Source organism: Pseudacidovorax sp. 1753 (genome assembly GCF_040544975.1).
Taxonomy (GTDB): Bacteria; Pseudomonadota; Gammaproteobacteria; order Burkholderiales; family Burkholderiaceae_C; genus Xenophilus.
The window spans coordinates 1-211,827 of the sequence record NZ_JBEPKY010000013.1 but is presented as its reverse complement, the minus strand read 5'-3'; the positions used below and the strand labels follow the sequence as shown (position 1 = coordinate 211,827).

Sequence of the window (211,827 nt, the reverse complement as noted above, 5' to 3'; positions counted from 1 at the left end):
TTCTTGACGTAGTCGGCGTGGCCGGGGCAGTCAACGTGCGCGTAGTGGCGGTTGGCCGTCTCGTACTCGACGTGGGCGGTGTTGATCGTGATGCCACGCGCCTTTTCTTCGGGCGCCGCGTCGATTTCGTCGTACTTCTTGGCTTCGCCGCCGAACTTGGCCGACAGCACCGTGGCGATGGCCGCCGTCAGGGTCGTCTTGCCATGGTCCACGTGACCGATGGTGCCCACGTTCACGTGCGGCTTGGTGCGTTCGAACTTACCTTTTGCCATTTCTCAACTCCAAAAAGAGCAATGCCCGTGTGGTGGTTTTACGTCTGCACCGCATTGCTTGATCCTTCGCCACGGGCAACGAAGGGCATGCGGTCGCAGACAGATGAGGGGCCCTGGCCCGCCCATGGCCTCTTTTGATCGAGGGGCCGTGGAGCAGGCCATACCGGCAGCACTCGCGGAACTGGCTTTGCAAAGCCGCAGAGTGCGCCCCCCGGAAGGGGGTTGCCGGCGCGGACGAAGTCCGCAGAGGCTGGGGCGGACTTACTTCGCGCGGGCAGCGACGATGGCTTCGGACACGTTGCGCGGAGCTTCGGCGTAGTGCTTGAACTCCATCGTGTACGTGGCACGGCCTTGCGACATCGAGCGCAGGGTGGTCGAGTAGCCGAACATTTCGGACAGCGGGACTTCGGCCTTGATGACCTTGCCGCCGCCGACCATGTCGTCCATGCCCTGCACCATGCCGCGACGGGACGACAGGTCGCCCATCACGTTGCCGGCGTAGTCTTCGGGCGTCTCGACTTCCACGGCCATCATCGGCTCGAGGATGACGGGGCTGGCCTTACGGGCCGCTTCCTTGAAGCCGAAGATGGCGGCCATCTTGAACGCCTGCTCGGACGAGTCCACGTCGTGGTACGAACCGAAGGTCAGTGCGACCTTGACGTCCACCACCGGGAAGCCGGCAAGCACACCAGTGTTCAGCGCTTCGATCACACCCTTTTCCACGGCCGGGATGTACTCGCGCGGCACCACGCCGCCCTTGATCTCGTCCATGAACTCGAAGCCCTTGCCGGCTTCGTTGGGCTCCAGGCGGAACACCACGTGACCGTACTGGCCCTTGCCGCCCGACTGGCGAACAAACTTGCCTTCGACGTCGGACACCGACTTGCGCACGGTTTCGCGGTAGGCCACCTGGGGCTTGCCCACGTTGGCTTCCACGCCGAACTCGCGCTTCATGCGGTCCACGATGATTTCGAGGTGCAGTTCGCCCATGCCCGAGATGATCGTCTGGCCGGACTCTTCGTCGGTGCGCACGCGGAACGACGGATCTTCCGACGCCAGGCGTTGCAGCGCCAGGCCCATCTTTTCCTGATCGGCCTTGGTCTTGGGCTCCACGGCCTGCGAGATCACAGGCTCGGGGAAGACCATGCGCTCCAGCGTCACGATGGAATCGGGATCGCACAGGGTCTCACCCGTGGTCACGTCCTTCAGGCCCACGCAGGCGGCGATGTCGCCGGCGCGGATTTCTTCCACTTCCAGGCGCTCGTTGGCGTGCATCTGCACGATACGGCCGATGCGCTCCTTCTTGCCCTTGACGGGGTTGTAGACGGTGTCGCCCTTGGAGAGCACACCCGAGTACACACGCACGAAGGTCAGCTGGCCGACGAAGGGGTCGGTCATCAGCTTGAACGCCAGGGCGGAGAACTTCTCGCTGTCGTCAGCCTTGCGGCTGGTTTCCTGCTCGTCCTCGTCCGTGCCGGCGACCGGGGGAATGTCCACGGGCGACGGCAGGTAGTCGATCACGGCGTCCAGCATGCGCTGCACACCCTTGTTCTTGAACGCGGTGCCGCACAGCATCGGCTGGATTTCGGTGGCGATGGTGCGCTGGCGCAGGGCGAGCTTGATCTCGTCCTCGGAGAGGTCACCCTCTTCCAGGTACTTGTTCATCAGCTCTTCGTTGGCCTCAGCCGCGGCCTCGACCATCTTCTCGCGCCATTCCTTGGCGGAGGCGACGAGGTCGGCCGGGATGTCCTGGTACTCGAACTTCATGCCCTGGGAGGCTTCGTCCCAGAGGATGGCCTTCATCTTCAGCAGGTCGACCACGCCCTTGAAGTTGTCCTCGGCGCCGATCGGGATCACGACGGGCACGGGGTTCGCCTTCAGGCGCAGCTTCATCTGGTCATAGACCTTGAAGAAGTTGGCGCCGGTACGGTCCATCTTGTTGACGAACGCGAGACGGGGCACCTTGTACTTGTTGGCCTGGCGCCAGACGGTTTCCGACTGGGGCTGCACGCCGCCCACGGCGCAATACACCATGCAGGCGCCGTCGAGCACGCGCATGGAACGCTCCACCTCGATGGTGAAGTCCACGTGGCCGGGGGTGTCGATGATGTTGAAGCGGTGCTCCGGATAGGACATGTCCATGCCCTTCCAGAAGCAGGTGGTGGCCGCCGACGTGATCGTGATGCCGCGCTCCTGCTCCTGCTCCATCCAGTCCATGGTCGCCGCGCCATCGTGCACTTCGCCGATCTTGTGGTTCACGCCGGTGTAGAACAGGATGCGCTCGGTCGTGGTGGTCTTGCCGGCGTCGATGTGGGCCGAGATACCGATGTTGCGGTAGCGCTCGATGGGGGTCTTGCGTGCCATGAGAAAACTCCTTTAACGGCATAGAGCCCGCCCGCCGGTTGCGGCGGGTCGGGCTCCAAGCCTCTGAGATATGGGGACGAAAATCAGAAGCGGAAGTGGCTGAAGGCCTTGTTGGCCTCGGCCATGCGGTGCACTTCGTCGCGCTTCTTCATCGCACCGCCACGGCCTTCGGTGGCCTCGAGCAGCTCGTTGGCCAGGCGCATGGCCATCGACTTCTCGCCGCGCTTGCGGGCGGCTTCCTTGAGCCAGCGCATCGACAGGGCCAGACGGCGCACGGGACGCACTTCGACGGGCACCTGGTAGTTCGCGCCACCGACGCGGCGCGACTTCACTTCGACCATCGGCTTCACGTTGTTGATGGCCGTGGTGAAGATTTCGAGCGGATCCTTGCCGCTCTTCTTTTCGATGGTGTCGAGGGCACCGTAGATGATGCGCTCGGCAACCGCCTTCTTGCCGCCTTCCATGATCACGTTCATGAACTTCGACAGCTCGACATTGCCGAACTTGGGATCCGGCAGGATTTCACGTTTGGGGACTTCGCGACGACGTGGCATGTTTCAAACCTCTTTGCTTCAGTTGGCACCGCCTTCCGGCACTGCCGCGAGAGCCAGCAGGACTCTCACTTACTCGACCCGCACAGACCTCTGCGCTTGGGGTCACTACGTCCGGACGGCCCGCCAAGGCTGCCGAACACCGAATGATCCGCAGATCAGGAAGACGATCAGGCCTTCTTGGGACGCTTCGCGCCGTACTTGGAGCGGGACTGCTTGCGGTCCTTGACGCCTTGCAGGTCAAGCGAGCCGCGCACGATGTGGTAGCGCACACCGGGCAGATCCTTCACACGGCCGCCGCGCACGAGCACCACCGAGTGCTCCTGCAGGTTGTGGCCTTCGCCGCCGATGTAGGAAATGACTTCGAAGCCGTTGGTCAGGCGCACCTTGGCGACCTTGCGCAGTGCGGAGTTCGGCTTCTTGGGCGTCGTGGTGTAGACGCGGGTGCAGACACCGCGACGTTGCGGCGAGTTCTGCATGGCCGGGCTCTTCGACTTGGTCTTCTCGACCTCGCGACCCTGGCGCACCAGTTGGTTGATGGTTGGCATGGATAAATGGTCCCAAAAATCCCCTGAAGCCCCGTGACAGGCAGACCGGCTCGAAAAACCGGCGGGAAAACGACAAAAACGTGAACCCCTTCGGAAAATTCCGAAAAGCCCTCGATTCTAGCGCGGCCCGCGAAGGCTGGCAACCTGCGGGAGCAGGGCATCCTGCCCGAGCCGGACGTTCAAACCCACATTAACAGGCACCTTGGCGCGCCGGGGCGCCGAAACTCCGGCCGGCGCTGCGTGCGAGGCGGGTTACTTGATCCAGAGGCGGATCGCATCCCAGGCCCGGCCCAGGACACCCGCCTGCTCGACAGGCTCCAACGCCAGCAGCGGCACCTCGGTCACCGGCTGGTCCACCAGGGAGATCTTCAGCCGGCCGACCACTTGGTTCTTCGTGAAGGGCGCGACTAGCGGATCCGGACGCACCACCTCGGTCTTGACCTTGTTCGCGGAGCCAGACGGCACGGCCACGACGATCGGCTCAGGACGGCCGAGCTTAAGCGTGTTTTCCTTGCCCTTCCAGACCGCCGGCGTGGCGACGGGCTGGCCGCCATCGAACAACTTGACGGCGTCATAGGCCGTGTAGCCCCAGTTCACCAGCTTCTGCGACTCGTTGGCACGGGCGTTCTCGCTGTTCGTGCCCAGCACGATGGACAGCAGCCGCCGGCCGCCCGCTAGGTTGGGGAAGTCGCGCTTGGCCGTGACGATCATGCAATAGCCGGCGGCTTCGGTGTGGCCGGTCTTCAGGCCGTCCACCGACGGATCGCGGAACAGCAGCAGATTTCGGTTGGTGTCGTTGGAGGCCGGCGTGCCCGGGTAACGGTACTTCTTGATCGAGTAGTAGTGCAGGTACTCCGGGAAGTCCTTCATCAGCCGCGTCGCCAGGATGCTCAGGTCGCGCGCGGTGGTGGTGTGGCCGGGCGCGGTCAGGCCTTCGGGGTTGCGATAGCCGGTGTTCTTCATGCCCAGCGCCTTCGCCTGCTCGTTCATGAGCCGCACGAAGTTCTCAGCCGAACCGCCCACGCCCTCGGCAAGCGCCATGGTGGCATCGTTGCCCGACTGGACGATCATGCCCTTGATCAGGTCGTCCACTGGCACCTGCATCTTGGGGTCGATGAACATGCGCGAGCCGGGCATCTTCCAGGCGCGCGTGCTCACCGGCAGGGTCTGGGTCAGGCTGATCTTCTTGGCCTTCAGCGCGTCGAAGACCAGGTAGGCCGTCATCAGCTTGGTGAGCGAGGCCGGCTCGACCGGCGAATCGATGTCCTTCTCGGCCAGGATCTGGTTGGCCGTCACGTCCAGCAGCAGATAGCTTTTGGCAGCGATTTCGGGCGGGATGGGAGCCTGGGCTCCGGCCAGCGTGCTCACCGTGGCGGCCACGACGAGAACCAGCGATCGAAGAAAACGGATCATGCGTTGGAAATGGGAAGCGTCCGAAGACGAAGGAAACGAAGGGCGGGAAGGTGTGGGCGGTCGGTCCGGCGGGCCATGTCGCCGCACCAGGGCGCATCACGGCCGTCGCCGACGACGGCCCTCGGCATGGAAACGGCCCGCCCGTCTTCATGACACGGCACAGGCCGATTGGTTCACATCTCAGTCTGCAGACGACAGATGCCGCACCACCAGCGACTTCAGCAACGGCAATTGTCCGTGAAAGAAATGCCCGCCCCCGGGCACCACCGTTATCGGCAGCGCCTGCGGGCGCGCCCAGTCCATGACCGCAGCGAGCGGCACGGTGTCGTCCTGCTCGCCGTGCACGACCAGCGTGCGCTCGTGCAGCGCCACCGGCAGGGTCGCGACCTGGAAGCGCGAGGCGGCTGTGCCGACAAGGACCAGCCGGCGGATGTCGCGCTCGCCGTCGAGCCGGGCTGCGGCCTGGCTGGCCACGAAAGCCCCGAAGGAGAAGCCGGCGATCGCGAGCCGCCCTTGCGGCGCCAGTTCCCGCACGACCTGCAGGAAGTCATCGGTTTCCCCCCGCCCCTCGTCGTGCACGCCGGCACTGCCACCCACACCACGGAAGTTGAAGCGGATGGCCGTGTAGCCGCAGGCCACGAAGGCCCGGGCCAGGGTCTGGACCACCTTGTTGTCCATCGTCCCGCCGAAGAGCGGATGCGGATGGGCGATCACGGCGACACCGGCATCCGGGACACCCTCGGCACCGCGGTCGCGCAGCACCTCGATGGCACCGGCGACGCCGGCAAGACTCAGTCGTTCGGTCTGTGCATTCATGTGAGCAATCGGGCCCGGCCGGCAGACGCACAGCCCCGGGCGGAAGAGGAACAGGCGGCCGATGCAGGGTCGGTTCAGCGCCCCACGTCAGGGGGAAGCACGAGGCGCTCCACCACCTCGCCGCGCTTGAGGTGGGAGTCGACGATCTCGTCGATGTCGGCCTTGTCCACGAAGCTGTACCAAGTGCCTTCGGGATAGACCACCGCCACCGGGCCGCCGGCGCAGCGGTCGAGGCACCCCGCCTTGTTGACGCGGACCCTGCCCGGCCCGGCCAGGCCCTCCTTCTTGACCCGGGACTTGCAGTGGTCGAAGGCCGACTGCGCGTCGTGCAGGGCGCAGGAGTCTTCGCCAGCCTTGCGCTCGTTCAGACAGAAGAAGATGTGGCGGGCGTAGTACTGCGGCATGGTCGGGCGATTCTAGGAGCGGCCTCGCCGGCTCAGGGCGTGGAGCGAATAGCCCATGGCAGCAAAAGGCCAGAGCCAGCCCAGCCATTGCGCCAGGCCATGAAAGCGGATGAATCGGCCCTGCTCCCAGGTGGCCAGCGTCTGCGCGAAGTAGGCACTTTCGGGCGCCTGGTTGAGCAGGCCCAGATGCAGGCCCAGCGCGAGCAGCATCAGGCCCATGGTCAGGCGCCGGCGCGCGGCGACCAGCCCCCCAGCCAGCAGAAGGGCGAGGCCGATGCCCACCTGGACAGGCAGGCTCAGCCAGGCCCAGGCATGCTCCGGCCCATAGCTCAGCGCAGCGGAGAGCGCGCTGGCACCCACGCCCGCCACCGCGACGATGGCGAGCATCAGCAACCGGGCCGGACGCGAACGCGTGATGGAAAACGCCAACAGGCAGGGCACGAGCAGCCCCAGCATGGCGCACAGCATCTCCGCCGCAGGCACCAGCGGTTCGAGCTCGAATTCGCGCATGGGCAGCCAGTCGAGGAAGGGCGTGTCCACCAGCCAGTCGGCCACGGCCGCCTCCAGCCGCTCGAACACCTGCCCCAGCCCGAAGGGCACGGCGGCCGGAAAGAGCAAGGCGGCGGGCCACAGCGCCAGCAGCACCAGCGCCCCCCGGGCTTCGTCGATGAACCAGGCTTCGCGCAATCGGCTCCACCGCTCCAGCAGGCCGAGCCTGACCAGCGCCGCAGCGATCAGCGCGCCAAGCAGCGCGCCCACGGCGTTCAAGCTCAGGTCCACGTTGGAGGGAATGCGCGAAGGCAGGTAGCTCTGCAGCGTCTCCATGACCAGCGACAGCAGCAGTCCGGCCACGAAGGCGCGGCCGGTGGCCGTCCAGCCGCCGGTGGCCACGCCACCGCGCAGCACAGCCGTGGCCACGAGAAAGCCGAAGGGCACGTAACCCGCGACGTTGATGCCGAGGTCGAAGCCGGTCCAGTACTTGGGCCAGGGCGCGCTCAGGAAGGCCCAGGGCGCGATGCCCTGATCACGCCACTGGTCGAAGGGATAGAGGCTCGCATAGACGATCAGCGCCGCATAGGCCAGCGCCAGCGGAAGTGCCGTCGTCTTGCGCGCTGCGGCCGTCACCGGGCCGGCCGCTCAGAAGGGCTTGACCACGGCCAGCACCACGATGGCCAGCAGCAGCAGCACCGGCAGTTCGTTGAACCAGCGGAACCAGCGGTGACCCAGGCGGTTGGTGTCGGCCTCGAAGCGACGCAGCAGGCGCGCGCACACATGGTGGTAGCCGATGACCACCAGCACCAGCGCCAGCTTGGCATGCAGCCAACCGCCGCCGATGCCGTAGCCGAGCCAAAGCCAGGCTCCGAAACCCAGCGCCGGCACCGCCAGCAAGGTGGTGAAGCGCAGCAGCTTGCGCGCCATCAGCAGCAGGCGCGCGCGTTCGGCCACCGAGGAGGCGGGCACCATCGCCAGGTTGACGAAGATACGCGGCAGGTAGAACAGGCCCGCGAACCAACTGGCCACGAAGACGATGTGAAAGGACTTCACCCAAAGCATCGGCGCAGTGTACGGAGCCCCGGCTTGGCAGGGCCGCGGACAAAAAAAAGCCCGGCGTCTTTACGCCGGGCTGGGAAGCCCTTTTGCTGTCACACATCAAGGCACCCGCTCAGGGAGGAAAAGCGGGGAGCGGCAAGCCGCTCAACAGGGAATCTAACAAGATTGCCGGCCTTCTTCAACATTTGATCAAGTTTTTTTACCATCTGGTTGAGTAGTAAGAAAAAGAGCCTCATCCTGACGCTCCTTGCCCGCCCCACCAGGGCGGCGCAGGCCTGGGGCACAATTTTCGGATGACCTTCCACGCCCCCTACCCCGCCGGACGCCCGCGCCGTCTGCGCCGCGACGGCTTTTCCCGCAACCTGGTGCGTGAGAACGTGCTCACGGCGCACGACTTCATCTACCCCGTGTTCGTGCACGAGCAAACCGGGCGCGCACCCGTGCCCTCGATGCCCGGCGTGGAGCGCGTCTCGATCGACGAGCTGCTGCGCGTCGGCGAGGAGGCCCTCGAACTGGACGTGCCGGTGCTCGACCTGTTCGGCGTGCCCGATCCCACGGCCAAGACCGCCGACGGCGCCATCGCCTGGGACGAGAACGGCATCATCCCGCGCGCCATCCGGGCGCTGAAGTCGCGCTTTCCTGAACTGGGCGTGATGACGGACCAGGCGCTGGACCCCTACACCACGCACGGGCAGGACGGGCTGATCGACGACAGCGGCTACATCCTCAACGACGAGACCATCGAGGCCCTCATCAAGCAGTCGCTCGCGCACGCGGCCGCGGGCGTGGACATCCTCTCGCCCAGCGACATGATGGACGGCCGCATCGGCGCCATCCGCTCGGCGCTGGAGGCCAACGGCTTCATCCACACGCGCATCATGGCCTACAGCGCCAAGTACGCCAGCGCCTTCTACGGCCCCTTCCGCAGTGCCGTCGGCAGCGCTGGCAACCTGGGCAAGGGCAACAAGTACACCTACCAGATGGACCCAGCCAACACCGACGAGGCCCTGCGCGAGGTGGCCATGGACATCGCCGAGGGCGCCGACATGGTGATGGTCAAGCCCGGCATGCCCTACCTGGATGTCGTGCGCCGGGTCAAGGAGACCTTCCGTGTCCCCACCTTCGCCTACCAGGTCAGCGGCGAATACGCCATGCTCAAGGCCGCCGCCCAGAACGGCTGGCTGGACCACGACGCGGTGATGATGGAGAGCCTGCTGGCCTTCAAGCGCGCAGGGGCCGACGGCGTGCTGACCTACTTCGCCCTCGACGCCGCGCGGCTGCTGCGCGCGGCCTGAGGGCGTCGGCGACAGCGCTGCGATGCGGGTCCTCGACATCAACAGCGTGCAGGCGCGCGAGTTGCCGCCCTGTTCCGCGCACACGCTGCCCGAGCCGCCGGCGCCCGGGCACTTCTACTGGCTCTCGGTCACCCGGGCCGAACTGCGCGAGGCCCTGCCCCCGTTGCAGACCTGGCTGCAGGCCCTCACCGGCGTGCGGCTGGTCGACCTGCATGTGAGCGACCTGCTCAACGAGCACCTGCCTTCGCACTACGACGCGACGTCGGCCTACGACGTGCTGGTCCTGCGCCGGCTGGCCAGTGCCCCGCCGGGCGAAGCCACACCCGAGACGGCAGCGCCGGCCCTGCGCAGCGGCCCGCCGGTGCTGCGCCACATCGACACGCGGCCCGTGGGCTTCGTCGTCTTCGAGCGCCTTCTGCTGACCGTGCATCCCGAGGACGGAAGCGTGCGCGATGCCGTGGCCGAACGCCTGATGACGGCCGACGCCCAGCCGCTGGACGTGCGCGCGGTCTCCAGCCGTCTGCCCGCCGGCCCCGCCGACCTGATGCTGCGCGTCGCCAACCAGATCGTGGACGGCTACCTGGCCCTGCGCCGCGAGCTCACGCGCCAGCTGGACCATTGGCAGGCCGAGCTGATCGATCCCAAGACGCGCTTCACCAACTGGGGGGCCTTGATGCAGGCACGCCAGGGCCTGCATCACCTGGACGAGATCTGCGAAGACCAGCAGACGGCCGTGCAGGACTGGATCGACACGCTGGAGGCGCTCCCGGTGCCCGACGAGGCCGGCGCACGCCGCGATCACGAACTGCTGCTGGTGCGCAGCCGCGACGTCCTGGAACACATCGAGCGCGTCGTGCGCCATGTGCGGCGGCTGGAGCAGAACGCCGAACTGGCGGTGCAGCTGCACTTCAACGTCCAGAGCCACCGCACCAACGACATCATGCGGGTGCTCACCGTGCTGACCGCCGTCTTCCTGCCGCTGAACCTGATCGCCGGCATCTTCGGCATGAACTTCGAGTTCATCCCGCTGGTGCATGCGGCCGACGGCTTCTGGGTGGCGCTGGTGGCGATGGTGCTGATTGCCGCAGCGCTGGTGGTCGTGTTCTGGCGCAAGCGCTACCTCGCGCGCACCACGCACTGAGCAAGGCAGCGCACCCCAACGCCGAAGGGCCGGACACGCTCATCGCGCATCCGGCCCTTCGGTGGAAGCAGCCTGCCGCGGGGGCGGCAAGCCTGTCCTGGGAGTCTTAGAACTTGCTGGCGCCGGTGCTGCGGGCAGCGGCATCGACCGGGTTGGCCAGCGTCGAGACGACCTTGCTGTTGAAACGCGAACCGCTGCTCACGTTCTGGTCGGGCGCGTAGGCGGCGCGCACGGCTTCGGCCTGCACGGTGGCACGGGGTTGCGACACGGCCACGGTTTCGGCGCCGCGCGAGCCGCGCACCACGTTCTGGTTGGCGGCCTGGGCGGCAGCAACGGCCTGGGCCTGGACGTCGGTGCGGCTGAGGGCCGACACCGGCGCTTGCACGCCTTCGTAGGTTTCGGCCTGGGCGCCGGCGATGGCGACGAAGGACAGTGCGGCGGCGGCGAGGATCTTCGATGCGTTCATGGTTCAACTCCTGACATTTGACGGAACGCGAACGAAGCTCCTTTTTTGGAAGCACTCACACCCTGTGGCGCCTTGCTTTCGTCCGCCGGACCCGCAAATCGCTGAGCCCGTGGAACGAATTGTGTCGTTACGACTCCGTAGAAACCCGGCCTGTCGAGAACCACGCTGTTCGCGTATTTGAAACAATGATGGCCGCTTCTTCGTACCCACTCCGCACGCGCCATGGACAGCCTCGATCTCCTCCGCACCTTCCGCGAAGTCGCGATGCAGGGCAGCTTCTCCAAGGCGGCCAAGCGGCTGGGCCTGTCCAAGGCCACGGCCAGCAAGTACGTGGCGGAGCTGGAGACGCGCTTCGGCGTCCGCCTGCTCAACCGCTCCACCCGCTCGGTCAGCCTGACGGATGCCGGCTCGTTACTGCTGGAGCGCAGCCAGCCGGTGATGGAGATGGTGGAACTCACCCAGGTCGAGCTGCAGGAACGGGCCAACCAGCCGCGCGGACGGCTGCGCATCGCCGCCCCGGTTGGCATGGCCAGTGGCGACCTGCCGAACCTGCTGGCCGAGTTCCTGGGCTACTACCCCGACGTCAACATCTCGCTGCAGTTGACCAACCAGGTCGACCTGGCCGAGGAGGGCATCGACGTGGGGCTGCGCTTCGGGCCCATCGAGGACGAGAACCTGATCGTGCGCCGCCTGCTGTGCATGCAGATGGTGGTGTGCGCCTCACCTGTGTACTGGCGCAAGCATGGCATGCCGAAGCGACCCGAGGAACTGGCCGAGCACACCGCGCTGACGCTGGTGCGGCAAGGCATCGACCCCACTTGGCGCTTCGAAGAGCGGGGGCGCAAGATCGACGTGCCGGTCAAGAGCCGGATGGAGGCGTCCGAGGCCGGACCGCTGATCCACGTGGCCATGCGAGGACTGGGCGTGATCTACGTGCCGGCCCTGGTGGTGCAGCCGCACCTGGACCACGGCGAACTGGTGCCCGTGCTGGGCGAATTCAGCCGAAAGGACATGTGGCTGTCCGCGGCCTACCTCCAGCGGCGCCACAACAGCGCGGCCCTGCGGGCGCTGCTGGACTTCCTGGAATCGCGCATCGGCCCCAAGAGCAACTACGCCAAGCGGCAGGCGCAGTGCCAGGCCCTGCAGAAAGAGGCCGAAGGCAAGGCCACCGACAAGACCGCGAACCCGGCCGCCCCCGTCGCCTCTGCGGCTGCCTGACGGCGGCCGCCCCCAGCCAGCTGTGGACCATCGGCGGAAGCGGCCTCGGAGGGCCCGCTTCCGCGCGCGTCAGCCGACGTGCTTGGCGAAGAAGGCCAGCGTGCGCTCACGCGCCAGCTTGGCCGATGGCGCGTCGTACGAGCCGCGCTGGTCGCAGTTGAAGCCGTGGTTGGCCTCGTAGATGTGCACTTCCACCTCGGGATGCGCCTTCTTGAAGGCTTCCACGGTCTCCAGCGGGATCCAGTGGTCCTGCTTGCCGAAATGGGCCATCACCGGCACCTTGGGCTGGCGGGCCGACTCCTCGGGCGCGGTCATGCCGCCACCGTAGTACGGCACCGCGGCCGACAGGCCGGCCAGTTCGCTGGCGCCGCGCCAGGTCAGCAGGCCGCCCCAGCAGTAGCCCACCAGACCCACCTTGCCGGCCCGGCCGGCGTATTCGATGGCGGCCTGGATGTCCTGCAGCACGCCGGGCGCGGGCAGTGCTTCGACGGCCGTCTTGAGCTCGAAGCCGGCCTTCATGTCCTCATCCGTGTAGCCCAGCTCCACGCCCTGCTTGACGCGGTGGAAGGTGGCAGGCGCCACGGCCAGATAGCCCTCGGCGGCATAGCCGTCGGCGACGGAGCGGATGTGCGAGTTCACGCCGAAGATTTCCTGCACCACCACGACGGCGCCCTTGGGCGTGCCGGCGGGTTCGGCCACGTAGGCGGGGAAGGTGAAGCCATCCTTGGCGGTCAGGTCGATGAATTGGCCCATGGGGTCTGCTCCTTTGGGTACAAACGGGGGGGGGGTTGGACAGGTCCGGCCGGTCAGGCGTCAGGCCGCCGGCAGGCACCAGCGGCGCGCCGCCACCAGCGGCCGGGCGCGAGTTTCACCCGAATCCTCGAACCCCGTCGTCAGAGAAGGAGTCGACCTTGGAATCCGGAGTGCTCTTGGTCACCGGCGCGAGCCGCGGCATCGGTGCCGCCGTCGCGCTCGAAGCGGGCCGCCGCGGCTGGGCGGTGGCGGTCAACTACGCCAGCCAGTCGCTGGCGGCCGACGAGGTGGTGCGTCGCATCCGCGAGGCAGGCGGTCGCGCCATGGCGGTGCGGGCCGACGTGGGCGACGAAGCCCAGATCGAGGCCATGTTCCGTCAGGTCGACGCCAAGTTCGGCCGGCTGACCGGGCTCGTCAACAACGCCGGCGTGGTGGACGTCCAGGCCCGCGTCGACGAGATGCAGGGTGCGCGGCTGGAACGCATGTTCCGCATCAACGTGACCGGCAGCTTCCTGTGCGCACGCGAGGCCGTGCGGCGCATGAGCACGCGCCACGGCGGCAGCGGCGGCGGCATCGTCAATCTCAGCAGCGCGGCGGCGCGCCTGGGCTCGCCCGGCCTTTACGTGGACTACGCCGCCAGCAAGGCCGCCATCGACACCATGACGCTGGGCCTGGCGCGCGAGGTGGCGGCCGAGGGTGTGCGGGTCAATGCAGTGCGGCCAGGGTTGATCGACACCGAGATCCACGCTTCCGGCGGCCTGCCCGACCGGGCCTTCCAGCTCGCAGGCACCGTGCCGATGCAGCGCGTGGGCACGGCCGACGAGATCGCCGCTGCCGTGTTGTGGCTGCTGTCGCCCGAAGCCAGCTACACCACCGGCGCCCTGCTGGACGTGACGGGCGGGCGCTGAAGGATGACCGGCATGGGCCACTCGATGGACCTGATCAAGCCACTGATCACGCTGCTGGCCATCGTGAATCCGCTGGCGATCGTGCCCTTCTTCATCCACTACACGCAGGGCTACAGCGACCGCATGCGCGAGCGCACCGCGCGCGTGGCGGCCTTCAGCGCCTTCGTGGTGATCGCCGTGAGCGCGCTGATCGGTCTGCAGTTGCTGTCCTTCTTCGGCATCTCGATCGCGAGCTTCCAGGTGGGCGGCGGCATGCTGCTGCTGATGAGCGCGCTGAACATGCTCAACGCGCAGCCGGCCGAGGCCAAGACCAGCAAGGAAGAGATCCGTGCCACGGAAGTGAAGGCCTCGCTGGGCGCCTCCATCGCCGTGGTGCCGCTGACCATTCCGCTGCTGACCGGGCCGGCGACGATGTCGACCATGGTGATCTATGCCGAGAAGGTGCAGCACTGGTGGCAGATGCTGGTGCTGGTGGGCTACGGCGCGGTCATTGCCCTGGCCACGCTGCTGGCGCTGCTGATGGCGGAACCCATCGCGCGCGTGCTGGGCAAGACCGGCATCAACGTGATGACGCGGCTGATGGGCCTGATCCTGGCCGCACTGGCGGTGGAGGTAATGGCCGACGGGCTGGGCAAGCTGTTCCCCGTCCTGGCCCGCGCCGCGCCCTGATCAGCGACGGCTGTTGACCCAGCGGACCATGTCCGCGATCACCTCGTCGCTGGCCGACGCCAGGGCCTTGGCGCCACCGGCCGCATCGGCGGTGGCGGACGGCTTCTGCACGACGAACACACGCTGACCCAGCACCCGCTCGCCCGTGGGCGACAGCGACAACAGCGTGGCGCGCACCCGCACCAGGCCGCTGCTGGCAGCGGGCGACGCAAAGTAATGGCTGAATTCGTCCAGCGAGATGCGCAGCACTTCGCTGCTGCGGCCCTCGCGCGCCAGGTTGCCGGCTTCGAGCGTCCCGAGCACGGTGCGCTGCTCGGCGAGGGCATCGCGCAGCCGCTGGCGGAAGAGCTGCAGCGGCGGCTGCGTCCAGCGCGCGGTGGCGTAGGGCCGCAGCGCCTGCGCGTCCTCGTAACCCAGCCGGTAGTTGAGGGCCGTGCCTTCCAGGCGCGAAGCAGACGTATCCAGGTCGGCCAGCGTGATCGGTGGCAGTGCGGCCGTGGCTGCGGATGCCGTCACGGCAGGAGCCAACGGGCCGGGGCCAAAGTCGTAGCTGATGCTGCGCTGAGGCTTGTCGGGCAGCGCGCTGCAGGCGGTCAAGGCCAACGCCACGGCAGCGAGCAGTGCGTGGCAGGCGGCGCTCGCGCGACGTGTGATCCCGGCGCCAGGGCCTTGTGGCTCGGAAGCGCGGTTGCGACGCGGCACGAGGGCGACATCGGACAGGGAACGACGGTGAATCGGGCTGGACATGGAAGCGCTCCTTCTCTTCAACGGCCCGCAGCCGCAGGCACCGGCGCCACGAAGCCGGGCTCGCCCGGGCCGGGCGCCGGCACGCCCGTGCCATAGATCAGCGATTGCGGGCTGTCGGCAATGGTGTCGGCCACGCGGCCGAGACGGCGTGCCGCCAGCGAGGTGTCGTCGGCCGCGCGGTTCAGGCGAGGCAACGTGGTGGCATTGACCGACTCCAGCGTCTGCTGCAGCGCGGCCGTGCCGCTGCCCAGTCGGGCCAGCGCGCCGTCCTCGGCATTGAGGCGCTGCAGCGTGGCGTTGAGCGACTGCGCCGCCTGGCCGAAGTTCTGCGCAGTGCCGCGCACCGTCTGCGCCAGCGGCGGAATGGCGGCAAGGGCCGGATCGACCCGCGTGCGCAAGGTATGGTCGAGCGTGCGGGTGAGGTCGTTGGCATGGGCCGTGACCTGCGCGATGTTCTCCAGCGCCTGGGCGATGCGCTGCTGGTTCTGGTCGCTCAGCAGGGCGTTGGCGCGGCGCGTGGCCTCTTCCACCTGGTTCAGGATCGCCTCCCCGCGGCCCTGCAGCTGCGAGAACATGGACGGGCGCAGCGGGATCTGCGGCGGGTCGTCGTTGTTGGGCAGCAGCGGCTCCTGCGATTCGCCCTTGTCGTCCAGCGCCACGAACGCCAGGCCCGTCACGCCCTGGTAGCTCAGGCTGGCGAAGGTGGACTTCGTGAGCGGCACCCGCTCGTCGATGGCCAGGCGCACCCGCACGTTGCCGCGCTTGTCGGGGTCGAAGTCGATGCTCGCCACCTTGCCGACCATGATGCCGCGGTAACGCACCGCCGCCTGCGGCTGCAGGCCGCTGACCGCGTCGCGCGTGCTCAGCTCGTAGGTGTTGCGCACCGTGCTGTCGCGGGTGAACCAGAGCACCAGCGCCACCAGCAGGGCCAGCATGCCGAAGACGAAGGCGCCGGCGGCCAGGGCATGGGATTTGTTTTCCATGGTGTTCCTCTTCCCATTCAGGATGGCAGGGCGAGCGCGGCGCGATGGCCGCGTCCGCCCAGGAAATACTCGCGGATGAAGGGATGGTCCACCGCCATCACCTCCCGGGCGCTGCCCAGGGCGATCACGCGCTGGTCGGCCAGCACGGCGATGCGGGTGGACAGGTCGAACAGCGTGTCCAGGTCATGGGTGACCATCACCACCGTCAGGCCCAGCTCGCGGTGCAGGCCGCGCAGCAGCTCGCAGAAACTGTCCGAGGCCGCCGGGTCCAGCCCGGCGGTGGGCTCGTCGAGCAGCAGCAGCGGCGGGTCCATGATGAGCGCCCGCGCCAGGGCCACGCGCTTGATCATGCCGCCCGAGAGGTTGGCCGGCATCTTGTGCGCATGCTCGGGGCCCAGGCCCACCATCTGCAGCTTGACCAGCGCCGCATCGCGGATCAGCTCGTCGGGAAGCAGCTTGAGTTCGCGCAGCGGAAAGGCGATGTTCTCCAGCACGCTGAAGGCCGAGAACAGCGCACCGTGCTGGAACAGCATGCCCACGGCCGCAGCGCCGCGCGCACTCAGTTCCGCGGGCGGCGCACCCAGCACCCGCACCGTGCCACGCGTGGGTGCCTGCAGGCCCAGGATCTGGCGCAGCAGCACCGTCTTGCCCGTGCCCGAGCCGCCCACCAGCGAGAGGATCTCGCCGCGCCGGATGTCCAGATCCAGGTCGCGGTGCACCACCTGCACTTGGCCGCGCCCGCGCGGAAATTCCGTCCACAGGCCGCGGATCTCGACCACGCTGTCGCCGTCTTGCAAGCGGTGGATCATCGGAAGCCCACCCCGCGGAACAGCAGCGCGAACATGGCATCGACCAGGATCACCATGGTGATCGCCGCCACCACCGAGGCGGTCGTGCGACGGCCCAGGCTCTCGGTGTTGGGCTCCACCCGCAGGCCGTGGTGGCAGGCGATGAGGGCAATCATCACGCCGAAGACCGCCGACTTGGCCAGCGCGATGTACAGGTTGACGAAGGGCACCGCACGCGGGAGCTGCTGCATGAAGAACACGGGGGCGATGTCCAGCGCGGACCAGGCGGCGAACATGCCGCCCGCCAGCGCCGACAACGAGGTCCACAGCGCCACCAGCGGCATCACCACGGCCAGGGCCAGCACGCGCGGCATGACCAGGCGGTAGCCGGGCGGGATGCCCATGACGCGCATGGCGTCCAGCTCCTCGGTCACGCGCATGACGCCGATCTGCGCCGTGATGGCCGAGCCGGAGCGGCCCGCCACCAGCACCGCGGCCAGCACCGGGCCCAGTTCGCGCAGGATGGACAGGCCCAGGATGTTCACCACGAAGGATTCCGCGCCGTAGTTGCGCAGCTGGTTCGACATCAGGTAGGCCAGCACCACGCCGATCAGCAGGCCGACCAGCGCCGTGATCGGCAGCGCCGTGGCGCCGATGCGGTAGAGGTGCCCGGAGAAGTCACGCCAGGGTCCGCGCTGCGGTGCGCGTACCAGCCGCAGCAGGTCCAGCGCCAGCTGGCCGACCAACAGCAGGGTCTGACGGCCCAGGCGCAGCAACGCCGGCCCCTGCGCCAGCACACGGGCCGGCCAGGTGGCCCAGCCCTGCGCGGCGGGCGGGGGCAGCGGCACGGTGTACTGCGCCACCTGGTCGAGCACGGCTTTCTGCGAATCGCTGAGCTGGAGTTGCGCGGGCCACTGGCGGCCCCAGTGGTTCCACAGGATCTGCGCGCCCACATGGTCGAGTTGCTCGATGCCGCGCAGATCCCAGCCGCCTCCGGAGCCGGCCGCATCGTCCAGGCAGCGCTCCAGCGCCAGCCACTGCTCGCGCGAGGAGAAGGCCAGCACCGTCCACCGCCCGGTGGGCGCCCACGGACCATGCTCCTCGGCCTGGGCGCGGTCCACGCGTGGCCAAGCATCGTCGCTCGGAGGCTGGATAGAGGAGGAAGGCATTCGGTGGCGGTTTGCCCAGGCCATGGACGGTCGGCGGGCAATCGGCGAATGCTACCCGCTGACCTGCCACTGACGCATGACCGCGCCGGGCCCGATCGACGGTGAGGCGACTCCCACAAGCCCAGCAAGCACGATGCCCAGGCACCCTGGCGACGTACACCCCGTTCCGGCCGTTCAGCCGGCGGGACTCGGCGGCGCGAGCTGCACCGAGAAGCCATCCGCGAAGGCTTCCCGCAGCCAGGCGACGAAGGCCGCGACCGCACGCGGCACATGCGGCGCGTAGGGGCGGATGGCGAACAGCTGCTCCGCGAAGGCACCCACCGGCTGCCAGGCAGGCAGCACCTCAACCAGCCGGCCGCTGCGCAGGCCCTCCTGGGCGCTGAAGTCGGGCAGGAGCGCGATGCCCAGGCCCGCGGCGGCAGCGTCGCGCAGGGCCTCGCTGTTGTTGGCCGCAAAGGGGCCGGCCACCGGCACCGTGATGCGCTCGGTGCCGGCCGCCGCCGGTCGGGGCAGGAAATGCCAGGCGGGCTGATCCTGGCGCGGGTAGTACAGGCAGTCATGCCCGCCCAGGTCCGCCGGTTCGCCCGGCTCCCCGCGCTGGCGCAGGTAGGCGCGACTGGCCACCAGCAGGCTGCGGGTCTGGCACAGGGGCCAGGCCACGTGCGTGTCGGGCGGGGCGGCGCTGTGCCGGATCGCGAGGTCGAAACCTTCCATGGCCAGGGCGCTCAGGCGGTCGGAGAGCTCCAGCTCGATGCGCACCTCGGGATGGGCGCGCAGGAAGTCGGCCAGCCGCGGCACCAGTTGCTGGCGGGCCAGCGCCACCGGCGCCGTCACCCGCAGGCGGCCGCGGGGCAAGCCGGCCAGATCGCGCACGCCGGCGAAGCTCTGGGCGATGGCGTCGAACGCGCTGCGCGTCTCCTCCACCAGCCGCTGGCCGGCCTCGGTCAGCCGCACGCTGCGGGTGGTGCGCTGCACCAGCGGCACGCCAGCCTCTCGCTCCAGCTCGGCGATGCGCTGGCTCATGCCCGCCTTGCTCACGCCCAGGCGACGCGCGGCGGCGGTGTAGCTGCCCTGCTCGGCCAACACGGTGAGCCAGTGCACATGGGCCCACAGGCCTTCGATCTTCGAATGATCCATGGCCTCATTGTTCAGGCATTTGAACAATCAGTTCAACCGCCGCGCCTAGGCGTCGCGCAAACGCAGTCCTAGACTGCCCGCCACTTTCCTCCTTCCACCCACGGGACCCCGATGAAGAACAGCATCGCCGCCATCGACCACTACATCCACGGCCAGGTCGTGGCCAACACCTCCGGCCGCACCCAGGACGTGTTCAACCCTGCCACTGGCGCACTGACCGGCCGCACCGGTCTGGCCGACGTGGACCAGGTCAATGCGGCCGTGGCCGCCGCGCAGGCCGCCTTCCCCAAGTGGGCCGACACGCCGCCGATCCGCCGCGCGCGGGTGATGTTCAAGTTCCTGGAGCTGCTGAACCAGCACCGCGACGAACTGGCCCACCTGATCACCGCCGAGCACGGCAAGGTGTTCACCGACGCGCAGGGCGAGGTCACGCGCGGCATCGACATCGTCGAATTCGCCTGCGGCATCCCGCAGCTGCTCAAGGGCGACTTCACCGAGCAGGTTTCCACCGGCATCGACAACTGGACCCTGCGCCAGCCCCTGGGCGTGGTCGCCGGCATCACGCCCTTCAACTTCCCGGTGATGGTGCCGATGTGGATGTTCCCGGTGGCCATTGCCGCCGGCAACACCTTCGTGCTCAAGCCCAGCCCGACCGACCCGAGCCCCTCGCTGCGCATCGCCGAGCTGCTGAAGGAGGCCGGCCTGCCCGACGGCGTGTTCAACGTGGTGCAGGGCGACAAGGTAGCCGTGGACGCGCTGCTGACGCACCCCGACGTCAAGGCCGTGAGCTTCGTCGGCTCCACGCCCATCGCCAACTACATCTACGAGACCGGCGCCCGCCACGGCAAGCGCGTGCAGGCCCTGGGCGGCGCCAAGAACCACATGGTGGTGATGCCCGACGCCGACATCGACCAGGCGGTGGACGCGCTGATCGGCGCCGGCTACGGCTCGGCCGGCGAGCGCTGCATGGCCATCAGCGTGGCGGTGCTGGTGGGCGACGTGGCCGACAAGCTGATTCCCAAGCTGGTCGAGCGCACCAAGACGCTCAAGGTGCTCGACGGCGAGAACCTCGATGCCGAGATGGGCCCGATCGTGACCAAGGCAGCCCACGAGCGCATCAGCGGCTACATCGCTCTGGGTGAGCAGGAAGGCGCCAAGCTGCTGGTGGACGGCCGCGGCTTCGACGGCAAGAAGGCCGGCGAGGGCTGCGACGGCGGCTTCTGGCTGGGCGGCACGCTGTTCGACCATGTCACGCCCGAGATGCGCATCTACAAGGAAGAGATCTTCGGCCCTGTGCTGGGCTGCGTGCGGGTGAAGGACCTGGCCCAGGCGGTCGATCTGATCAACGCCCATGAATTCGGCAACGGCGTGGCCTGCTTCACCCGCGACGGTAATGTGGCGCGGGAATTCGGCCGCCGCATCCAGGTGGGCATGGTGGGCATCAACGTGCCGATCCCGGTGCCCATGGCGTGGCAGGGCTTCGGCGGCTGGAAGCGCTCGCTCTTCGGCGACATGCATGCTTACGGCGAAGAGGGCGTGCGCTTCTATACCAAGCAGAAGTCGATCATGCAGCGCTGGCCCGAGAGCATCGGCAAGGGCGCCGAATTCGTGATGCCCACCGCGAAGTGAGGCCCACGGGGGGCGGTGCTACCATGGTGTTACCCGATTGAGAACGATTGGAGAATGCGATGGGCACCACCTCTCTGAAGCTGCCTGAGGACCTCAAGCAGACGATCCAGCGGTTCGCCGAGCAAGACCAGGTCTCGGCGCATGCGTTCATGCTGCGGACATTGCAGGACGAAGTGCGGCGGAGGCAGCAACGCGCGGAGTTTCTGGCCGATGCCATGGCTGCGGCTGCGGAGATCGATGCCGGCGGGCCGGTGTATGACGCTGAGGATGTTTTCGACTGGCTGCACGCCCGGATTCGTGCTCGCGGTACGGACGAAGTGGTGCCGGAGCCAGTCCCCATTCGGGGGCGAGGCTCGAAGTCAAAGAAAAAGGCTGCATGAGTCGGCTCACGCTGAGCCCTCGCGCGCGTCGGGATTTGCAGCGGCTGGTGGACTTCCTATTGCCGAACGACCCCGACACGGCGGCCGACACGGTCACCGTGATCCGTCAGGCGTTGAGCGTTCTCACCCACCAGCCGCGCATCGGCCGGCCAGTGCAGGGCCGGTTGCGCGAATTGGTCATACAGCGCGGCAATACGGGCTACATAGCGCTCTACCGAGTCAGCATCGATCTGGCGGAGGTCGAAGTCCTCGCCATCCGCCATCAACGCGAATCCGGATACCACCCGGGCGATCTGTAGCGCCCCACCCATTCCCTTTTCGCCACCCGCACAAGGTCCGACAGAGGCCCAGGAGACAACCCGTGAGCGACACCACCTTCGACTACATCGTCATCGGCGCCGGCACCGCCGGCGCACTGATGGCCAACCGCCTGAGCGCCGACCGCAACCATCGCGTGCTGCTGCTGGAGGCCGGCCGCAAGGACGACTACCACTGGATCCACATTCCGGTGGGCTACCTCTACTGCATCGGCAACCCGCGGACCGACTGGCTCTACCAGACCGAGCCCGACGCCGGCCTCAACGGCCGCGTGCTGCGCTATCCGCGCGGCAAGACGCTGGGCGGCTGCTCCAGCATCAACGGCATGATCTACATGCGAGGCCAGTCGCGCGACTACGACGGCTGGGCGCAGATCACCGGCGACGAGGCGTGGCGCTGGGACAACGTTCTGCCCGCCTTCAAGCAGCATGAAGACCACTACCTGGGCGACGCCGGCCAGCCCGGCGCGGATGATCCCGAATTCGCCCGCTTCCACGGCCATGGCGGCGAATGGCGGGTCGAAAAGCAGCGCCTGCGCTGGGACATCCTCGACGCCTTCGCGCAGGCCGCTCAGGAGGCTGGCATCCCGCATTCCATCGACTTCAACCGCGGCAGCAACGAAGGCGTGGGCTACTTCCAGGTCAACCAGAAGGCCGGCTGGCGCTGGAACACGGCCAAGGCCTTCCTGCGGCCCACCTGCTTCGGCCGGCCCAACTTCGAGCTGTGGACCGGCGCCCAGGTGGCCCGTCTGCTGCTGGAGCCCACGCCCGAGGGCGGCCGGCGCTGCACCGGTGCGCGGGTGTGGAACGGCCGCGAGATGGTGGAGGTGCACGCCACGCGCGAGGTGATCCTGTGCGCCGGCGCCATCGGCTCACCGCAGATCCTGCAGTTGTCGGGCATCGGCCCGGCCGAGCTGCTGCGGGCGCAGGGCGTCGAGGTGCAGGCCGACCTCCCCGGCGTGGGCGCCAACCTGCAGGACCACCTGCAGATCCGCGCCGTGTTCAAGATCAACGGCGCACCCACGCTGAACGTGCTGGCCGCGAGCCTGGTGGGCAAGGCGCGCATCGGCCTGGAATACGTGTTGCGCCGAAGCGGCCCGATGAGCATGGCGCCCTCGCAGCTGGGCGCCTTCACCCGCAGCACGCCCGACAAGCCCTGGCCCAACATCCAGTACCACGTGCAGCCGCTGTCGCTGGACGCCTTCGGCGATCCGCTGCACAGCTTTCCGGCCTTCACGGCCAGCGTGTGCAACCTCAACCCCACCAGCCGCGGCACGGTGCGACTGAAGAGCCCGCGCTTCGAGGATGCCCCCGCCATCGCGCCCAACTACCTCTCCACCGACGAGGACCGGCAGGTGGCGGCCGACTCGCTGCGCGTCACGCGCCGCATCGCCGCCCAGCCCGCCCTGTCGCGCTACCAGCCGCAGGAATGGAAGCCGGGCCCGCAGTACGAGAGCGACGAGGACCTGGCCCGCCTGGCCGGCGACATCGCGACGACCATCTTCCATCCGGTGGGCACGGCGCGCATGGGCGCCGATGGGAACCCGCAGGCGGTGCTGGATTCGCGCCTGCGCGTGCGCGACGGCCGCGGTGGGCGCATCGATGGCTTACGAGTGGTGGATGCGAGCGCCATGCCCACCATCACGAGCGGCAACACCAACAGCCCAACGCTGATGATTGCGGAGAAGGCGGCAGGCTGGGTGCGCGAGGCGGCGCGCGCCTGAGCGGGAGAGCAGCCGCGCTCCGCCCGCTCGTGTCAGGGGCTGCGGGCGAGCGTGCCCCGCCGGGCGCGCCAAAACGGCGATGCGGCCGCCACCGAGGCACCGCCGGCCGTGTCGACCCTCAGGCCGCGCGCGCCGCCGCCTCGCCCGCCAGGTGTCCGCGGGTGAAGGCCTCCTCGAAGATCGAGTAGCCCGACCAGTCCGCATGCGCGAAGAGCAACCGACCGGCCTGCACTGAGCCGCCAGGCGCAACTCGTTCCAAGCGCGCCCGCAGGCCCGGCGCGGGCACCGCCATGGCATGGCCGTAGCGGGTGATGGACAGCCGCGTCGCGCGTTCGGCCAGGTCGGGATGCGGCACGGACAGCTCCGCGATCAGTTCGTCGCGCCAGGCCTCCCATGGGCGCTCGGCCAGCAGGCGGCGACCATCGCTTCCGTCGAATTCACTCGGCCCCAGCGGGCGGTACCAGCTCACCACGGTGGCGGCGGGCGTCGGGTCCAGCCGCTGATGGCCCGCATCCACATAGCCCAGGCCGCGCGTGCCGTAGACCACGTTGTCCCAGCTGGGTGCAGCGCCCGGCCGGTCGCGCAGGGGCGCCGACAGGTGCAGGTTGGCCACCAGCCAGGGGGAGTACGTCAGAACGCCCGCGAGTTCGGACAGGAAGGCCGGCGGCGACACCACCACACGCGCGGCGACGAAGACCGGCAGCGCGACGATGCACTGCCCGGCCCGCCAGCGCACGCGCTGCTGCGCCGCCGCGTCCCAGGCATCGACCGTCACACCGCTGCGCGTCTGTTCGATCTGCAGCACCACCTGACCGGTGTGGAGGCGCTCCGCCAGCGGCGCAGCCAGACGGCGGCTGAGCCAGGCATTGCCCTCGGGCCAGGTGAGCACCGCCTCACGTTCGGCGTCGAGGCCATCGCCAGGGGCGTGGAAGCCGTGGCGGCTGGCGAAATAGTGCAGCCCCGCCCACGCCGAGACCTGGGCCAGGCCGGCGCCGTAGTCATCGCGGCAGCAGTAGCCGAGGTACCAGCGCAGGTGCGGGTCATCCAGGCCCTCGGCGTCCAGCCAGGCGGCGAAGCTTTGGCGGTCCAGGTCGGCCAGCAGCGCCGACGGTGCAGCCCGCAGCGTGGGGATGGCGAAATGGGCGCCGCGGCGCAGCGAATCCACCTTCTGCGCGAAGCGCCGGTATTGCGCCAGCGTGACAGCACCCACGCCATTCGACGGCAGCAGGCCGTCCTGCCATTCGCCCTGGAAGAAGAGGCGCTCCTGCGGGCTGTGGCACAGGTGCCGCTCGTCGTAGATCCAGCGACCTGCCTCGCGGCGGCGCAGGCCCAGTTCTTCCAGCAGGTCCTGCACCTCGCGCGCCTCGTCGCCCGGCACCGGCAGGTAGTGCGCGCCCAGCGGGCAGGCCAGACCGCCCACCTCGCCACCGCGGGCATTGCCGCCGGCCTCGTCCTCCAGTTCGAGCAGGACGAAGTCGTCGATGCCGGCCTGGCGCAAAGCGCGTGCCGCTGCCAGGCCGGCGACACCGCCGCCAGCGATCAGCACGCGGGTGCGACGCTCCTTCGCCACCGGCTGCGACGCCCAGCGGCCATCGCGCAGCGAATGGCCGCGCGCCATGTCGATGCCGGCGAAGCCGCCCTGCAACGCCGGCGCCTCGCGGCCGCAACCCGCGAGCCACGTCGGCAACGCGACCGCCGTCGCACCTGCTGCAGCCGCACCGACGAAGTGCCGGCGCCCGCTGCTCAATGGCCCGCGACCTTGCCCCATTCCTGCTCGTAGGTATGGACCAGCACCTGGTTCGACAGCCGGTTGACCTCGGCCGGCACACGCGCCATGTCCAGCGGAAAGTCGAACAGCAACGGCAGCGTGTCCGGCGACAGGAAGCGCAGGCCCATCGGCAGCGCTGTCGGCATGCGCCAGGGCCGGCGGCTGGCGATCACGTAGCCCCACTCGCCGAAGCTCGGCACATGCGCGTGATACGGCGTGGCCGTGAGGCCCGCGGCCTCGATGGTCTGCACCACCGTCCAGAAGCTGCGCCGGGCCACCAATGGCGAGGTGGTCTGGACCACCGCATAGCCGCTGGCCGCGAGGCGCTGCGACAGCAGGGCATAGAAACTCTGCGTGTACAGCTTGCCGATGGCGAAGTTGGTGGGATCGGGAAAGTCCACCACAATCACGTCGTAGAAACCGTCGTCGCCGGCCGCGGGTGGCTGCTGCAGCCACTGGAAGGCATCGGTGTTGACGATGCGCAGTTTGGGTGAGCGCAGCGAATGGCCGTTGAGCGCCGCCAGCTGTGCATGGTCGCGAAACAGCGCCGTCATGTTCGGATCAAGCTCCACCAACGTGATCTGCTCGACCGAGGGGTACTTGAGGATCTCGCGCACCGCCATGCCGTCGCCGCCGCCCAGCACGGCCACCCGGCGCGGGGCGCCCTGGGCCGCCATGGCCGGATGCACCAGCGCCTCGTGATAGCGGTATTCGTCACGCTCGGCGAACTGCAGGTTGCCGTTGAGGAAGAGCCGGTGGCCCGCATTGCCGCGCGTGACCACGATGCGCTGGTAGGGCGAGCTGGCGGCGAAGACGATGCGTTCCTGGTAGAGCTTGTCTTCCGCCAGGCTGCTGATGCGCTCCGCCCCCACGAAGGCGCCCGCCAGCGCGGCCAGCGTCAGCACGCAAGCCATCGCATGCGCGCCGAAGCGCCGCAGCTCGTGCCGGAACAGCCACAGCGCCCACAGCCCCACGGCGTCGTTCATCAGCCCGAACAGCAGCCCCGTGCGCACCATGCCCAGCTGCGGCACCAGCACCAGCGGAAAGGCCACCGACACGGCCAAGGCGCCGAGGTAGTCGAAGGTGAGCACCTGCGAGACTAGGTCCTTGAGCTGGATGTCGCGCCGCAGGATGCGCATGACCAGCGGAATCTCCAGCCCCACCAGCGTGCCCACCACCAGCACGCCGCCGTACAACAGCAGGCGGAAGGCGCCGGGCACATAGGCATTGGCCAGGAAGAGCACCGCCGGCAGGCACCCGCCCACCAGCGCCACCAGCAGTTCGATGCGCAGGAAATGCGCGGGCAGCTGCCGCTCGAAATAGCGCGACAACCAGGAGCCGACCCCCATTGCGAACAGATAGGCGCCGATCACCGTGGAGAACTGCAGCACCGAGTCGCCCAGCACATAGGAGCTGAGCGCCGCCGCGCTGAGCTCGTACACCAGCCCGCAGGCCGCCACCACGAAGACGCTGGCCAGCAGCGACACCGCCACCGGCGACGGCGCACGCGCCACCGCCGTCATGCGAGCCCCCCTTCAGCGCCCAAAGCGGCAGGGCTCGACGCGGCCGCCGCCGGGCCGCCCCAAGGCGGCCGCACCTCCCCCTCGGGGGGTGGCGTTACACGTCGCGCAGCGGCGTGAAAAGCCGGGGGGCTCCATCCAGCCGCCGCCGGGCCGCCCCAAGGCGGCCGTGCCCCCCCCCCGGGGGGTGGCGCTACACGTCGCGAAGTGACGTGATAAGCCGGGGGGCTCAATGAATCGCTGCCGCCACGATGATCGAGATGCCCAGGCACATTGCCGCGACCACCAGTGCCAGCGCCCGGTTCTGCTTCTCGACGATCTCCGCCCACAGGTCGTAGGGCGTGATCTTGTCGATGATGACGAAGGCCACCCAGAACACGATGATGCCGATCAGCGCATACAACAGGGTGCCCGCGATGGACACGGGATGGAGCCATTCGAATTTCGCCATGTGTCTCTCCGCGAAGGGATGAAGAAGAAGACGGCGCCACCTACTTGTGGCCGCCGCCGCTGGAATAGCCGCCGTAGGAGCCGCCCGTGCTGCGCCAGCCGCTGCCCGGTGAGCCCGACGAGTTCGAGTCCCTGCTGCTGCAGGTCGACAGGATCAAGAGCAGGATGATCACGACCACCACGATCAGGATGATGGTCCCGCAGCCGAGGCCCGAGGCCGCGCTCAGCGGGGCCGCATCGGCCCGCTTGAACTGGTCCTTGCGCGCATCGAGCTTGAAGGCCTGGGCCACGGCCGCGCCGTCCAGCCGGTTGCCGAGCGACCAGGTCAGCTCCTTGTCGGCCCGCTCCAGCGACAGCACCGCGCCCTTGGGGCCCGCGTAGTCGCGGTTGCTGGTGCGCTGGCCGCGCTCCACGCGCCAGTAGAACTCGCCGGCCACGTAGGTGGTCTCGGCGTCGTAGCTGTACTGCTGGCGGTAGGTGGTGCCCAGGTAGCGCGCGCTGGCGCCGCCGCCCGACACCACCGGCGCGCCGGTGGTCGGCCGCACCAGGCTCCAGCCGTCCTCGGCGTCCACCAGGAAGCAGAAGCCCTTCTGCCGGTTGTAGAGCAGGTATTCGCTCCAGCCGAACTGCTCGTCCTCGCCCAGCGAGCGGCCCATGCGGTGCTGGAATCCCACCACCTGCCAGTCGCTGCCCTCCAGCCGGCCCGTGCTGCCCAGCGCGATCAGCGGCTTGACCGGCTCGTCCTGCACCGCGTACTTCAGCTCCGCGCCGATGCCGGCACTCAGGTCAATCAGGCTCTTGCAGCTGCCGCAGGTGACGCTCTTGCTGCCCTCCAACTGCACCGTCACCGGCGCGCCGCAGTTCGGGCAGTTGAAGGCGCGGCCTTGCTCTTCCTTGCCGGATTCGCTGCGCAGGCCGGTGAGCTGCAGGTCGGCCAATGCCACCTGTCGGCCCAGCCAGGCCGTGGGCGGCTGGCTGCCGTACTCCAGACTGAGCACCAGTCCCCGGTCGTTGCGCAACTCGACCACGCGGAAGGGCCGGCCCAGCTCGGGCAGCCGCGGCAGTTCGCCCTGGGCCGAAAGCAGCGCCGCCTCCTCGTTGGAGGCCACCGTGTACGACTGGCCGTTGATGGCCGTCGTCATCCCCACACGCAGGGCGTCGGCGGGCGGCGCCTCCTGCGTCAGCGCGTAGGGCAACGAGAAGACGTAGCTGCCGTTGTCCTCGCTCAGCGTGCCCTGGCGCTCGCCGTCGAGCTGGGCGATCCATTCGGTCCAGCGGCCGCCGGCATAGGCGTACTGCAGCCGGCCGACCAGGGTGAAGGGCTGGTTCTGCAGGTGGCCGGCGGCAAAGAGCTGCAGCGGACTGAAGTCCTCGAACAGCTCGGCCATCTTGCCCACGCGCGCCAGTTGCTCGCCCCGGCGGACGACCGTGCTCTGGCAGTAGGGGCAGACGGCATAGACCGACTGCGCCGATCGGAACTCGACCGGCGCGCCGCAGCCCGGACAGGGTGCGCGATAGTGGCGCTGGGTGCCGCCGGCCTCAGCCATGGCGGGAGCGTGCGGCGCGGATCACGTCAGCTTTTTCAGCAGTTCGGTCTTCTTGGCGTCGAACTCTTCCTGGGTCAGGATGCCCTTGGTCTTGAGCTCGGCCAGCTTCTCGAGGGTGGACATCACCTCGGCGGGGCTGACGGTCGGCGCCGCAGCGGCCGCTGCGGCAGCAGGCGCCTGGGCCGGCTGCTGCAGGCCCTGCGCCAGCGTGTTGGCCATCACCTGCCCCAGCGCGACACCCGCGCCCAGGCCCATGGCATCGCCAGCCACGCCGCCGCCATGGCCGCTGTTCTCGGCGAAGACCGGGATGGCCTGACCCGCCTGGTACTGCATGAACTTGCCCATGTCGTTGCCGACCATGCCCATGCCGATCTTCTGGTCGAGGACCTTCTGCAGCTCCTCGGGCAGCGACAGGTTCTGCAGCGTCATCACGTCCAGGCGCAGGCCGATCTTGGCGAACTCGGGGGCGAGCTGCGCGGCCAGCGCCTGCGCGAACTGGTTCTGGTTGGCCGCCAGATCCAGGAAGGGCACGCCACTCGCAGCGATGGCGTTGCTGATGTTCTGCAGCACCAGCCCACGCAGTTGGCCGTCGAGGTCGGCCACCGTGTAGCGCTCGCGCGTGCCGGAGATCTCGGTGTGGAAGAGCTTGGGGTCGGCCACCCGGTAGCTGTAGTTGCCGAAGGCCCGCAGCCGCACGGCGCCGAAGTCCTTGTCGCGGATGGTGATGGGCTGGGGCGTGCCCCACTTCTGGTCCACCTGCTGGCGGGTGCTGAAGAAGTACACGTCGCTCTTGAAGGGCGACTCGAAGAGCTTGTCCCAATTCTTCAGATAGGTCAGCACCGGCAGCGTCTGTGTCGTCAGCTTGTACATGCCGGGGCCGAAGACATCGGCCACCGTGCCCTCGTTGACGAAGACGGCCATCTGCGACTCGCGCACCGTGAGCGAGGCGCCGTTCTGGATCTCCATGCCCGCCATCGGGAAGCGCCAGGCGAGCGTGCCGTCGCCCTCCTCCGTCCATTGGATGACGTCGATGAACTGTTTCTTGATGAAATCCATCAGTGCCATGCGGTGCTCCGTGCGTGCGAGGTGAGAAGCCCCAAATGGTGCCACATGACGTCCATCCGGATTCCGGCGGACGGACTGGCCAGGCAGCCTATGGCGCGAAAGGCCGGTGTAAGGCCGAGCCTACAATCGGCGCCCTTTTCCCAGTGAGCCAGGCAGCGGCGGCGCCTCGACAGCCCGCCGCCTGCGTCGAGGAGCAGCGTCCCCATGTCCGAGTCCAAACCCCTGAGCGCCGAAGACAAACGCGCGGAACTTCGCCGCGCCGCACTCGAGTACCACGAGCATCCGGTGCCGGGCAAGCTGGCGATCAGCGCCACCAAGCAGATGACGAACCAGCGCGACCTGTCGCTGGCCTACTCGCCTGGCGTGGCTGCGCCCTGCGAGGAGATCGTCAAGGACCCGGCCGCCGCCTTCCGCTACACCTCGCGCGGCAACCTGGTGGCCGTGATCTCCAACGGTACCGCCGTCCTGGGCCTCGGCGACATCGGCCCGCTGGCCTCCAAGCCGGTGATGGAAGGCAAGGCCGTCCTGTTCAAGAAGTTCGCGGGCGTCGACGTCTTCGACATCGAGATCGACGAGAAGGACCCGGCCAAGCTGGTCGAGGTGATCGCCGCGCTGGAGCCTACCTTCGGCGCCATCAACCTCGAGGACATCAAGGCCCCCGACTGCTTCTACGTCGAGCGCGAGCTGCGCAAGCGCATGAAGATCCCGGTCTTCCACGACGACCAGCATGGCACCGCCATCACCGTGGCCGCCGCCATGCTCAACGGCCTGAAGGTGGCCGGCAAGGACATCGGCCAGGTCAAGCTGGTGGCCTCGGGCGCCGGCGCCGCCGCCCTGGCCTGCCTGAACCTGCTGCTCAAGGTGGGCCTCAAGCGCGAGAACGTGTTCGTCACCGACCTGGCCGGCGTGGTCTACGAAGGTCGCACCGAGCTGATGGACGAGGACAAGGCCCAGTTCGCGCAGAAGACCGAGGCCCGCACGCTGGGCGAGGTGATGGAAGGCGCCGACGTCTTCCTGGGCCTGTCGGCCGGCAACGTGCTCAAGCCCGAGATGGTCGCCAAGATGGCGGCCCGGCCGGTGATCTTCGCGCTGGCCAACCCCAACCCGGAAATCCTGCCGGAGCTGGCCCATTCGGTGCGCGGCGACGTCATCATGGCCACGGGCCGGACCGACTACCCGAACCAGGTCAACAACGTCCTGTGCTTCCCGTACATCTTCCGCGGCGCCCTGGACTGCGGCGCGACCACCATCACCGACGAGATGGAGATCGCCGCGGTGCGCGCCATCGCCGACCTGGCGCAGGCCGAGCAGAGCGAGCGCGTGGCCGCCGCCTATGTGGGCGAGAAGCTGAGCTTCGGCCCCGAATACCTGATCCCCAAGCCCTTCGACCCGCGCCTGATGATGAAGATCGCGCCGGCCGTGGCCAAGGCGGCGGAAGAAAGCGGCGTGGCCGCCCGCCCCATCAAGGACCTGGACGCCTACCGCGACAAGCTGCAGAGCTTCGTCTATGCCTCGGGCACGACGATGAAGCCGATCTTCGACGCGGCCAAGCGGGCCGCCAAGAAGCGCGTGGCCTACGCCGAGGGCGAGGAAGAACGCGTGCTGCGCGCCGCCCAGATCGTGGTGGACGAAGGCATCGCACGCCCCACGCTCATCGGCCGCCCGGCCATCATCGCCCAGCGCATCGAGAAGTTTGGGCTGCGACTGAAGGAAGGCCAGGACTACGACGTCGTCAACGTCGAGTGGGACGAGCGCTACCGCGACTTCTGGCAGACCTACCACCGCATGACCGAGCGCAAGGGCGTGACGGTTCAGGTCGCCAAGATCGAGATGCGCCGTCGCCTGGCGCTCATCGGCGCCATGCTGCTTCACAAGGGCCATGTGGACGGCATGATCTGCGGCACCTGGGGCACCACCCACGCCCACCTGCCCTACATCGACAACGTGATCGGCAAGCGCAGCGGCGCCTCGATCTATGCCTGCATGAACGCGCTGCTGCTGCCCGAGCGGCAGGTGTTTCTGGTCGACACGCACGTCAACTACGACCCCAGCGCCGAGGAACTGGCCGAGATCACCATCATGGCCGCCGAGGAAATGATGCGTTTCGGCCTCAAGCCCAAGGCCGCCCTGCTGTCGCACTCCAACTTCGGCACCAGCGCCCATCCCAGCGCGCTCAAGATGCGCCAGACCCTGGCCCTGCTGCGCGAGCAGGCACCCTGGCTCGAAGTCGACGGCGAGATGCACGGAGACGTGGCCCTCGACGGCCGCCAGCGCATGAGCGTGATGCCGCACAGCGCCCTGGCCGGCGACGCCAACCTGCTGGTGTTTCCCAACATCGACGCCGCCAACATCTCCTACAACCTGCTCAAGACGGCCGCTGGCGGCAACATCGCCATCGGCCCGGTGCTGCTGGGCGCGGCCAAGCCGGTGCACATCCTCACCGCCAGCGCCACGGTGCGCCGCATCGTCAACATGACGGCCCTGACGGTGGCCGACGCCAACGCCGATCGCTGATCGCTCGGGCGGCAGGCGCGCAATGCGCCTGTCTGCCCCGCACCATGCTGGTGCCGACTCTGCGGAGCGTCAACTTTTTGGCACTTCGCAGGGCATTCCCATTGCCCAATCCTTGGGCATTCGCTTGCTATTTAGGCAGCACTGGGGCACACTGGCGGGCTTGAATTTACGGGTTAACCCGTAAATCGCAGTCCCGTTCTTTAGCCTTCCGGTGCCTCATGGCGGTTTTCGCCTCGATTTCTTCCCCGGTTTCCAAGTTCACGCGCGTTGGCGTTCTCGCGGCAGCCTTGTGGGGAGGATTGGCGGGGATGCCCGCCGCATCCGCCCGGGAGACGACGGACCGGGGCACTTCGATCGCACTGGCGGAACTGCCTCCCCAGGGCCAGCAAACCTACCGAACCATCCTGCAAGGCGGCCCCTTCCCTCACGAGAAGGACGGCACGGTCTTCGGCAACCGCGAGCGACTCCTGCCTCGTGAACCGCGCGGCTACTACCGCGAGTACACAGTCAGGACGCCGGGCGCGAGCAACCGCGGCGCGCGCCGGATCGTGTGCGGGGGCCAGCAGCCCAGCCGACCCGATGGTTGCTGGTACACGGCCGACCACTACGCCAGTTTCAGAAAGATCGTGCCCTGATGCGCACGTCATGGGTTGACGCACCAACGCGTCCGGAACAAGTCTTGACCATCATGGAAAGAACAGCGGAGATGAATGAGCAGCCTCTCAAGGGCGTGCGGCCGAACATCGTGCAGTCGATTCGCGCCTTTCGCGTGGCCGATCTGCAGCAGGCGGCGCAAGAAGCGGGCCACCACTTCCTCTATGCCAACCTGGCCGTTGCCCAGAGCAAGCAGGACGTGCTCGACCTGATCGCGCAGCAGTTCACCTTCCCGGCGCACTTCGGCAAGAACTTCGACGCCCTCTACGACTGCATGACCGACCCGCTGTACAAGTCGGGCCCGCAGCCGGGCTTCGTCGTGGTGCTGGAGCAGATCCCGGCGCATGCCAAATTCGACAAGGAAGCGCGCGAGCAACTGCTCGACATCTTCCGGGACGCCGCCGACTACTGGGGTGACCGGAAAGTGCCCTTCCGATGCTTCTATTCTTTTCTGTAGCCCGTTCTGCACAAGCCGGCCAAGCAGAACGGGCCAGCGAGGCCCCGGTGACCACCACCGCCCCCGTCGATGGCATCGACCTGAGCGGCGAAGAGAAGATGCCCACCGACAAGCTGGTGGACGTCTCCCCGCAGGCGCTGCGCATGAGCAGCCCTTTCAACAGCAGCTACTGGCTGTCTGCCGCCTGAGCCTCCGGACCGGGCGCTGACGAACGAAGCCCGCCAAACGGCGGGCTTTTTCTTGGGCGCGACGCAAGCCTCGAGTACGACTGCGCCACGGCGCACCGAGGCGCCGGCCTTCTTTCAGGACACCGAAGGAAGTGCCTGCGCGAGCGCCACATACTCGTCCACCGGCACTTCCTCGGCGCGGCGCTGCACGTCGAACTGGCCGGCGAAGTGTTGCTCGTCCAGCCAGCGGCCCAGGGTGTGGCGCAGCAGCTTGCGGCGTTGGCTGAAGGCCAGTTGCACGATGCGCTCGAGCAGAGCAGGGTCCAACGCCGCCGGCGCCTCGCGCGGCACCATCCGCACCACCGCGCTGTCCACGCGGGGCGGCGGGTCGAAGCTTTCCGGTGGCACGAAGAGCACGTTTTCCATGGCGTAGCGCCACTGGAGCATCACCGACAGGCGGCCGTAGTCGGAGGTGGAAGGGTCGGCCACCATGCGGTCGATCACTTCCTTCTGCAGCATGAAATGCTGGTCGGCGATCCGATCGGCAAAGCGCAGCAGATGGAAGAGGATGGGCGTGGAGATGTTGTAGGGCAGGTTGCCTGCCACCCGCAGCCGCTGGCCCGCCGTATCGGCCAAGACACCGAAATCCACCTTCAGCACATCCGCCTCGACGACGGTCAGCTGTGGATGGCTGCGCAGCCGTGCGGCCAGGTCGCGGTCCAGCTCGACCACCGTCAGGCGCCCGAGCCGCTCGACCAGGGGCTGCGTGAGCGCGGCCAGGCCCGGCCCAATCTCGACCATGGCGTCGCCGGGACGCGGCGCGATCTCGCGGACGATGCCGTCGATGATGGCATCGTCGGTCAGGAAATGCTGTCCGAAGCGCTTGCGCGGGGCGTGGGGTTTCATGCGGGCGGGGGTGGCGCGGCGGCGATCACGCTCAGGAGGCCGGCGCCTCGCGCATTTCCACGTAGGCACGCTGGCGCACTTCCTGGGCCCAAGCCTCGTAGGCATCTTCCATCTTGCGGTCCCGCAGCACATTGCGCGCCGCTTCGCGCAGTTCGGCGGGATTGAGCTTGGCCTCGCGCCGGCCCTCGACCTGGATCAGGTGGATGCCGAACCGGGTGACGATGGGGTCGCTGATCTGGCCGGGCTGCAGGCGGCTCATGGCCTCTTCGAACTCCGGCACGAACTGGCCCGGCGTGGACCAGCCCAGCTCGCCGCCCTCGCGGGCGCTGACGGTGTCCTGCGAGTTCTCGCGGGCCAGCGCGGCGAAGTCGGCCGTGCCGGCCTGGATGCGACGCTTGAAGTCGGTCATGAGCGAAACGATCTGCTCCGGCGTACGGCGCGTGTCGGGGCGCATCAGGATATGGCGCACCTGCGTCTGCGTGACCACGGAATCCGGCGAGGCGGCATTCTGCTTGGCCAGCACCTTCAGCACATGGAAGCCCGCGCCCGAGCGCACCGGACCGACGATGCCGCCCACAGGCGTGGACTGCGTCGCTTCGACGAACAGCGGCGGATAGCGGTCGGCCGCACGCAGCCCCAGCACGCCGCCGGTGCCTTTGGCATCGGGTGCGTCGGACAGCTGGGTGGCCAGCTGGGAGAAGTCCTCGCCGGCGCGGGCGCGGCGGGCGATGTCCTCCGCGCGCTTCTGCGCCTCGGCGATCTGCGCGGCCGTCGCCTTTTCGGGCACCGTGACCAGCACCTGGGCGAGATTGATGTCGGGCGCGGCGCTGCTCGCGGCCGCACGCTGCTCGCGCAGGAACTGATCGATCTCGTCGTCGCTGACCTTCACGCGGCCTTCCAGCTCGCGTTCGCGCAGGCGGGTGAGCAGCAGCTGGTCGCGCAGGTTGTTGCGGAACTCGTCGCGCGAGATACCGGCCTCGCTCACCCGGCGACGCAGCTCGGGCAGGCTGACCTGGTTCTGCCGCGCCACGACTTCCTCCGCCTGGTCGATGGCCATGGCATCCACACGCACGCCCAGTTCCTTGGCCAGCTGCAGCTGCGCACGCTCGGCGATGATCTGCTCGAGCACCTGGCGGTTGATCTGGTCGCGCGGGATCCGCTGCGCCTCCGGCCCGGCCTCGCGCAGGATGCGCTCCACCCGCTTCTGGACCTGGGTGTTGGTGATCGGCTCGGAATTGACCAGCGCCACGATGTATTCCGCGGCCCGCTGGCCCTGCGGCTGCGCCGCCGCAGAGACGGGCGGCGGCAGCGTGGAGGTGGCGGGACCTTCACGCATGATGTCGGTGATGCCCCGACGGGGTGTGGCCGCCTGGGCACTGCGGCCTTGCTGGGCCGAGGCACCCTGGCGTGTGGCGGCGCCACCCTGCTGGGCCTGCGCAGCCGGCGTGGCGGCCAGCAGGGCCGCGCACGACAGGGCGAAGACGGAAAGCTGGAATCTCATGGCGTTGGCCTCCTGGATCAAGCGCCACGCCCGGACAGGCGGGCGGGCTGGAGAAAGCCCCCGTCGCCGGCGAGGCGGGCGGGGTCTTGCTCACTCATAGTTGGTGAAACGGCTCGGCGCCAGCGTGGGCTCGCGCAGCGAACGGTAGCGCGGCACATTGGTTTGAAGCGTGCGCATCGGGCTGGTTCCGAGGCTGGTGAAGCCCATGAACTCGATCTGGAACATGATGCGCTTGGTGGTCGTGGCCACACCGGTGCTGACCTTCTCCAGCACGACGCGCCCGATGTAGCAGCAGCCGTCGTACTCGACGCCCATCACTGCATCGGTGACCACCTTGTCGCGCAGGCTGTAGTTGACGCGGCCGACGGCATACCAGCGCCCGCCGCCCAGCCCACCGCCGGCCTTGGGCGAGCCCTTGTCGCCCCACAGGTCGTTCAGCGGCCATTGCCAGCCCAGGTCGATGGATTCGTAGCCCGAGTTGTTGACGGAGATACGGTCGTCCTGGTATCGGTACGAGGCACTGAGCGAGCGGTACGGGCCGGGCGTGTAGCGCGCGGTGATGGCGCGGCGCTCCGACTTGTCGATCTGCGGGTTGTACTGGACCGCGCCTTCGACACTCCACTGTGGATTGATGTTGATCTGCGCGCCCGTCACCACGTCGGATGCCCGGTCGGTGGAGGCGGTGCCGCCCGGCAGCGTCACCAGCTGGTCGGACAATCGCCGCCGCTGCGCGATGCCGAAACGGGCCCGTTCGAAGCCGGTGTCGGGGTCGATCAGCCGGGACGTCACGCCCAGGGTGACCGCCTTGGTGGCCGAGATGCGGTCATTGCCGGTGAATTCGTTCTCGGTGAAGAGCGACGCCAGGCTCAGGTCGCTCTTGGCGGTGTCGTAGACCGGCAGCGTGCTCTGGTCGCGATAGGGCGTGTTGACGAAGAAGGCGCGCGGCTCCAGCGTCTGCGTATAGGCCTTGCCGAACAGGCTGGTCTCGCGCTCGAAGGTCATGCCCGTGTCGAGGCTGAAGGTCGGCACCGTGCGGTTGGCCGAGGTCGCGCCGTTGGACAGCGGGCCGTCGAAGCTGTAGCTGGTACCCGACAGCGTGAGCTTGGGCGTGACGTAGTAGCCCGGCCGTACGAAGGGCCGCGACAGCTGCACCTGCGAGAACAGCCGGTCGGCGTTCGGCTGGCCCTGCTGGGTCGAGTTGGCGCTGAAGCGCGTCAGCTCGTTGTTGAAGCTGAAGTCGAAGCCGTTCCAGTCGTACAGCGCGTAATTGGCCGTGAGCTGGGGCAGGCGGTCGTAGGCCGGCGTGATCGGCGCCTCGGTGTAGGTGAGCGTCTGCCACTTCTGGGCGAACAGGCGGCCGCTCCAGTCGCCCTTGCTCCAGTTGACCGTGCCGTCGGCCGACAGCTGACGCGAGGTCAGCGTGGGCGTGCGGGTGAAGTCGCGCCAGTAGTCGTCGTCGCTGACCCGGTCCACCGACAGATTGGCACTGAGCGTGTCCATGCCGAGGGTGCCGGCGTTGAAGTTCTGCCGGTGGCGCAGCCACAGGCCCCAGCGGTCGCGGTTGCGCAGCTGGTCGTCGGGCATGAGGTCGAAGCGCACCTCGCCGCTGTAATCCTTCTCGAGGTAACGGAACTCGTTGGCGATGTTGATGCCCCGCTTGCTCATCACCGAGGGCGTGAAGGTGGCGTCGCGGTTGGGCGCGATGTTCCAGTAGTAGGGCAGCGTCAACTCCAGGCCGTTAACGCTGTCCATGCCGATGACCGGCGGCAGGATGCCGCTCTTGCGCTGGTCGTCCAGCGGAAAGCTCACGCTGGGCAGGGCCGGCGAACTCATGCCCATGAAGTGCAGTTGCACGTTCTCGGCGACGCCGACGCCCTCGGCGCTGTCGGTGCGGAGGTTCTCGGCGCTGAGGAACCAGGCCGGCTTCCAGCCCGGCTGATCGTCCTCGCGGCGGCAGGTGGTGTAGGTGGCCCGGCGCGCGATCGTTCGGTCGGAATCGACGAAATCGACGCGGTCCGCCGTGCCATGGGCACCGTTGGTCAGCAGCTGGTAGCGAACGCTGTCGAAGAAACCCTCGAAGGTCTCGAGCTTGAGCTGCAGCCGCGGCCCCTCGTAGATGTTGCCGGCCTGGTTGACGCGCACGTCCCCTTCGGCGGTGGCCAGGTCCTGCGGCTGGTCGTAGTTGAGACGGTCGGCGCGGATGACCGTGTCACCGCGGCGCAGGGAGGCGTTGCCCTCCACGGTGGTCTCCAGGTCGGGACGGCCGGAGATGCGGTCGCCCTGGACGATGCTGGGACGCTGGCTGCGCTCCGTCGGGAGGATGTTCTCGGTGAGCTGGGGGCTGCGGCGCAGCACCAGTGGCGGCTCGTCGGGCAAGGCGGGCGCGGACTGCGCCCAGGCGCCCTGGACGGCCGCGAGCGCCAGCGTCAGCAGCGCAAGGGGCAGCGGCGGCAGGCGTCGGTGCCCGGGGGCGCGGCTCTGGTCTGGCATGGATGCGTGTGGCAAGCGTCTCGGCGCTGGAGGCGGCCGGTCCTGCGGCCGGCACGCGCCCATCTGGGAGAGGGCGGATTTGTAGAATGTTGATTATCCATGACCGCTTCAGCGCCCCCTTCCGGCCCGGCTTCCATCGCCTGGGCCGATGCGTCCCGGGGCCGGGTGTTCGAGGCCTGGCTGGCCCGCATCGCGCCGGCCCACGCCCTGCAACCCGCCACCCTGCGCCCTGCTTCCGCCGACGCCAGCTTCCGCCGCTATTTCCGCATCGACGGCAGGGCGCCCGGCCTCTCCCGCATCGTGATGGATGCGCCCCCTGCCCAGGAGGATGCCCGCCCCTTCGTGCAGGTCGCCGCGCTGATGCGCGAGGCCGGCGTGCGGGTGCCGCAGATCCTGGACTGGGACGAGCCCAACGGCTTCCTGCTGCTGGACGACCTGGGCACACACACCCTGCTGGACGTGATCGACCGCGAGCAGCCCGCGGCCAACCTGCCCCGCTACCAGCAGGCGGTGGACGCGCTGGTGCGCTGGCAGCAGGCCTCCCGCCCCGGCGTGCTGCCTGCCTATGACGAAGCACTGCTGCGCCGCGAACTCGCCCTCTTCCCCGACTGGTATCTGGGGCGCCACCGGGGCGTGATGCTCGACGCGGCGCAGACGGTCACGCTGCAGCAGGCCTATGACCTGATCGTGCGCACCAACCTGGCCTCCCCTGCGGTGTATGTTCACCGGGACTTCATGCCTCGCAACCTGATGGTCGGCGCAGACCCTGACGTGCTGGGCGTGCTCGACTTCCAGGACGCGGTGCATGGCCCCATCACCTACGACATCGCCAGCCTGATGCGCGACGCCTTCCTGAGCTGGGACGAGGAATTCGTGATCGACGTGACGGTGCGCTACTGGCAGGCCGCGCGAAAGGCCGGGTTGCCGGTGGGCGACGATTTCGGCGAGTTCTACCGTGCCGTCGAATGGATGGGCCTGCAGCGCCACCTGAAGGTCGCAGGCATCTTCGCCCGCCTCACCCTGCGCGATGGCAAGCCCAAGTACCTGGCCGATGCGCCCCGCTTCATCGGCTACATCCGCACCACCGCCAGCCGCTATCGCGAGCTGACGCCGCTGCTGCGGCTCATCGACCGGATCGAGGGAACGGAAGCGCCGACGGGCTTCATGTACGGCCGGCCCTGAGACCGGCACGGCTTGCGGCAGGATGTGCGGCCGCGCCCCGGACAACCAGGGTCCTCAGGCCGGCCCCGGCATGTGCACCGAGCGGTCGGTGTGGATCAGGTCCAGCGGATGCCGCTGGCCTGCCAAATAGTCCTCCACACATTGCAGCAGCAGCGGGCTGCGGTGGCGCTCGACACTGGCACGGATCTCCTCCGGCGTCATCCACAGCGTGCGCACGATGCCCTCGTCCAGCGCCCGCCCGGGATCGAGCGCGCCGACCTGCCCGGCAAAGGCGAAGCGCAGATAGGTGATGTCGGTGTCGCCCTCGTCGCCGGGCGAGCGGCGCTCGAAGCGGGCCATGTAGATACCCACGATGGACGTGGGCGTGAAGGCATGGGCCGTTTCCTCCAGGGCCTCGCGGGCGCAGCCTTCGGCGGGCGTCTCGCCGGCTTCGAGGTGACCGGCTGGGGTGTTCAGGCGCAGTCCCCGGTCCGTGTGCTCTTCCACCAGCAGGAAGCGGCCTTCCTTCTCGATGACCGCCGCCACGGTCACATTGGGTCTCCAGCGCATGAAAGGATCTCCGGACAGGTTGCATGCCCGACGGGCGAGGTGGTGCGTTCCTCGCCCGCCGGGCAGTGCCGCGGACGCCCGCATGAAGGGCAGCACGGCGGGGGAAAGCCGCGCACTTTAGCGCGCCCGCCATCGCATGCACGTCTGCCGCGGCAGGAGGTTCGCGCCGGGCAACAGGCAGCCGACCTCGCAAGGCAGGGAAGCGAGCCCGTCAGCCGAACGCGCGCAGCGACGACCGGGGCATCTCCGACGGGTCCACGGATTCGAGTCGGTAACCCATGCCGTAGGTGGCGGTCAGCATGAATCCATGTTCGGGGCGCAGCGCGAGCTTGCTGCGGACCCGGGAGATGTGGGTGTCCAGCGAGCGGGAGCCGTCCTCGCGGGCACTGCCCCAGATGGTGGCACGCAGGTAGTCCCGGCTCAGCAGCCGTCCCAGGTTCTGGAACAACAGCAGGGCCAGTTCGTACTCGCGGTTCTTGAGCTCGACGGGCTGGCCGTCCATCAGCAGTTGGCGGGCGGCGGGCAGGAAGCGGTAGCGTCCATAGTCCTGAGGCTGGTCGCCGCCGACCGAGAAGCGTGCCCGCCGCATCAGCGCTTCGGCACGGGCCTGGAGTTCGGCGACGCGCAGGGGCTTGCTGATGAAGCCGTCGGCGCCGGCACCCAGCGCCTCGACCAGGTCCGCCTCGTCGCACCGGTGCGTGAGCAGGATCACCGGCACCGAGGTGCCGAAGCTTTCCCGCACGAGCCGCAGGAGGGCGCCGATGTCGAGGTTGGGCAGATCCCAGTCGAGGACGAGCAGATCGAACTCCTTGGCACGCAGGCCGGGCTGCAGATCGGCACTGCGGTCGAAGCAGTGGCACTCGTGGCCTGCTTCGGTCAGCGCCGCGCTGATCAGCGCCTGTTGATCCAGTTCGTCGTCCAGCACCGCAATGCGCATTCCCTCTCTCCCATTCGCCTCGGGTCTGTCGAGCATCATGTCTTCGCCCAGGCGGCGCGGCATGCTACCCACCCAGGGCCCTCCGCGTGAAGGAAGTTCCGCACGGAAATCGTCTCCTGCCGTCAGCGTGGCGGTCGGTGGCACGGCGACGGCTTGTCGCCCAGGCGCGCCGGGGCGCGTCAAGTTACTGTAAGCTTTGGCGAAGTTGGGGCGGCCGAGCCGCTGTGGTGACGAGGAGATTCCAAGATGCTGATCGGAGTGCCCGCCGAGTGCGTGGCCGGTGAATCGCGCGTGGCCGTCACGCCCGAGACCGCCAAGAAGCTGGTGGCCCAAGGCCACCAGGTGCTCATCCAGTCCGGGGCCGGCCTTGCCGCCAGCGCCCCCGACGCCGCCTATGAGGCCGCCGGGGCGCAGACCACGGATGCCGCGGGGGCACTGGGGGCCGAACTGGTGCTCAAGGTTCGCGCGCCCACCGACATCGAATGCGCCGCCATGAAGCCCGGCACGGTCGTGGTCGGCATGCTCAATCCCCACGACGCGCCCGGCCTGCAGCGACTGGCTTCGGCCGGGCTGACCGCCTTCGCGCTGGAAGCCGCACCGCGCACCACGCGCGCGCAGAGCATGGACGTGCTCTCCAGCCAGGCCAACATCGCCGGCTACAAGGCGGTGATGATGGCCGCCAACGCCTACCAGCGCTTCTTCCCGATGCTGATGACGGCCGCAGGCACCGTGAAGGCAGCCCGCGTGGTCGTGCTGGGCGTGGGCGTCGCAGGGCTGCAGGCCATCGCCACCGCCAAACGCCTGGGCGCCGTCATCGAGGCCAGCGACGTGCGCCCCAGCGTCAAGGAACAGGTCGAGTCGCTGGGCGCCAAGTTCATCGACGTGCCGTACGAAACGCAGGAGGAGCGCGAAGCCGCCGAAGGCGTGGGCGGCTATGCCAGGCCGATGCCCGCGAGCTGGCTCACCCGCCAGCAGGCCGAGGTGGCCAAGCGCGTGGCCCAGGCCGACGTGGTGATCTCCACCGCGCTGATCCCCGGCCGGCCCGCGCCCACGCTGATCACCGAGGCCATGGTGCGGGCCATGAAGCCCGGCGCGGTGATCGTCGACATCGCCGCCGGCCGCGGTCCGGACGTGCACGGCGGCATGACCGGCGGCAACTGCCCGTTGACCGAGGCTGACCGCACGGTGGTGCGCCACGGCGTGACGCTCATCGGCGAGACCAACCTGCCCGCCCTGGTGGCCGCAGATGCCTCGGCGCTCTACGCCCGCAACGTGCTGGACTTCCTCAAGCTGATCCTGCCCAAGGAGGGCGGCCTCAAGATCGACCTCGAGGACGACATCGTCGCCGCCTGCCGCGTCGCGCAGGACGGCCAGGTCACCCGCAAGGCTTGAGAAGAAGGAACGCGCACCATGGACATCGTCAACCCGACCCTCATCAACCTCACCATCTTCGTGCTGGCCATCTATGTCGGCTACCACGTGGTGTGGACCGTCACGCCCGCGCTGCACACGCCGCTGATGGCCGTGACCAACGCCATCTCGGCCATCGTCATCGTCGGTGCCATGCTGGCGGCGGCGCTCACCACCACGCCGCTGGGCAAGGTGATGGGCGTGGCAGCCGTGGCGCTGGCCGCGGTCAACGTCTTCGGCGGCTTCCTGGTCACGCGCCGGATGCTGGAGATGTTCAAGAAGAAGGAGCGCAAGGCGCCCGCTTCCTCCACCGGCGCCGAGGGGAAATGACACCATGTCGATGAACCTCGTCACGCTGCTCTACCTGGTGGCCAGCGTCTGCTTCATCCAGGCGCTCAAGGGCCTGTCGCACCCGACCACCTCGATCCGCGGCAACGTCTTCGGCATGGTGGGCATGACCATCGCCGTGCTGACCACGGCGGCACTGATCGTGCGCCTGGCCGGCTCGCCGCTGGGACTGGGCTGGGTCCTGGTGGGCCTGGTGATCGGCGGCGGCGCCGGCGCCTTCATGGCACAGCGGGTGGAGATGACCAAGATGCCCGAGCTGGTCGCCTTCATGCACAGCATGATCGGCCTGGCTGCGGTCTTCATCGCCGTGGCGGCGGTGGTGGAGCCCTGGGCCTTCGGCATCGTGCCTCCGCCGGCCACGGGCATGGTCACCTACACCACCCAGGCCGGCATCGTGATCACCCAGGGCGTGGCGCGGATGCCGATTCCCTACGGCAACCGGCTGGAGCTCTTCCTCGGTGCCGCCATCGGCGCCATCACCTTCAGCGGCTCGGTCATCGCCTTCGGCAAGCTGTCGGGCAAGTACAAGTTCCGCCTCTTCCAGGGCGCGCCGGTGCAGTTCAAGGGCCAGCATGCGGTGAACCTGGTGCTCGGCCTGGCGACCATCGGCCTGGGCCTGGTGTACATGGCCACCGAAAGCTGGAGCGCCTTCCTGCTCATGCTGGCCCTGGCCTTCGTGATGGGCGTGCTGATCATCATCCCCATCGGCGGCGCCGACATGCCGGTGGTGGTGTCGATGCTCAACAGCTATTCGGGCTGGGCGGCGGCGGGCATCGGCTTCTCGCTCAACAACAGCATGCTGATCATTGCCGGCTCGCTGGTGGGCAGTTCGGGCGCGATCCTGAGCTACATCATGTGCAAGGCGATGAACCGCTCCTTCTTCAGCGTGATCCTGGGCGGCTTCGGCGGCGAGGCCACCGCGGCCACGGCCGGCAGCGCGGTGCAGCGCCCGGTCAAGAGCGGCAGCGCCGACGATGCCGCCTTCGTGCTGGGCAATGCCGAGACGGTGATCATCGTGCCCGGCTACGGCCTGGCCGTGGCGCGCGCCCAGCATGCCGTCAAGGAACTGGCGCAGAAGCTCACCGACAAGGGCGTCACCGTCAAGTACGCCATCCATCCGGTGGCCGGCCGCATGCCCGGCCACATGAACGTGCTGCTGGCCGAGGCCGAGGTGCCGTACGACCAGGTCTTCGAGATGGAGGACATCAACAGCGAGTTCGGCCAGGCCGACGTGGCCATCATCCTGGGCGCCAACGACGTGGTGAACCCGGCCGCGCACACCAAGGGCAGCCCGATCTACGGCATGCCGATCCTGGAAGCCTACAAGGCCAAGACGGTGATTGTGAACAAACGCTCGATGGCAGCCGGCTATGCGGGCCTGGACAACGAGCTCTTCTACATGGACAAGACCATGATGGTCTTCGGCGACGCCAAGAAGGTGGTCGAGGACATGATGAAGGCGGTCGAGTAAGCCCCTGCCACGTCCCGGGCGGCGGCGCGGCCGCCACCGCCGCTTTGCTACGATTTCAAGAGCCCCGGCCGCCGCCGCAGCAGCGGCCGCTTTTCATTCAGGACACTGGAGACTTCGCACATGACCGACCGCCCCTGGCTCAGCAGCTATCCGCCGGGCGTGCCTGCCGACATCGACCCCGCGCAGTACGCCTCGCTGGTGGCGCTGATGGACGAGAGCTTCAGCCGCTATGCGGACCGCCCCGCGTACAGCTTCATGGGCAAGCTGGTGAGCTATGGCGAGGTGGACCGCGCCAGCCAGTCCTTCGCCGGCTACCTGCAGGGACTGGGCCTGGCCAAGGGCGACCGCGTGGCGGTGATGATGCCCAACTGCCCGCAGTACCCCATCGCCGTGGCGGCCATCCTGCGCGCAGGCCTGATCCTGGTGAACGTGAATCCGCTGTACACGGCGCGCGAACTGGAGCACCAGCTCAAGGACAGCGGCGCCAAGGCCATCGTGATCATGGAGAACTTCGCGAATACGCTGCAGAAGTGCATCGCGAATTCGATGGTCAAGCATGTGGTGCTGGCCTCCATGGGCGACCGGCTCGGCTTGCTCAAGGGCGCCATCGTCAACTACGTGGTGCGCAACGTGAAGAAGCTGGTGCCGGCCTTCAGCCTGCCGGGCTCGGTGCGCTTCAATGACGCACTGTCGCAGGGCCGCCGCCGCGGCCTGCAGGCGCCGGCCATCGGCGGCGACGACGTGGCGGTGCTGCAGTACACCGGCGGCACCACCGGCGTGAGCAAGGGCGCGGTGCTCCTGCACCGCAACGTGATCGCCAACGTGCTGCAGTCGGAGGCCTGGAACAGCCCCGTGATGCAGCGCGTGCCGCAGGGCGAGCAGCCCACCACCGTGTGCGCGCTGCCGCTGTATCACATCTTCGCCTTCACGGTCGGCATGATGCTGTCAATGCGCACGGGCGGCCTGCTGATCCTCATCCCCAATCCGCGCGACCTGGCGGCCACGCTCAAGGATCTGTCCAAACACCGCATCCACAGCTTCCCGGCGGTCAACACGCTGTTCAACGGCCTGGCCAACCATCCGGACTTCAACACCGTCGACTGGAGCCACCTCAAGATCTCGGTGGGCGGCGGCATGGCGGTGCAAAGCGCGGTGGCCAAGCTGTGGCTGGACAAGACCGGCTGCCCGATCTGCGAGGGCTACGGCCTGTCCGAGACCTCGCCCTCGGCCACCTGCAACCCGACCACCAGCCAGGAATACAGCGGCACCATCGGCGTGCCGCTGCCCAGCACCGAGATCACGTTGCTGGACGATGCCGGCCAGCCGGTGCCGCTGGGTCAGGTGGGCGAGATCGCATTGCGCGGCCCGCAGGTGATGGCCGGCTACTGGCAGCGCCCGGACGAGACGGCCAAGGTCATGACCGCGGACGGCTGGTTCAAGACCGGCGACCTGGGCGTGATGGACGAGCGCGGCTACACCAGGATCGTGGACCGCAAGAAGGACATGGTGCTGGTCAGCGGCTTCAACGTGTACCCCAACGAGGTCGAAGACGTCGTCGCCACCCTGCCCGGCGTGCTCGAGTGCGCGGTGGTCGGCGTGCCCGACGACAAGACCGGCGAGGCCGTCAAGCTGGTGATCGTCAGGAAGGATCCGGCGCTTACCGAGGAGCAGGTGCGCAGCTTCTGCCACGACAACCTGACCGGCTACAAGCGGCCCAAGATCATCGAGTTCCGCACCGACCTTCCCAAGACGCCCGTGGGCAAGATCCTGCGGCGCGAACTGCGCGACGCGCGCAAATAGCCCGACCTACAGGACAGGGCGGCGCGGCGCTTGCATGGCGCCAGCGCCGTCCGGCCGCCCGATGGCCATGGCCCGCACCGCAAGCGTGCCAACGATGAACTGGGTAAAACGGGCGGCGGTACGTGCAACACCTTTTCCCTCCACGGAGACACCCATGCTGGACAAAGTGCATTCCGCCGCTTCGACCCCCGCCCCTTCCGCCGGCCGCTTCGGCAGCGGCCAGGCCGTGCGCCGGCTGGAAGATGAAGCCCTGCTCGCCGGCCGCGGCCGCTACACCGACGACATCCTGACGCCGGACTGCGCCGCGCTGGCCTTCCAGCGCTCACCCCATCCGCATGCGCGCATCCGCAGCATCGACGCCGACGCCGCGCGGGCAATGCCGAGCGTGCTGGCCGTCTACACCGGCGCCGACCTGGTGGCCCAGGGCGTTCAGCCCATCCCCGGCGTGGCCGGCTTCGTGCGCGCCGACGGCTCGCCCGGCGTGACCGCGGCACGGCTGCCGCTGGCGCACGACGTGGTGCGATTCGTCGGCGAGCCGGTGGTGGCCGTGGTCGCCACTTCGCTGCAAGCCGCCAAGGATGCCGCCGAGGCCGTGTGGGTCGACTACGAAGACCTGCCTGCCATCCCCACCCTCGATGCCGCGCTGGCCGAAGGCGCGCCGGCCCTGTGCGACGCGGCCCCCGACAACATCAGCGCCGAGATGCGCCACGGCGATGCGGAGGCCACGGCCCGCGCCTTCGCCCAGGCTGCGCACGTCGTCGAACTCACCGTCGACAACCAGCGCGTCGCCGCCGTCACGCTGGAGCCGCGCGCCGTGCTGGCCGAGGTCGACGCCCAGGACGGCCGCCTCAGCCTGCAGATGAGCACCCAGATGCCCACCGGCGTGCGCGGCACGCTGGCGACGGTGCTCGGGCTGCCGGCCGAGCAGATCCGCGTGCGAGTGAGCGACGTGGGGGGCGGCTTCGGCATGAAGACCGGCCTGTACCCTGAGGACGCGGTGGTGGCCTTCGCTGCCAAGGCACTCGGCCGCGGCGTCAAGTGGACCGGCGAGCGCTCCGAGGAATTCCTCACCACCACCCACGGCCGCGACGTGCGCGCCCGCGCCGCCATGGCCCTGGACGCCAACGGCCGCGTGCTTGCCCTGCGCGTGCACAGCGACGCCAACGTGGGCGCCTACCCGACGGGCACGGGCGTGGCCATCCAGCTGCTGATCGGCCCCTGGGTGCAGACGAGCGTCTACGACATCCCGGTCATCGACTTCCACTTCCGCGCGGTGATGACCAACCAGTCGCCCACCGGCGCCTACCGCGGCGCCGGCCGGCCCGAGGCCATCTTCCTCATCGAGCGGCTGATGGACGAGGCGGCGCGGCAGACGGGCATCGACCGCGTGGTGCTGCGCCGGCGCAACTTCATCCGCCCGGAGCAGATGCCCTACACCAACCCGATGCGCCAGACCTACGACACCGGCGCCTTCGAGCACATGATGGACCGCGGCCTGGCCTTCGCCGACTGGGACGGCTTCGACGCCCGCGCCGCGGAGTCGGCCGCGCGCGGGCTGTGGCGCGGCCTGGGGATCGCCACCTTCCTCGAATGGACGGGCGGCAACGTGTTCGAGGAACGCGTGACGGTGGACGTGCAGGCCGACGGCGTGATCGAGGTCTATTCGGCCGTCAACGCCATGGGCCAGGGCATCGCCACCACGCTGGCGCAGCTGGTGGTGGACGCCTTCGGTGTGCCTATCGAGCAGGTGCGCGTGGTGCTGGGCGACACCGACCGCGGCAATGGCTTCGGCAGCGCGGGTTCGCGCTCGCTGTTCACCGGCGGCTCGGCCATGCGCACCGGCGCCGACCGCACCTTGGCCCGCGGTCGCGAGCTGGCGGCCGAGGCGCTGGAGGCGGCGGCCGCCGACATCGACTACGGCCAGGGCCGCTTCACCGTGCGCGGCACCGACCTGGGCATCGGCCTGTTCGAACTGGCCGGCCGGCAGGCCGAGGGCCGGATCTTCGTCGACTCGACCAGCAAGGTGGACGGCCCCACCTGGCCGAACGGCTGCCATGTCTGCGAGGTCGAGGTCGATCCGCAGACCGGCGACGTGGCGGTGGTGGCCTATGCCTCGATGAACGACGTCGGCCGCGTGGTCAATCCGATGATCGTGCGCGGCCAGCTCGACGGCGGCGCCGTGCAGGGCATCGGCCAGGCGCTGCTGGAGCAGGTGGTCTACGACGACGCCACCGGCCAGTTGGTCACGGGCAGCCTGATGGACTACGCCCTGCCGGTGGCCGGCACGGCGCCCGACTTCCGCACCGAGATGGACGAGTCGGTGCCCTGCAAGAACAACCCGCTGGGCGTGAAGGGCGTGGGCGAGCTGGGCACCATCGGCGCCACGCCGGCGGTGGTGAACGCGGTGGCGGATGCGCTCGCGCGCAACAGGCGCGGCGCGCTCGCACCCCGTCTGCAGATGCCGCTGACGCCGGTGCGGGTCTGGTCGCTGCTGCAGCAGGCGGATTGAGAGGCTGGGCGTTCGGGCCGGGCTCCGACAGGCTCAGCCCGAACGGTGCGAGGGCGGTTGGCCTCCACAAGCTTCGGCCGAAGCAGCCGCGATCCCCTCGCCTCGCCCCGGGCACGGGCCCGGTGAGAAAATCGCGTCCATGAACGCCATCTCCACCCTCGAACTGATGAACACGCTGGGCGCCCAGGCGCGCGCGGCGTCGGCGCAGATGGCCAAGGCCAGCGCCGCGGCCAAGGCCCGTGCGCTGCGCAGCCTGGCCGAACGGCTGCGGGCGAGCGTGGAGCCACTGGCCGAGCACAACGCCCGCGACCTGGAGCGCGCCCGCGCCGCCGGTCTGGCCGAGCCGATGGTGGACCGCCTCAAGCTCACGCCCAAGGTCATCGCCACCTGCGCCGAAGGCTGCGAGCAGCTGGCCGCCATGCCCGACGTGATCGGCGAGATCATCGGCATGAAGCAGCAGCCGAGCGGCATCCGCGTGGGCCAGATGCGGGTGCCCATCGGCGTGTTCGGCATGATCTACGAGAGCCGGCCCAACGTGACCATCGAGGCGGCCAGCCTGGCGATCAAGAGCGGTAACGCTGCCATCCTGCGCGGCGGCTCGGAGGCCATCGACTCCAACAAGGCCCTGGCGGCCCTGGTGCGCGCCGCGCTGCTGGACGCCGGCCTTCCCGAGGACGCCGTCCAGCTGGTGCCCACCACCGACCGCGACGCCGTCGGCCGCCTGGTGGCCATGCCCGAGTACGTGGACGTGATCATCCCGCGCGGCGGCAAGGGCCTGATCGAGCGCATCAGCCGCGAGGCCAAGGTGCCGGTCATCAAGCACCTCGACGGCAACTGCCACACTTTCGTCGATGCCAGCGCCGATCTGGACATGGCCGTCACCCTGGTCGACAACGCCAAGACGCAGAAGTACAGCCCCTGCAACGCGACCGAGGGCCTGTTGGTGGCGCGGGCCATCGCGCCGGCCTTCCTGCCGCGCATCGGCGCCGTCTTCGCCGCCAAGGGCGTGGAGATGCGCTGCGACGCCGAGGCTGCAGCCCTGCTGGCCGGCCAGCCCCGCGTGGTGCCGGCCACCGAGCAGGACTGGTTCGAGGAATACCTGGCGCCGATCATCAGCATCAAGTTGGTGGACGGTGTGGACGAGGCCATCGACCATATCAACCGCTATTCCAGCCACCACACCGACGCCATCGTCACCAACGACCACAGCCATGCCCAGCGCTTCCTGCGCGAGGTCGACTCGGCCAGCGTGATGGTGAATGCGAGCACGCGCTTCGCGGATGGCTTCGAATACGGGCTGGGCGCCGAAATCGGCATCAGCACGGACAAGTTCCACGCCCGCGGCCCGGTGGGCATCGAGGGGCTGACCTCGCTGAAGTACATCGTTCTGGGGCAGGGCGAGATCCGCCGCTGACCCGGCTGCGTACCAGCAAGAGGCCGCTGCGCTGTCATGGGAGCGGTCAGGCCGGCTGCCTACAATCGCCGGTCCGCCTCTGGCCGCAAACCCGCATAACAAGGCAGCCGCATGGTTCCGCATCTCGTCACCGCCCTGACCGGCCCGATCAACGAACTTGAGCAGCGCATCCTCGACAGCATGCCTGCCATCGAGCGCTGGTTCCGGCTCGAGTGGATGGAGCACACCCCACCCTTCTACACAGCGGTGGACGTGCGCAACGCCGGCTTCAAGCTGGCGCCGGTGGACGCCAACTTCTTCCCTGGCGGCTGGAACTACCTGACCACCGAGATGCTGCCGCTGGCGGTGCAGGCTGCCCAGGCCGCGATCGAGAAGATCTGCCCCGAGGCCCGCAACCTGCTGGTCATCCCCGAGAACCGCGGCCGCAACACCTCGTACATGGCCAACGTGGCCCAGCTGGTGCGCATCTTCCAGATGGCCGGGTTGAACGTGCGCGTCGGCTCCATCGACCCGGCCATCAAGTCGCCCAAGAAGGTGGAGCTGCCCGACGGCAGCACCGTCTGCCTGGAGCCGGTGGTGCGCAGCAAGCGCCGCCTGGGCCTGAAGAACTTCGACCCCTGCACCATCCTGCTCAACACCGACCTGGCCGCCGGCACGCCCGGCATTCTGGAGGACCTGCATGAGCAGTACCTGCTGCCGCCGCTGCATGCCGGCTGGTCGGTGCGGCGCAAGAGCAACCACTTCCACAGCTACGAGGAAGTCTCCAAGCGCTTCGGCAAGCTGCTGGGCATCGATCCCTGGCTGATCCAGTCGATCTATGGCCGCGCCGAGGGCGTGGACCTGGCCCGCGGCAAGGGCGTCGAGGGCCTGACGGCGGCGGTCGACCAGGTGCTGACCAAGGTGCGCCGCAAGTACAAGGAATACGGCATCAACGAGAAGCCCTTCGTCATCGTCAAGAGCGAGAACGGCGCCAGCACGCTGCCGATCTCGACCATCCGCGATGTCAAGGAACTCGAGGCCCTGACCAAGAAGCCGCGCCAGAAGGCCATGGCCGGCGCCACCACCGACGACGCCGGCCCGACCGACGTGGTCGTGCAGGAAGGCGTGCTCACGCGCGAGCGCGTGCACGACGGCATGGCGGAGCCGGTGGTCTACATGATGGACCGCTACGTCGTGGGCGGCTTCTACCGCGTCCACCCCGACCGCGGCCCGGACGAGAGCCTGGCCCTGCCGGGCGCGAGCTTCGTGCCGCTGGCCTTCTCGCAGAGCGGCCACCTGCCCCAGCCGGGCGCCAAGCCGGGCGCCAGCGCGCCCAACCGCTTCTACATGTACGGCGTGATCGGTCGGCTGGCCATGGTCGCCGCCTCCTACGAACTCGAGGCCACCAACCCCGAGGCCGAGGTCTACGAGTGATCCGGCGCCGCCCGGCCGACGCCCGCGCGGGCTTGCGGCGACATGGGCGGCGCGCACAATCCACACTTCCACAGCAACGGAAAAACGAGGGCGGAGCTTGGCTCCCCGGCGCCGCCAGGCCGCCGGCGGGGTGAGGCGCGGCCCAGCCCTTTCCTCGCCACTTCGTGTCTGCCTCCAAGTCTTCCATGCCGGCGCTCGTGCTCGGCGCCATCGGCATCGTCTATGGCGACATCGGCACGAGCGTGCTGTACGCCATCAAGGAAATCTTCGGCCACGGCCACGTGCCGTTCACCATCGAGAACGTGTACGGCATGCTCTCGATGATCTTCTGGACGATGACCATCATCGTTTCGCTGAAGTACGTGGTGCTGGTGCTGCGGGCCGACAACGAGGGCGAAGGCGGCCTGGTGGCCATGCTGGCACTGGCCTCGCGGGCGGTGGCCGACAAGCCGCGCCTGCGCAACGGCATGCTGGCACTGGGCATCTTCGGCACCGCCCTCTTCTATGGCGACGGCGTGATCACGCCGGCCATCTCGGTGCTCTCCGCGGTCGAAGGCCTGGAAGTGGTGTCACCGCACTTTACCGGCTACGTCATCCCGATCACGCTGGTGGTGCTGTTCTGCCTGTTCGCGGTGCAGAAGCGCGGCACGGCCGGCATCGGCCGTTTCTTCGGACCGATCACGCTCACCTGGTTCGGCGTGCTGGCACTGCTGGGCGTGGCGCAGATCCTGACGCACCCCGAGATCCTCAAGGCCGTCAGCCCGCACTACATGCTGCGCTTCATCTGGGACAACCCGGGCACCAGCTTCATCATCCTGGGCGCGACGGTGCTGTGCGTGACCGGGGCCGAGGCGCTGTATGCGGACATGGGCCACTTCGGCAAGGGCCCGATCCGCATCGCCTGGTTCTCGGTGGTGATGCCGGCCCTGGTGCTCAACTACTTCGGCCAGGGCGCCTTGCTGCTGGGCAATCCGGCGGCGGTGAAGAACCCCTTCTTCCTGATGGCGCCCGAGTGGGCGGTAGTGCCCGTCGTGCTGCTGGCCACGGCCGCCACAGTGATCGCCTCGCAGGCCATGCTGACGGGCGCCTTCAGCGTCACGCGGCAGGTGATCCAGCTGGGCTACCTGCCGCGGCTGCGCATCGAGCACACCAGCGCGCGCTCGGCCGGGCAGATCTACATCCCCTTCATCAACTGGTCGCTGTTCGTGGCCATCGTGCTGGCAGTGGTGATGTTCCGCAGCTCCAGCAACCTTGCCGCGGCCTACGGCATCGCCGTGACCACCGACATGCTGATCACGACGATGCTCACCTTCTTCGTGATCCGCTATGCGTGGAAGCTGCCGCTGCTGCTGTGCCTGGGCGCGACGGCCATCTTCTTCGTCATCGACTTCGCCTTCTTCGCCTCCAACCTGCTCAAGCTGCCGCAGGGCGGCTGGTTCACGGTCATGATCGGCATCGGCGTGTTCACGCTGATGATCACCTGGAAGCGCGGACGCAGCCTGATGGCCGACGTCCAGCGCGCCGACGCCATCGACCTGCGCAGCTTCCTGGAGGCGGTGTTCGTCAGCCCGCCGGCGCGCGTCGAGGGCACGGCCGTCTTCCTCACCGCCGAGGCCGGCGTGGTGCCTACCGCGCTGCTGCACAACCTCAAGCACAACAAGGTGCTGCACGAGCAGAACCTGTTCGTCACGGTGCGCAACCATGAGGTGCCCTGGATCCCGATGGAGCGCCGGGTCGAGATGGAGCCGCTGGGCCACCACTGCTGGCAGATCACCATCCACTACGGCTTCAAGAACGACATCGACCTGCCCCGCGCGCTGGAGCAGGCCAAGCTGCGCGGCTGCCAGCTGGAGCCGATGACCACCAGCTACTTCATCTCGCGCGACACCGTGATCCCGACGCTGGGCAGCGGCATGGCACCCTGGCGCGAGAAGCTGTTCGCGCAGATGCACCACAACGCCAGCGGCGTGGCCGACTTCATGAGCCTGCCGAACAACGCGGTGGTGGAGCTGGGCTCCAAGATCGAGATCTAGCCGCGCATCCGCCCATGCGCGCCGACGGGATGCGGGCGCCTGGGCGGCGTGCCCGATGCCCGCACGCTGCCCGAATCCGGGCCACGGGTTAGTCCCAATGCACTACCGCGGTGCAGGACCTAAAGTCCTGCCACTCGCAGCAGGCGCCGCCCTGCTGATGCGCGAGGGTCTGAGGAGACAAATCCAGAAAAATCAAAATTCATGAGATTCCCAAAGGCCTCCGTCCGACGAGAAGCCAGACAACTTTCAAAGCGCCGCTCAGTCGGCGCTTTTTTTTGCCCATCACCCGAGCGGACCTGCCCACATCCTGCCGAGAGCGCTACATAACGGCCGCTCTGCCGCTCCCAAAACAGGAGCGTTTCCGCTGCGACAATCCTGCCCCTATGGAATGGGCATGGATGGCATTGGCCTCGCTGACGGCGGGATTCATGGACGCGATCGTCGGCGGCGGCGGGCTGGTGCTGGTGCCAGCGCTGTTCGCCGCCTTTCCCGACACCGCCGGTGCCACGCTGCTGGGCACCAACAAGAGCGCCTCGGTCTGGGGCACGGCCGCCTCGGCCGCGCAGTACCTGCGGCGCGTGCGCCTGCCCTGGCGCTCGCTGTCGGTGGCGGCGGTGCTGGCCTTCGGCGGTTCGCTCACGGGTGCCTGGGTGGTCACCTGGGTGCCGACCGATGCGCTGCGCAAGGCGCTGCCGGTGGTGCTGGGGGCGCTGTTGCTCTACACCCTGGCGCGCAAAGACCTGGGCCTCACGCACCAGCCGCGCTTCGCGGGCAAGGCCGAACTGGCCGCCACCGGTGCAGTCGGCCTGCTGCTGGGCTTCTACGACGGCATCTTCGGGCCGGGCACAGGCAGCTTCCTGATCTTCCTGTTCGTGCGTTGGCTGGGCCACGACTTCCTGCATGCGTCGGCCAGCGCCAAGGTCATCAACATCATGACCAACTTCGGTGCGCTGCTGCTCTTCGGGCTCAAGGGGCATGTGATCTGGACGCTCGGGCTGGCGATGGCCGTGGCCAACATCAGCGGCAGCCTGATCGGCACGCGGCTCGCGCTTCGGCATGGGGCCGGCTTCGTGCGCGGCGCCTTCATCGTCGTGGTGAGCGCGCTCATCTGCAAGACGGCCTACGACGCGTTCCTGCGGTAAGCGTTGGTTGACAGGGGTGGGCGGTCGCGCCCGCGCGTCGATGCCCACCACGGCTGAAGACGCCGACATGGCACCGAGGGCGCGCGCCAGGAACGCCCTGCTGCGTCGAAGGCGCCGCGCTCAGGGCGCCGTGGCGGCCGACGCGGCCGAGGGCGGCAGCGCCACCTCTGTCGCCGGCAGCGGCTGCCCGATGGGTGCGGCCGCCTTGCCCGCGCGCACCGCGGCCATGTCCTGCTCGTTGGGGTACTGGCCCAGCAGCCAGTAGTCGAACACCCGCCGCACGATGGGCGCCGCCGCGGCGGCACCGAAGCCGGCGTTCTCCACGATCACGGCGAGCGCGATGCGCGGGTTCTCGGCCGGCGCGAAGGCGGCGAACAGCGAGTGGTCGCGCTGGTGCTCCTCCAGCGCCTTGGCGTTGTACTTGACGTTCTGGCCCAGGCTCACCGCCTGGGCGGTGCCGGTCTTGCCGGCCGAGGTGTAGGGCGCGCCGGCAAAGATGCGCGTGCCCGTGCCGGCCTTGTTCACCGCCACCAGGCCCGCCCGCACGATGTCGATGTTCTTCGCCTTGAAGCCGAGGTTCTCGCCCGGCGGCTGGATCTCTTCCTGCACCTGCCCGGTCACGGTGTTCTTGATGGCCTTGACCACATGCGGCCGGAACTTGGTTCCGCCGTTGGCGAGCGTCGCCTCGGCCGAGGCCAGCTGCAGCATGGTGAAGTTGTTGTAGCCCTGGCCGATGCCCAGCGACACCGTCTCGCCCGAGTACCAGCGCCGGGCCTCCGGCCGCTTGTTGACGCTGCGCTTCCACTCGGTGCTGGGCAGCACGCCGCGCACCTCGCCGGGCAGGTCGATACCGGTGATCTGGCCGAAGCCCAGCGGCTTCATGAAGTCGTGGATGGTGTCCACGCCCATGTCCACCGCCAGCGAATAGAAGTAGGTGTTGCTGGAGAACTGGAGGGCCCGCACCATGTCCACGCCGCCCAGGCCGCCCTCGTGGCTGCGGAAGGTGTGGCCGCCATAGGTGTAGTAGCCGGGGTCGTTGATCACCAGCGTGGGCGAGCGCTTGCCCAGCTCGAGCGCGCCCAGTGCCATGAAGGGCTTGTAGGTGGAGCCGGGCGGGTAGGTGCCGCGCAGGGCGCGGTTGAGCAGCGGCTTGTCGATGGACTCGTTGAGCGCGGCCCAGCTTTCGCTGTCGATGCCCTCGACGAAGAGATTCGGGTTGAAGGTCGGCTTGCTGACGAAGGCCAGCACCTCGCCGTTGCGCGGATCGAGCGCCACCAGCGCGCCGCGGCGGTCGCCGAACATGTCCTCCACCAGCTTCTGCAGCTTGATGTCCAGCGACAGCATGACGGTATTGCCAGGCGTGGCCGGATGGCTGGCCAGCCGTCGCACCGCGCGGCCGCCGGCCGAGGTCTCCATCTGCTCGACGCCCGTCTGCCCGTGCAGCACCTTCTCGTAGCTCTGCTCGATGCCCAGCTTGCCGATGTAGTCGGTGCCTTTGTAGTTGGCCTGGTCCTCTTCGGGCCAGTCCTCCATGGCTGCCTTCTCGCGCTGGTTGATGCGGCCGATGTAGCCCAGCACATGGCTGGCCAGCTCGCCCATCGGGTAGCTGCGGAAGAGCCGCGCCTTGATCTCCACGCCAGGGAAGCGGTAGCGCTGGGCCGCGAAGCGGGCGACCTCCTCGTCGGTGAGGCGAGTGCGGATGGGAATGGAGTCGAAGCTGCGCGAGTCCTCGCGCAGGCGCTTGAAACGACGGCGGTCGCGCGGCTGGATCTCGACGATCTGGGCCAGTTCGTCGATGGTCTGCTCCAGGTCGCCCGCCTTGGAGGGCGTGATCTCCAGCGTGTAGGCCGAGTAGTTGGAGGCCAGGATCACACCGTTGCGGTCCAGGATCAGCCCGCGGTTGGGCACCACCGGCACCACGGCCGTGCGGTTGCTCTCGGCGCGCTCGGCCAGTTCCTCGTGGCGCGTGACCTGCAGATGGAACAGGCGCAGGCCCAGCAATACAAAGGCCGTCAGCACCACCAGCGCGATCACCAGCACGCGGCGCTTGAAGCGCGCGAGGTCGGCGGCGACGTTGCGGATCTCGGTCATGGCAGGCGCAGGGCGGACGGGCGCGCGAAGCTTAGGGCGCCAGCGAGGGCATGCATAGCAAGACCCGCACTCACAGAGGGCGGTTCTCGTCCTGCTCGGGCGGCCGGCGCTGCGGGATCAGCAGCAGCCAGGTGACCACCGGCCACAGCATCGCCTCGAGGGCGGCGCCCAGCAGGGTGATCCAGCCCGGGAAGATGCCGCCGCCGACCAGCCGGATGCCCAGCTCGATCAACCGCGACAGCGCGAAGAGCGGCACCAGCTGCAGCGCCTGGGCCGAGAGCCGGTACCAGAGCAGGCGCCGGTGGATGGTGATGGCGAAGAAGCTCAACGTGGCATAGGACAGCGCGTGCTGGCCCAGCAGCGAGGACTCGTGCACGTCCATGGCCAGGCCAAAGAAGAAGGCCGCGCCCAGCCCGATGCGGGCGGGCTGGTGCACACCCCAGAACACCAGCACCACGGCCAGCAGGTCCGGCATCCAGGGCAGGCGGCCCAGGGGCAGCATGTTCAACAGCAGCGCGACGAACAGGCTGCCCCAGATGAAGAGCGGCCGCACGGGCAGCAGCAGCTGCTCCTGGCCGGGGCGCATGATCATGGCGCGGCGCCTCCTGCCGCCGGTGGGCGGCTCGTCGAAGCGCGCGGCGCCTGGGCGGGCGCCGGTGCCGGCGCGGCGGCCCGGGGTGCCGCAGAGGTCGCCGGCGCCGTTGGCGCGGGGGACGCTGCCGGCGTACCGGGCCGACTGGCCGGAGCGGGCATGGTGGAGGCGGGCGTGTCGTTCCTGCGGCCCGGCCGGTCGGACTTGCGCGCGTCGCCCGTCGCGGCCGCAGGGCTGGGCCGGACCACGGGCGGCGCCTCGCCCACGGGCGTGAGCACCATCACGTAGCGCGCCGCGCCGACGCGGGCCAGCGGTACGCAGTGGATGCGCGCGAAGGCGGTGTCGGCCCGGCGGTCGATGCGGTCCACGCGCGCCACCGGCAGGCCCGCGGGGTAGACACCGTCCACGCCGCTGGTGGAGAGCAGGTCGCCCTCGCGCACGTCGGCGTTGGCGGCGGTGAAGCGCAGCTCCATGCCCGCGCTGTGCGGACCGGCATCGCCGAAGGCCACGCTGCGCGCACCCGTGCGCGTGTTCTGCACGGGGATGGACAGGTCGCGGTCGATCACCAGGGTCACCTCACTCGAAAAGGCCATCACCCGCGTCACCTGGCCCAGCACGCCCTGCTCGTCGATCACCGGCGAGCCCGCGGCGATGCCATGCACCTGGCCCTGGTCGATGACGACCTTGCGGGTGTACGGGTCGGCGGCGTCGTACAGCACCTCGGCGGCGCGGCCGGGGGTGGGTGCGTTCTGCCGCAACTCCAGCAGCGTGCGCAGGCGCGCGTTCTCGCGCGCCAGTGCGTCGGCCTGGCTGGCGCGCTCGGACTGCAGCACCAGCCGGCGCCGGGCCTCCGCCTCGTTGCGCTGGGCGGTGGCCAGGTCCTCGAACTGCCGGTTGGTAGCCGACACCCACTGCACCGGCTTGAGCACCGCCCACTGCAGCGGGAACAGCAGCGTGCCGAGTGCCGTGCGCACCGGCGCCACCACGTCGAAGCGGGCATCGGCCACCATCAGGAAGACGGCCAGCGCGCTGCAGAAGACGAAGCGCGACAGCGCGGACGGCCCCTGGTTGAACAGGGGCGGCGCGGAGCGGTCGAGCGTGCCGAGCGGCATGGGGTCGGACCTTGCGGAATGGCTGGGCGTCTATATGGCAAAAAGGCCGGCCCGTGCAACCGGGCCGGCCTGCGAACACAGTCCTGGCTTACTCGCTGGTGAAGATGCTACCCAGGCGGTCCATGCGCTCCAGGGCGATGCCGCAGCCGCGCACCACGCAGGTCAGCGGGTCTTCGGCCACCAGCACGGGCAGGCCGGTTTCCTCGGCCAGCAGACGGTCGAGGTCGCGCAGCAGCGCGCCACCGCCGGTCAGCATCATGCCGCGCTCGGCGATGTCGGCGCCCAGCTCGGGCGGCGTCTGCTCCAGCGCGTTCTTGACGGCCGAAACGATGTTGTTGAGCGGATCGGTCAGGGCCTCCAGCACCTCGTTGGAGCTGATGGTGAAGCTGCGCGGCACGCCTTCGGAGAGGTTGCGGCCCTTGACCTCCATCTCCTTGACCTCGGAGCCGGGGAAGGCCGAGCCGATGTTCTTCTTGATGGTCTCGGCCGTGGGCTCGCCGATCAGCATTCCGTAGTTGCGGCGGATGTAGTTGATGATGGCGTCGTCGAAGCGGTCGCCGCCCACGCGCACGGAGCCCTTGTAGACCATGCCGCCCAGCGAGATCACGCCCACCTCGGTGGTGCCGCCGCCGATGTCGACCACCATGGAGCCCGAGGCCTCGGACACCGGCAGGCCGGCGCCGATGGCGGCGGCCATGGGCTCCTCGATCAGGTAGACCGAGGTGGCGCCGGCGGCCTCGGCCGCGTCCTTGATGGCGCGGCGCTCGACCTGGGTCGAGCCGCAGGGCACGCAGATGATGATGCGCGGGCTGGGCGTGAGCAGCGTGCGCGGATGCACCATCTTGATGAACTGCTTGATCATCTGCTCGGTGATCACGAAGTCGGCGATCACGCCGTCCTTCATCGGGCGGATGGCCTCGATGTTGCCGGGCACCTTGCCCAGCATGGCCTTGGCCTCGGCGCCCACGGCCTGGATGACCTTCTTGCCGTGCGGACCGCCCTCGTGGCGGATGGCGACGACCGAGGGCTCGTCCAGCACGATGCCCTTGTTGCGGGCGAAGATCAGGGTGTTGGCGGTGCCGAGGTCGATCGCGAGGTCGGTCGAGAAATACCGACGGAATGCTCCAAACATGGGCGATGTCCTTGCGGAGGGGCACGGCGGGCGCTTCGGACCGGCGTCGCCCCTGAGGTGAAGAGAGAAAAAGGGAGGAGTTGGGTGGCTTTGCCGCTCGCCGTGGCGGCCGTGCCGGCACATTGGCGGCAGTTGCGGCAAAGGCGGGATAATACCCGATTCCCCCTGGCGCTTTCCCTACTTGCAGGCCCTTCTGCATGCAAACGGGGCGCCTGCTCTCTGGGTTTTTCCGATGTCTCTCTCCACCACCGATACCGCGCGCATCGCGTCGCTGGCGCGGCTGGCGCTGGCGCCCGAAGAAAGCGAACGCCTGCGCGGCCAGATCAATGGTTTCTTCGACCTCGTCGAGCGCATGCGCGCCGTGGACACCACCGGGGTCGAGCCGCTGTCGCACCCCGTCTCCGCCATCGAGGACATCGTCCTTCGCCTGCGCGACGACGCGGCCACCGAGCCCAACCAGCGCGAGGCCAACCAGAAGAGCGCCCCCGCCGTCGAGAACGGCCTGTTCCTCGTGCCGAAGGTGATCGAATGAGCGCGCCCGACCTGCACCAACGTGGTGTGGCCGACCTGGCCCGCGCCCTGGCCGCCCGCGAAGTCTCTGCCGTGGAGACCGCCCAGCACTTCCTGGGCCGCATGGCCGCCCGGCAGGACCTGGGCGCCTTCGTGGCCGTCGATGAAGACGCGACGCTCGCCCAGGCCCGCGCCGCCGACGCAGCCATCGCGGCCGGCAGCGCCGGCCCGCTGGCCGGCGTGCCCGTCGCCCACAAGGACATCTTCGTGACCACCGGCTGGCCCAGCACCGCGGGTTCGCGCATGCTGGCCGGCTACCAGTCGCCCTTCGACGCCACCGTGGTGCGCAAGCTGGGCGAGGCCGGCATGGTCACGCTGGGCAAGCTCAGCTGCGACGAATTCGCCATGGGCTCGTCCAACCAGAACGTGGCGGTGCCAGCGGTCGGCGCCGACCAGCCCGTGCCCGTGCGCAACCCCTGGGACACGGCGCGCGTGCCCGGCGGCTCCTCCGGCGGCAGCGCCGTGGCCGTGGCCGCCGGCCTGGCGCCCGCCGCCACCGGCACCGACACCGGTGGGTCGATCCGCCAGCCGGCCAGCTTCTGCGGCATCACCGGCATCAAGCCCACCTACGGCCGCGCCAGCCGCTACGGCATGATCGCCTTCGCCTCCAGCCTGGACCAGGCCGGCCCCATGGCCCGCTCGGCCGAGGACTGCGCCCTGCTGCTGTCGGCCATGTGCGGGCCCGACCCCGACCGCGACTCCACCTCGCTGGACCGCCCGGCCGAGGACTTCTCGCAGGGGCTGACCGGCTCGCTCGACGGCCTGCGCATCGGCGTGCCCAAGGAATTCCTGGGCGAGGGCGTGGCGCCTGGCGTGCGCGCCGCCATCGAGGCCGCCCTGGCCGAGTACGAGAAGCTGGGCGCCCGCCGCGTCGAAGTGAGCCTGCCGCGCACCGAGCTGGCCATTCCCGTCTACTACATCATTGCCGCGGCCGAGGCCAGCTCCAACCTCAGCCGCTTCGACGGCGTGAAGTTCGGCCACCGCGCCAGCCAGTACAAGGACCTGGCCGAGATGTACATGAAGACCCGCGCCGAAGGCTTCGGCGACGAGGTCAAGCGCCGCATCATGATCGGCACCTACGTGCTCTCGCACGGCTATTACGACGCCTACTACCTGCAGGCGCAGAAGGTGCGCCGGATGATCGCGGACGACTTCCAGGCGGCCTTCCGCGACTGCGACGTCATCGCCGGCCCCGCCGCGCCCACCGTGGCCTGGGCCATCGGCGCGCACAGCGACGACCCCGTGGCCGACTACCTGGCCGACATCTTCACCCTGCCCGGCTCGCTGGCCGGCCTGCCGGGCCTCTCGCTGCCCTGCGGCTTCGACGGCGGCATGCCCGTGGGCCTGCAGCTGATCGGCAACTACTTCGCCGAAGGCCGGCTGCTGAACGCCGCCCACCGCTTCCAGCAGGCCACCGACTGGCACCAACGCACGCCCACCGGCTTCTGAGATGAGCACCGAGACCAACACCTTCGCCGCCGCCCAGGAGGGCCGCCCCACCGGCCCGCTGGTGCAGGGCTATGAAGTCGTCATCGGCTTCGAGACGCATGCGCAGCTCTCCACCCAGAGCAAGATCTTCAGCCGCGCGCCCACCGCCTTCGGCGCCGAGCCCAACACGCAGGCCTGCGCCGTGGACCTGGCCCTGCCCGGCACGCTGCCGGTGATGAACCGCGGCGCCGTCGAGCGCGCCATCCGCCTGGGCCTGGCGCTGGGCAGCACCATCGCGCCGCGCAGCATCTTCGCGCGCAAGAACTACTTCTACCCCGACCTGCCCAAGGGCTACCAGATCAGCCAGTACGAGATTCCGGTCGTGCAGGGCGGCTCGGTCAGCTTCTGGCTGGGCGAGGAACTCAAGACCGTGCGCCTGGTGCGCGCCCACCTCGAAGAAGACGCCGGCAAGTCGCTGCACGAGGACTTCGTCGGCCAGTCGGGCATCGACCTCAACCGCGCCGGCACGCCGCTGCTGGAAATCGTGACCGAGCCCGACATCCGCTCCTCCGCCGAGGCCGTGGCCTATGCGCGCGAGTTGCACAAGATCGTGACCTGGATCGGCATCTGCGACGGCAACATGCAGGAAGGGTCCTTCCGCTGCGACGCCAACGTGTCGGTGCGCCGACCGGGCCAGCCGCTGGGCACGCGCCGCGAGATCAAGAACCTCAACAGCTTCCGCTTCATGCAGCAGGCGATCGACTTCGAGATCCGCTGGCAGATCGAGCAGATCGAGGACGGTCACGCCATCCAGCAGGCCACAGTGCTGTTCGACCCCGACACGGGCGAGACGCGCGCCATGCGCACCAAGGAAGACGCGGCCGACTACCGCTACTTCCCCGACCCGGACCTGCCGCCGCTGGTGATCGGCCGCGACTGGGTCGATGCGGTGAAGGCGCGGATGCCGGAGCTGCCGCGCGCCATGGCCGAGCGCTACGTGCGCGACTTCGGCCTGACCGACTACGACGCCACCCAGCTCACGCAGAGCCCCGCGCATGCCGCCTACTTCGACGCCGCCGTGGCCGCGGGCGCCACGCCCAAGCTGGCCAGCAACTGGCTGTCGGGCGAGATCGCCAAGCGCCTGAACACGCAGGAGATCGGCATCGAGGCCGCGCCGGTCAAGCCCGCCCAGCTGGCGCAGCTGATCGGCCGCATCGGCGACGGCACCATCTCCAACAACGCTGCCCGCCAGGTGTTCGATGCGCTCTGGAGCGGCGAGGGCGAGTCGGTCGATGCCCTCATCGAGGCCAAGGGCCTCAAACAGATGAACGACACCGGCGCGCTGGAGAAGATCGTGGACGACGTGCTCGCGAAGAACGAGAAGAACATCGCCGAATACCGCGCCGGCAAGGAAAAGGCCTTCAACGCCCTGGTCGGCCAGGTGATGAAGGAGAGCAAGGGCAAGGCCAACCCGGCCCAGGTCAACGCGTTGCTGAAGGCGCGGCTGGGGGGCTGAGGCCCCAGAGCCGGTCCAGGCGCTGGCGCTCCTCGTCGAAGCGGGCGTCGATGCGCTGCTTCTCGCCCTGCTGCTCGTGGAGCAGCCGCTCCTGCAGCGTGACGGCCGCTGCGTTGTCGGCAAGGCGTGCCTTCAGCGCCGCAGGGACCTGGGACGGGTCCTTGCTGTAGAACTCCAGCTCCTCGTCCAGCTTGCGGCGCGCCTGCGCCAGCTCGGCCAGCCGCTTGCGCGCGGCGCCGATTTCCGCTTCGGCCTGGGCCAGCGCCTCGGCGCGCCGGCGGTCGTGCGCCGCCGCATCGGGGTAGCGCGCCAGCAGCGCCAGGTCGCGCCGGCGTTCGTCCCTGCGCTGGGCCGCGGCCCGTTCCTCGTCCTTGCGGCGCTGGTCGCGCTCCGCCTGCTGCTGCGGCGACAGCGCGGGTTCGATGCGCCGCCGCACGCTGCCACTGGGCGACAGCTCCAGCTGCAGCCGGTCGGCGCATTCGGGGATGAATCGATCGGAGGTCAGGCGCCGTCCGCCCGCATCGGTGCAGCTGTAGATGCTGCCCGGCGCGCCGCCTGCGGTGGCCTGGGCCTGGACCTGGGCCGGAGGAAGCCCGCCGACGGCAAGCGTTGCAAGGCCCGCCAGCGTGCGCAGCGCCCGCGCGACGGCGGGGCTGCGCGGATCAGGCACCGTAGCGCTCGCGGTAGGCCTGCACACTGGCACGGTGGGCGCGCAGGTCGGCGCCGGCGCGCTGGTCCAGGTAGGCCAGCAGGTCGTCGAGCGTGGCGATGGCCACCACGGCCATGCCCAGCTGATCGCGCACGTACTGCACCGCGCTGTGGGGCACATCCTGGCCGTTCTCGGTCGCCTGTTCCTGGCGGTCCAGCGCGATGGCCACGGCATGCGGCGTGGCACCGGCGGCGCGGATGGTGGCAATGGATTCGCGCACCGCAGTGCCGGCGGACATGACGTCGTCCACGATCAGCACCCGGCCGACCAAAGGCGCACCGACCAGCGAGCCGCCCTCGCCATGGTCCTTGGCTTCCTTGCGGTTGTAGGCGAAGGGCACGTTGCGGCCGCGGCGCGCCAGCTCGGCCGCAACGGTCGCGCCCAGGGGAATACCCTTGTAGGCGGGGCCGAAGATCATGTCGAACTCCAGGCCGGAGTCCATCAGGCGCGCTGCATAGAATTCCGCGAGCCGCGCGATGCGGGCGCCGTCGTTGAACAGGCCCGCGTTGAAGAAGTAGGGGCTGAGGCGCCCGGCCTTGGTCTTGAACTCGCCGAAGCGCAGCACGCCAGCCTCGATCGCGAACGCCACGAAGTCCTGCGCCAGGCGCTCGTTCTGATGCTGCTGCTGCCTCTCGTCCACTGCCATCCGGATTCCTCGAAACGTGTTCAAACTCACCAGCCTCAACCTCAACGGCCTGCGTTCCGCCTCGACAAAAGGGGTCGCCGACTGGGTGGCCGAAGCGGCGCCGGATTGTATTTGTATGCAGGAGATCCGCGTCCAGGCCAGCGACGTGCAGGGCCGCTTCGAAAAAATGGCCGGCCTGAACGGCCACTTCCACTTCGCCGAGAAGAAGGGCTACGCCGGCACCGCCATCTACACGAAGCACGAGCCCACCGACATCGTGATCGGCTGGGGCAACACCGAGTTCGACGCCGAGGGCCGCTATCTGGAGCTGCGCTTCGACACGCCGGCGCGCAAGCTGTCGATCATCAGCTGCTACTTCCCGAGCGGCAGCTCGGGCGAGGAGCGGCAGGCCGCCAAGTTCCGCTTCCTCGAAGGCTTCATGCCCTACCTGGTGGAACTGAAGCGCACCCGCGAATTCATCCTGTGTGGCGACATCAACATCGCCCACAAGGAAGCCGACCTGAAGAACTGGAAGGGCAACCTCAAGAACAGCGGCTTCCTGCCCGAGGAGCGCGCCTGGATGACGCGCCTGCTCGACGCCGGCGCCGAGGGCGCGGGCCTGGTGGACGTGTATCGCCACCTGCAGCCCGACACCACCGACGCCTGCTACACATGGTGGAGCAACCGCGGCCAGGCCTATGCCAAGAACGTGGGCTGGCGGCTGGACTACCACCTGGCCACGCCGGCCATGGCGCAGCTCGCGCGCAGCGAGCACATCTTCAAGACGATCAAGTTCAGCGACCACGCGCCGATCACGATCGACTACGACTTCACGCTCTGAGGGTCACCGATCCGGCCGCGGGGCAACTGGCTTGCGGGGCGGCTCAGCCCAGGCTGAACACCACGTCCTGCGCGCCTTCCCACAGCACGCGCCGGCCCAGCTCGGGCAGGTGCTCGCGGCCTTCGACGATGGTGAGGAAGTGGTTGCCGGCCAGCGTGCCCATGCGGCTGGCGAAGCTGCAGGCGCCGTAGGCCAGGATGATCTCGGTCTCGCTGTAGCCGCCCGGGTAGAACAGCACATCGCCGCGTGACGGATGGCTGGTGTGGTTCTCGAAGCCCACGGGCGCGCCCTCGTTGGTCAGGCGGAACTCGCCCAGCGGCACCCAGCAGCCTTCGCCGCTCCAGCGCACGTGGATGAGCTTCTGCCGGTAGGGCAGCAGCTGCAGGAAGGCGGCCACGGTCTGCGGCGCGTCGGGATGGGTCTCGGCGACGAAGTCGAAGCCGGCGGCCTGGATGCGGATGCGGGTCATGAAGAGGGATTCTGGAAAAAGGAGAAGGGTCAGCAGCAGCCGCCCAGGAAGCGGCCGTCGCGGCAGAAGGGGGCCAAGTCCTCGGCGAAGGCCTGGACAGTGCGGCGCCAGCCGGCATGGGCAGTATCCGCCGCCAGGGCCGCACGCATGCGCGCCCGCAGCTCGACCTGCAGGGCGACCTCGTCCACGCCGAGCACGCGGCCGGCCTCGACCACGGTGCGGCCACCGGCGATGACGGTGTGCACATGCCGGCCGCTGCCCCGGGCGAGCAGCAGGTGCAGCGGATCGACGTCGTCGAACAGGGCGTCGTCGTCCAGCGCGTCCCAGTCGAGCAGCACGAGGTCCACCCGCTCGCCCGGTGCGATGCGCCCGCGCGAGGCGAAGCGCCAGAGCTGGGCCGGCGTCATGGTGGTGTCGTAGCCCCAGCCGCGGTGCAGCGCATAGGCCAGGCGTGCTTCGCGCAGGGCGTCGTCGTCCTCGTCGAAGGCCATGCCGTCCAGCCCCATGGCCACGCGGCAGCCGCTCGCCAGCATCTGCGCCAGCGGGGCGATGCCTGATTGGAGGCCCAGGTTGGAGCTGGTGTTGACCGCGATGGTCGCGCCGCGTTCGGCGATCAGGGCCAGTTCCTCCGGCCGCGCCCAGGTGCAATGCGCCAGCGTGAGCCGCGGGCCGAGCAGGCCGATGTCGTCCAGGAAGCGCACGATGCCGCCCGGATGTGCGGCATCGGCCCAGGCGCGCTGGTACTGCGTCTCCAGCAGGTGCATGTGCACGCGGCGGCCGGTGTCGGCCGAGGCCTGGGCGATGGCTTCGAGCAGCGGCGTGCTGCACCACTGCACGCCGGTGGGGCCGTACTGCAGGTCCGCATGGGCGCCGAGCCCTTCGTCGGCGAAGCGCTGCGCCACCTCCTCCACCAGCGCGAGCTGCAGCGCAGGCGGCACGGAGGGCGCCGACAGCCGGCGGGCGATGTCGTCGCGGATCGCCGGGCGCAGCGCGGCCAGCACCGCCGCGTCGTCGGCATAGCCCAGCCCGTGGCGGTCGCGCAGGGCCACCGCGAAGCCGATGCGCACGCCCACGTCGCGTGCGGCCCGGCCCACGGCCGCCGCCTCGTCGACATAGGGCAGGCCGCCCTGCACGCGGGTGTAGTGCACCATCAAGTCCACCACGCCGTTGCGCAGCGAGCGGGCGAAGGAGGTCGCGGCGCACAGGTACGGGTCCATGCCCGGCACCACACCCAGGAAGGGCAGCCAGCTTTCGAGCGGTTGCCCGAAGGCACCCAGCGTGGCGCTGCGCACGGTGCGCGCGTGGTCGTGCGCATTGGCCAGCGCCGGCAGCGCCAGACGACGGCGGCCGGGCACCGGGTCGGGCAGCGCTTCGATGGCGGCCACGCGCCCGCCTTCGAGGTGGATGCGCCGGTCGCGCTGCGCGGGCGCGGCACCGGGCTCGCCCAGCAGCCAGGCGCAGTCGATGGCGGTGGGGGCGGCGGCGCTCATCGCTTGGCAACCGTGCGCTCGGCCAGGGGCGGCAGAAAGCGGCGGTCGAACACCTCGGCGGCCGTGGGCACGCGCGGCAGGTCGAAGGCCTCCTTGAGCTGCAGGAAGGCGCGGGCGAAGCGGGCATCGCTGATATCGCCCAAGCCCTGCGTCGCCACCTCGGGCGTGAGCATGACGGTCTTGAGCGTGTAAAGCAGACGGCGCTTCTCCAGATCCTTGTTGAGCAGCGGCTCGCGCTTGACCAGGGCCGCGATGGCGGCGTCGGGATCGGCGATGGTGTCGCGCACCGCGTGATTGATCGCCCGCACCAGGCCGGCCACGGCCTCGGGCCGCTCGCGCAGCAGCTGCGGCGACACCATCACGCCGTTGCCGTAGAGCTCGACACCGTAGTCGCCGTAATGGAACCAGCGGATGTCCTTGTCGGGATCGATGCCCTGCGCCACGAGATTCATGTAGCTGGTGACGGAGAACACGGCCGCGGCATCCACATGGCCCTTGAGCAGCAGCTGCTCCTGCAGGTTGGGCGCCACATTGGTCCAGGCGACCTTGGCGGCATCGATGCCGGTGCGCGCCGCGATCACCGGGAACATGCGGGCCGCCGCACCCCCGGCCGGCGTGCCGACGGTGCGGCCCTGCAGGTCCTGCGGCGTGCGGACAGGCCCGTCGGCCTTGGCGATCAGCGCGAAGGGCGCGCGGTTGTAGAGCATGTAGACCATCACCGGCGCCTGGCCGGGCTTGGCGGTGGCGTTCTGCACGATGGCGTTCACATCGCCGAAGCCGGCCTGGTAGGCACCGGCCATGATCTTCGTGACGGTGGCCGCCGAGCCGTCGCCCTGGTCGATGGTCACGGCCAGCTTCTCGCGGGCGAAGTAACCGCGATCCTGCGCGAGGTAGTACCAGGCATGCACGCCCTGGAGCTTCCAGTCGAGCACGAACTTGATCGGGGTGTCGGTCTGTGCAGCGGCCGGTGCCGGCGCCAGCGCGGCGCCCAGGGCTACGAGCACTGACGCAGCCGACAGCGCCAGGCCGGCGCTGCGGCGCGAGAAAAGGCGGGGCATGGAAGCTCCTTGAAAGGCGAAAGAAGAGAGGGCTGGACACTCGCGTGCCCAGGCTTCGACAGGCTCAGGCCGGACTCAGGCGCCGGTCGCCGCCAGGTCGGTCTTGCGCTGGGACCAGCCGGTCACGCGCCGCTCCACCAGCGCCGACAGCGCATAGAGCAGCACACCCATGGCCGCCAGCAGGAAGAGTCCGGCGAACACCATCGGCACGTCGAAGTTGCCGCTCGCGATCATCATCACGGTGCCGATGCCGCGGTTGGAGGCCACGGTCTCCGAGAGCACCGTGCCCACGAAGGACAGCGTGATGGCGATCTTGAGCGACGCGAACAGGTAGGGCATGGCCCGCGGCAGGCCCACGTTCCAGAGGATGTCGCGCTTGCGTGCGCCCAGCACGCGCAGCACGTCCTCCAGCTCCGGCTCGGTGCTGGCCAGCCCGGTGGCCACGTTGACCACCACCGGGAAGATGCTGATGACCATCGAGGTGAGCACCGCCGGCACGGTACCGGCGCCGAACCACACGACGAACAGCGGCACCACCGCCACCTTCGGAATGCTGGAGAAGCCCACCAGCAGCGGATAGGTGACGTCATAGGCCAGCCGCGACGAGCCGATGCCCACGCCGATGACGATGCCCGCCGCCACGCCCAGCGCGAAGCCGAGCAGCGTGGTGTAGAGCGTCTGCACCGTGTGCGGCCACAAGAGCGGCATGCGCTCGATGAGCACGCGGGCGATCTGGCTGGGCCGGGGCAGCACCAGGTCCGAGATGCCGCTGGCCAGGCAGACCAGCTCCCAGGCCAGGAAGAAGCCGATCAGGGCCAGGCCGGACAGCAGGCGCTGGCGCGCCAGCGGGGACAGGCGCGGCGCGGCGGGGCTGGCGGCTTCGGCTGCGGGCTCGACCGCGTCCGCGGTGTTCACGCGCGCGTTCATGCTGCCACCCCCTGCAGCGCAGTGGGCATGGCAGCTGCGGCAGCGGCCGTGTCGCTCTCGCAGCGCGCCTCGGCGATGCGCATGCGCAGCTGCTGCACCAGCGCGCCGAAGGCCGGGTCGTAGCTGGACTGCAGCGTGCGCGGTCGGGCGAAGTCCACGTCGCGCGTCTCCAGGATGCGGCCGGGCCGCGCGCTCATCACGCAGATGCGGTTGGCCAGGTAGGCCGACTCGCGCAGGTCGTGGGTCACCAGCAGCACCGTGGGCCGCTGGGTCATCCACAGCGTCTGCATGATGTCCCACAGCTCCTCGCGGGTGAACTGGTCGAGGGCGCCGAAGGGCTCGTCCAGCAGCAGCAGCTCGGGCTGGTGCACCAGCGCGCGGCACAGCGAGGCGCGCTGCAGCATGCCGCCCGACAGCTGCCAGGGCCGCTTGTCGCCGAAGCCGCGCAGGCCCACCTGCGCCAGCAGCGCGTCGGCGCGCTCGGCGTACTCGCCGCGCTTCTTGCGGGCGTAGTCCTGGCGGAAGGGCTCGACGATCTTCAGCGGGATCATCACGTTTTCGCGGATCGTCAGCCACGGCAGCATGGTCGGGTTCTGGAAGGCGAGGCCGATGCGCAGTGCCGGCCGGCCGGCCGCCATGGGGCGTGCACCCGCCGGCCCGACCTCGCGGCCGCCGGCGATCACCGCACCCGAGGTGGGCCGCAGCAGTCCGGCCAGCAGCTTGAGGATGGTCGACTTGCCGCAGCCGCTGGGGCCGACCAGGGCCACGAAGTCGCCCCGGTCGATGCCCAGCGTGGTGTGGTCCAGGGCGATGGTGCCGCCGCCGTAGCGCAGCATCACGTTGGAGAGTTGGATGAAGCTCTGGCTCATGGGATGTTCCAGCAAGGAATGGAAGCTCAGGCCACGCGCACCAGCGCGGCCACCGGGCCGCCGCCGGGCGGGCCCTGATGCTCGGCACCGCCCGACACGTACAGCGCCGTGCGGCCGACCACCGAGGCCAGCACGGCCCCGACGGCGGCACGCGCATGGCGCGTCGAGTGGATGTCCGAGTCGTTCAGCATGGTGTGGCGCGCCTCGCGCACCCGGCCGTCGGGGCTGGCCTCGGCCTTGGCCAGCAGGTTGACCAGCCGCTGCGCGATGAGGGCCGCGTCGGCTTCCGGATCCAGGCCGAAATGCTCGCGCAGCAGCGTGCGCAGGCCGGCGGTGTCCACCGCGTCGCGCATCAGCGCATGGCCGATGCGCAGCGGCGAGGCGCTGCCCGCCGCCTCGCCCAGCACGATGACCACGTTGCCTTCCAGCTCGATGCCGGCCGACACGGAGGCGCGGGCCGAATGAAGGCTGAGGTCGTGCAGCACGGCGGCGTCGGTGGCGCGCGCCGGGTCGATCTCGCCCAGGGCCACGCCCACGCCCAGGGCCGAGGCGGCGCGCGAGTAGCCCATCGACTCGTAGGTGTCGCGCGTGACCGTGTCCTGCCCGCGGCCGAGCGCGTCGTCCACCTTGGCCGAAGTGAGCAGCGGGCACTTGACCTGCACGAAGTGGACGTCGGCGGCGCTGTCGATGCCGGCGTCGCGCATGGCGGCCTGCACCGCCTCGGCCGTGGCGGCGATCTGCGCCTGGCGGCCCATCTCCTCCGGCGCGAAGTCGCGCGTGTGGGCGATGCCGACCACCAGCCGCTTCTCGCCTTCGACCACCTCGTGCGGCAGGGCCGCGCGGCGGGTGAACACGGTGAAGTGCGGCGACAGCACGCCCTCGGTGCCGCCGGACATCACCAGCGCCACCTGCGCATGCACCGCCTGCGGCGTGCAGCCGCGGTGCGGCGCCAGGTAGTGGCACCAGGCCATGGCGGCGAAGTCGCGGGTGTGGTCGTTGACACAGCCGTTGCCCTCGGTCTTGCCCATGACGGCGACGATGTGGCGCGGGTCGAGCATGCCGGCCTCGACCAGCGCCTGCACGCCGCTCAGGTCGCCGGGGCCGCGGCAGGGCACCACATGGGCATCCACATGCTGGGGGACGGTGCCGCTCATCTCGCGCTCCAGTCCACCTCGCCTACCGGCACCGCGGTCGGCGGCACGCCGGGCGGCGTCTCAAGGATGGCGCGGCTGTAGTGCTCGGTGTTGCGCGGCCGCGGCGTGGGCATCTTCTGCACCGCCTTGACCGAGCGGCCCCAGCCCACGGCGTCCTCCACCAGCCGGCCGTCGCGCATGACGAAGCGCCCACGCAGCAGCGTGTGCAGCGGATAGCCCTGCACCGGCCGCCCGTGCCAGGGCGAGATGCGGCTGATGCTCTGCAGCTTGTTCTGCGACAGCACGCCCTGGCGCGCCATGTCGACGATGGCGATGTCGGCATGGGCGCCGGGCGCAATCACGCCCTTGGTGCCATACAGGCCCCAGGCCTTGGCCGGCGCGACGGCGCTCCATCGCACGTAGTCCATCAGCGAGGCGCGGCCACGGTTGACCTCGGTGAGCATCAGCGGCATCTGCGTCTCCACGCCGGGGAAGCCACAGTCGCAGTCCCAGATGCTCTCGCGCGTCTTCTCCTCCGGCGCATGCGGCGCGTGGTCGGTGGCGATCATGTCCAGCGTGCCGTCCATCAGCGCGTCCCACAGCGGCTGGTTGTGGCGTGCCTCGCGGATGGGCGGGTTCAGGCGCATCACGCCGCCGAGCTTCGACATGTGCCCGGTGTTGAGCAGCAGGTACTGCGGGCAGGTCTCGGCCGTCACGTCCACGCCGCGGCGCTTGGCCTCGCGCAGCAGGAAGAGCGAATCGGCCGCGCTGTGGTGGGCGATGTGCACCCGCGCGCCGGTCCACTCGGCCAGCGTGAGCACGCGGCCGATGGCCTCGATCTCGGCCACGGCGGGCCGCGCCGCCAGGTGCGCCAGGGCGTCGATGCGGCCGGCCTCCTGCATCTTCTTCTGGCGGCGGAACAGGATCGACGAGTTCTCCGCATGCACCACGGTGCGCACGCCCAGCGGCGCCAGCGTCTCGAAGCCCTCCAGCAACGCACCGTCGGTGGGCGCGGGCAGGTTGCCGAAGGTGTTGCCGACGAAGGCCTTGAAGCTGGTGACGCCGGCCTCCAGCAGTTCCTCCAGCCGCTCGATGGTGTCGTCGCCCAGCAGGCCGTGGATGCCGAAGTCGCAGTACGAGGCCTCGGCCGCCTTCTGCTTGAGCCGCAGCGCCTCCACGGTGCCCGTGGCTGGCGAGGTGTTGGGCATGTCGAAGACGGTGGTCACGCCGCCCAGGGCCGCGGCGGCCGAGCCGGTGCGCCAGGTCTCCTTGTGCGGATAGCCCGGATCGCGGAAGTGCACATGGCTGTCGATGGCGCCGGGCAGCAGGAACAGGCCGTCGGCCCGCAGTTCTTCGCGCGCCGGCGGCATGGTGTCGTCGTGGCCCACGGCCACGATCTGCTCGCCGGCGATGGCCACGCTGGCGGGCACGATGGCGACGGGCGAGACCACGCTCGCGCCGCGGATGACGAGGTCGACTTCGGGTCGCATGGTGTTCGCTCCCGTTCTCAGAGAGCGGCCCAGCCGCCGTCCACCGGCAGGTCGGCGCCGGTGATCTGCCGCGACACCTCGCTGGCCATGAACAGGCAGGCGTTGGCGATGTCGGTGTCGGTGGAGACGCGGCGCAGCGCGTAGTCGGCCGCGTGGCGCTGCATGGCTTCCTCCAGCGTGATGCCCAGGCGCTGGGCCATGTTGGCGCACACCTTCTCGCGGAAGCGCGGGCCGTCCACCATGCCGGGCGCGACGTTGTTGACGTTGATGTTGTGCGGCCCGGCCTCCAGCGCAAAGCTCTTGGTGATGCCGCGCAGGCCCCACTTGGAGGCCGAATAGGCCATGCGCCCGGCGCGCCCGCGCAGGCCGAAGGTGCCGCCCACGTTGACGATCTTGCCGCTGCGCTGCTCCACCATCGCCGGCATGACGGCGCGGATGGTGTTGAAGCAGCCGGTCATGTTCAGGCGCACGATCTCGTCGAACTCTTCCGTGGTCGTCTCCCAGCCGGTCTTGCCGATGGGGCCGGAGCCGCCGGCCACGTTGACCAGGATGTCGATGCGGCCGAAGGCGGCGAGTGCGGCCGTGGCCAGGGCCTCGGTCTGGCTGGAGACGGTGAGGTCGCAGGCCACCACCTGGGCCGGCACGCCCAGCGCGCGGGCCTCGGCGGCCACGGGTTCGATGGCGGCGGTGTCGCGGCCGGCCAGCACCAGCTTCGCGCCTTCGCGGGCGAAGGCCAGGGTGATGGCGGCGCCCATGCCCTTGGCCGGGCCGGTGATGATGGCGACCTTGTCGCGCAGTTGCAGATCCATGGCGGTCTCTTCTTTCTTCAGAGGGTCTTGTCGGTGGTGTTCAGGGCGCGACGGTGCTGGAGGGGCGCTCGGCGCGCGCCGGCAGGAAGCGGCGGTCGAAGACCTCGCCCACCTCGGGCTGGCGCGGCAGCTGGTTGGCCTCGGCCACGATGCCGATGGCCTTCTTCAGCCGCTCGTCGTCCACGTCGCCCAGGCCGATGCGGGCGATCTCGGGGTGGCTCATGTCGTTCTTCAGCGTGGCCAGCAGCTTGTCCTTCTCGACCTCGCGCTTGAGCAGCGGCTCGCGCTTCATCACCGCGTCGATGCCGGCCTCGGGATTGGCGAGCACCTCCTTGATGGCACGGTTGAGGGCCTTGACGAAGCCGGCCACGGCCTGGGGCTTCTCCTGCACGAAGCTGCGTGAGAAGAACACCGTGTTGGCATAGAGGTCCATGCCGTGGTCGCCGTAGCGGATGAAGCGCAGGTCCCTGGCCGGGTCCAGGCCCATGCCGCGGGCGCTGAAGCTCACGGTGGTCACGTAGCCGAAGGCCGCGTCGATCTGGCCGCGCACCAGCATCTGCTCGCGCAGGTTGGGCGCCATGTTGGAGATGGTGACCTTGGCGGCGTCGACCTTGGCCAGCTTGGCGAAGGCCGGGAAGAGCTTGAGCGCGCCGTCGTTGGCCGGGCCGCCGATGGTCTTGCCTTCGAGGTCCTTGGGCGTCTTGATGGGGCTGTCGCTGCGCACCACGACCGCGAAGGGCGGCGTGTTGTAGAGCATGTACACACCCACCGGCGCATCGGCCGGCCGCTTGGACGCCAGGTCGATCAGCGCGTTCATGTCGCCGAAGCCGGCCTGGTAGGTGCCGGCGGCGACCTTCGGGATCGAGGCGGCCGAGCCCTCGCCCTGGTCGATGCTGACGTCCAGCCCTTCCTGCTTGAAGTAGCCGCGGTCCTGCGCCAGGAAGAACCAGGCCTGCGGGCCTTCGTACTTCCAGTTGAGCACCAGCTTGACGGGAGTCTGCGCGGCGGCGGGTAGGGCCGCCAGGACCAGGGCGGCGGCGCCGATGAGCGGGCGCGTCCAGCGTGCGAGAAGGGAGAGGGTCGAGGTCATGGCGAAGGTTCCTCAGACAGGGTTGGAAGGAAGGTCGGGAAGGTCGGTCAGGGCCGCACCCAGGTCGGCCGCGGTCGCGGTGAAGCCGTGCAGCAGGCGCACGAGGTAGAGCACGCCTTCGGTCACGTAGTCGGGCGAGGAGGTACTGCACGCGTCCTCCAGCAGCACGCAGTCGTAGCCCAGGAAGGCCGCGTCCTGCAGCGTGGAGAACACGCAGCGGTCGGTGTTGATGCCGGCGAACAGCAGGGTGGTGATGCCGGCGTTGCGCAGCACGCTGTCGAGCTCGCTGTCCCAGAAACCCGAGAGCCGGTGCTTGTGCACCAGGATGTCGCCAGGCTCGGCCGCGAGTTCGTCGACCAGCGCCGCGCCCCAGCTGCCCTGCACCAGGGATGGGCCGTGGTCGATGGGTGAGCGCTCGCCATAGCCCACGCCCTCGGCCGTGCGCTTGCCCTTGAACTGCACCGTGGGGCCGAGGTTGCGTCGGTCGGCACGGATGCCCCAGTTGCACCAGACGAGCGGGCTGCCCGCGCGGCGCCAGGCGGGCAGCAGCGCCTGCAGCACCGGGATGGGCCGGCGCGCGGCCTGCACGTCCAGGCCCTTCTGGCCGAACCAGCCCTCGGGGTGGCAGAAGTCGTTCTGCATGTCGACCACCACCAGCGCGGTGCGGGCGAGGTCGATCACGAGCGCTTCGGGCTGTGCCGGCAGGGCCAGGGGCCGCGGCGCCGGCGGCGTGCGGACCAGGCTCAGCGTGCCGTCCTGCAGCTGCCAGCGGTTGGCGGCCGCGGGGCCGAAGCCGGGGGCGTCACCGGTGGCCGTGTCCAACTTGGTGCCGGGAGTGCGTTCATCGCTGTGCATGCGCCAGAAGCACGCATCGCCCGTGCCACCAGCGCTCACTTTCCGGCGCTTTATCGCGGTAGCGCCGTTGCCGTTCTGGCAACGGCGCCACCACGCCTCAGAGATTGGCCGGCAGCGGCTGCTTGAGCCAGCGCGTGGCCATGCCGCCGAGCCGGCCGTTGCCCTTGATCTCGGCAATGGCGGCGTTGATCCGCTCGAGCAGCCGCTGCTCGCCCTTGGTGACCGCCGCGCACACGGGCGAGTTCATCAGCAGGAACTTCTGCTCCGGCTTGCGCGGCGGGTTCTTCTCCATGATGGCCGCAGCCACGATGTTGCCGACCGACATGAGGTCGCTCTGCCCGCTCAGGAAGGAACTGATCGTGTTGCTGTGGTCCTCGTAACGCTGGATCGCGGCCTCGGGCGGTGCCATCTTCGTGAGCAGCTGGTCTTCGAGCGTGCCGCGCGTCACGGCGATCTTCTTGCCCGCCAGGTCGGCCACGCCGGTGGCGGTCTGGTCGACCGGGCCGAACACGCCGATGTAGTACGGTGCGTAGGGCTGGGTGAAGTCCACCACCTTGGCGCGCTCCTCGTTGCGGCCGATGTTGAGCAGCAGGTCGGCCTTGTGCGTGGCCATGGTCGGGATCTTGGACTGCGCCGTCACCCGCACCAGCTCGGCCCGGACGCCCAGCGCGGCCGCCATCAGGTTGGCGAACTCCACGTCGTAGCCCTGCGGGTTCATGCTGGCATCGACCGAACCGAAGGGCGGATAGTCCAGCGTGATGGCCACGCGCAGTACGCCGGCCTTCTGCACGTCGTCGAGCGTGTCGGCCACCGCAGCCGGCAACGCGAGGAGAGAAGCCCCGGCCACCACGGCCAGGGCGAGGAGGGAGCGTCGGATCATGATGCAAGTCCTCAGTGGGTTTCGGTCAGGAAGGCATGCAGGGCGGCGTCGAAGGCCTCGGGCGTCTCGACCATCGGCGTGTGCCCGCTGTCGGGCATGTGCGCGAGGCGGCTGTTCGGGATGCCGGCCAGCAGCGTGTTCGCGTGGTCGCTCGTGCGGCCCGCGTCGTGTGCGCCGAACACCACCAGCGTGGGTGCGGTGATCTTCGGCAGCAGCGGCCGGCAGTCGGTGTCGAGCAGGCTCTGCTGCACGTCGATCATGGCCGCCAGCGGTGCCGTCTGGGCACGCGCCACGTAGTCCTCGAAGAAGTCCCCGGGCAGCTCGCGGAACCAGTGCGCGCTGATCTCTCGCAGGTTGGCATGGCCGTTGTCGCGCAGATCCTGCAGCAGCACCCGGCCCAGCGTGTGGTTGGTCATGACCGCGCCGGTGCACACCAGCACCACACCGCCGTAGCGCTGGGGGTCGTTCGACGCGGCGATCTGGCTCACCACGCCGCCCATCGAATGGCCCCCGATCACGGGCTTCTCGAGATCGAGCGCGTCGACGAAACCGCGCACGCGCCGGGCCAGCGACTGCACGCTGTAGCCGTCGGGCGGCGCGGCCGAGCGCAGGAAGTTGTCGATGGCGTAGCCGCGCCAGCCGGGCGGCAGCGACTGCAGCGTGCGCTCCCACAGTTCGCTGGAGCTGCCGAAGCCGCCGTGCAGCAAGACGACGGCGCGCTCGCCGCTGCCGGCTTCGATGTAGTGGACGGGTACCCCGTCGACAGAAATGGTGGGCATGTTCGTTGCGTGATGTTGCGATGGCCGGGCCAGCGTAGGCCGGCCCGCCCGGCGTCACAACGTGCAATTTCGCGAACTGATTCATTAACGAGACGGCAGCCGCCATGACCACCCCCCACCACTACGCCCACATCGGGGAGCGCCTGCGAAGCCGGCGCCAGGACGCGCGCCTGAGCACCGAGCAGGTGGCACGCGCGGCGGGCATCTCGCGCGCGCTCCTCTACCGCTACGAGTCGGGCGAGGTGGTCAAGCTCGAGGTGCTGGAGAAGCTGGCCCGGCTGTACGAAACCTCGACCGGTGCCTTGCTCGGCCTGGGCAACGAGTACATCACCCACGGCATGCTGTTCTTCGACCGCCAGCAGCGGCTGGAGGCCGAGGCCACGCAGATGACGGTGGTGTTCGGTCCGCAGGCCTACATGCTGAGTTCCGACGCCTACGACACCGCGCTGGCCGAACGGCTGGTCGACCGGCGCGACGACCAGACCGCCCTGAGCCCGGCCGAGGCCGATCGCCTGATGCACCTGCTGGCCAAGCGCAAGACGACCTTCGCGCGCAACAGGCCGGCGCTCGTCAACATCGTGCCGGTGGGCGACATCGAGCGCTACCTGACGCACGGTCTGGGCGGCCACCCGCTGCTGCCGGCGGCCGAGCGCGCTGCCCGGCGGCTCGCAGCACGGCGCGAGATGGAGCGACTGGCCGGCCTCATCGCCTCGCCGCCGATGGGCGTACAGGTCGTGCTGACCACCCAGCCGCTGCCGACCTCGGGCTTCCAGCTGCTTCAGTTGCCGCATGGGCGCCGCGTGCTGGTGACGAGCCCCTTCCGCATCGTGGAGCCGACGAACCTGCACTACGGCGTGGCGATGATCAGCGAGGACCAGGAAGCCCTGCGCCTGCACGAGACGCTCGCCGCGCGCCTGTGGGACACCGCCCTGAAGGGGGCGGACGCCACGGCGGAACTGGCGCGACTGCTGCACGCGCACGCCGACACCACAATGGCCGCATGAACCACCTTCGCCTGCTGCGCTACGTCGACGAGGTGGCGCGCATCGGCTCCATCCGTCAGGCCGCGGAGCGGCTGCATGTGGCGCCCTCGGCCGTCAACCGCCGCATCCAGGACATCGAGGAGGAGCTGGGCACGCCTCTTTTCGAGCGGCTGCCGCGCGGCATGCGGCTGACGGCCGCGGGCGAGCTGTTCGTGCGCTACATCCGCGACCGCGGCGCCGAGCTGGAGCGCGTGCGCTCCGAGATCGAGGAACTGCAGGGCCTGCGCCGCGGCCGCGTGCGGCTGGTGGCCAGCCAGGCCCTGGCGCCGCGCTTCCTGCCCGCGGCCATCGCGGCCTTCCGCGAGACGCATCCGCTGGTGGCCTTCGACGCGCGCATCGGCGACCACGTGCACGCCGCCGAGGCCCTGCGCAGCCTGGACACCGACCTGGCCCTGGTCTTCAACCTGCCGGCTGAGGCCGACATCCAGCGGCTGGACGTGGCCGGCCAGCGGCTGATGGCCATGATGCATGCCGAGCATCCGCTGGCCGGCCGCAGCGCCCTGCGGCTGCGCGACTGCGCCGACTATCCGGTGGTGCTGCCCAACCGCGACATCGGCGGGCGCCAGCTGCTGGAGCGCTTCCTCGCGCGCAGCTCCACCCGCTTCCAGCCCATGGTGGAGAGCAACAGCTTCGAGTTCCTGCGCGGCTGCCTGGCCGACCGCCGGTCCATCACCTTCCAGATGGCCGTGGGCACCGAGCTCGGCGACCCCGAGCTGGTGGCCCGCGCCATCGAGGACCGGGCCTTTCCGCAGGGCGAGCTGGTGCTGGGCTGCCTGCGCGGGCGCCAGCTGCCGGTGATCGCCTATGCCTTCGCCGAATTCCTGCGCGGGCGGCTCGCGGAGCTGGACAAGGCCGGCCCGGGCTGAGCCGGGTCTTGCCGCGCATCGGCCGCGGCCCGGACCGAACGCGCGGGTTCGCCGTCGCCCAGTCCGCTGCGGCGGTTGGCTACACGGTGGGGACGGTGCCGCCGTCGATCCGGTACTCGGCCCCGGCGATGGAGGCGGATCGCGGGGAGGCAAGGAACGCGATCAGATCGGCGACCTCGCGCGGCCTGGCGGGCCGGCCCACGGGAATTCCGCCCAGCCAATCCATGACGATCTTCCTGCCGCCGGCGTAGTCCGTTCCGGCCTGGTCAGCCATGCGCTGGGCAAAGGCCACGGAAGCCTCGGTCTCGATCCAGCCCGGCGCCACGCTCAGCACGCGAACACCCTTGGGCGTCACCTCCCTCGCCAGGGACTTGCTGTAGGTGGCGAGGGCCCCCTTGGCCGCGGCGTAGGCGGTCGTGGATTCGTGCAGGGGCAGCACGCGCTGGATGGAACCGACATGGATGATGACGCCCGACCCTTTCGCCAGCATCGACGGCAGCAGTGCGCGATCCAGACGCACGGCCGGCATCAGGTTCAGGTTCAACTCGGCGAACCAATGCTCGTCGGTGATCGCGGCGAAGCCGCCGATGGGTGTCTTCGAGCCGCCCAGCACATTGACCAGGATGTCGACGCCACCCCATTGCTGCAAGACCGCCTGTGCAAGCTGGCCGGCACCTTGCGCCGTCGACAGGTCGGCCAACACATAGCTGACGCCCTCCACGCGCTGCGCGGGCACGGTGCGCGCGGATGTCACCACCCGGGCGCCAGCCTCCACGAGGGCTTCAACCACGGCAGCGCCGAGGCCCAGCGTGCCCCCGGTCACCACGGCCCGCAGGCCATCGAGCTGAAGATCGAAGCTCATGCCGTGATCTCCAGCGATGCGATCAGGCCGCGTTCGAGGCGAAAGCGGTACGACAGAACGATCGGGCTGCCGGGGAAGTTGCCGCTGACGTTGGCGCGAACGCGCTGAAAGCCCTCCTCCCGCTCGATGGCGAAGGGCACGCTGGTCGCGCCGTACTTGGCCGATGCCTCGGCCATGAAGGCCGTGATGGCGTCGATGCCCGTGTAGGTATGACCGTCGTCCTTCATGACGGCCTGCGGCGTGAAGCAACGCGCCAGGGCTTCGGGGTTGTGCTCGGCCGCGAAGTACGCAGCGATGGGTTCGGGAAGGGTCAAGGTGTTCATGCGCTCGGCTCCATGGGTCGGTGAAGGCCTGAGGATGCGCGCCGGAGACAATGAAGTGAATGCGCTTGAATCTGGATGGGCTGTGTAGAAAGGAATACACAATGCGGGGATCCGACTTTGCCGAGCTGAAGGCCTTCGTGGCCGTTGTCGAGCGCCAGAGCTTCGCCCGCGCGGCAGAGCATCTGGGTCTGTCGCCCTCGGCACTCAGCCAGACCATCCGCCAGCTCGAGGCCCGCATCGGGGCACGGCTGCTGAATCGCACGACGCGAAGCGTCGCGCCAACGGCGAGTGGCGAACTGTTCTACAAGCGCATCGCGCCCCTGTTCCGGGAGATGGCTGCGGCGGTCGCCGAGGCCAGCGAGGCGACAGGGCAGATGAAGGGCACGCTTCGCATCAACACGCTGGGGATCGCTGCGAGGACCGTCATTGCGCCGCGCCTCTCACGCTTCCATCGGGTACACCCCGACGTGGTTCTGGACATCGTGGTCGACGACGCCCTGGCGGATATCGTCGCCGGCCGCTTCGACGCGGGAATCCGCGTGGGCGGACGGCTGGAGAAGGACATGGTGGCCGTGCGCCTCACGCCCGACCTGGACATGGTCGCCGTGGCTTCACCGGACTACCTCGCGCGCCGGGGAACACCCCGGTCCCCGGCCGAACTGCATGACCACGCCTGCATCAACTGGCGCCTCCAGATGGATGGCAGGCACTATCGCTGGGAGTTCAGGAAGCGAGGGCAGCGGCTGGAAGTGGCGGTGGACGGCCCCGTCGTCACCAACCACGCCGACATCGGCGTCGCCGCTGCGCTGAACGGGCTCGGCATTGCCTATCACTTCGACAAGGATGGCGTGGGCGAGCTCGTGGCGCAGGGGCGGCTGGTTCAGGTGCTGGCGGACTGGTCGATCTCGCGTCCGGGGCTGTTCCTCTACTACCCGAACAGGCAGCATCGACCCGCCCTGCTGGGTTCATTCATCGACTGCCTGCTGGATCGAAAGCCCTTCGACCAGCTCTAGGCTCTGGCGGGAAGCACGGGCGCTCAACGCAGGCGCCTGCCGCTGCGTCGACGGCCTGCCAGCAGGCCCAGCACCACCACGGTGCCAGCCGTCCATGCCAGCTTGCGAATCAGACGCGGCCGGTCATGCTTCCAGGCGGCGCCCAGGCCCATCTCGGCCACCAGGTTGGGCACGTGGCCACGGCGAAGGTCGTCGATCACGCCCTCGACCATGTCGGTGCGATCGGCCAGCAGCAGGATCAGCCAGTGCCGCAGGTCGTTCTCGCTGAAACGGAAGGCGACGCGGCGCAGGCTGCCGCTGGCGCCCTGCGGCGGCAGGGTGGTGCCGAAGATGGGCGTGAGCGTGCTGTCGCGCTCGGTGGAGCACAGCACCTCGACGGTCTGCGGCTGCTGGGCCGGCTGCGTCCAGTGCACGCCCTCCAGGCGGGGCGGCATGCGCTCCATGGGCACGGCGGGGCGGCTATTGCGGTCGCGGTCCACGCCCCAGCCGGGGATGTGGGCATGGCGCGCCGATGCGGTGGACGCGTCATTCGTGGGGGTGTCGGTGTCTGCCATGGGAGCCTCCGTGTGTGCGTTCAGGCGCGCGCCGAAGGCGGCAGCAGTACGACCTTGATGCACTGGTCCAGCTTGCTGCTGAACAGGTGGTAGCCCTCGGCCACCTCCTCCAGCGGCAGGCGGTGGGTGATGATGTCGCTGGGGCGTATGCGGCCGGCCTGCACATGCTCGATGAGCTTGGGCAGGTGGCGCTTGACCGAGGCCTGGTTCATGCGCAGCGTCAGGCCCTTGTTGACCGCATTGCCGATGGGCAAGGCGTTGAAGGTGGGCCCGTACACGCCCACGATCGACACATGCCCGCCCTTGCGTACCGAGTTGATGGCCCAGTGCAGCACCGTCGCCGCACCGCCCTGCAGCTTGAGCTTCACCCCGGTCAGCGTCTGGGCGAAGCTGCCGGCGGCCTCGGCGCCCACGCAGTCGATGCACACGTCGGCACCCAGGCCGTCGGTCATCTTCTTGATGTGGATGGCCATGTCGCCCACCGACTTGAAGTCCACCGTCTCGCAGTGCGCGAACTCGCGCGCGAAGGCCAGGCGGTATTCCACATGGTCCACCACGATCACCCGGCCGGCGCCCATGAACCAGGCCGAGCGTGCGGCGAACAGGCCCACAGGGCCGGCGCCGAAGACGACCACCGTGTCGCCCTCGCGGATGCTGCCCATCTCGGCCGCCTGGTAGCCGGTGGGAAAGACGTCGGTCAGCAGCACGGCGTCGTCCTCGTCCAGGCCCTCCGGCAGTACCGTGGGGCCGATGTCGGCCATGGGCACGCGCACGTATTCCGCCTGGCCACCGGCATAGCCGCCGGTGGTGTGCGAGTAGCCGTAGATGCCGCCCACCGCCGTCGCCTCGGGGTTGACGTTGTGGCAGTTGCTGAACAGCTCGCGGCTGCAGAAGAAGCAGGTGCCGCAGAAGATGTTGAAGGGCACGAGCACCCGATCGCCGGGTTTGAGGCGCTGCACGTCGGGCCCCACACGTTCGACCACGCCAGTGAACTCGTGGCCGAAGGTCGTCCCCACGCGCGTGTCGGGCACCAGCCCGTGGTAGAGGTGCAGGTCCGAGCCGCAGATGCAGCTGCGGGTGACGCGCACGATGGCGTCGCCCGGGTGCTCGATCTCGGGCTCGGCGCGTTCGTCGATGCGCACCCGGTAGGGGCCGCGGTAGTTCATGGCAAGCATGGGGTCGGGGTCCTTCGCGTGGGGGAAAGGTCGACACCCATGGTTGCGGGGCCCGGGGCGGGCCTTGTAGGAAGCCGGCGAGGCGCCGGTAGGCGGCCGCACTCGCCGCACGCCGGGCGCGAAGCCGGGCCCGCGTGGCTGCTCAGTCGGTGCCGCGCGCCGCGCGCCGCACCACCTGCGGTGGCACGCCGAAGCCGCGCAGGAACACCTCGCGCAGATGGCGCGCGTCGCGAAAGCCCGTCTCGCGCGCCACCACCTCCAGCGGATGGCGGCTGCGTTCCACCATCAGCCGCGCCGACTCCAGCCGCAACTGCTCCACCGCCTTGGCGGGCGACTGTCCCGTCTCCGCCGCGAAAACGCGGCTGAACTGCCGCGGGCTGAGGTGCGCCACTTCGGCCAGCTGCTCGACGCCCAGGGGCGCGGCCAGGTGCGCACGGGCGTATTCCAGCGCCTGCTGGATGCGGTCGGACTTGGGGGCCAGGCGCAGCAGCTCCGAGTGCTGCGACTGCCCGCCAGAGCGCCGCTGCGGCATCACCAGCCCGCGGGCCACGCTGGCGGCGGCATCGCTGCCCAGGTCCTTCTCGACCAGGCCCAGCGCCAGGTCCAGCTCGGCCGTCATGCCGGCCGAGGTCCAGAAGGCCCCGTCGGTGATGAAGATGCGGTCGGGCTCCACCTGGATCGAGGGATGGCGCTGCTGCAGTGCATCGGTCCAGGCCCAGTGGGTGGTGGCGCGGCGCTGGTCCAGCAGGCCGGCGTCGGCCAGCAGGAAGGCGCCGGTGCACAGGCCGGCCGTGCGGCGCGCGCGGCCGGCGGCGCGCCCGAGCGCCCGCACCAGTGCGGGCGCCGCACCCGCATCCACCGGATCGCGCGTGCCGGCCACCAGCCAGGTGTCGACGGCGGTGCGGGCGGACAGCGGCCGGCTCAGCACCCGCGTGCCGGCGGACGTCAGCACCTCGCCGCCGGCCAGCGAATAGTTCTCGACGCTGTAGACCCGCTCGCGGGCGGCCAGGTTGGCGAACTCGAACACGGCCTGGGTGGCCAGGGCCATGACCTGGAAGCCTTCGGGCAGCAGGTAGCCGATGCGCAGCATGGTGTCTTTTCGTCGATGTCTTGAATCATGACTATATACGTCATTTGAGACATTGACTGCCGGCCGCATCATTCGTCCATGCCGCCACGTCCGGCGGCCTGCAAGGACTCCCACCATGACCTCCATCGCTTCCGGCACCGCCCTCGTCACGGGCGCCTCCTCCGGCATCGGCGCGCTGTACGCCGACCGCCTGGCCCGCCGCGGCCACGACCTGATCCTCGTCGCCCGCGACCGCGAGCGGCTCAACGCCCTGGCGCGCGACATCACCAGCCGCACCGGCCGCAATGTCGAGGTGCTGGCCGCCGACCTGACCGACGCGGCCTCGCTGGCCACCGTGGAAGCCAAGCTGCGCCAGGACGCCAGCATCCGCCTGCTGGTCAACAACGCCGGCATCGGCACCCACACGCCGCTGCTGGCCAGCGACGTGGAGGCCATGACGCGCATGGTGGCGCTCAACGTCACCGCGCCGATGCGCCTGGCCTACGCGGCGGTGCCCGGCTTCGTGGCCCGCGGCGGTGGCACCGTGGTCAACATCGCCTCCATCGCGGCGGTGGCGCCCGAGATCCTCAACGGCGTGTACGGCGGCACCAAGGCCTTCGTGCTGGCCTTCAGCCAGTCGCTGCAGCATGAGCTGGCGGCCAAGGGCGTGCGGGTGCAGGCCGTGCTGCCCGGGGCCACGGCCACCGAGTTCTGGGCCACCGGCGGCCTGCCGGTCGAGAACCTGGACGCCCGCATCGTCATGCGCGCCGAGGACATGGTCGACGCGGCCCTGGTCGGCCTGGACCGCGGCGAGACGGTCACCCTGCCCTCGCTGCATGCCGCAGAGGCCTGGGAGGCCTACGAGGCCGCCCGCCGCGACATGGGCCCGCAGCTCTCGCGCAACACGCCGGCGCCGCGCTACCTCGCGCCGCACTGAAGGCCACGACCCGACACCGGAGACCCACCATGCAGATGCAGCAACTCCCCTTCGGCCGCACCGGACTGCGGCTCTCCCGGCTGGCCCTGGGCACGGCCAACTTCGGCCAGCGCTGGGGCCACGGCGCGGACGCGGACCAGAGCGCCGCCCTCCTCGACGCCTATGCCGAGGCCGGCGGCAACGTCATCGACACGGCCGACGTCTACCAGTTCGGCCAGTCCGAGGAGATCCTGGGCGAGCTGCTGGCCGGTCGCCGCGACGAGTTCTTCCTGGCGACCAAGTTCAGCAACGGCGCGTCGCCGAAGGCCGGTCCGCTGGTCACCGGCAACAGCCGGCGCGCCATGGTGGCCTCGGTGGAAGCCAGCCTGCGCCGGCTGAAGACCGACCGCATCGACCTGTACTGGGTGCACCACCCCGACGGCATCACGCCTTCGGAGGAGATCGTGCGCGGCCTGGACGACCTGGCGCGCGCCGGCAAGATCGTCTATGCCGGCCTGTCCAACTTTCCCGCCTGGCGCGTGGGCCGCGCGGTGACGCTGGCCGAGCTGACCGGCGCCGTGCCCATCGCCGCGCTGCAGTTCGAGTACAGCCTGGTGCACCGCGCGCCCGAGTCCGACCTGCTGCCCGCCGCGCAGGCGCTGGGCCTGGCCGCCGTCACCTGGTCGCCGCTGGGCGGCGGCATGCTCACCGGCAAGTACCGCCAGGGCGAACGGGGACGGGCCGAGGCGCTGGGCGGCAAGGTGTTCCAGGCCGAGAACTCCGCCGAGCGCACTGCCCTGCTCGACGCCGTGCTGGCCGTGGCCGCCGAGTTGGGGGCCACGCCCGACCAGGTCGCCATCGCGTGGCTGCTGACCCGGGACGTGCAGCCGCTGCTGGGGCCGCGCACGCTGGGCCAGCTGCAGTCCAACCTGGGCGCGCTGCAGATCGCGCTCTCGGCCGAGCAGCGCAGCCGGCTCGACGCCGCCAGCGCGCCGCGCACCGCCGCATCCGCCCCCGCGGCGGCAGCGGCCTTCACGCCTTCCGCCACGCCGGTGGCCTGAACGCCGGCGCGCCCCCAAAACCGACAAGCAAGGAGATCTCATGAAAGCCGTCATCGCCGCCTATGCGCGCTCGCCCTTCCACTTCGCCCGCAAGGGCCGGCTGGCCGAGGTGCGGCCGGACACGCTGGCCGCCGCCGTGGTGCAGGGCCTGCTGCAGCGCACCGGGCTGGACCCGGCACTGCTGGAGGACGTGATCCTCGGCTGTGCCTATCCCGAGGCCGCGCAGGGCAACAACCTCGCGCGCATCGTCGGCCTGCTGGCCGGGCTGCCGCACGAGGTCGGCGGCATGACGGTCAACCGCTTCTGCGGCTCGTCGATGCAGGCGGTGCACATCGCCGCCGCGCAGATCGAGGCCGGCATCGGCGACGCCTACCTGTGCGTGGGGGTGGAGTCGATGACGATGGTGCCGCAGGGCGGCTTCAACTTCTCGGCCCATCCCGGCCTGCTGGCGGACACCGACGCCTACATCTCCATGGGCGAGACGGCCGAGAACGTGGCCGAGCGCTGGGCCGTGAGCCGCGCCGACCAGGAGGCGCTGGCCGTGCAGTCGCACCGCAAGGCCGCCGCCGCGCGCGAGGCCGGCCGGCTGACGCAGGAGATCGTGCCCATCGCACTGCCCGACGGCAGCACGGTCGACAGCGACGGCTGCATCCGCCCCGCCACCTCGGCCGAGGCGCTGGCAGCGCTCAAGCCCGCCTTCCGGGCCGATGGCGTGGTGACGGCGGGCACCTCCTCGCCGCTCACCGACGGCGCCGCGGCGGTGCTGGTCGCGCGCGACGACTTCGCCGAGCGCCACGGCCTGGCCGCGCTGGCACGCATCCGCAGCTTCGCCACCGTGGGCGTGGATCCGGCCGTGATGGGCATCGGCCCGATCCCCGCCACGCGCAAGGCGCTGGCCCGCGCGGGCCTGTCGGTGGCCGACCTGGACGTGGTGGAGATCAACGAGGCCTTCTCCTCGCAGGCCCTGGCCTGCATCCGCGATCTGGGGCTGGACATGGGGACGGTCAACATCGACGGCGGCGGCTTGGCCATCGGCCATCCGCTGGGCGCAACGGGGGCGCGCATCACCGGCAAGGCGGCATCGCTGCTGGCGCGCGAGCGTGGCCGCTATGCGCTGGCGACGCAGTGCATCGGCGGCGGGCAGGGCATCGCGACCGTGCTGGAACGCGTCTGAAAAAGGGCTTCGCGCTTTCCAGGGGCGCCCGGCGACGCCTGGCGCCCGATGGCGTAGCGGCGACGACAGCAGCGCTCAGCCGCCCTGCTGCCGCGCCAGGTAGACCTGGTGCAGCGTGATCTTGCGCACCTCGGCCTGGCTGGTCTCGATGTGGGCGCGCAGCATCATCGCGGCCTGGTCGCCGCGGTTGGCGCGCACCGCCTTGAGGATCTTGGCGTGCTCGTCGTAGGTGGCGTCGATGCGTGGCTGCTGCGTGAAGTCGAGCCGGCGGATGATGCGGATGCGGTCGGTCACCTCGCGGTGCACGCGGGCCATCTCGGCATTGCCGGCGGCGGCCACCAGCTGGCAATGGAAGTCCTCGTCCCAACGGGCGACCTGCGCCGCATCGCGGCTGCGCTGGTCGACCGGCACCAACCAGATGGCGGCCAGCGCATCGAGCTGGGCCCGGTCCACGGCGCGGCCCGACTCACACAGGCGGTGCACGGCGGTGGTCTCCAGCACCATGCGCAGGTCGTAGAGCTGCTCGAACTGCTGGAAGTCGAAGGGCAGCACGCGCCAGCCGGCGCGGAACAGCACCTCGACATAGCCTTCCTGCTGCAGCCGGATCAGCGCCTGGCGCACCGGCGTGCGCGAGACGCCCAGCCGGTCGCAGATCTCGTTCTCGGTGAAGCGGTCGCCCGGCACCAAGCGGAAGTCGGCGATGTCGCGCTTGAGCTGGTCGTAGACCTCGTCGGCGCGCGAGCGGAAGGGAAGCTCCGCCTCGGCGGGAGCGGTTTTCTTGGAACGGGCGGGAGCGGCGACAGGCACCATCGGATCGTAGCGGGCCGCTCAGCCCTCTGCCGCTGTCAGGGCCGCCATCAGCTGCGGCCCGGTCGCGGTCCAGCCGACGATGGCGCCCTGCGCGCGGATCATCTCCACTGCGGCGGCCTTGAACTGCGGGAAGTAGCTTTCGGTGCAGTCCTCCAGCAGCAGGCAGTCATAGCCGCGGTCGTTGGCCTCGCGCATGCTCGTCTGAACACAGACCTCGGTGGTCACGCCGCCGAAGACGAGGTGCGTGATGCCGCGGGCCTGCAGCAGCTCATGCAGGCCGGTGGCGTAGAAGGCGCCCTTGCCGGGCTTGTCGACGACCCACTCGCCCTCGATGGGCGCGAGCGCGTCGATGATCTGGTTGCCCGGCTCGCCGGCCACCAGGATGCGGCCCATGGGGCCCTCGTCCCCGATGCGCAGCGACGGGGCGCCCCGCAGGCGCTTGGCGGGCGGGCAGTCCGACAGGTCGGGCCGGTGCGCCTCGCGCGTGTGCACCACGAGGCCGCCGGACTGTCGCCAGGCGGCCAGCACGGCCTGCGTGGCCGGCACGATGGCCGCCAGCAGCGACACGTCGTTGCCCAGCGTCTCGCCGAAACCGCCGGGCTCGATGAAGTCGCGCTGCATGTCGATCAGCACCAGGGCCGTGCGGTCCAGGTCGAACTCGTAGGCGAAGGGGCGGGCGTCGTTCAGGCGCATGGGGTTCTCTCCTTGCTCAATGCCCACCGCCCATGTGGGCACCCAGGACATGGCGGTCGGCGGATGCGGCGGGGGTTTCGTACACGATGCGGCCTTCGCTCATCACCACGATGCGGTCCGACAGGGCCAGCAGTTCGTCCAGGTCCTCGCTCACCAGCAGCACGGCGCCGCCGCGCTCGCGCACCTGCACGATGCGGGCATGGATCTCGGCCACAGCCGCGAAGTCCAGGCCGAAGACGGGATTGGCGGCGATCAGCACCTGGATGTCGCCGGCCAGCTCGCGCGCCAGCACGGCCCGCTGCACATTGCCGCCCGACAGGCTGCCGATGGGCGCGCGCTCGCCGCGGGTCTTGATGCCGTACTCGGCGATCCACTGCCGCGCCCGCGCGCGCCAGCGGCCGAAGCGCAGCACGCCGCCCGCCACCAGGGGGGGCTGGTCGAAGTCGCGCAGGGCCATGTTCTCGGCCACGCTCAGGCCCGCGACGCAGGCATTGCGCAGCGGCTCCTCGGGCAGGCTGCGCACCCGCATGCGGCGGTTGTCGACGCGGCTGGCGCGGTAGGGCTGGCCACCCACGCGCACGCGGCCGGCGCTGCGCGGCCGCTGGCCCACCAGGGCCTCGACCAGCTCACGCTGGCCGTTGCCCGAGACACCGGCCACGCCCAGAATCTCGCCCGGCCGCACCTGCAGGCTGAGCGACTGCACGGCCGGCGTGCCCCGGTCGCCCGGTGCGGACAAGGCCTCGACCTCCAGCGCCGGCGCGGCGCCGGCCACGACGGGCGTGCGCGCAACCGCACCGCTGGCGCCATCCTCGGCCTCTGCCGGCGTGGCTCCGGCGCCCATCATGGCCTGGGCCAACCGGGTCGGATCGGTGTCGCGCACGGCCGCATGGTGCACGGCCCGGCCACGGCGCAACACGGTCACGGCGTCGGCATAGGCCATCACCTCGCGGAACTTGTGGGTGATGATCAGTACGGTGCAGTGGCCGCCCTGCGCGAAGGCGCGCACATGGCCCAGCACCTCGTCGGCCTCCTGCGGCGTGAGCACCGAGGTGGGCTCGTCCAGGATCAAGAGGCGCGGCTTGAGGTACAGCTGTTTGAGCAGCTCCAGCTTCTGCTTCTCGCCCGCGGCCAGCTGCGAGGGCCGTGCGTCCAGGTCGAGCCTGAATGGCGTGGTCGCCAGGAAGGCCTGCAGCTCGGCGCGCTTGGCCTTCCAGTCGATCAGCGCGGGCACCTGGCCGCCGGCCAGCAGCAGGTTCTCGGCCACCGTCATGCCCGGCGCCAGCGTGAAGTGCTGGTAGACCATGCCGATGCCCAGTTGCCGCGCCACCACCGGGTTGGCCACCGCCTGCTCGCGGCCATCGATGAGGATGCTGCCTTCCTCCGGCCGCTGGAAGCCGGCCACGCACTTGACCAGCGTGCTCTTGCCGGCGCCGTTCTCGCCCAGCAGCGCATGCACGCTGCCGGGGGCGACCTGCATGCTCACGCGGTCCATGGCGGTGAAGTCGCCGAAGCGCTTCGTGAGCTCCAGCGTGTCCAGCGCGAGCGCACCCTGGGCGCGCGGATGGGGGGTGACGGGCGCGATCATGGTGCCAGTGCCTCGATCAGCGCGGTCGACGGCGCATGCGCACCGAACACGCCGCCCTGCATGGTGATCATCTTGAGTGCCGCCGCATGGTTGCCCGGATCGGTGGCGGCGGTGCAGTCGGACAGCAGCAGGCATTCGAAGCCGCGGTCGTTGGCGTCGCGCATGGTGGTGTGCACGCACACGTCGGTGGTGATGCCTGCCAGCACCAGGTTGCGGATGCCGCGGGTGCGCAGGATCATCTCCAGGTCGGTGGCATAGAAGGAGCCCTTGCCGGGCTTGTCGATCACCACCTCGCCCTCGATCGGCGCCAGCTCGGGAATGATCTCCCAGCCCGGCTCGCCGCGGATCAGGATGCGGCCGCAGGGCCCGTCGTCGCCGATGCCCACGCCGCCCTCGCCGATCTGGCGCGAGCGCCAGCGCTTGTTGGCCGGCAGGTCCGACAGGTCGGGCCGGTGGCCTTCGCGGGTGTGGATGATGGTGTAGCCCAGCGGACGCATCACGGCCAGCAGGCGGCGGATGGGTTCGATCGGCGCCTGCGTGAGCGAGATGTCGTAGCCCATCACGTCCACATAGCCGCCCTTGCCGCAGAAGTCGGTCTGCATGTCGATGACGATGAGCGCCGTGTTGTCGGGGCGCAGGTCGCCGTCGTAGGGCCAGCGGTAGGGTTCGGCGGCCGCAAAGCGCGGCGCGGCGGCAGCGGGGGAGGTCGTGGCGTCCATGGTGTCAGTCCAGGGTCTTGAGACGTTCCTTGTCGGGCACCGGCGGCGTGGGCGCCGGCACCAGCGGATGGCTGCCTGCGCCGCCGTAGAAGCGCACCGGCGGCGCGAAGCCGAAGCCTGTGCCGTCGGTCACCTGCACCTTGTCGCTCCAGGGCAGGCGGTAGCGGCCGGCGGCCATGTCGTGCATGTAGGTGTAGGGACAGTCCTGCGCGCCACCCTTCACCGCCACGTAGCCGCGGTGATAGAGCTGGTAGATGTTGTTCTCCACGCCCCAGCCGGTGCGTGCCTCACGCACCAGGTCGGGCCGCAGCTCGGCGGTGATGATCTCGTCGGGGCGGCCGCCGCCCTCCACCATCACGGTGCCGTCGAAGCTGCAGAACATGCCCTCGCCCATCGAGTCGAAGGTGCCGTCGCTGCCGCACATGCAGACGCTGGCGGTGTAGGCCAGGTTGCAGAAGGCGTTGGCCTGGTTGGTGATCTTCCAGGCATGGCGGATGGGCGCGGTGTAGCCGGCCGTGCGCAGGATGATCTCGGCGCCCCTGTAAGCGGCCTCGCGCGCCATCTCCGGGAACATGCCGTCGTGGCAGATGATGAGCGCCAGCTTGCTGCCATTGGGGCCGTCGCACACCGGCACGCCCAGGTTGCCGGGCTCCCAGGGCTCCACCGGCACCCAGGGATGCAGCTTGCGGTAGTACAGGCGGATGGCGCCCTGGTCGTCGATGACGAGACCGCTGTTGTACGGATTGCCGTCCGGGTTGGCCTCCATGATGGAGAAGCAGCCCCAGATGCGGTGCTCCACGCAGGCGGCGCGGAAGGCCGCCACCTCGGGGCCGTCCAGGCTGCACATGATCTCGGGATTGGTGTCCATCGACAGGCCGTGCAGCGCGTATTCCGGAAACACCACCAGGTCCATGGTCTGCTGGTTGCGGCGGGCCTTGCCCACCAGCTCGCAGATGCGCTGCGTCTGCGCCGCCAGTTGCTCGCGCGTGGCGACCACCGGCAGCTGCAGCTGCACCAAGCCCACCACCACGCCGTGGGCCGATTTGTTCAGACCGCCGAGTCCGCTCATGGATGACTCCTTGTTCCGCTGTTCATTTGGAAGAGAGCTCGCCGGGACTGCCCGCCGCCACCTGCCCGGGCCGGCACGAGGCCACCAGGATGAGGAGCGTGAGCACATAGGGCACGGTGTTGAAGAGGTGGTAGCCCCAACCGATGCCGATGGACTGCAGCGCCGGCCCCACGGCCCCGGCACCGCCGAAGAGCAGGGCCGCGCCCACGCAGCGCAGCGGGCTCCAGCGCGCGAAGATCACCAGCGCCACGGCGATCAGGCCCTGGCCGCTGGAGATGCCCTCGTTCCAGCTGCCCGGGTAGAACAGCGTGAGCGAGGCGCCGCCCAGCCCCGCGATGGCACCGCCCGCGGTGGTGGCCGCGATGCGCAGCGCCGACACCGAATAGCCCAGCGCCCGCGCCGCATCGGCCGAATCGCCGGCCAGCCGCACCAGCAGGCCGGCGCGGGTCCGCGCGAAGCCCCACCACAGCAGGCCGGCCAGCAGCAGGCCCAGCGGCACCAGTGCATTGACCTGCAAGGCCGCACGTACCGCCGCATTGCTGCTCCAGTCGCCCAGCGGCAGCGCCGGGATCTGCGGCGCCTGCGGCTGGATCAGCGGCTTGCCCAGGTAGAAGGCCAGGCCCGTGCCCAGCAGCATCAGCGCGATGCCGGTGGCCACGTCGTTGACGCCGCGCAGCGAGCACAGCAGGCCGTGCAGCAGCGCCAGCAGCGCACCAGCCAGGGCGCCCACGAGCACGCCCACCCAGGCCGAGCCGGTGAGGTACGCGCCGCCGAAAGCCGCCATGGCCGACAGCACCAGCACGCCTTCGAGCCCCAGGTTGATGCGACCCGACTTCTCGGTCAGGCACTCGCCCAGGCTCACGAAGAGGAAAGGTGTGCCCACGCGTAGCGCTCCGCCCACGATGGCGGCGACGAAGGCGGTCAGCATGTCGGCGGTCATGGTTGCGCCTCCTTGAGGGCCGGTGCCGCCTTGTCGCTGCGCAGCCGGCGCAAGGGTGTGAGCCAGTCGCGCCCGCGCAGCGCCTCGCTGGCCAGGATGAGCACGAAGGCGATGCCCTGCAGCACCAGCACCGAGGCATCGGGCAGGCCCAGCCGGCGCTGCAGCAGGCTGCCCGCCGCGCCGAAGCCGCCGAATAGGATGGCCACCGGAATCACCGCCAGCGGGTTCTGCCGCGCGATGAAGGCCACCAGGATGCCCGCGTAGCCATAGCCCGCGATCAGCGAGGCATTGGCGCTGGTGTGCACAGCCGCCACCTCCACCGCGCCGGCCAGGCCCGCGCAGGCGCCGCCCAGCGCGCAGGCCAGCAGCACCAGCCGCGTGGCCGGCAGGCCCACCAGTTGCGCGGCGCGCGGATTGCCGCCGACCACCCGCACCGAGAAGCCGGTGGGCGTCCAGCGCAGCCACAGCGCCAGCACCACGCAGGCCGCCACGCCCAGGGCCAGGCCCCAGTGCACGTCGCTGCCCGCGATGCCGCCGATGCGCAGGCCCTCGGCCAGGGCATTGGTCGAGGGCTTGTTCAGGCTGGCCGGATCGCGCAGCGGCCCTTCGACCAGGTGCTTGAACAGGCCGATGGCCACATAGGCCAGCAGCAGGCTGCTGATCGTCTCGTTGATGCCGCGGTACTGGCGCAGCGCACCCGCCAGCATGATCCACAGCGCGCCGGCCACCATGCCGGCCAGGCACACGGCCACGGTGCCGAAGAGGTTCTCCGGCAGCGCCACGGCATAGGGCAGCGCCGCCGCGCCCAGACCGCCCAGCACCAGCGCGCCCTCGCCGCCGATGATGACCAGCCCGGCGCGCGCCGGCAGCGCCACGCACAGGGCGGTGAGCATCAGCGGCGCCGCGCGCTGCAGCGTGTTCTGCCACGAGAACCAGCTGCCGAAGGCGCCCTGGTAGAGCACCGCCCACACCTCGGGCGGCGAGCTGCCCGCCGCCACGGCCGCAAAGACGCCGAACAGCGCCACTGCGGCCGCGATGCTGAGCACCGGCAGCGCCAAGTCCTGGCCCATGGATCGCATGGCAGGTTTTCCTTGTGCAGCGCCGGACTCAGACCGAGCCGACCACGCCTTCGACCAGGTAGTTCATCTGCTCGAGCTTGAGATCGGTCTGCTTCTGCACCTGGCCGGCGGCGATGACTTCCTTGCCCTTGTTGTCCTTGAGCGGGCCCTTGAAGATGTCGAAGCTGCCCGCGACCATCTTGGCCTTGGTGTCGTCGGCCTGCTTCTTGGCGGCGTCGGTCACCATGGGGCCGTAGGCGGAAGTCTTGACGTAGCCTTCCTTCAGGCCGCCGCGCAGGAAGTTGGGATGCGGCTTGCCGGCCTGGGCGGCTTCGAGGATGGTCTTGTAGGCGGTGAGCCAGTTCCACTCCGCGCCCGTGAGGTAGGCATTGGGCGCCAGCTTGGCCTGGCTGGCGTGGTAGCCGCAGACCATCTTGCCGCGCTTGGCGGCGGTCTCCACCACCACCTTGGGGCCGTCCACATGCATGGTGAACACATCGCAGCCCTGGTCGGCCAGGCTATTGGTGGCCTCGGCCTCCTTCACGGCCATGGACCAGTCGCCGGTGAAGATCACATGGCAGGTGATGCCCGGCTTGACCGAACGCGCGCCCAGCGTGAAGGCGTTGATGTTGCGCAGCACCTGCGGAATGGGCTTGGCGGCCACGAAGGCGATCTTGCCGCTCTTGCTCATGTGGCCCGCGATCACGCCGTTGAGGAACTGGCACTCGTCGATGTAGCCAAAGAAGCTGCCCACGTTCTTGGGGTTCTTCTCGGTCCACAGGCCGCCGCAGTGCGAGAAGCGCACGTCGGGGTACTTGGGCGCCAGCGCCAGGATGTGCGGGTCGAAGTAGCCGAAGGAGGTGGGGAAGAGCAGCGAGGCGCCGTCCTGCTGGATCATGCCGGTCATGGTCTTCTGGACGGCGGCGGTCTCGGGCACGTTCTCTTCCTCGACCACCTTCACGCCGGGCAGCTTCTTGAGCTCGGCCGCGGCCTGGGCGTGGGCCTGGTTGTAGCCGTAGTCGTCGCGCGGGCCGACGTAGATCACGCCCACGGTCAGCGGTTTCTGGGCCCAGGCCAGGGGGCCCAGGCTGCCGGCGGCGCCGAGGGCGGCCAAGGTCTTGAGGGATTCGCGGCGATTGAAGGCGGTCATGCGAAAAGCTCCAGCGGAAGGTTGGGTGAGGGAAAGGGTGGACAACGAAATCAGGGCAGCAGGGCGACGGGCGCCTGCGTGACGCCCGCGGCCTCCAGGGCGGCGGCGGCGCGCAGGGCAAGGTCTTCGCGCCAGGGGGCGGCAATCAGCTGCACGCCCACCGGCAGCGTCGCATGGGCACCCCACACGGGCACGGCGCACACCGGCAGGCCGATGCAGGAGATGGGCTGCGTGAGCGCACCGAAGCTGGGCCGCAGCGGCTGGCGGCGGCCGTCGAGCTCCAGCCATTCGGTGCCGATGGGCGTGGCCGAACAGGGCGTGGCCGGCGCGAGCAGCAGGTCGAAGTCCTGCATCAGCGTGGCCACGGCCTCGGCATAGCGGCGTCGCACGCGCTGGGCCCGCGTGACCCAGGCGGCGGGCAGCAGCGCGCCGGCCAGGAAGCGGTCGCGCGACAGCGGCTCGAAGTCCTGCGCGCGGCGGCGCAGGTCGGGCAGGTGCAGGGCTGCGCCTTCGGCGTTGGTGAGGAGGAAGGCGGCGGCGCGGCCAGCCTCGACCAGCGGCAGTTCGACGGTGCGCGTGGCGCCCAGGGCCTCGGCCACGCGGGCGACCGCGGCCTGCGCCTCGGGCAAGGCATTGCGCGCGAACCAGCCGCCCAGCACGCCGATGCGCAGGCCGGCGATGCCCTGCGGCAGCGTGCCGATCACCGGCTCGACGGGGCGCTGGGCACAGCCCGGGTCGCCGGGGGCGCCCTCCTCCCGTCCCTGCATCGCGTCGTAGGCCAGGGCCAGGTCGCGCACCGAGCGGGCGAAGGGGCCCAGGTGATCCAGGCTGCTGACGAAGGGATAGCTGCCGGTGCGCGGCAGCCGGCCGAAGGTGGGCTTGAGGCCGTACACGCCGCACAGCGAGGCCGGCACGCGGATGGAGCCGTTGGTGTCCGAGCCCAGCGTGATCGGCACCTGCCCGGCCGCCACCGCGGCGCCGCTGCCGCCGGAGGAGCCACCGGCGATGCGCGACAGGTCGTGCGGATTGCGCGTGGGGCCCTCGTGCGAGTTCTCGGTGGTGAAGCCGTAGGCGTACTCGTCCATGTTGAGTGCGCCCACCAGCACGGCGCCCGCAGCTTCGAGGCGGCGCAGCAGCAGGGCGTCGACGCTGGCGGGCGGCGCCTCGCGCTCGATCTTCGAGCCGGCCAGCGTGGGCAGGCCCGCGACGTCGAACAGGTTCTTCACGGCCACCGGCACGCCGGCCAGCGGCAGCGCGGCCCGGGCCTCGGCCGGCAGCGCGTCGATCGCGCCGGCGCGCTGCAGGGCGCGCTCGCGCGTCACGGCGGTGAAGGCGTTGACGCGGCCCTCGGTGGCGGCGATCCGGTCCAGGGCGGACTGCACCACGGCAGTGGCGCTGGCCGTGCCCGCATGCACCGCGGCGGCGATGGTGGCGGCGTCCGCCTCGAACCAGGGCTTCGTAGCGCTCATGCCTGTGTCCCCGGCGCCACCGGATCGAAGCGCAGCGCCGATTCGTCGTGCGGCGCGAGGTCGACGGCCTCGGTCAGCGCCGCCATGTCGGCAGCGAGCGCGAAGTAGCGCAGCACGCCCGGCCGATGTTCGGGCGCGAGCGGCAGGTCCAGCGCCGCGGCGGCGGCGTCCACATAGGTCTCGATCTGTTGAGGCGTCATGGGCGGCTCGTTGGCGGTGGATCAGCGTCGGACTTCACGCTGGAAGATCTCGAGGCTCTGCTTCTTCGTGGCCACGAAGCTGGGCTGGCTCAGCGTCTCCACAGTGCGCGGGCGCGGATCGTCGTAACGCAAGATCTCGGCCACCCGCGTGGGCCGCTTGGTCAGCAGCAGCACCTCGTCGGCCAGGTACACCGCCTCTTCCAGGTCGTGCGAGACCAGCAGCATGGTGGTGCCCGTCTGCATGAACACCTCCTGCAGCTTCTCGCGGATGAACAGCGTCATCTCGAAGTCCAGCGCCGAGAAGGGCTCGTCCAGGAACAGCACCTCGGGCCCGGGCGCCAGGGCCCGCATGATCGAAGCCGTCTGTTGCTGGCCGCCGGAGAGCTCGTAGGGAAAGCGGTTCAGGTCGAACTTGACGTCGAAGCTGGCCACCAGCTCTTCCATGCGGCGGTCCACCTCGGCTTTGCTTCGGCCTTCCAGCTTGAGCGGATAGGCGATGTTGTCGATGGTGCGCATCCACGGGAACATCGCTTCGCGGTAGTTCTGGAACACGTAGCCGATCTTGGTGTCCTTGAGCGACTTGCCGTCGAACAGGATCTCGCCGCGGTCGATGGGGATCAGCCCCGCGATCATGTTGATCAGCGTGCTCTTGCCGCAGCCGTTGGGTCCGAAGACCGAGACGATCTTGTGCTTGGGAATGTCGAGGTCGAAGTCCTCGTACAGCGGCCAGCCGGCGAAGTACTTGGTCAGCCCGCGGATGGTGATGTGCGTGCCGGCGGGACCGGGGCGGAACTTGGGCATCGGCACATCGGCGACGACGGGGGCGTTGAGGACGGCGTTCATCTTCCGCTCCAATGGACGATACGGCGCTCGATGACCAGGAACAGCACGTTGAGCGCGTAGCCCAGCGCACCGGCCGCCAGGATGCTGGCGTACATGCTCTTCACGTTCAGCACCTGCTGCGAATTGATGATCCGGTTGCCCAGGCCGCTGTCGGCGCCGATGAACATCTCGGCCACGATGACGATCACCAGCGCCATCGACACGGCCGAGCGCAGGCCGACGAAGCTGGGCTGCAGGCTTTCCCACACCAGCACGTCCTTGAAGATCTGCCAGCGCGTGGCGCCCATCACCTTGGCCGCCATCACCCGCTGCTTGCGGGCGTTGATGACGCCGTAGGCGCTGTTGAACACGACGATCAGCATGGCACCGAAGGCGGCGATGGCGACCTTGTTGATGTCCGAGGTGCCGAAGATCATCAGGAACAGCGGGATCAGCGCCGAAGACGGCGTGGAACGGAAGAAGTCGATCAAAAACTCCACGCTGCGGTACGCCTTCTCGTTGCTGCCCAGCAGCACGCCCAGCGGCATGCCGACGGCCGCGGCGATCAGGAAGGCCTCCAGCGTGCGCCACACCGTGACCAGGAAGTCGTTGAGCAATGGCCCGCCCGCCAGACCCGTGATCAGCGTCTGGAAGGTGGCCAGCGGCGGCGGCAGCAGGATGGGCTTGATGAAGCCCAGCCGCACCACCAGGTCCCACAGCACGAACAGGGCAAGGGGCCCGATGGCCGGCAGCAGCTTGTTCCACACCGGCGGCCGGGGCAGCGCGGGCGCGACGTCGGTGGCGGGCGGTTTCCAGGCGCCCGCCGCGGCGGAGGATGGCGCGTTCATGGCACTCAGCCCCGGTACAGCAGCCCGTCCACCGCCACCTTCTTCTCGAAGATGCCCTTCTCGGTAAACAGGTCGAAGAACTTCTGGAAGTACGCGATATCGGCCGGCTTGAACTCGTCGTGCAGCATGTACGAGGCCAGCGGCACCTCGTTGGTGAGGGCGCCTTCGATGGCGGTGTAGCCCTTCATGTACTGCCGCGCCTCGGCCGGGTTGTTGCGCACCAGCTCGATGCCGCGCTTGTAGGCGGCGATGTACTTCCTGGCGACGTCGGGGTTCTTCTTGATGAATTCGGTGGTCAGGCTGGCCGAGCCGCCGTGCCACGGGGCCATCGGGTCGCCCAGGATGTAGTGGGCCACCACGCCGGCTTCGAGCACGCGCGTGGTGCCGTTGAGCCGGCCCACGGTGCCGGTGGGCTCCAGGGTGTAGACGGCGTCGATCTGGCCCGCCGCGAGCGCCGCCACATGCTGGCCGATGGGCAGCTCGGTCACGTTGATGGCGCCGGCGCCGGCACGCTCCAGCATGGTCTTGGCCAGCGTCACGTTCTGGATGCCGGGGCCCGAGGCCACGCGCTTGCCCTTGAGCTCGGCCACGCTCTTGACCGGACTGTCCTTGGGCACCAGGAACTCCTCCAGCACGTACTTGGCGTTGCTGGGGTTGGTGCAGAAGATCTTGAACAGGCCGGGCTGCGCGATCTCGCCGATGCCCAGATTGGCGCTGCCGGTGCCGTTGGCGCTGCCGTCTGAGCGGCCGGAGAGCATGGCCTCCATCACCTGCTGGGCGCCGGCGAACTTGAGCGGCTCCACGTCCAGGCCGGCTTCCTTGAAGTAGCCCTTCTCCACCGCCGCGAAGAAGGGCAGGCCTGCGGCCACCGGCCAGTAGCCGATGCGCAGCTTGGGCCCGCCCTGCGCACGCACGATGGCGGGCGCGGCCAGTGCGCCGAGGGCGGCACCGCCGGCCTGCAGCACATGGCGGCGGGAGGGACGGAAGGACGACGTGTGGCTCATGCGAAGACTCCTGCGGACGAACGAACGAAAGGAAGGGCGGAACGACGAAGGGAGGGAAGGCGGTGTGCGTGGGTCGCGGCTGGCTCAGGCGCCGCGCGAGGCGATGTAGGCACGCCAGCCGCCATGCGCACTGACGTCCTCGGCGCCCTGCAGCGCATGGGCCTCGCAGATGAAGCTGTGCACCCAGCGCCCATCGACCAGCTCGACGCTGCCCAGGCCCAGCGGCGGCGGGATCTGCGCCAGGAAGGCGCCGACCTCGGCGCGCGGCACGTTCCACACCTCGAGGGCGATGGGCACACCGTTGCCGGGCTCGCGCTGCAGGCCGGGCTTGGGCGGCGTGGTGCCCGGCAGGGCATACAGGCGGTAGTGCGGCGCGGTGGTGGTGGCCTCGACCAGCACGGCCCCGCGTGCGATGAGCTGGTGGTTGAGCGGCATGTCCGTGAGGTGGGCGCCGACCACGGCGATGGGCATGCCCTCGCCCTGGGCCAGCGGCGGCCAGACCGGCGGCTCGGGCGCGGGCAGCGGCCCGCCGGTGGCACCCATCGGCAGGCCGGTGGCGTGGTGGAAGCGCTGGCCCAGCTCGGCCAGGCGGAAGTCGCTGCCGCAGGGCCCGATGAAGGTCACGCCGAAGGGCAGGCCATCGGGCCGCAGGCTGGCCGGCACCGACAGGGCCGCGTAGTCCAGCAGGTTGACGAAGTTGGTGTAGTGGCCCAGCTCGCTGTTGCGCCGCACCGGCTCGGCGCGCATGGCGTCCAGCGTGCAGTGCGTGGGCGCGGTGGGCACCAGCAGCACGTCGATGCCGGCCCACAGGGCGGCGGCCTGCTGGCCGAGCGCATGCAGCTGCGTCTGCGCATCGACGAGGTCGGCCGCATCGAAGCTGCGTCCGCGCGCCAGGATGCCGCGCACGGGCTCGATCACCGCGTCCTCGTGTTCGTCGAAGAAGGGCCGCACGGCGGCATAGCGCTCGGCCACCAGCGCGCTGTCGTAGAGAAGGCCCGCGGCGCGGGCCAGCGGGCCATAGTCGACCGGCACCGGCTCGCCGCCCAGCTCACGCAGCTGCGCGATGGCGCGCTCGAAGGCGGCAGCGGCCAGCGCGTCGCCGTGGAATTCCAGCGGCCGCGGCACGCCGAAGCGAAAGCGCGCGGGCAGCGGCGTGCGCGCGAGCTCGAGTCGGCGCGAGTACGGATCGCCCGCGTCCGGCCCCATGGCGCAGGCCAGCACCCGCGCGGCCAGCGCCACGGTGGACGCGAAGATGGAGACGCAGTCCACGCTCTGCGCCGCCGGCACCACGCCCTTCGCGCTGATGAGGCCCTTGCTGGGCTTGAGGCCCACGATGTTGTTGAGCCCCGCCGGCACGCGGCCGGAGCCGGCGGTGTCGGTGCCCAGCGAGAAGTCCACCTGCCCCGTGGCCACCGCATAGGCCGAGCCCGAGCTGGAGCCGCCCGACACGTAGCGCGCATCGAAGCTGTTGGGCACCGCGCCGTAGGGCGAGCGGCTGCCGTTGAGCCCGCAGGCGAACTGGTCGAGGTTGGTCTTGCCCGCCACCGACGCACCGGCCGCGAGCAGGCGCTGCACCACGGTGGCGTGCGCGTCGGGCGCATAGGCGAAGGCCGGGCAGGCGGCGGTGGTGGGCAGGCCGGCGACGTCGATGTTGTCCTTGACCGCGAAGCGCAGGCCGGCGAGCGGGCCGGTGGCCGCACCGGCGATGGGCGTGGCCGGGCGGCTGATCCAGGCCGCTTCGGGCCGGCCATCCGGGGCAGGCTGCGGCGCGGGCACCTTGGCGGAACCCGCGGCCGCGAAGGGGCGGGTCAGGGCGTCGGGGGTAGAGGCTTCGTGCACCATGTTCAGGCATCCATTCTTGGATACATGATGTGATGCAAGCACCGTGCCATCTGACGCAGCCCCCTTCGGCGGCATCAGCTCCCTCAGTGCCGAGGCCGTCCCGGCTTCGTTGCGCTGCGCTGCGGCGCTGCATGCCGGAGGATGCGTGGCCGCGCGCCGATCCTCAGGCCCGGCCCGACGGGCCCGGCCCTGCCCGCCCTCAGTCCAGCTTCACGCCCGCGGCGCGCACCACCTTGCCCCACATGGCACGGTCGGCCTGGATGAAGGCGGTGAATTCGGCGGGCGTGTTGCAGCGCAGCTCACCGCCGTAGTCGCGCCACTTCTTGGCCAGCTCAGGCGACTGGCAGACCTTGGCCATGGCGGCGCTCAGCTTCTCCAGGATGGCGGGCGCCGTGCCGGCCGGCGCGAGCAGCCCCTGCCAGGCGATGGGCGCGTAGTCGGGCAGGCCCTGCTCGGCGAAGGTCGGCACGTTGGGAAAGCTCGGATGCCGCTCGCGTCCGGTGATGGCCAGCAGCTTGAGCTTGCCGGCCTGCACGTTGGTGGCCGCCGCAGGCAGGCCGTCGAACATCAGCTGGATCTGCCCTGCCAGCAGGTCGGCGTAGGGGCTGTTGCTGTTGTAGGGCACCAGGTTCGACTTCACGCCCGCCACGCTGTTGAACCACACGGCCGACAGGTGCGAATAGCTGCCGATGCCCTGCGTGGCCACGGTGACCGAATCGGGCTTGGCCTTGAGCTGGGCGACCAGCTCGCGCGCGTCCTTGGCCGGCACCGACGGCGTGGCGATCAGCCCCGTGTTGAGCACGCCCAGCAGGCTGATGGGCGCGAAGTCGCGCTCGGCATTGAAGGGCAGCTTGCCGTAGAGGTGCGGCACGACCGACAGCGAGCTGGTGGTGCCGATGTAGAGCGAGTAGCCGTCGTTGGCGGCCTTGGCCGCCACCTCGGTGCCAATGATGTTGGAGGCACCCGGACGGTTCTCCACATAGAAGGACTGGCCCAGGATCTTGGTCAGCTCCGCGGCCAGCTCGCGGGCGTTGGCGTCGGGGCCGCTGCCCGCGGGGAAGGGGGCAATGATGCGCACCGGCTTGGATGGGTAGTCGGGTTGGGCGCCCGCACCGGTGGGCGCCAGGGCCAGGGCAGCGACGAGCGGCAGGGCGGCCGCGCCGGCGGCGAGCCTCTTGAGGATGGTCATGAATGTCTCCGTTTGCGAACGCGTGCCGATTGCACGGGCCCGAATCATACGAACACATTGTTTATTGTCAAAATACGATAATGACAATAACATTCAATCCATCGAAGGACCGACAAGGTCTTTCGTTCTCGCCTGGAGACAAAGTTGACCCCTCCCCAACCGTTGCAATTGCAGTTCAGCCACATCGGCCTGTACGTCACCGACCTGGCCCGCATGGCCGGCTTCTACAAGCGCGCCCTGCGCTTCACCCAGACCGACGCGGGCAACCTGGGCCCGGTGCAGTTGGTCTTCCTGAGCCGCGACCCCAGCGAGCACCATCAGCTGGTGCTGGCCACCGGCCGGCCGGCGGACATGGCCTTCAACGTGGTCAACCAGCTGTCCTTCCGGGTGCCCGACGTGGCGACGCTGCGCGCCTTCCATGACCGGCTGCTGGCCGAGGGCGCGAGCGAGATGCTGCCGGTGACGCACGGCAATGCGGTCTCGGTCTACTGCCGCGACCCGGAGGGCAACCGGCTGGAGCTGTTCATGGACACGCCCTGGTACTGCGAACAGCCGCTGCGCGAGCCCATCGACCTCGCCCAGAGCGGCGAGGCCATCCTGGCGCAGGCCGAGGCCATCGCGAAGCGCTTTCCCAAATTCATGAGCCGGGCGCAATGGCAGGCCGACGTCGCCCGCCGCATGCAGGAAGACCAGCATGGCTGAGCCGGCGCCCGTGTACGACGTGGCCATCGTGGGGCTGGGCCCCACGGGCGCCACGCTGGCCAACCTGCTGGGGGCCGCCGGGCGCTCGGTGCTGGTGGTCGAGAAGGAACGCGACATCTTTCCCCTGCCGCGGGCCATCCATTACGACGGCGAGGTGCTGCGCATCTTCCAGGCGGCGGGCCTGCGCGAGCCGGTGCTGGCCATCTCGCGGCCCGGCACGCAGGGCATGCACTTCGTCAATGCGGCGGGCCAGACGCTGCTGATCCGCGGCGGCACCGCGGCGCTGGGGCCGCACGGCGGCGCCAACAACTACTACTTCCACCAGCCCGAGCTGGAGGCCGTGCTGCGCGATGGCCTGGCACGCTTTCCGAACGTGCACGTGCGGCTGGGCGCCGCCCTGAGCGCCATCGACGTGGACAGCGAAGGCGCCACGCTGCACGGCTGTCAGGGCGGCGACGGCGGCAGCTTCGAGGCCCGCGCCCGCTGGGTGGTCGGCTGCGACGGCGCCCGCTCGCCGGTGCGCCAGCACATGGGCAGCCCGATGGTGGACCTGGGCCTGCGCCAGCCCTGGCTGGTGTTCGACGTGGTGCTCACCGAGCCGGTGGACCTGCCGCCGCACACCGTGCAGCACTGCGACCCGCGCCGGCCCATGACCTACTGCAACGTGGTGGGCAACCGCCGCCGCTGGGAGATCATGGTGCTGCCCGGCGACGATCGCGAGGCCCTGGTGCAGCCCGAGAACCTGTGGAAGCTGGTCGCACCCTGGGTGCGGCCCGATCAGGCGCGGCTGGAGCGCGCCGCCATCTACACCTTCCATTCGGTGATCGCCGACGGCTGGCGCCAGGGCCGGCTGCTGCTAGCCGGCGATGCCTGCCACCAGACGCCGCCCTTTCTGGGCCAGGGCATGTGCGCGGGCATCCGCGATGCCGCCAACCTGGCCTGGAAGCTGGACGCGGTGCTCGCCGGTCGCGCGCCCGACGCCCTGCTGGACACCTACGAATCTGAGCGCAAACCGCATGTGCGCGGCCTCATCGAGCTGGCCGTGCGTCTGGGCGACATCATCCAGACCACCGACCCGGCCGCCGCGGCCGAGCGCGACGCGCGCTTCGCCAGCGGCGGGCCGGAGGTCTTCGAGCTGCCACCGCAGCTGCTCGGCGCCGGCGCCTTCGACGCCCTCCAGCAGGACCTGGCGGGCCGGCCCTTTCCCCAGCCGCGGCTGGCCGACGGCCGGCTGCTGGACGAGCTGCTGGGCCGCCGCAGCGCCGTGATCGGCCAGCGCGAACTGCTCGCCGCCGCGGCGCCCGGCACCGCCGAGCGCTGGGCCCGCAGCCAGGCCCTGGTCATCGACGAGCCCGACCCGCCGCTGGCGGACTGGCTGCGCAGCCACCAGGCGGGCGCCGTGATACTACGGCCCGACCGCTACATCGTCGGCGTGGCGCGCACGGGCTCCGAGCTGGACCGCATCTCCCAGTACCTCCCGGTGGCGCCATGACGACCCACACCCCGGGGCCCCACCTTGTCCGACCCTTCGTCCTCGTCCAGCCTGGAACGCATGCTGGGCGTGCTCGACCTCTTCGACGACCACCACGTCACCCGCACCGCCGAGGACATCGCCAAGGCGCTGGACGTCTCGCTGCCCACCAGCTACCGCTATGTGCGCCAGCTGCTGCAGGTGGGCCTGCTGCAGCGCGTGGAGGATTCGCACTACGCGCTGGGCCCGCGCATCATCCTGCTGGACCACTACATCCGCCGCGCCGACCCGGTGCTCAAGGTGGGCCTGCCCGTGTTGCGCGAGCTGGTCGATGCCACCGGCTTCGACTGCGTGGTGACCGAGGCCTTCGGCCAGCAGGTGCTGGACACGCACCGCGAGATGGGCGGCACCCCCGCCACGCTGGCCTACACGCGCGGCCGGCCGCGGCCGCTGTTCCAGGGGGCCGCGCCCAAGGTGCTGCTCGCCACGCTGGGCACGGCACCGCTCAGGAAGCTGTTCGACGCCCGGCGCGACGAGGCCATGCGCTGCGGCCTGCCCGGCGACTGGGCCGAGTTCCGGCGCCACTTCGCGGCCATCCGCAAGGCGGGCCACTATGTCTCCAAGGGCGAGCTGGAGCCCCAGCTGGCGGCCGTGGCCGCGCCCATTCTCAAGTCGGATGGCGGCGCCTGGGCCGCCATCTCCCTCGTGTTCGATACCTCGCGCCTGGCGATCGTCGACCTTGAAAAGATGGTCCGTCTGATCACCGAGGCCGCGACGCGGATCGGAGGTCGGCTGGCCTAGCACCCACCCCTCTCCTTCCCTAGGAATCCCCATGAGACTCATCAGCTACCAGTACAACGGCCAGGACGGCTATGGCGCCGTCGTCGGCGACCGCGTCGTCGACCTGCATGCGGTGTTCGGCGCGCAGGCGCCGGACCTCAAGGCCTTCATCGCTGCAGGCCTGGCATCGCAGGCCGCCGCCCATGTCGAGGCCGCCCGCGCCACGCTGCCGCTGTCGGAGGTGCAACTGCTGCCGGTGATCCCCAACCCCGGCAAGATCTTCTGCATCGGCCTGAACTACGGCGAGCACATCCGCGAGACCGGCAAGACCGAGACCGAGAAGCCGGTGATCTTCCTGCGCGTGGCCGACTCGCAGCTGGCCCATGGCGAGGACATCGTGCGGCCCCGAGCCTCCGAGCGCCTCGACTACGAAGGTGAGATCGCCATCGTCATCGGCAAAGGCGGGCGGCACATCAGCGAGGCGGACTCGTGGTCGCACATCGCTGGCTACAGCTGCTACAACGACGGCAGCGTGCGCGACTGGCAACTGCACACCTCGCAGTGGGCGCCTGGCAAGAACTTCTGGAAGACCGGCGCCTTCGGCCCCTGGCTGGTGACGTCCGACGAGATCGCGCCCGATCAGAAGATGACGCTGGTCACGCGCCTCAATGGCCAGGAGATGCAGCGCGCCACCACCGACATGATGGTGCACAGCATCCCGCGCCAGATCGCCTACATCTCCACTTTCATCCCGCTGGAGCCGGGCGACGTGATCGTCACCGGCACGCCCGGCGGCGTGGGCAACAAGCGCACGCCGCCCGTGTTCATGAAGCCGGGCGACGTGTGCGAGATCGAGGTCGACGCCATCGGCGTGCTGCGCAACGGCATCCGCGACGAGTGAGGGCGGCGCGCCCATGAACGACGTGCTGCATCGCGGCGCGCGGGCCGCCCTCGGCCTGCTGCTGGCCGCCCTTTCGCTCGGCGCCCCGGCGCAGGAGTTTCCCCAGCGGCCCCTGCAGATGGTGGTGCCCTTCGCGGCCGGGGGCGGGCTGGACCTCAACGCCCGCAACCTCGCCGAGGCACTGGCCGAGCCCCTGGGCCAGTCGGTGGTCGTGAGCAACCGCGAAGGCGCGGCCGGCACCATCGGCCTGAACGCGGTGGCAGCGGCCCGGCCCGATGGCTACACGCTGGCCTTCACGCCAGCGGTACCGCTGTCGAGCGAACCGCACCGGCTCCGGCTGAACTACGGGCTCGACAGCTTCCGGCCCGTGTGCCAAGTGTTCGACAACATCTTCGCCATCGCGGTGCCGGCGGCCTCGCCCTGGCGCACGGTGGCCGATCTGCTGGCCGCGGCGCGCCGTGAGCCGGGCGCCATCAGCTACGGCACTTCGGGCACGGGCTCCATCCCGCACCTGGGCACGGCGGACATCGAGGCGGTGGCGCACGTCAGCCTGACGCATGTGCCCTACAAGGGCGACGCGCCGATGCTGCAGGACTTGATGGCCGGGCGCCTGGGCTTCGGCGCGGTGCTGGTGAGTTCCATCACCGGGCAGCTGGGCAGCGGCGCGCTGCGCCTGCTGGCCGTCTATGCCGACCGGCGCCATCCCGCCTTCGCCGAGGTGCCGACGCTCCAGGAAGCGGGCGTGGACGTGGTGCAGGCCAGCTTCGGCGGCGTGCTGGTGCCGGCCCGCACGCCCGACGCGGTGGTGCAGCGGCTGGAGGGCGCGTGCCGGCAGGCCGTGGCCTCGCCGCGCTACCAGGACTGGGCCCGCCGCGCGAACCAGGTGGTGGACTTCCGCCCCGCCGCCGACTTCGAACGGCACCTGCGCGAGGACAGCCGCCTCAAGGCCGCGACACTGCGCCGGCTGGGGCTCGCCACCCCCTGATGGAGAAACACATGCTGCCCGGACGCCCCGAACCGCCCATCGCCACCCTGCTCGGTGGCCGCCTGCTCGCCCTGGACACCACGGCCGGCACGCTGGCCGCCGAGTACGAGGCCACGGCAGCCTTCCTCAACCCCGCGGGCACGGTGCAGGGCGGCATGCTCGCCGCCATGCTGGACGACCTGTGCGCCGCCGTCGTGGACGCCCGCGCGGGCGAAGGCGGCGGCGGCGTGGTCACGCTGACGCTGAACCTGAGCTTCCTCGCGCCCGCCCGCCCGGGGCCCCTGCAGGGCCGCTCGGTCATCGTGGGCGGCGGACGCAGCATCTGCTACGTGGAGGCGGTGCTTGCGCAGGCGGGCACCGAGGTGGCGCGGGCCACGGCCTGCTGCCGGGTCATCGGCTCGCGCGCGGGCTGAGACGCAGGCGGGCGGTGCGCCGCCGCCGTCGGGGCATGGCGGTCGCGACAATCGCCGGCTCCGACCCACGACCGCCTTCGCCATGCTGCGCTACCAGATCCTCCCCGTCACGCCCTTCCAGCAGAACTGCTCGCTCGTCTGGTGCGACGCGACGAACAAGGCCGCGCTGATCGACCCGGGCGGCGAGATCGACCGGCTGGTCACCGCCGCCGAGTCGCGCGGCCTGGCGCTGGAGCAGCTGTGGCTCACGCATGCGCACATCGACCACGCCGGTGGCACCGGCGAGCTGGCCGAGCGCCTGGGCCTGCCCATCGTGGGACCGCACCCGGGTGACCAGTTCTGGATCGACGGCCTGCCGCAGCAGAGCGCGATGTTCGGCTTTCCGCCCGCGCGCGCCTTCACGCCCACGCGCTGGCTGGCCGACGGCGACACGGTGACGCTGGGCGAGGAGACGCTGACGGTGCGCCACTGCCCGGGCCACACGCCGGGCCATGTGGTCTTCCATTCGGCCAGCGCGCAGCGGGCCTTCGTGGGCGACGTGCTCTTCGCCGGCAGCATCGGCCGCACCGACTTTCCGGGCGGCAGCCATCCGCAGTTGATCGACAGCATCGTACAGCGGCTGTGGCCCATGGGCGACGAGACGGTGTTCATTCCCGGCCACGGGCCGGAAAGCAGCTTCGGCCGCGAGCGCCAAAGCAATCCCTACGTGCAGGGCACCTGAGGCGCGGCCCGCGGCCTTTTCCGCGGAGCTTGTGCGGGTCAGGGCCTTGATCGCGAAGGAGGCGACGGGCGCGTCACACACCCGCAGACACGGGGCTGCGCGGCCTGTCCGTCACGCCCTGAGGGGGAGATGCCCACCGGCGTCGAGAGCCCCCGCCTACGTCGGACGGTCCTGGCCGCGCACGCGGCTTCCGGCCTGACGCGGTGAAGGTATGCAGCAGTCCCGCAGCCATCGCGCCGCGGCCCTGCCGCTTACACCACAAGGAACCCCGCCCATGAGCCATGGCGAGCCCAACCCCATCCTCAATGCCGCGTCCAACGCCATCGCCGCCCTGCGCGCCGATGACGACCAGCTCGAACTGGCCAAGGCACACGAGTCGCTCCACCCCAAGGCCATCGAGAAGCTGGAGGTGGCCGAAGCCCGCCGGCAGCCGACCGCCAAGGATGCCGTGATCGCCCTGCTGCAAAAGCGCGGCGAATCCACCGACCCCGAAGTGCTGGTGCCCGGCGTGACGATGAAGACCATCACGGTCGATGGCGCCGTCGGTGCGCTGCCGGCGAACGTCTATACGCCCCAGGGCGTCGGTCCCTTCCCGGTCATCCTGTACTTCCACGGCGGCGGCTGGGTCATCGCCGACAAGGACGTCTACGACGCGGGCGCCCGTGGCTTGGCCAAGGCGGCCAATGCCATCGTGGTGTCGGTGGACTACCGCCAGGCGCCCGAGCACCGCTTCCCCGCCGCCTGGGACGATGCCCTGGCGGCGTACCGCTGGCTGAGCCAGAACGCGGCCTCGCTGGGTGGCGACCCGGTGCGCATGGCCCTGGCCGGCGAGAGCGCGGGCGGCAACCTGGCCGTGGCCACGGCCATCGCCGTGCGCGATGCCGGCCTGCCGGCCCCGCGCCATGTGCTGTCGGTCTACCCCGTCGCGCAGACCAGCCTCAACACCGAGTCCTACATCGAGAACGCCATCGCCAAGCCGCTGAACCGCGCCATGGTGAAGTGGTTCGTGGACCACCTCGTCAACTCGGAAGAGGACCTGAAGGACACGCGCCTGTCGTTGATCGATGCCGACCTGGCCGGCCTGCCGCCGGTGACGATCATCAATGCGCGGCTGGATCCGCTGCGCGGCGACGGTGCCAAGCTGGAGGACGCCCTGCGCGATGCGGGCGTGCCGGTCGAGCGCCGCGACTACGAGGGCGTGGCCCACGAGTTCTTCGGCGCCGCCGCCGTGCTGCAGAAAGCCCGCGACGCGATGGCCTATGCGGGCGACCGGCTGCGCACCGCGCTGGGCTGATCCGCTCCTCCCCGCCACGGTGCGGCAAAGAAAAAGCGCCTCGGCATCGAAGCGCTTTTTTCGTGGGTCTGCGTGAGGTGCGATCAGCTCAGGACCACGCTCGACAGCCGGCGGCGATACGTCGCCACGACCGGATCGTCCGGCGGGATCTGGCCTTCGGCCACCTTGGGCTTGGGCGGCTCGATCACGTCGAGGATGGCGATGTAGGTCTTGCGGGCCAGCTCCTCGTTCCAGCCCTTGTCGCGCATGAGGATCTCGAGCAGTTCGTCCATGGCCTCGGTCCACTGCTGCTGCGCGATCAGCGCCTGGGCGCGGGCGTAACGGGCGTCGAAGTCGCGGCGGTTGGCGGCGATGCGCGCGTCCAGCGCGGCGATGTCGGCGCCCTCGGCGGCGTCGAGCGCGTCCATCCAGCGTTGCAGCGAGTCGAAGCGGCGCACCAGCGAGCGGCGGTCGATCACCGGTGCGAAGGCCACCTTGGCGTCGTCGGTGCGGCCCATCTGCAGCAGCAGCTTGACGTAGTCGAAGCGGGCATCGTCGTTGGACGGGTCGGTGGCCACGGCATGCTGCAGCTTTTCGAGCGCGCCGTCGGTGTCGCCTTCGGCCAGGGCCTCCTGCGCAGCCTCTTCCTCCTGCTGCGCGGCCAGCTCGTCGGCACCGGGCACGTGCTTGTCCAAGAATTCGCGGATCTTGTCGGCGGGCAGCGCGCCGACGAAGCCGTCCACCGGCTGGCCGCCCGAGAACATCACGCAGAAGGGAATGCTGCGCACGCCGAACATCTGCGACAGCTGGCTGGAGATCTGCGGCACCTTGTCGGCGTCGAGCTTGGCCAGGATGAAGCGGCCGCCGTATTCGACCTCCAGCTTCTCCAGCACGGGGCCCAGCTGCTTGCAGGGGCCGCACCATTCGGCCCAGATGTCCAGCAGCACCGGCGTGGCGAGCGAGGCTTCGACCAGTTCGGTCTGGAAGTTGTCGAGGGTGATGTCGATCATGGGTGAGGCTGCGTCGTTGGGGGATGGCCGGGCGCCCGGCCGATTCAGATTCCCGTTCCAGCTGGGGCCGAAACGTAAAATTGAAAGATGAGTGAAACCATCCAGGTCGGCGTGGTCATGGGCTCGAACTCCGACTGGGAGACGATGCGCCATGCGGCCGAGATTCTCCAGCAATTCGGCATCGCCCATGAAACACGCGTCGTCTCGGCGCACCGCATGCCGGACGCGCTGTTCGCCTATGCCGAAAGTGCCGCCCCGCGCGGGCTGACGGCCATCATCGCGGGGGCCGGCGGCGCGGCCCACCTGCCGGGCATGCTGGCCGCCAAGACCACGGTGCCCGTGCTGGGCGTGCCGGTGGCCAGCCGGCACCTGCAGGGCGTCGATTCGCTCTACAGCATCGTGCAGATGCCCAAGGGGATCCCGGTCGGCACCTTCGCCATCGGCACCGCGGGCGCGGCCAATGCGGCCCTGTTCGCGGTGGCCATGCTGGCGGTGAACGACCCGGCCCTGCGCCAGAAGCTGGACGACTTCCGCGCCGCCCAGACCCGCGTGGCCGAGGCCATGACGCTGCCGCCGCCCGCCGAGGGCGCACCGGCCGCGGCGGCGCCCGTGTTCTCGCCCCAGGGCGGAGGCGCGCTGTGAGCCCCAAGGTCACGGCCCCGGGCCGCAAGACCCTGCCGCTTCTGCCCGGCAGCACGCTGGGCGTGATGGGCGGCGGCCAGCTGGGCCGCATGTTCGTGCACGCGGCGCAGGCCACGGGCTACTTCACCGCGGTGCTCGACCCCGATCCGGACAGCCCCGCCGGCCGCATCAGCCACCACCACCTGCATGCGGACTACCTGGACAGCGACGCCCTCGGTCGCCTTTCGCGCCTGGCCGATGCCGTCACCACCGAGTTCGAGAACGTGCCGGCCCAGGCCCTGGCGACGCTGGCCGGCGACGTGCCGGTGGCGCCCGCGGCCGATGCCGTGGGCATTGCGCAAGACCGCATCCGCGAGAAGGCGCATTTCGTGCGCTGCAGCGCCGCCAGCGGCATCGGCTGTGCGCCCTATGCGGTGATCGAGAACGCCGACCACCTGGCGGCCGTCTCGGCCGACCTGCTGCCCGGCATCCTCAAGACCGCGCGCATGGGCTACGACGGCAAGGGCCAGCAGGGCGTGCAGACCCTGGCCGAACTCGGCGCGGCGTGGGACGCCACCGGCCGCGTGCCCTGCGTGCTCGAAAAGCGCCTGCCGCTGGCGCTGGAATGCTCGGTGATCGTGGCCCGCGGCCACGACGGGCAGGCGGTGCACTTTCCGCCCCAGCGCAACCTGCACCGCGGCGGCATCCTGGCCGTGACCGAGGTGCATGAGCAGGCCCTGCCGCCCGCCGTCGCCGCCCGCGCCGTCGAGGCCGCGCGCGCCATCGCCGATGGCATCGGCTATGTGGGCGTGCTGTGCGTCGAGTTCTTCATGCTGGAGGACGGCAGCCTGGTCGCCAACGAGATGGCGCCGCGCCCCCACAACAGCGGCCACTACACCATGGACGCCTGCGACGTTTCGCAGTTCGACCTGCAGGTGCGCACCCTGGCCGGCCTGCCGCTGGTGGCGCCGCGCCAGCACAGCCCGGCCATCATGCTCAACCTGCTGGGCGACCTGTGGTTCGCCGAAGGCAGCAACCAGCAGCGCGACCCGGCCTGGGCCCAGGTGCTGGCCCTGCCCGGCACCCACCTGCACCTCTACGGCAAGACCGAGGCGCGGCGCGGGCGCAAGATGGGGCACCTGAACATCACCGGCGCCGACATCGCCGGCGTGCGCGCCGCCGCTGCACAGGCCGCGGCGCTGCTCGGTCTGCCCGACAGCTCCGCCTGCTGAGCCCGCCATGATCCTCGACGGCCAGGACAGCCACGCCATCGAACGCGCCGCGCTCGCGCTGCGGGCAGGCGAGCTGGTGGCCTTTCCCACCGAGACGGTCTACGGCCTGGGCGCCGACGCCGCCAACGACGACGCCACGCGCGGCATCTTCCGCGCCAAGGGCCGGCCCTCAGACCATCCGCTGATCGTGCACCTGCCCGACAAGCTGCGGCAGGCCGAGTCGCTGTCGCGCTTCGCGCAGCCGCTGCCGGCCTTCGGGCGCGCGCTGGCCGATGCCTTCTGGCCCGGCCCGCTGACCCTGATCGCCACCCGCCAGCCCGGCGTGGGCGCGGCCGCCGCGGGCGGGCAGGACACCATCGGCCTGCGCTGCCCCGACCATCCGGTGGCGCAGGCGCTGCTGCATGCCTGCGCCCGCCACGGCGTGCCCGGCCTGGCCGGCCCCAGTGCCAATCGCTTCGGCCGCGTGAGCCCGACCACCGCCGCCCATGTGGCCGGCGAGTTCGGCGACGACCTGCTGATCGTGGACGGCGGCCCCTGCACCGTGGGCATCGAGTCGACCATCGTCGACTGCAGCCGCGGCGCGCCGGTGCTGCTGCGCCCGGGCGTCATCACCCGCGCGCAGATCGAGCGCGTGGCCGGCGAGCGCCTGCGCAGCCAGGCCGAACTGGCCCAGCCCGACCCGCGCGCCTCGGGCACGCTGGAATCGCACTACGCGCCGACGGCCAAGGTGCGGCTGATGGATGGCCGCATGCTGCAGTCCGCGCTGGACGTGCTGGGCGCCCAGGCCGCCCACATCGCCGTGTGGTCGCGCACCCCGCTCAAGAGCCGCTCGCAGCGCCTGATCCTGCGCCGCATGCCCGACGACGCGGCCGAAGCGGCGCGGCAGCTGTTCGCGCTGCTGCGGCAGTTCGACGACGAGGGCGCCAAGCTGATCTGGATCGAGACGCCGCCGGAGACGGCGGAGTGGGAAGGCGTGCGGGATCGGTTGATGCGGGCGGCTGTGTAAAAAGCAAACCTTATTAGTCGACCGCAAATCCGAATGAGCTGCAAGCCACTCGAAGTCGGGCAATAGATCTACATTTTCGAGTGCGCCGCAGACCTCTCCAATTATTTGGATCACGCATCGACGCGCCCATTAGAAAGGTAACCGATAGCTTTTCCATAATTGAAAAGCTTCGTCAACACATAATTGGCGATTTCCGCTCGCCCGGTTTTTCTACGCCACATTATCTCAAGACGAATTGTTCCTGCCTCAACTGCAGCCACAATATCTGTGCGGCGAGACATTCCAGATCCAAAATCTTTTTCGTAAGCGCAGCTATCGACTATTCCCATATCCACCAAACAAGCACCTATTGCTTTATTTAGTTCAATATCATTAGATGATGCAATATTGGTTAGTTTCTCAAAGGCCGTAACGGAATTTGGACCAACCTTGCCACCAACTTTCCGTGCTCCGATCGGCGCATTTTTAAACGAGGCAACAAAATTCGTATCAGCAAGCCGCTCCTTTGCATCCTTCTCGGGGGCAGCAAGCATCCCGGCACTTTTCATTATATTTCTGAGATTGTCACTGGCATAAGTGCGGACTACTGCTAGGGCTGCAAGTACGGGGACATGAAGGACTCTCGCATCTAAATAGGTACCTAGCATTCCCAGCTTTTCTGGAAATTCCTTCAAGTCTCTAACAATATTCGCGTTCGTTACGGAAAGCATACGGTCAATATCAGCTGAATACATAGTTCCCCGGGTTAAAGCGTCGATGTCAGCTTCTGGCTCGTTGCCCGCCAAAACGACGACCCAAACCCTGCAGAGCTCTCTCTTTGTAAGCGTCGCAAGCTGCCGCTGATTCGCAAGAAGGTCTCGGCGCACCTTCGCCAAAAACGTTCCTATCGTTGAAGACTCTGCGACGAGCTGATTTGCACGTTGATCGGAAATTCCCAAATCATGCAACGTCTCACCTTGATTTAGAAGCGCCAAAGTTTTATTTGCGATTGCAATATACTCTGAGGTACTAGGCCCACTGAATTTAAAAACCGGGTTGCCTAAGCCTGTTAATGCTTCCGCCCCAATTTCGGGGGCCAGTGCCGCTAGATTCTCTGCCAAATCATCCCGATTCGCAGGCCATGCCACGATTGTTAGTTCACCCGCTACCGTACGAACAAAAGAATTTATGGCGTGAATTGACTTTTCAAGCAGTTCCTTTGAAACGTCTGTGAGGGCCTCGCGCCCTTCAAAGACAACAATTCTTAGCTTCTTTTTTGTTGAGCCAAGACTCTGAAGGACCTCAGAGATATCCTCTTCCTTAGGAAAAGAAATGGTTTCAACGTCGTCGCGGAACAATCCTATTGTATGAATGAAAGTCGATTTTCCAGTACCGGAATCGCCTCTGACGATCAAAAAAACGCCGCGAGATGACGCCCGCATGTCCGCGTGCAAAGCGTCAATATGATCGAGGGCGCTCTCCACTGGAGAAATGATCTGAGAGAGCTGACCAACCGCTTTTCTAGCGAGCATGTCATAGCGGTCAGGCAGACTGATATCAATATTGGGCGTCATATTTTATAAATCAATCTTTTTATTTTTAAAGGAGATCCAACAAAGAATTATCAAATTTTCATATGCCTAAATGATTTCTTATTTGTATGGATTTTCACTCGCCCATTGCACCAACGCATCGAACGCCGGCCGCGCCGCGCCAGCCACCGGATCGTTGGCAATCGCGACGACAACCCATCTGCGCCCCCCGGCGCCGTCCACATAGCCGGCAATCGCCGCTACGTCACGCAGGCTCCCGGTCTTGAGGTGGGCCGACGTATTCGCAGGCCGATTGCGCAGGGTGCCGTCCACGCCCATCACGGGCAGTGAGGCGATCAGCTCCGGCATGACCGGCGAGCGCCAGGCCACCTGCAGCATGCGCGCCAGTCCGGCCGCGGTGAGCCGGTCCTCGCGCGACAGGCCGGCGCCGTTGACCATCACCGGCGCCGGCTCGTTGCCGCCCACGCGCGACGTCCACCATTGCCGCACGGCGGCGCGCGCGGCGTCGAAGCTGCCGCGCTGCCGCTGCGTGAGGCCCAGCGTCAGGAAGAGCTGCTGGGTCATCACGTTGTTGCTGTACTTGTTGATGTCGCGCACCACCTGCCCGAGGGGCGGCGAGGCGGCCTCGAACAGCAGGCGCGCACTCGCCGGCACGGCGCCCAGGCGCAGCTGGCCGTCAATCTGGCCGCCCATCTGCTGCCACAGGCCGCCGATGGCGCGCAGGCCGAAGCGCTGCGGATCGGGCCAGGCCACGGGCCAGCTGCGCGCGCCGCAGGCGGCCGGCAGGGCGCCGGCAAAGCGCGGTTGCGCCGGGTCCGCGAAGTCGGCCTGCAGCGCGGTGCGCCAGTCGCCGCATTCGCCGGCACCCAGCGGCACGCGCGCAGGAAAGCTGACGCCCGCCAGCGGCGGCTCGGCGCTCATCAGCGCGAAGCGGCCGCCGGCCTCGGGCGTGAAGTCCAGCGTCACGGTGCGGAAGTTGACAAGGAAGGCGTCGGGCGAGGCGTTGTAGGGCCGCAGCGGCTCGCCGTCGAAGGCGGCCGGGTCGCTCTCGACGCCGGCGTCGAAGGCGCTGCGGTCGACCACCACGTCGCCGGCGATGCGGCGGATGCCCAGGGCCTGCACGCGGCGCAGCAGCAGCCAGAGCCGCTCGACCACCAGCGTGGGGTCGCCCTGGCCGCGCAGGTACAGGTTGCCCTGCAGCGTGCCGTCGACCACGGCGCCATCGGCGTACACCGGCGTGCTCCAGGTGTAAGCAGGGCCCAGCAGGTCGAGCCCGGCATAGGTGGTGACCAGCTTCATCACCGAGGCCGGGTTGACCAGCTCCTGCGCCCGCCAGGCCAGGCGCGGGGGCTGGCGGCCCTCGGCGTCGGCCACGAAGAAGGTGACGGCATCGCGCGGTACCTTGGCGCGGGCCAGGGCGGCTTCGACGGAGGGCGGCAGCGCCGTGGACGGCATGGCAGCGCCGGCAGGGACCGCTGGCGAGGGCTGGGCCAGTGCCGGCGAGCCCGCGCCCGCGACGGTGGCGGCCAGCGCAGCAGCGCGCAGGAAAGTGAGAAGCGGGAGGCGGGGAAGGCAGGAAGAGAAGCAGCGCACAGGCATGCGCCGGGATTATCCGGAGCGCTGGGTGCGTCAGCAGGCCGCGGCACGCCGGTGGGCGGCCGCGCCCCGCTCAGCCCCCGCGCGGGCCGAACAGGTGCAATTGCGCGTGGTACAGAAGGAGGATGGTCTTCGCATCGGCGATGCGGCCGTCCGCCGCCATGGCCAGCGCCTCGTCGAAAGGCAGCTCCAGCACCTCAATGTCCTCGCCCTCCTCGGCCAGGCCGCCGCCGTCGCCGATGCGCATGGCGGCGTCGTAGGGTGCGACGAAGAAATGCAGCTTCTCGGTGACCGAGCCGGGGCTCATGAAGGCCTCGAACAACTTGCGCACCTCGCCCAGGCGGTAGCCCAGTTCTTCCTCGGCCTCGGCGCGGATGCGGGCCTCGGGCGCGGCATCGTCCAGCAGGCCCGCCGCGGCCTCGATGAGCAGGCCGTCGTGGCCGTTGACGAAGGCCGGATAACGGAACTGCCGCACCAGCAGCACGGTGCGCCGCGCCAGGTCGTAGGCCAGCAGGACGGCGCCATTGCCGCGGTCGTAGGTCTCGCGCTGCTGGGTCTGCCAACGCCCGTCCCGGCGCTGCCAGTCGAAACGCGTGGTCTTGAGCGTGTACCAGTTGTCGGAGAGCAGGGTGACGTCGCGCACCCGGACGCGTTCGCTGGTGGAGGTCATGGCGGCGGATGCTAGGCGCACACTCGTGCAATATCAAGAAATTTCGTGCATCTTCATGCATCCCTGGCTACCATCGACCCATGCTCACCCGCCAGCGCCACCAGCTCATCCTTGACGCCCTCCGCCGCGATGGCCAGGTGGTGGCCAAGGCTTTCGGCGAATCGCTGGGCCTGTCGGAAGACACGATCCGCCGCGACCTGCGGGAGCTGGCGGCGCAGGGCAAGCTGCAGCGGGTGCACGGCGGCGCGCTGCCGATGGCGGCGGCCGAGGCCGACTTCGCCGGCCGCGAGCGCCTGGCCCCGCAGGAGAAGGTGGCCATCGGCCGCGCCGCAGCAGCCATGGTGCGGCCCGGGCAGGTGGTGTTCGTCGATGGCGGCACCACCGCCGTGCAATTGGCGCGCCACTTGCCGGCCACGCTGCAGGCCACGGTGGTCACGCACAGCCCGTCGGTGGCGGTGGCGCTGGTGGCGCATCCCGGCGTGGAGGTGGTGCTGATCGGCGGACGGCTGTTCAAGCATTCGGTCGTGGCGGTGGGCGCCGCGGCCACCGAGGCCATCGCCCGCATCCATGCCGACACCTGCTTCCTGGGCGTGACCGGGGTGCATGCGCAGGCGGGCCTGACCACCGCCGACATGGAGGAAGCCGCCATCAAGCGGGCGCTGATGGCGGCCTCGGCCGAGACGGTGGTCATGGCCTCTTCCGAAAAGCTCGGTGCAGCCTCGCCCTATGTGATCGCGCCGCTGGCCGAGGCCGGCACGGTGCTGGTGGCGCCACAGGCACCCGAAGCGGCGGTGGCCGCCCTGCGCGCGGCTGGCGCGGCGGTCACCGTGGCCGGTCGGCCCCCGCAAGCCCCCGGTGCCGACGACCGCGGCGAGGCCCCTCGATAATCGCCCGATGCCTGCTGCCGACCGATCGCTCCTGCGCCTGTCTCCCCGGGCGGTGGGTGTCGGCTCGGCTGTCATCACCGTTCTGGTGTGGACGGGCTTCATCGTCATCTCCCGCGCCACCGCCGGCCGCTCGCTGGCGCCACTGGACATCGGTCTGGCCCGCATCCTGGGCGCCAGCGTGGTGCTCGCGCCCTGGGGCGCCTGGCTGGTGGCGCAGGCCCGGCGGGCGGGCGATACCCAGGCCGGCTCGCTGTTCGGCCTGTCGCCCCTCTCGCTGCGGCTGAGCGCACTGGCCGGCATCTTCGGCGCGGTGCTCTATGCGGGCCTGGCGTATTCGGGTTTCTTCTTCGCGCCGGCCGGCCATGCCGCGGTGCTGATGCCCGGCAGCCTGCCGCTGTGGACGGCGCTGCTGGCGGCGGTGGTGCTGCGTGACCGCATCACGCCGCTGCGGGCCGCGGGGCTGGGCCTGATCGTCGCGGGCGACCTGATGGTGGGCGGGCGCAGCCTGCTGCAGGCCTTCGGCGGCGCGGACGCGGGCGGCACGGCCGATGTGTGGAAGGGCGACCTGCTGTTCATGTCCGCCGCCTTCTGCTGGGCCTGCTACGGCGTCATCGTGCGCCGGCATGCGCTGGACGCGGTGCGCGCCACCATCGCCATCACCATGTTCGCGCTGCTGACCTATGTGCCGCTGTATGCCCTGCTGGTCTGGGCGGGCGTCGTGCACAGCAAGCTGCCCAGCGCCCCCTGGGGCGCCATCGCCTTCCAGATGGCCTTCCAGGGCATCGGCTCGGTGGTGATCTCGGGCATCACCTTCACGAAGATGATCGGCTACTTCGGCCCCGTGCGGACCACCATGATCACGGCGCTGGTGCCGGGCCTGTCGGCGCTGTCGGCGGTGTTCTTCCTGGACGAGCCGCTGCATCCGGGCCTGCTGGCCGGGCTGGCGCTGGTGACCCTCGGCATCCTGCTGGGTGTGCAGCGCAAGGCGCCGGCCGCGTCCGCCGCGGTGCCGGCCTGTGCCACGACCAAGGGTTGCAATGCCTGAACTCCTCGCCTTCGATTGCAGCACCGACACGCTGTCGGTGGCGGTGCAGCACGGCGACCGCGTGGTCGCCCGCACCCAGGCCGGCGGCGCCCAGGCTTCGGCCGCGCTGATCCCGCTGATCCACGAACTGCTGGCCGAAGCCGGGCTGACGCTCGGCGCACTGCAGGCCATCGTCTTCGGCCGCGGCCCCGGCGCCTTCACCGGCCTGCGCACCGCCTGCGCGGTGGCGCAGGGCCTGGGCTATGGGGCGGACATTCCCGTGCTGCCCATCGACACGCTGCACGCCGTGGCCGAGGAGGCCCGCCATGCCACCGGCGCGGCGCAGGTGATGGCGGTGCTCGACGCGCGCATGGACGAGGTCTATGCCGCTGCCTGCGACACCGCGGCCGGTCACTGCGAAGCCCCGCGCCTGATGGCGCCCGAGCAGGTGCAGGTGCCGCCCGGCTTCCTGCTGGCCGGCAACGCGTTCGCGGCCTATGGCGAGCGCCTGCCCGCCGATGCACCGCGCCATGCCTGCCTGCCCACCGCCACCGCCCTGCTGCGCCTGGCCCCGGCCATGCTCGCCGCCGGCCGCGCCGTGCCGGCGGCCGAGGCCCAGCCGCTGTACGTGCGCGACAAGGTCGCCCAGACCACGGCCGAGCGCGAGGCGATCAAGAACGCCGCCGCCACCGGAGCGACGTCCGCATGAGCGCCCTGCCCCAGTTGCCCGAGGCGCGCCTGGAGCCCATGCGCGTCACCCACCTCGACGCGCTGCTGCCCATCGAGCAGCAGGCCTACACCCATCCGTGGACGCGCGGCAACTTCATCGACTCGATGCATGCCGGCTACCACTGCATGTGCCTGGTCGGCCCCACGCCGCCCGAGGCGCCCGGCTTCGGCGCCGACGTTGCCGGGCGGCGCGCACCGCCCGACACGCTGATCGGCTACTTCGTCGCCATGAAGGGCGTGGACGAGGTGCATCTGCTCAACATCACCGTGGCGCCGGCCTTCCAGCGCCAGGGCTGGGCGGCGCTGATGCTCACGGCGCTGGGCGTATGGTCGCGCGCGCAGGGCGCGGGCTGGCTGTGGCTGGAGGTGCGGGTGAGCAACACGCGCGCCCAGCAGGTCTACGAACGCCACGGCTTCCGCCGCGTGGGCCAGCGCAAGGGCTACTACCCGGCCGCGCCCGGCCGTCGCGAGGACGCGATCGTGATGAGCCTGCGGCTGGAGGGCACGGCCCCGTGACCCCGTCCTCCGCCCCCATTCAACAGGGCGCGCCGCACGCACGCGCGTTCGCACGCCCAGGAAACCCGAGATGAGCCTGATGCTCGATGCACGCCAGCGCGCCATGCTGGAGGAGATGGGCGTCAAGGTCTGGTGGCCGGCGCAGACGGCGGAGGTGGCGGCACCGATCGCCGCAGCTGAGACGACCCAGGCCGCAGAGCCCGCTGCGCTCGTCGGCGAGCACACCGCCGAGCCCGCGGCCGCCCGCGCAGCCCGCCCGCCGATGGATCGTCCGGGCACCGACACGCCCCACGCGCCGCCTTCGGACGACGGCCCGCCCGCATGGATCGACGACGTACCGCCGGAGGACATGCCGCCTTCCGCCGCAGCGCCGCCAGCCCTGCGCCAGGCGGCACGGGCTTCCTCCGCGCCCGGTCGCCGCCCCACGGCCGAGTCGCCCGCCTCCGCCACGGCGTCCCCGGCCCCACGAACCGGCGCACCCTCCGCACGGGCCGGGAGTGCCCCCGCCGTGCGCATCGAGCCGGCCCAACGCCTGTACCTGCCGGCCGGCGCCAGCGGCGACGCGCCCACCCCAGGCGGCTGGCTGGTATTGGTCGACATGCCGCCCGGCCCCGATGGCCGTCATGGCGCCGCCTTCGTCGGCGACGCCGGCCGCCTGCTCGATCAGATGCTGCGCGCCCTGCGCCTGCACGCCGGCCCCGCGCCGGTGCACCTGCAGCGCGTGCACCGCCCCGCGCCCGGCGTGCCGCAAGGCGAGGACGACGAGCCCTTCGAGGCTGGCTTCGACCATGCCTGCCGCGAACTCGCGCCGCGCATGGTGCTGGCGCTGGGTCCGCTGGCGGCGCAGCAGCTGCTCGGCGCGCAGCCGCTGGGCCGGCTGCGTGCCCAGGTCGGCCGCTGCGCCGACGGCCGCACTGCCGTGGTCGCCAGCTACGCGCCCGCCTACCTGCTGCGCACCCCGGCCGACAAGGCACGCGCCTGGGCCGACCTGTGCCTGGCGGCGGCCGAGTTCGAGCGCCTGGCCGCGGCAGCCGGTTGAGCGCCCGACACGCGGGGCCGCCACCCGCAGGCCGTTCCCGGGCAGGCGGCCGGTGCCGGCACGGCCGCCCCGAGGGGGCCTCCTAGAATCGCGCCCCATGTCTTTCCTCGATCAGCTGCAGGCCGCGCAGCGCCAGAACCGCTCCATGCTGTGCGTGGGGCTGGACCCGGAGCCCACCCGCTTTCCCGAGGGCATGAAGGGCGACCCGCGCCGCATCTACGACTTCTGCGCCGCCATCGTCGAGGCCACGGCCGATCTGGTGATCGCCTTCAAGCCGCAGATCGCCTACTTCGCCGCCCACCGCGCCGAGGACCAGCTGGAGCGGCTGATGGCCCACATGCGGGCCGTGGCGCCGCAGGTGCCGGTCATCCTCGACGCCAAGCGCGGCGACATCGGCTCCACCGCCGAGCAGTACGCGGCCGAGGCCTTCGAGCGCTACGGCGCCGACGCGGTGACGCTGTCGCCCTTCATGGGCTTCGATTCCGTCTCGCCTTACCTGCGCTACCCGCACAAGGGCGCCTTCCTGCTGTGCCGCACCAGCAACCCGGGCGGCGACGATCTGCAGAGCCAGCGCCTGGCCGACGTGCCGGACCAGCCGCTGCTGTACGAGCATGTGGCCTCGCTGGCGCAGGGGCCGTGGAACCTCAATGGCCAGCTCGGCCTGGTGGTGGGCGCGACTTATCCGCAGGAGATCCGCCGCGTGCGCGAGCTGGCACCGACGGTGCCGCTGCTGATCCCCGGCGTGGGCGCCCAGGGCGGCGATGCGGTGGCCACCGTGCGCGCCGGCTGGCGCGAGGACGCGCCGATCATCGTGAACTCGTCCCGCGCCATCTGCTACGCCAGCAGCGGCGTCGACTTCGCCGCCGCCGCCCGCCGCGAGGCCGAGCGCACGCGAGACGTGCTGGAGGCGGCGAAGCAGGGTTGAGGTTGGGGGGTGGCCCCCTCTCCCCAACCCCTCTCCCGCGAGGGGAGAGGGGCCTTGAAGTCATCGCCGCCGTTCCGCGGAGCGGGGGTGGCAGCGGCAGGAGGTGTCAGCTGAACAGCAGCGACGCCTCCACCGGCTTGCTGAACAGCCAGCCCTGCGCCAGCGCGTCGGGCGCCAGGGTGTGGAAGTAGGCGGCCTGCTGCTCTTCCTCGATGCCTTCGACCACCATGGTCAGGCCCAGCACCTCGGCCATCACCACGATCTGCGGGGCGATGGTGTCCTGGTCGCTCTGGTCGTGGAGTGCCTGCATGAAGGTGCGGTTGATCTTGATCGCATCCACCCGCAGCCGCGACAGGTACGACAGGCTCGAATAGTCGGTGCCGAAGTCGTCGATGTAGACCTTGTGCCCCGCCTCGCGCACGCGGGCGATGGCGCGGCTGAGTTCGCGGCTGTTGGCGGTGGTGCGCTCCGTCAGCTCCAGCCCGATGCTGCAGGCCTGCAGCCGCGCCGCCTGCAGCCGCGCCGACAGGAAGGGCAGGAAGCCGCTGTCCATCAGGTCGTCGGCTGAGACGTTGACCGTGACCTGGAAGTCCGGCCGCCGGCGCAGGCCGTCGCCCAGGTCCTCCAGCACGCGGCTGATCACGAAGCGGGTGACCTGCCCGATCATGCCGTTGCGCTCGGCCTCGCTGATGAAGGCATCGGGGCTCACCGGCTTGCCGGTGGCATCGGTCCAGCGCAGCAGGGCTTCGGCGCCCACGCGTCGGCGGTCGGACAGGCGCACGATGGGCTGGTAGACCACGCGCAGCTCGCCACTGCGCATGGCCAGCAGCAGCTGGCGGCTGAGCGAGCGCGAGCGTCCCAGGAAGGCGCTGAACGCAAAGCCGCCGCTCAGTCCCAGCAGGAGGCCGAAGGCCCCCATCTCGATCATCACCGGCGAGCCCCACACGCCCTGCGGCACCCGCAGCGTGGCCACGATGCAGCCGGTGTAGGCCTGCAGGCAGCGCACCTGGTAGCGCTGGCCGTTGAAGGTGAGCGTGGGTTCGGTGCCGGAGACGCGCTCCAGCCCCTGCAGCGCGGGCGTGTTGGTGAACAGCAGCCGCCCCACGTCGCCGTCCTTGGCCACCAGGGCGAAGTCCAGCCGCGGGTCGGCCAGGTCGATGAAGGTGCGCGCATGGATGGAGACCATCGCATTGCCTTCGCGGATGACCATCGAGCGGCTGCCGGGCGCACCCAGCTCGGGCACGTTGAAGGAGATGCGCCGGCCGCCGTCGCCGGCCAGGTCCACCCGCGGGGGCTGCGCCGGCGGATCCACTCGGCCGATGATCGAGCTGCAGACCACCTGCCCGTTCTCCAGCCGGGCAGCGGCCTTGAGAAAGCGGCTGTTGAGCACCAGGGCCCGCAGGCGCGCGACTTCCTGGGGGCCGCACTCGGCCGGCTCGGCATGGATGGCGTCGATGGTCTCGACCGCCTCGCCGGTGATCCGACGCGCCAGGTTGACGTAGCTGTCGGCCAGTTCGCCCGCCTGCTCGGCCCGGTCGCGCTGCACGGACCAGGCACCGAAGGCCAGGCACAGCACCACGGCCAGCACCGCCCCTCCGGACATGCAGAGAACATGGCGCGTCAGGGGCTTTCTGAACATGGGCGCGGGCAAGGGGGGACGGCCGCAGGACCGTCGTCTGGAGAAAAGCGCGAGTATCGCCGCGGCCAGCGCCTCTCTGCGCGGCGGGCACCCGCCTTATGGGGGGCGCCGTTGCAGCGATGCCGCAGCTGGACGTCAGCCGGGCCGGCGGGCGCCCAGGCGGGCCGAGATGTCGGCCGCCGCCTCGCGCAGCACCGCCGCCAGGCGGCCGTCCCAGCGCGTGTCGAAGACGGCGGAGGCGCCGATGGCCGTGAGTGCGATGACGATGCGCCCGCCCGCGTCGAAGACCGGCGCGGCCATGGCGCTGATGCCGGGCAGCACCTCGCCCTCGGAGCGCGACAGGCCGCGCCCGCGCACCTCGCGCAGTTGGCCCTCGAAGGCGTTCCAGTCGGGCAGCGGCGCGGGCGCGGGCATGCCGGCCTCGCCCGGCTGTGCGCGGGCCCGCTCGGCCTCCAGCGCGGCGCGCACGACCGCTTCGTCCAGGTAGGCGCCGAAGAGCCGGCCCGAGGCCGTGCCGGCGAGCGAGAACACGGTGCCATGGCGCATCGCCACATGCACCGCCGCCGGCGACTCGGCCGTGCGCACGATGGTGGCGCCGCGCTCGCCCCACACCGCCAGCGCCAGCGTGTGGCCGGTGCGCCGGGCCAGCGCCTCGATCACCGGCGTGGCCAGTTGCACGGGGTTGGTCTGCGCCATGGCGATCAGCCCCAGCTGCAGCGCCAGCGGGCCGAGCTGGTAATGGCCCGTGGCGCCGTCCTGCTCGATCAGGCCCAGCCGGCCGAAGCTCACCACGTAGGGATGCGCCTTGGCCGGCGTCATGCCGGCCTCCTGTGCCAGCGCCTTCAGCGGCATGGGCCGGCCGGTGTGCACCAGGGCCTGCAGCAGGGTGCCGCCCACCTCGATGCTCTGGATGCCACGCTGTGCGCCGCGTTCGCCGTCTTCCGCCATCACCCGCCTGGATTCGTTGATTTGTAAATCGTTAGACATTACCAGATGCGCGGCCTACACTCGCCGCCAGTTCGGCATAGTCGAACTCATTTCATTAAAACTAATTGGAGCCAACCCCGGACCGGCGCGCACGCTGTGCTGCGGCGCCGGCCCGTCCAACCTGCGAGGATTCCCATGACCGCCTCCGACCCCTCTTCCTCCCTGCGCTACCAGAGCGGCTTCGGCAACGAATACGCCACCGAGGCCGTGCCCGGTGCACTGCCCCAGGGCCGCAACAGCCCGCAGCGCGCGCCGCTGCAGCTCTACCCCGAGCTGATGTCCGGCACCGCCTTCACCGCCCCCCGCCACCAGAACCGCCGCAGCTGGATGTACCGCCGGCAGCCCAGCGTGGTGGCCGGCCGCTACCAGGCCTGGGCCCAGCCGCTGTGGACCACCGGCGGCGACCGCGCCGCCGCCCTGGCGCCCGAGCCGCTGCGCTGGCACCCGATCCCCTTCGAGGCCGGCGTGGAGGCCGACTTCGTGGAAGGCATGCGCACCCTGGCCGCCAATGGCGATGCCGATGCGCAGACCGGCGTGGCCGCCCACGTGTACCTGGCCACGAAGTCGATGGACCGCCGTGCCTTCGTCAATGCCGACGGCGAGCTGCTGGTGGTGCCGCAGCAGGGGCGCCTGCGCATCACCACCGAGCTCGGCGTGCTCGACGTGAAGCCGGGCGAGATCGCCCTGCTGCCGCGCGGCCTGGCCTTCAAGGTGGCACTGCCCGACACCGAGGCCGGCGCCGGCCCGTCGCGCGGCTACGTGTGCGAGAACTACGGCGCGCAGTTCCGCCTGCCGGAGCTGGGCCCCATCGGCTCCAACGGCCTGGCCAATCCGCGCGACTTCCAGGCGCCCGTGGCCGCGTACGAAGACGTCGCCGGCCCTTATGAACTGATCAAGAAATTCGGCGGCCGCTTCTGGCGCGCGCCGGCCAGCAACACGCCCTTCAACGTGGTGGCCTGGCACGGCAACCTGGCGCCGGTGAAGTACGACACGGTCAACTTCATGACCATCGGCTCGATCAGCTTCGACCATCCCGATCCGTCCATCTTCACGGTGCTCACCTCGCCCAGCGATACGCCGGGCACGGCCAACTGCGACTTCGTGATCTTCCCGCCGCGCTGGCTGGTGATGGAAGACACCTTCCGTCCGCCCTGGTACCACCGCAACCTGATGAGCGAGTTCATGGGCCTGGTGTACGGCGAGTACGACGCCAAGCCTGGCGGCTTCAAGCCCGGCGGCGCCAGCCTGCACAACGCCATGGTGCCGCACGGCCCGGACGAAGAGGCCTTCGAGAAGGCCTCCAGCGCCAACCTGCAGCCGCAGAAGCTGGACAACACGCTGGCCTTCATGTTCGAGAGCCGCTACCGTTTCGTGCCCACCGCCTTCGCGATGGAGACCGCCCCGCTGGACCACGACTACGCCGATTGCTGGGCGGGCCTGAAGGACCAATTCCAAAAATGAACGAGTTCCCCCCCGTTTCTTGCTCACTTCGTGTAGCCGAATCCCCCCTCAAGGGGGCGCCGCCAGCGGCCCGGCGAAGCCGGTTCCGCGGCGTCTCCCGCATTGGAGCCGCATGCGTACTGGGCATCGGCGTGGTGCTTGGCGGTCAGGCTCAGGCGGCCGACTTCCCATCCAAGCCGATCCGCTTCATCGTGCCCTACACCGCCGGCGGCACCACCGACCTGGTGGCGCGCACCGTCGGCCAGCGCGTGGCCGAGAAGCTGGGCCAGCCGGTGGTCATCGACAACCGCGGCGGCGCGGGCGGCAACATCGGCATGGACGTGGTGGCCAAGGCCCCGGCCGACGGCTACACCATCGGCTTCGGCGCCATCTCGACCAACGCGCTGAATCCGCACATCTACAAGTCGGTGCCCTTCGATCCGCGCAAGGACTTCACCGCCATCGGCCTGCTGGGCACCTCGACCATCGTGCTCGAAGTGCCGGCCAGCTCGCCCATCAAGTCGGTGCCCGAGCTGATCGCCGCCGCGAAGAAGACGCCCGGCCTGCCCTATGCCACGGCCGGGGCCGGCACCTCGATGAACCTGGCCGGCGTGCTGTTCGCGCAGATGACGGGCACCCAGCTCACGCACGTGGCCTACAAGGGCAGCGGCCCGGCCATCACCGACCTGCTGGGCGGCACGGTGGGCGTGATGTTCGACAACCTGCCTGCTTCGCTGCCACACATCCAGGCCGGCAAGCTGCGCGCGCTGGCGGTGGCCGGGCCGGCGCGCTCGCCCTCGCTGCCCGACGTGCCGACCATCGCCGAGACGGGCCTGAAAGGCTATGCACTGGAGCCCTGGTTCGGCGTCTATGGCCCGGCCCACCTGCCGCCGGCCATCGTCAGGACGCTCAACCAGGCCTTCGCCGAAGCCCTGGCCGAACCCGCGGTGCGCGACAAGCTGCTGCAGGCCGGCTTCACGCCGCGCGCCAGCACGGCCGAGGAACTGGCCGCGCTCACGCAGTCCGAATACCAACGCCTCGGCGAGGTGGCCCGCAAGGCGGGCATGACCGCCGACTGACTCCCACTGCACTGCTCTTCCATGACCCTTCTCGACAAGACCCACAACCCCCACCTGCGCAGCTGGGTGGAATCCGCCAACGTGGCGGGCTGCGACTTTCCGATCCAGAACCTGCCCTTCGGCCGCTTCCGCCGCGCCGGCAGCAGCGACGCGGCGCTGCGCATCGGCGTCGCCATCGGCGACCAGGTGCTGGACCTGCGCGCCGCCGGCCTGGTGGACCATGACGACATGAACGCGCTGATGGCCGCCGCGCCCGCCGAGCGCGTGGCGCTGCGCCAGCGCCTGTCCGACGGCCTGGCCCAGGGCAGCACGCAGCAGGCCGCCTGGGCCGCGGCGCTCGTGCCGCAGTCGGCCTGCGAGCTCGCGGTGCCCTGCAAGGTGGGCGACTACACCGACTTCTACACCGGCATCCACCATGCCACCACCATCGGCAGCCTGTTCCGGCCTGACCAGCCGCTGATGCCCAACTACAAGTGGGTGCCCATCGGCTACCACGGCCGGGCCAGCTCCATCGTGCCCAGCGGCACGACCTTCAAGCGGCCGAGCGGCCAGACCAAGGCACCGGATGCCAGCGAACCGAGCTTCGGCCCCTGCAAGCGCCTGGACTACGAACTGGAACTGGGCTTCTACGTCGGCCCGGGCAACGCGCTCGGCCAGCCCGTCGGCATCGACGACGCCGAGGCACACCTCTTCGGCGTCGGCCTGTTCAACGACTGGTCGGCGCGGGACCTGCAGGCCTGGGAATACCAGCCGCTGGGCCCGTTCCTGGCCAAGAACTTCGCCTCCACCGTGTCGCCCTGGATCGTGACCATGGAGGCGCTGGCGCCCTTCCGTGCGCCCTTCACCCGGCCCGAAGGCGACCCGCAGCCGCTGCCCTACCTGGATGGCGCGGCCAACCGCGCGCACGGCCAGCTGGACATCGTGCTGGAGGTGCTGATCCAGACGCCGAAGATGCGCGCCGACGGCCAGCCGCCCGCGCGCCTGACCCTGGGCCGCGCCAAAGAGGCCGCGTACTGGACGGCCGCGCAGTTGGTGGCGCACCACACCGTCAATGGCTGCAACCTGCAGCCCGGCGACCTGCTGGGTTCGGGCACGCTCTCCGGCCCCACGCCCGACGCGGCCGGCTCGCTGATGGAGCTGACGCTCGGCGGCAAGAAGCCGATCCAGCTCCCCAACGGCGAGCAGCGCACCTTCCTGCAGGACGGCGACACGCTGGTGCTGCGCGGCTGGTGCGAGCGCGACGGCGCGGTACGCATCGGCCTGGGCGAGGCGAGCGGCACGGTCATGGCCTGACGCACCGGCATTGGCCGGCCGGCGGCGCGCGCCGCTGGCCTTGCGCGTCTCCAGCCCCGCGGCTTCGGCCCCGGGGCTTTTTCTCGTTCGCATGCGTGAGGATGCCGTGTCCGGCGCGTCCCACAGGCAGGCAGGCGCTGCGCTGTCGCCCGGCTGGTCCTTGCACCGAGCATGTGGCCCCTGGGACGGCCTTCAAAGTGGGGACTGCCGCTGCATTACCTGCCACGCCCTTTTCATCCAGGCGGCCCATTCCCCACGAACCCCACGGAGCAGCCCATGGCCCCCAGCCCGAAATCCCCGCCGCTGCGCGACCGCGCGCCGGAATCGCCCGCCGGCGGCAGCACCGCCACCGGCGCCCTGCACGGCACGGTGCACCTGACGGTCAACGGCGAGGCGCGCAGCCTCACCGTCGACAACCGCACTACCCTGCTCGACGCCCTGCGCGAGCACCTGCATCTGTGCGGCACCAAGAAAGGCTGCGACCATGGCCAGTGCGGCGCGTGCACCGCACTCGTGGATGGTCGCCGCATCAACACCTGCCTGAGCCTGGCCGTGATGCACCAAGGCAGCGAGGTCACCACCATCGAGGGCCTGGGCACGCCCGAGGCCATGCATCCCATGCAGGAGGCCTTTGTCCGCCACGACGGCTTCCAGTGCGGCTACTGCACGCCGGGGCAGATCTGCTCGGCCGTCGGCGCCCTGCGCGAACTGCGCGACGGCGTGCCCAGCCATGTGAGCAGCGACCTGCAGGCCCAACCCCTGCTGTCGCCTGACGAGATGCGCGAGCGCATGAGCGGCAACATCTGCCGCTGCGGCGCCTACAGCAACATCCAGCAGGCCATCGCCGAAGCCGCGGAGGCCACCCGATGAAAGCCTTCAGCTACGAACGCGCGGCCACGCCCGAAGCGGCGGTCGCGGCCCTCGCCCGCACGCCGGACGCCCGCTTCATCGCCGGCGGCACCAACCTGCTGGACCTGATGAAGCTGCAGGTGGAGACGCCGACGCACCTCATCGACATCAACGGCCTGGGGCTGGATCGCATCGAGCCCATCGAGGGCGGCGGCCTGCGCATCGGCGCGCTGGTGCGCAACACCGACCTGGCCGCCAATGCCCGCGTGCGGCGCGACTATGGCGTGCTTTCGCGCGCGCTGCTCGCCGGTGCCTCGGGCCAGCTGCGCAACAAGGCCACGACCGCCGGCAACCTGCTGCAGCGCACGCGCTGCCCCTACTTCTACGACACCGCCCTGCCCTGCAACAAGCGCGAACCGGGCAGCGGCTGCGGCGCGCTGCAGGGCTACAGCCGACAGCTGGCGGTGGTGGGCGGCAGCGCGCAGTGCATCGCCACCCATCCCGGCGACATGTCGGTCGCCCTGCGCGTGCTCGATGCCCAGGTCGAGACAGTGCAGGCCGGCGGCCAGCGCCGCACCATTCCCATTGCCGACTTCCACCGGCTGCCGGGCAACACGCCCGAGCGCGACACCGTGCTCGCGCCGGCGGAGCTGATCACCGCCGTCACGCTGCCCGCGCCCGTCGGTGGCACGCATGTCTATCGCAAGGTGCGCGACCGCGCCTCCTACGCCTTTGCGCTGGTGTCGGTGGCGGCCATCGTGCAGCCCGACGGCAAGGGGCGCGTGGCCTTCGGCGGTGTGGCGCCCATGCCGTGGCGCATGGAAGCCGCCGAGGCCGAACTGCCGAACGGTCCACACGCCGTTACCGAGCGTCTGTTCGCCGACGCCCATCCGCGCCCCGACAACGCCTTCAAGCTGCCGCTCGCGCAGCGCACCCTGGCGGCCGTGCTGGCCGACGCGAAGGAGATGCAGCCGTGAAATTCGATCCCTCCACCACCGCCGTGCCGGGCGAGGATTTGCGCCATGTCGGCCAGGCCACGCACCGCGTCGACGGCCCGCGCAAGACCACTGGCACTGCGCCCTATGCGGGCGAATGGCATCCCGAATTCGACGCCCATGTGCGCGAGGCCGCGTACGGCTGGGTGCTCGGCGCCGGCGTCGGCAAGGGCCGCATCGCCAGCATGGACGTGGAAGCCGCTCGCGCCGCGCCGGGCGTGCTGGCCGTCGTCACGGCCAAGGACGCGGGCTCGCTCGACAAGTCCAAGCGCAACACGGCCCGACTGCTCGGCGGTCCGGCCATCGACCACTACCACCAGGCCATCGCCGTGGTGGTCGCCGAGACGCTGGAGCAGGCCCGCGCCGCCACCGCGTTGATCCGGGTGCGCTACGACAGCGCGCCCGGCCGCTTCGACCTGGCCGCCGAACGCGAGCACGCCAAGATCGCGGGCGACGATGCCAAGACCGAGGTCGGCGATTTCGACGCCGCCTTCGTTGCCGCGCCGGTACAGCTCGACGCCACCTACACCACGCCCGACGAATCGCACGCCATGATGGAGCCGCATGCCACGCTGGCGTCCTGGGAGGGCGATCGCCTCACCGTGTGGACCTCGACCCAGATGGTCGACTGGTGCCGCACCGACCTCGCGGCCACGCTGAAGATGCCCAAGGAGAAGGTGCGCGTGCGCTCGCCCTTCATTGGGGGCGGCTTCGGCGGCAAGCTGTTCCTGCGTGCGGATGCGCTGCTGGCCGCCCTGGCTTCGCGGGCGGTGGGCCGCCCCGTGCGCGTCGGACTGCATCGTCCGCTGATCGCCAACAACACCACGCACCGCCCTGCCACGATCCAGCGCATCCGCCTGGGCGCGGAGAAGGACGGACGGCTCACCGCCATCGCACACGAGAGCTGGTCCGGCGACCAGCCCGAGGGCCAACCGGAGACGGCCGTCAACCAGACCCGGCTTCTCTACGCCGGCGCCCACCGCCGAACCGCCATGTACCTGGCCGAGATGGACCTGCCGGAAGGTAACTCCATGCGCGCCCCGGGTGAGGCGCCCGGCATGGCGGCGCTGGAAGTCGCCATGGATGAGCTGGCCGAGCGCCTCGGCATCGACCCGGTCGAACTGCGCCTGCGCAACGACACCGACGTGGACCCCGAGCATCCCGAGCGCCGCTTCACCCAGCGTCGTCTGGCGAACTGCCTGCGCGAAGGCGCCAAGCGCTTCGGCTGGGACCAGCGTCCCGCGAAGCCCGGCGTCAGGCGCGAGGGCCGCTGGGCCATCGGCGTGGGCATGGCGGCGGCCTTCCGCAACCACATGCTGATGAAGTCCGCCGCGCGCGTGCGTCTGGCACCCGATGGCCGCGTCACCGTCGAAACCGACATGACTGACATCGGCACCGGCAGCTACACCATCCTGGCGCAGACGGCGGCCGACCTGCTGGGCGTGCCGCTGGAGCGCGTCGAGGTGAAGCTGGGCGATTCGGACTGGCCGGTGTCGGCCGGCTCGGGCGGCCAGTTCGGCGCGGCCAATGCCACGGGCGGCGTCTATGCCGCATGTGTGAAGCTGCGCGACGCCATCGCCCGCAAGCTGGGGTTGGAGGCCGAGGGCGCCGAGTTCATCGACGGCGAGGTCCGAAGCGGTGGCCGCAGACTGGCTCTGGCCGATGCGGTGAAGGACGGCGAGCCCCTGACGGCCGAGGACGGCATTGAGTACGACGAGTCGCTGTCCAAGCAATGGCAGCACTCGACCTTCGGCGCCCACTTCGTGGAAGTGGCGGTGCATGTGGACACGGCCGAGATCCGCGTGCGCCGCATGCTGGCCGTCTGCGCGGCGGGCCGCATCCTGAACCCGGTGACCGCCCGCAGCCAGGTGATCGGCGCCATGACCATGGGCGTGGGTGCCGCGCTGATGGAGGAACTGGCGGTGGACACGAAGCTGGGCCTCTTCATCAACCACGATCTGGCGGGCTACGAGGTGCCGGTGCATGCCGACATTCCCGAGCAGGAGGTGGTGTTCCTGGACGAGCCCGACACCATGGCCTCGCCGCTGGCCGCCAAGGGCATCGCCGAGCTGGGACTGTGCGGCGCGGCGGCGGCCGTGGCCAATGCCGTCTACAACGCCACGGGCGTGCGGGTGCGGGACTATCCGGTCACGCTGGACAAGCTGATTGCGCAGTGGCCGGCAGCGGCATAGCGCTGTAGGTCAAGCACTGCGTGGCGCGGGGGCTGCCAAGCCGGATTGCGCTGCGGACCAGTGGGAGCACACCGCGCTCCCATCAGTCCATCACGGCCGTAGCAGCCTCTGGATAAAGGTTGGGGAACAGGATGTTCAGCGCGTGCAGCGGCAGGCCCAGCCTGAGCACATCCCGGGGTCCCTCGCTGCGCAGCAGGCCGTCCTTGAGCAGGCGCGAGATCACCTTGCGGGCCGTCCTTTCTTCCAGCCCAGTCATGCGACCGAAATCCCCACGCGTCAACGTTCCAGCGGCAGCCAGCATCTGCAGAGGCAGCACCGCCTCTTCTCGGTATTCGATACCGGCACCGCTTGCGCGCTGGGTCAGTACGAAAGCGTGCAGGCGTTGCCGCAGGCTGTCCAGGTCGAGCATGCGTGCCATGAAATCCACTTGGTCGGTGCAGACATCCAGGAAGTAGCTGCACCAATCCCACAGCGCCTTCTCGCTCAGGTTGCCGCGCCCGTCCAGATCTCCCTGGCGCATGGCATCGGCCCCGTCCAGCATCAGGTAATAGCGATCCCGGTCGCGCGCCAAGCCCCGGTTGACGGACCACAAACCGCCGCTCATGGGGAAGAGGGCGCCGTGCGTCTGCAGGCGCACGGCACGGCCGTTGCCGTCTTCGAAGGGGTGGGTCCACATCATCCGGTGATGGGCCGCCGCGACGGTATAGAGCAGGGCGTCGACGCCCTTGAGACGGCCATAGACCGCGTCCATGCGGTCCAGGAAGAGCGGCACCGACGCCCACGCGGGCGGCTGGTGGCGGCCGACGCTCACGTCGTGGCACCGGAGGCCGCCTGGCACGATGTCGCGTCCGTCGTCGGTCCTGCGGTCCTCTGCGGGCAGGCGCTCATACAGCCGGCGATGCGCCTCCCGCACGAAGGCGCTGGACAGGGCCTGCGCTTCCGAGTCGACCCGCGGCTCCAGTTCGCGTTCCGCCTCGATATGCGCCAGGGCCAGGCGCTGCCGCTGGGCCACGTCGGGCGTAGCGGAAAAGTCCTGCCGCAAGGCGCGCTCGATGTGGGCAGGATGGGTGCTCTGCCCCTCGATGCGGTTGGAGTAGTACGAGTTCATGGATCGCACGATCTCGCGCAGACCAGCCCGCACCGGCTCGCTGGCGGCAGCCTTGAGGGTGGCCGACTTTTCGAACACCTCCCGTGTCCGCTCCCGAAGCAGGTCCAGCCTTTGGGCGGGAACCAGAGGCTCGAACTGATGCGGCTGATCAAAGACTGTGATGCGGGTGGATGACACGGTCAATTTCCGGTTCCATTTCCGCTTATTCTATGAATTTCTCATTCAACGACAGATGTTTGCGCATTCCTATCCGCGCATCTGTTTCCGGTTCATTTTCCGGTTCGATTGCCGCTGGACCGACGCTTGGCCGCACACTCATTCCTCCCGCCGATACCCCGCCGCATCGATCCCCAGCCGCTTGAGCTTGTCGTACAGCGTGGCCTTGGCGATGCCCAGTTCCTTGGCGGCCTGGGGCACGTCGCCCTGCAGGCGGCGCAGGGCCTCGCTGAGCAGGGTGCGCTCGATCTGCTCCATATGCTCGGGCAGCGAGACGCCGCGCTGGCCACCGCCCAGGGCGTCGGAAAAACTGTCGCCCAGCAGGCCGAGCACGTAGCGGTCGGCCACGTTGCGCAGCTCGCGCACGTTGCCGGGCCACGCGTGGCCGAGCAGCGCCGACAGCGCCTGGGTGTCGGGCACCGGCGCCGGCTGGCCGTAGCGCTTGGCCGCCTGCAGCGTGAAGTGCTCGAAGAGCAGCGGGATGTCCTCGCGCCGCTCGCGCAAGGGCGGCAACTCGATGAAGGCCACACCCAGGCGGTAGTACAGGTCGGCGCGAAAGCGTCCCTGCTCGCTGGCCTCGCGCAGGTCCACCTTGCTGGCGGCGATCACCCGGCAGTCCACGCTCACCTGCTGGTTGGAGCCCACGCGCTCGATGGTGCGCTCCTGCAGCGCGCGCAGCAGCTTGACCTGCACCGCCATCGGCATGCTCTCGATCTCGTCGAGGAACAGCGTGCCGCCGTGCGCATGCTCGAACTTGCCGATGCGGCGCTTGACGGCGCCGGTGAAGGCGCCGGCCTCGTGGCCGAAGAGTTCGCTGTCGACCAGATTTTCGGGAAGGCCGCCGCAGTTGACCGGCACGAAGTGGCCGCCGCGCCGGCTGCTGCGCTCATGCAGGCAGCGGGCGACCAGGTCCTTGCCGGTGCCCGTTTCGCCATAGATGACCACGTCGGCCGGCGTGGCCGCCAGCGTGCGCACGGCCTGCCGCACCCGCTCCATGGCGGCGGAGCGGCCGATGAGCGTGGCCTTGATGCCGCTCCAGTCGTCCAGCGCGCGGCGCAGCGATTCGACCTCCAGCGCCAGCCGGCGCTGCTCGGCGGCGCGGCGCACCACGGCCACCAGCCGGTCGGAGGCATAGGGCTTCTCGATGAAGTCGTAGGCACCGTCGCGCATGGCCTGCACGGCCATGGCGATGTCGCCATGGCCGGTGACCAGGATCACGGGCAGCTGCGGGTCGGTCTTGTGCAGCTCGGCCTGCCAGCCCAGGCCGCTCTGGCCGGGCAGTTGCACATCGCACACCACCACGGCCGGCACGCCCTCGGTGATGGCGGCGCGCGCGGGCTCGACGGCGCCGAAGGCCTGGACCTCGAAGCCGGCCAGGTCGAGGGCCTGGGCGGCGCCCAGGCGCACGTCCTCGTCGTCCTCGACCAGCAGCACGCGGATGGGATGGGTGGGGGCGTTCATGGTTGTTGGCGGGGGGCGGTTGCGTCGGCGCCCACGTCGGCGGGCAGCTCGATGACGAAGGCGGCGCCAGCCCCGTCGGCCATCTCGTCGGGCCGCGCCACGCGCAGGCTGCCGCCGAATGCCTGGATGATATGGGCCGACATCATCAACCCCAGGCCCAGGCCGCGGCCGGCGGGCTTGGTGGTGAAGAAAGGCTCGAACAGCCGCGCCTGCACCTCGGGCGGGATGGGCGGGCCGCTGTTGGCGACGACGATGCGGCAGAGGGGCGCAACGCTGTGCCGGTCGGACTCGTGCTGCGGCTCGGCGCTGGCCACGGACGGGCGCGGCCCTTCAGCCGGGGCCTCCATGCGCAGGGGATCGCCGCACTGCGCCGTCACCGCGATCCATCGCGTACCCGCCGGCACCTCGGCCAGCGCATCGGCAGCGTTGCCGACGAGGTTGGCCAGCACCTGCACCAGGCGCGTCTCCTCGGCCATCACCGCCAGGGTGGCGGGCAGGCTGTCGGTGCGCAGGTCCACGCCCAGCTCGCGCAGGCGGGGCGCATGCAGCAGCGCGGCCTCGCGCAGCGCCCGCTCCAGCAGCACCGGGACGGGCGGCTCGGTGCGCTTGTGCGCAAAGACCTTGAGCTGCGCCGTGAGCCGGCCCAGCCGGTGCACCAGCTGCGCGATGCGTGAGAGATTGGCGCGTGCATCCTCGCTGCGGCCCCGCTCCAGCAGCAGCACCGCGTTGTCCGACAGCGTGTGCAGCGCCGCCAGCGGCTGGTTGAGCTCGTGCACCATGCCGGCCGACATCTGGCCGAGCACGGCCAGCTGGCCGGCATGCACCAGCTCGGCCTGGGCGGCGCGAAGCTCGGCGGTGCGCTCCTGCACGCGGCGTTCCAGCGAATCGTTGGCCGCCTGCAGCGCGGCGCGGCTGGCCAATTGCTGGCGCACCAGCCGGCGGCGCTGGCGCAGCACGAGCAGGCCCAGCAGCAGCGCGGCGGCCGCCAGCGCGGCACCGGCGGCCGCGGCGGCGGCCACGGCCCGCACGGGACCCTCGTCGCTCAGCAGCACCAGGCGCCAGCGGCCGGCATCCAGGCGGTGCACGGTGGCGGCGTAGCTGCGGCCGTCCAGGCGCACCTCGCGCACCGGGCCGGGCTCCAGCGGGCCGTCGCCGGCCATGCGCCACGCCAGAGGCGTGAGCGGGGCGTCGCCGTAGCGGCGCGAGGCGGCTGCCTCGGCCCGCTCGGCCTCGGGCAGCGGCGCGATGGGGCGGTATTTCCAGTCCTCGCGCGAGGCCAGGATGGCGACCTGGTGCTCGTCGAGCAGCAGCATCTCGCCGGGCAGCTGACGCCAGGCCAGCGCCGCGGGGCGCAGGTCGATCTTGACGGTGGCCACGCCGCGCACGGGGCCACCGCGCGGCAGCGCATAGGCCAGGTAGTAGCCCGGCACCCGGCTGGTGACGCCGATGCCGTAGAAGCGCCCACGCCCGCCGGCCAGGGCCTCGCGCAGGTAGGGCCGGTACGACAGGTTCTGGCCGGCGGGCGTGCCGAGTTGGCCATCGTCGCTGGCGGCCGCGGCCACGCCGCCGGGCTCCAGCACGTACAGCGTCTCGGCCCCGGCGATGGCGTTGAGCGCATGCAGGTAGTGGCTGGCCTGCGCACGCAGCGCCGGGTCGAAGGGGCTGGCCAGCAGCTGCTGCACCTGGGGCGAAGTTTCCAGCAGGGCGGGCAGGTAGTCGAAGCGGGCCAGCTCGGCCTCGATGCGACCGACCTCCATGTCCAGCCGGTGGTCCGCCGCCTCGCCCAGGCGGTCCAGCCCGACGCGCAGCGCCAGGGCGTAGGCGCCCCAGGCGGCCAGCGCCACCAGGGCGAGCACGGCCAGCGCGGGGCCCAGGCGGGTGCGCCCGGCGCCGGTCGGCAGGAATGAAAAAGGGGCGCGTCGCGCCCCTGGGGAGTTGGATGCCACGGCGCGAGTATGGCCGTGGCGGGCGGCGGCCGGCGCCGCCGTGGCTTCTCAGGCTGCCTTCGTGGGGAAGCGCGCTGTCGTGGCGTCCAGCACCTGCTCCGGCGCGTCGGCTTCGAGCGTGCTCTCGTTGTTCAGCACCTCGTGCATGCGGCTCTCGTCCAGGTCGCCGGTCCACTTGCCGACCACCACCGAGGCGACGGTGTTGCCCACCAGGTTGGTCAGGGCCCGGGCCTCGCTCATGAAGCGGTCGATGCCCAGGATCAGCGCCAGGCCGGCCACCGGCACATGGCCCACCGCCGACAGCGTGGCGGCCAGCACGATGAAGCCGCTGCCCGTGACGCCGGCGGCGCCCTTGGAGGTGAGCAGCAGCACCAGCAGCAGCGTGATCTGGTGCGTGATGTCCAGCTGGGTGTTGGTGGCCTGGGCGATGAACACCGCGGCCATGGTCAGGTAGATGGAGGTGCCGTCCAGGTTGAAGGAATAGCCCGTGGGCACCACCAGGCCGACCGTGGACTTGCGCACGCCGAGGTTCTCCAGCTTGGCCATGATCCGCGGCAGCGCGGCTTCGGAGCTGCTGGTGCCCAGCACGATCAGCAGTTCTTCCTTGATGTACTTGACCAGCTTCCAGATGCTGAAGCCGTGCAGGCGCGCCACGATGCCCAGCACCAGGAACACGAAGACGAAGCAGGTGGCATAGAAGGTGCCCATCAGGAAGGCCAGCTGCTTGAGCGAGCCCACGCCGTACTTGCCGATGGTGAAGGCCATGGCGCCGAAGGCGCCGATGGGCGCCACCTTCATGATGTAGCCCACGATCACGAAGAGCACGTGCGAGGACTTCTCGATCATGTCGAACACCAGCGTGCCGCGGCCGCCGAAGCGGTGCAGCGCGAAGCCGAAGAGCACGGCCACCAGCAGCACCTGCAGCATCTCGCCCTTGGCGAAGGCGTCCACCACCGTGTTGGGGATGATGGCCAGCAGGAACTCGGTCGTGCTCTGCATCTTGCCCGGGCCGGTGTAGGCGGCGATGGCCTTGGTGTCGAGCGAGGCCGGGTCCACGTTCATGCCCACGCCGGGCTTGACCACGTTGACGATGATCAGGCCGATGATCAGCGCCACGGTGCTCATGATCTCGAAGTACAGCAGGGCATAGCCGCCGGTCTTGCCGACCTTCTTCATGTCCTCCATGCCCGCGATGCCGACCACCACGGTGCAGAAGATGATCGGCGCGATGATCATCTTGATGAGCTTGATGAAGCCGTCGCCCAGCGGCTTCATGTCGGTGCCGAGGGCGGGATAGAAGTGGCCCAGGAGCACGCCGATGACGATGGCGACGATGACCTGGAAATAGAGGGACCGGTATAGCGGCTGGCGGCGGGCGGGTGTGGGGTCTTGCATGCGGGCTCCTGGGGTGTCTCCGTTGCGGAAAGGGCGCCATCGATGGCGGCCGCTGATCAGCGCAAGGAGGGTGCCAGCCCGGGAGGGCTGCGGAGGCGTCGCAAGTAGTTGTTTTTAAATGGATTTTTGAAGCCTTCCGGTGCGCCGCCAGGGCGCTGCCGGACTGCATGCGGCGAGCGCGTCCGGCGCGCCGGACGCGGGGTTTCGGGAAAACCCTAGGACCTGGAAGCCAAGCCCGGCTTCGACGAGCTCAGCCCGAGCGGGCAGGGGTGAGTCGACGCGCCGCGACCCTGGCGGTCGCTCAATCCGCCGCGCCGCTCAGGCTGGGCGGCGGCGCATCGGCCACCTTGCGGGCGGCGTCCAGGTGGGCGCGGGCGCGCTCGGCCAGGGCGATCTCGCCGGGGGTCTGGGGTTTGTAGGCGTCCACGGGCAGCGGCCGGCCGTGCGAATCGACCGCCACGAAGACGATCAGGCATTCGGTGGTTCGGACCATCTTGCCGCCCTTCAAGTCGCCGCTGCGCACCTCGACCGAGATGTTCATGCTGGTGGTGCCGGTGTAGGCCATGCGGGCCTCCACCTCGACCAGGTCGCCGATCATGATCGGACGGTGGAAGCGGATGCTGCCGATGAACACGGTGACGCAGTAGTTGTGCGACCAGCCGGTGGCGCAGGCATAGCCGGCCTCGTCGATCCACTTCATGACGGTGCCGCCGTGGACCTTGCCGCCGAAGTTGACGGTGCTGGGTTCGGCCAGGAAGCGCAGGACGATGGAGGACATGGCGGCGAGTCTCGCAAGTGACAGTGGGGTGGGAGCGGCGGATTATCCGGGCGCCGCGCCGCCGCCGAACAGCTGCGCCATCGTCCGCCGCAGCCAGGCGTTGCCATCGTCGGCATGGAAGCGCGCATGCCAGTGCTGCTTGACCGCATAGGCCGGCAGCGCGAAGGGCGGCTCGATGATGCGCACCGGCTCCTGCGTGGCCAGGATCTGGCCCAGCACGCGCGGCACGATCACCACCAGTTCGGTCTGCGCCACGATGCGCGCCACGCCCAGGAAGCTGGACAGCCGCACCGCCACCTTGCGCTCGATGCCGGCGCGGGCGATGGTCTTGTCGACGATGGCATGGCCGGTGCCCGAGGAGGCGATCAGGGCGTGCGACTCGGCGGCGAAGCCCTTGCGCGTGAGCCGCGCGCCAATGCGCGGGTGGTCTTTCGCGACCAGGCAGACGAAGTTCTGGCGGAACAGCGTCTGGCCGTAGAAGCCGGCCTCCAGCTGCGGCATGAAGCCCACGGCCAGGTCGACCTCGCCATCCTCCAGCCGGCGCGCGCTGGCGGCCGAGACGATCTCGGTCTCCACCTGCACGCCCGGGGCCTCGCGGCCCAGGTGGTCCAGCAGGCGCGGCAGCAGCACCACCTCGCTGATGTCCGTGAGGCAGATGCGGAAGCGCCGCTGCGCCGTGGCCGGGTCGAAGGCCTCGCGGCTGGCGCGGGCCCGCTCGATCTGCGCCAGCGCCTCGCGCAGGGCGGGCTGGATCTTCTGCGCATGCGGCGTGGGCTGCATGCCCAGCGCCGTGCGCTCGAACAGGCGGTCGTCGAAATGCGCGCGCAGCTTGTTGAGCGCCGTGCTGGCCGCCGCCTGCGCCATGCCCAGGCGCTCGGCCGCCTTGGAGACGCTGGCGGTCTGCCAGACCTCGTCGAACACCCTGAGCCATTCCAGGTCCAGCTTGGACATGCGCGCACCCCACTATCGAAAAACGCGATGCCGAGTATCAGCCACAGTGCTTGAGGCAATAGTGGGGCCTGCGAACAATCCACGCCATTGACAGGCATCAATGCAGAACAGCCGGAGACAGGCATGGCATCACTCGCAGCATCCCCACGCGCATCCACTTCTTCCTCCCCCCTGCCGGTGCTGGTGGCCGGTGGCGGCATCGGCGGCATCGCCGCCGCGCTGGCCCTCGTGCGCCGTGGCTTCGACGTGATGGTGCTGGAGCAGGCCGCGCAGCTGGGCGAGATCGGTGCCGGCATCCAGCTGGGGCCCAATGCCTTCGCGGCCTTCGACGCGCTGGGCATTGGCGAGATCGCCCGCGCCCGCGCCGTCTACACCGACGAGATGGTGATGCACGACGCGCTGGACGAGACGCTGGTGGGCCGCATCCCCACCGGCGAGGCCTTCCGGCAGCGCTTCGGCAACCCCTATGCCGTGATCCACCGCGCCGACGTGCACGGCTCGCTGCTCGAAGGCGCCCATGCCACCGGCCGGGTGGAGATCGCCACCGCCACGCAGGTGCAGCGCATTGCGCAGGACGATGAGGGCGTGACCGTGGTCAGCAGCGATGGCCGCAGCTTCCGTGGCTGCGCGCTGATCGGCGCGGACGGCGTGAAGTCGGCGGTGCGGCGGCAATATGTGGGCGACGACGCGCGCGTGTCGGGCCACGTGGTCTACCGCGCCGTGGTGGACCGCGCCGACTTTCCGCCCGACCTGCAATGGAATGCCGCCAGCATCTGGGTGGGGCCCAACTGCCACCTGGTGCACTACCCGCTGCGCGGCGGCGAGCAGTACAACGTGGTCGTCACCTTCCACAGCCGCGAGCAGGAGGAGTGGAGCGTGCGCGAGGGCAGCCGCGAAGAGGTGCAGAGCTACTTCGAGGGCATCTGCGCCCGCGCCCGCCAGCTGATCGACCTGCCCAAGGACTGGAAGCGCTGGGCCACCGCGGACCGCGAGCCCATCGGGCAGTGGGTCTTCGGTCGGGCAGCGCTGCTGGGCGACGCCGCCCATCCCACGCTGCAGTACCTGGCCCAGGGCGCCTGCATGGCCATGGAAGACGCCGTGACGCTGGGCGAGGCCCTGCGCGTGCACGACAACCAGTGGGACAAGGCCTTGGCGCTCTACCAGCGCTCTCGCGTGGCGCGCACGGCCCGCGTGGTGCTGTCGGCGCGCGAGATGGGGCGCATCTTCCACGCCAAGGGTGTGGAGCGCCTGGTGCGCAACGACCTGTGGAAGGGCCGCACGCCGGAGCGCTTCTATGACGCGATGGAGTGGCTGTACGGATGGACCGAAGGCAACTGCTTGGCCACCGGCTGACACCCTGCCGCCCGCCTCGTTCGCATCACATTCATCGAAACATCACCCTGCCCGTTGGCGCTCAATCACCCCCAACCGTTCGCGCTGAGCCTGTCGAAGCGCCGACCCCGACCCATCCTGTCATCCCCTCACGCCATGACCGACTACCTCTGGACCCCACCCCCCGTCGCCTCCCTGCCCGTGCGTGGCGACAGCCGACGCCTGCCGGTGAACCGCCTCTTCTTCGTCGGCCGCAACTACCACGCCCATGCGGTGGAGATGGGCCGCCCCGTCGACAAGTCGGTGGAGCAGCCCTTCTACTTCACCAAGGCGCCTTCCACGCTGGTCGAATCCGGCGCCACCGTGGCCTACCCGCCCGGCACGCAGAACTTCCACTTCGAGATGGAGCTGGTGGTGGTCATCGGCGCCGCGGGCTTCCGCGTGGCACGCGAAGACGCCGGCCGCCTTGTCTACGGCTATGCCTGCGGCCTGGACATGACCCGCCGCGACCTGCAGCTGGTGGCCCGCGACAAGGGCCGGCCCTGGGACCTGGGCAAGGATGTGGAGCAGTCCTCCGTCTGCTCCGAGGTCGTGCCCATGGCCGGTACCGTGCTGTCGCAGGGCGAGATCGCGCTGCAGGTCAACGGCGAGACCAAGCAGAAGTCCGACCTCGACAAGCTGATCTGGAACATCCCCGAGCTGATCGAAGACCTGTCGAAGTACTACCACCTGCAGCCCGGCGACCTGATCTACACCGGCACGCCCGAAGGTGTGGGTCCGGTCCAGAGCGGCGACCGCATCACGGGCCACGTGCAGGGCGTGGGCGAGATCGCCCTGGCCATCGGCCCCGCGGCATGATGGCGGCCGGCGCGACTGCAGCATGCGCATGGCCCCCGCTCCTCTCCCCTTTGGGGAGAGGCTGGGTGAGGGGCCGCGGACCTCTCACGCGCTGCAGCTGCACCATCGCCGCGGGCCCTCACCCCCGCCCTCTCCCAGCGGGAGAGGGTGCCCCCACCAGGAGACGCTTCATATGGCTGCCGTGATCGACACCCTTCCCTCCCCCGTGCGGCTGCAGGCCGTGGCCGCGCCCGGCCAGCCCGAGCCCACGCCCGCCCTGAGCCAGCTCTACCACGGCTTCGAGGAAGAGCTGCTGGTGCCGCTGTGGACGCAGATCGGCAGCCTGATGCCGCCGCATCCGCGCAGCAAGGCGGCGCCGCACCTGTGGCGCTGGGAGCGGCTCAAGCAGCTCGCGGCCGAGGCCGGCCAGCTGGTGCCGGTGGGCCGCGGCGGCGAGCGCCGGGCCATCGCCCTGGCCAACCCGGCGCTGGGCGGCCAGCCCTATGCCACGCCCACGCTGTGGGCCGCCATCCAGTACCTGATGCCCGGCGAGCATGCGCCCGAGCACCGCCACACGCAGAACGCCTTCCGCTTCGTGGTCGAGGGCGAAGGCGTGTGGACCGTGGTCAACGGCGACGCGGTGCGCATGGCGCGCGGCGACTTCCTGCCGCAGGCCGGCTGGAACTGGCATGCCCACCACAACGCCGCCACCGAGCCCATGGCCTGGATCGACGGGCTGGACATTCCCTTTGCGTACTACACCGAGTCGCAGTTCTTCGAGCATGGCCGTGACCAGTTGAGCGAGGCCGAATGCGCCACGCCCGAGCGCTCGCGCTCCGAGCGGCTGTGGGCCCATCCGGGCCTGCGGCCCCTTTCGCAGCAAGCCGACACGCCGGCCACGCCGCTGCTGGCCTACCGATGGGCCGACACCGACCGCGCCCTGGCCGATCAGCTGGCGCTGGAGGACGAGGGCCACCCCGGCGTGCTGAGCCCCGGCCATGCGGCCGTGCGCTTCACCCACCCGGGCACGGGCCGCGACGTGCTGCCCACCATGCGCTGCGAGATGCACCGCGTGCGCGCCGGTGGCCACACCCGCACCTGGCGCGAGGTGGGCGGCTCGGTATACCAGGTGTTCGACGGCACCGGCAGCGTGACCGTGGGCGACAAGACCTGGCGCGTGCAGCGCGGCGACCTGTTCGTCGTGCCCTCGTGGCAACCCTTCTCGGCCGCCTGCGACGCACAGGCCGCCTCGCTGGACCTGTTCCGCTTCGGCGATGCGCCGATCTTCGAGGCGCTGAACCAGTACCGCATGCAGGTCGACGATCTTGTCGCCTGAGCGCCATAACCATCAGGCAGGACGTCGGCCCGCGCTTGCCCTGGCTGCGACAGGCTCAGCCCGAGCGGTCGTAGGTCAACTGACCGCATTGCTTGCGCGCCTGCCCGAAGCCGCTTTCCCATTCCTGCCAACAACACCGGAGACATCCTTGAAATTCCTGCTTCCCGCCCTGGCCGCCAGCATGGCCGCCACCTTCGCGGCCTCGGCCGCCTTCGCCCAGACCACCGACTACCCCACCAAGCCCGTGACCATCGTCACGCCCTTCGCGGCCGGCAGCGGCCCCGACGCGGTGCTGCGCCTGGTCAGCGACAAGCTGGGCAAGCTCTGGAACCAGCGCGTGACCATCGACAACAAGCCCGGCGGCGGTGGTTTCATCGCCATCGACGCGGCCCGGCGCGCGGCGCCCGACGGCTACACGCTGATCCAGTTCGACAGCGAGCACCTGGCCGCGCTGCCGCACCTGTACAAGTCGCGCAACTTCGTGACCCTGCAGCACTTCGACCCCGTGGCCGCGCTCTTTCGCACGCCCTTCTTCGTGGCGGTGAGCAGCGAGTCGAAGTGGAAGTCGATGCGCGACCTGATCGCCGAGGCCAAGGCCAAGCCGGGCCAGATCACCTACGGCTCCTGGGGCGTGGGCAGCCCGGGCCACCTGGGCGGCCAGCAGCTGGACGCGCTCACCGGCACGCAGATGAACCATGCGCCCTATCGCGAGGTGTCGCAGCTCTACGCCAACGTGGGCACGGGCGAGGTGCCCTGGGCCTTCGCCAGCATCCCCTCCAGCCAGGGCATCTACAAGGCCGGCAAGCTCAAGTACCTGGCCGTGGCGGCCAAGAAGCGCGTGCCGCAGATGCCCGACGTGCCCACCATGGCCGAGTCGGGTGGGCCGGCCGAGCTGGAGGTCAACTCCTTCGTGTCGCTGCTGGCGCCCAAGGGCGTGCCGGACGCCATCAAGAAGAAGATCAACGCCGACGTGGCCAAGGTGATCGCCGACCCCGAGATCCGCGCCCGTTTCGACACCTTCGCCTTCGAGCCGCTGGGCTGGTCGCCCGAGGAGATCGCGCGCCAGGCCGAGATCAAGTCCAAGGTCTACGGCGAGCTGGTGCGGCGCGGCAACATCAGCCTGGATTGATCGGCCAGAAGGCGCTCAGGCGTCCTGCAGGTAGGCCGCCGTGAGGTGGCTCCAGAAGGCGGCGGCGGGCGCAATGATGTCGTCGTTGAAGTCGTAGCCCGGGTTGTGCACATGGCAGCCGCCCGGCGTGCCGGGTGCGCCGTTGCCCACGAAGAGGTAGCAGCCCGGCACCTTCTGCAGCATGAAGGCGAAGTCCTCGCTGGCGGTGAACATCGGCCCCTGGGCATCCACGCGCGCCGGGCCGAAGAGCCCGGTCGCCACATCCACCGCCAGCGCGGTCTCCTGCAGGGTGTTGACCAGCACCGCATAGCCGTCGCGCCAGTCCACGGCCGCCTCCACGCCATAGCTGCGTGCCTGCAGGTCCACCAGCGCGAGGATGCGGGCCTTGACCAGTTGGCGCACCTCCTCGTCCAGCGCGCGGATGCTCAGTTCCAGCCGGGCCTCTTCGGGGATGACGTTGTTGGCCTGGCCCGCGTGCAGCGCGCCCACCGTCACCACGGCGGTCTTGAGCGGATCGACATTGCGCGCCACCACGGTCTGCAGTGCCATGACGATGGACGACGCCGCCACCACCGTGTCGCAGGCCTGGTGCGGAAAGGCGCCGTGGCCGCCGCGCCCCTTCAGCGTGATCGTGACGTTGTCGCTGGAGGCCATGGCCGGCCCCGTGCGAAAGCAGAAGCGGCCGGTCTCGATGCCCGGCATGTTGTGCAGCGCATAGACCGCATCGCAGGGAAAGCGCTCGAACAGGCCGTCGGCCATCATCGCCAGCGCGCCGCCCGCGCCTTCCTCGGCGGGCTGGAAGATCAGGTGCAGCACGCCGCTGAAGTCCACGTCTTCCGCGATCAGCCGGGCGGCGGCCAGCAGCGTGGCGGTGTGGCCGTCATGACCGCAGGCATGCATCAGGCCGGGCCGCTGGCTGGCCCAGGCGTGGCCGCTGGCCTCGGGCACCGGCAGGGCGTCCATGTCGGCGCGGATGCCCAGGGCGCGGCGTCCGTCGCCGCGCCGCAGCGTGCCCACCACACCCGTGCGGCCCACGCCCGTGGTCACCGCGTAGCCCCAGCCGCGCAGCTTGTGCGCGACCAGCGCCGCCGTCTCGTGTTCCTCGAAGGCGAGTTCGGGCCGGGCATGGATGGCGCGGCGGAGCTGGATGAACTCGCCCACGCGCTGCGCCAGGGCCTGGCCCAGGTACGGCGCGTCCTGCATCGTCGTCGCGGCCTGCGTCATTGCGGCTGCAGGTGCATGGACCGGGCGATGGCCTGGTAGCGGGCGGTGTTGTCCGCATACAGCTTGCCCAGCGCAGGCAGCGGCTGCGGCGCCGGCACGACCATGGCCTGGGCCTCCAGCGCCGCGCGCACCGTCGGGTCGGCGGCCACCTCGCTCAGGGCCTTGTGCAGGGCCTGCACGATCGGCTCGGGCGTGTCCTTGCGCACGAAGAAGCCGGCCCAGGTCTCGAACACGAAGCCCTTGAGGGCCTTGCTCTCGTCGAGCGTCGGCACCTTGGGAAACAGCGCCTGCCGGTCGGCGGAGAGCACCGCCGTGGCCTTGAGCTTGCCCTGCTCCACCATGTCGACCTGGCCGCGGCCGTAGGGCGTCATGAAGATGTCGACCTGCCCGGCCATCACGTCCTGCAGCGCGGGCGCGCCGCCCTTGTAGGGCACGTGCGTCATGGGGATGCCGGTGGCCTTGGACAGGTGCTCGCCCAGCAGGTGGTACAGCGAGCCGGGGCCCACGCTGGCGAAGGTGAGCGGCTTGCCCTCGGCGGCCGACTTGCGCGCGTAGGCGACCAGTTCGTCGCCGTTGGCGGCGGGCAGGTCCCTGCGGGCCAGCATCACCAGCGGGTTGATGGTGATCATCTGCACCAGCCGGAAGTCCTCCGGCTTGTACTTGATGGCCGCGTTCGACAGCGGCGCGAGGACGAGCTCGTTGGGCGAGCCCTGGAAGATCATGTGGCCGTCCGCCGGGCTGTTGAGCACCTTCTGCGCCGCGATGCCACCGCTGGCACCGCCCAGGTTCTCGACGATCACCGGCTGCCCCAATTGGCGCGCCAGCACGTTGTTGAGGCTGCGCGCGATGACGTCCGACACCCCGCCCGCCGGGTAGGGCACCATGAGCGTCACGGGCCGGGTCGGAAAGCTCTGGGCCCAGGCGCTCGCGCCGAGCAGCAGGCTGAGGAATGCGCCGGTCAGCGCTTTGAACGAGGGCTTCATGCGAGTGGCTCCTGGCCGTGGGGGTGAAGGACGGAGCGGGATCGTAGGAGTGGCCATTCATGTCGTCCAATGCATTGCTGATTGGATATAAATGATCCAAAACGCATGGATGGAACATGACCCTGGTTCAACTGCGGCACTTCATCGAACTGGCCCGCGCCGGCTCCTTCGTGCGGGCGTCGGACGTGCTGTGCATGACGCAGCCGGCCCTCAGCCGCAGCATCAAGGCGCTGGAGGAAGAGCTGGACCGCCTGCTGTTCGACCGCATCGGCAAGCGCATCGAGCTGACCGCCTTCGGCCAGGAGGTGCTGGCGCGCAGCCAGGCGCTGGTCGAAGAGGCCGAACAGCTGCGCCACTGCGGACGCGCCCTGAGCCCGGAAGACAGCGGGCGCATCCGCGTGGGGCTGAGCTCCGGCCCCGGCGCGCTGCTGAGTGCGGTCATCCTGTCGCACTTCACGCAGCACTATCCCAAGTTTCATGTCGACATCGTCCGCAGCAACACGGCCAGCCTGGCACAGATGCTGCGCGACCGGCTGCTGGACGCGCTGGTGGTCGACATCCGCTCGCTGCGGCCCGCGCCCGACCTGCGCGTGACGGACATCGCCGAGCTGGACGGCGTGTTCATGTGCCGGCCGGGGCATCCGCTGGCCCGCCTTGCGCGCATGGGCTTCGCGCAGCTCAATGCCTACCCCGTGTGCTCCACGCCGCTGAGCGAGGAGACGGCCCGCATCCTGGTCGAGCGCTACGGCGAGCAGGCGCATCCGGCGGTGCTGGTCAAGCTCACCAGCGACGAGATCTCGCACCTCGTGCAGGTCACGCAGGACACGGACGCCGTGCTGCTGGCCATCCGCGCCAGCGCGCCGCACCTGGTGGAGTTGCCCATGTCGCCGCCCTTGAAGACGCAGGCGCGCTTCGGCCTGGTCACCATCGCCAGCAAGTCCGAGCCGCCCTTCCTGCCGGTCATCCGCGGCCTGATGCGAGAGGCCCTGCGCGAAGGCGGCGCCGACTCGCCGCCGCCCTAGCCGGGCCATGCCGCAGGCGACATGCCAATGCAGGTGTGGCCCTCTAGACTCGGCGCCTCTTCAGCTTTCCGGCACCTGACCGATCCCCATGTCGATTGCACGCAGAACCCTTCTCGCCACCGCCTGTGCCCTGCTGGCCGCTGGCGGTGCGCAGGCCCAGACCGCTGCCACGTGGCCCAGCAAGCCGATCCGCCTGGTGGTGGGCTTTCCGGGCGGCTCCACGCCCGACATCGCGGCGCGCGTGCTGGCCGAGCCGCTGGCCAAGGCCCTCGGCCAGCCGGTGGTGGTGGACAACAAGCCGGGCGCCTCCGGCAACATCGCGGCCGACACCGTGGCCAAGGCCACGGACGACCACACGCTGGGCATCGTCATCAACGGCAACCTCACGTCGTCGAAGATGCTGTACTCCAAGCTGCCTTACGACCCGGCCAAGGACTTCAGCTACCTCTCGCTGATCGCCACTGCGCCGCTGGTGCTGGTGGCCAGCAACGACATTCCCACGGGCAAGGACTTCCTGGCCGCGGCGCGCGCCTCGGGCACGAAGTGGAACTACGGCTCGGTGGGCGTGGGCTCGGTGGGCCACCTGGGCATGGAGCTGCTCAAGAACCGCATCCCCGGCATGGACGCCACGCACGTGCCCTACGCCGGCAACCCGCAGGTGGTGACCGCCATGATCGGTGGCCAGCTGCAACTGGCCCTGGTGCCGCCCGCCATCGCGATTCCGCAGGTCAAGGCCGGCAAGCTCAAGGCCATCGGCCTGACCAGCGGCCGCAGCACCCTGGCGCCGGAGTACGCCCCCCTGGCCGACATCGGCGTGCGCGACTTCAACCTGGAGGTATGGACCGCCCTGCTCGGCCCCGCCAGCCTGTCGCCCCAGGCCAAGGCCCGCATCACCAAGGAGATCGCGGTCATCATGAAGAACCCCGAGGTGCGCCAGCAGCTCTTCGACAAGGGCTGGCAGCCGGTCGGCACCTCGCCCGAGGGCATGCGCCTGCGCGTGCAGGACGAGGCGGCGATCATGAGCAAGATCATCCAGGCGCGCGGGATCAAGCTGCAGTGAGAGGCTGACGGCCGCGCTGGATGCCGACACGTCGCGCGGGGCACTGACCGAACGTCGCGCGGCCCGATCCAAGGGGTTGCAAAGGCCCGAGCCTTCGTCGATATTCGTCATTCGCGAATTGCGAACAAGGCGAGGCATGGAACTCAAACCACAGGATCTGCTGGTGCTGCTGAAGGTGGCGGCCAACCCCCCCCAACGCTGGACCTATGCGGCGCTGGGAGCGGCGCTGGCCATGAGCGCTTCGGAGGTCCACGCCAGTGTGCGACGCGCCACCGCCAGCGGTCTGGCCGTGGCGCCCGCACGAGGCGAATGGTCGCCAGTCCGGCCGAGCCTGCTGGAGTTCGTCGTGCATGGCGCACGCTATGTCTGGCCGGCCGCCCTGGGGCCGGCTAAGCGTGGCGTGCCGACTTCCTTCGGGACCGAGCCACTGGCCGGCACGTTGAGCGCCGCTGCAGGCGAGGCGCCGGTCTGGGCCCATCCCTCGGGCAGCAGCAAGGGCCCGACGCTGTCGCCCCTGTATCGGACGGCTCCCGAGGCAGCGCTGGCGGACCCTGCCTTGCACCGCCTGCTGGCACTTCTCGATGCACTGCGAGCAGGACGCGCGCGCGAGCGTGCGCTTGCCGCCCAGTTCATCGCGCGCGAATTGACCGGCCAAGAAAAGAGTGCCGATGCGCGCCACTGACCCGAACCTGCCGCACCTGCGCCGTATCGCCGAAGCACTGGGCGATCTGCGCGAACGCGTGGTCTTCGTCGGCGGTGCGGTGGCCGGGTTGCTGGTGACCGACCCGTTGGCCGAGGCGGTGCGCGCCACCCGTGACGTGGACGCGGTGATCCAGGCGGACTGGATCGGCTTCCACCACGTCGAGACGCAGGTGCAGCAGCTCGGCTTCGTGCGCGATGCTGGCAGCGAGGTGATCTGCCGGTGGATACACAAGGCGTCGGGGCTGTTGTTCGATCTGATGCCGGTCGAGCCCGATGTCCTTGGTTTTTCCAACCGCTGGTATCCCTATGCCGTGGCATCGGCAGAGCGGATTGACCTGGGCGCCGGCCTCACGATCCGGATGGTCAGCGCCGTGGCCTTCGTCGCCACCAAGCTCGAAGCCTTCGCCGATCGGGGTGGCGGCGACTTTCTGATGAGCCATGACCTGGAAGATGTCATGAACATCGTGGACGGCCGCGAGGAACTGATCCCCGAAATGGCAGTAGCGCCCGAGGCACTGCGGTCAGCCGTCGCCACCGCAGTGGCAAGGCTGCTGGCGCACCCGGACTTCGCCAATGTCCTTCCTGGACTGATCGCCGAGCCGGAGCGTGCGGAACTGGTCCTGGACCGGCTTCGGCGCCTTTCCCCATGAGCGAACTGCACGGACCGGCGGCGTCGCGGGCGCACTGCAGAGCCCAGGCCGATTCCGTGAATCCCTGTGACCGCTCTACCGCGGCAGAACCGAAACCCCGAACATCGACATGAGCTCCAAGACCATCCAAGAACCCGCCCGCACCCTCCCCCTCTTCGGCGAATGGGACGTCGTGGTCGTCGGCGGCGGGCCGGCCGGCATCGCGGCGGCGGTGAGCGCCGCGCGGGAGGGCGCCCGCACGCTGCTGGTGGAGCGCTACGGCTTCCTCGGCGGCATGGGCACGGCCGGCGGGGTGACCAACTTCGCGGGCCTCTATGGCCGGCGCGGCGGCGAGATGCAGCTGCTGGTGCGCGGCGTGGCCGACGAGCTGCTGGCGCGCATCGACGCGCTGGGCGGCCTCAACCGGCCGCAGGACGGCATGCAGGGCCGTATCCGCGTGCGCTCCTACGACACCTCGGCCTACAAGTGCGCCGCCGACCAGTTGCTGGCCGATGCAGGCGTGGACCTGCTCTTCCACGCCTGGGCCGCGGCCGTGGTGATGGAGGGGCCGCGCATCGACGCGCTGGTGGTCGAGACCAAGTCGGGCCGGCAGGCAATCCGCGCCGCGGCCTTCGTCGACGCCAGCGGCGATGCCGACGTGGCAGCCTTTGCCGGCGTGCCCTTCGAGGTAGGCGACGGCCACGGCAGCGGGCTCTTTCCCACCACCATGTTCCGCGTGGGCCAGGTCGAGGCCGGACCGGCGCTGGAGGCGGTCGGCGAGTTCAAGGCCATCAACGACTGGATCGAGCGCGTCAAGGCCGCCAAGCCGGGCGAGTACCGCTTCGCGCGCGAGGGCGCGATCCTGCGGCCCAACATCGATCCGCGGGAATGGCGCGTCAACGTCACGCAGATCCGCAATGCCGAAGGCCGCGCGATGAACGGCGTGGATGCGCGCCAGCTGAGCGAAGGCGAGCTGGAGGGCCGGCGACAGATTGCCGAGTTCCATCGCTTCCTCAAGGCCGAGATCCCGGGCTTTGCGCAGTCGGCCATCGTGGAGATCGCACCCCAGGTGGGCATCCGCGAGACCCGGCGCATCCGCGGCCTCTACGCGCTGGCGGGCGAGGACATCCTGGGCTCGGCCCGATTCGACGACGTGATCGGGCTCAGCGCCTGGCCCATGGAGCTGCATGCCGACGGCCGCATCGAGTGGGGCTTTCCCCGCGACGCCGACAACGCCTACCACCACCTGCCCTGGCGCATGCTGGTGCCCCACGGCGTGGACAACCTGCTGGTGGCCGGCCGCTGCGCCAGCATGACCCACGAGGGCCAGTCCGCCGCCCGCGCCAGCGGCGGCTGCTTCGCGATGGGCCAGGCGGCCGGAACGGCCGCAGCGCACCTCGGCACGGGCCGCTTTGCCGACGTCGATGTGCCGGCGCTGCAGCAGCGCCTTCAGGCCGCTGGCGCGGACCTGGACGCGCCACGCGGCTGAGCGCGCAATCGCGTCGGCTTCAGCGATACCCCGGCTCGCTGGGGTTGTGAATGATCCAGATCAGGTAGCCGCTCGTGAAGTCGCCCATGCCGCCGCCCGCGAAGATCAGCCGGCCCTGGCCCTTGTAGGTCATCTCGAAGCGGTGGCGGTCGCCGCCGAAGTAGAAGGGGATCCAGGCCTTGCCGGTCATGTAGGCGCCCTGGTCAGTGGGCGGGCCGATCAGGTCGGTGACCTGCCGCACGGGCATGCCGATCTGCAGCCGCGTGAACTTGCTGTTGGCGGCCGGGTTGCCGGTGATCTCGCCTTCGTAGTCGTTGATGCCCTTGACGGTGATGCCGCTGCCGGATTCGACCTTGGACGAATCGACCACGTTGCCGTTGGCGTCCATGCCCGGCTTGCCAGCCCCACGGGTGCCCGAGCCCTTGGCGGATGACGCCGCCACGGGCGCCGGCGCGGCGGGGGCCGCAGCAGCCGGTGCCGGGGCCGGTGCAGCCGCACGCGCGGGGATGGGGGCCGGCGCAGCGGCCGCCACCTCGGCGCAACGGTCCAGCTCCAGCACCCGGTGCTTCGGCTTGGCCGTGACATGCACCGAACGCACCTTGGCGGTCACCGTGCCGCCCTTGAAGCCCCGCTCGGACGTCGCGCAGCGGAAGAAGATGCCGTCGTCGGCATCGACGGCATAGGCGCCTGCGGGAACGCCGCGTCCACTGGCGCGGGCGAGTTCCACCGAGACGGTCTCACCGACCAGGGCCTTGCGGATCTTGACGGCGCTGGTTTCGTCCGCGGCATCGCGGATGGCGGCGTAGTCCAGGCCGGGCAGCCTGGGTGGCGCCACGGGAGCGGGTGCCACGGCGGGCGCAGCGGCCGGTGCGGGTGTTGCAGCGCCCGGGGTGGCGGCACTGGCGGCATTGCCGCTGCTGGCGCTGTTGCCACTGGAGGCACAGCCCGCGAGCAAGGCGGAGGCGGCAGCGGCGGCGAGCAGGGACAGGCGAAGTGTCGATGTCATCAGGAGTTCCCGTCTTTGGTGATGATGGGCCGGCGTCCTGCCTGCACGGAGGGCGCCAGTCTGCGGGTCATTGTGCCAACCCCCCATGGCTGGACGATGCCGGCCCGCGCCGCCTATGCTGGCGCATGATCTCGCACGTCTTCCTGGGCACCAGCGACTTCGCGCGCGCGCTGGCCTTCTACCAACCGCTGCTGGCCGCGCTGGGCCTGCAGCAGCGCTTCATCGAACGCGACCATCCCTGGGCCGGCTGGCAACAGCCGGGCGTGGCGCGGCCCCTGCTGCTGCTGGGCCGTCCCTACGACGGACAGCCGGCCAGCGCAGGCAACGGCGCGATGCTGGCCCTGCTGGCCGAAAGCCGCCGCCAGGTGGACGAGGTGCATGCGCTGGCCCTGCAACTGGGCGGCCGCTGCGAAGGCCCGCCGGGCCTGCGGCCGCACTACCACGCGCACTACTACGGCGCCTACTTCCGCGACCTCGACGGCAACAAGCTGGGCCTGGCCTGTCACGCGCCCGAGGGCGACCCCATCCAGAGCCCGAGCACCCATTCGTCCACGTAGTGGTCCTGCGCGGCGCGCTTGTAGAAGCCGCGCAGCGTGCCCTCGTGCACGAAGCCCAGCGACTGGTAGAAGCGCAGTGCGCGCGGGTTGTCGCTTTCGGCGAAGAGCTCCACGCGCAGCGCGCCTTCGTCGCGCAGACGGGTGAGGGCATCGTCGATCATGGCGCGGCCCACGCCCTGGCCATGGTGGCGCGGGTCCACCGCCAGCGTGCCGAGCAGTGCGACATGACGCGCCCGTCCGGGGTAGCGCACGGCGCGGTAGAAGCCGGCCACCTGGCCCGCCACCTCCCACACGAAGAAGCAGCCCGAGGCGAGCAGTTCGTCGAACACCGGCTGGAAGGCCTCCAGCGGCATCGGCTCGTGCGTGAGGAAGGGCACCACGTCCGGGTGCATGTAGATCGCATGAACGGCGGCAAGGTCGGCGGGCGTGGCAGGTCGGCGCATGGCGGGATTGTGGCGGGCGGCCCGCATCCATTCGTGCGGTACGGCGGATGATGCGGACCCGTCGAACACCGTTCGGGCCGAGCCTGTCGAAGCCAGGGCACCGATGCGATCGGCGTCGCCCGAGTGGCTGTCTCCCGGCCCGAGCTTTGCTAACGTGGCGGTCTGCTCTGCTTTCGCGCCATGCCATGACCAACGCCCCCACCACCGCCTGCCTCGTCGAGGACCTCGTCGCGCTCATGCGCATGGAGCCGCTGGGCGACGACCGCTTCCGCGCGCAGAGCGAGGACATCGGCACGCCGGCCGTCTTCGGCGGCCAGGTGCTGGGCCAGTCGCTCATGGCGGCCTGCCTGACGGTCGAGCCTGACCGGCCGGTGCACTCCATGCATGCCTACTTCCTGCTGCCGGGCGAGCATGCGCCCATCGACTACAGCGTGGACCGCGTGCGCGATGGCCGCAGCTTCACCACCCGCCATGTGCTGGCGCGGCAGTCGGGCCGCATCATCTTCGAGATGGCGGCCTCTTTCCAGACGCGCGACCGCGGCGTGGAGCACCAGCTGGCCATGCCCGAGGTAGCGCCGCCCGAGGCACTGGCCAGCGACCGCGAACGTCGCCGCGCACTGGGTGACCAATTGCCCGAGCCCTTCCGCGTGAAGGGCACGCAGCCGCACGGCATCGAGTTCCGCACCGTCGAGCAGGACGACCTGCTCGCTCCCCTGCCGCGCGAAGGCGGCAGCGCCGTCTGGATGCGGGCCGTGGCGCCGCTGCCCGACGACCCCAACGTGCACCGCGCCCTGCTGGCCTATGCCTCGGACCACGGCCTGCTGCGCGCCGCCATGGTTCCGCACGGTCTGAGCTTTCTTACGGGCCAGGTGCGGGCCGCCAGCCTGGACCATGCCATGTGGTTCCACCGCGACTTCCGTTTCGACGACTGGCTGCTGTACGTGATCGACTCGCCCAGCGCCGGTGGTGCGCGCGGGCTGTGCCGCGGCAGCGTGTTCGCGCGCGATGGGCGGCTGGTGGCCTCCACCGCGCAGGAGGGCATGCTGCGGGTGCGCGAGCGGCGCGGCTGAAGCCCGCCGCCCCCTCGCCTCCGTCGCAGCGCCTTCCCGCCTACACGCCCAGGTAGCGCGACCAGATGCTGCGTTCGGCATCCAGTGCCGCCGAGTCGCCCTGCCACACCACCCGACCGCGCTCCAGCACCACGTGGCGGTCGGCCAGGCCCAGCAGCCGGTCGATGTACTTGTCCACCACCAGCGTGGTCTGCCCGGCCTGCTTGAGCTGGCGCAGGCAGCGCCAGATCTCCTCGCGGATCACCGGCGCCAGGCCCTCGGTGGCCTCGTCCAGGATCAGCAGGCGCGGGTTGGTCGACAGCGCGCGGGCGATGGCCAGCATCTGCTGCTCGCCGCCCGACAACTGATGCCCCAGGTTGTCCGCGCGCTCGGCCAGGCGCGGGAAGAGCGCATAGAGCTTGTCGAGCGTCCAGCCGTCGCGCAGGCCGTTGCGCTGGTCGGCGAAGGCCACCAGGTGCTCGCGCACCGTGAGGTTGGGAAAGCACTGGCGGCCCTCGGGCACGATGGCCACGCCCAGCCGCGCGATGGCGTCGGGCCGGCGGCCGTGCACCGCCTCGCCGCCGAAGCGGATGCTGCCGCGGCGCAATGCCAGTGCGCCGATCAGCGTCTTGAGCGTGGTGCTCTTGCCCATGCCGTTGCGGCCCAGCAGCGTGAGCACCTGGCCGTGGCGGATCTCGAGGTCGATGCCGAACAGCACCTGGCTGGCGCCGTAGCCGGCCTCCAGCCCGCGGGCTTCGAGCAGCAGGGTCGAGGCTTCGCTCATGCGTCCACCTCTTCCGTGCCCAGGTACACCGCCTGCACCTGCGGATTGCCGCGGATGTCATCGACGCTGCCGGCCACCAGCACGCGGCCATAGACCAGCACCGAGATGCGGTCGGCCAGCTCGAAGACGGCCTTCATGTCGTGCTCGATCAGCAGGATCGCCATGTCGCGCCTGAGTTCGTGGATGAGGGCGGTCATCTGCTGCGAGTCCTCGGGGCCCATGCCGGCCATGGGCTCGTCCAGCAGTAGCAGCCTGGGCCGCGCGGCCAGGGCCAGCGCCACGTCGAGCTGGCGCTGCGCGCCATGCGGCAGCGTGCCGGCGATGCGGTCCAGCGCCTGCGACAGGCCGACGCGGGCCGCCAGCTCATCGGCCGTGGCGCGCAATGCCGCTTCGCGGTTGCGCTCACCCAGGAAGCGCAGGCTGCTGCCGGCATGCGCCTGCGCGGCCAGCAGCAGGTTCTCCATCACGGTGGACTGGCGGAAGATGCTGGTGATCTGGAAGCAGCGCGACAGGCCCGCACGCACGCGGGCATGCATGGGCAGCGGCGTGAGGTCCACCCCGTCCAGCCGCACGCGGCCTGCATCGGGCGCGATCAGTCCCGAGATCAGGTTGACCAGCGTGGACTTGCCCGCGCCGTTGGGGCCGATCAGCGCATGGATCTGGCCGGCATCGACGGTGAGCGACACGTCGTCGGTGGCGCGCAGGGCGCCGAAGTTCTTGCGCAGGCCTTCGACCTCGAACAGGCTCATGTCGCGCTCCCTTCGACCACCGCGCCAGTGGCGGCAGACGTCGCGGTGCGCCGCCGCACCGGCAGGCGCAGGCCCGCCAGTCCGCGCGGCGCCAGGAAGACGATGGCGATCAACAGCAGCCCCAGCGGCAGGTGCCAGTATTCGGTGAAGCGGCGCACCAGCTCCTCCAGCCCGATCCACACCGCGGCGCCCACCGGGCCGCCCCAGCGATGGCCCACGCCGCCGATCACCACCATCACGATCAGCGTGGCCGACTGCGTCCAGTGCATGACCGAAGGGCTGACGAAGTTGTTGTGCGTGACCAGCAGCGCACCCGCCAGCCCGGCCACGGCACCGGCCAGCGCGAAGGCCACGAGCTTGAGCCGGAACACCGGATAGCCCATGGCCTGCATGCGAACCTCGTTGTCGCGGATGCCCACGAGCGCCTGGCCGAAGCGCGCCCGCGTGGCGCGGTTCATCAGCGTCATCACGGCCGCGAACAGGGCCAGCACCACCCAGTAGAAGCTCGGCTCGCTGGCAAGGTCGAGGCCCAGGCCCAGTTCCGGCCGCTGCATCAGGTTGTAGCCGTCGTCGCCGCCATAGGCGCGCAGCGACACGGCCGCGAAATAGAGCATCTGTGCAAAGGCCAGCGTGATCATGATGAAGTAGACCCCGCGGGTGCGCAGCGCCACCAGGCCCACCAGCGCGGCGACCCCGCCGGCCACCACCGCCGCGGCGGGCCACAGCAGCCAGGCCGACACCTGGCCCGCATCGGCCAGCGCCACCAGCGTGTAGGCGCCCACGCCCACGAAGCCCATGTGGCCCAGCGCCACCAGGCCGCCGAAGCCGAGGATGAAGTTCAGGCTGGCCGCGGCCAGCGCGAAGATCAGCACCCGGCGCACGAAGCTGACGTAGTAGTCCAGCCCCACCAGGGGCGCCAGCAGCGGAAAGGCCGCCAGCAGCGCCAGGGCGATCCAGGGGAATGCGCGTGCCATGCCGCTCACCCCCGCGCCGGGAACAGCCCGGTCGGCTTGACGGCCAGCACCACCGCCATCAGCGCATAGGTGGCCAGGCCCGCGATCAGCGGCCCCAGGTCCGACACCAGCGTGGGCGGCAGCACGCCGCGCAGCGCCATCGGCACGAAGGCGCGGCCGATGGTGTCCACCAGCCCCACCAGCATCGCCGCCACGAAGGCACCGCGCACCGAGCCGATGCCGCCGATGACCAGCACCACCAGCGAGGGGATGAGGATCTCCTCGCCCATACCCACCTGCACCGCGGTGAGCGGTCCCATCAGCGCGCCGGCCAGCGCTGCGAGCGCGGCGCCCAGCAGGAAGACCAGCGAGAACACCCGGTCCACCCGCACGCCCATGAACTCGGCCATGGCGCGGTTGGAGGCGCCGGCCCGCACCAGCATGCCCATGCGCGTGTGGTTGACCAGCGCATACAGGCCCAGCGCCACCAGCACGCCGGCCGCGAGGATGACGAGGCGATAGGCCGGGTAGGGCAGCCCGGGCATCAGCTCGACGGCACCCGACAGCGCCTGCGGCGCCGAGGCCATGACCGGCGCCGGGCCCCAGATCATCTTGGCCACGTCGTCGGCCACCAGGATCACGCCGAAGGTGGCCAGCACCTGCGACAGGTGGTCGCGCCCGTACAGGTGGCGCACCAGCAGCCATTCGAGCAGCACTGCCAGCACCACCACCAGCAGCACGGCGGAGGCCACGGCCATCACGAAGGAGCCGCTGGCCGTGTGCACCGTGGCGGCCACATAGGCGCCGCCCATGAAGAGCGAGCCGTGGGCCAGGTTCATCACGTCCATGATGCCGAACACCAGCGTGAGCCCCGCCGCCAGCAGGAATAGCATCAGCCCGTAGCCCAGGCCGTTGAGCATCTGCTCGATGAAGAGGATGGGGGTCATCGCGGGCGCGCTGTCACTTCAATTTGCAGAGCTGGTGGTAGGCATCGCGGTAGCCCTTGAGCGGCGTCGAGAGGGTCTTGTTGGTGATCCTGCCTTCGGCGTCCTTGCCGATCACGCGCAGGTAGTAGTCCTGGATCGGGAAGTTGTTGTTGCCGTACTTGAAGGGCCCGCGGATCGACTGGAAGTTGGCGGCCTTCAGCGCCTTGAGCACCGCCTCCTTGTTCTTCACGTCGCCCTTGACGTCGCGGGCCGCGGCGTCCATGGCCAGGATGGCGTCGTAGGCCTGCGCGGCATAGAAGGTGGGGTAGCGCTTGTAGGCCTTGCGGAACTCGCTCACGAACTTCTGGTTGGCCGCGTTGGGCAGGTCGTGCGACCACTGCGAGGTGGAGAACAGGCCCAGCATGGGCTCGCCCACGGCGGCGATGGTGTCCTCGTCGGCCGAGGCGGGGTTGGTCACCAGCCGCACGTCCTTCGACAGGCCCGAGGCCACGAACTGCTTGATGAAGTTGATGCCCATGGCGCCGGGCAGGAAGAAGAACACCGCCTCGGGCTTGGCAGCGCGGATCTGCGCCAGCTCGGCCGCATAGTCCAGCTGGCCCACCTTGCCGTAGACCTCGGCCACCACCTGGCCCTTGTACAGGCGCTTGAAGCCTGTCAGGTGGTCACGACCGGCGGGGTAGTTGGGCGCGAGGATGAAGGCACTCTTCAGGCCCTGGTCGCTGGCCCACTGGCCGGCGGCCTCGTCCCAGGTGTCGTTCTGGTAGCTCTGGCCGAAGAAGTAGGGGTTGCACTGCGCACCCGCGTACTGGCTGGGGCCGGGGTTGCTGGTGATGAAGGGCACCTTGGCCGCGAACAGCGCCGGGCCCACGGCCAGCGCCACGTTCGAGGGCGTGGGGCCGGTGAAGAAGTCGACCTTGTTCTGCTGGATGAAGCGGTCGACGATCTGCTTGGCCTGGTCGGGGCTGCCCGCCGTGTCGGCCTGGATGAATTCGGCCGGGTAGCCGCCCAGCTTGTTGTCGAGCAGCTTGATCGCCAGGTTGATGGCGTCGCGCGTCTCGGCACCGCCGGCCGCGAAGGGGCCGGAGATGTCGAGCGCCAGGCCGACCTTGATGGGGTCGGCGGCCAGGGCGGGCGTGGCGAAGGCCAGGGCCAGGGCGGCAGCGAGCAGCGGCCGGGTGCGAAGGGGGGTCATGGGCTTCCTCTCCGGGGAATGCGTGAATGAATGGACGGCTGTCAGCAATCGGCATGCCATCGGGTCCGGCCCGATGGCGTCGCGCGCCTGCGGATCGATCAGATGGGCGTGGCCAGCAGCGTGAGGACGCGCGAGGTGTCGTACACCACGCGCCGCTGCGCAAAGCGCCAGCCCGCGGGCGTGCGCACGAGGCGATCGAGGTAGCGGCCGGCCTGGAAGATGAAGGACTCGCCGTTCGTGCGCGTCTGCACCACCACGTACGAGGACTCGGCCGTCACGGTCTGCGCGTCGACCGCGGTGATCGTGAGCCCGCTGGTCATGTGGCGGTAGCTGTGCGACTCGTAGATGTTGGCGTGGCGCAGCGCCACCACGCGGTCGCGCAGCATGCCCGCGCTGGTGCAGTGCACGAGGCCGATGGGCAGGCCCATGTCGGCGTTCTCCTTGGGCACGATCTCGTAGAGGCAGTCCTCGGTGAACAGGGCCGTCCAGTCCTCCAGCCGGTCGTTGTCCAGCAGGGCGCAGTAGCGCTCATTGAGCTGGTGGATCTGGAACCACAGGGCGATGTCGACATCGGGCGCTGCGGCAGCAGCAGCGGTCTGGGGGGCTTCCATCACGGTGCTCATCTCAATACCCCATGAGTCGTTGGTAGCCGGTCCAGAACTTCCGGATCAGGTTCTCGGTGATCATGGTGTCCTCCCGGTTCGGGTCGGTGCGGCCCAGGTCCAGCACCGAGGTGGCGTCGGCATCGCGCGCGGTGCCGCGCTGCACCAGCTCGGTGGCCTCGGTGTCCTCCATCGAGATGAAGCCTGCCGGTCCCACCAGGTTGGCCTGCTTGATGCGCAGCGCGCGCAGCTCGGGCGTGTCGTCCTCGTAGCCGAAGAAGTGGAAGACCAGCTCGAACTCGCCCGGCGCCTTGGGCAGCACCTGCCGCGCCACCAGCGTGTTGTGGATCTGCTGCAGCACCAGCTGCGGAAAGATGGTCTGGATGTGGTTGGTGCAGTCTTCCTCGTACTCCGAGATGAAGCCGAGCACCGAGGCGTCCTCCAGGTGGAAACCGTCGTCCATCGAACGGATCGCCTGCTGCTTGTAGGCGGTGGCGGTGTCGGCCTCTTCCTCGATGTTGGTGGCGGTGATGATGCTGTGCAGGCCGTGCGTCCTGTCGGCCATCGAGCGCGCCTTCATGCCCACGCGGAAGATGTTGAAGGTGGTGTGGAACAGGTGCAGCAGGCTCGCGTGGTACGGGTCCTTCACGTTCTCGTAGTAGAGCTTCCAGTTGCTGCGGGCGTACTGGCGGGTGCAGCCGAGGTACACCACCTTCTTGTGCATCACGCGGTCCACCCAGGGCCGCATCTGCTCGCCGATGTAGTCGGCCAACGTGGGCGCCTCGTCGCTGAAGCTGGCGAAGACCAGGCCCTTGTAGCTGTCCACGCGCAGCTTGCGCAGGCCGTGCGCCTTGTTGTCGAAGTCCGGCGGCATGCCCGGCGCGCCGTCGCGCCCGCGCTTGAAGGGAATGCCCTGCAGGTCGCCCTTGGCGCTGAAGCCCCACTGGTGGTAGACGCAGGTGTGCACCTTGGCGTTGCCGCGCGCATTGCGGCAGACCATCGCGCCGCGGTGGGCGCAGCGGTTGACCCAGCAGGCCAGCTCGCCGTCGGGCGCGCGGGTCACCACCACGGGCGTGTCGCCGACGAAGGTGCTCTTGTAGTCGCCGGGGTTCGGGATCTCCGCCTCCAGCGCGACGAAGCTCCAGGTGGGGCCGCGGTAGATGCGCTCCTGCTCGCGCTCGAAGACCTCCTGCGAGCTGAACACGGCATAGGGCACGCGCGAGCCGTCGGCCTGCGGAAAGTGCACCACGCGCTGCTGCTGCTCGGCGGCTGCGGCCTGCAGTGCACCAGGATCGACCGGTTGATTCATGGCAAGAACTCCTTCCTTGTGCGGGCCCGGCAAGGGCCGGGCGTCATGGGCCGCATGGTCGAAGGCCGCTGCGGCGGCGGCTATCCGAATCGCGCGGGATCGGTGCCACGGATGTCCAGATCGCGCAGGACTTGCGGCGGACGCGGGCACCGGCGGCTGCCACAAACGGCTGGCGCGCTTCTTGCGCTGCATCAGGTCCTGATCGGAAGCCCCGCCAGACCATGCGTCCAGCCGCCGCCTCCCCCTTCGCCGACCCGTCCATCGCCCCTGGCGCCTTCGCGCCGGGGCTGCTGCGTGCGCACCGCCTGTTCGAGTCCTCGGACCTGGACGATGCGCGCGAGCGCATCTCGCGCGTGATGCAGCCGCACCGGCTGCAGGCGCTGGAGCGGCCACGCGGCGGACGCTCGCACATGGACTTCGTGCGCGTGGGCGGCATCGGCCTGGGCACCATCCGCTTCGGCGAGACCACGCGGGTGGACGTGTCCCCTGTGGAGGACTACCACCTGCTCATGTTCTGCCTGCAGGGCCATGCCGAGGTGCTGGCCGACGACCGGCCGCTGCAGGCCGATGGCCACCATGGCATGGTGTGCGCACCCGGCAGCCGCTTCCTGGCCGACCTGTCGCCCGACTGCGAGCAGTTCGTGCTGCGGCTGGACCGCCGCATGCTGGAATCGCACACCGGCCGGCCGTTGCGCTTCGACAGTGCGCTGGACCTGCAGCGCCCGGCCCTGCAGGCCTGGCGCGCCCAGCTGCACCTGCTGCTGAGTTCCGAGGCCCTGATGCAGGCGGTGCAGGCCAGCCCCATCGTCGCGGCCGAGATGGAGCGCCTGCTGGTGCACCTGCTGCTCGCCGGCCAGCCCTGGACCGACGACGTGCCGCTGCGCATCGCGGCCCGGCCCGCGGGTGCCGGTGCGGGCCCCAGCCAGGCGGCCTGCGTGCGGCGCGCGGTGGCCCACATGGAATCGCATGCCGACGAGCCTCTGCGCCTGGCCGACATCGCGGCGGCCGCCGGTGTATCGGTGCGCACGCTGCTCGACGCCTTCCGCCGCGTGCGCGACGAGAGCCCCATGCAGACCCTGCGCGACCTGCGGCTGGAGCGCGCCCGCCAGCGCCTGCGCGCGGGCGAGGACGGCATCACCGTCGCCGCCGTGGCGCTGGACTGCGGCTTCGCGCACCTGAGCCGCTTTGCGCAGGCCTACCGCCTGCGCTTCGGCGAGTCGCCCTCGGACACGCTGCGCGCCGCCGGCTGAGGCAGGCGGCGCGGGGCTGTTGCTGCGCCCCTCTCAGGCCCTGGCGCGCGCCGGCAGCAGCACGGCGGCGATGGCCACCATCAGCAAGGTCATGGCCAGCCAGTCCTGCCAGTAGATGGCCTCGCCCAGCCAGAGCGCGCTGCTGAGAACGCCCAGCACCGGGATCATCATCACGCTGAGGGTCGAGGCGACCGGCGGCAGGCCCCGGGCCAGCACGAACCAGGCGACGTGGGCGAAGCCGAAGATCACCACGGCGTTGTAGACGATGGCGCCCCACGCCCCGGGGCTGGGCATATGCCAGCCGGAACGCTCGGCCAGCGCCGACAGCCCGCCCATCACGATGGCCGTGAGCGTGGTCATCCAGAAGGACAGCGTCAGCGTGGGCACCGGCATTTGCGTGCGCCGCAGCAGCTGCGTGCCCAGCGCCCAGGTGGCGGCAGCCCCCAGCGCCAGGGCCACGAAGCCCGGGCTGCCGGCCAGGCCGGTGAACTCGTGCCACAGCAGGAAGGTCACGCCCAATGCCGCGGCAGCAACGCCCATCCAGGCACGCGCCGACAGCCGGGTACTGAAGAGCATGGCGCCCAGGATGGCCGAGAACACCGGCATGGTGTAGCCCAGGATGGCCGCGCGTCCGCCCGACAGGTGGCGCAGCGCGATGATGATGCACACGTGCCAGACGAACATGTTGGTGGCCGACAGCCACAGCAGCTCGGGCCAGTGGCGACGCGGCACACGGAAGGGCAGACGCATCGCCAGCAGCACCACCGCCAGCACCGGCACCCCCAGCCACAGCGACGTGGCGCGGAAGGTCAGGGGCGGCAGATCGGTCACCCCCACCTTCATGATCGGCCAGTTGATGCCCCAGGCGATGGTCAGCGGAATGAGCAGCGCCCATTGGCGGCGGGTGAGTGTCTCCATGGCGGGCGATTGTGTCGTCGCCGAGAACCCCTTGCCCCTGGCGGGAGAGGGAGAGGGATAGGGCCACATCTCGGAATCAAGTGGCCGCGGAGCAGGCCATGCCAGGGCACCCGTGGAACTGGCTCCGCCAGGCCACTGGGTGCGCCCCCTCCAAGCCGAAGGCGCCAGAGAGGGGGGAGACGCGAAGCGGCTTGGGGGGTGCCTTTACTTCCTCCAGCGCCCACCGAACATCACCACGCCCAGGGCCGCCACCACGCAGGCGCTGCCCGCCCATTGCCAGGCCGTGACGTGCTCGCCCAGGGTCAGCATGCCGGCGGCGAGCCCGATCACGGGCACGCCCAGGCTGAAGGGCGCCACACGGTTGGCGGGATGGCGCTTGAGCAGGCCGGTCCACATGGCATAGGCCACGATGGTGGCGAACCAGCCCAGGTAGGCCACGCCCAGCCAGCCGCCCAGGCTGGCGTGCCGCCACTGGTCGTGCGTGGCCGCGGGCTCGAAGAACCAGGCCATCAGGCCGAAGGGCAGGATGGGCACAAGCGACATCCACACCACGAACTGCAGCGGGTCGTAGCCCGGCTGCGCGGCCTGGGCCTTGCGCGCCACGATGTTGGAGGCGGCCCACATGAAGGCGCCGCCCAGGTTCAGCACCAGGCCCAGCACGGTGATGCCGGCCGTGGCACTGCCGCCCGCGAAGTTGAGGCCGAAGCACAGCAGGCCCACGGCCGCCAGCACCAGCCCGGCGCGCAGCGGCCCGGACAGCCGCTCGCCCAGCAGGGCCACGCCCAGCAGCGTGGTGAAGAAGACCTGCGTCTGCATCAGCACCGAGGCCAGGGCCGCCGTCATGCCCACCTGGAGCGCCACGAACAGCAGGCCGAACTGGCCCAGCTGCGCGAGGCCTGCCGGCACCAGCCAGCGCCAGGACAGGCGTGGCCGCGGCACGATGAAGACGAGCGGCAACACCGCGAACACATAGCGGAAGAAGCCCAGCTGGAAGGGCGTGAAGTCGCGCAGCGAATACTTCATCGCCACGAAGTTGAGGCCCCAGATGACGACCACGCCCAGGGCGGCGAGCAGGTCCAGGCCGGCGAAGCTTTGCGCGGGGCGCGTCATGCGGCCTCCTTCACGGCGGCGGCGGCCTGCAGGCGTTGCGCCAGCTCGTGCGCCGGCAGGTGGCCGCGCAGGCCGATGGCGACCATCGTGTCGGCGATCTCCGGCGCGGTGCCGGGCGCGGCGCGCAGCGCGCCATGGCGGCCGGCAAACTGCAGCTCCACCAGGCCCGCATGCGCGTCGGTGCGCACCAGGCCCTTGAGGCGGAGCACGCCAGCCGGCATGGCCTTGAGCAGCGCACGCAGGGCCGGCGCATGGAAGACCGGCGCATCGCGCAGGGCCCAGGTCTCGAAGAGCTGGGCATGGTCCACGTCGCCGTGGTCGTGGTGAGCGTGCAGCGCGTCGGCGTCCCGCGCGTCGTGCGCGGGCCGGTGGTGGTCCGCATGCACGTGGCCGTGCTCGCCACCGCAGGCCGCGCAGTGCGCGGCACCTTCGTCCGCCCGCGGCAGGCGCGGTGCCTGCAGCAGCGCGGACGGCACGCGGGCCTGCACGGTCTCGATGCGCGGCGTGGCTGGCCATTCGGCATCCAGCCATGCACGCAGGCCAGACAGCGCGGCTTCGTCGACCAGGTCGGTCTTGTTCAGCACCAGCAGGTCCGCCGCATCCAGCTGCCGCCGGATGCTGTCGGTCAGCAACGGGTCCGCCGCCTGTTCGCGCAGCACGGTGGCATCGGCCAGCACCAGCACGGCGTCCAGCGCCAGCGCCGGATCGGCCAGGCCTACCTGCGCGATGCGCCAGGGGTCGGAGACGCCGCTGGCCTCGATCACGATGGCATCGGGCGGCTCGTGCCTTTCGATCAGGCCGATGAGCGCGGTGGTCAGGTCGTCGCCGATGGCGCAGCAGACGCAGCCGTTGGTCAGCTCGATGGCGCCGGCCTCTTCGCTGGCGATGAGCGCGCGGTCGATGTTGATGGCGCCGAAGTCGTTGACCAGCACGGCGATGCGCCGGTCGCCCGACTGCGCGAGCAGGTGGTTGAGCAGCGTGGTCTTGCCGGCGCCCAGGAAGCCGCCGATGACGGTGAGCGGGATGCGCGGCCTCATGCCTGCATCCCGCGCCGCCGCACGCACCCAGCAAGCCCCTTCACGCGGCCGCCTCGGTCGGCACGCCGCCGATCACCGTGCCGGCCACGCGCAGGTCCTTGAGCGCCTCGGGCGCCACGACCAGCGGGCTCTCGTCCAGCACGCAGAAGTCGGCCCATTTGCCGACCTCGATGGAGCCGATGCGGTCGTCCAGGCCCAGGGTGTAGGCCGCGCCCTGGGTGATGGCCCACAGCGCCTCGGGCACGCCGATGCGCTCGGCCTCGCCAAGCACGCGGCCACTGGACGTGAGCCGGTTGACGGCGCACCAGGCGGTGAACAGCGGCGCAAGCGGCGTGATGGGCGCGTCGGAATGGATGGCCAGCGGCACCCCGTGCGCCAGCGCGGTGGCGCAGGCGTCCATGCGGAAGGCGCGGTCGGGGCCCATGGTCTGGGCCAGATGCGCCTCGCCCCAGTAGTAGATGTGGTTGGCGAACAGGTTGGCGCACACGCCCAGCGTGGCCATGCGGCGGAACTGCGCCGCGTCGGCCATCTGGCAGTGCTGCAGCGTGTGGCGGTGGTCGGCGCGCGGGTGCGCGGCCAGGGCCTCCTCGATGCCGTCCAGCGCCAACTCGGTGGCCTCGTCACCGTTGGTGTGGATGTGCAGCTGGAAGCCCTGCGCATGGAAGTCGCGGATGGCGGCCTTGAGCTCCGCTGGCGGCAGGATCCAGATGCCGTTGGGCGCGCCGTTGTGATAGCCCGGCCAGCGCACACGGGCGGTGAAGCCCTGGATGGAGCCGTCGGCCACGATCTTGACCAGGCCGTAGTGCAGCTTGGCATTGCCTTCGGCCTCGGCCTGCCGCTGGCGGATGCGCGCGGCGCCCTGCGTGCGGTTGAGGCTGCCGTCCAAGCACAGGTAGGCCGGCACCAGCCGCACCGGAAAGCCGGGCTCGCCGGTGACCTGCATCATGGCCGCATGGTTGGGCTCGGCCAGGTCGTTGACCAGGTCGGTGGCGGTGGTCACGCCGGCCAGCCGCGCCATCTGCCCGAACAGGCGCAGGCTCTCCGGCGACGAACCGGTGATGCGGAAGATGTTGCCCACCAGCCGCGTGATGGGGAACATGGCCGCGAACTCCTGCAGCTCGCCGCTGGGCTCGCCGTCGGCGAAGCGGGCGATGCCCTCGATGTCGGTGTCGCGGTCGATGCCGGCCGCGGCCAGTGCGGCGCGGTTGACGTTCATCAGGTGCTGGCTGGCATGCAGGATGACCACGGGCCGCGTGGTGGAGACCTGGTCCAGGTGCTCCACCGTCATGCGCTCGGTGCCGAAGAAGAGCGGGTCGAAGCCCCAGGCCAGCAGCGGGGCCTTGGGGTCGGTGAGCGCAGCGTCAGCGGCGCGCAGGCGGGCGATCACCTCGTCGAAGTTGCGGCAGCCCTCCCACACGCGGCCGTCGGGCGAGGTGCGCGCATGGAAGCCGACGAAGCTGAACTTCCACAGCCCGCCGGCCATGAGGTGCGAATGGCCTTCGACCAGGCCGGGCATCAGCACCTGGTCGGCATAGCGCGTGTCGAGCGTGAAGTCGCCGAAGGCCTGCATGCGCGCCAGGTCGCCCACCCCCAGGATGCGCCCCTCGCGCACGGCCACATGCGTGGCCTGCGGCTGGCGCGGGTTCATGGTGAGGATCTGGCGGGCCTGGAAGACGGTGATGGGGGACATGGGGTCGTGGTGTCGGATGAAGGGCCAGGGCCGCTGTGCAGTGGCCACGGCGTGGAAATGTTCAGGTCGGCCTCGGGCTGCCTCAGGCGGCATCCGGCAGCGCCAGCGGCGGCACCGGCCGGCCCGCCTGCAGCGAGACCTTGTGGCAGGCCACCCAGTGGCCGGGCTGCACCTCGCGCAGCTGCTGCGGCTGGCCGCAGGCCGGCTCGGCCACCGGACAGCGGCCGGCGAAGCGGCAGCCCGCGGGCGGATCGAGCGGGCTGGGCGGATCGCCCACCAGCCGGATGCGCTGCGCCGCCCGCGCGCGGCCGCCGCGCACCGTGGGCACGGCCGACATCAGCGCCACGCTGTAGGGATGCAGCGGCTGGGCGAAGAAGGTGCGGCGCGGCGCGCGCTCCACGATCTGGCCGAGGTACATGACGGCGATCTCGTCACAGATGTGCTCGACCACCGCCATGTCGTGCGAGATGAACAGGTACGTCAGCCCCAGCTCGCGCTGCAGCCGCGCGAGCAGGTTGAGGATCTGCGCGCGGATCGCGATGTCCAGCGCCGAGACCGGCTCGTCGCAGACCACCAGCTCCGGGTTGGTGGCCAGGGCGCGCGCGATGTTGATGCGCTGGCGCTGCCCGCCCGAGAACTGGTGCGGGAACAGGTGCTGCTGCTCGGGCCGCAGGCCGACGGCGTGGAAGAGCTCGTCCACGCGGGCGGCGCGCTCGGCGGGCGTGCCGATCTTCATCAGGTCCAGCGGCGCGCGCACCGCATCGCCCACGCGCTGGCGCGGGTTGAGCGAGGAATACGGGTCCTGGAAGACCATCTGCAGCCGGCTGCGCGCGCGGCGCAGGTTCTCGCCATTGACCAGACTGAGCTCGGTGGTGCCCAGGCGGATGCCGCCCTCGGTGATGGGCGCGAGCCGCATCACGGCCAGGGCGGTGGTGGTCTTGCCCGAGCCGGACTCACCCACCACGGCCAGCGTGGTGCCGCGGCGCAGCTCGAAGCTCACGCCGTCCACCGCACGCACCACGCGGCCACCGGCGCTGGGGAAATGCACCTTGAGGTCGGTGACGGACAGCAGCACCGGCGGCGGTGGCGTGACGGGAGCGGGCATGTTGGGGAAGGGAATGAGTTGGCTCATGGCAGCACCTGCGCGGGTCTTCAGGCGTGCGCCGCAGCGGCCTGCACCGGCGGGGCCGCGTCCGCCTCGGCCAGCAGCCAGCAGGCGGCGCCGTGGCCGGGCGCACCCTCGGCCTCGAACATGGGCGGCACCTCGGCCGCGCAGCGGGCATGGGCATGCGGGCAGCGCTCGCGGAAGGCGCAGCCCTGGCCCAGCTCCCACAGCGAGGGCACCACGCCGGGGATCTCGGCCAACTCGGTGCGCCCCTCGGCCTGGCTGCTGCCCAGCTCGGGCAGGCAGGCGATCAGGCCCTGCGTGTACGGGTGCTGCGGCGCGCCCAGCACCTCGTCCGCCCGGCCCTGCTCGATCACGCGACCGGCGTACATCACCATCACGCGGTCGGCCATCTCGGCCACGGCGCCCATGTCGTGGGTGATGAGCACGATGGCCGTGCCGCGCTCGCGCTGCAGCTCGCGCAGCAGGTCGAAGATCTGGGCCTGCACCGTCACATCCAGCGCCGTGGTGGGCTCGTCGGCGATCAGGATGTCGGGCCGGCAGGCCAGCGCCATGGCAATCATCACGCGCTGGCGCATGCCACCGGAGAGCTGGTGCGGGTATTCGTCGACGCGCCGCTCGGGCGCGGGAATGCCCACCTGGCGCAGCATCTCGATGGCACGCGCATGGGCGGCGCGGCGGTCCAGTTGCGCATGCAGGCGGAGCGACTCGGCGATCTGCTCGCCCACGGTGTAGACCGGGTTGAGCGAGGTCATGGGCTCCTGGAAGATCATGGAGATGCGGTTGCCCCGCACCGCGCGCATCCGCTCGGGCGTGGCGTGCACCAGGTCCTGGCCCTGGAAACGCACCGCGCCGCCGGCCACGCGGCCCGGCGGCTGCGGCACCAGGCCCAGGATGGCCAGCGCCGTCATGCTCTTGCCGCAGCCGGACTCGCCGACCACGCACAGCGTCTCGCCTGCGTGCACCTCGAAACTCACGCCGTTGAGCACCATCGCCTTGCCGCGGCGGGTGGCGAACTCGACACGCAGGTCGTTGACCTGGAGAAGGGGGGAAGTCATCTCAACGCTCCCGCAATTTGGGGTTCAACGCATCGTTGAGCCCATCGCCGATCAGGCTCACGGCCAGCACGGTCAGGAAGATCGCCACGCCGGGGATCGCCACCGCCCACCAGGCCGAGAGCACGTACTGCCGGCTGCTGCCGATCATCATTCCCCAGCTCATCAGGTTCGGATCGCCCAGGCCCAGGAAGGACAGCCCGGCCTCGAACAGGATGGCCGCGCCCACCGCCAGCGTGGCCGAGACGACCAGCGGCGCGATGGTGTTGGGCAGGATCACCTTCCAGATCAGCCGCGCGTTGCCGGCGCCGATGGCGCGCTCGGCCCGCACGAACTCCAGGTCGCGCACCTTCATGAACTCGGCCCGCGTCAGCCGCGCGGTGCCCGGCCAGCTCACCAGGCCGATGGACAGCACCACCGTCAGCAGGCTGGGCGAGAACAGCGTGACCACCACCATGGCGAAGAGCAGCGCCGGCAGCACCTGGAAGAACTCCGTCACGCGCATCAGCAGCGCATCGACCCGGCCGCCGTAGAAGCCGGCCAATGCGCCCAGCGTGACGCCGATGGTGACCGACAGCAGCGCCGCCACCGCGCCCACCAGCAGCGTGGCGCGCCCACCATAGAGCAGGGCGATGCCGACATCGCGGCCCAGCTGGTCGGTGCCCAGCCACACGTCCTCGGTGCCCGGCGGGCTGAGCGGCGCGCCGCGGATCTCGAAGGGATCGGCCTGCACCAGCCACGGCCCGACGACGGAGACCAGCACGATGAGCGACAGCAGCACCAGCCCGGCCACCGCGGCCGGATTGCGCATGAACATGGCCAGCGCCTCGCGCGCGGGCGAGGGCGCGGCCGGCAGCGGCATGGCGGCCGGTGTGGGCTCGCCAGGGGAGATGGGAAGGGCGGACATCGCTTACTTGCTCTTGATGCGAGGGTCGATCAGGCGGTAGCAGAGATCGGTCAGCAGGTTCATCACCAGCACCACCACCGCCGACAGCAGCAGCACGCCCAGGATGGTCGGGTAGTCCCGCCGCAGCACCGACTCGTAGGCCAGGCGACCGAGGCCGGGCCAGTTGAAGACCGTCTCGACCAGGATGGCGCCCGCCAGCACATTGCCGAACTGCAGGCCCAGCACCGTGACCACCGGCAGCACCGCATTGCGCAGCGCATGCTTGTAGAGCACCACGCCCTCGGCCAGGCCCTTGGCCCGGGCGGTGCGGATGAAGTCGGCGCCCAGCACCTCCAGCATGCTGGCGCGGGCCAGCCGGCTGTACTGCGCCAGGTACACCATCGACAGCGTGAACATGGGCAGCACCAGGTGCCACAGCACGTCGATCACGCCGGCCAGGCCGCGGCCATCGCTGTCCACCGAGCGCATGTCCGACACCGGCAGGATCGGCCACACCGAGGCGAACAGGATCATCAGCATCATCCCGCTCCAGAACACCGGCGCCGCGAAGCCCACCAGCGAGAACACCGTGATCGCCTGCGACAGCCAGCCGTTGGGCTTGCGCGCGGCCAGCACGCCCAGCGCAGTGCCGATGAGGAAGGCGCAGACCACCGAGCTCAGCACCAGCAGCAGCGTGGCCGGGATGCGCTCGGCGATCAGCTCGACCACCGGCAGGTTGAAGATGTAGGACTGGCCCAGGTCCAGCCGGGCCACCCGCGCGAGGTAGATGCCCAGCTGCACCGGCAGCGGCCGGTCCAGGCCGTAGGACTGGCGCAGCTCGGCCTTCAGCTCCTCGGACATGCCGCCGCTCATGCCGGCGATGGTCTCCACCGGATCGCCGGGCGCGGCATGCACCAGCGCGAAGTTGAGCACCACCACGGCCAGCACCAGGCCCAGGGCCTGGAGCAGCCGCGAGGCCAGGGGCTTGAGCAGCTTCATGGCCGGCTCACTTCAGGAAGACTTCATCCATGGGCGATGCGGGACCCCAGATGCTGGTCGGCAGGTTGCCCACGCGCTTGCTGGCCACCGTGTGGTAGGGCGCCAGGTTGATGTAGACGATGGGCACCTCGTCCGTCACGATCTTCTGGAAGGTGGCGTAGTAGGCCTTGCGCTTGACCGGGTCCATGATGCCGCCGGCCGCATTCAACAGCTCGTCCACCTTGGGGTTGGCATAGTCCTGCGTGTTGGTCCAGACGATGGGCTTGATGTTGGTCGACAGGTAGGTGCGGTGCACGCCGATGACCGGATCGCCCCAGTTGAAGACCGTGTCCATGGTCATGTCGAAGTCGCGGCTGGCGACGCGTTTGGCCCAGGCCGGAAAGTCGGCCGAGGCGCGCACCTCCACGCCGATGCCCACCTTCTTGAGCTGCGAGCGCAGGTACTCGGCCACGTTCTTCTGCTGCTCGTCGTTGCCGGGGATGTAGTCGATGGTGAGCTTGAAGCGCTCGCCGCCCGCGCCCGGCTTGAGGCCCGCGGCGTCCAGCAGCTCGGCCGACTTCTTCAGGTCCAGCGGGTACTTCACCAGGTCGGGCACGGCGAAGGGGCTGCCCGGCACGATGGGGCCGTCGTCCACGGTGGCGAAGCCGCCCATCAGCGCCTTGGTGATGAAGTTCTTGTCGATGGCATAGGCGATGGCCTTGCGCACGTTGACGTCGTTCAGCGGCTTCTTGGCGGTGTTGAAGGCCAGCCAGTTGATGGGGCCGATGCCCTCGAAGCCCTTGTCGGTCATCACCAGGTTGGGATTGGCCTTCAGGCGCTTGAGGTCCACCGCGCCGGCGGCGTAGGGCAGCATCTGCAGGTCGCCGCGCTCCAGGCCCAGCACCAGGCTCTGCGTGTCGGGCACGATGTTCAGGATGATCTTGTCGAGGTAGGGCTTGCCGGGCAGGAAGAACTTGTCGAACTTCTCCATCACCACGCGCTGCCCGGCCTTGAACTCCACCAGCTTGAAGGGCCCCGAGCCCACCAGGTTCTGGCTGTTGCGCGGGTTGTTCTTGAGGTCGGTGCCGTCGCCGTAGATGTGCTTGGGCATGATCGGGCACAACGCCGGCGACATCGCCAGCACGATGGCCGGATGCGGCGTGCTCATGCGGATGATGGCGGTGGTGGGGTTGGGCGTCTCCACCTTCTCCACCGGCGCGAGCATGGTCGAGAAGGGGTGGTTGGCCTTGATGGCCATGATGGAGAAGGCCACGTCCTCCGAGGTGATGGGTTTGCCGTCGTGGAAGACGGCGTCCTTGCGCAGGTTGAGCGTGAGCGACTTGCCGTCCTCCGCCAGCTTCCAGCTTTCGGCCAAGTAGGGCTGCGGGTTCCACTTGTCGTCGAAGCGCAGCGGGCTGGCGAAGAGCTGGGTCGAAGGTACGGCCGTGGCGATGCCCGACTGCACGGCACCATTGAGGTGCCGCGGCGCCTGCGTGGTGCCGATCACCAGCGTGCCGCCCTTCTTGATCTCCTGGGCCTGGGCAGCGGTGCCGAGCAGGCTGCTGCCAGCCAGCAGCGCGGCCGCGGCCAGCGACAGGGCACGGCGGGTGAGGAACGGGGTGGTCATGGAATGCACTCCTGGATCGAATGGAAAGAGAGGAGACGTCGCGGCTCAGATCACTTCGTCGCGCAGCCAGTACCAGCGGTAGAGCAAGCTCTGGCCCAGGCGGCGGAAAGGCGCCGCCCATTCGCCTTGCGCCGGAAAGGGCAGCGCGCCCTGGTAGATGGGCAGGCCGAAGGCGGCATCGGCCTGGCCGGCGATGCGCTGCGCCATGCGGCGGCCCGCATGGGCCGAGAACGAAACGCCGTTGCCGCCGTAGCCCAGCGCGTAGAAGACCTGCTGCGCGGCATCGGGTTGCACGATGCGGGGCATCATGTCGTGGCTCACGTCCACCCAGCCCCACCAGGAGTGGGCGATCTCGATGTCCTTGAGCGCCGGAAACTTGCGCGCCAGGCCCTCGGTGAGCAGACGGTAGTGCGCCTCGCGGTGCGCGTCGGCGCCGGTGATGGCGCTGCGGCTGCCGATCTGCACGCGGTTGTCGGGCAGCAGGCGGTAATAGAAGCGCAGCGTGCGCGTGTCGGTGATGGCGATGCGCGTCTTGAAGCCGGTGGCCTCCAGCTCGGCCGGCGTGAGCGGGCGCGTGACGATGGAGTTGGACAGCACCGGGAAGTAGCGGTTCTTCAGCCCCGGGTACAGGCCCGGCGCCGTGTACGCGCCGGTGGCGATGCCCACGGCGCGCGCCCGCACCGTGCCGCCGGGCGTGCGCAGGTGGTGCACGCCGTTCTTCGTCTCCCAGCCGATGACCGGGCTGGCCGGGTGCACGCGGGCGCCCAGCTCGCGGGCCATCTTCAGGTAGCCGTGGGCCAGCTTGAGCGGATGCACCGAGATGCCTTCGGACTCGTACTGCGCGCCCTTGGCGTCCTGGTCGCCGCACCAGTCGCGGCGCACTTCCTCGGCGCTGAGCATGCGGGCGTCGTAGCCGAAGTGCTGGCGCATCACCTCGGTCTCCCGGCGCAGGAAGTCCATCTTCTTCTCGCGGTGCGCCACGAACAGGTGGCCGCCCGGCTGCGCGTCGCAGTCGATCTGCGCCACCAGGTCGGCGAAGGTCTGGAAGCCGAAGCGGATCTCGGCGTCGAGCTTCTTCGCCACGTCCAGGCCCCAGCGCTCGATCCACTGCGAGCGATAGAGCCGGCCGCTGGCGTTCTGGCCCTGGCCGCCGTTGCGGCTGGTGCAGCCCCAGGCCACGCGGTTGGCTTCGAGCACCGTGGCCTTGATGCCGTGCTCTTTCGCCAGGAACAGGGCCGCGGCCAGGCCGGTGAAGCCCGAGCCGATGATGACCACGTCCGCATCCACGTCGGCAGTGATGGGGCCGTCGTCGTCCGGCGGCGTGCCGGCGGTGGCGGCCCAGTAGGTGGGCGCGTAGTCGCGGTTGTGGCCGGGGCCGGCCGAGACCAGCGGGTCGTAGGCCGGGTCGTAGGGCGCGAAGACTTCGCGTGGCGTGGTGATGGCCATGGGGCGGTGCTCCGACTTGGCTCAGGCCTTGGGCAGCGCGGGGCGCATCTTGCGGAAGGCGTTCTTCACCAGGATCTTTCCGTCCTTGAAGGTGAACACGTCCACGCCATCGGCTTCGACGCGCGAGCCGTCGGCGGCGGTGCCGGTGAAGGTCCATTCCGAGACACCGCGCTCGCCGGCCACGAAATGCCGGCCGTTGCGCCACTGCGCGTCGGGGAAGTTCTTCCAGGCCGCCTCGAAGGCCACGGCCACGGCTTCGGGGCCGATGTGGCGGGCGCCGCAGGCCTCGGGACCGGCGGCGGTCTCGAACACGCAGTCGGCATGCATGAAGCCCATCAGCGCGGGCAGGTCGTGGCGGTTCCAGGCGTCGGAGAAGGCGGCGAGCATCTCCACGGTGACGGGGGAAAAAGAGGCAGAAGTCATGGCAGGAGCAGCGGGCAGGGCGTGGCGCGAAAGATGCAATCCAGTCTAGGAAGCGGCCGCGTGGCGCCATAGAGCCAGAGGCGGCCCATCGCCCACGCCACGGCAGGCCAGCCGCGCACCAACAGCGTGAGCACGCCCCGCTTGTGTGCATGCGCACGCAACCCTCAACCCATCACCGATGCCCAGTACCGACGACCCGTCCCGCCCGCTGTGGGCCCGCCTCTTCCGCCTGCCGGAGCAGCCCGGCCTGCCGATCCAGGTGCGGCTGCGGGCGGTGATCGTGCAGGCCATCCTCGACGGACGCCTGGGCCCGGGCACGCCCCTGCCCTCCTCGCGCGACCTGGCGCAGGCTCTGTCCCTCAGCCGCAACACGGTCACGGCGGCCTATGAGCAGCTGGTGGAAGAAGGCTTTCTGGAGGCGCGCCCGCGGCGCGGCGTGTTCGTGGCTGCCGATGCCTCGCCGCTGCAGGCCGCGCCGGCAGAAGCCAATCCCTTTGCGCCCGAGGCGGCGGCCGGCAGCACGCCGCGCCCACCCGACTGGCGCGCCCGCGTGCTGCGCTCGCAGCGCGACCGGCCCACGCTGGCCAAGCCCGAGCGCTGGCACGACTATCCCTACCAGTTCGTCTACGGCACCTACGACCCGGAGCTCTTTCCCACCGACGACTTCCGCGAATGCTGCCTGCGCAGCCTGGCGCGGGTGCAACTGCCGCACTGGACGCCCGACTTCGAGCAGGTGGACGTGGACGACCTGGTCACGCAGATCCGCCAGCGCCTGCTGCCCAAGCGTGGCGTCTATGCGCTGGCCGACGAGATCCTGATCACCGTGGGCTCGCAGCATGCCTTCTACCTGCTGGCCGAGGCCCTGTTCGATGCCCGCACCCGCGTGGGCTGCGAGGAGCCGGGCCATCCGCATGCGCGCAACTCCTTTCGCGTGCGCGACCCGCGCTTCGTCAACATCGCAGTGGACGACGACGGCCTGGTGGTGGACGCCATGCCGCAGGTGGACTACGTCTTCGTCACGCCCAGCCACCAGAGCCCCACGACGCGCACGCTGAGCCTGGAGCGCCGCCAGTGGCTGCTGCGCAAGGCCGAGCTGCAGGACTTCGTCATCGTCGAGGACGACTACGAGGCCGAGAACCTGTACGCCGGCATGCCCATGCCCGCGCTCAAGAGCCTGGACACGGGCGGGCGGGTGATCTACATCGGCTCGCTCTCCAAGAGCCTGTCTCCGGCCCTGCGGCTGGGCTACATCGTGGCCTCGCGCGAACTGATCGCCGAGCTGCGGGTGCTGCGCCATGCGATGGTGCGTCACCCCAGCGCCTTCCTGCAGCATGCCTATGCGCTCTTCCTCTCGCTGGGGCACCACGAGTCGCATGCGCGGCGGGTCAACCAGATCATGCAGGAGCGCCTGGCGCGGGTGGCGCAGGCGCTGCGGCAGTACCTGCCGGACTTCCGCTTCACGCCGCCGCAGGGCGGCGCCTCGGTGTGGGTGGAAGGGCCGGACTGGCTCGATTCGGCCGAGCTGGCCGACGTGGCGCGCGGCCACGGCGTGCTGATCGAGGCGGGGCGCGTGTTCTACGACCAGCCGCCTTATCCGTGCCCGCAGTTCCGGCTGCGGCTGTCGTCCATCTCGGGGGCGCAGATCGAGGCCGGCGTGCGGGCGTTGGCGCTGGCGGTGCACGAGCTGGCTGCGGCGCGGGGGGTGCGGCGGGCGGCGCCGGTGCATTGATGCCCGCCCCTGCGGGGCCTGGGCGCACCGAGCCGCTACGGCGTGCGGACCGCTCCCCTCAGACGTAGTCCAGCGGCAGGGCCGTGGTGTACTTGATCTGCTCCATCGCGAAGCTGGAGGACACGCTGCTGAACTCCAGGTTGGCCACCAGCCGCTTGTAGACGCGGTCATAGCCTTTCACGTCCGGCACCACCAGGCGCAGCAGGTAGTCCGTGTCGCCGCTCATCCGGTAGAACTCGACCACCTCGGGAATGGTGTCGACCACGTCGCAGAGCTTGCGCATCCACGCATCGTTGTGCTCGCCGCGCAGGGCCACGAAGACGGTGACGCCGACGTTGAGCCGGGACGGCTCCAGCAGAGCGACGCGCCCGCGGATGTAGCCCATCTGCTCCAGCTTCTGCACCCGGCGCCAGCAGGGCGTCGAGCTCAGATTGACCCGCTCGCCCAGCTCCTGCAGGGACAGGGATGCGTCCCTCTGGAGCTCCGCAAGCAACTGCTTGTCGAGGCGGTCGAGCAAGGAAATTCTCCTGGGTCGCTGAAGATGAGGATGGATTTACAAGATGAGGCAAGAAGGGTGCCAGATTTGGAATCCATTCGCGGGGCTTCTTGAGGAGGATCCACTCCCATGACAGGCGACGCCCGCATCCTCTCGCATCCATCCCATCCGCCCATGCCCGACACGCTGCTGACGCACGGAGGGCGGCAACCCGCTGCGCACCACGGGCTGGTCAACATGCCCATCTACCGGGGCTCGACCATCCTTGCCGACTCGCTGGAGCAGTGGGAGTCCAGGAAGACGCCGGACAACCCCTACGCCTCCTACGGCCGCTTCGGCACGCCCATCACCCATGCCTTCGAGGACATGCTGGCCTCGCTGGAGGGTGGCTATCGCGCCCGGGTGTATCCCTCCGGCCTGGCGGCCTGCACCCATGCCGTGCTCGCCTTCGCCGGTGCGGGCGACCATGTCCTGCTGCCCGACTGCGTCTATGGGCCCATGCGGGCCTTCGCCAAGGGCACGCTCGCGCGGCTGGGCATCACGGCGGATTTCTACGACCCCGCCATCGGTGCCGGCATCCGCGACCTGCTGCAGCCCGCGACCCGCGTGGTGTACCTGGAGGCCCCGGGGTCCGGCACTTTCGAGATGCAGGACATTCCCGCCATCGCGCGGGAGGCCCGCCGCTGCGGCGCCTTCGTGGTCATGGACAACACCTGGGCCACGCCGATCTACCTGCGCCCCTTCGATCTGGGCGTGGACGTCTCCATCCATGCGGCTACCAAGTACATCGTCGGCCACTCGGACGCGATCCTCGGCGTGGCGACCGCCAGCCGGCAGGCCTGGCCCCGGCTGCGCGATGCCGCGGCAGCGTGGGGGCAGACAGTGGGGCCGGACGAACTCTTCCTGGCCCTGCGCGGCCTGCGCACGCTGCATGTGCGCCTGAAGCGGCACTGGGAGAGCGGCCTGGCGTTGGCCGAGATGCTCAGCCGCCACCCCATGGTGCGACGCGTCATGCATCCGGCCTTGCCCGGCGACCCGGGGCATGCCTTGTGGCGCCGTGACTTCACAGGGGCATCCGGACTGTTCGCCGTCGAGTTGCAGCCCGTCGCGCAACAATCGCTGTCCGTCTTCTTTTCGGCGCTGCAGCTCTTCGGCATCGGCTTGTCGTGGGGCGGCTTCGAGAGCCTGGTGTTGCCCATGGACCCTCCGCAGCGCGACGCCAAGCCCTTCGCATGCACCGGCCCGCTGGTTCGCATCCACGCGGGACTGGAATCGTGCGATGACCTGCGGGCCGACCTGTGCCAGGCCCTGGATGCCATGCAGCGGCATGCCCGCGCAGGGATTGCCTGAACCCCGGCCGCCACGGCCACACACGAGATCCATAGGAGTACTGCTTTGCCTCATTGGGCCATTGGCATCGACATCGGCGGCACCTTCACCGACCTGGTCGCACTGAACCACGCGAGCGGGGAACAGCGCAGCCTGAAGGTCCTGACGACCTACGCGGACCCCACGCTGGCGGTGGCCGAGGGCATCGGCCAACTGCTGCAGCGCAACGGCATTGCCGCCGCGGACGTGCGGCAGGTCGTGCACGCCACCACGCTGTTCACCAACGCGCTGATCGAGCGGCGCGGGGCCTGCACGGGCATGCTCGCGACCCGCGGCTTCGGCGACATCATCGAGATGGGCAACGAGCGCAAGTACGACCTGTACGACCTGCAGATCGACCGCGCGCCGCCGCTGGCCCCCCGCCATCTGCGGGCCGAGGTGGCGGGGCGGATGGATGCGCAGGGGCAGGAGATCGAGACCCTGGCCATCGAGCCGGCGCTGGCCGAGGTGGGTCGCCTGGTGGACGCGGGTGTGGAGTCGCTGGCCATCTGCCTGCTGCATGCCTATCGCTCGGATCGGCACGAGCGCCAGCTCGCGCAGGCCATCGCGCAGGCCTTTCCCCAGCTCACGCTGACGCTGTCCAGCGCGACGGCGCCGGTGATCCGCGAATACGAGCGCATGAGCACGACGCTGGCCTGCGCCTACATCAAGCCCATGGCCCGGCGCTACCTCGACGTCCTCGCGCAGCAGCTGGGCCGCATCGGCCTGCCCGAAGACGTGCTGATGATGCTGTCCAACGGCGGGCTGGCACGCATCGACTATGCGCGCGAGCATCCCATCGCCCTGCTCGAGTCGGGGCCTGCGGCGGGGGCCATCTCGGCCACGTACCACAGCCTGCGCGAGCAGATGGCCAACCTGCTGGCCTTCGACATGGGCGGAACCACCGCCAAGCTCTGCCTGGTCAACGAGGGCACACCCTCGGTCGCCTTCGGCTTCGAGGCGGCCCGGCGCAAACGCTTCGCCGAGGGCAGCGGCATGCCGATCAACATCACCACGGTGGACCTGATCGAGATCGGGGCCGGCGGCGGCAGCATTGCGCAGCGGGACCCGCTGGGCCTGCTCAAGGTGGGGCCCCGGAGCGCCGGCTCCGAGCCAGGGCCGGTGTGCTACGGCCGCGGCGGCCAGGAACCCACGGTGACGGACGCCAACCTGCTGCTGGGCTATCTGAATGCCGACTTCTTCGCCGGCGGATCGATCGCCATCGATGCCGCGCCGGCCCGCGCGGCCTTCTCGGCGCTGGGCCAGGCACTGGGCCACGAGGCCACGGCGGCAGCCTGGGGCGTGCACAACATCGTGGCCGAGAACATGGCGGCGGCCGCGCGCGTCCATGTGGCGGAGAAGGGCCAGGACCCACGCCGGTACATCCTGGTGGCCACCGGCGGCGGCGGGCCGCTGCACGCCTACTACGTGGCCCGCAAGATCGGCATCTCCACCATCGTCTGCCCGCCGGAAGCCGGCGTCGCCTCGGCATTCGGCCTGCTGGTGTCGGCAGCCAGGGCCGACCGGTCCCGCACGGTGAGCTTCAAGCCCGTCAGCGACGACCTGCAGCAGCTGGAACAGGCCTTCGCCGAACTGGAGACCGAGGTCGCGCAGCCCCTGGCTGCGCTGGAGGTGGGTTTCGGCCCGCAGCATCTGCAGCGCCGGGCCGATGGGCGCTTCGTCGGCCAGGGCTTCAATCTGACCGTTGCGCTGCCCGATGGCCCCTACGCCTTCGACGACGCGCAGGGCGAGCAGCGCTGGCGCGACGGCCTGGATCAGGCGTTCCGGGCCGAATACCGGCAGAAGTTCGGGCGCGTGCCGCCGGATGTGCCGGTGGAACTGGTCAACCTGCGCGTGGCCGGCAGCGCGCCGCCGCGGCAGCGCTTCGAGCCCAGGCCGCTGCCGCCCGGCGAGCCCGCGCAGCCCAGGGCCACCCGACCCGTCTATTTCCAGGAGCGCCAGGGCTTCGTGGACACGCCGGTGTACGCCCGGGAAGACCTGCGCCCGGGCCAGCGCATCGCCGGGCCGGTGCTGGTGGAAGAGGCCGGCACCACCACGGTGGTCGGGCCCCTGGGCACCCTCAGCGTGAGCCCCAACGCCAATCTCGTGATCGACATTCAGGAGCGCCAGGCATGACGACGCAGACTCCCTCTTCGGCCGCGCAGGACGTGGACCCCATCTTCCTGGAGATCTTCTGGACCCGGCTGCGCTCGGCGGTCAGCGAGGCGGCCAAGCTCATCGTGCGCACCTCGTTCTCGACCCTCTCGTCGGAGGCCAACGACTTCGCCGTCGTCATGACCGACTCGCAGGGCCGCACGATCGCGGAGAACGCGGGTGCCATTCCCTCCTTCATCGGCACGCTGGGCAACACGGTCCGGGCGATGCTCGAAGCGATCGGCGCCGTCAACATGCGTCCGGACGACATCTACATCACCAACAACCCCTGGATCGGCACGGGCCACCTCAACGACGTGTGCCTGGTCAAGCCGCTGTTCCATGCGCAGCACCTGATCGGCTTCGCGGCCACGGCGGGACATGTGCCCGACATCGGCGGGAAGATCCGCTCGGTGGACGCGCGCGAGCTGTTCGAGGAAGGCTTCCACATTCCGCCGATGCACTTCCTGCGCCAGGGCGAGCCCGACGCCACGCTGCTGGGCCTGCTGCGCAGCAATGTGCGCACGCCGGAGCAGACCGTGGGCGACATCTGGTGCCATGCCGGGGCGACGGAGCTGATTGCCCAGCGTGTGGGCGATCTGCTGGCCGAGTATGGGCTGACCGAAGTGGACAGCCTGGCCGCCGCGCTCTTCGAGCGCAGCGAGCAGGCGATGCGCCAGGCCATCCGCCAGCTGCCGGCCGGCGAATACGCCTACCGCATGGAGACGGATGGCTTCGACCAGCGCTTCGAGTTCCAGGTCAAGGTCGTGGTGGGCGATGGCGAGATCGTCTGCGACTACGCCGGCACCTCCGGCGAGCAGCCCCGGGCGGTCAACTGCGTGCTGCCCTACACCCATGCGATGACGGCCTATGCCATCAAGTGCATGCTCGTGCCGGACCTGCCGAACAACCACGGACTGCTGCTCCCCATCACCACGCTGGCACCGCAGCGGTCGTTGCTCAACCCGGTGTCGCCGGCGCCCGTCGGCGGCCGCTCGTGCACCGGCCACTATGTGCCCATGCTGGTCTTCGGCGCGCTGGCGGACATCCTGCCCGGGCGGGTCATGGCGGGCGTGGGCTCGCCGGTGTGGATCACCAACCTGAGCGGGCGCCGCGCCAATGGCAAGCCGTTCGCCACCGTGCTCTTCTTCAACGGCGGCATGGGCGGCACGCAGGGCAAGGACGGCGCATCCGTCATGTCCTGGCCCAGCAACATCTCGCCCACGCCGATCGAGGTGGCCGAGCGGGACTCGCCGCTGCACTTCAGGCGCAAGACCTTCGTGGCCGGCTCGGGCGGCGCCGGGCAGCACCGGGGCGGCCTGGGCGAGGAGATCAGCTTCGTCAACCAGAACCCGACGCCGCTGACCGCGGTGTTCCTCACCGAGCGCATCCACGTGCCCGCGCCGGGCCTGCATGGCGGCGCAAGCGGACAGCTGGGGGCGGTGCTGATCAACGGGCGGCCCGTCGATTCGCGCGTCCCCCAGGTGCTCCAGCCTGGCGACGAGGTCACCTTGCGCACGCCCGGCGGCGGCGGTTACGGGCCTGCGGCCGAAAGAGTGCCGGAGGCCGTCGAGAGCGACCGGCGCCTGGGCTATCTGTAGGCAGGCAGCGGCCCGGGCGGCCGCGCCGGGCACCCCGCTTGCATCCACAAGTTCACGCATTCCGCCATCCCATAGGACTCAACGTCATGCCTTCCAGAAGACATTTCCAAGCTGCATTGCTCGCCGCCGCGCTCGCGGGGGCAGGCATCGGCAGCAGCCGGGCCGACACCGCCTATCCCAGCCGGCCCATCACGCTGGTCGTCGGCTTCTCCGCCGGCAGCAGCATCGACATGGTGGCCCGCGCCGTCGCCCAGCGGCTGGGCGAGAAGCTCGGGCAGGCCGTGGTGGTCGAGAACCGCGCGGGCGCGGGCGGCAACGTGGCCGCCCAGCAGGTGGCCCAGGCCGCGCCGGACGGCTACCGCCTGCTGGTGGTGGCCAACAGCATCGCCATCGGCCCGGCGATCTACGACGACCTCAAGTTCGACGTCAAGAAGGACCTGCGGGGCATCGCCTACATCGGCGCCGGGCCGGTGATCCTGAAGGTCAGTGCCGGCAAGGGCATCGATTCGCTGCCGGCCCTCGTGCGCGAGGCCAAGGCGCATCCGGGCAAGCTCAACTTCGGATCTTCCGGCGTCGGTGGCACGCCGCACATGGCCGCCGAACTGTTCGATCAGGTCGCCGGCATCCGGATGACCCACATCCCCTACAAGGGCGGCTCCGACGCGCTGACGGCGCTCATGGCGGGCGAGATCGACGTGCTCATCAATCCGCTGCTGGGCGACGTCAGCTCGGACAAGGTCAAGTCGCTGGCCGTCAGCGGCAGCGCCCGCTCGCCGCAGGCACCCGATGTGCCCACCTTCGCCGAGCTGGGCTACCCGAGCTACGACATGAACGTGTACTACGGCCTGATGGGACCGTCCGGCCTGCCCGACGACATCGTCGCCAAGCTGAACAAGGCGGTGAACGAAGTCCTGGCCATGCCCGCGCTGGTGGATGCGCTGACCACGCGCAGCGGCATCGCGCTGCGGCCTGGCAGCGCCGCCGAGTTCCAGGCCTTCATCGCTCGGGACGTGGAACGCTGGCAGACGGTGGTGCGCAACGACAAGCGCATCCTGGCGCGCTGACAGGCACCTGCGGGGGGTCGACTTGCGCGCCGGGCGCATGAGCTTGCGCGCTTTTCTTCGTTGCCGGAAGTTCGAAGCCATTCCCAGAATCGCCGGCTCTGCGCCGAAGCAGTGCGGTGCCCGCCACGGCAGGCACCAGCCGGGTGCCCGCATGGCGGCTCTGGCTCTTTCGGTCGCCAGCCTCTGGCACTTGGGCGGCACGGCGCGGGGTCGCACAGTTCATTCCAAGCCAACCCTTCAGGAGGATTTCCATGACCACCCCGATCCGCTTCACCCGCCGCCACCTGGCGCTCCTGGCCCTGTCGACGCTCGCCGCCGGCGCACAGGCCCAGGCCGCCAAGGAAGTCACCATCGCCCACCAGGACATGGTGGTGCCCTGGCGCTATGCGCAGGTCACCGGCGAGATCGAGAAGGCCACCGGCTACAAGATCAACTTCCGCAAGTTCGCGGGCGGCGGCGACGTGATCCGCGCCATGGCCTCGGGCCAGGTGCAGATCGGCGAGGCCGGCTCGGCGCCCGTGGCCTCGGCCCTGTCCCAGGGCCTGCCGGTGGAGCTGGTGTGGATCCTCGACGACATCGCCGATGCCGAGGCCCTGGTGGCGCGCAACGGCTCGGGCGTGAACAGCGTGGCCGACCTCAAGGGCAAGAAGATCGGCGTGCCCTTCACCTCCACCACGCACTTCCACACGCTGGTGGCGCTGGAGGCGGCCAAGGTCGACCCGTCGCAGGTCAAGATCCTCAACATGCGCCCGCCCGAGATCGCCGCCGCCTGGGAGCGCGGCGACATCGACGCCACCTTCGTGTGGGACCCGGTGCTCTCCAAGGTCAAGGCCAGCGGCAAGCAGATCACCAGCAGCGGCCAGATCTCCAAGCAGACGGGCAAGGCCACCTTCGACGGCATCATCGCCAACAAGCCCTGGGCCGCGGCCAATGCGGACTTCATGGTCAAGTTCCTGTCGGCCATCGCCAAGGCCGATGCCGCCTATGCCGCCAACAAGGCGCAATGGGTGGCCGGCTCGCCCCAGGTGAAGGCCGTGGCGCAGGTGACCGGCGCCGCCGAGGCCGACGTGCCTGCAGCCATCGCTCTGTACCGCTTCGTGCCGCCGGCCGAGCAGGCCTCGGCCACTTGGCTGGGCGGCGGTGCCAAGGGCGGCGCGGCCCAGTCGCTGGCCGCCACGGCGGCCTTCCTGAAGGCGCAGGGCACCATCGCCAACGTGCTGCCCGACTACAGCGTGGGCGTGAACGCCAGCTACGCCGCCAAGGCACAGCCCTGAGCGCCGCGCCGCATCGGAGACCCGCACCATGGACGGATTGCGCATCGAGAACGTGGGCGTGACCTACGCCGGCCGCGGCGGTGCCGAGGTCACGGCCCTGTCGCAGGTGGACCTGGGCTTCGCCCGCGGCGAGTTCGTCGTCGCCGTCGGCGCCTCGGGCTGCGGCAAGACCACGCTGCTGTCGTGCATCGCGGGCTTCATGGCGCCCAGCGAGGGCCACATCTTCGTCAACGGCCGCCACGTGGAAGGGCCGGGCGCCGACCGCGGCGTGGTCTTTCAGAAGCATGCGCTGATGCCCTGGCTCAACGTGATCGACAACGTGGCGCTGGGCCTTCGCCTGCGCGGCATGGGCCGCGGGGAGCGGCACGAGGCCGCCATGAAGCAGATCCGCGCCGTGGGGCTGGAGCGCTACGCGACGCACCCCGTCTACCAGCTCTCCGGCGGGCAGCAGCAGCGCGTGGGCATCGCCCGGGCGCTGGCCGCCAATCCGGCCATGCTGCTGATGGACGAGCCCTTCGGCGCGCTCGATTCGCTCACGCGCGAGCAGGTGCAGGAGTTGGTGCTGCAGATCTGGGCGCGCGAGGGCAAGCTGTGCTTCTTCATCACGCATGATGTGGAGGAGGCGCTGTTCCTGGCCACCGAGCTGATCGTGATGACGCCCTCGCCGGGCCGCGTGTCGCGCCGCTACCAGCTGGACTTCGGCCGCCAGTACATCGCCGGCGGCAGCGCACGCGCCATCAAGTCGCAGCCGGAATTCATCCGCCTGCGCGAAGAGGTGATCGACGCGATCCATGCGGGCGCGGCGGTGCATTGAGTGCAGGCCGGCTTCTTCAGGAACACACCATGACGCTCGTTGCCTCGTCGACCACCACGGCCGACACCCCGGCCTCGCTGCCCTCTGCCCCGGCCTCTGCGCCCGCGCGGGCGGCGCCGTCCACCCTGCGCAGCAAACCCACCCAGGGCCACCGCCGCCCCGGCGAAGGCCGCACCACCGCCATCAGCATCGCCACGGTGGCCGTGCTCTTCCTGCTCTGGTGGGCCGCCGCCGCGCTGGCCTGGCTGCCACCTCTGGTGCTGCCCTCCCCCGCCTCGGTGTGGGACGCCTTCGTCGCCGCCGTCCAGGGCAAGGGCCAGGGCGGCAAGCCGCTGCTGGAGCACTTTCTGTGGAGCCTGGGCCGCGTGTTCGGTGCCTTCGCGCTGGCCTGCGTCACGGCCGTGCCGGTGGGCATCCTGATGGGCGTCTCGCGCACGCTGCGCGGCGTGTTCGACCCCATCATCGAGTTCTACCGCCCGCTGCCGCCGCTGGCCTACCTGCCGCTGGTGATCATCTGGTTCGGCATCGAGGAGACCTCGAAGGTGGTGCTCATCTACCTGGCCTGCTTCGCGCCGCTGGCCGTCGCCGCGCGTGCCGGCGTGCGCTCGGTGGGCAGCGAGCAGATCGACGCCATCCTGTCGCTGGGTGCCAACCGCTGGCAGGTGATCCGCCACGTCGTCCTGCCTGCAGCCCTGCCCGACATCCTGACCGGCATGCGCATCGCCATCGGCTTCGGCTGGACCACCCTGGTCGCCGCCGAGATGGTGGCCGCCACCGCCGGGCTGGGCCAGCTGGTGCTCAACGCGTCCAACTTCCTGCGCACCGACGTGGTGGTCATGGGCATCCTGGTGATCGGCGTCGTGGCGCTGCTGTTCGACCTGCTGATGCGGCGGATCGAGGGGTGGGCGGTGCCGTGGAAGGGGCGGATGTGATCTGCCGCCGACCAGCCCCCGGCGCAGGGCGAGGGGCTGGTCGGTCACGCCGGCTGTGCGGCAGCGATGGCTTGGTCAGTGCACCGCAGGCTGATGCGCGACGCCCAGACGCGTTGCCAACTCGTTCAGCCGGCGGTCCAGTGTCCACATCACCGCACCCGGGGTCAGCAAGGTCGAGGCGAGCAGGCTGAGATCCACAAGACCACAGCCCTGGCCGTAGAGCGATTCGCGCTCGATGAAGGCCATGACCTCTCGCCAGTCGGCTGCAGCCGCATGAGGCAACAAACCCAGGTCCTTCAGGGTTCGTTGCCGAGGCGCGGGCGGTGTGCCACAGGCCAGCTCCAGCAGCACCATGGGGTGTGTGAGCACGCCGTCGAGCGCCAGCACGCGCATCAGTTCTTCATTGCTTCGGCGGAAGTGGTCGATCCACACGGAGGTGTCGACCAGGATGCGCCTCATGTCCCCTGCGGCAGCGTCCGCTGCCGAGGCACGTCGTGCATGTCCGGCTGCGCGCCGCCCAGGGCAGCCAGACGCTTTGCCGCCTGAACGCGGACGAACGTCTTGACCGCCTCGCGGAACAGGTCCGACTTCTCCATGCCGGGATCGGCCATCTCTAAAGCCTGTTCGTAGAGTTCGTCGTCGATGGTGACGGTGGTGCGCATGGGACCTCCTGATTCCTTGGATCATCAATTTTGATGCATATGTGCATCGTTTGGAGCATCAAATAGCGCTGATGCGTTCTGCACCGGCAGTACTGTCTGCAAGGCAGCAACCGCTTTGGTGCCTCCCTGGGTGACTCGCGTCGCGCGCCCCCACGGGCTTGGGCGTGGTGTGTGGGCTTGCTCGCGCTCATTTTTTGTACCGCCTCTTCGGCAGCAAACTCGCCGCAGCTCCGTCGATGTGAACGGGGCTTTCTGAGCTGCTTATTCGGCAGTGAACCGCATGATCCGGGGCGCGCGGCGCTTGATCCATTTCTGAAATTCCTATTCGGCAGCGAACATGTTGTTGCCGGTTTCGCCCTTCCACTTGCATTTCTGAGCTGCCTATTCGGCAGCGAACGGCCAGCAGTCGAAGCGGTACTCGCGCACCTGTTTCTGAGCTGCCTATTCGGCAGCGAACGTGGCGCAGCCGGCCAGCATGAGGGCGGCGCATTTCTGAGCTGCCTATTCGGCAGCGAACCTTGGCCAGGTGCTCGACATCCCGAAGCGATATTTCTTAGCTGCCTATTCGGCAGCGAACATGGCGGAGACAGCGCCGGCAGAGACTGCATCTTTCTGAGCTGCCTATTCGGCAGCGAACACGCCGACCGTAGCCTTTCTGGTCGACAACGATTTCTGAGCTGCCTATTCGGCAGCGAACAGCGGGTCCCACACCAGCAGGCGCGCCGGCTTTTTCTGAGCTGCCTATTCGGCAGCGAACCACCACGCCGCGCGTGAAGGCGACTTGGTTCATTTCTGAGCTGCCTATTCGGCAGCGAACCGGTGGGCTACAACGGTGACGCTTCCTCGATTTTTCTGAGCTGCCTATTCGGCAGCGAACAGGCCATCGTGCCGCCGGCCGTGGCGCTGATCTTTCTGAGCTGCCTATTCGGCAGCGAACATGGTGTCGCCCACAGCGCACACATCGGCCAATTTCTGAGCTGCCTATTCGGCAGCGAACGCTCAGGCCGAGGTGGTGGCCGCAGAGGGGCTTTTCTGAGCTGCCTATTCGGCAGCGAACGACGAGGGCGTGCTGGCGCTGAAGGCGCCCGATTTCTGAGCTGCCTATTCGGCAGCGAACCGCTACGCCAACGCCGACGACGTGTCGGCCAATTTCTGAGCTGCCTATTCGGCAGCGAACTTGACCAACAAGACAAGCCTCATGGTGGTGAATTTCTGAGCTGCCTATTCGGCAGCGAACGTGTTCCGGCCCCCGAAAGAGTGTCCTGAGCGTTTCTGAGCTGCCTATTCGGCAGCGAACGTGCTGACCGGCGCCGCGCAGGCCGGCGCACATTTCTGAGCTGCCTATTCGGCAGCGAACGTGCTGACCGGCGCCGCGCAGGCCGGCGCACATTTCTGAGCTGCCTATTCGGCAGCGAACTCCGATGAGCTGGTTCGGGCGCTCATCACGAATTTCTGAGCTGCCTATTCGGCAGCGAACGGCGGCCCCAGCGCGGCGATCAGCGCGACGTATTTCTGAGCTGCCTATTCGGCGGCGAACTCGCTCGGTCGCTGGATGAAGACCGCCCAGCTTTTCTGAGCTGCCTATTCGGCAGCGAACCTGCTCTTCCCAGAGCGCTTCCCGCGCGAGGTTTTCTGAGCTGCCTATTCGGCAGCGAACGCCATGCGGTGCTGCGTGCGTGTGCCCGCGAATTTCTGAGCTGCCTATTCGGCAGCGAACGATATGCGAGCGTCGTCGGCGTCCAGGGGTCATTTCTGAGCTGCCTATTCGGCAGCGAACGGCAAGCTCTACGACTACGTCCTCGGCCTTCTTTTCTGAGCTGCCTATTCGGCAGCGAATGGGCTGACGCCGATGGCCTTGTAGCCCAGGTCTTTCTGAGCTGCCTATTCGGCAGCGAACGAGGTGGATCCGCGGCAGATCGCCCTGTTCGATTTCTGAGCTGCCTATTCGGCAGCGAACCTCGCGCTCACGCGGTGCGGCGGCGGCCGGCTTTTCTGAGCTGCCTATTCGGCAGCGAACGGGGTCGTGGATCTTGCCGTCGCGGACGTCGCTTTCTGAGCTGCCTATTCGGCAGCGAACGAGTTCGGGCGGTTCGTGCCCGCGCCGGATGCTTTCTGAGCTGCCTATTCGGCAGCGAACTTGCACAGGTCGGCGTGCCGCTGCGCCTTCTCTTTCTGAGCTGCCTATTCGGCAGCGAACGAAGATCCAAAGCACCTGCCGCTGCTTGGTCGTTTCTGAGCTGCCTATTCGGCAGCGAACGGGCTTGCGCTCCACGACGGCCGATGCTGCGCTTTCTGAGCTGCCTATTCGGCAGCGAACAGCGAGAGCGGTACGAACGTCAACACCATCATTTTCTGAGCTGCCTATTCGGCAGCGAACCCACACTTCGCCCTTGGCGTGCTCCTCCATCATTTCTGAGCTGCCTATTCGGCAGCGAACGTCGCACAGCGGCGGTGGCGCGCCTTCGTGCCGTTTCTGAGCTGCCTATTCGGCAGCGAACAGCCCAGTGTCCAGCGCGCTCGCCAGCTTCGTTTTCTGAGCTGCCTATTCGGCAGCGAACAGCAGTTGCTCTACAGGGGCGCTCCTGTTGTTTTTCTGAGCTGCCTATTCGGCAGCGAACAACGCCCAGCAAGGCCACCAGGCATTCACCAATTTCTGAGCTGCCTATTCGGCAGCGAACGGGCGGCCGTGAAGACATGCTTCCATTCCTCTTTTCTGAGCTGCCTATTCGGCAGCGAACTGCGCACGTCATGCCGTCCTGCCCCTTGAGCATTTCTGAGCTGCCTATTCGGCAGCGAACGTTTCTTGCCTCCTTCTCTTCGCATCCGAGGTTTTCTGAGCTGCCTATTCGGCAGCGAACCCGCAGCAGGCGGATATCGAAGACGAGCCCAATTTCTGAGCTGCCTATTCGGCAGCGAACAGAAGAGTGGCGTTGGTGTACATGGCAAAGAATTTCTGAGCTGCCTATTCGGCAGCGAACTGATGTGCAGCGCATCCCCGCCCGCCCGTGCGTTTCTGAGCTGCCTATTCGGCAGCGAACAGCCGTCTTCATCAGGCTCGCACACTGCATGCTTTCTGAGCTGCCTATTCGGCAGCGAACCGGCGACGGGCGCCGCCCGATGGACCGGCACTTTTCTGAGCTGCCTATTCGGCAGCGAACCTTGGCCGACGTCTTCGCACCCTTGGCCGCCGTTTCTGAGCTGCCTATTCGGCAGCGAACAGCTTGCCGCCCATCAGCGACGGCAGCGCATATTTCTGAGCTGCCTATTCGGCAGCGAACACTCGTCGCCGGCCGCCCAGCAGCAACTGGACTTTCTGAGCTGCCTATTCGGCAGCGAACGCGTCCCAGCTCGTGGCGGGCTGCTCGACCTTTTTCTGAGCTGCCTATTCGGCAGCGAACTGCAGCGACGCCACTCCAGAGGGGCAAAGCTGTTTCTGAGCTGCCTATTCGGCAGCGAACACTGGGACATCAACATCGGCGCCTTCTTGGAGTTTCTGAGCTGCCTATTCGGCAGCGAACGCTCAGGTCGCCGACCTCGTAGACGTTCGCATTTTCTGAGCTGCCTATTCGGCAGCGAACATCTTCATGGCCAGGTCCATCAGCAGCGGCATTTTCTGAGCTGCCTATTCGGCAGCGAACGAGCGCCCGCAGCGAAACCGCGCAGCGCTTCAATTTCTGAGCTGCCTATTCGGCAGCGAACAGGCTGGATTTCCCCTGGGAACCATGGGGTAATTTCTGAGCTGCCTATTCGGCAGCGAACGGGTTGAAGAGTTGCACAAGCGAATACTCTCCTTTCTGAGCTGCCTATTCGGCAGCGAACAACGACCTCATTCCGATCTATGTGAGCGGCCATTTCTGAGCTGCCTATTCGGCAGCGAACGGCTGCAGATTCAAGATCGACAGACCGAGCTTTTTCTGAGCTGCCTATTCGGCAGCGAACATAACTGCCACGATGACCTGTGCGCGCTGAACTTTCTGAGCTGCCTATTCGGCAGCGAACCCACGGCCGCCGGCCCCACCCTCCCTCGACCATTTCTGAGCTGCCTATTCGGCAGCGAACCTTAATTCACGCCAGTTCTGGGCGCCGCTGCTTTTCTGAGCTGCCTATTCGGCAGCGAACCCGGTCCGGCTCTTCGAGTACGACCTCTTTGATTTCTGAGCTGCCTATTCGGCAGCGAACGTGGCTCAGGTGGGCGTATCGGGCCAGAAGACTTTCTGAGCTGCCTATTCGGCAGCGAACATTCACGCGCGAGGACTACGAGCACGCGGCAATTTCTGAGCTGCCTATTCGGCAGCGAACCCGACGAACCAGCACGAGCGCGACGCCGCCATTTTCTGAGCTGCCTATTCGGCAGCGAACGGACGGCCACACGGCAGAGCCCAGGCCGCCGATTTCTGAGCTGCCTATTCGGCAGCGAACTAGACCCAAAGGTCCGCAAGCACTTGATTGTTAACGAACTTTTGCCCTCCAAGCACGAACACCCCTCGCGCGGGGGTGCTCCCTAAGTGCTTGATCCGTCAGGCGCCGGATGGCGGCCCGGAAAAAAGGGTCAGAACCACGGCACCGTGGCGCCGTGACTCAAGCCGTAGGCATTGAAAGCGCCGGGTAGAGGCTGCTCCTGCGGCGGGCCGTGCTCGATGCACAGGCAGAACGGCTGGCCGGTGGTGCTGCTGCGCAGTTGCACAAAGGGCAGGTCGGGCCGGCGTTCCACACTGTCGGGGATGGCCGCTGCGGCCTGCTCCGCCGTCTCGCCATGGCGCTGCATGCGGCGGCGGCGCAGCCGGTCGACGTTGGTCTTGAACTGGCGCCGCCGCACCGTTCGATGCGGGGCATCGGCGGGAGCCGGCCGCAATTCGGTGCAGAGAATGTGATCGCGCATGCCGGTGAGCCAGTCTTGCGCCATCAGGCGCTCCAATGCTTCGGGCGTAGCGTGCAGGCGCAGCACGTCACCCAACGTGCGGCGGCCTGCAGGCTGGCTCACGTGCTGCGGGTAGCTCACGCCGATGTCGCTGGCCTTCACTCGCACCAATGCCCGATGGAGCTTCGCCACAAGAGCACCCATAAGGTGCGCCTGGCTGAACTCCGGATCGGGCCGCAGGGCGATGTCGATGTAGTGCGTGGTCATGGCGCCTCGCGCGTCAGCTCGCATCGCCGAACACGCCGCCACGGACGAGCACGGCCATGACGAAGTGCTGCTGCTCCACCGGCGGCACCTGGTCCTTCAGCAGCCAGTTGTCCAGCAGCGTGTAGAAGTCCAGCCTCTGCTTGGGCTGGCGATAGGCCTTGCCCTGGGTGGTGACGGAGCCGTAGGGCTCCACCGCGATGGGACCCAGTTCGTCGGCGCCTTCGTACCAGGTGTCGATGGTGCGGATGGCGTTGCCGATCTTTTGCGAGTGGATGGCGGCGACCTTGTTCACGTCGTAAAGCGTCTTGCTCTTGCCGGCGCTGCCCTTGTCCAGGATCAGCTCCTGCGACGGGAACACCTCCTGCCCCTCGCCCTGGCGCACATAGGCGGTCACCCGCAGCAGGACATGGGCCGAGCCCGCCAGGCCGGACGCGATGACCTGCGCCAGTTCGTCGAGCGCACTCGTGCCGTCGCCAGCGTCGAGGGCTCGCGTGCTGAGCGCCAGCGCGTTGAAGGACCATGTGCGCGCGGCTTGGCCGTCCTGCATCTGCTCCACGATCACGTCCACCTGCTCGGCTCCCACGCGGTTGCGCCACAGGAAGCGGCCATTGGCCAGGTTGGCCGCATAGCGCCGGGCCAACTCGCCAAAGCCGTGCTGCTGCACATAGCCCTGCACCGTGGCACGCAGCTTGGCCTGATATGCCGCGCTGTTGCAGGCCGACGGAGTGCCCGCGCCACCGAGCACACGCAGGGTGAACTGGACCTTCAAGGTGTCCGCCTCGGGCGGCAGCGCGGCCACATCCACGGTCTGCAGGTTGGGGTTCTCGATGGCGGCATCGAGCTTGGCCGGGTCCTGGTCCTTGGCCTTGAGGCGGTTGCTGATGGTGCCGCGCACGGACTTGGGCTGGATGGTGACGGCCGGCCAGGCATGCGACCCGGCGCGGTCTTCCCAGCGGCCGGCGTGGAACACGGCGTCGGAGGGGTCCAGCTTGCGCTCGAAGGCCAGGACGGAAGCGGTGGTGAGTTTGTCGGTCATGGTGTCGATCCTTCAGAAGTTCATCGGGTGTTGAACGCGAATGCGGGGCTGCCCGCTCAGGTGTAGTCGTAGGCTTCGGCGTCGTCCCACACGGGTGGGGTGCCGTCCGGCGGGCCGTCGCTGCCGTCGGTCTGCACCGATGGGTCTTGCGACGACGTAGGCTGGTAGCCGCTTCGGCAGCGGTACAGCCTCAGGGCCTCGTCGGCCTCGGCATGCCACAGCAGTTGGTTCAGCCGGGTCAGCCGGTGCGGGCCGATCCATTCGCCCAGCGCGTAGACCGACTCCACGAAGCGCAGAGGCACGGCCACGTCCCGCGCATTGCGCACGGTGCCAGCAGCGTGGGCCTGCGACGTGAGTGCGGCGTAGCCGACGGGGATCGGAACCACCCAGCCGCTGCCTTTCTTGCGCTGCGGATCGCCCCATCGCACCTTGCCGTCGGGCACTGGCGTGCCGTCTGCGGCCGGCAAGGGCTCATGGTTGAACCGGGCGGCGTGAAGCCAGGCGTCGAGCAAGGTGGCGTCGGGCTGCGTGGCACGCAGATGCTCCAGGCGCTCGGCCAGCAGATCGTCGCGCCCCACCAGGGCAAAGCCGGGCAACCATTGCCGGCGCCACTCGCGGAAGGCCTTTTCGGCTTGTTCTGGATCTTCGGGAACGAGGGCCATCCACGGCCGCACGCGCTTGCCGGGCACGGGCCGCGAGGGCAGCACACTGCCGCCCGCCACCCGCATGCCGGCCAGTGTGTCGCCGGCCACGCGCGCCCACTCGGCCAGTTGCGCGTCGTTGCCCTGGACAAGGGCGTGGGGCACGCCGGGCGCAGCCTTCTGCGAGACAGACAGCACCAGCGTGAGCTGCAGGTGCATGCGGCCTTCTTCCACGATGGCGGCCGTGCTGCCGTCCTTGTCCACCGGGTTGCGCGTGAGGTTGAAGCTGCGCACATAACCCTGCGTGACCTGCTCCTGATGGGCATGGCAGACCACGCCCACGCCGTGCAGGCGCAGCGGAACACCGGCTTGCGCCAGCTTGCGCTCCAGCGCCCACATCAGGCCGGTAAAGGCGGTGATGGAGGGAAAGCCGTGCGTCAGCGGACTGGCGATGGCGTTGGCGTTCTGGACGCGCAGGTGGGGCAGGACGAGGATGGCTTGGGGTTGGGGGAGGCTCATGGGTTTTGCTCCGACAGTCCAGCCGCGCCCCAGCCGCCCTTGGCGACGGGGATGTCGCGCGGCGCATCCAGCTTGTCCCGCAACTCGCGCAGTTGCTGCTTGAAGCCGTCTCCGTCGGTGAGCAGTTCCTTCTTCCACTCGCGCGCTTCGGCGTCGCCCACGGGCAGCTTGCCGCGGAGTTGATCGTTGAGCCAGGTCGCGAAGGATTTGCCGATGGCGGACGGCCAGTCCATCCAGAGCCAGTCCCGGGCGAACTGCGCTTCTTCGGGCCGCTCGGCCCGCAAGGGGTCCAGCCAGAGCTTTTGCTCGTAGTCCAGCTTTGCGAAGCGCTCGTCGTCGCAGGTCCATCCCGGCGGGAGCAGTTGCTGAAGTTCGGCGGCCAGTGCGACCAGTTCGTCCAACAGCGTGTCCAGCAGGGCTTCGCGGCGTTGGCGGGTGGCCAGGTTGGCTTCGGGCTCGGATTCCAGGAACTGCCGCAGCGCCCGCAGGGTGCGGCGCACGTCCGGCCGGGCGATGAAGAGCCGGTCGAACACCGATTCCGCGTGGACGGGCATGCGCACAGCGCTGGCCTCCCACCGCGGGGGCAGGGACGAGAGCAGGTAGTTCATGCCCCGCCGTTCGCTGTTGAGCTGGCTGATGTTCTGCGGCTTGGTGCCGCCCATGTTCTGCACGGCCAGTCCCGGGTAATCGTGAAAGACGCCGTCGTGCGCCTTGCGCTCCCGCCACGCCTGGCGGGCCGCCTTGTTGGCGTCGCCGAAGCGGTCTTCCTGCACCTGGGCATGCACCGCATGGGCCAACGAGGTGGCGTACAGCGGAGCCAGCAGCACGTAGTCGGCATCGGTGCAGGCGTCGCTGCCGGTCAGCCAGTACAGCTGCTTGGCCAGCGTGTGGCTGCTGGGACCTTCGGCGCGCGGCTGGGTGAGCGACACGAAGGCATCGCGCAGGGCCTGGGCTTGGGCCGGGTCCGTGTGCAATGCCGCCTGGGCGTCGGCATCCTGTGCCAGGAGTGCGGCGAGCAAGGTGCGCCCGTTCACCTCTAGCTTGAGCAGCTTGTAGACGTCCAGCGCCGCCGCGTTGCCGACCACGTCGCCGACGAACTGTTGGCCCAGCGCGTGGCTGCCCAGTTCCGCCAGACTGGGCAAGGCCGGAGGCTCCACGTAGAGATTGGTGCCGCGCGCGTCGGGGTGGATGGGTTTGAGAGAGTGGGTGACGGCCTGGATTTGCTCTACACGCTTGGCTGCGTTGGCCAGCCACACCTCACTGACAAAAGAGGCAATGACTTCTTCGCGTTGCGGATCGTCAGGCTTGAGCTTGTCGAGCTTTGCTTGCAGTCGCTCTTGCAAGAAAGCGCCGATGGCCGCCCGATAGCCCGCCTCACCGCCTGTTTCAGGGGCTTTGGACATGGGGAAGTGCCTTTCCAAGGAGACTGGAAACTAAAATTCCCCGGTCAGCACAGAACCGACCGGGGATGTGAAGAACGGCTAGTTAGCCGTCAAGCTCTCCTAAGGGCGCGGGAGCTAACCACTGTGACCTCCTTCCTTGTTGGTGCCTCGAGAGCACGTTGCTGAACCAACCGTGGTGCAACTGGTACTTGCACCACGGTTTTCTTTGCCTCCGTCTTTTATCCAGTCAACCAACTTGCGAAGCAATAAAAATTCATCTTGTGGCGGATCATAGTTGGCGACTCGCCGACAATCAATGCCCTGCCGTAAGGCAGCTCAGAAAAGTCACCCAACCTGTGTGGCCCCACCCCTCTGCCGAACAGGCAGCTCAGGCACTCTGCGCAACGCCTGCGTCATCCCCACTGCCAGTCGCTCTGTATATGTGAGCGGCTGGCGGTGGCATGGCGTAGTGCGCATTTGCGCGACAACTATCCATTCCCTGTTTCATTGATCCATCGGCAGGACCCCGCGCACCTCGCGCAGAAAGGAAAGCAGGATGTTCAAGAACGGCATGCGCCCCGTGCATCCCGGCGAGATCCTGCGCGAGGACTACCTCAAGCCCATGGAGATGAGCGTCAACGCCTTGGCCAAGCAGTTGCTCGTGCCGGCTTCGCGCATCAACGACATCGTGCTGGAGCGGCGTGGCATCACGGCCGACACAGCGCTGCGGCTGAGCCGCTTCTTCGGTGGGGACGCCCAGTCGTGGCTGAACCTGCAGACGGCCTATGACCTGCGCGTGGCCGAACTGGACGAAGCCGTCCAGACGGCGGTGATGGCCGTCACGCCTCTGCAGTCGAACCCGGCCTGAGTTCCTCATCGCTTAACCGCGAAGCCCAGCGCCTCATGAAACAACCAGCCGTCGCGGGAGCGCGGCAGGCTGGCCGTCGCGTAGCGTTTCGCGCACTGCTGGAGTGACAGTCCTTGCGCCTGCGCCAGGGCAGCCAGCTCTTCCATCAAGTCCACCCGCGGCCATGGCGACACGCTGGCCGATGCCAGCCGCCCCGAAGGCACCGGGTGGCACAGGCTCTCGTGCACCGGCACATAGAGCGTGTCGCCGCGGCGGTCCCCATCCTGGACGCGGTGCAGCCGCAGTGCGTCCTCTTCCTCGTCCGGCAGCAGCACCACGTCGTCCCGGCGCTGGGGGTCGTACCGGAATCGCTGGAACTGCGGCAGCACCCCGGTAAGCCACAACTGGCCAGGATGCGCCCACTGCAGACTGGCTGCCCGCACAGGCGCAGTGGTGTATTTGCTGGCAGCAGAGCGTGGCAGCATGGCGTCGCGCATTCGCTCGTGTTCCAAGTCTGCCCAATGGAAACGCGGGTGATAGTGCGTGGCAGACATCGCAATGCGTGGCTGCGCATCCACCGGCCATGGCACGTCGCCTTGGGCGATGCGCGACATCAACTGGCGAAGGCTGTGACTTTGAAGGTAGAAATTCTGTGCAGCATCGCTTGAGCCAGCTGGCTGAAAGTCCATCTCGAAACCTGGCTTGCAAAACACCGCCCTGCCTTCGCCTGCTTCGTAGCGCCGCAGGTTGCTGTCCAACACCAAGATGTTGACGCCATCCGCCGCGCCTGGCCGATGCCGTCGCACGCGCCCGGCCAGTTGGATCAGCGAGCGCATGGACGAGGGCTCGACTACGGCCCAGTCGTAGTCATGGTCGCGCCCGACTTCTGTCACCGGGCTGCCCAGCACGACGAAGAGGTGATCGGGCTCGGGGTGCGCGTCGATGAGGGCGCGCAACGCCGGACGCTGCAGCGCCGGATCGGCACCACCCTGCCCGCCCCGGCGGTCGAGCAGGGTGTCGAGTTGCTGCTCGATGGCCGAGCGCAGCAGCAAAGGAAACTGCGAGTGGTACACGCACAGGTGGATGCGCACCCCAGGGGCGGGCGCGCCCAGCGCATACATGGCCAACGCCACGTCGTACAGCGGGGCGATGTTGGCCATGCGGATCAGGCCCAGGCTGATGCGCTTGCCACTGGCCGCGTCGAGGCTGTGGTTGCCGGGTTGCTGGTGCAGCTGCCAGGCCTGCGCGAGCACCAGACGGGCGAAGTCCTCGCGGCGCTCGGGTTCGGTCAGGCCGGGCCAGGTATCGGGCAAGGCAGCGATGCGCGCCAGGCGCCGCACCTGTGCCTCCTTCAGCTTGGTCACGCGTCTGGCCGTGTACTGGTTGTGGGCCTGGCGAAAGGCCGCGCCATCGGCGCAGTCCTGCGCAGCCTGATTGAACTCGTCGATCCACAGACAGCACGGGTTGACGGGCTCGGCAGGACGCTCGCTGCGATGGCGCTGGTACACCGCACGCCCGGCGCGGTAGGCCATGAACAGGCCCTCCACCAGCGCCGGTGGCAAGGTGGCGGACGACAGCAACACGCGGCTGCCCAGCAGGCCCGCCCAGTGCACCAGCCGGGTGAGCGCGGGCAGGTCGGCCATGTCGAAGTCGTCGGGCTCGTCCAGCACCAGGTCGCCCGTGAGCAGGCGCAGCATGGGCGCAATCTGCCGCCCGCCGCGCAGGCTTTCGGTGGCCGGGGTGAGGTGGTCGACGGTGCACACCAGCACCGGCGCGGCGATCAGCGCGCGAGCCTTGGCGTCGTCGGTCAGGCGCTGCAGCAGGGGATGCTGATCGTTGCCCTCGTAGAGCACGATGCCGGTTTCGTCCAGCAGCTCCTGGCGCGATGCGGAGCCGGTGGCCTCGGCCTGCTGCTCCCAGTATTCGAAGAGCGCCCGGCTGGCCGCCCCACCGACCTGGATGGCCAGCTGTTCTTCGCTCAGGCCCAGATCCTTCTGGAAGCTGCGCCCCGTTTGCAACGTGAGGGTGCGCAGGCCGATGGCGAAGGCGCAGCGCATGCCGGTGCCCGGGTCGGCCAGCGCGTTCATCACGCGGGCGTTGCCCAGCGTCTTGCCGCTGCCGGTGGACGCCATGTTCACGACAAAGGCGCCTTGCTGCGCCGCCCTGGAGCGCACGCCGAGCGCCAGCTCCGTGGCCTTGTCCTGCCAGGCGAAGCGCGGATCGGCATTGCGCTTTCGCAGCAGCTTGTGGTTCTTGAGCGCCGGCAGGTTGTCGGCCAGGCTGGGCAGGGCGCGGGCGATCAGCGTGGCATGGGCCTGCACGCCCAGCAGGTGTTCGTCCAGCGTTTGATTGAAAACGGGGCCCTTGCGAGCTTCGGGCGCTCCGGTCCGGCCATCGGCTGGCCGCGGTGCACCCAGCGTGTTGGCGTACAGCGGATAGCCCACATTGCGATACGGCCGCCTCCGGGCGTCGTCGCTGATGCTGGAGTAATGGTGGTCGGCCAGCATCAGGCACAGGCGCGAGACGTGCATGGCAAAGGGGTCGTGCAGCACGGGTGCCTTCGACGCCCCAGTCGACAGCGCGGCCAGCTTGCGCGCGTAGCGGGCGGCCTGGGCGCGCCATGCCGTCGTGATCACCGGCAGACCGTGCGGGAAGTGCCAATGGCTCTGGACGGTCGAGGCATCGGCCTGCTCGCGGGGCTCGTTCCAGTCGGCGCTGATGCGCGCCAGCACATCCTCCAAGTCGCCCGCGTTGAGGAAAGCGGGACGCGCGCCAAAGTGTCGCCAGTGGGCGCTGGGCGCTTCGACGTCGTCCTCATCGCCACCTGCGTCGGAAGACTTCACCGGCACGCAAGGTAGCCGGTGGTGCGTGAACACCAGCCAGGCGACGGCCTGGGCCAAGGGCGCGTGGGCAAGGGCAGAGAAGGGCAGGTTCTGCGCGGCGGCGGGCTCGTCCAGACCATCGCGCAAGAGGTGGCCGCCCGGGTGGTCCAGCCACTGCGCTTCGAAAGCACCAGCGTCCGCGCCAGCCTCGGCACAGGCCTCCAGCCGCTGCAGCCAGCCCGCGTCATCGTCGCGCCCCACGAAGGCCTGGAACAACCGCACCGACACCCACTCATGGCGGTAGTGGTTGCGCTCGCGAAGGCCCGGATTGCGCAGCCGCGCCTGAAAGGCCTGCGTGGCCTTGCCCAGATCGTGCATCAGCGCGGCCAGGGCCGACAGGGCAGTCATCAGGGGCAGGTGGTGCCAGGCGTTCTCGTCGCGCAGGCGCAGCACGTTGCGCGCGGTGGTGTTGGTCGGCACCGCGCCCTCCGCGTTGAAGCGGCCACGGTCACCGACGATCCAGAGCAGTTCGCTGTGGTCCAGGCCACGGATCCAGTGGCAGGCCACCGCCGTGTTCTTGCGGGCCGTCTTGCGCAGCAGGCGGCGCAGGGTGTCCAGACCGTCCTGCGTGATGGGCGTCTGCCAGGTGCGGTCCCCGCGGCGCTCGGCAAACTGGTCGAGGATGCGGCGGGTTTCGGTCAGCGCACGCTTGTCGCACTGGGCGATCAGCAGCACGTTCATGCCGCCTCGCCTTCATCGGCAGGGCGGGCCTGCGCGAGTCGGCCCGTCTGCTCGGCCACGGCCTTGACGGTGTCGATCATGAAGTCCAGCGCCTCGCTGCGCGTGAGGCTCTCGATGCAGGCACGGCGAAAGTCCTGCTCCCCATCGCCACGCACCGCTGCAATGAAGGCGAGGGGCAGGATGGTGGCGTCCTTGACCAGGTCGGCCACGTCGAACACCAGCCCGCCGCGGCGCGTCTTGCCATGAAGAACGGCCAGCCCATGCGGCAGACCCAGCACCCAGGTGGCAGTCGCGCCGAGGCCATAGGCGAGGTAGTTGCCGTGGTCGAGAAAGCGGTTGGCCGCATCGGTGCTTTCGCCGCGCTTGGCGCGGATGAACTCACCGTAGCGCGTGGCCTGCGCGGCCAGCTTGAACAGGTGCTTGCTGAGGCGCGCCTCTTCGGTCAGCAGATGCACGTTGTCCGGCGCGGCGTCGATGCCGCGCAGCGCGGCGTTCAGCGCAGCCTCCAGCACGGGGGCCTCGATGGCAAACCCGGCGTCCTTCAACAGCCTGCTCTTGAGCCACTGCGCATGGATTCGTTGGAGCCGTGCGCGCTGGAAAGCCTTGGCGGCGGCAAGCCGCAGCGCGTCGTCGAACCAGAAGCGCACCCAATGCTGCAGGTACTCGGTGGGCCGGTACTCGCTCTGCGGCGTGAGCCACGCGACCTCCACGTCGACCTCGTTGGCGCTGAACAGGGGTGTGCCGCCGCCGCCGCAAAAGCCCACCAGCACCCCGGCCTTCGCCAGCTCGCGCATGGCGGCCTGCGTGACCGACGTGCCCGTGCCGAGCAGCAGCGTCGTGGTGTTGGCGATCGGGATGTTCCAGTAGAGCTGGCGCTTGCCCTCTTCGGTCACGTACTCGACGCGGCCCCCGTTCACCAGGACCCGGCAATGCTCCAGGTAATACAGGTTGGCCCGCTTGGAGTGCAGGATCGCCTTGAGGTCGGAGGGGCTGAAGTCATCCATGAGGGGCAGCGCAGGTGGGGGTGGCGGCCATTCTGGGCCGGCCGATGCGGCTGAGCTACCTCCATTTGTCAATTGAATGCTCTGTTGAGAAGGGCGCGCACCTGAGACGTGGCCACAATAAGCGGCCAGGTCAGGAGTCCCCCCACCCGCCATGAAACCCTCGACGCTGTTTCAACAAAAGCGATCAGCCATCCGCGCCGTGACGGGCAGGCACCGCGTCGCAAATCCTCGCGTGTTCGGCTCCGTGCTGCATGGCGACGATCAAGAGGGCAGCGATCTCGACCTGCTTGTCGATCCGCTTCCGGACACCACCATGTTCGACATCGGCGGGCTGAGAGGCGATCTGGAAGAACTGCTCGGGATCAAGGTCGACGTGCTCACGCCGGATGCCCTCCCGGACAAATTCCGCGCCGCCGTGCTGGCTGAGGCGGAGCCGGTATGACGCAAGCCCCACGGGTCAGAGACGTCCGGTCGCGCACGGCTGAGAGGTCCTGAGCACGTAGACCCGTTTGCAGGGGATCGCCAGCCTGCGAGCACTTGCTCGAGGCCGACTACCCCGCCCTACAACAACCGCTTCAAATACCGCCCCGTGTGGCTCGCCTCGCAGGCCGCCACATCTTCCGGCGTGCCGGCCACCACCACCTGCCCGCCGCCGGCCCCGCCTTCGGGGCCCATGTCGATGACCCAGTCGGCGGTCTTGATGACGTCGAGGTTGTGCTCGATGACGACGATGGTGTTGCCCGCGTCGCGCAGCTGGTGCAGCACCTTCAGCAGCAGCTCGATGTCGGCGAAGTGCAGGCCGGTGGTGGGCTCGTCCAGGATGTAGAGCGTGCGGCCGGTGTCGCGCTTGGACAGCTCCAGCGCCAGCTTGACGCGCTGGGCCTCGCCGCCCGAGAGCGTGGTCGCGCTCTGACCCAGCTTGATGTAGCTCAGGCCCACGTCCAGCAGCGTGCGCAGCTTGCGCTCGATGGTGGGCACGGCCTGGAGGAACGCGTGCGCGTCCTCCACCGTCATCTCGAGGATCTGCGCGATGTTGCGGCCCTTGTACTGCACCTCCAGCGTCTCGCGGTTGTAGCGCTGGCCGTGGCAGACCTCGCAGGGCACGTACACGTCGGGCAGGAAGTGCATTTCCACCTTCACGACGCCGTCGCCCTGGCAGGCCTCGCAGCGGCCACCCGCCACGTTGAAGCTGAAGCGCCCCGGGCCGTAGCCGCGCTCCTTGGCGGTGTTGGTCTCGGCCATCAGCTCGCGGATGGGCGTGAACAGGCCCGTGTAGGTGGCCGGGTTGCTGCGCGGCGTGCGGCCGATGGGCGACTGGTCGACGTTGATGACCTTGTCGAAGTACTCGATGCCCTCGATGGCCTCGTGCGGCGCCGGCTCGTCGTGCGAGCGGTACAGCGTGCGCGCCACGGCCGCATAGAGCGTGTCATTGACCAGCGTGGACTTGCCCGAGCCCGACACGCCCGTCACGCAGGTGAGCAGGCCCACGGGGAAGGCGGCGCTCACGGTCTTGAGGCTGTTGCCGGTGGCGCCCAGCACGCGGATCTCCTGCAACGCGCCCTGCGTGAGCAGGTGCTGGGCTTCGCGCTCGGCACGGCGCTCGGCGGCGGGACTGAGCGGAAAGCGCGAGGGCTTCTTCTTCGTCTCGGCCGGCGTGGGCGCGGCGGCCACCACCGGCAGGCGCGGCGTTCGGCGGGCCGGCACCTCGATGCGACGCGTGCCGCTCAGGTACTGGCCGGTGAGCGACTGGGGGTTGTCCGCCACCTGCAGGTGCGTGCCCTGGGCCATGACCTCGCCGCCATGGATGCCGGCGCCGGGGCCCATGTCGATCACGTGGTCGGCGGCGCGGATCATGTCCTCGTCGTGCTCGACCACGATCACGCTGTTGCCGATGTCGCGCAGGTGCTGCAGCGTGCCGATCAGCCGGTCGTTGTCGCGCTGGTGCAGGCCGATGCTGGGCTCGTCCAGCACGTACATCACGCCCGTGAGGCCCGAGCCGATCTGGCTGGCCAGGCGGATGCGCTGGGCCTCGCCGCCCGACAGCGTCTCGGCGCTGCGGTCCAGGCTCAGGTAGTTGAGGCCCACGTCGTTGAGGAACTTGAGCCGCAGGCCGATTTCGCGCACCACCTTGTCGGCGATGTCGGCCTTGCTGCCCTGCAGTTTGAGCTGCTCGAAGTAGGCGAGGCTGTCGCGCAGCGTGAGGTGGCTCAGCGCATGAATGGAGCGCTCGGTGGGCGGCTCGGCCGACTGGTCCACCAGGAAGACGTTGCGCGCCTCCACCCGCAGGCGCGAGCCGCCGCAGTCGGGGCAGGGCTGCAGGCTGCGAAAGCGCGCCAGGTCGTCGCGCACCATGGCCGAGTCGGTCTCGCGGTAGCGCCGGGCCATGTTCGGGATGATCCCCTCGAAGGGATGCTTCTTCGTGACCTTCTTGCCCGCGAAGTTGCCCGACTCCATGGTGTAGCTGAACTTGATCTCCTCGCCGGCCGAGCCGTGGAGCAGCACCTGCTGGACCGAGGCCGGCAGCGACTCGAAGGCCGTGTCCAGGTCGAACTTGTAGTGCTTGGCCACGCTCTCCAGCATGCTGAAGTAGTAGCCGTTGCGGCGGTCCCAGCCCTTGATGGCGCCGCTGGCCAGGCTCAGCGACGGGAAGGCCACCACCCGCGCCGGATCGAAGAACTCGCGGTGGCCCAGGCCATCGCAGCTCGGGCAGGCGCCCACCGGCGAGTTGAAGGAGAAGAGGCGCGGCTCCAGCTCGGTGATCGAGTAGTGGCACAGCGGGCAGGCGAACTTGGCGTTGAAGAGGTGTTCCTTCTCTTCCTTGCCCTCGCCGCCCAGCTCGAGCGCGATGGCGCGGCCCTCGGCCAGGCGCAGCGCGGCCTCGAAGCTTTCGGCCAGGCGCTGCTGCATGTCGGGCCGCGCGCGCAGGCGGTCGATCACCACGTCGATGTCGTGCTTCTCGGTCTTCTTGAGGGCGGGCAGCTCGCTGTATTCGTAGACCTGGCCATCGACGCGGAAGCGCACATAGCCCTGGGCCTGCATCTCGGCGAAGAGTTCGAGGAACTCGCCCTTCTTCTCGCGCGCGACCGGCGCCAGGATCATCAATCGCGGTTCGTCAGGAATGGCCAGCACCGCATCCACCATCTGCGACACGGTCTGCGCCTGCAGCGGCAGGTGATGGTCGGGGCAGTAGGGCGTGCCGGCGCGGGCGAACAAGAGGCGCAGGTAGTCGTGGATCTCCGTCACCGTGCCCACGGTGGAGCGCGGGTTGTGGCTGGTGGCCTTCTGCTCGATGCTGATGGCGGGCGACAGGCCCTCGATCAGGTCGACGTCGGGCTTGTCCATCAGCTGCAAAAACTGCCGGGCATAGGCCGAGAGGCTCTCGACGTAGCGGCGCTGGCCCTCGGCATACAGCGTGTCGAAGGCCAGGCTGGACTTGCCCGAGCCCGACAGCCCGGTGATCACCACCAGCTGGTTGCGCGGGATATCGAGGTCGACGTTCTTGAGGTTGTGGGTGCGCGCACCGCGGATGCTGATGCGCTGCTGGGCCAGCAGGCGGCCCAGGTAGGCGCTGTCGGCCGCGGCCGGGGCGGAGTCGTCGAAGGCGTCGTCGTGGGGGGCGGTCACAGGCGGGCGGTTCGTGCAGGGCAACCGGGCATGATAGACCGCGCGGGGTTGTCAGCGCTCCGGCGCGGATTGCGGCCCGGCTGGCGGCGGGGGCTCCGGCGTGGGCTCCGACGCAGACGCAGACGCCGGTGCGGCGCCAGCGGCCGGCGGCTCGGCGTCGGCTTCGGTTGGGGGCTCGGTGGCGACCGGCTCCACCGGGGGCGGCACCGGCTGGGGTCGCACCACCGCCGCCACCATGTGCTCGGCCAGGGCCTCGTACAGCGGCCGGCTGATCATGCGCGAGACCAGGCTGGCCAGCATGGCGCTGGCCATCAGGCTCAGCACCATGGCGTGGCCGTCCACCATCTCCATCACGATGATGAAGGCCGTCAGCGGCGCCTGCGTCACCGCGGCCAGGAAACCGGCCATGCCCATGGCGATGAGGGCCGGCCCCAGGCCATGGCTCGTGACCGAGGCCACCGCGTCGCCGATGCCGGCGCCGATGGACAGCGAGGGCGCGAAGATGCCGCCGGGCACGCCGCTCCAGGCCGTGATCCAGGTGGCGATGAACTTGAGCAGGGTGTAGACCGGCGTCAGCTGGTCGTGGCCTTCCAGCATCAGCTTGACCGCCTCGGAGCCGGCGCCAAAGGTGGCACCGCCCGAGGCGAGGCCCATCGCCGCCACCAGCAGACCGCAAGACGCCGCGAAACGCACCGGCGCCCGCGCGCGCAGCCGGGTGAGGCGCTGCGGCGCATTGGTGAGCGAGGCGATCATCAGCCGCGAGAACACGCCGCCCGCCACGCCGCAGGCCAGGGCCACGCCCAGCCCGGGACCGGCGATGTCCCAGCCCAGCCGCGGCACCTGGATCCGGCCGAAGTAGCTGAGGTTGCCAAAGGCCGACACGGCCACCAGGCCGGCCAGCACGATGGCGGCGATCACCACGCCGCTCGCACGCGCCTCCAGCCGGCCGGCCAGTTCCTCGATGGCGAAGACCACGCCCGCCAGTGGCGCATTGAACGCCGCGGCGATGCCGGCCGCTCCGCCCGCCACCAGCAGCGCCCGCGCGTCGATGGTGGTGCGCGGCGACAACCAGCGCCGTGCGTGCTGCATGACGCCGGCCGCCACCTGCACCGATGGCCCCTCTCGCCCCACCGACAGCCCGGCCGCAAAGCTGGCCGTCCCCAGGACGATCTTGCCCAGCGTGAGCCGCAGCGAGACGAAGCGGCTGCGCTCGGACGGCGGCAGCTCGTCGTCGAGCGCGGCCTTGACCTGCGGAATGCCCGACCCAGAAGCCGACGGGAACCAGCGCCGGGTGGCGGCCACGATGCCGGCCGTGGCCAGCGGCGTCCAGATCAGCACCGCCCAGGGCTGCGCGTGGTAGAGGCGCTCGAACAGGCCGAAGGCCCATTCGGCCGCCAGCGTGAAACCCACCACGAAGAGGCCGGCCAGCACCGCGTAGCCCAGCACGATGGCGCGGTCGAACCACATGCGGAAGCTGGAGAACTCGGTGCGCAGGTTCTGGAGGAAGTCGGGTTCGCCATTCATGGAGCGGCCCATTCTCTCTGCTCGGTCGCGGCCGGCCGCCTGAGCGCAGAAGTTCACGGCCGCCGGGGCCTGCGCCGGCGTCCGGGCGAGGCACATCGGGCACAATGGCCGGCTCGTTTTTTTCCGCAACCTTCCTCTTTTTCCACTCATCAGGGGCAGCGAACACACCATGGCAAGCGTCAACAAAGTCATCCTCGTCGGCAACCTCGGCCGCGATCCCGAAACCCGCACCTTCCCCAGTGGCGACCAGGTCTGCAACGTGACGCTGGCCACCACCGACCGCTGGAAGGACAAGCAGTCCGGCGAGATGCGCGAAGCCACCGAGTGGCACCGCCTGGTGTTCAACGGCCGCCTGGCCGAGATCGCCGCGCAGTACCTGCGCAAGGGCTCGCAGATCTACGTCGAAGGTGCCATCCGCACCCGCAAGTACACCGACAAGGACGGCGTCGAGAAGTACGCCACCGACATCCGCGTCGACCAGATGCAGATGCTGGGCAGCCGCCAGGGCATGGGCGGCCCCGGTGGCGGCCCCGGTGGCGGCGGCGGTGGCGACGACGAGTACGGCATGGGCGGTGGTGGCGGCGGCGGTGGTGGTGGCTACGGCGGCGGCAATGGGGGTGGCGGCGGTGGCGGCTATGCCCCGCGCGCGGCCGCAGCACCCCGCGCACCCGCCCCGCGTCCGGCCCCGGCGCCCGCGCCCTCGCGCGCGCCCACGGGCTTCGACGACATGGACGACGACATCCCCTTCTGATCGCGCGGGGACGGCGCCGGCCGGCACAGGCTGGCGCATCGAAGCCCACGCATGACAAGGCCCGCGGCTCCTTCATCGGAGGCGCGGGCCTTGTCGCATTTCGGGGCACCCGGAGAGCCGGATGCCGAGCCGCCATCGCGGCGTCGGGGCGTGCTGCTCAGGCTCTCAGGCCCAGAAGCCGTCGATGCCGCCCTCAGGCTCGAAGCGCCCCGGCCCCTTGACGAACAGCCGCAGCGGCCCGGGCATGGCGCGCTCGGGCACGTCGTGCGCCGGGTCCCCGGGATAGGCCATGGCCTTCCCGCCGCCGGGCATGTCCATCACATGCGGCCGCACGCAGTAGGGGCCGCGCTCGCGGGTGGCTTCCATGAGGTACGCCAGGTCGCCCTGAGCACTCGCATGCGCCAGGTGCACCAGACTCATGATCTGCGGCGGCGCCAGCGCCATGCGGCCGTCCCAGTACTGCTGCAGGGCCTCGCGCGGCGACAGCCAGGCGCTGGCGACGGCCTCGTGGTCGTCGTGCTCGGCGATCTGGCCCAGCGGCAGCGCGGCGATGAAGAAGCGGGTGTCGAAGCGCCGGCCCTGGAAGGACACCGAGCGCTCCGGCGTGATCCAGCGCGAGAAGGGATGCAGCGACAAGAGCTGCGGCTGCAGGCCGGCCTCGGCCATCGCGGCGTCCAGCCGCAGGCCGTCGTCGCACAGCGCATGCACCCGCGCCACCCAGGCCGCCGGCGTGGCGCCGCTGGCGCCATGCGCGAAGAGCACGCCGCATTCCTCGAACACCTCGCGCAGGGCCGCCATGTGCAGCGCCAGCGCGACCGAGGCAGGCAGTTCCGGCTCGGCCAGGCGGAAGGGCAGGGCCTGCGGGTCGGCGTCGGGGGCGACCTCGGGATGGGCATCGGCCAGGTCGACCTTGCCGCCCGGAAACACCCAGGCGCCGCCGAGCACCGAGGAGCGGTCGTGCCGCCGCACCATGAACACTTCCAACCCGCCCGGCCCATCACGCAGCAGCAGCACGCTGGCGGCGGCTTCGATGGGCAGGACAGGCGGCGTGGAGGGCGGCGGCATCGGAGGGTTCCTGAACCCGCCCCGTCGGCGGAGCGGCAGCAGCCATTGTGCCGGCCGGGGCTGCCTGTGGCGTCCTACAGGCGACATGCTGCACCGCAGCTAGGCTGACGGCCTCGCCTCGAAGCGCACCGGCTGGCGGTCGCCAGTCCTCCCCTGTGGGGGCACAACGCTCGGGCCATGTCGCATGCTTGAAGGAGCCCCCACCATGTCTCTCGAAGTCCGGGAAGGCCTGCCACATCCCCTGGGCGCCACGTTCACCGGCGACGGCGTCAACTTCGCTGTCTTTTCCGCCCACGCCACGCGCGTGGAGGTCTGCATCTACGACGAGGCCGGCCAGAACGAGACCGGCCGCGTCACCCTCCCCGAATACACCGACGAAGTCTGGCATGGCTTCGTGCCCGGCCTGCTGCCCGGCGCCCGCTACGGCCTGCGCGTGCACGGCCCCTACGAGCCCGAGAACGGGCACCGCTTCAACCCCAACAAGCTGCTGCTCGACCCCTATGCCAAGGCGCACATGGGCGAGCTCAAGTGGGCGCCCGAGATCTTCGGCTACACCGTGGGCCACGAGGACGGCGACCTGAGCTTCGACGAGCGCGACAGCGCGCCCTTCGTGCCCAAGTGCGTGGTGGTGGATTCGCGCTTCGAATGGAAGCAGCCGCGTGCGCCGCGCGTGCCATGGGAGCGCACCATCGTCTACGAGACCCATGTGCGCGGCCACACCATGCGCCACCCCGCGGTGCCGGAGCACCTGCGCGGCACCTTCGCCGGCCTGGCCAACGACGAGGTGATGCGCCACATGCGCGAGCTGGGCGTGACCAGCGTGGAGCTGCTGCCGGTGCAGCGCTTCATCACCCAGTCCTTTCTGGAAGAGAAGGACCTGCGCAACTACTGGGGCTACGACACCATCGGCTTCTTCGCGCTGGAGCCGCGCTACCTGAGCGAGCCCTCCATCGACGAGTTCAAGGGCATGGTCGACCTGCTGCACGGCCAGGGCCTGGAAGTGATCATGGACGTGGTCTACAACCACACGCCCGAGGGCAACGAGCTGGGCCCGACGCTGAGCTTCAAGGGCATCGACAACGCCAGCTACTACCGCCTGATGCCGGGTGGCGACGGTGGCCCGGGCGCTCGCTACTACATCAACGACACCGGCACTGGCAACACGCTCAACCTGAGCCATCCGCGCGTGCTGCAGATGGTGACGGACAGCCTGCGCTACTGGGTGACGGAGATGCATGTCGACGGCTTCCGCTTCGACCTGGCGACGATCCTGGCGCGCGAGCCCTACGGCTTCGACGAGGGCCATGGCTTTCTCGACAGTTGCCGGCAGGACCCGGTGCTCAGCAGCGTGAAGCTGATCGCCGAGCCCTGGGACTGCGGTCCGGGCGGCTACCAGGTGGGTGGCTTCCCGCCGGGCTGGGCCGAGTGGAACGACCGCTTCCGCGATACGGTGCGTGCCTTCTGGAAGGGCGACGAGGGCATGGTGGCCGACCTGGCCGGCTGCATTACGGCCAGCGCCGACCGCTTCAACCGGCGTGGGCGCCGGCCGTGGGCGAGCGTCAACTTCCTGACGGCGCACGACGGCTTCACGCTGGCCGACCTGGTCAGCTACAACGACAAGCACAACGACGCCAACGGCGAGGGCAACCGCGACGGCCATTCGGACAACCGCAGCTGGAACTGCGGTGCCGAGGGCCCCACCGACGACGAGGCCGTGCTGACGCTTCGGGCCCGGCAGCAGCGCAACATGCTGGCCACGCTGCTGCTGTCGCAGGGCACGCCGATGGTGCTGGCCGGCGACGAGTTCGGCCGCACGCAGCAGGGCAACAACAACGCCTACTGCCAGGACAACGAAATCTCCTGGTTCGACTGGGAGGGCATCGACGACCGGGGCCGCTCGCTGATCGCCTTCTTCAAGCGGCTCACGCACCTGCGCCAGACGCTGCCGGTGCTGCGGCGCAACCGCTTCCTGACCGGTGCCTTCGACGAGGAGCTGCAGGTCAAGGACGTGACCTGGCTGTCGTGCGACGGCTCCGAGATGGACTCCAGCCACTGGGACGATTCGCGCACACGCTGCTTCGGCATGCTGCTGGAAGGCCACGCCCGCGCCACCGCCATCGCGCGCCGCAGCCTGGACCGCAGTGTGCTGCTGGTCTTCAACGCCTGGGAAGATGCGCTGGACTTCAAGCTGCCCGAACATGGCGAAGGCACGCAGTGGACGCTGGCCATCGACACGGCGCATGACGTCGATGCGCAGGCGCCCGTGGACCAGGTCGGGGCCGCGTTCGAGGCAGGGCAGACGTATACGGTGACGGCGCGGTCGATGATCGTGATGGTGGCGGGCTGAGGCGTTCGGGCGTCTGGGTTCCTGGGCTTCGGTGCCTGTGTACCTGGGTCCTGGGGTGGTCGCGCTTTCGGGACACTGAGGCGCATTGCCCGTCGGGGCGCGCGCCGGCGCCGGGCCCAGGGCGCGCGGGCTCATACGGGGTCGGTCGGCCCTGTGGGCCGACTCCGCTGCGGTGCTCGGACGAACGGGCCGCGGCAGAACTCGCTACGCGCTTCGCGCTGCGCTCAAACAACTGCCGCGAGTCAGTTCACGAAGCAGGCCTGTCCTTCGGCAGGCCTGCAGCCCGTCCATCCTGCGCTCCTCGCCGACCCCGAAATCGCCCTCGCGCCCTGGGCCCGGCGCCGGCGCGTGGAGGCGGGCGTTGGGCATCCAAGAGGCCGGAGTTGCGCGGAAATCAACCACGGTGGCGCACCGGCCCCCATCCCTGCCTTCCCCAGCGGGGGACGGAGTCCGGCCAGGGCGGCAAGATAAGCAGTGAGCAGTGAGCAGTGAGCAGTGAGCAGTAAGCGGTGAGCGGTGAGGGGCGCAGGACGTGATGCCAGCCGATCAACCGCAACGCAGGCCCTGGTGCCGGTGAGGGCGTGGCGGCGCGCCTGTGGGGTGCCGAGGAGCGCAGGGCGGACGGGCTGCGGGCCTGCCGAAGGACAGGCCCGC

190 protein-coding genes and 1 CRISPR repeat array are annotated in these 211,827 nt (G+C 69.6%); of the genes, 80 read left to right on the top strand and 110 right to left on the bottom strand.

Translation table 11 applies throughout. The annotated features are described in order from the left end of the window. From ABIC63_RS17970 to ABIC63_RS17930, 9 genes are all read right to left on the bottom strand, one after another. Positions 1-272 (bottom strand): GTP-binding protein (locus ABIC63_RS17970; RefSeq protein WP_354320781.1); only part of this gene is annotated, 272 nt, incomplete at its 3' end. Positions 273-533: 261 nt separating this feature from the next. After that, a complete protein-coding gene (gene fusA, locus ABIC63_RS17965) occupies positions 534-2,636 on the bottom strand; it encodes an elongation factor G (protein ID WP_354320780.1) in 2,103 nt (700 codons plus the stop codon). Positions 2,637-2,719: 83 nt separating this feature from the next. Further along, positions 2,720-3,190 carry a 30S ribosomal protein S7 gene (rpsG, locus tag ABIC63_RS17960; protein ID WP_017759705.1) on the bottom strand — a complete coding sequence of 157 codons (471 nt, stop codon included), beginning with the start codon at positions 3,188-3,190 and terminating at the stop codon, positions 2,720-2,722. A gap of 167 nt (positions 3,191-3,357) precedes the next feature. Further along, positions 3,358-3,735 (bottom strand): 30S ribosomal protein S12, encoded by a 378-nt coding sequence (gene rpsL / locus ABIC63_RS17955; RefSeq protein ID WP_017759704.1) that lies wholly within the window; start codon positions 3,733-3,735, stop codon positions 3,358-3,360. Positions 3,736-3,987: 252 nt separating this feature from the next. Continuing rightward, complete coding sequence (locus tag ABIC63_RS17950) at positions 3,988-5,148, bottom strand: D-alanyl-D-alanine carboxypeptidase family protein (protein WP_294366741.1); 1,161 nt, start codon at positions 5,146-5,148, stop codon at positions 3,988-3,990. Between the two features lie 180 nt (positions 5,149-5,328). Beyond that, the gene (locus tag ABIC63_RS17945; RefSeq protein ID WP_294366740.1) at positions 5,329-5,964 is read right to left on the bottom strand and encodes an alpha/beta hydrolase; all 636 of its coding nucleotides are present in this window, start codon (positions 5,962-5,964) and stop codon (positions 5,329-5,331) included. Positions 5,965-6,038: 74 nt separating this feature from the next. Next, the gene (locus ABIC63_RS17940; RefSeq protein ID WP_354320779.1) at positions 6,039-6,368 is read right to left on the bottom strand and encodes a (2Fe-2S) ferredoxin domain-containing protein; all 330 of its coding nucleotides are present in this window, start codon (positions 6,366-6,368) and stop codon (positions 6,039-6,041) included. A 12-nt stretch (positions 6,369-6,380) separates the two neighbouring features. Next, the gene (locus tag ABIC63_RS17935; RefSeq protein ID WP_354320778.1) at positions 6,381-7,493 is read right to left on the bottom strand and encodes a VanZ family protein; all 1,113 of its coding nucleotides are present in this window, start codon (positions 7,491-7,493) and stop codon (positions 6,381-6,383) included. 12 nt (positions 7,494-7,505) lie between these two features. Beyond that, the gene (locus tag ABIC63_RS17930; protein ID WP_017759699.1) at positions 7,506-7,922 is read right to left on the bottom strand and encodes a CopD family protein; all 417 of its coding nucleotides are present in this window, start codon (positions 7,920-7,922) and stop codon (positions 7,506-7,508) included. 290 nt (positions 7,923-8,212) lie between these two features. Between ABIC63_RS17930 and hemB the strand changes: the two genes are divergently transcribed. Next, positions 8,213-9,214, top strand: a complete 1,002-nt coding sequence (gene hemB / locus ABIC63_RS17925; RefSeq protein WP_354320777.1) for a porphobilinogen synthase — start codon at positions 8,213-8,215, stop codon at positions 9,212-9,214. A 22-nt stretch (positions 9,215-9,236) separates the two neighbouring features. Continuing rightward, positions 9,237-10,355: a magnesium transporter CorA family protein gene (locus ABIC63_RS17920; RefSeq protein ID WP_294366731.1), complete on the top strand. Its 1,119-nt coding sequence runs from the start codon at positions 9,237-9,239 to the stop codon at positions 10,353-10,355. Between the two features lie 106 nt (positions 10,356-10,461). On the opposite strand, the gene ABIC63_RS17915 is transcribed toward ABIC63_RS17920, so the two are convergent. Beyond that, positions 10,462-10,821 carry a DUF4148 domain-containing protein gene (locus tag ABIC63_RS17915; protein ID WP_294366729.1) on the bottom strand — a complete coding sequence of 120 codons (360 nt, stop codon included), beginning with the start codon at positions 10,819-10,821 and terminating at the stop codon, positions 10,462-10,464. A gap of 222 nt (positions 10,822-11,043) precedes the next feature. Between ABIC63_RS17915 and ABIC63_RS17910 the strand changes: the two genes are divergently transcribed. After that, positions 11,044-12,039, top strand: coding sequence for a LysR family transcriptional regulator (locus ABIC63_RS17910; protein WP_294366727.1), 996 nt, complete (start codon positions 11,044-11,046; stop codon positions 12,037-12,039). 69 nt (positions 12,040-12,108) lie between these two features. On the opposite strand, the gene ABIC63_RS17905 is transcribed toward ABIC63_RS17910, so the two are convergent. After that, positions 12,109-12,792 carry a dienelactone hydrolase family protein gene (locus ABIC63_RS17905; RefSeq protein ID WP_354320776.1) on the bottom strand — a complete coding sequence of 228 codons (684 nt, stop codon included), beginning with the start codon at positions 12,790-12,792 and terminating at the stop codon, positions 12,109-12,111. 158 nt (positions 12,793-12,950) lie between these two features. Here ABIC63_RS17905 and ABIC63_RS17900 point away from each other — a divergent pair, with 158 nt between their 5' ends. Then, entirely contained in the window at positions 12,951-13,700 is a 750-nt protein-coding gene (locus tag ABIC63_RS17900) for an SDR family oxidoreductase (protein ID WP_354320775.1), read from the top strand. A gap of 12 nt (positions 13,701-13,712) precedes the next feature. Beyond that, positions 13,713-14,369, top strand: coding sequence for a MarC family protein (locus tag ABIC63_RS17895; protein ID WP_476348729.1), 657 nt, complete (start codon positions 13,713-13,715; stop codon positions 14,367-14,369). Here ABIC63_RS17895 and ABIC63_RS17890 read toward each other — a convergent pair whose 3' ends face one another. From ABIC63_RS17890 to ABIC63_RS17870, 5 genes are all read right to left on the bottom strand, one after another. Next, positions 14,370-14,966: an ABC-type transport auxiliary lipoprotein family protein gene (locus tag ABIC63_RS17890; RefSeq protein WP_354320774.1), complete on the bottom strand. Its 597-nt coding sequence runs from the start codon at positions 14,964-14,966 to the stop codon at positions 14,370-14,372. It abuts the gene before it with no gap. Between the two features lie 167 nt (positions 14,967-15,133). Next, a complete protein-coding gene (locus ABIC63_RS17885) occupies positions 15,134-16,099 on the bottom strand; it encodes an MlaD family protein (RefSeq protein ID WP_354320773.1) in 966 nt (321 codons plus the stop codon). Between the two features lie 17 nt (positions 16,100-16,116). Continuing rightward, positions 16,117-16,908, bottom strand: a complete 792-nt coding sequence (locus tag ABIC63_RS17880; protein ID WP_354320772.1) for an ABC transporter ATP-binding protein — start codon at positions 16,906-16,908, stop codon at positions 16,117-16,119. Further along, positions 16,905-18,056 carry an MlaE family ABC transporter permease gene (locus ABIC63_RS17875; protein ID WP_354320771.1) on the bottom strand — a complete coding sequence of 384 codons (1,152 nt, stop codon included), beginning with the start codon at positions 18,054-18,056 and terminating at the stop codon, positions 16,905-16,907. Before ABIC63_RS17875 ends, ABIC63_RS17880 begins: the two co-directional genes overlap by 4 nt. 174 nt (positions 18,057-18,230) lie before the next feature. Then, positions 18,231-19,193 (bottom strand): LysR family transcriptional regulator, encoded by a 963-nt coding sequence (locus ABIC63_RS17870; RefSeq protein WP_354320770.1) that lies wholly within the window; start codon positions 19,191-19,193, stop codon positions 18,231-18,233. A 111-nt stretch (positions 19,194-19,304) separates the two neighbouring features. On the opposite strand from ABIC63_RS17870, the gene ABIC63_RS17865 reads away from it, so the two are divergent. The 4 genes from ABIC63_RS17865 (at position 19,305) to ABIC63_RS17850 (ending at position 23,243) form a co-directional block, all read left to right on the top strand. Next, entirely contained in the window at positions 19,305-20,822 is a 1,518-nt protein-coding gene (locus ABIC63_RS17865) for a CoA-acylating methylmalonate-semialdehyde dehydrogenase (RefSeq protein WP_354320769.1), read from the top strand. A 59-nt stretch (positions 20,823-20,881) separates the two neighbouring features. Further along, entirely contained in the window at positions 20,882-21,202 is a 321-nt protein-coding gene (locus ABIC63_RS17860; RefSeq protein ID WP_354320768.1) for a hypothetical protein, read from the top strand. Next, positions 21,199-21,501, top strand: a complete 303-nt coding sequence (locus ABIC63_RS17855; RefSeq protein ID WP_354320767.1) for a type II toxin-antitoxin system RelE/ParE family toxin — start codon at positions 21,199-21,201, stop codon at positions 21,499-21,501. The genes ABIC63_RS17860 and ABIC63_RS17855 overlap by 4 nt, the downstream gene beginning before the upstream one ends. A gap of 62 nt (positions 21,502-21,563) precedes the next feature. Beyond that, positions 21,564-23,243, top strand: coding sequence for a GMC family oxidoreductase (locus tag ABIC63_RS17850; RefSeq protein WP_354320766.1), 1,680 nt, complete (start codon positions 21,564-21,566; stop codon positions 23,241-23,243). Between the two features lie 118 nt (positions 23,244-23,361). On the opposite strand, the gene ABIC63_RS17845 is transcribed toward ABIC63_RS17850, so the two are convergent. The 5 genes from ABIC63_RS17845 to ABIC63_RS17825 all read right to left on the bottom strand — a co-directional run bounded on the left by ABIC63_RS17845 (position 23,362) and on the right by ABIC63_RS17825 (position 29,593). Next, positions 23,362-25,011, bottom strand: coding sequence for an FAD-dependent oxidoreductase (locus ABIC63_RS17845; protein WP_354320765.1), 1,650 nt, complete (start codon positions 25,009-25,011; stop codon positions 23,362-23,364). Beyond that, the gene (locus ABIC63_RS17840; RefSeq protein ID WP_354320764.1) at positions 24,987-26,534 is read right to left on the bottom strand and encodes a polyamine aminopropyltransferase; all 1,548 of its coding nucleotides are present in this window, start codon (positions 26,532-26,534) and stop codon (positions 24,987-24,989) included. The genes ABIC63_RS17845 and ABIC63_RS17840 overlap by 25 nt, the downstream gene beginning before the upstream one ends. A 226-nt stretch (positions 26,535-26,760) precedes the next feature. After that, a complete protein-coding gene (locus tag ABIC63_RS17835; protein ID WP_354320763.1) occupies positions 26,761-26,982 on the bottom strand; it encodes a DUF350 domain-containing protein in 222 nt (73 codons plus the stop codon). Positions 26,983-27,022: 40 nt separating this feature from the next. Beyond that, entirely contained in the window at positions 27,023-28,528 is a 1,506-nt protein-coding gene (locus tag ABIC63_RS17830) for a DUF4178 domain-containing protein (RefSeq protein ID WP_354320762.1), read from the bottom strand. A gap of 21 nt (positions 28,529-28,549) precedes the next feature. Beyond that, positions 28,550-29,593: an SPFH domain-containing protein gene (locus tag ABIC63_RS17825; RefSeq protein ID WP_294366696.1), complete on the bottom strand. Its 1,044-nt coding sequence runs from the start codon at positions 29,591-29,593 to the stop codon at positions 28,550-28,552. A gap of 204 nt (positions 29,594-29,797) precedes the next feature. Between ABIC63_RS17825 and ABIC63_RS17820 the strand changes: the two genes are divergently transcribed. From ABIC63_RS17820 to ABIC63_RS17805, 4 genes are all read left to right on the top strand, one after another. Beyond that, positions 29,798-32,107: an NADP-dependent malic enzyme gene (locus tag ABIC63_RS17820; RefSeq protein WP_294366693.1), complete on the top strand. Its 2,310-nt coding sequence runs from the start codon at positions 29,798-29,800 to the stop codon at positions 32,105-32,107. A 308-nt stretch (positions 32,108-32,415) separates the two neighbouring features. Then, positions 32,416-32,742: a guanyl-specific ribonuclease gene (locus ABIC63_RS17815; RefSeq protein WP_017759371.1), complete on the top strand. Its 327-nt coding sequence runs from the start codon at positions 32,416-32,418 to the stop codon at positions 32,740-32,742. Between the two features lie 53 nt (positions 32,743-32,795). Continuing rightward, the gene (locus tag ABIC63_RS17810; protein WP_043112550.1) at positions 32,796-33,218 is read left to right on the top strand and encodes a barstar family protein; all 423 of its coding nucleotides are present in this window, start codon (positions 32,796-32,798) and stop codon (positions 33,216-33,218) included. A 47-nt stretch (positions 33,219-33,265) separates the two neighbouring features. Beyond that, entirely contained in the window at positions 33,266-33,406 is a 141-nt protein-coding gene (locus tag ABIC63_RS17805; RefSeq protein ID WP_017759369.1) for a hypothetical protein, read from the top strand. Between the two features lie 114 nt (positions 33,407-33,520). On the opposite strand, the gene rsmA is transcribed toward ABIC63_RS17805, so the two are convergent. The 3 genes from rsmA to ABIC63_RS17790 form a co-directional block, all read right to left on the bottom strand. Further along, a complete protein-coding gene (gene rsmA, locus ABIC63_RS17800) occupies positions 33,521-34,291 on the bottom strand; it encodes a 16S rRNA (adenine(1518)-N(6)/adenine(1519)-N(6))-dimethyltransferase RsmA (RefSeq protein ID WP_354320761.1) in 771 nt (256 codons plus the stop codon). Between the two features lie 31 nt (positions 34,292-34,322). Further along, a complete protein-coding gene (locus ABIC63_RS17795) occupies positions 34,323-35,792 on the bottom strand; it encodes a peptidylprolyl isomerase (RefSeq protein ID WP_234197231.1) in 1,470 nt (489 codons plus the stop codon). Positions 35,793-35,882: 90 nt separating this feature from the next. Then, entirely contained in the window at positions 35,883-38,282 is a 2,400-nt protein-coding gene (locus ABIC63_RS17790) for an LPS-assembly protein LptD (RefSeq protein ID WP_354320760.1), read from the bottom strand. A gap of 99 nt (positions 38,283-38,381) precedes the next feature. Here ABIC63_RS17790 and ABIC63_RS17785 point away from each other — a divergent pair, with 99 nt between their 5' ends. Further along, positions 38,382-39,464, top strand: coding sequence for an aminoglycoside phosphotransferase family protein (locus ABIC63_RS17785; protein ID WP_354320759.1), 1,083 nt, complete (start codon positions 38,382-38,384; stop codon positions 39,462-39,464). 54 nt (positions 39,465-39,518) lie between these two features. On the opposite strand, the gene ABIC63_RS17780 is transcribed toward ABIC63_RS17785, so the two are convergent. Further along, on the bottom strand, positions 39,519-40,013 hold the full coding sequence (locus tag ABIC63_RS17780; RefSeq protein ID WP_294366677.1) for an NUDIX hydrolase: 495 nt from the start codon (positions 40,011-40,013) through the stop codon (positions 39,519-39,521). 211 nt (positions 40,014-40,224) lie between these two features. Next, on the bottom strand, positions 40,225-40,950 hold the full coding sequence (locus ABIC63_RS17775) for a response regulator transcription factor (protein WP_294366783.1): 726 nt from the start codon (positions 40,948-40,950) through the stop codon (positions 40,225-40,227). Positions 40,951-41,196: 246 nt separating this feature from the next. Between ABIC63_RS17775 and ABIC63_RS17770 the strand changes: the two genes are divergently transcribed. The 9 genes from ABIC63_RS17770 (at position 41,197) to ABIC63_RS17730 (ending at position 54,490) form a co-directional block, all read left to right on the top strand. Then, complete coding sequence (locus tag ABIC63_RS17770; RefSeq protein WP_294366675.1) at positions 41,197-42,342, top strand: Re/Si-specific NAD(P)(+) transhydrogenase subunit alpha; 1,146 nt, start codon at positions 41,197-41,199, stop codon at positions 42,340-42,342. An 18-nt stretch (positions 42,343-42,360) separates the two neighbouring features. After that, the gene (locus ABIC63_RS17765; protein WP_017759014.1) at positions 42,361-42,690 is read left to right on the top strand and encodes an NAD(P) transhydrogenase subunit alpha part 2; all 330 of its coding nucleotides are present in this window, start codon (positions 42,361-42,363) and stop codon (positions 42,688-42,690) included. 4 nt (positions 42,691-42,694) lie between these two features. After that, on the top strand, positions 42,695-44,179 hold the full coding sequence (locus ABIC63_RS17760) for an NAD(P)(+) transhydrogenase (Re/Si-specific) subunit beta (protein ID WP_294366672.1): 1,485 nt from the start codon (positions 42,695-42,697) through the stop codon (positions 44,177-44,179). Between the two features lie 120 nt (positions 44,180-44,299). Next, a complete protein-coding gene (locus ABIC63_RS17755) occupies positions 44,300-45,979 on the top strand; it encodes a long-chain-fatty-acid--CoA ligase (protein WP_354320758.1) in 1,680 nt (559 codons plus the stop codon). 154 nt (positions 45,980-46,133) lie between these two features. Further along, positions 46,134-48,488 carry a xanthine dehydrogenase family protein molybdopterin-binding subunit gene (locus tag ABIC63_RS17750; protein WP_354320757.1) on the top strand — a complete coding sequence of 785 codons (2,355 nt, stop codon included), beginning with the start codon at positions 46,134-46,136 and terminating at the stop codon, positions 48,486-48,488. 130 nt (positions 48,489-48,618) lie between these two features. Further along, positions 48,619-49,902, top strand: a complete 1,284-nt coding sequence (locus ABIC63_RS17745; protein WP_354320787.1) for a glutamate-5-semialdehyde dehydrogenase — start codon at positions 48,619-48,621, stop codon at positions 49,900-49,902. 111 nt (positions 49,903-50,013) lie between these two features. Further along, complete coding sequence (gene gshA / locus ABIC63_RS17740) at positions 50,014-51,315, top strand: glutamate--cysteine ligase (protein WP_234197242.1); 1,302 nt, start codon at positions 50,014-50,016, stop codon at positions 51,313-51,315. A 164-nt stretch (positions 51,316-51,479) separates the two neighbouring features. Next, positions 51,480-53,348: a potassium transporter Kup gene (locus tag ABIC63_RS17735; protein WP_354320756.1), complete on the top strand. Its 1,869-nt coding sequence runs from the start codon at positions 51,480-51,482 to the stop codon at positions 53,346-53,348. A 383-nt stretch (positions 53,349-53,731) separates the two neighbouring features. Continuing rightward, positions 53,732-54,490, top strand: a complete 759-nt coding sequence (locus ABIC63_RS17730; RefSeq protein ID WP_354320755.1) for a TSUP family transporter — start codon at positions 53,732-53,734, stop codon at positions 54,488-54,490. Between the two features lie 120 nt (positions 54,491-54,610). Here the strand turns inward: ABIC63_RS17730 and mrdA are convergent, their stop codons facing one another. From mrdA to ABIC63_RS17710, 4 genes are all read right to left on the bottom strand, one after another. Continuing rightward, positions 54,611-56,581: a penicillin-binding protein 2 gene (gene mrdA, locus ABIC63_RS17725; RefSeq protein ID WP_354320754.1), complete on the bottom strand. Its 1,971-nt coding sequence runs from the start codon at positions 56,579-56,581 to the stop codon at positions 54,611-54,613. 70 nt (positions 56,582-56,651) lie between these two features. Next, positions 56,652-57,173: a rod shape-determining protein MreD gene (mreD, locus tag ABIC63_RS17720; RefSeq protein ID WP_354320753.1), complete on the bottom strand. Its 522-nt coding sequence runs from the start codon at positions 57,171-57,173 to the stop codon at positions 56,652-56,654. Further along, on the bottom strand, positions 57,170-58,285 hold the full coding sequence (mreC, locus tag ABIC63_RS17715) for a rod shape-determining protein MreC (RefSeq protein ID WP_354320752.1): 1,116 nt from the start codon (positions 58,283-58,285) through the stop codon (positions 57,170-57,172). The genes mreD and mreC overlap by 4 nt, the downstream gene beginning before the upstream one ends. Positions 58,286-58,373: 88 nt before the next feature. Beyond that, the gene (locus tag ABIC63_RS17710) at positions 58,374-59,417 is read right to left on the bottom strand and encodes a rod shape-determining protein (RefSeq protein ID WP_017757081.1); all 1,044 of its coding nucleotides are present in this window, start codon (positions 59,415-59,417) and stop codon (positions 58,374-58,376) included. 232 nt (positions 59,418-59,649) lie between these two features. On the opposite strand from ABIC63_RS17710, the gene gatC reads away from it, so the two are divergent. Genes gatC through gatB form a run of 3 tightly spaced genes read left to right on the top strand, consistent with a single transcriptional unit; the run spans position 59,650 to position 62,931 of the window. Next, on the top strand, positions 59,650-59,949 hold the full coding sequence (gene gatC, locus ABIC63_RS17705; RefSeq protein ID WP_294366646.1) for an Asp-tRNA(Asn)/Glu-tRNA(Gln) amidotransferase subunit GatC: 300 nt from the start codon (positions 59,650-59,652) through the stop codon (positions 59,947-59,949). Beyond that, positions 59,946-61,436 carry an Asp-tRNA(Asn)/Glu-tRNA(Gln) amidotransferase subunit GatA gene (gene gatA / locus ABIC63_RS17700; protein ID WP_294366644.1) on the top strand — a complete coding sequence of 497 codons (1,491 nt, stop codon included), beginning with the start codon at positions 59,946-59,948 and terminating at the stop codon, positions 61,434-61,436. The genes gatC and gatA overlap by 4 nt, the downstream gene beginning before the upstream one ends. Before the next feature lies 1 nt (position 61,437). Then, on the top strand, positions 61,438-62,931 hold the full coding sequence (gene gatB / locus ABIC63_RS17695) for an Asp-tRNA(Asn)/Glu-tRNA(Gln) amidotransferase subunit GatB (RefSeq protein ID WP_354320751.1): 1,494 nt from the start codon (positions 61,438-61,440) through the stop codon (positions 62,929-62,931). Here the strand turns inward: gatB and ABIC63_RS17690 are convergent. Together ABIC63_RS17690 and pyrE are read right to left on the bottom strand one after the other, a co-directional pair. Next, positions 62,897-63,601, bottom strand: coding sequence for a DUF4124 domain-containing protein (locus ABIC63_RS17690; protein ID WP_294366641.1), 705 nt, complete (start codon positions 63,599-63,601; stop codon positions 62,897-62,899). The genes gatB and ABIC63_RS17690 overlap by 35 nt on opposite strands. Next, complete coding sequence (gene pyrE / locus ABIC63_RS17685; RefSeq protein WP_294366640.1) at positions 63,594-64,286, bottom strand: orotate phosphoribosyltransferase; 693 nt, start codon at positions 64,284-64,286, stop codon at positions 63,594-63,596. The genes ABIC63_RS17690 and pyrE overlap by 8 nt, the downstream gene beginning before the upstream one ends. Positions 64,287-64,302: 16 nt before the next feature. Here pyrE and ABIC63_RS17680 point away from each other — a divergent pair, with 16 nt between their 5' ends. Next, on the top strand, positions 64,303-65,106 hold the full coding sequence (locus tag ABIC63_RS17680) for an exodeoxyribonuclease III (protein ID WP_295529481.1): 804 nt from the start codon (positions 64,303-64,305) through the stop codon (positions 65,104-65,106). Positions 65,107-65,149: 43 nt separating this feature from the next. Here ABIC63_RS17680 and ABIC63_RS17675 read toward each other — a convergent pair whose 3' ends face one another. The 12 genes from ABIC63_RS17675 to ABIC63_RS17620 form a co-directional block, all read right to left on the bottom strand. Next, on the bottom strand, positions 65,150-65,575 hold the full coding sequence (locus ABIC63_RS17675) for a DUF3830 family protein (RefSeq protein WP_234197256.1): 426 nt from the start codon (positions 65,573-65,575) through the stop codon (positions 65,150-65,152). Between the two features lie 29 nt (positions 65,576-65,604). Further along, entirely contained in the window at positions 65,605-67,065 is a 1,461-nt protein-coding gene (locus tag ABIC63_RS17670) for an amidohydrolase family protein (protein ID WP_354320750.1), read from the bottom strand. Continuing rightward, positions 67,062-68,123, bottom strand: a complete 1,062-nt coding sequence (locus ABIC63_RS17665; protein ID WP_354320749.1) for an ABC transporter substrate-binding protein — start codon at positions 68,121-68,123, stop codon at positions 67,062-67,064. The genes ABIC63_RS17670 and ABIC63_RS17665 overlap by 4 nt, the downstream gene beginning before the upstream one ends. Before the next feature lie 75 nt (positions 68,124-68,198). Continuing rightward, a complete protein-coding gene (locus ABIC63_RS17660) occupies positions 68,199-69,050 on the bottom strand; it encodes an ABC transporter permease (RefSeq protein ID WP_354320748.1) in 852 nt (283 codons plus the stop codon). Then, positions 69,047-69,919, bottom strand: coding sequence for an ABC transporter ATP-binding protein (locus ABIC63_RS17655; RefSeq protein WP_354320747.1), 873 nt, complete (start codon positions 69,917-69,919; stop codon positions 69,047-69,049). The genes ABIC63_RS17660 and ABIC63_RS17655 overlap by 4 nt, the downstream gene beginning before the upstream one ends. Positions 69,920-69,945: 26 nt before the next feature. Then, positions 69,946-71,073, bottom strand: coding sequence for a cyanuric acid amidohydrolase (atzD, locus tag ABIC63_RS17650; protein ID WP_354320746.1), 1,128 nt, complete (start codon positions 71,071-71,073; stop codon positions 69,946-69,948). Continuing rightward, positions 71,070-72,542 carry a dihydroorotase gene (locus ABIC63_RS17645; RefSeq protein WP_354320745.1) on the bottom strand — a complete coding sequence of 491 codons (1,473 nt, stop codon included), beginning with the start codon at positions 72,540-72,542 and terminating at the stop codon, positions 71,070-71,072. Before ABIC63_RS17645 ends, atzD begins: the two co-directional genes overlap by 4 nt. A gap of 17 nt (positions 72,543-72,559) precedes the next feature. After that, positions 72,560-73,351 carry an SDR family NAD(P)-dependent oxidoreductase gene (locus ABIC63_RS17640; RefSeq protein WP_076505596.1) on the bottom strand — a complete coding sequence of 264 codons (792 nt, stop codon included), beginning with the start codon at positions 73,349-73,351 and terminating at the stop codon, positions 72,560-72,562. A 40-nt stretch (positions 73,352-73,391) separates the two neighbouring features. Continuing rightward, positions 73,392-74,441 (bottom strand): ABC transporter substrate-binding protein, encoded by a 1,050-nt coding sequence (locus ABIC63_RS17635; protein ID WP_354320744.1) that lies wholly within the window; start codon positions 74,439-74,441, stop codon positions 73,392-73,394. Positions 74,442-74,453: 12 nt separating this feature from the next. Next, the gene (locus tag ABIC63_RS17630) at positions 74,454-75,296 is read right to left on the bottom strand and encodes a cysteine hydrolase family protein (protein ID WP_354320743.1); all 843 of its coding nucleotides are present in this window, start codon (positions 75,294-75,296) and stop codon (positions 74,454-74,456) included. A gap of 97 nt (positions 75,297-75,393) precedes the next feature. Next, entirely contained in the window at positions 75,394-76,173 is a 780-nt protein-coding gene (locus ABIC63_RS17625) for a transporter substrate-binding domain-containing protein (protein WP_354320786.1), read from the bottom strand. A 14-nt stretch (positions 76,174-76,187) separates the two neighbouring features. Further along, on the bottom strand, positions 76,188-76,955 hold the full coding sequence (locus tag ABIC63_RS17620) for an alpha/beta fold hydrolase (protein ID WP_354320742.1): 768 nt from the start codon (positions 76,953-76,955) through the stop codon (positions 76,188-76,190). A 104-nt stretch (positions 76,956-77,059) separates the two neighbouring features. Here ABIC63_RS17620 and ABIC63_RS17615 point away from each other — a divergent pair, with 104 nt between their 5' ends. Further along, the gene (locus tag ABIC63_RS17615) at positions 77,060-77,959 is read left to right on the top strand and encodes a helix-turn-helix domain-containing protein (protein WP_354320741.1); all 900 of its coding nucleotides are present in this window, start codon (positions 77,060-77,062) and stop codon (positions 77,957-77,959) included. Further along, complete coding sequence (locus ABIC63_RS17610; protein ID WP_294366612.1) at positions 77,956-78,864, top strand: LysR family transcriptional regulator; 909 nt, start codon at positions 77,956-77,958, stop codon at positions 78,862-78,864. The genes ABIC63_RS17615 and ABIC63_RS17610 overlap by 4 nt, the downstream gene beginning before the upstream one ends. 79 nt (positions 78,865-78,943) lie before the next feature. Here ABIC63_RS17610 and ABIC63_RS17605 read toward each other — a convergent pair whose 3' ends face one another. Next, positions 78,944-79,726, bottom strand: a complete 783-nt coding sequence (locus ABIC63_RS17605) for an SDR family oxidoreductase (protein ID WP_354320740.1) — start codon at positions 79,724-79,726, stop codon at positions 78,944-78,946. Next, on the bottom strand, positions 79,723-80,049 hold the full coding sequence (locus ABIC63_RS17600; protein ID WP_354320739.1) for a nuclear transport factor 2 family protein: 327 nt from the start codon (positions 80,047-80,049) through the stop codon (positions 79,723-79,725). Before ABIC63_RS17600 ends, ABIC63_RS17605 begins: the two co-directional genes overlap by 4 nt. Before the next feature lie 101 nt (positions 80,050-80,150). Between ABIC63_RS17600 and ABIC63_RS17595 the strand changes: the two genes are divergently transcribed. After that, positions 80,151-81,062 (top strand): LysR family transcriptional regulator, encoded by a 912-nt coding sequence (locus tag ABIC63_RS17595; RefSeq protein ID WP_354320738.1) that lies wholly within the window; start codon positions 80,151-80,153, stop codon positions 81,060-81,062. A gap of 23 nt (positions 81,063-81,085) precedes the next feature. On the opposite strand, the gene ABIC63_RS17590 is transcribed toward ABIC63_RS17595, so the two are convergent. From ABIC63_RS17590 to ABIC63_RS17580, 3 genes are all read right to left on the bottom strand, one after another. Then, a complete protein-coding gene (locus ABIC63_RS17590; RefSeq protein ID WP_354320737.1) occupies positions 81,086-81,616 on the bottom strand; it encodes a hypothetical protein in 531 nt (176 codons plus the stop codon). Positions 81,617-81,636: 20 nt separating this feature from the next. After that, positions 81,637-82,791, bottom strand: a complete 1,155-nt coding sequence (locus tag ABIC63_RS17585) for a zinc-dependent alcohol dehydrogenase (RefSeq protein ID WP_354320736.1) — start codon at positions 82,789-82,791, stop codon at positions 81,637-81,639. Positions 82,792-82,933: 142 nt separating this feature from the next. Further along, positions 82,934-83,881: a GlxA family transcriptional regulator gene (locus ABIC63_RS17580; protein WP_354320735.1), complete on the bottom strand. Its 948-nt coding sequence runs from the start codon at positions 83,879-83,881 to the stop codon at positions 82,934-82,936. Between the two features lie 115 nt (positions 83,882-83,996). Between ABIC63_RS17580 and ABIC63_RS17575 the strand changes: the two genes are divergently transcribed. Genes ABIC63_RS17575 through ABIC63_RS17565 form a run of 3 tightly spaced genes read left to right on the top strand, consistent with a single transcriptional unit; the run spans position 83,997 to position 87,011 of the window. Continuing rightward, the gene (locus ABIC63_RS17575) at positions 83,997-84,797 is read left to right on the top strand and encodes an SDR family NAD(P)-dependent oxidoreductase (RefSeq protein WP_354320734.1); all 801 of its coding nucleotides are present in this window, start codon (positions 83,997-83,999) and stop codon (positions 84,795-84,797) included. Between the two features lie 35 nt (positions 84,798-84,832). Continuing rightward, complete coding sequence (locus ABIC63_RS17570; protein WP_354320785.1) at positions 84,833-85,837, top strand: aldo/keto reductase; 1,005 nt, start codon at positions 84,833-84,835, stop codon at positions 85,835-85,837. Between the two features lie 40 nt (positions 85,838-85,877). Next, the gene (locus tag ABIC63_RS17565) at positions 85,878-87,011 is read left to right on the top strand and encodes a thiolase family protein (protein WP_354320732.1); all 1,134 of its coding nucleotides are present in this window, start codon (positions 85,878-85,880) and stop codon (positions 87,009-87,011) included. A 75-nt stretch (positions 87,012-87,086) separates the two neighbouring features. On the opposite strand, the gene ABIC63_RS17560 is transcribed toward ABIC63_RS17565, so the two are convergent. The 15 genes from ABIC63_RS17560 to ABIC63_RS17490 all read right to left on the bottom strand — a co-directional run bounded on the left by ABIC63_RS17560 (position 87,087) and on the right by ABIC63_RS17490 (position 102,409). Beyond that, positions 87,087-87,821, bottom strand: coding sequence for a GntR family transcriptional regulator (locus tag ABIC63_RS17560; RefSeq protein WP_354320731.1), 735 nt, complete (start codon positions 87,819-87,821; stop codon positions 87,087-87,089). Positions 87,822-87,839: 18 nt separating this feature from the next. After that, positions 87,840-88,514: a cysteine hydrolase family protein gene (locus ABIC63_RS17555; RefSeq protein WP_354320730.1), complete on the bottom strand. Its 675-nt coding sequence runs from the start codon at positions 88,512-88,514 to the stop codon at positions 87,840-87,842. Between the two features lie 16 nt (positions 88,515-88,530). Continuing rightward, the gene (locus ABIC63_RS17550) at positions 88,531-90,099 is read right to left on the bottom strand and encodes an ABC transporter ATP-binding protein (RefSeq protein WP_354320729.1); all 1,569 of its coding nucleotides are present in this window, start codon (positions 90,097-90,099) and stop codon (positions 88,531-88,533) included. Then, on the bottom strand, positions 90,096-90,818 hold the full coding sequence (gene biuH, locus ABIC63_RS17545; RefSeq protein WP_294366590.1) for a biuret amidohydrolase: 723 nt from the start codon (positions 90,816-90,818) through the stop codon (positions 90,096-90,098). Before biuH ends, ABIC63_RS17550 begins: the two co-directional genes overlap by 4 nt. A 4-nt stretch (positions 90,819-90,822) precedes the next feature. Next, entirely contained in the window at positions 90,823-91,887 is a 1,065-nt protein-coding gene (locus tag ABIC63_RS17540; protein ID WP_354320728.1) for a formamidase, read from the bottom strand. Between the two features lie 22 nt (positions 91,888-91,909). Continuing rightward, positions 91,910-92,827 (bottom strand): ABC transporter permease, encoded by a 918-nt coding sequence (locus ABIC63_RS17535; protein ID WP_354320727.1) that lies wholly within the window; start codon positions 92,825-92,827, stop codon positions 91,910-91,912. Further along, positions 92,824-93,906: an ABC transporter permease gene (locus ABIC63_RS17530; RefSeq protein WP_294366583.1), complete on the bottom strand. Its 1,083-nt coding sequence runs from the start codon at positions 93,904-93,906 to the stop codon at positions 92,824-92,826. The genes ABIC63_RS17535 and ABIC63_RS17530 overlap by 4 nt, the downstream gene beginning before the upstream one ends. Positions 93,907-93,934: 28 nt before the next feature. After that, positions 93,935-95,035: a BMP family ABC transporter substrate-binding protein gene (locus ABIC63_RS17525; RefSeq protein ID WP_354320726.1), complete on the bottom strand. Its 1,101-nt coding sequence runs from the start codon at positions 95,033-95,035 to the stop codon at positions 93,935-93,937. Positions 95,036-95,085: 50 nt separating this feature from the next. Next, entirely contained in the window at positions 95,086-96,504 is a 1,419-nt protein-coding gene (locus ABIC63_RS17520; RefSeq protein ID WP_354320725.1) for an AtzE family amidohydrolase, read from the bottom strand. Further along, a complete protein-coding gene (locus tag ABIC63_RS17515) occupies positions 96,501-96,704 on the bottom strand; it encodes an AtzG-like protein (protein WP_354320724.1) in 204 nt (67 codons plus the stop codon). The genes ABIC63_RS17520 and ABIC63_RS17515 overlap by 4 nt, the downstream gene beginning before the upstream one ends. Before the next feature lie 21 nt (positions 96,705-96,725). Then, the gene (locus ABIC63_RS17510) at positions 96,726-97,547 is read right to left on the bottom strand and encodes an ABC transporter ATP-binding protein (protein ID WP_354320723.1); all 822 of its coding nucleotides are present in this window, start codon (positions 97,545-97,547) and stop codon (positions 96,726-96,728) included. After that, a complete protein-coding gene (locus ABIC63_RS17505; protein WP_354320722.1) occupies positions 97,544-98,374 on the bottom strand; it encodes an ABC transporter permease in 831 nt (276 codons plus the stop codon). Before ABIC63_RS17505 ends, ABIC63_RS17510 begins: the two co-directional genes overlap by 4 nt. Before the next feature lie 5 nt (positions 98,375-98,379). Continuing rightward, a complete protein-coding gene (locus ABIC63_RS17500; RefSeq protein ID WP_354320721.1) occupies positions 98,380-99,378 on the bottom strand; it encodes an ABC transporter substrate-binding protein in 999 nt (332 codons plus the stop codon). A gap of 84 nt (positions 99,379-99,462) precedes the next feature. Next, positions 99,463-101,220: an allophanate hydrolase gene (atzF, locus tag ABIC63_RS17495; protein ID WP_354320720.1), complete on the bottom strand. Its 1,758-nt coding sequence runs from the start codon at positions 101,218-101,220 to the stop codon at positions 99,463-99,465. Positions 101,221-101,419: 199 nt separating this feature from the next. Continuing rightward, positions 101,420-102,409, bottom strand: coding sequence for a Bug family tripartite tricarboxylate transporter substrate binding protein (locus tag ABIC63_RS17490; RefSeq protein ID WP_294366556.1), 990 nt, complete (start codon positions 102,407-102,409; stop codon positions 101,420-101,422). 144 nt (positions 102,410-102,553) lie between these two features. Between ABIC63_RS17490 and ABIC63_RS17485 the strand changes: the two genes are divergently transcribed. The 8 genes from ABIC63_RS17485 (at position 102,554) to ABIC63_RS17450 (ending at position 109,676) form a co-directional block, all read left to right on the top strand. Then, the gene (locus tag ABIC63_RS17485; protein ID WP_354320719.1) at positions 102,554-103,111 is read left to right on the top strand and encodes a VOC family protein; all 558 of its coding nucleotides are present in this window, start codon (positions 102,554-102,556) and stop codon (positions 103,109-103,111) included. Beyond that, positions 103,104-104,603 (top strand): bifunctional 3-(3-hydroxy-phenyl)propionate/3-hydroxycinnamic acid hydroxylase MhpA, encoded by a 1,500-nt coding sequence (gene mhpA, locus ABIC63_RS17480; RefSeq protein WP_354320718.1) that lies wholly within the window; start codon positions 103,104-103,106, stop codon positions 104,601-104,603. The genes ABIC63_RS17485 and mhpA overlap by 8 nt, the downstream gene beginning before the upstream one ends. A 24-nt stretch (positions 104,604-104,627) precedes the next feature. After that, positions 104,628-105,383: an IclR family transcriptional regulator gene (locus ABIC63_RS17475; protein WP_354320717.1), complete on the top strand. Its 756-nt coding sequence runs from the start codon at positions 104,628-104,630 to the stop codon at positions 105,381-105,383. A gap of 31 nt (positions 105,384-105,414) precedes the next feature. Continuing rightward, entirely contained in the window at positions 105,415-106,263 is an 849-nt protein-coding gene (locus ABIC63_RS17470; protein WP_354320716.1) for a fumarylacetoacetate hydrolase family protein, read from the top strand. A 13-nt stretch (positions 106,264-106,276) separates the two neighbouring features. Beyond that, positions 106,277-107,248 (top strand): tripartite tricarboxylate transporter substrate binding protein, encoded by a 972-nt coding sequence (locus ABIC63_RS17465; protein ID WP_354320715.1) that lies wholly within the window; start codon positions 106,277-106,279, stop codon positions 107,246-107,248. A gap of 11 nt (positions 107,249-107,259) precedes the next feature. Next, complete coding sequence (locus tag ABIC63_RS17460) at positions 107,260-107,661, top strand: PaaI family thioesterase (protein ID WP_354320714.1); 402 nt, start codon at positions 107,260-107,262, stop codon at positions 107,659-107,661. Positions 107,662-107,743: 82 nt separating this feature from the next. Next, positions 107,744-108,382 (top strand): MBL fold metallo-hydrolase, encoded by a 639-nt coding sequence (locus ABIC63_RS17455; RefSeq protein WP_354320713.1) that lies wholly within the window; start codon positions 107,744-107,746, stop codon positions 108,380-108,382. A 274-nt stretch (positions 108,383-108,656) separates the two neighbouring features. Further along, positions 108,657-109,676, top strand: a complete 1,020-nt coding sequence (locus ABIC63_RS17450) for an alpha/beta hydrolase (RefSeq protein ID WP_354320712.1) — start codon at positions 108,657-108,659, stop codon at positions 109,674-109,676. Positions 109,677-109,759: 83 nt separating this feature from the next. On the opposite strand, the gene ABIC63_RS17445 is transcribed toward ABIC63_RS17450, so the two are convergent. Further along, positions 109,760-110,665, bottom strand: coding sequence for a tetratricopeptide repeat protein (locus tag ABIC63_RS17445; RefSeq protein WP_354320711.1), 906 nt, complete (start codon positions 110,663-110,665; stop codon positions 109,760-109,762). Positions 110,666-110,752: 87 nt separating this feature from the next. Between ABIC63_RS17445 and purE the strand changes: the two genes are divergently transcribed. From purE to ABIC63_RS17430, 3 genes are read left to right on the top strand one after another with little or no spacing between them, the layout of a single operon-like run. Further along, entirely contained in the window at positions 110,753-111,307 is a 555-nt protein-coding gene (gene purE, locus ABIC63_RS17440) for a 5-(carboxyamino)imidazole ribonucleotide mutase (RefSeq protein WP_354320710.1), read from the top strand. Next, on the top strand, positions 111,304-112,518 hold the full coding sequence (locus ABIC63_RS17435; protein WP_354320709.1) for a 5-(carboxyamino)imidazole ribonucleotide synthase: 1,215 nt from the start codon (positions 111,304-111,306) through the stop codon (positions 112,516-112,518). The genes purE and ABIC63_RS17435 overlap by 4 nt, the downstream gene beginning before the upstream one ends. Before the next feature lie 7 nt (positions 112,519-112,525). Further along, entirely contained in the window at positions 112,526-113,524 is a 999-nt protein-coding gene (locus ABIC63_RS17430) for an L-threonylcarbamoyladenylate synthase (RefSeq protein ID WP_354320708.1), read from the top strand. Between the two features lie 110 nt (positions 113,525-113,634). Here ABIC63_RS17430 and ABIC63_RS17425 read toward each other — a convergent pair whose 3' ends face one another. From ABIC63_RS17425 to ABIC63_RS17415, 3 genes are all read right to left on the bottom strand, one after another. Beyond that, entirely contained in the window at positions 113,635-115,077 is a 1,443-nt protein-coding gene (locus ABIC63_RS17425; protein ID WP_354320707.1) for a hypothetical protein, read from the bottom strand. Between the two features lie 78 nt (positions 115,078-115,155). Continuing rightward, a complete protein-coding gene (dacB, locus tag ABIC63_RS17420; protein WP_354320706.1) occupies positions 115,156-116,511 on the bottom strand; it encodes a D-alanyl-D-alanine carboxypeptidase/D-alanyl-D-alanine endopeptidase in 1,356 nt (451 codons plus the stop codon). Between the two features lie 214 nt (positions 116,512-116,725). Further along, positions 116,726-117,322, bottom strand: coding sequence for an NUDIX hydrolase (locus tag ABIC63_RS17415; RefSeq protein WP_354320705.1), 597 nt, complete (start codon positions 117,320-117,322; stop codon positions 116,726-116,728). An 80-nt stretch (positions 117,323-117,402) separates the two neighbouring features. On the opposite strand from ABIC63_RS17415, the gene ABIC63_RS17410 reads away from it, so the two are divergent. The 6 genes from ABIC63_RS17410 to pyrF all read left to right on the top strand — a co-directional run bounded on the left by ABIC63_RS17410 (position 117,403) and on the right by pyrF (position 122,442). After that, on the top strand, positions 117,403-118,209 hold the full coding sequence (locus ABIC63_RS17410) for a DeoR/GlpR family DNA-binding transcription regulator (protein WP_354320703.1): 807 nt from the start codon (positions 117,403-117,405) through the stop codon (positions 118,207-118,209). 7 nt (positions 118,210-118,216) lie between these two features. After that, complete coding sequence (locus ABIC63_RS17405) at positions 118,217-119,254, top strand: DMT family transporter (RefSeq protein WP_354320702.1); 1,038 nt, start codon at positions 118,217-118,219, stop codon at positions 119,252-119,254. Then, complete coding sequence (gene tsaB, locus ABIC63_RS17400; protein WP_354320701.1) at positions 119,247-119,942, top strand: tRNA (adenosine(37)-N6)-threonylcarbamoyltransferase complex dimerization subunit type 1 TsaB; 696 nt, start codon at positions 119,247-119,249, stop codon at positions 119,940-119,942. The genes ABIC63_RS17405 and tsaB overlap by 8 nt, the downstream gene beginning before the upstream one ends. Further along, positions 119,939-120,478, top strand: a complete 540-nt coding sequence (locus ABIC63_RS17395; RefSeq protein ID WP_354320700.1) for a GNAT family N-acetyltransferase — start codon at positions 119,939-119,941, stop codon at positions 120,476-120,478. The genes tsaB and ABIC63_RS17395 overlap by 4 nt, the downstream gene beginning before the upstream one ends. Before the next feature lie 70 nt (positions 120,479-120,548). Further along, positions 120,549-121,517, top strand: a complete 969-nt coding sequence (locus tag ABIC63_RS17390; RefSeq protein WP_354320699.1) for a uracil-DNA glycosylase family protein — start codon at positions 120,549-120,551, stop codon at positions 121,515-121,517. Positions 121,518-121,614: 97 nt separating this feature from the next. Next, on the top strand, positions 121,615-122,442 hold the full coding sequence (gene pyrF, locus ABIC63_RS17385) for an orotidine-5'-phosphate decarboxylase (protein ID WP_354320698.1): 828 nt from the start codon (positions 121,615-121,617) through the stop codon (positions 122,440-122,442). A gap of 106 nt (positions 122,443-122,548) precedes the next feature. Here pyrF and ABIC63_RS17380 read toward each other — a convergent pair whose 3' ends face one another. Then, a complete protein-coding gene (locus ABIC63_RS17380; protein WP_234197317.1) occupies positions 122,549-124,081 on the bottom strand; it encodes an EAL domain-containing protein in 1,533 nt (510 codons plus the stop codon). Between the two features lie 135 nt (positions 124,082-124,216). Further along, on the bottom strand, positions 124,217-125,029 hold the full coding sequence (locus tag ABIC63_RS17375) for an IclR family transcriptional regulator (RefSeq protein WP_502935884.1): 813 nt from the start codon (positions 125,027-125,029) through the stop codon (positions 124,217-124,219). 174 nt (positions 125,030-125,203) lie between these two features. Here ABIC63_RS17375 and hmgA point away from each other — a divergent pair, with 174 nt between their 5' ends. From hmgA to paoC, 6 genes are all read left to right on the top strand, one after another. Further along, the gene (gene hmgA, locus ABIC63_RS17370) at positions 125,204-126,529 is read left to right on the top strand and encodes a homogentisate 1,2-dioxygenase (RefSeq protein WP_294366511.1); all 1,326 of its coding nucleotides are present in this window, start codon (positions 125,204-125,206) and stop codon (positions 126,527-126,529) included. A gap of 131 nt (positions 126,530-126,660) precedes the next feature. Then, positions 126,661-127,587 carry a Bug family tripartite tricarboxylate transporter substrate binding protein gene (locus ABIC63_RS17365; RefSeq protein ID WP_354320696.1) on the top strand — a complete coding sequence of 309 codons (927 nt, stop codon included), beginning with the start codon at positions 126,661-126,663 and terminating at the stop codon, positions 127,585-127,587. Between the two features lie 21 nt (positions 127,588-127,608). Beyond that, positions 127,609-128,880, top strand: a complete 1,272-nt coding sequence (gene fahA / locus ABIC63_RS17360; RefSeq protein WP_354320695.1) for a fumarylacetoacetase — start codon at positions 127,609-127,611, stop codon at positions 128,878-128,880. Between the two features lie 276 nt (positions 128,881-129,156). After that, a complete protein-coding gene (paoA, locus tag ABIC63_RS17355) occupies positions 129,157-129,750 on the top strand; it encodes an aldehyde dehydrogenase iron-sulfur subunit PaoA (protein ID WP_354320694.1) in 594 nt (197 codons plus the stop codon). After that, entirely contained in the window at positions 129,747-130,706 is a 960-nt protein-coding gene (locus ABIC63_RS17350) for an FAD binding domain-containing protein (protein WP_354320693.1), read from the top strand. The genes paoA and ABIC63_RS17350 overlap by 4 nt, the downstream gene beginning before the upstream one ends. After that, entirely contained in the window at positions 130,703-132,916 is a 2,214-nt protein-coding gene (paoC, locus tag ABIC63_RS17345) for an aldehyde oxidoreductase molybdenum-binding subunit PaoC (RefSeq protein ID WP_354320692.1), read from the top strand. Before ABIC63_RS17350 ends, paoC begins: the two co-directional genes overlap by 4 nt. 82 nt (positions 132,917-132,998) lie before the next feature. Here the strand turns inward: paoC and ABIC63_RS17340 are convergent, their stop codons facing one another. From ABIC63_RS17340 to ABIC63_RS17315, 6 genes are all read right to left on the bottom strand, one after another. Next, positions 132,999-134,201 carry a Fic family protein gene (locus tag ABIC63_RS17340; protein ID WP_354320784.1) on the bottom strand — a complete coding sequence of 401 codons (1,203 nt, stop codon included), beginning with the start codon at positions 134,199-134,201 and terminating at the stop codon, positions 132,999-133,001. Positions 134,202-134,339: 138 nt separating this feature from the next. Then, on the bottom strand, positions 134,340-135,701 hold the full coding sequence (locus tag ABIC63_RS17335; RefSeq protein ID WP_354320691.1) for a sigma-54-dependent transcriptional regulator: 1,362 nt from the start codon (positions 135,699-135,701) through the stop codon (positions 134,340-134,342). Next, positions 135,698-137,647, bottom strand: coding sequence for a sensor histidine kinase (locus tag ABIC63_RS17330; RefSeq protein ID WP_354320690.1), 1,950 nt, complete (start codon positions 137,645-137,647; stop codon positions 135,698-135,700). Before ABIC63_RS17330 ends, ABIC63_RS17335 begins: the two co-directional genes overlap by 4 nt. 48 nt (positions 137,648-137,695) lie before the next feature. After that, complete coding sequence (locus tag ABIC63_RS17325) at positions 137,696-139,042, bottom strand: dicarboxylate/amino acid:cation symporter (RefSeq protein ID WP_294366495.1); 1,347 nt, start codon at positions 139,040-139,042, stop codon at positions 137,696-137,698. A gap of 301 nt (positions 139,043-139,343) precedes the next feature. Further along, the gene (locus ABIC63_RS17320; RefSeq protein WP_354320689.1) at positions 139,344-139,820 is read right to left on the bottom strand and encodes an acyl-CoA thioesterase; all 477 of its coding nucleotides are present in this window, start codon (positions 139,818-139,820) and stop codon (positions 139,344-139,346) included. A 42-nt stretch (positions 139,821-139,862) separates the two neighbouring features. Next, on the bottom strand, positions 139,863-140,771 hold the full coding sequence (locus ABIC63_RS17315; RefSeq protein WP_354320688.1) for a LysR family transcriptional regulator: 909 nt from the start codon (positions 140,769-140,771) through the stop codon (positions 139,863-139,865). 123 nt (positions 140,772-140,894) lie between these two features. Here ABIC63_RS17315 and ABIC63_RS17310 point away from each other — a divergent pair, with 123 nt between their 5' ends. The 4 genes from ABIC63_RS17310 to ABIC63_RS17295 all read left to right on the top strand — a co-directional run bounded on the left by ABIC63_RS17310 (position 140,895) and on the right by ABIC63_RS17295 (position 145,405). Further along, positions 140,895-142,124, top strand: coding sequence for a 3-hydroxybenzoate 6-monooxygenase (locus tag ABIC63_RS17310; RefSeq protein ID WP_354320687.1), 1,230 nt, complete (start codon positions 140,895-140,897; stop codon positions 142,122-142,124). Between the two features lie 135 nt (positions 142,125-142,259). Continuing rightward, positions 142,260-142,961, top strand: coding sequence for a fumarylacetoacetate hydrolase family protein (locus tag ABIC63_RS17305; protein ID WP_354320686.1), 702 nt, complete (start codon positions 142,260-142,262; stop codon positions 142,959-142,961). Positions 142,962-143,133: 172 nt separating this feature from the next. Then, positions 143,134-144,276 (top strand): cupin domain-containing protein, encoded by a 1,143-nt coding sequence (locus ABIC63_RS17300; protein ID WP_354320685.1) that lies wholly within the window; start codon positions 143,134-143,136, stop codon positions 144,274-144,276. A gap of 181 nt (positions 144,277-144,457) precedes the next feature. Next, positions 144,458-145,405, top strand: a complete 948-nt coding sequence (locus tag ABIC63_RS17295) for a Bug family tripartite tricarboxylate transporter substrate binding protein (protein ID WP_354320783.1) — start codon at positions 144,458-144,460, stop codon at positions 145,403-145,405. Positions 145,406-145,420: 15 nt separating this feature from the next. On the opposite strand, the gene ABIC63_RS17290 is transcribed toward ABIC63_RS17295, so the two are convergent. After that, the gene (locus ABIC63_RS17290; protein ID WP_354320782.1) at positions 145,421-146,608 is read right to left on the bottom strand and encodes a M20 aminoacylase family protein; all 1,188 of its coding nucleotides are present in this window, start codon (positions 146,606-146,608) and stop codon (positions 145,421-145,423) included. A gap of 17 nt (positions 146,609-146,625) precedes the next feature. Further along, a complete protein-coding gene (locus tag ABIC63_RS17285) occupies positions 146,626-147,612 on the bottom strand; it encodes a Bug family tripartite tricarboxylate transporter substrate binding protein (protein WP_354320684.1) in 987 nt (328 codons plus the stop codon). A gap of 116 nt (positions 147,613-147,728) precedes the next feature. Between ABIC63_RS17285 and ABIC63_RS17280 the strand changes: the two genes are divergently transcribed. From ABIC63_RS17280 to ABIC63_RS17260, 5 genes are all read left to right on the top strand, one after another. Next, a complete protein-coding gene (locus ABIC63_RS17280; protein ID WP_354320683.1) occupies positions 147,729-148,634 on the top strand; it encodes a LysR family transcriptional regulator in 906 nt (301 codons plus the stop codon). Between the two features lie 88 nt (positions 148,635-148,722). Next, a complete protein-coding gene (locus ABIC63_RS17275; RefSeq protein WP_354320682.1) occupies positions 148,723-149,694 on the top strand; it encodes a Bug family tripartite tricarboxylate transporter substrate binding protein in 972 nt (323 codons plus the stop codon). A 136-nt stretch (positions 149,695-149,830) separates the two neighbouring features. Continuing rightward, the gene (locus ABIC63_RS17270; protein ID WP_294366478.1) at positions 149,831-150,376 is read left to right on the top strand and encodes a hypothetical protein; all 546 of its coding nucleotides are present in this window, start codon (positions 149,831-149,833) and stop codon (positions 150,374-150,376) included. Further along, a complete protein-coding gene (locus ABIC63_RS17265) occupies positions 150,363-151,046 on the top strand; it encodes a hypothetical protein (RefSeq protein ID WP_294366476.1) in 684 nt (227 codons plus the stop codon). The genes ABIC63_RS17270 and ABIC63_RS17265 overlap by 14 nt, the downstream gene beginning before the upstream one ends. A gap of 109 nt (positions 151,047-151,155) precedes the next feature. Then, positions 151,156-152,514: an FAD-dependent oxidoreductase gene (locus ABIC63_RS17260; RefSeq protein ID WP_354320681.1), complete on the top strand. Its 1,359-nt coding sequence runs from the start codon at positions 151,156-151,158 to the stop codon at positions 152,512-152,514. Positions 152,515-152,533: 19 nt separating this feature from the next. Here the strand turns inward: ABIC63_RS17260 and ABIC63_RS17255 are convergent, their stop codons facing one another. Further along, entirely contained in the window at positions 152,534-153,520 is a 987-nt protein-coding gene (locus ABIC63_RS17255) for a hypothetical protein (RefSeq protein WP_354320680.1), read from the bottom strand. Positions 153,521-153,645: 125 nt separating this feature from the next. Here ABIC63_RS17255 and ABIC63_RS17250 point away from each other — a divergent pair, with 125 nt between their 5' ends. Next, positions 153,646-154,077, top strand: coding sequence for a VOC family protein (locus ABIC63_RS17250; protein WP_354320679.1), 432 nt, complete (start codon positions 153,646-153,648; stop codon positions 154,075-154,077). Here the strand turns inward: ABIC63_RS17250 and ABIC63_RS17245 are convergent. Continuing rightward, positions 154,023-154,520 (bottom strand): GNAT family N-acetyltransferase, encoded by a 498-nt coding sequence (locus ABIC63_RS17245; protein ID WP_354320678.1) that lies wholly within the window; start codon positions 154,518-154,520, stop codon positions 154,023-154,025. The genes ABIC63_RS17250 and ABIC63_RS17245 overlap by 55 nt on opposite strands. A 185-nt stretch (positions 154,521-154,705) precedes the next feature. On the opposite strand from ABIC63_RS17245, the gene ABIC63_RS17240 reads away from it, so the two are divergent. After that, entirely contained in the window at positions 154,706-155,590 is an 885-nt protein-coding gene (locus ABIC63_RS17240) for an acyl-CoA thioesterase (protein ID WP_354320677.1), read from the top strand. Positions 155,591-155,630: 40 nt separating this feature from the next. Here the strand turns inward: ABIC63_RS17240 and ABIC63_RS17235 are convergent, their stop codons facing one another. From ABIC63_RS17235 to andAc, 7 genes are all read right to left on the bottom strand, one after another. Continuing rightward, the gene (locus ABIC63_RS17235) at positions 155,631-156,353 is read right to left on the bottom strand and encodes an ABC transporter ATP-binding protein (protein ID WP_354320676.1); all 723 of its coding nucleotides are present in this window, start codon (positions 156,351-156,353) and stop codon (positions 155,631-155,633) included. Beyond that, positions 156,350-157,102 carry an ABC transporter ATP-binding protein gene (locus ABIC63_RS17230; RefSeq protein ID WP_354320675.1) on the bottom strand — a complete coding sequence of 251 codons (753 nt, stop codon included), beginning with the start codon at positions 157,100-157,102 and terminating at the stop codon, positions 156,350-156,352. The genes ABIC63_RS17235 and ABIC63_RS17230 overlap by 4 nt, the downstream gene beginning before the upstream one ends. Beyond that, positions 157,099-158,076, bottom strand: coding sequence for a branched-chain amino acid ABC transporter permease (locus ABIC63_RS17225; protein WP_354320674.1), 978 nt, complete (start codon positions 158,074-158,076; stop codon positions 157,099-157,101). Before ABIC63_RS17225 ends, ABIC63_RS17230 begins: the two co-directional genes overlap by 4 nt. A gap of 5 nt (positions 158,077-158,081) precedes the next feature. Next, positions 158,082-159,002 carry a branched-chain amino acid ABC transporter permease gene (locus tag ABIC63_RS17220; RefSeq protein WP_114801859.1) on the bottom strand — a complete coding sequence of 307 codons (921 nt, stop codon included), beginning with the start codon at positions 159,000-159,002 and terminating at the stop codon, positions 158,082-158,084. A gap of 13 nt (positions 159,003-159,015) precedes the next feature. Continuing rightward, entirely contained in the window at positions 159,016-160,194 is a 1,179-nt protein-coding gene (locus tag ABIC63_RS17215) for an ABC transporter substrate-binding protein (RefSeq protein WP_354320672.1), read from the bottom strand. A 98-nt stretch (positions 160,195-160,292) separates the two neighbouring features. Beyond that, positions 160,293-160,805: an anthranilate 1,2-dioxygenase small subunit AndAd gene (gene andAd / locus ABIC63_RS17210; protein WP_354320671.1), complete on the bottom strand. Its 513-nt coding sequence runs from the start codon at positions 160,803-160,805 to the stop codon at positions 160,293-160,295. Positions 160,806-160,818: 13 nt separating this feature from the next. Continuing rightward, on the bottom strand, positions 160,819-162,105 hold the full coding sequence (gene andAc, locus ABIC63_RS17205; RefSeq protein WP_354320669.1) for an anthranilate 1,2-dioxygenase large subunit AndAc: 1,287 nt from the start codon (positions 162,103-162,105) through the stop codon (positions 160,819-160,821). Positions 162,106-162,326: 221 nt separating this feature from the next. Between andAc and andR the strand changes: the two genes are divergently transcribed. Beyond that, a complete protein-coding gene (andR, locus tag ABIC63_RS17200) occupies positions 162,327-163,355 on the top strand; it encodes an anthranilate 1,2-dioxygenase regulatory protein AndR (protein ID WP_354320668.1) in 1,029 nt (342 codons plus the stop codon). Positions 163,356-163,388: 33 nt separating this feature from the next. On the opposite strand, the gene ABIC63_RS17195 is transcribed toward andR, so the two are convergent. The 11 genes from ABIC63_RS17195 to ABIC63_RS17145 form a co-directional block, all read right to left on the bottom strand. Further along, the gene (locus tag ABIC63_RS17195) at positions 163,389-164,273 is read right to left on the bottom strand and encodes a DMT family transporter (protein ID WP_354320667.1); all 885 of its coding nucleotides are present in this window, start codon (positions 164,271-164,273) and stop codon (positions 163,389-163,391) included. Positions 164,274-164,477: 204 nt separating this feature from the next. After that, on the bottom strand, positions 164,478-165,383 hold the full coding sequence (locus ABIC63_RS17190; protein ID WP_354320666.1) for an EamA family transporter: 906 nt from the start codon (positions 165,381-165,383) through the stop codon (positions 164,478-164,480). Further along, on the bottom strand, positions 165,380-166,420 hold the full coding sequence (locus ABIC63_RS17185) for a CobW family GTP-binding protein (protein ID WP_354320665.1): 1,041 nt from the start codon (positions 166,418-166,420) through the stop codon (positions 165,380-165,382). The genes ABIC63_RS17190 and ABIC63_RS17185 overlap by 4 nt, the downstream gene beginning before the upstream one ends. A gap of 40 nt (positions 166,421-166,460) precedes the next feature. Continuing rightward, positions 166,461-168,110 carry an amidohydrolase gene (locus tag ABIC63_RS17180; protein ID WP_354320664.1) on the bottom strand — a complete coding sequence of 550 codons (1,650 nt, stop codon included), beginning with the start codon at positions 168,108-168,110 and terminating at the stop codon, positions 166,461-166,463. Between the two features lie 82 nt (positions 168,111-168,192). Further along, the gene (locus ABIC63_RS17175) at positions 168,193-169,242 is read right to left on the bottom strand and encodes an ABC transporter ATP-binding protein (RefSeq protein ID WP_354320663.1); all 1,050 of its coding nucleotides are present in this window, start codon (positions 169,240-169,242) and stop codon (positions 168,193-168,195) included. Positions 169,243-169,262: 20 nt separating this feature from the next. Continuing rightward, positions 169,263-170,294, bottom strand: a complete 1,032-nt coding sequence (locus tag ABIC63_RS17170) for an ABC transporter ATP-binding protein (protein WP_354320662.1) — start codon at positions 170,292-170,294, stop codon at positions 169,263-169,265. A gap of 1 nt (position 170,295) precedes the next feature. Then, complete coding sequence (locus tag ABIC63_RS17165; protein WP_354320661.1) at positions 170,296-171,198, bottom strand: ABC transporter permease; 903 nt, start codon at positions 171,196-171,198, stop codon at positions 170,296-170,298. A 3-nt stretch (positions 171,199-171,201) separates the two neighbouring features. Further along, positions 171,202-172,176, bottom strand: coding sequence for an ABC transporter permease (locus ABIC63_RS17160; RefSeq protein ID WP_354320660.1), 975 nt, complete (start codon positions 172,174-172,176; stop codon positions 171,202-171,204). 7 nt (positions 172,177-172,183) lie between these two features. Continuing rightward, positions 172,184-173,782 carry an ABC transporter substrate-binding protein gene (locus tag ABIC63_RS17155; protein ID WP_354320659.1) on the bottom strand — a complete coding sequence of 533 codons (1,599 nt, stop codon included), beginning with the start codon at positions 173,780-173,782 and terminating at the stop codon, positions 172,184-172,186. A gap of 45 nt (positions 173,783-173,827) precedes the next feature. After that, complete coding sequence (locus tag ABIC63_RS17150) at positions 173,828-175,228, bottom strand: NAD(P)/FAD-dependent oxidoreductase (protein WP_294366433.1); 1,401 nt, start codon at positions 175,226-175,228, stop codon at positions 173,828-173,830. 21 nt (positions 175,229-175,249) lie between these two features. Further along, a complete protein-coding gene (locus ABIC63_RS17145; protein WP_354320658.1) occupies positions 175,250-175,651 on the bottom strand; it encodes a nuclear transport factor 2 family protein in 402 nt (133 codons plus the stop codon). Between the two features lie 178 nt (positions 175,652-175,829). Between ABIC63_RS17145 and pdxR the strand changes: the two genes are divergently transcribed. Further along, positions 175,830-177,380, top strand: coding sequence for a MocR-like pyridoxine biosynthesis transcription factor PdxR (gene pdxR / locus ABIC63_RS17140; RefSeq protein WP_354320657.1), 1,551 nt, complete (start codon positions 175,830-175,832; stop codon positions 177,378-177,380). Positions 177,381-177,438: 58 nt separating this feature from the next. Here the strand turns inward: pdxR and ABIC63_RS17135 are convergent, their stop codons facing one another. Beyond that, the gene (locus tag ABIC63_RS17135; RefSeq protein ID WP_354320656.1) at positions 177,439-177,897 is read right to left on the bottom strand and encodes an Lrp/AsnC family transcriptional regulator; all 459 of its coding nucleotides are present in this window, start codon (positions 177,895-177,897) and stop codon (positions 177,439-177,441) included. 108 nt (positions 177,898-178,005) lie between these two features. Between ABIC63_RS17135 and metC the strand changes: the two genes are divergently transcribed. The 7 genes from metC to ABIC63_RS17100 all read left to right on the top strand — a co-directional run bounded on the left by metC (position 178,006) and on the right by ABIC63_RS17100 (position 187,083). Beyond that, positions 178,006-179,226 (top strand): cystathionine beta-lyase, encoded by a 1,221-nt coding sequence (gene metC, locus ABIC63_RS17130; protein WP_354320655.1) that lies wholly within the window; start codon positions 178,006-178,008, stop codon positions 179,224-179,226. A 45-nt stretch (positions 179,227-179,271) separates the two neighbouring features. After that, positions 179,272-181,380 (top strand): hydantoinase/oxoprolinase family protein, encoded by a 2,109-nt coding sequence (locus ABIC63_RS17125; protein WP_354320654.1) that lies wholly within the window; start codon positions 179,272-179,274, stop codon positions 181,378-181,380. After that, a complete protein-coding gene (locus ABIC63_RS17120) occupies positions 181,377-182,999 on the top strand; it encodes a hydantoinase B/oxoprolinase family protein (RefSeq protein ID WP_354320653.1) in 1,623 nt (540 codons plus the stop codon). Before ABIC63_RS17125 ends, ABIC63_RS17120 begins: the two co-directional genes overlap by 4 nt. Before the next feature lie 86 nt (positions 183,000-183,085). Then, the gene (locus ABIC63_RS17115; RefSeq protein WP_354320652.1) at positions 183,086-184,063 is read left to right on the top strand and encodes a tripartite tricarboxylate transporter substrate binding protein; all 978 of its coding nucleotides are present in this window, start codon (positions 183,086-183,088) and stop codon (positions 184,061-184,063) included. A gap of 251 nt (positions 184,064-184,314) precedes the next feature. After that, a complete protein-coding gene (gene tauA, locus ABIC63_RS17110) occupies positions 184,315-185,337 on the top strand; it encodes a taurine ABC transporter substrate-binding protein (protein WP_354320651.1) in 1,023 nt (340 codons plus the stop codon). Positions 185,338-185,365: 28 nt separating this feature from the next. Continuing rightward, on the top strand, positions 185,366-186,151 hold the full coding sequence (locus tag ABIC63_RS17105) for a taurine ABC transporter ATP-binding protein (RefSeq protein ID WP_354320650.1): 786 nt from the start codon (positions 185,366-185,368) through the stop codon (positions 186,149-186,151). Between the two features lie 29 nt (positions 186,152-186,180). Beyond that, positions 186,181-187,083: an ABC transporter permease subunit gene (locus ABIC63_RS17100; RefSeq protein ID WP_294366419.1), complete on the top strand. Its 903-nt coding sequence runs from the start codon at positions 186,181-186,183 to the stop codon at positions 187,081-187,083. Positions 187,084-187,158: 75 nt separating this feature from the next. Here the strand turns inward: ABIC63_RS17100 and ABIC63_RS17095 are convergent, their stop codons facing one another. From ABIC63_RS17095 to csy1, 6 genes are all read right to left on the bottom strand, one after another. Continuing rightward, positions 187,159-187,542: a type II toxin-antitoxin system VapC family toxin gene (locus ABIC63_RS17095; RefSeq protein ID WP_294366417.1), complete on the bottom strand. Its 384-nt coding sequence runs from the start codon at positions 187,540-187,542 to the stop codon at positions 187,159-187,161. Further along, positions 187,539-187,745, bottom strand: a complete 207-nt coding sequence (locus ABIC63_RS17090; protein ID WP_354320649.1) for a type II toxin-antitoxin system VapB family antitoxin — start codon at positions 187,743-187,745, stop codon at positions 187,539-187,541. The genes ABIC63_RS17095 and ABIC63_RS17090 overlap by 4 nt, the downstream gene beginning before the upstream one ends. A 249-nt stretch (positions 187,746-187,994) precedes the next feature. Further along, positions 187,995-192,164: a CRISPR direct-repeat array (repeat unit 28 nt; unit sequence TTTCTGAGCTGCCTATTCGGCAGCGAAC). Between the two features lie 130 nt (positions 192,165-192,294). Continuing rightward, entirely contained in the window at positions 192,295-192,870 is a 576-nt protein-coding gene (cas6f, locus tag ABIC63_RS17085) for a type I-F CRISPR-associated endoribonuclease Cas6/Csy4 (RefSeq protein ID WP_354320648.1), read from the bottom strand. Positions 192,871-192,883: 13 nt separating this feature from the next. Further along, positions 192,884-193,906, bottom strand: a complete 1,023-nt coding sequence (gene csy3 / locus ABIC63_RS17080; protein ID WP_354320647.1) for a type I-F CRISPR-associated protein Csy3 — start codon at positions 193,904-193,906, stop codon at positions 192,884-192,886. A gap of 56 nt (positions 193,907-193,962) precedes the next feature. Next, complete coding sequence (gene csy2, locus ABIC63_RS17075) at positions 193,963-195,066, bottom strand: type I-F CRISPR-associated protein Csy2 (RefSeq protein WP_354320646.1); 1,104 nt, start codon at positions 195,064-195,066, stop codon at positions 193,963-193,965. Beyond that, the gene (gene csy1 / locus ABIC63_RS17070; RefSeq protein WP_354320645.1) at positions 195,063-196,469 is read right to left on the bottom strand and encodes a type I-F CRISPR-associated protein Csy1; all 1,407 of its coding nucleotides are present in this window, start codon (positions 196,467-196,469) and stop codon (positions 195,063-195,065) included. The genes csy2 and csy1 overlap by 4 nt, the downstream gene beginning before the upstream one ends. Before the next feature lie 535 nt (positions 196,470-197,004). Between csy1 and ABIC63_RS17065 the strand changes: the two genes are divergently transcribed. Beyond that, the gene (locus ABIC63_RS17065; RefSeq protein WP_354320644.1) at positions 197,005-197,316 is read left to right on the top strand and encodes a HigA family addiction module antitoxin; all 312 of its coding nucleotides are present in this window, start codon (positions 197,005-197,007) and stop codon (positions 197,314-197,316) included. A gap of 5 nt (positions 197,317-197,321) precedes the next feature. On the opposite strand, the gene cas3f is transcribed toward ABIC63_RS17065, so the two are convergent. Then, positions 197,322-200,858 carry a type I-F CRISPR-associated helicase Cas3f gene (cas3f, locus tag ABIC63_RS17060; RefSeq protein WP_354320643.1) on the bottom strand — a complete coding sequence of 1,179 codons (3,537 nt, stop codon included), beginning with the start codon at positions 200,856-200,858 and terminating at the stop codon, positions 197,322-197,324. Beyond that, positions 200,855-201,862 carry a type I-F CRISPR-associated endonuclease Cas1f gene (gene cas1f, locus ABIC63_RS17055; protein ID WP_354320642.1) on the bottom strand — a complete coding sequence of 336 codons (1,008 nt, stop codon included), beginning with the start codon at positions 201,860-201,862 and terminating at the stop codon, positions 200,855-200,857. The genes cas3f and cas1f overlap by 4 nt, the downstream gene beginning before the upstream one ends. 151 nt (positions 201,863-202,013) lie before the next feature. On the opposite strand from cas1f, the gene ABIC63_RS17050 reads away from it, so the two are divergent. Beyond that, entirely contained in the window at positions 202,014-202,304 is a 291-nt protein-coding gene (locus ABIC63_RS17050; protein WP_043113685.1) for a nucleotidyltransferase family protein, read from the top strand. A 119-nt stretch (positions 202,305-202,423) separates the two neighbouring features. Here the strand turns inward: ABIC63_RS17050 and uvrA are convergent, their stop codons facing one another. Next, positions 202,424-205,486: an excinuclease ABC subunit UvrA gene (uvrA, locus tag ABIC63_RS17045; protein WP_354320641.1), complete on the bottom strand. Its 3,063-nt coding sequence runs from the start codon at positions 205,484-205,486 to the stop codon at positions 202,424-202,426. A gap of 51 nt (positions 205,487-205,537) precedes the next feature. Beyond that, positions 205,538-207,010, bottom strand: coding sequence for a chloride channel protein (locus tag ABIC63_RS17040; RefSeq protein WP_354320640.1), 1,473 nt, complete (start codon positions 207,008-207,010; stop codon positions 205,538-205,540). 169 nt (positions 207,011-207,179) lie between these two features. Here ABIC63_RS17040 and ssb point away from each other — a divergent pair, with 169 nt between their 5' ends. Further along, positions 207,180-207,761: a single-stranded DNA-binding protein gene (ssb, locus tag ABIC63_RS17035; protein WP_294366399.1), complete on the top strand. Its 582-nt coding sequence runs from the start codon at positions 207,180-207,182 to the stop codon at positions 207,759-207,761. Positions 207,762-207,926: 165 nt separating this feature from the next. On the opposite strand, the gene ABIC63_RS17030 is transcribed toward ssb, so the two are convergent. Then, complete coding sequence (locus ABIC63_RS17030; protein WP_354320639.1) at positions 207,927-208,826, bottom strand: NUDIX hydrolase; 900 nt, start codon at positions 208,824-208,826, stop codon at positions 207,927-207,929. 205 nt (positions 208,827-209,031) lie between these two features. Here ABIC63_RS17030 and glgX point away from each other — a divergent pair, with 205 nt between their 5' ends. Further along, positions 209,032-211,173, top strand: coding sequence for a glycogen debranching protein GlgX (gene glgX, locus ABIC63_RS17025; RefSeq protein WP_354320638.1), 2,142 nt, complete (start codon positions 209,032-209,034; stop codon positions 211,171-211,173). Positions 211,174-211,827: the final 654 nt, after the last annotated feature.

What these genes read in the sequence shown, in the direction of transcription:
- ABIC63_RS17640 (WP_076505596.1), bottom strand. Translation starts at nt 73,351, where the DNA reads ATGGATCTGCAACTGCGCGACAAGGTCGCCATCATCACCGGCCCGGCC.
- mreC (WP_354320752.1), bottom strand. Translation starts at nt 58,285, where the DNA reads ATGCCGCTCGGCACGCTCGACCGCTCCGCGCCGCCCCTGTTCAACCAG.
- ABIC63_RS17395 (WP_354320700.1), top strand. Translation starts at nt 119,939, where the DNA reads ATGAGCGCCCTGCCCCAGTTGCCCGAGGCGCGCCTGGAGCCCATGCGC.
- ABIC63_RS17310 (WP_354320687.1), top strand. Translation starts at nt 140,895, where the DNA reads ATGGCATCACTCGCAGCATCCCCACGCGCATCCACTTCTTCCTCCCCC.
- ABIC63_RS17320 (WP_354320689.1), bottom strand. Translation starts at nt 139,820, where the DNA reads ATGTCCTCCATCGTCCTGCGCTTCCTGGCCGAACCCAGCACCGTCAAC.
- ABIC63_RS17305 (WP_354320686.1), top strand. Translation starts at nt 142,260, where the DNA reads ATGACCGACTACCTCTGGACCCCACCCCCCGTCGCCTCCCTGCCCGTG.
- ABIC63_RS17445 (WP_354320711.1), bottom strand. Translation starts at nt 110,665, where the DNA reads ATGATCGACATCACCCTCGACAACTTCCAGACCGAACTGGTCGAAGCC.
- ABIC63_RS17240 (WP_354320677.1), top strand. Translation starts at nt 154,706, where the DNA reads ATGACCAACGCCCCCACCACCGCCTGCCTCGTCGAGGACCTCGTCGCG.
- ABIC63_RS17160 (WP_354320660.1), bottom strand. Translation starts at nt 172,176, where the DNA reads ATGAAGCTGCTCAAGCCCCTGGCCTCGCGGCTGCTCCAGGCCCTGGGC.
- ABIC63_RS17945 (WP_294366740.1), bottom strand. Translation starts at nt 5,964, where the DNA reads ATGAATGCACAGACCGAACGACTGAGTCTTGCCGGCGTCGCCGGTGCC.
- ABIC63_RS17300 (WP_354320685.1), top strand. Translation starts at nt 143,134, where the DNA reads ATGGCTGCCGTGATCGACACCCTTCCCTCCCCCGTGCGGCTGCAGGCC.
- ABIC63_RS17405 (WP_354320702.1), top strand. Translation starts at nt 118,217, where the DNA reads ATGCCTGCTGCCGACCGATCGCTCCTGCGCCTGTCTCCCCGGGCGGTG.
- ABIC63_RS17770 (WP_294366675.1), top strand. Translation starts at nt 41,197, where the DNA reads ATGCTGATCGGAGTGCCCGCCGAGTGCGTGGCCGGTGAATCGCGCGTG.
- ABIC63_RS17505 (WP_354320722.1), bottom strand. Translation starts at nt 98,374, where the DNA reads ATGAACGCGCCATCCTCCGCCGCGGCGGGCGCCTGGAAACCGCCCGCC.
- ABIC63_RS17430 (WP_354320708.1), top strand. Translation starts at nt 112,526, where the DNA reads ATGATCCTCGACGGCCAGGACAGCCACGCCATCGAACGCGCCGCGCTC.
- ABIC63_RS17905 (WP_354320776.1), bottom strand. Translation starts at nt 12,792, where the DNA reads ATGGGCCAATTCATCGACCTGACCGCCAAGGATGGCTTCACCTTCCCC.
- ABIC63_RS17815 (WP_017759371.1), top strand. Translation starts at nt 32,416, where the DNA reads ATGCCCGCCGCATCCGCCCGGGAGACGACGGACCGGGGCACTTCGATC.
- ABIC63_RS17285 (WP_354320684.1), bottom strand. Translation starts at nt 147,612, where the DNA reads ATGAAGCCCTCGTTCAAAGCGCTGACCGGCGCATTCCTCAGCCTGCTG.
- ABIC63_RS17670 (WP_354320750.1), bottom strand. Translation starts at nt 67,065, where the DNA reads ATGAGCGCCGCCGCCCCCACCGCCATCGACTGCGCCTGGCTGCTGGGC.
- ABIC63_RS17215 (WP_354320672.1), bottom strand. Translation starts at nt 160,194, where the DNA reads ATGACCCCCCTTCGCACCCGGCCGCTGCTCGCTGCCGCCCTGGCCCTG.
- ABIC63_RS17580 (WP_354320735.1), bottom strand. Translation starts at nt 83,881, where the DNA reads ATGCTGCGCATCGGCTACCTGCTGCCCGAAGGCTTCCAGGTCATGGCC.
- ABIC63_RS17920 (WP_294366731.1), top strand. Translation starts at nt 9,237, where the DNA reads ATGCGGGTCCTCGACATCAACAGCGTGCAGGCGCGCGAGTTGCCGCCC.
- tsaB (WP_354320701.1), top strand. Translation starts at nt 119,247, where the DNA reads ATGCCTGAACTCCTCGCCTTCGATTGCAGCACCGACACGCTGTCGGTG.
- ABIC63_RS17165 (WP_354320661.1), bottom strand. Translation starts at nt 171,198, where the DNA reads ATGTCCGCCCTTCCCATCTCCCCTGGCGAGCCCACACCGGCCGCCATG.
- ABIC63_RS17610 (WP_294366612.1), top strand. Translation starts at nt 77,956, where the DNA reads ATGAACCACCTTCGCCTGCTGCGCTACGTCGACGAGGTGGCGCGCATC.
- rpsG (WP_017759705.1), bottom strand. Translation starts at nt 3,190, where the DNA reads ATGCCACGTCGTCGCGAAGTCCCCAAACGTGAAATCCTGCCGGATCCC.
- ABIC63_RS17855 (WP_354320767.1), top strand. Translation starts at nt 21,199, where the DNA reads ATGAGTCGGCTCACGCTGAGCCCTCGCGCGCGTCGGGATTTGCAGCGG.
- mrdA (WP_354320754.1), bottom strand. Translation starts at nt 56,581, where the DNA reads ATGACCGAGATCCGCAACGTCGCCGCCGACCTCGCGCGCTTCAAGCGC.
- ABIC63_RS17090 (WP_354320649.1), bottom strand. Translation starts at nt 187,745, where the DNA reads ATGCGCACCACCGTCACCATCGACGACGAACTCTACGAACAGGCTTTA.
- mreD (WP_354320753.1), bottom strand. Translation starts at nt 57,173, where the DNA reads ATGATCATGCGCCCCGGCCAGGAGCAGCTGCTGCTGCCCGTGCGGCCG.
- ABIC63_RS17265 (WP_294366476.1), top strand. Translation starts at nt 150,363, where the DNA reads ATGCGCGCCACTGACCCGAACCTGCCGCACCTGCGCCGTATCGCCGAA.
- ABIC63_RS17560 (WP_354320731.1), bottom strand. Translation starts at nt 87,821, where the DNA reads ATGGTGCCTGTCGCCGCTCCCGCCCGTTCCAAGAAAACCGCTCCCGCC.
- ABIC63_RS17555 (WP_354320730.1), bottom strand. Translation starts at nt 88,514, where the DNA reads ATGCGCCTGAACGACGCCCGCCCCTTCGCCTACGAGTTCGACCTGGAC.
- ABIC63_RS17595 (WP_354320738.1), top strand. Translation starts at nt 80,151, where the DNA reads ATGCGGGGATCCGACTTTGCCGAGCTGAAGGCCTTCGTGGCCGTTGTC.
- ABIC63_RS17175 (WP_354320663.1), bottom strand. Translation starts at nt 169,242, where the DNA reads ATGAGCCAACTCATTCCCTTCCCCAACATGCCCGCTCCCGTCACGCCA.
- ABIC63_RS17585 (WP_354320736.1), bottom strand. Translation starts at nt 82,791, where the DNA reads ATGCTTGCCATGAACTACCGCGGCCCCTACCGGGTGCGCATCGACGAA.
- andR (WP_354320668.1), top strand. Translation starts at nt 162,327, where the DNA reads ATGCGTCCAGCCGCCGCCTCCCCCTTCGCCGACCCGTCCATCGCCCCT.
- ABIC63_RS17605 (WP_354320740.1), bottom strand. Translation starts at nt 79,726, where the DNA reads ATGAGCTTCGATCTTCAGCTCGATGGCCTGCGGGCCGTGGTGACCGGG.
- ABIC63_RS17145 (WP_354320658.1), bottom strand. Translation starts at nt 175,651, where the DNA reads ATGACTTCTGCCTCTTTTTCCCCCGTCACCGTGGAGATGCTCGCCGCC.
- gatB (WP_354320751.1), top strand. Translation starts at nt 61,438, where the DNA reads ATGAGCACCGAGACCAACACCTTCGCCGCCGCCCAGGAGGGCCGCCCC.
- ABIC63_RS17570 (WP_354320785.1), top strand. Translation starts at nt 84,833, where the DNA reads ATGCAGCAACTCCCCTTCGGCCGCACCGGACTGCGGCTCTCCCGGCTG.
- metC (WP_354320655.1), top strand. Translation starts at nt 178,006, where the DNA reads ATGACAGGCGACGCCCGCATCCTCTCGCATCCATCCCATCCGCCCATG.
- cas6f (WP_354320648.1), bottom strand. Translation starts at nt 192,870, where the DNA reads ATGACCACGCACTACATCGACATCGCCCTGCGGCCCGATCCGGAGTTC.
- ABIC63_RS17220 (WP_114801859.1), bottom strand. Translation starts at nt 159,002, where the DNA reads ATGACCCCCATCCTCTTCATCGAGCAGATGCTCAACGGCCTGGGCTAC.
- ABIC63_RS17190 (WP_354320666.1), bottom strand. Translation starts at nt 165,383, where the DNA reads ATGACGCGCCCCGCGCAAAGCTTCGCCGGCCTGGACCTGCTCGCCGCC.
- ABIC63_RS17290 (WP_354320782.1), bottom strand. Translation starts at nt 146,608, where the DNA reads ATGCAGGACGCGCCGTACCTGGGCCAGGCCCTGGCGCAGCGCGTGGGC.
- ABIC63_RS17350 (WP_354320693.1), top strand. Translation starts at nt 129,747, where the DNA reads ATGAAAGCCTTCAGCTACGAACGCGCGGCCACGCCCGAAGCGGCGGTC.
- ABIC63_RS17870 (WP_354320770.1), bottom strand. Translation starts at nt 19,193, where the DNA reads ATGGATCATTCGAAGATCGAAGGCCTGTGGGCCCATGTGCACTGGCTC.
- cas1f (WP_354320642.1), bottom strand. Translation starts at nt 201,862, where the DNA reads ATGGATGACTTCAGCCCCTCCGACCTCAAGGCGATCCTGCACTCCAAG.
- ABIC63_RS17645 (WP_354320745.1), bottom strand. Translation starts at nt 72,542, where the DNA reads ATGCGACCCGAAGTCGACCTCGTCATCCGCGGCGCGAGCGTGGTCTCG.
- ABIC63_RS17375 (WP_502935884.1), bottom strand. Translation starts at nt 125,029, where the DNA reads ATGGCGGAAGACGGCGAACGCGGCGCACAGCGTGGCATCCAGAGCATC.
- glgX (WP_354320638.1), top strand. Translation starts at nt 209,032, where the DNA reads ATGTCTCTCGAAGTCCGGGAAGGCCTGCCACATCCCCTGGGCGCCACG.
- gshA (WP_234197242.1), top strand. Translation starts at nt 50,014, where the DNA reads ATGGTTCCGCATCTCGTCACCGCCCTGACCGGCCCGATCAACGAACTT.
- ABIC63_RS17410 (WP_354320703.1), top strand. Translation starts at nt 117,403, where the DNA reads ATGCTCACCCGCCAGCGCCACCAGCTCATCCTTGACGCCCTCCGCCGC.
- ABIC63_RS17840 (WP_354320764.1), bottom strand. Translation starts at nt 26,534, where the DNA reads ATGACGGCGGTGGCGCGTGCGCCGTCGCCGGTGGCGGTGTCGCTGCTG.
- ABIC63_RS17335 (WP_354320691.1), bottom strand. Translation starts at nt 135,701, where the DNA reads ATGAACGCCCCCACCCATCCCATCCGCGTGCTGCTGGTCGAGGACGAC.
- ABIC63_RS17150 (WP_294366433.1), bottom strand. Translation starts at nt 175,228, where the DNA reads ATGGCCATCACCACGCCACGCGAAGTCTTCGCGCCCTACGACCCGGCC.
- ABIC63_RS17940 (WP_354320779.1), bottom strand. Translation starts at nt 6,368, where the DNA reads ATGCCGCAGTACTACGCCCGCCACATCTTCTTCTGTCTGAACGAGCGC.
- ABIC63_RS17100 (WP_294366419.1), top strand. Translation starts at nt 186,181, where the DNA reads ATGACGCTCGTTGCCTCGTCGACCACCACGGCCGACACCCCGGCCTCG.
- pyrE (WP_294366640.1), bottom strand. Translation starts at nt 64,286, where the DNA reads ATGGCAGTGGACGAGAGGCAGCAGCAGCATCAGAACGAGCGCCTGGCG.
- ABIC63_RS17380 (WP_234197317.1), bottom strand. Translation starts at nt 124,081, where the DNA reads ATGTTCAGAAAGCCCCTGACGCGCCATGTTCTCTGCATGTCCGGAGGG.
- ABIC63_RS17830 (WP_354320762.1), bottom strand. Translation starts at nt 28,528, where the DNA reads ATGGCTGAGGCCGGCGGCACCCAGCGCCACTATCGCGCACCCTGTCCG.
- ABIC63_RS17260 (WP_354320681.1), top strand. Translation starts at nt 151,156, where the DNA reads ATGAGCTCCAAGACCATCCAAGAACCCGCCCGCACCCTCCCCCTCTTC.
- ssb (WP_294366399.1), top strand. Translation starts at nt 207,180, where the DNA reads ATGGCAAGCGTCAACAAAGTCATCCTCGTCGGCAACCTCGGCCGCGAT.
- ABIC63_RS17575 (WP_354320734.1), top strand. Translation starts at nt 83,997, where the DNA reads ATGACCTCCATCGCTTCCGGCACCGCCCTCGTCACGGGCGCCTCCTCC.
- ABIC63_RS17525 (WP_354320726.1), bottom strand. Translation starts at nt 95,035, where the DNA reads ATGACCGCCTTCAATCGCCGCGAATCCCTCAAGACCTTGGCCGCCCTC.
- fahA (WP_354320695.1), top strand. Translation starts at nt 127,609, where the DNA reads ATGACCCTTCTCGACAAGACCCACAACCCCCACCTGCGCAGCTGGGTG.
- ABIC63_RS17615 (WP_354320741.1), top strand. Translation starts at nt 77,060, where the DNA reads ATGACCACCCCCCACCACTACGCCCACATCGGGGAGCGCCTGCGAAGC.
- ABIC63_RS17845 (WP_354320765.1), bottom strand. Translation starts at nt 25,011, where the DNA reads ATGGGGCAAGGTCGCGGGCCATTGAGCAGCGGGCGCCGGCACTTCGTC.
- ABIC63_RS17565 (WP_354320732.1), top strand. Translation starts at nt 85,878, where the DNA reads ATGAAAGCCGTCATCGCCGCCTATGCGCGCTCGCCCTTCCACTTCGCC.
- ABIC63_RS17630 (WP_354320743.1), bottom strand. Translation starts at nt 75,296, where the DNA reads ATGCACAGCGATGAACGCACTCCCGGCACCAAGTTGGACACGGCCACC.
- atzF (WP_354320720.1), bottom strand. Translation starts at nt 101,220, where the DNA reads ATGGTGCACGAAGCCTCTACCCCCGACGCCCTGACCCGCCCCTTCGCG.
- ABIC63_RS17520 (WP_354320725.1), bottom strand. Translation starts at nt 96,504, where the DNA reads ATGAGCGCTACGAAGCCCTGGTTCGAGGCGGACGCCGCCACCATCGCC.
- ABIC63_RS17040 (WP_354320640.1), bottom strand. Translation starts at nt 207,010, where the DNA reads ATGAATGGCGAACCCGACTTCCTCCAGAACCTGCGCACCGAGTTCTCC.
- ABIC63_RS17280 (WP_354320683.1), top strand. Translation starts at nt 147,729, where the DNA reads ATGACCCTGGTTCAACTGCGGCACTTCATCGAACTGGCCCGCGCCGGC.
- ABIC63_RS17465 (WP_354320715.1), top strand. Translation starts at nt 106,277, where the DNA reads ATGAACGACGTGCTGCATCGCGGCGCGCGGGCCGCCCTCGGCCTGCTG.
- csy2 (WP_354320646.1), bottom strand. Translation starts at nt 195,066, where the DNA reads ATGAGCCTCCCCCAACCCCAAGCCATCCTCGTCCTGCCCCACCTGCGC.
- ABIC63_RS17535 (WP_354320727.1), bottom strand. Translation starts at nt 92,827, where the DNA reads ATGACCGCCGACATGCTGACCGCCTTCGTCGCCGCCATCGTGGGCGGA.
- ABIC63_RS17750 (WP_354320757.1), top strand. Translation starts at nt 46,134, where the DNA reads ATGCTGGACAAAGTGCATTCCGCCGCTTCGACCCCCGCCCCTTCCGCC.
- ABIC63_RS17500 (WP_354320721.1), bottom strand. Translation starts at nt 99,378, where the DNA reads ATGAGCCACACGTCGTCCTTCCGTCCCTCCCGCCGCCATGTGCTGCAG.
- ABIC63_RS17510 (WP_354320723.1), bottom strand. Translation starts at nt 97,547, where the DNA reads ATGAACGCCGTCCTCAACGCCCCCGTCGTCGCCGATGTGCCGATGCCC.
- paoA (WP_354320694.1), top strand. Translation starts at nt 129,157, where the DNA reads ATGGCCCCCAGCCCGAAATCCCCGCCGCTGCGCGACCGCGCGCCGGAA.
- ABIC63_RS17810 (WP_043112550.1), top strand. Translation starts at nt 32,796, where the DNA reads ATGGAAAGAACAGCGGAGATGAATGAGCAGCCTCTCAAGGGCGTGCGG.
- ABIC63_RS17490 (WP_294366556.1), bottom strand. Translation starts at nt 102,409, where the DNA reads ATGACCATCCTCAAGAGGCTCGCCGCCGGCGCGGCCGCCCTGCCGCTC.
- ABIC63_RS17515 (WP_354320724.1), bottom strand. Translation starts at nt 96,704, where the DNA reads ATGACGCCTCAACAGATCGAGACCTATGTGGACGCCGCCGCCGCGGCG.
- andAc (WP_354320669.1), bottom strand. Translation starts at nt 162,105, where the DNA reads ATGAATCAACCGGTCGATCCTGGTGCACTGCAGGCCGCAGCCGCCGAG.
- ABIC63_RS17865 (WP_354320769.1), top strand. Translation starts at nt 19,305, where the DNA reads ATGAAGAACAGCATCGCCGCCATCGACCACTACATCCACGGCCAGGTC.
- biuH (WP_294366590.1), bottom strand. Translation starts at nt 90,818, where the DNA reads ATGGACGCCACGACCTCCCCCGCTGCCGCCGCGCCGCGCTTTGCGGCC.
- cas3f (WP_354320643.1), bottom strand. Translation starts at nt 200,858, where the DNA reads ATGAACGTGCTGCTGATCGCCCAGTGCGACAAGCGTGCGCTGACCGAA.
- andAd (WP_354320671.1), bottom strand. Translation starts at nt 160,805, where the DNA reads ATGGAAGCCCCCCAGACCGCTGCTGCTGCCGCAGCGCCCGATGTCGAC.
- ABIC63_RS17790 (WP_354320760.1), bottom strand. Translation starts at nt 38,282, where the DNA reads ATGCCAGACCAGAGCCGCGCCCCCGGGCACCGACGCCTGCCGCCGCTG.
- ABIC63_RS17415 (WP_354320705.1), bottom strand. Translation starts at nt 117,322, where the DNA reads ATGACCTCCACCAGCGAACGCGTCCGGGTGCGCGACGTCACCCTGCTC.
- ABIC63_RS17835 (WP_354320763.1), bottom strand. Translation starts at nt 26,982, where the DNA reads ATGGCGAAATTCGAATGGCTCCATCCCGTGTCCATCGCGGGCACCCTG.
- ABIC63_RS17820 (WP_294366693.1), top strand. Translation starts at nt 29,798, where the DNA reads ATGTCCGAGTCCAAACCCCTGAGCGCCGAAGACAAACGCGCGGAACTT.
- ABIC63_RS17795 (WP_234197231.1), bottom strand. Translation starts at nt 35,792, where the DNA reads ATGAGATTCCAGCTTTCCGTCTTCGCCCTGTCGTGCGCGGCCCTGCTG.
- ABIC63_RS17755 (WP_354320758.1), top strand. Translation starts at nt 44,300, where the DNA reads ATGACCGACCGCCCCTGGCTCAGCAGCTATCCGCCGGGCGTGCCTGCC.
- ABIC63_RS17460 (WP_354320714.1), top strand. Translation starts at nt 107,260, where the DNA reads ATGCTGCCCGGACGCCCCGAACCGCCCATCGCCACCCTGCTCGGTGGC.
- rsmA (WP_354320761.1), bottom strand. Translation starts at nt 34,291, where the DNA reads ATGAAACCCCACGCCCCGCGCAAGCGCTTCGGACAGCATTTCCTGACC.
- ABIC63_RS17390 (WP_354320699.1), top strand. Translation starts at nt 120,549, where the DNA reads ATGAGCCTGATGCTCGATGCACGCCAGCGCGCCATGCTGGAGGAGATG.
- ABIC63_RS17155 (WP_354320659.1), bottom strand. Translation starts at nt 173,782, where the DNA reads ATGACCACCCCGTTCCTCACCCGCCGTGCCCTGTCGCTGGCCGCGGCC.
- ABIC63_RS17255 (WP_354320680.1), bottom strand. Translation starts at nt 153,520, where the DNA reads ATGACATCGACACTTCGCCTGTCCCTGCTCGCCGCCGCTGCCGCCTCC.
- ABIC63_RS17315 (WP_354320688.1), bottom strand. Translation starts at nt 140,771, where the DNA reads ATGTCCAAGCTGGACCTGGAATGGCTCAGGGTGTTCGACGAGGTCTGG.
- ABIC63_RS17275 (WP_354320682.1), top strand. Translation starts at nt 148,723, where the DNA reads ATGTCGATTGCACGCAGAACCCTTCTCGCCACCGCCTGTGCCCTGCTG.
- pdxR (WP_354320657.1), top strand. Translation starts at nt 175,830, where the DNA reads ATGCCCAGTACCGACGACCCGTCCCGCCCGCTGTGGGCCCGCCTCTTC.
- ABIC63_RS17710 (WP_017757081.1), bottom strand. Translation starts at nt 59,417, where the DNA reads ATGTTTGGAGCATTCCGTCGGTATTTCTCGACCGACCTCGCGATCGAC.
- ABIC63_RS17880 (WP_354320772.1), bottom strand. Translation starts at nt 16,908, where the DNA reads ATGATCCACCGCTTGCAAGACGGCGACAGCGTGGTCGAGATCCGCGGC.
- ABIC63_RS17095 (WP_294366417.1), bottom strand. Translation starts at nt 187,542, where the DNA reads ATGAGGCGCATCCTGGTCGACACCTCCGTGTGGATCGACCACTTCCGC.
- ABIC63_RS17930 (WP_017759699.1), bottom strand. Translation starts at nt 7,922, where the DNA reads ATGCTTTGGGTGAAGTCCTTTCACATCGTCTTCGTGGCCAGTTGGTTC.
- gatA (WP_294366644.1), top strand. Translation starts at nt 59,946, where the DNA reads ATGAGCGCGCCCGACCTGCACCAACGTGGTGTGGCCGACCTGGCCCGC.
- ABIC63_RS17760 (WP_294366672.1), top strand. Translation starts at nt 42,695, where the DNA reads ATGTCGATGAACCTCGTCACGCTGCTCTACCTGGTGGCCAGCGTCTGC.
- ABIC63_RS17825 (WP_294366696.1), bottom strand. Translation starts at nt 29,593, where the DNA reads ATGGCACTGATGGATTTCATCAAGAAACAGTTCATCGACGTCATCCAA.
- ABIC63_RS17250 (WP_354320679.1), top strand. Translation starts at nt 153,646, where the DNA reads ATGATCTCGCACGTCTTCCTGGGCACCAGCGACTTCGCGCGCGCGCTG.
- ABIC63_RS17455 (WP_354320713.1), top strand. Translation starts at nt 107,744, where the DNA reads ATGCTGCGCTACCAGATCCTCCCCGTCACGCCCTTCCAGCAGAACTGC.
- rpsL (WP_017759704.1), bottom strand. Translation starts at nt 3,735, where the DNA reads ATGCCAACCATCAACCAACTGGTGCGCCAGGGTCGCGAGGTCGAGAAG.
- ABIC63_RS17635 (WP_354320744.1), bottom strand. Translation starts at nt 74,441, where the DNA reads ATGACCTCGACCCTCTCCCTTCTCGCACGCTGGACGCGCCCGCTCATC.
- ABIC63_RS17245 (WP_354320678.1), bottom strand. Translation starts at nt 154,520, where the DNA reads ATGCGCCGACCTGCCACGCCCGCCGACCTTGCCGCCGTTCATGCGATC.
- ABIC63_RS17270 (WP_294366478.1), top strand. Translation starts at nt 149,831, where the DNA reads ATGGAACTCAAACCACAGGATCTGCTGGTGCTGCTGAAGGTGGCGGCC.
- ABIC63_RS17530 (WP_294366583.1), bottom strand. Translation starts at nt 93,906, where the DNA reads ATGCGATCCATGGGCCAGGACTTGGCGCTGCCGGTGCTCAGCATCGCG.
- ABIC63_RS17065 (WP_354320644.1), top strand. Translation starts at nt 197,005, where the DNA reads ATGTTCAAGAACGGCATGCGCCCCGTGCATCCCGGCGAGATCCTGCGC.
- ABIC63_RS17235 (WP_354320676.1), bottom strand. Translation starts at nt 156,353, where the DNA reads ATGAGCGAAGCCTCGACCCTGCTGCTCGAAGCCCGCGGGCTGGAGGCC.
- ABIC63_RS17550 (WP_354320729.1), bottom strand. Translation starts at nt 90,099, where the DNA reads ATGATCGCGCCCGTCACCCCCCATCCGCGCGCCCAGGGTGCGCTCGCG.
- ABIC63_RS17050 (WP_043113685.1), top strand. Translation starts at nt 202,014, where the DNA reads ATGAAACCCTCGACGCTGTTTCAACAAAAGCGATCAGCCATCCGCGCC.
- ABIC63_RS17225 (WP_354320674.1), bottom strand. Translation starts at nt 158,076, where the DNA reads ATGGCACGCGCATTCCCCTGGATCGCCCTGGCGCTGCTGGCGGCCTTT.
- ABIC63_RS17675 (WP_234197256.1), bottom strand. Translation starts at nt 65,575, where the DNA reads ATGACCCGCATCCGCATCCAGGCCGCCGGCTTCGACTTCGTCGCCGAG.
- ABIC63_RS17115 (WP_354320652.1), top strand. Translation starts at nt 183,086, where the DNA reads ATGCCTTCCAGAAGACATTTCCAAGCTGCATTGCTCGCCGCCGCGCTC.
- ABIC63_RS17950 (WP_294366741.1), bottom strand. Translation starts at nt 5,148, where the DNA reads ATGATCCGTTTTCTTCGATCGCTGGTTCTCGTCGTGGCCGCCACGGTG.
- ABIC63_RS17860 (WP_354320768.1), top strand. Translation starts at nt 20,882, where the DNA reads ATGGGCACCACCTCTCTGAAGCTGCCTGAGGACCTCAAGCAGACGATC.
- ABIC63_RS17885 (WP_354320773.1), bottom strand. Translation starts at nt 16,099, where the DNA reads ATGGAAAACAAATCCCATGCCCTGGCCGCCGGCGCCTTCGTCTTCGGC.
- mhpA (WP_354320718.1), top strand. Translation starts at nt 103,104, where the DNA reads ATGGCTGAGCCGGCGCCCGTGTACGACGTGGCCATCGTGGGGCTGGGC.
- ABIC63_RS17030 (WP_354320639.1), bottom strand. Translation starts at nt 208,826, where the DNA reads ATGCCGCCGCCCTCCACGCCGCCTGTCCTGCCCATCGAAGCCGCCGCC.
- ABIC63_RS17120 (WP_354320653.1), top strand. Translation starts at nt 181,377, where the DNA reads ATGACGACGCAGACTCCCTCTTCGGCCGCGCAGGACGTGGACCCCATC.
- csy1 (WP_354320645.1), bottom strand. Translation starts at nt 196,469, where the DNA reads ATGTCCAAAGCCCCTGAAACAGGCGGTGAGGCGGGCTATCGGGCGGCC.
- ABIC63_RS17470 (WP_354320716.1), top strand. Translation starts at nt 105,415, where the DNA reads ATGAGACTCATCAGCTACCAGTACAACGGCCAGGACGGCTATGGCGCC.
- hmgA (WP_294366511.1), top strand. Translation starts at nt 125,204, where the DNA reads ATGACCGCCTCCGACCCCTCTTCCTCCCTGCGCTACCAGAGCGGCTTC.
- ABIC63_RS17600 (WP_354320739.1), bottom strand. Translation starts at nt 80,049, where the DNA reads ATGAACACCTTGACCCTTCCCGAACCCATCGCTGCGTACTTCGCGGCC.
- ABIC63_RS17910 (WP_294366727.1), top strand. Translation starts at nt 11,044, where the DNA reads ATGGACAGCCTCGATCTCCTCCGCACCTTCCGCGAAGTCGCGATGCAG.
- fusA (WP_354320780.1), bottom strand. Translation starts at nt 2,636, where the DNA reads ATGGCACGCAAGACCCCCATCGAGCGCTACCGCAACATCGGTATCTCG.
- ABIC63_RS17170 (WP_354320662.1), bottom strand. Translation starts at nt 170,294, where the DNA reads ATGACTTCCCCCCTTCTCCAGGTCAACGACCTGCGTGTCGAGTTCGCC.
- ABIC63_RS17765 (WP_017759014.1), top strand. Translation starts at nt 42,361, where the DNA reads ATGGACATCGTCAACCCGACCCTCATCAACCTCACCATCTTCGTGCTG.
- hemB (WP_354320777.1), top strand. Translation starts at nt 8,213, where the DNA reads ATGACCTTCCACGCCCCCTACCCCGCCGGACGCCCGCGCCGTCTGCGC.
- purE (WP_354320710.1), top strand. Translation starts at nt 110,753, where the DNA reads ATGAGTGAAACCATCCAGGTCGGCGTGGTCATGGGCTCGAACTCCGAC.
- atzD (WP_354320746.1), bottom strand. Translation starts at nt 71,073, where the DNA reads ATGAGCGGCACCGTCCCCCAGCATGTGGATGCCCATGTGGTGCCCTGC.
- pyrF (WP_354320698.1), top strand. Translation starts at nt 121,615, where the DNA reads ATGTCTTTCCTCGATCAGCTGCAGGCCGCGCAGCGCCAGAACCGCTCC.
- ABIC63_RS17775 (WP_294366783.1), bottom strand. Translation starts at nt 40,950, where the DNA reads ATGCGCATTGCGGTGCTGGACGACGAACTGGATCAACAGGCGCTGATC.
- ABIC63_RS17660 (WP_354320748.1), bottom strand. Translation starts at nt 69,050, where the DNA reads ATGAACGCGCGCGTGAACACCGCGGACGCGGTCGAGCCCGCAGCCGAA.
- ABIC63_RS17620 (WP_354320742.1), bottom strand. Translation starts at nt 76,955, where the DNA reads ATGCCCACCATTTCTGTCGACGGGGTACCCGTCCACTACATCGAAGCC.
- ABIC63_RS17665 (WP_354320749.1), bottom strand. Translation starts at nt 68,123, where the DNA reads ATGCCCCGCCTTTTCTCGCGCCGCAGCGCCGGCCTGGCGCTGTCGGCT.
- ABIC63_RS17915 (WP_294366729.1), bottom strand. Translation starts at nt 10,821, where the DNA reads ATGAACGCATCGAAGATCCTCGCCGCCGCCGCACTGTCCTTCGTCGCC.
- ABIC63_RS17195 (WP_354320667.1), bottom strand. Translation starts at nt 164,273, where the DNA reads ATGGAGACACTCACCCGCCGCCAATGGGCGCTGCTCATTCCGCTGACC.
- ABIC63_RS17785 (WP_354320759.1), top strand. Translation starts at nt 38,382, where the DNA reads ATGACCGCTTCAGCGCCCCCTTCCGGCCCGGCTTCCATCGCCTGGGCC.
- dacB (WP_354320706.1), bottom strand. Translation starts at nt 116,511, where the DNA reads ATGCCGTCCACGGCGCTGCCGCCCTCCGTCGAAGCCGCCCTGGCCCGC.
- ABIC63_RS17895 (WP_476348729.1), top strand. Translation starts at nt 13,713, where the DNA reads ATGGGCCACTCGATGGACCTGATCAAGCCACTGATCACGCTGCTGGCC.
- ABIC63_RS17185 (WP_354320665.1), bottom strand. Translation starts at nt 166,420, where the DNA reads ATGAGGCCGCGCATCCCGCTCACCGTCATCGGCGGCTTCCTGGGCGCC.
- ABIC63_RS17655 (WP_354320747.1), bottom strand. Translation starts at nt 69,919, where the DNA reads ATGAGCCAGAGCTTCATCCAACTCTCCAACGTGATGCTGCGCTACGGC.
- ABIC63_RS17295 (WP_354320783.1), top strand. Translation starts at nt 144,458, where the DNA reads ATGGCCGCCACCTTCGCGGCCTCGGCCGCCTTCGCCCAGACCACCGAC.
- tauA (WP_354320651.1), top strand. Translation starts at nt 184,315, where the DNA reads ATGACCACCCCGATCCGCTTCACCCGCCGCCACCTGGCGCTCCTGGCC.
- ABIC63_RS17230 (WP_354320675.1), bottom strand. Translation starts at nt 157,102, where the DNA reads ATGAGCCTGTTCGAGGTCGAAGGCCTGCGCAAGAACTTCGGCGCCCTG.
- ABIC63_RS17730 (WP_354320755.1), top strand. Translation starts at nt 53,732, where the DNA reads ATGGAATGGGCATGGATGGCATTGGCCTCGCTGACGGCGGGATTCATG.
- ABIC63_RS17325 (WP_294366495.1), bottom strand. Translation starts at nt 139,042, where the DNA reads ATGCAAGACCCCACACCCGCCCGCCGCCAGCCGCTATACCGGTCCCTC.
- csy3 (WP_354320647.1), bottom strand. Translation starts at nt 193,906, where the DNA reads ATGACCGACAAACTCACCACCGCTTCCGTCCTGGCCTTCGAGCGCAAG.
- ABIC63_RS17590 (WP_354320737.1), bottom strand. Translation starts at nt 81,616, where the DNA reads ATGGCAGACACCGACACCCCCACGAATGACGCGTCCACCGCATCGGCG.
- ABIC63_RS17180 (WP_354320664.1), bottom strand. Translation starts at nt 168,110, where the DNA reads ATGTCCCCCATCACCGTCTTCCAGGCCCGCCAGATCCTCACCATGAAC.
- ABIC63_RS17540 (WP_354320728.1), bottom strand. Translation starts at nt 91,887, where the DNA reads ATGAGCGGACTCGGCGGTCTGAACAAATCGGCCCACGGCGTGGTGGTG.
- ABIC63_RS17105 (WP_354320650.1), top strand. Translation starts at nt 185,366, where the DNA reads ATGGACGGATTGCGCATCGAGAACGTGGGCGTGACCTACGCCGGCCGC.
- ABIC63_RS17450 (WP_354320712.1), top strand. Translation starts at nt 108,657, where the DNA reads ATGAGCCATGGCGAGCCCAACCCCATCCTCAATGCCGCGTCCAACGCC.
- gatC (WP_294366646.1), top strand. Translation starts at nt 59,650, where the DNA reads ATGTCTCTCTCCACCACCGATACCGCGCGCATCGCGTCGCTGGCGCGG.
- ABIC63_RS17875 (WP_354320771.1), bottom strand. Translation starts at nt 18,056, where the DNA reads ATGCCTTCCTCCTCTATCCAGCCTCCGAGCGACGATGCTTGGCCACGC.
- ABIC63_RS17780 (WP_294366677.1), bottom strand. Translation starts at nt 40,013, where the DNA reads ATGCGCTGGAGACCCAATGTGACCGTGGCGGCGGTCATCGAGAAGGAA.
- ABIC63_RS17425 (WP_354320707.1), bottom strand. Translation starts at nt 115,077, where the DNA reads ATGACGCCCAATATTGATATCAGTCTGCCTGACCGCTATGACATGCTC.